The organism is Longimicrobiales bacterium (assembly GCA_028823235.1).
Taxonomy (GTDB): Bacteria; Gemmatimonadota; Gemmatimonadetes; order Longimicrobiales; family Gaopeijiaceae; genus UBA2589.
Genome location: JAPKBW010000001.1, coordinates 1 through 230,686, shown reverse-complemented (window position 1 = coordinate 230,686; position 230,686 = coordinate 1). Strand labels below are relative to the sequence as shown.

Here is a 230,686-nt window from a genome sequence, read left to right as displayed (position 1 = left end):
TACTACGTGCCAACATTGTATGTTGGTGTGATCGTCCCCCGGAACGGAGCAGCGCTTGGGATTCCGCAGGAACAGATTGACCGATCGACCGAGATGATGCGTTACCGAAACGCCACCTTTCGACGAGCGATGGAGGCAGGCTTGACCGTCGGCTTTGGCACGGACGCAGGTGTTTTCGAGCACGGAGACAACGCCAGGGAGTTCCAGCTTCGAGTCGAGAACGGCCAGAGCGCGATGGACGTCATAACCTCGGCAACGAGCGTCAATGCCACGATCATCGGGTGGCAGGACAGGGTAGGAAGCGTGGAGTCGGGCAAGTTCGCAGATCTCATCGCCGTCCCGGGAAATCCTCTGGACGACATCTCAGTAATGGAACGGGTCGTTTGGGTGATGAAGGGCGGAAAAGTGGTGACGATGGATGCTCGATGGTGAGTTGGCCGGGCTGACCCCAGCTCTGGGCGCGACGCTCACTCGTTCCTAGGTCACAGGCCTCTGCGGCCTCAGGATGAACAACCCTTCGTTCATGCTCGACACCACAACCATTCCGCTTTCGAAGAATGGCCAAGCCGTCCAAGTCCCACCCCCGAAGCCCGGTGGGCTCTCGCCGTAGGGTGTGGTGTCGAACCAGCCGATCTCAACCGGACGCTCGGGGGGTGCCAGGTCCTGGAACGCAGTCCGTCGAGGACGTAGCGCACACGTCAAGTTAAGCGCCGCGGCTCGTATCCGGCCGTTGCCAGCCAAGCTTTATTGGTCCTGATGATGGCTGTGGGCAGGATCGTCGATTGCGACACCAACTCCGACGTTGATCCGTCAGGAGAACCCCCTGGGTCTCGCTTGGCTCATTCGGACCGCGGTGCAGTTCATCGAGAGCTGAAGAGATATCGGACGCGACTTACTCAAAGCCGAGGACGTTTTGCCACTCCGCGACGGCGTGATGACCCGGATTGTGGATTCGCATTATCTGGGCAAGCTTCACGCTCGTTGAGCTTGCAGCCGCGCCCTTCACCTTTGGGATCCTCAGTGCGCTTGTCGTGCTGAATTGCAGCAGTCTCGTGAGCAAAGTCGATGCCCGCTGTGAGTCCACCGCCGGACATGTCTTTCTGCGCAATCGGTATCCCGGTTTCGGAACTCGGCTATGCCCTTCCGAAGTACAGAACAGCAGGAATAGACGCGGAAAGCGTGCGCTGGACAGCGACCATGACGACGTTCCGTGCTGTTGTAGGTCGGGTGCTGAATGGATGAAGATTACACGCCCGGGCGGCACATTTTCGGCGGGTGTCAGCTCATCGGTGTGAGTTGGTAAAAGACCAGCACCGCGAAATCCCACACCAGATGCGCGGCGAGTACCGCAGGCAGACTGTCGGTTCGAGCCCTTAGTATACTCCAGCAAAAGCCAGCACCGATACAGGCGAGAACCAGTGCTGGGGATCCCGTTGGGGCGTGGGCCAGCGCGTAGATGACCGCGCAGGCTGCAGCCGCGGGCAGCCAGGACATATGCCGGGATAGAGCACCCTGGACTGCGCCACGCCAAACGAGCTCTTCGAAGGTCACGACTACGGGGATCAAGACGATCGTAGCGAGGAAGCCCGGGCCTCGGAATATCGCATATAGTACCTCTACATCGGCCTTCAGCATGGGGAATGTGCTCGTGACCGGCTCGTAAAGAAGAGTGGTGCCAATCGCCATGACGATCCCACCCAATATCCCGATCGGCCAAAGCCCTGCGTGCCGGCCATGGCCAAGAACGTTGGTCCCTTCCAGCCTGGCTGCCGTGACTCCAAGCATTGCGGCAGTCGTCCCCAAGGCGAGCCAGATGCCGAAGCGGGTCGAGAGCCCCGCACCGATGGCCCAAAGCAGCACGTATACGATCGCGCGTCGATCGGCGGATGTGTTTCGATTCGACGTCGTGACTGGCTGCGTTCTTTGGGGCCCGGAGAGCCTGCTCAGTTGAACTAGTACCCGCTCTACAGTGCCCCAAAAGCCTAGAATTTGTGGACTTTTCGCCTCGGCATCGAGGGCCTTGCGAGCCGCTTCGTCAAAGGTGAGCGGGGCTTTATGGCCGATACGATTCCAAAAGAGATTGTCCCGGGCGATCAGGTCTGTCTTCAGGCCGACGACGATTTCGCGAGCCACAGACCAGTCGGCTCTCGTCACGAACCGCACCCAGTGAGAGGAAAGACCGGGAGAAAGAAAGGGCACCTGGATCATCACCGGCGCTCGGACGCCGAGTGCCGTCGCGGTGCGTTCCAGGATCTCACGGCCTGAAAGAACCTCGGGTCCGGGTACGTCGAACCACGCACTGCCTGAGATCTCCATCTTGGCCGATTGTACGACGGCTACCACGACGTCCTCGATGGCGACTGGTTCGGTCCGCGATGTCAACCAACTTGGCAGAATCATGAGCGGTAGACGTGCGGCCAGATCCCGCACGATCAGCCAGCTCAGACTGCCTTCTCCGACGATCATGCTCGCCCGCAACTCCACCGTGGGAACGGCCCCGGCACGGAGGGCTTCGCCCACCTCTTCACGACTGAGTAGGTGTTCCGACGCCTCTTCACTCGGCGCTGCTACGCCACCCAAGTAGACAATGCGGTTGAGGCCAGCGGCTTCGGCCTCGGCCGCGAATGTCCGGGCGTGCCGGACCTCGGCCTGGCGAAAGTCTTCTCCGTGGGTTGCCATGCCGTGAATTAGATAGATGGCCGCATCGCAGCCTGCGAGGGCAGCCCGGACCGAGTTCGGGTCCGATACTGAGAGCGTGACCCACTCCCGGCTTGGCCATCGCGCCTTAGCCGCCGCAACCGTGCGTGTGGCGCAACGGACCCTCCACCCGGCCTCGACAAGCGCGTCGTGCACATTTCGACCGACGAAGCCGGTGGCACCGGTGAGCAATACGGTCGAGCTAGGAGACGGCATGGGGACTGACACCCCTTCGGCGATCCGATAGTTCCTCCCGCACCAACCGCTTAAGATGACGATGGGGGAGCGTGGCCCCACCCAAGAAGTTAGGACGGGCGAGTAGCTCCCGGACGACTTAGTCGGACAGCTCGTCGGCAGCAGACCCGACGGAAATCATTACAGCAGCTACCCCCACGACGCGGCTCGAGAGTGGGAGACCTGGTCGGGGCAGGTAGTGGTGCGCTTCGCTGGGCTTGCCGTTTCTGCGACGAAGGACGCTCACAAAGATGTGCTGTACGATCGCCACGACCAGGTGTACGACACGCTGCTCGAGACACGATGCCGTTCTTGAGGTCATGTGCGAGTCGGCACGGGACTGTGTCGACTGGGTGAAAGCACATCCTGAATGGACGGGACCGAATGGCGGACACGCTGCTCGAGCCACTTTACGTCAATGCCCCGGCGAGGCGGCTGGACCTGAAGGGCGCACGCGGCTAGGCGAACCGTTGCAGGCACAGCAAAGGGTGGCGTTTCCAAGACTCGAAACGACACCCTCGTTGCTGCTCACATGACTGATTAGAGCGAAGCCGGACCGAATGCGGCTGATCCGTATTCCCCTAAGGCTACCCCAGATCGAAGCGGTCGAGGTTCATCACCTTGTCCCAGGCGGCGACGAAGTCACGCACAAGGGCACCTTGCCCGTCGTCACATCCGTAGACCTCTGCGATCGCCCGTAGCTGGGAGTTCGATCCGAAGATGAGATCCACGCGGGTGCCAGTCCACTTCTTGGCCCCTGTCGCACGATCGCTCCCCTCGAACACGTCTTCGGCGTCCGATGCCGCAGCCCACGTTGTGCTCACATCCAGCAGGTTCACAAAGAAATCGTTGGTAAGCGTCTCTGGACGCTCGGTGAAGACACCGTGCGGCGACTGATCGACGTTCGTGTTCAAGACGCGCATACCACCAACGAGCACCGTCATCTCTGGTGCCGTCAGCGTCATGAGTTGCGCTCGATCGACCAGCAGCTCTTCCGCAGACACGGTGTACTTGGCTTTCAGGTAGTTACGGAAGCCGTCTGCGATCGGTTCGAGTACGGCTGCCGACTCCACGTCAGTGTGCTCCTGCGATGCATCCATGCGCCCGGGCTTGAAGGGAATATCCACCTCGTACCCGGCATTCTGCGCGGCTTTTTCCACGGCCCCGCAGCCAGCCAGGACAATCGTGTCGGCGAGCGAAACCTTCGTTCCTCGGGATTGAGCATCATTGAACGCCGTCTGGATTGCCTCGAGGGCCTCCAGCACGTTCGCCAGCTGGCCGGGCTGGTTGACTTCCCAGTCCCTCTGCGGCGCGAGGCGGAGTCGCCCACCGTTCGCTCCACCCCGCTTGTCTGATCCGCGGAACGTGGCTGCCGACGCCCAGGCGGTCGAGACGAGCTGAGAGACTGAAAGCCCCGAAGCAAGGATCTGCGCCTTGAGCGTGGCGATGTCCTTCGAGTCAATCAGTTCATGATCGACCGCGGGGATCGGATCCTGCCAAATGAGTTCCTCAGCCGGAGCGAGGGCTCCGAGGTAGCGGGTGCGAGGACCCATGTCGCGGTGTGTCAGCTTGAACCAGGCCCGAGCGAACGCGTCCGCCAACTGCTCTGGGTTCTCATGGAAGCGCCGGGCAATCGGCTCGTAGATCGGGTCTAACCGAAGCGCGAGGTCCGCGGTGGTCATGATGGGTGCGTGCCGCTTCGACGGATCGTGTGCATCTGGTACCGCCTGCGCTGCGGCAGGGTCGGTCGGAATCCACTGCCAGGCTCCGGCGGGACTCTTCACGAGAGTCCACTCGTAGCCGAACAGGGTGTCCAGGTAGCTGTGATCCCACTGGGTCGGCGTCGGAGTCCACGCGCCCTCGATTCCGCTGGTGATCGCATCGACGCCCACGCCGCTGCCAAAGCTGTTTTTCCAGCCGAGGCCCTGCTCTTCAATGCCGGCGCCTTCGGGCTCTGCGCCGACGAGCGCGGCATCGCCAGCGCCGTGGCACTTACCGAACGTGTGTCCGCCGGCGATGAGTGCGACGGTCTCTTCGTCGTTCATGGCCATGCGCCCGAATGTCTCACGAATATCGCGCCCGGAAGCGACAGGGCTCGGTTCTCCGTTCGGCCCCTCCGGGTTCACGTAGATCAGCCCCATCTGAACGGCAGCGAGAGGGTTCTCCAGGTCACGCTCACCAGAATATCTCTTGTCACCGAGCCACTCAGTCTCGGCTCCCCAATAGATGTCTGCCTCGGGTTCCCAGATGTCCTCACGTCCACCAGCGAACCCGAAGGGCTTGAACCCCATCGACTCCAGGGCGCAGTCGCCCGCGAATATCATGAGGTCGGCCCAAGAGATCTTGCTGCCGTACTTCTGCTTGATCGGCCAGAGCAGCCGGCGCGCCTTGTCGAGGTTTCCGTTATCGGGCCAGCTATTGAGAGGCGCGAAGCGTTGGGTCCCCGAGGACGCGCCACCGCGGCCGTCTCCGGTGCGGTAGGTGCCAGCGCTGTGCCAGGACATCCGAATGAAGAGAGGTCCATAGTGACCGTAATCGGCCGGCCACCACGCCTGCGATGTAGTCATCAGCTCGAAAAGGTCCTTCTTGAGGACCTCGATGTCGAGCTTCTTAAATTCATCCGCGTAGTTGAACGCGTTGCCCATGGGGTCGGACACGGGAGAGTTCTGGTGGAGAACCGCGAGGTCCAGCTGATTCGGCCACCAGCCGCGGTTCGACGTACCCTCTGCGGTCGTGTGTATGTCGGCATCGTGCATGACGGGGCATTTGCCTGCGGTCTCGCCAGCATGTTCGTCCATGGGTCTTCCTGATCGTGGTGCGTTGAATGATCTCGACGTTCGATAATTGTCCGCGAATTGAGATATTACGTCAAATTACTGATGGTTGAGTGAGGCATAATTAGCGTTTGAGTTTGCTCCGAAGCCGTCCATCGGAGTCGCTCTGTTCGAACGAACGTCCAAGGGTGTGATCGCGACTGCGGCGGGTGTGCGAGTGATTGAACTCGCGTGTCGGGTCGCGGCGAATGTGGACCAGATCATCGCTACCGCCCAGACCATGCAGGACTCGCTGCGTGGCACGATCCGAATAGGGGTCATTCCGCGGTCGCCTCCCCACGTGCTCGCACAGATCATGCCGTTGATCCGGTCGTGCTTACCTGGGCTCAGGCGGCTACTGCGAGAAGAACGAACCACCCGACCGCCATGGTTGAGGCTGGTGAGCTGGATCTCGCTATGGTCGCAATGGAGTCTGACCTCGGTGACCTGAAGGGCGAAGATGTTATTCTGCTCGCCGATGGCCATTGTCTGCGAGCTCAGGCGCTGGCGATATGTGATTCTGCAGGTGCCTGTGACCTAGGGGCTATGCGTGCGACGAGCCTCGCCACGCTCGTTCAGATGGCTGGGGCGGGAGTTGGGATCACGGTGCTTCTGGTCATGACAGTGAATGCCGGTCACCACCGCGGTGACGGTCTGTGCCTTGTTCGATTCGGCGCACCTGTTCCGAATTGAACAAGGCACTCGCGTGGCGGAGGTCTTCCCTGATGCGAGGTCATTTTGAGACCCTAGCTAGGGCGCTGGTCTCGGCCTAGGAGGAGCGACTTTTAGTCCCTGTCGATGGCCTAACGCGCCAGCGGATGTGGCCTCACTTGGAATTGCACCACAATGGGCTTCGAGCCCTGCCCATTTTCTTTCAGCCAGGGTGTGCGCCCCCCCTCCGGGACCCACAGGCCCCGGCCCTTCCACCCGGCACCGGGGTCATCGATTCGGCCTTCGAATCCCTTGGTGTAGAAGCCCATCGGATACGGGACACGGAGCGTAACGAACTCGTCGTCGACGAGGGCGTGAACGCCATCGAATAGATTTCCGGTGGCGATAGGGACGTCTTCTCCGAGGCCCAATGAGTTGTGCTGGTCCACCCAGGTGTAATAACTGGATTCGACACTGTACTCCGGGAGATCAGCGAAGCCCGGACCCGGCAGGTCGTGGAGCGTCCAGCCTTCGGGGCAGTGGTCTCCGGTGGCGTTCGGTCCATTCAGTGGCCCCTCACACTTGCTGCGATCGAACTCGCCGAGGTGGCCGCTCCCCAGCGAGGCCCAGACGACGCCGTTTTTGTCGATGTCCGCACCTCGTATTCCGAAGCCCGGTAAGGGTGGGGTGTAGACCTCGGCAAGCGACGTTTGTGGCGGATTGGGTCCGGGCAGCAGCCTCGTGATCGATCCCGGGTAACGGAAGGCATTGGATCCCCAGATGGCATTGCCTCGAGGCTCGGGCATGACCGCGTAGAAGCCATTGGGGATGCGCTGGTCTAGCGCCGGGTCCATGCGGTCACCGGGCTCGGTCCAGGCGTCCTGCTCCCCGTTTCCGTTGGTGTCGAGGATGAGAGGCGCCCAGCCTTGGGACGCTTCGGCGTCTCCGGTCTGCAGGAAGCGATTGGTGTCGAGCCACCCTACGACGTCACCGCCGCCGCTCGTCCAGAGGATATTGTCATCGCCGTACGCGAACTGGAGATGATGGGTGCTGAAGCACGTGTCCACGAAGGAATACTCGCCCGTCGACGGATCGTACACGGCGAGCTGGCGACCCGTCATGTCCTTCGGATAGAGCATGGCGGACGGGTGGTTCGACCCCTCCCGACAGAAGTCAGGATTCTGAGGGCCACGGACCCGCGCGGTCAGCCAGACCCTTCCGTCCTGATCAAGCATCGGGTTGTGGGCGTTCGCTTGGCTGTCCCAGATCCGCTCGTCGCCCCAGTAGTGAGAGGGTGCCAGCACGGACGCCTCGTTCGTCGTTGGCGTATTTTCGTCCCGGACCGGCAGGTCGTAGACAGACGATGTGTTCGCGACCGGGTCCAAGATCGGCATCTCGTCCGTACTGAGTTCGGGAGCGCCGTATAGTTTGCCGTAGCCGTTCACCGTTGGGTCACGCCGGTCCGTTCCCGAGAGATCATGCATGTAGAACTGAGGACTGGACCAGTCACGCACGGTCGCCACAACGTTTCTCTCCACGCCGGAGGGCCGTTCGGGCGCGTGCGCAGGAAGCTCACCAGCGGCGACTCGGTCGGTCCATTCCGCCATGTACTTGATGGGGAGCCCCTCGAGGCGGTTGGCGATTCCGAACATGTTCTGGCCAGCCTGTCCGGACGAGATGCGCCGCCACCATGCCTCCTCCGACGACTCCATGCCCGCGAGCGAGGAGGGAAGGGTCCGGGTCGCTTCGTTGCCCAGCTGGTGGCAGCCCACGCATCCCATGTTCTTCACCCACATCAGGTACTCGTTGAGTCCACCGTCGAGCTCGGCTACCTCGTCCTCGGTGGGGAGCCCCATCATGGAATACCAGTAGGCGGCCGGATACACCTGGGCTGCGGCCGCAGCGTCCCGAGCGACCGACGCCGTCAAATTCATTAGCTCGCCGCGCGTTCCCGGGACCGGCTGCGAGTCGACCAGTCCGTAACCCCGTACCCAGATCCGATAGTTGGCCTCCGGGAGGTCCGGAACGAGGTATCGGCCCTGATCATCCGTCAGGACGATCCGGGCGAACCGCGTATCGAGGTCATCCGTTTCTGCGATCACCCACACGCCGGCTTCCGGCCCCGCAGGGCTGGTGACGACGCCACCGATGTCGTCCTCGTCGAGGATGATGTCGGCTGCGGAGTCGCCCCCTGGTTCGCACGAGACGAGGGCGGTCGCGAGCGCGACCGAGGCGAACGCGGAAACAGTACCGATTCTCATGACCGAGGCACCCCAAGCCGGTGTGATCGCAAATCTCAAGGGCAGCCAAGGTACGAACCGTGCGGCGCTGCCGCATGAGGCGCACCGGGTGTTGTCACGTCAGGAAATAAACCCCAATCTGTCCGTCGATCTTCCAAATGATGAGGAATAGCATGGTCTCAAGACGCGATTGGCTTCGTCTCACCGCCGGCGCCGGCGCAGCGCTCTCCCTGAACCCACGGCTCCTTGCGGCGCTTCAGTCCGGCGCGGTCCGCACGCGCGGGATTCCATCAACGGGCGAACAGGTACCTGTGATCGGACTGGGAGGTCGCTGGATTTCGACGAACTCGACTGCGGAAGAACTCACCGGTCACCGGTCGGTCCTCCACGAACTCGCAAAGGATGCCGAGGGTGCGGGGCGGGTCTTCGATAGTGCCGCCGGATACGGCGGTGGTGGATCAGAGGAGTACGCGGGCCAGTGGGGTGAGGAAGACGGCTTCGCCGAAGATCTATTCTGGGCGACCAAGGTGAACGTCGCAGGACGTGGCGGTGGCTCTGTGGATGAGGCCGATGTCCGGGCTCAGATCGAGCGTTCGTTTGACCGGATGAGAGTTCCTGTCATCGACCTGAATCAGGTCCACAACATGGGCGATCCGCCCACGCAACTCGGCGTACTCCAGGAGTACAAGGAGTCCGGGCGCATTCGGTACACGGGCATAACTACCACGAGCGCGGGTCAATACGGAGCACTCGCCCGGGTCATGCGAGAGTATCCGATCGACTTTATCGGAATCGACTACGCCATCGACAATCGGCAGGCCGAGGAAGAGATCCTTCCGCTGGCGCTGGACCGAGGGATTGGCGTCATCGTATACCTGCCGTTCGGTCGCAGCCGGATGTGGGGACGTATCGGAGACCGCGAACTACCCGACTGGGCGAGCGAGTTCGACGCCCATACGTGGGCGCAGTTCATGCTCAAGTTCGTGGTGGCCAATCCGGCGGTGACCCTGGCCGCGCCGGGAACGGGCGACCCGGAGCACATGGTGGACAACCTTGGCGGCGGACGTGGACGTCTGCCCACCGCGGACCACGTAAAGCGGATGCTTGATCTGGTCGAGAGCCTGCCGGGCGGCTAGGCGGGCGAGTCGGAAGCGCGGTACCTGCGCGAGGTGGCCTTTTCGAAAGAGTAAATCGACAGTTTGGGTGGTAGCGGAATCCACCCGACCCGATCGTCGGCGCAGATCGGAGGCTCGCTCTGGCCTCCCGCATTCGTGTCCGGCAAGTTCGCTCTTACCGGAGCGCCACGTTGGTGCCGCCGCCGACCCGTGTCGTGCACCCCGCGAGGAAACATGAAGTTTGAGCGCATCGCCCTAGTAATGACTCTGGTTGTCGCCGCGGGGGCCATAGCGTGCGAAAACGCCGCGCCCGTCGGTCGACTGGGTGCGACCGCCAAAGGCGGAGACGACCGGAGTGGTCCCTATGACGTAGTCCCCGGATGGTGGAAGCCGGCGCCGGATCACGACTCGACCTGGACTTGGGGGTCCGCTGCAGGTGCTTGGCCTGACACGCCCGATCGCGTCCTGGTCGTAATGTGGGGAGATCAGCACAGGCAGCCCCAGGAGGGCTTTGAGAACGAGCGTAGCAGGAATTTCCTGGTCGCGGTTGATCGCGACGGGAACATCACCGAGAACTGGGCACAGTGGGACTCACTCTTCAATCGTCCTCATCAGGTCTACATCAACCCATACGATCCCGAGCGTGCTATCTGGGTGGACGAGAGAGGCGGGAATGGTGTTCACGAGTCGATCCTCAAATTCAGCAATGACGGCAGCGAGTTACTACTGCGCATGGAGGATCCGAATCTGATCCCGAGCGAGGGTGGGCCAACCCCACGCGAGAACCCGAACCCTGGCCCTCTGGACTTCGGGCAAAATTCGGTGCTCGCCTTCCTCCCGAATGGCGACTTTTTGCTGGGTGACGGCTACGAGAACGGTCGCATCGTACGCTACAACGCAGAGGGTGAACTGCAGTCGGAGTTTGGCTCGGTGGGAAGCGGCCCTGGGCAGTTCGATCTAATCCATGGCGTCGCCGTGGACAGGGAGAACCGGATCTACGTGTCGGATCGCAGGAACCACCGGATTCAGATCTTTACGGAAGACGGAACGCTACTCGACGAGTGGCCGGACATCTGGGATCCGGTCGCCATCATGGTCGACGTCAACGACTTCGTCTGGGTGCTCGATGCGACGCTGAACCGGATTCTGAAATACGATATGGACGGACGGTTGCTGGACTACTTCGGCACGTACGGTGAAGCATCGTCACTCGGTCGACCCGGATTCACCTGTTCGGATGATGCGGCGATCGCGGACGCAGGGCTCGATATCGACCACTCGGGAGCCTGCGGAGGCTTCTCGCTTCCACACCAGATGAGCGTGGATTCCGAGGGCAACCTCTATGTGGCGCAGTTCGGCGGCCCATGGATCGACAAGTACGTGCCGAAGCCGGGTGCAGACCCTTCTCGCCTGATCGGCCAGCCGGTCGGGCGCTGACATGACTCACTGAAGCCACCAGCCACGAGGCATTTCATGACCGTCCGGACCTCCACCAGAGCGTGCGTCGCGCTCATCTCAGCGCTCGGACTCCTTGGGCTGGTCCCACATGCACCACGCCAGGTCGGCTTTGAAGTCACGATTCGTGAAGGCACGAACATGGCGGCGGCGCTTTCACCCGATGGAAGCACGCTCGCCATCGACGCGCTGGGGCGGATCTGGACGCTGCCGGCGAATGGTGGTGAGGCGACTGCGCTCACTGATCCGTTCGGTGATGCGCGGCAGCCGACGTGGTCGCCGGACGGGCAGTGGATCGCGTTTCAGGCCTACTGGGATGGCGACTACGACATCTGGGTCGTCGGCGCTGATGGCACGGGTCTCTCGCGTCTGACTTCCGGTCCGTTTGATGACCGTGAGCCTCACTGGTCACCGGACGGATCTCGTGTCGCGTTCTCCTCGGACCGGGCGGGCACGTACGACCTCTGGGAAGTATCGAGCGTTCGCCGAGAGGTACGGCGGATCACCGAAGGCGGTGGCAACGAGTACGGGCCAGCGTATGGCCCCGACGGCCGCATCGCGTACGTGACGGACGGAAGTGAGGCGGGGCTCTGGGTTCGATCGGGGGAGGGGGGCGTGGAACGCATCGTCGACCTCGGCGCCGCGGACGGCTTCGCTCCGTCCTGGAGCCCCGACGGCACCCGCATCGCGTACAGCAGTCAGACTTACGGGAGCAGCTCGCTACACATCGTAGCTGCATCGGGAGGCGCTACCGGAGGATCCGTCGTCAGTGATCAGGATGAGGACGTCTTCCCGTTCCGGCCTTCCTGGCGTGCGGACGGACATCTGCTCTATACGGCCGACGGGAATGTGCGTGCACGCCCCACGTCCGGCGGGACTTCTGTTGATGTGCCGTTCAGCGCGACGGTCACGCTCGAGCGGCCCGCCTATCGCAAGACGTTGAGGAATTTTGAGGCGTCTGGACCAGCGCCGGTCCGCGGCATCCTGTCACCCTCGGTGTCCCCAGACGGCACGCGTGTCGCGTTCACTGCGCTCGGCGACCTCTGGATCATGCCGATCGGTGGTGAGCCGGAGCGGGTGACTGACGACCCATGGGTTGAGGTCGATCCCATGTGGTCGCCAGATGGACAAAGTCTCGCCTTCGGGACTGACCGTGGGGGTGCCGTCGACGTCTGGATCCACGACGTGGAGACGGGGCGCGCACGCCAACTCACCCAGGACGGTGGCAGCGGCCCTGTGTGGTCACCGGATGGGGCCGAGATCGCCTACACGGGCGGGACCGGTAGCGAGACTGGCCTCCGCGTCGCCTCGGTCGAGTCTGGAGTAGCACGTACTGTGCGTAGCGGCCTCAACAATCCCGGGCGTCCGACTTGGTCTCCCGACGGGACCCAGATCGGGGTGTCCGCACTCTGGACGTATTCGAGCCGTTTCCGTGAGGGCGTCAACAAGGCGCTCCTCATTCGGATCGCCCGGCCCGCGGCCGAAGAGGACAGCGACGACGCTCCGGACGATTTTTTCGCTCTGCCGCGCCAGGCGAACGAGCGCTGGCTGGATTTCCTCCCGAACCAGTCAGTTGGGACACGCTCCACAGACGGACCGCTGTGGTCTCCGGATGGCGACCGGCTCGCATACGTTTCAAACGGCGTCCTCTGGGTGATGCCTGTGACACACGCGGGCGACCCACTGGGCCCGCCACAACGCCTGAACAACGAGACGACGTCGGATCTCTCCTGGGCCGGCGACTCTCACTCGATCGTGTACCTCACAACCGATCGCCTCCGACGTGTCTGGCTGGAAAGCGGCAGCATCGAGGATATCCTGGTGCCGCTTACTTGGACGCGAACGGTCCCGCAGGACAGGACGGTCATTCATGCCGGAGCGCTCTTCGATGGAGTTTCGGCCCAGCTCGAGCGCAATGTCGATGTGGTCGTCGAGGGCAATCGGATCGTCCGCGTGGGGCCGCATGACCCGGCTCTGCATGACGAGGAGCGAGTCGTCGATGCGTCGGACGGCGTGCTCTCACCCGGCCTCATCGAAATGCACACCCACGGCGGACTCGGCGAGGGCGAGTCCATTGGCAGGAACTGGCTGTCCTACGGCGTGACCACCATCCGCCGGGTGTCGGCCGACCCATACGACATGACCGAGGCGAAGGAGTCGATCGAGTCGGGCCGTCGCATCGGACCCCGCATTTTCGCGACCGGGAACTCGATGGACGGCAGCCGCATCTACTATGGCGGTGGAGCGTCGATGGGCGCGATTGGGCAGGTGGAACTCGAGATGCAGCGAGCAGCGGCGCTCGAGTACGATCTCGTGAAGACATATGTGCGGCTTCCCGATGCAGTGCAGCGTCGTGTCATCTCAGAGGCCCATGCGCTCGGGATGTCTGTGACGTCGCACGAACTCTACCCGGGGGTGGCCTACGGTGCCGACGGCGTCGAGCACGTGCGCGGAACAAGTCGTCGAGGGTACTCGACGAAAGTGTCGGAGCTAAATCGGAGTTATCAGGACGTCGTTGAGCTACTCGCCCGCTCGAGGATGTCGATTACACCGACCGTGGGACTGTATGGCGGATTCGGACTGCTCGCCGGAGATGACCCGTCCCTCCTCCAGGACCCGCGACTCGAAGCGTTTCCGGCGAGCACGGGCCGAGGCCGCCGCGGGGGCGACCCCGAGACCGTGCGGCGCATGGTGAGCGAAATGGGATCTTTGGCGCGCAGGGTCGTCGAGCAGGGAGGTGTGGTCGTTGTAGGCACCGACTTCGGTCCTCCCGGACTGTCGCTGGTCGCAGAAATGGAGGTACTCACGCGCTACGGCGGAATGGATCCCGTGGACGTGATGCGAGCGACGACGTCTATCCCCGCCGAGGCTATGGGCTACGGGGCGGAATTCGGCGCTGTGCGGCCGGGTATGCTCGCCGACCTCGTCGTATTCGGAAGCAACCCGCTGGAGGACATTCGCGCGGTCCGGGATGTCCGCTTCGTCGTAACGAACGGACAGGTGTACCCGATGGCGGATCTGCTTCAGCGCCCGGATGGGTCGTGAGTGCGTCCCGCTCGGGGCCTCAAGAGGGCTAGCCTCGGGAGGGCGTGAAGGAACAGACTCTCGTGCGATCCTCAAGTCACGGGGCGGGGCAGGTAGATCTCGGGCAGTCCGGCCGCTCGGAGAATCTGATTGTACGTTGGTATGTCTTCGGCCAGGATGCGCTGAAGCTCGGCTTCGTGCTCGGCCCACTCGGCCTGATAGTCCCGCGTCACGTCACGAACACCGACTGTGACCGGGATGTTTGCACCGCCGATTCGCCCGAGGAAGTCTTTGTACTTCATGAGGAGTCGGGCCTCGAACATGTAGTTGTTCTGACTCGTCTCGAGACGCTTCTGAAGAATCTTCTCGACCCATCCGTCGATTGTCGCCGACAGCGCGACGCCTCCCTCCACGACGGCCCCAGATTCTGCGATGCCAAGTGCGAACTCTACCTGGCCGAGCGCACGCTGTAGCGCCATGACGCCTCGCTCCATGGCCTGTGCGCTTTCGAAGATCGACGCGGAGATGCGGTCGAGTTCCTCGTACTCTGCCACCGGGTCGGCGGCGATTCCAACCAGGCGAGGATCGATGAGAATCTTGAAGTCTTGGCTCTGAACCTCGGCGCCGACCGTCAGCCGCGCAGTATATCGGCCGGGTGTCGCCGGATATGCCGACAGGTTCCGAGACGTATTGGTAATCTCTTCAATGCAGGCGAAGCGACCTATGCTCATGTCCCAACTCCATCGATTCGCTCCGGCGCTCCGGCGGAGCCTCCGAGGGCGAGGCGAAGCCTCACAGTCCGGTCGCTCGTCCGGCGCGTGGTCTGCGAAGACGACTCGGCCAGCTGAATCGAGAATCTCCATTGACATGGGTACGTCCGACGCCACGGCATCGCCTAGGACATAATTGACCTGGAGCCCGGCCGGAGGGTTCTCGCCAGGCCCACCTTCGGCGTAGTAGCCGCTCGCGATCGTCCGGTAGGGGTCACGAGGGTCATACAGGTGCATGCCGGCAGACGCGACCGCGTCAGAGATTTGATGCAGCGGCGTCAGATCATCGAGAATCCACAGAGAACGTCCCTGTGTGGCGACGACCAGGTCCTGCTGGCGGATCCTGAGGTCGGTAATCGGGACTTCGGGAAGATTAAGATCGAAGGGCTGCCAATTCACCCCGTCGTCGAAGGAGACGAATAAGCCGTTCTCGGTCCCCGTGTAGAGGAGGCCTTCGCGGTCGGGGTCTTCACGGATCGACCGAGCGAAGGTGTTTTCAGGGATCCCATTTACGATCTTCTCCCACGTCCGCCCGTAGTCGTTCGTCCGAAAGAGATAGGGTGTGAAGTCGTTCATCTTGAAGCCGGCTGCGGCGAAGTACGCCTTGGCCGGATCGTGCGGCGAGGGCTCTACCACGTTGATGATGCTCTCCGGCACGCCCTCGGGCGTCACGTTCTCGATCGTCACGCCTCCATCTCGGGTCACATGGACGAGCCCGTCATCAGAGCCGATCCAGATCAGGCCTTCCTGAATGAGTGACTCTTCGATATTGAAGACGTTGTTGTAGCTCTCCGCAGTGATCTGCTCGTTCGAGATCGGGTACCCACCTTCGCCCTGTTTCTCGACTTCGTTACGGGTAAGGTCCTCGCTCAATACCTCCCACGTATTCCCTCGATCGGTGGACTTCATGAGGTACTGGGAGCCGTAGTAGATCACGTCAGGATCGTGCGTCGAGACGTAGACCGGTCCGTTCCAGTTCGCGCGGTATTTGAGATTCTTCGGCTGCTCTCCGGTCACGCGTTCCGGATAGGGACGCACCATGCGGTAGTTCCGCGTCTCGGCATCCCACTCGCCCAGGAAGGACGCGAAGAAGGTGCTGTAGACGAAGCGTGGGTTCTCAGGATCGAGACCCACGGTGGCCGACTCGCCCGAGCGGATCGTCTGCCAATGGTGTTCGCCGATTCCGCCCCCCAAGGTACGACTCTCGGTGACGATTCCACTCGCGTCCTGCTGTCCCGAGTAGACCTTGTACGGGAAGATGTTGTCGGTCATCACCCGGTACATCTGAGCCGTCGGCTGATTCATGAGGGTCGACCAGGTGTTGCCCCCGTTGAACGTCACCGACGCACCGCCGTCGTTTCCGTTGATCATGACGTCCGTGTCTTCCGGATTGATCCAGAGGTCATGGTGGTCAACGTGGCTATCCGGCGTCCGAGCGAAGCTCTGTCCACCGTCGATGGACTTCATCGCTCCAGAATTCAGCACCCACACTTCGTCCGGATCCTGAGGGTCCGCGATGATGTGCATGTAGTACCAAGCACGGGCATACGTCGTGGCGTCGTCCGATACGTGCCGAAACGACTCTCCCCCGTCGTCCGATCGGTACACGCCACCTTCTCCCGGGACGGCCTCGATCGCGAGGTAAACGACGTTGTGGTCGGCCGGGGAGATGGAGACCCCGATCTTGCCTTTCAGCTCCGGCAGGCCGGCGTCGATTTCGCGCCATGTGTCGCCTCCGTCCATCGTCTTCCACACTCCTGAACCCGGGCCTCCGCTCTTCACGACCCACGGGCGGCGTCGGAAATCCCATGAGGTCGCCATCATGAAGCGAGGGTTCTCTGCGCTCACCGAGAGATCGACGATTCCGGCATCCTCGCTGACGTAGAGGATTCGCTCCCAGCTCTCGCCGCCGTCCGTCGAGCGATACATGCCTCGCTCCTCGTTCGGCCCCCACGGATTACCCTGAGCTCCAACGTAGATCACGTCGGGGTTCTCAGGGTGCACCCACATGGCCCCGACGTGTCGCGTGGCCTCGAGCCCGACGTGAGCCCAGGTCGCGCCCGCATCGGTAGACTTATAGATGCCGTCCCCATGGGACGTCTTTACGCCCCGGACCGGGGATTCTCCTGTGCCCACGTAGATCACGTTCGGATCCGACGGGGCCACGACGATATCACCGATGCCGGCTGTATTGAAGAAACCGTCTGAGATGTTCTGCCAGGAAGTTCCCGCGTCCGTCGTCTTCCACACCCCCCCACCGGTTGCACCCATATAGAACGTGTAGGTGTCGTTTGGAACACCTGTGACCGTCGTCACCCGACCGCCACGGAAGGGGCCGATATTGCGATAGCTCATCGACTGGAAGAGCGCTTCATCCACTTGGCCCGATGCGGGGGTGGGGGCGCCCAACGAGAGGGCTGTGGCAACTACAGCCAGAGCGATCCAAGGACTACGAATACGGAAAATACTCACGCGGCGATTCTCTACAGAGAGAGGTACTCGAGCGTCGACCGCGAAGGCGTGCCGAGCCCGGAAGGGAGAACATCAGAGTAGCCGGCGTTTTCAGAGGCCGGCAAGGGTCAATCAAGGGACTGGATGGGTCTAGCGCTCAGACCTTTTGACCGAATTGTTTGCGGCGCGAAGGGCCCCGAGAAAATTGTGGCAAGGCTGGGTATCACTTGTGCGAGTGGCTCATCAGCGTGGGTGGCTTAGCCGGTACAGAAAGCTGTTCTCATCCCATTGAATGGCCTCCATCTCGTTCGCAATGTGGTAGGTGACCAGAAGATTGGACCGAAGTTCGGCCCTGACCCCGTCGAGGTCCTTGGGTTGTTGATTGTCATCGATGGGCTTGTGGTACCGGTCGACGATCCACTGGTCGAGTTCCGCCTGTGCATCGATGGCGGGATCGACACTGCTTCGTGCGGCTTGCACCCAGATGGCTGGAATGCCCTCACGGACGAAAGCGTACTGGTCGCTCCGTATGAACAAGTTCTCTTCAGGAGTAGGGTCTGGACTGACGGGGGTGCCTGTTCGGGCCACTGCAAAGTCGACGGCATCCGAGAGGTTGGAGTGCTCGTATCCGAAGGCGAGAACGTCTGAAGCCGCGGCGATCATGCCCATGACCCCGTCGATATTTTGATTCGCTACGATCCGTCCGGGAGCCACTGTCGGAAACCGCGTGAAGTACTCGGAGCCGAGCATTCCCAACTCTTCCGCGGTGACCCAGAGGAAGAGCACCGACCGGCGGGGCGGCTCCATCTGGCTGAGCGCCGACGCCAGCGTGAGGATCGCCGCTGAGCCCGATGCGTTGTCCAGGGTCCCGTTGTAGGTCGAGTCCCCGCTCACGGGCGAACCGATGCCCAGGTGGTCGAGGTGGGCAGTCACGACCAGGTACTCATCTTTGAGCTTCGGGTCAGACCCCGGGAGCAGGGCCGCCACGTTGGCGCTTTCGAATGACTCATGTATGAACCGAGCCCTCAATCGAACCATGGCGCTCAGGTCGAAGGAGCTGGGCTCCCCGGCAAGGATCCGAGCGTGCACCGACTCGATGTCCTGTCCCGCGCCCCCCATCCACCCTGCTACGAGGCTGCGTCGGACCACCAGCGAGGCGCCGAGCTCTTCACCACCCGGCTCCAGGTCGATCTCGGTGTCAGGCACCACGAACCCAGTGCCGGCTCGAGAGGAAAGGCGGGCACCGTCGGGCTGGACCACGACGACACCGACCGCTCCTCTCGCCCTCAGCTCCGCGTCGCGGACTTTGCTCGCGGAAAGAACAGTACGCTCCAGAGAGCCGAAAGAATCTGGCGCACCACTGATTACCACTACGAGCTTGCCCTCCACGTCGATTCCCTCGAAGTCATCGTATCCGAGGTCCGGCGCGCTGATCCCAAAGCCCGCGAAGACCATCGGTGCCTCGAGGTCGGTTTCCGTGCCGCTGATGCGCGGCGACACCGAGAAGTCATGGCCCAGTTCGAGCGCATCTCCTCCCACCGAAAACGCTGCGGCGGCCAGGTCTGTCTCGGACTTGCGGAAGAGGATGGGCTGCAGATACGTCCCATCTACCCCGCCGGGCTGGAGCCCTAGCGCCCGGGCCTCGCGGACGACATAAGCTGCGGCGGAATCGAAGCCGGCGGTGCCGGGGCGGCGTCCGGCCATCTCGTCGCTGGAGAGCGTGGCCATTCTCTCCAGAAACGCATCGACGTTCAGGCTATCGAGTGCCTGCTCAAGAGAGAGACCCTTGTTCCCTTCAGAACACCCGAAGGACGCAGCCGCGAGAAGGATCACGAGCGTGATGGACGACGATCGCAGAGAAAAGATGGTGGGCTCCGGGAGGGAGTTTCAGGAGGACCTACTGTTTCGCACTGAAACTATCCCGCCCGCCTACAACCCCGCGACCAGCTTGGTCACGGACTCCTTGGCATCACCGAACAGCATCCGCGTGTTCTCCTTGAAGAAGAGCGGGTTCTGTACACCGGCGTATCCCGTACCCATCGAGCGCTTGAACACCACGACGAGATCCGACTTCCAGACCTCGCAGACAGGCATTCCGTAGATCGGGCTGCTTTCGTCTTCCAGGGCACCCGGATTCACGATGTCGTTCGCACCGATCACCAGGACGAGATCCGTACGCGAGAAGTCGTCATTGATCTCGTCCATCTCGAGGACGATGTCGTACGGGATGCCTGCTTCGGCCAGCAGCACGTTCATATGACCGGGAAGGCGCCCTGCCACCGGGTGGATGGCGTAGCGCACGTCGACGTTGCGCTCCTTGAGCTTGGATGTGAGCTCACGGACGATGTACTGCGCCTGCGCGACCGCCATGCCATAACCGGGAACGATTACGACGCGGCGTACGTCGGCCATCTGCCGTGCCAGTTCTTCTGCCGCCATGGCAACAACATCGCCCTGGTCGTCCGGATCGACTGGGGCGGCCGCGGGCTTGCTGTCGCCCGTCCCGAAGCCCCCGAAGACCACGCCCCAGATCGAGCGGTTCATGGCTTGGCACATGATGTAGCTGAGGATGGCGCCCGAGCTACCCACGAGCGCGCCCGTAACGATCAGCAAGTCGTTGCCGAGCATGAACCCGGCTGCGGCCGCGGTCCACCCGGAGTAACTGTTTAGCAGTGAGACGACGACTGGCATATCGGCCCCACCGATCGCCATGACGAGGTGCACGCCAAGCACACAGGCGATCGCGGTCATGATGCCTAGGTACGGCAGGCCTTCGATGCCCGGCGCCTGCATGAACGGCACAGCCAGCCCAATGCAGGTCAGCAGTGAGATCAGGTTGAACCAGTGGCGACCCGGCAATAGCAGTGGCGTCCCCGACATACGACCATCGAGCTTCGCCCAGGCGATGATTGAGCCGGTGAAGGTTGGTGCGCCAATGAATACGGCCAGCCAGAGTTCGGTCCCGTGTACGATCGAGGCCGCGCCTTCTGCCGCGTGCCCCATGGCCGGGTTCAGATAGGTGCTGTAAGCAACGAGAACGGCGGCCAGCCCGACGAAGCTGTGGAGCATCGCCACGAGCTGAGGCATCGACGTCATGCCAACGCGGGCCGCCAGCGTGAAGCCGATGGCGCCACCCACGACGAGCGATCCGATCAGGGCGGGTGAAAACTGCACCGCGAAGTCCGCGCTTGCCGGTATGAGTGCGGTAGCAGCTACGGCGATCGCCATCCCGACCATGCCGTAGACGTTTCCACGGGCGGCGGTGTCCTGTCGACTGAGGCCGCCCAGGCTGAGGATGAAGAGCACTGCGGCCGTGAGATAGGCCACTACGAGCAGGCCCATCATGTCGAGCTCCTCGGCTTGAACATTTCGAGCATTCGTCGAGTCACGGCGAAGCCGCCGACCACGTTGATGCTGGCGAAGAGAATCGCGAGAGCGCCGAGGATACCGGCGAGGTCGAGTTCACCGCTGCCTGCCTGGAGCAGGCCTCCAACGATGATGATCCCCGAGATGGCGTTGGTGACGCTCATCAGCGGAGTGTGCAATGCGGCTGTGACGCTCCAGACAACCTGCCAGCCGACGAATACCGCCAGCACGAACACCGTGAAGTGCTGCAGGAAATCGGTCGGTGCGTACATCCCCAGCAAAGCCAAGGCGACGGCTGCGACCGCGGTAGCGATGTTGCGCCCCGCCGATGAAGCAGCTGGAGTCTCCTTCTTGGGGGCAGCGACGCTACTGCTCGCGACCGGGGCTGGCAGTTTCTCGCCAGCCTTCTCGACCGACGACTCATCAGCCTGCGCGGCCGGAGGTTCGGGCCGTGCTAATGCCGGTGGAGGCCACTTCATCTCACCATCTCGCAAGACGAGCGCTCCACGAACGACCTCGTCTTCCTCGTCGATGCGGAAGCCTTCTTCACCGACCATGTCATCCAGAAGATGGACGACGTTCGAACTGAAAAATCGACTAGCGTGGCTGGGCAGCCGTGAAGTGAGATCGGTGTACCCGATGACCTTCACACGGCCATCGGCAACAGTGGCGATCTCCCCAGGCACGGTGTACTCACAGTTGCCCCCGTTGGCCGCGGCGAGATCGACGATGACCGAACCCGGCTTCATCGAGTCCACCATCTCTTTCGTAATGAGGATGGGGGCCTTCCGGCCAGGGATCAGCGCCGTGGTGATGATGATGTCGACATCCTTCGCCTGCTCGGCGAAGAGAGCCATCTCTGCGTCGATGAACTCCTTGGTCATGACCTTGCCGTAGCCACCGCCACCGTCACCGTCTTCGTCGAAATCGAGTTCGAGGAACGCCGCGCCCATGGATTGCACTTGCTCACGTGTAGCGAGGCGCGTGTCGAAAGCCCGAACTTCGCCGCCCAGACCTCGTGCAGCCCCGATCGCCGAGAGACCCGCGACTCCGACTCCGATGATCAGAACCTTCGCCGGGGGCGTCTTTCCCGCCGCGGTGATCTGCGGCATGAAGTAGCGGGGGTACACGTTGGCGGCCTCGAGCACGGCCCTGTAGCCGGAGATGTTCGCCATCGAACTGAGGACGTCCATCTTTTGCGCCCGGCTAATGCGCGGAATGCAGTCGAGCGCGATGACCGTAGCGTTTCGGTCACCCAGCTTGCCAACGAGCGCCTCGTTTTGGCCGGGGAAGATCAGCGAGACCAGCTGCCCCCCTTCGTGCAGGAGGTCGACTTCAGTTTCCGTCGGCGGGTTGACCTTGATCACCAGATCCGCCGAAGCCCAGAGCGTCGCAGCGTCGGGGACGATCTCGGCTCCGGCCTCGGCCAGCATGGTATCAGGCATGCCGCAGCCATCACCGGCGCCACTCTGCACGGCAACTTCGAAACCGAGTTCGATCAGACGTACGACCGCCTCGGGTGAAGTCGCGACGCGTCTCTCACCGTTCTCGACTTCAGTAGGTATTCCGACCTTCAACACTGCCTCCAATGGGTTCGTTGCCCTGTAGCGATTGCCACGGGTAAGTAGATAGTGGCAGCCATGTTGGCCGATTTGGTTACCAATGTTGACCCCTGAGCGGCCCTGAGCGTTGTTGGGCCGCTAGCGGATCTTAACCACGGTCACGGTCGGGAAGGGATCATCCTGCACCAAGTACAGGTGCCGCCCCTGCGCCGTGAGGGCCAAGGGGAACGATTTCGACCGATCCACCTCCGATCCGTCGGCAAGGTCGAGTAGGCGAGATTCGAACCTTTCGAAGCCAGTGTCCGCGGCAAATTCACTGGTTCGCAGCTCATGCTGAACGAGGATCATCCCTCGGCCCCAGGGGACGACCGAGCGTAGCAGGTGTGAACCCTCGGGGTCGAAGGCACGGCCGAGTCCGATCCCGTCGTCGCTGTAGGCAACGATCGGCCTGAGGTCCCTGAACTCCTTGCTCCAGAGGGGCGTCCCGTTCGCGTCGTGCAGGCGGACGATCGACTGTACGAAGCCGACGTCGACGACGCCCGCGGCCGTGCACAGCAGCGCGGAGGGTGTCAGCTCTTCTAGTGCGATCTCTAGAAGATCCGGCCTGAGTGTCTCTGCTCCTGCCACCACTGGAGCGGGAGCGAACGACTGCGTGATCCCCTCTTCACCGATTTCGTGAACGACCGTCCCGTCCTGCCAGTAGCTCAGATAGGTCCGGTCCCCCGAGGCGCAGAACCCTGTCTCACCAAACGCGAAGGCCCGCCACCGGTCGACGAACTGGATCGACGAACTGCCGACGGAAAATTGTGAGACCCATGAGCTGCCTGGGTCCCAGACAAGGAGATCTCCTGGTTCACGCCATGCGATCGCCAAAGGGCCGTCCAGTTGTCCGGCCTTAAGGCCGGTCTCGGCGATGGACCCGACGTGCTCACCTTGGGCGTCGAAGATGTGTATCGCCGGTCCGCCGAGGTCGAGCACTGCCAGTCGCCCGTCTGCGTCGGCCTCGATGTCCCACAGGCCTTCGAAGGCTTCCCACGGCTCTCCGGATGCTGCGCCGATCACGAACAGGGTGTCGAACACGACCGCATCGAGCGCCGTCGGAAGCTCAGGCTCGGCGTCCGCACAGGCACCGAGTCCCAAGACGCCGGCCCCCAGTGCGAGAACCAGGCCGGGCGTTGCCCGGCGTCCATCGCTGGGGCTCTGGGACGCCGTCACCCTCTCGGCATTCCCGGAATGGAGACTAGTCCTCCACCCCCGCCCGACAGATGCGCAGCGTGCCCGTCGGCATTGCGCTCATTCTCGAGCATGAGTGTGAGTGGGTAGCCGCCTTGGAAGAAGATTCCGTGCCGCAGCGCCATGATTTCCCACTCATCCTGGTCCGTAACCGCCGCTTCCGGGTCCATGAAGAAATCAATAGTCGCGGCAGTGGCTACCTGCACGTCTGATGTCTCAGGCGACGCAAGCACGTCGGCCAGTACCTCCAGTAACATGCTCAGGTTGTCCCAGATCATCGCGGCCTCTGGACTGAGCCAGATGAACCCGGGCGCGATCGCAGGGGCCAGAGGAATCTCGCTGGGGAAGAACTGCGGGGGTTCGCCGTAGCTAAGCTTGGCGTGATAGCGCGTGGTGACGGTGTCGATACCTGCATCACGCGCAGGTCCGGGATCGAGGTCCGTCAACGGCTCGGTCGCTGCCAGCCGAAGCCAATGGCCGGCCCAGAGAAGACCGGTGAGGTCAGCGTACCCGGACCGGAAGCCGAGGGCGTATTCATGGCCGTAGAGGATGTCCATGTTCTTCGGCACGTTGGGCAGCGCGGCTTCGGGTCGACTCCGGTAGCGGGTCACCGCGTCCGCCAAAGCAGCGGCTTGATCCTTAATATCGGGATCGGCCAGAATCGATATCACCTCTCTCTGGAATGCCTGACCCCACCGGACGATCTCCGCACCGCGTGGACCAAGGGCCGCGTATCCCGACTCTGCGGCATCTGCTTCCTCTTCAGAGGTTCCCTCGGCCTGGACCAGAAACGTCAAGCGGTCGACCATGTCGAACTCGAAGCCGAAAGTCGGCACGTCGCCGCCACTCTCACGAACCGTTTGTCCCTCTCGGGCGAGTTCGCCGAGGAGCACACCATGCGCTCGCTCCAGTCGCACGACGAGGTCGTACAGATCTGGCTGGAGCCGTTGGAGTGCTTCCGCGCGTCCGAGATCACCCGAGTCCTGTCCTGTCACTGGCTGGACAGCGATCGGGGCGAGAACGAGGGCTGCAAGAAACGCAGGTGTGGTCCTGATGAGCATGCGGAAGTCGACCTTCTCCGAGGCTGGAGCGTCGGGGGTTGTTGCACCAAGGGGGCAGGCCCATGATGGCCGAAGAGAATCATGGCAGCAACCGGACACGCCGGGACGCAAAAACGGGATGAGTCGTCGAGATATCGTTGAACGAACGCGCCGGGTAGCGCTCACTGCCCTCGGCTTGGTTCTGCTGGTTGCTGGGACGGCGAGGTCAGCTTCCGTGATCCCACACGTGGCCCCGCACATCACGCTCGATGCCTCGACGCCGGCCGACGAGGAAGTCCTGGACGGCGAAGTGAGCGAGGTCCGCCTTTTCTTTTCTGAGGCTCCGCTCATGCGTGGCGCTTCGATCCGCGTTGTGAACTCCTCCCGCCAGCTCATTCGGAGCAGTCCGCCGGAGGCCGACTCCGAGGATCCAAGGCAGCTCTCGGTTCAGATCGCTGCCGGGCTGTCTGGAGGGAAGTATGTCATTCAATGGCGCTGCATTGCGGACGATGGCCATGTGATGCGGGGTTCGTTCACCTTCGACGTTGTCGGGCGTTGATTACTGCGCTGACCACGTTCCAGCAGTGGCTCCTCTTCAGCGGTACCACAGTGGTCGTGGGGTGCGTCGCCTGGCGGGTCTTGGTCATGCCTCGCGCGCTAAAGGTGCTGGCCGCAGAAAATGCGACAACCATCACGCGTATAGAACAACGGGTCGCCTCGCTCGGCCTGATTTCGACAGGCGTTCTTTTCGTAGCGTGGACCCTGCGGCTGGTCGTGCAGGTCATGGGCTTTCGAGATCCCTTCGTTCCCCTGCGGGACGACGTCTCGTTCCTGCTCTTTGAAATTTTTTGGGGTTCCGTCTGGATCGCCCAGGGCGCAGTTCTGACCCTGCTCGCCGTGGCCTTGTGGCTGGCGGGTCGAAAAAGTCGCAGTACCTCTGAGGCGGCACAGCCGGAGGCCCCGGTCGTTCTGAGCGCCGGATGGGCGGTGGCTATGCCCCTCGTCGTCACGCTCGCGGCAACGCTCGCCATGTCTGGACACGCGATGGGTGTCGACTCGGCGCGAACGCTTGCCGTGACCGTGGACGCGACGCACACGCTCGCGGCGGGGGTGTGGATGGGCACACTGGCGGTGATCCTGACAGTCGGCCGCGTTCGTGGGGAGAACAGTCCGGCGATTTTCGCCTCACAGATCCGAAGCTTCTCACCTCTGGCGTTGGTCAGCGGGATCACGCTCGTGGCGATGGGCGCGGGACTGGCGTGGAAGCATTTGCATGCAGTGTCCGATCTGTGGACACTGACCTATGGGCGCCTCTTGTCTGCGAAGGTCGCACTGGCTCTCGTGATTTTTGGCCTTGGCTTCCTGAACTGGAGACGGGGTCTGCCCCTCTGCGACACGGAGCAGGGAGCCGAAGTGGTTGGGCGCCGTGGTGTATGGGAGGTGTCCCTTGCCGCTGTCGTCATTTTGGTGACCGCCGTGCTGGTGCACTCGGCAAAGCCGTAGCCGCCAAGGAAGACCGTGTGGAATTGACGAACCGAGCGAGGAACTGATGAGACGAACAGCGATCTGGTCTCGGAGCGTCGCGGCCTTGGCCGGTGTCGCCATGTCGTTCACCGCCTGCGGGGGGGCGGAGGACCGTGAGGTCGTCGAAGTAAGTGAAGGTCAGGCGCTCTACGCAGGAAACTGTGCGATGTGCCACGGGGAACTTGGGCTCGGGAACGGTCCGATGGCGGCAAGCCTGCCCATAGAGCCGCCCAGTCTCCTTGAGCACCTCGGACACCATGCCGAGGATCAGCTCGTCAGGATTATCCGCACGGGCGTGCCCCCGGCGATGCCGCAGTCTCCGCTCAGCGAGGACGAGGTCAAACTCGTCATCGACTACACATGGACGCTCGTGCCTGATTCTCTGGTGGAGGGGCTCCGCGAGATGCAGCGATTGGCGGAGATGGGAGTGGAGATGCCAATGGGGGGAGCGATGGACATGCCGATGGACGACGCAGCGGACATGCCGATGGACACTATGCGCCGTTAGCTCAGTGGGTCACCGCGTCCGCGCACCTTTCGGATCGCCTTGCAATCCTTAAGCTTTCCTGCGAGCAGGTGAACAGCAGTGAGGAGGACCAAGTGACGCGACTCAAGACCACCCTGACGCTCACCGTGGTGTGTGCGGCCACTCTGACGGTAGGTGCCGACGCCCAGGACTGGACGCAGCGGGAGTTTCCGCTGGCCCCCTCCAACGCGAACGAGAACTTCGTCGCACCCTATTTCGACGGTTTCTACCCGAACGCGGACGGCACCTACACCTTGTCGTTCGGCTTTCTGAACCGAAATGACTCAGACTTGATCGAGATCGCACTCGGCGAGGACAACTTCATTGAGCCGTCGGAGTTTGACGGCGGTCAGCCAACTACGTTTCCGGTCGTCGGGTACTCAGGCTTCGGAGGGCCACGCGAACGGGGCGCCTTCGGCGTGGTGGTTCCGGCCGATTTCGACGGTGACGTATGGTGGACCGTGACGACCGATGGCTACACGACCCGCGTCCCGGGCAGGTTGGAATCACCCGGCCCGATCATCAAGGGCGCCTATGAGCTGAGCAGTGGCGCGATGGCCGCGGGCTCGCTCCGTCCCGGCATTCGCTTCAGCGAAGAGGATCTAGCGGGCTGGGGTATCGGAGGTGTCGAGCATCCCGAGGTTCTGACCACCAAGGTCGGAGAGCCAGTAGAGGTTCGTTTCTGGGCGGAGGACCGCGGCGAGCGCGACCTCGGTCTGGTCAACATGACCCTCTGGAAGCACCAGGGACCTGTCGGCGGCATGATCGCCTTTGAGTCGATGCTAGAGGCACCGGCAAACGCCGCGCCGGCGCGCGGACGGGCTCGCCCGTTCGGCCCAGGGCCGGTGAATACCACGGATGTCGTCCCGATCCCCAACGAAGGGCCGCTGGCCAATCGGGGACAATTCACGGCGACGTTCGACACGCCAGGTGAGTACGTGATCCGGATCCGTATCGACAACTTCGGCGCTCCGGATAGTATGCCCGGTCAGCAGTGCTGCTGGTCGAATGGATACGTAGTCGTGAGCGTGAACGAGTAGCAGGCAGTATTATGGATTAGGGTCCGGTCCATCGCGGACAAGCCCAGTGAGTCTTGAGAGGAGTTGACCATGCAAATGTCCATCCATCGGTCGATGCCGCAGAGTGTTACGACGGGCGTACTAGCCCTTCTCGTGACCCTCGGGGCCGGCCATACAGGTGAACTCGCTGCCCAGCAGATGACTGGGCCGAGTCCGGATGCGTCGGCGGAGCTGACCTTCACGCGGGACGTCGCTCCCATCTTGCAGGCGAACTGCCAGGTTTGTCACCAGCCGGGCGCCATCGGGCCGATGTCGCTCATGACGTATCAGGATGCACGACGCTACGCTCGCCGCATGAGCCGCATGGTCGAGGGCCGGGACATGCCTCCGTATCAGTACGACACGGATGTCGGCATTCAGGATCTCAAGGAAGACTGGCGGATGAGCGAGGAAGATATCGCGACCATCACGGCCTGGGTCGCAGCTGGCTCGCCTGAGGGCGACCCTGCGGATTTGCCGGCGCCTGTCGAGTGGCCTGACCCCGCCGAGTTCGGTTTGGCAGGGCAGTTCGGTGAGCCGGATTTGATCATCAGGTCGGACCCTTACGACGTTCCTGAGGTCGGTCAGGACCGCTGGTGGCGGCCTCTGGTTCCGACCGGGATCACGGACGATCGGTGCATCATGGCCATTGAGACTAAGCCCTCGATCGAAGGGCGGGCTGTGGCTCACCACGCCAACTCGTCTTTCCGGGTCGACGGTCAAAGCGCAGGCCGACTCTCGGAGTACGCCCTTGGGAAGGTCGGCGAGATTGTGCCAGAGGGTGCGTGCCGGAGGGCTCCCGCCGGTTCCGACGTTGCGTTCGACATTCACTACTGGCCGAACGGCGTGGACCTCGTGGACGATCAGGTTGAGATCGGAATCTGGTTCCATCCGGAGGAATACGAAGGAAAATACGACCAGACGCTGAGTTTGTATTTCCTGAACGGCGGCCGTGGGTATGACATCGCTCCTCACGGAACGCTGATGACTCAAGGTTTCCATTCGTTCGACACCCCGGTGCGAATCGACAGTTTCCAGCCGCACGGTCACACGCGACTGGTTGCGATGTCGCTCCAGGTCCTGCGAGCAAATGGCCGACGGGAAACGGTGAGCATGGTTTCGAACTGGAGTGCTCTGTGGCACCACAGCCACATCTACGAAGACGACGTTGCGCCGCTACTGGAAGTAGGTGACCAGTTGATCGTGACCGGTTGGTACGACAACACCGAGAACAACCGGTACAACCCGGACCCCGACCAGTGGGTGGGTATTGGCGATCGCACGGCCGACGAGATGTCGCATACATGGCTTGCCATAACCCATCTCGATGAAGACGGGATGGAGAAGATCAAGGCTGACCGTGCGGCTCGACTGATTAGCGAACAGCCCGACCGATGAGGTAGGGGTTCGGCCGTTCGCCACTACAACAAAGGCCCAGCTTGAGGTTGTTACCTCAAGCTGGGCCTTTCTCTCACGTCCGTCCGACCGGAATAGTCGAAGAGCCGTGCAGTCGCTGACGGGGCGACCGCATCCCGCTACCCGGTAGGCATTCCCGAATTCCATACGTCGACGACCACTGTCCAGCGCCCGTCTGGCTGTCTCGACCAGACGTGGAAGTCACGCACGAGATCCTGACCCGGCTCGGCGCCGTCCTGTTCGATCGTGATATCGCCTTCCGCTAGCGTCCATCCCATGTCGCCGTTCTCAGAGACCTCTACCCTCAGGAGTTCGAAATCGAGGGAGACGCCGGGGGTGGAGATGAAGCCGAACCGGTAGTACTGCACTTCAGTGATTCCTTCCACGAGCGACTCGTTCGGGGGCACCATCACGGCATCCCAATCGTAGCTCGCGACGACCGTTGCAGCGTCCTTGGCTGTGGCGGCAGCATGGTATGCAATTGCGGCCTCGCTCAGCGAGGCGACCTCAGCCGCCATGTCACGGGGCGGGTCGGAAGACACGGCCGGCGAGCAGGATGCGAGCAGGACAAGTGATGCGATTCCCAGGGTCAGTCGGGACATGGATCTTCTCCGTCAGTGGCGCGCAAACACGCCTGGTGTGTACTCAAGTGGTGAGGTGACAGGCACTGAAGTGATCCGGCCCCACCTTCTTCAGATGCGGCACTTCCTCCGCGCAGATCGCCTCGGCGCGAGGGCAGCGGCTTCGAAAAACGCACCCTGACGGGGGGTCGATCGGACTAGGAATGTCACCGCTCAGGACTGTCCGTTTCCGCTGACGTCCCGGCTCAGGCACCGGGACAGCAGAGAGAAGCGCCTCGGTGTAGGGATGGTTGGGAGTTCTGTAGAGGGCGTTGGACGGGGCGATTTCCATAATCTTGCCGAGATACATTACGGCTACCCGATCGCAGATGTGCTCCACCACGGCCAGGTCGTGGGCAATGAAGAGCATCGTAAGATCGAGTTCTTCTTTGAGATCGCTCAGAAGGTTTATGACTTGCGCCTGGATCGAGACGTCGAGCGCAGAGACCGGTTCGTCGGCGACCAGGAAGTCCGGGTTCACAGCAAGCGCCCGCGCGATACCGATCCTCTGTCGCTGCCCACCGGAGAACTCATGCGGGAACCGATCCAGGTGGGCCGTGGAGAGGCCCACCTGCTCGATGAGTTCGACGGTCCGGTCGGGCCGACTCGCGGGCGTGCCGATGCTGTGCAAGGCGAGGGCATGGCCGATGACTGTCCGAACCTTCTCTCGCGGATTCAGGCTGGCGTAGGGGTCCTGGAAGATGATCTGCATCCGTTTGCGGAAGCGGCGCAGATCTCTCTTGGACAGGTCCAGTACGTTGGTACCGTCGAACACGACCTTTCCGGCAGTCGCCTCTTCAAGGCGGAGCACCAGGCGGCCGACCGTGGTCTTCCCTGAACCGCTCTCGCCTACGAGGCCGAGAACCTCGCCGCGGCGCACAGTAAAGGAGACGCCGTTTACCGCCTGCACCTGACTGACTATCCGGTTCAGCGCTCCCCCTCGGACGGGAAAGTGCTTGACGAGGCCTTCGACCTGGAGGAGGTGATCGCTCACGACGTGACCTCTTCGGTCAGGTCCAGCTCGCGCCAGCGAAGACAGCGAACCTCGTGCCCCTCGGAGATCTGCTCGAGGGGTGGATCGGTCGTCCGGCATTCGGGTTGCACGTGCGGGCATCGGGTGGAGAACCGACAGCCGGCAGGTCGCTCCGAAATGGATGGTACGTTGCCGGGAATCGTCCGGAGACGCTGCTTTCCGTTTGCACTACCGAGTCGAGGAATCGATGCGATGAGCCCGGCCGTGTAGGGCATCCGGGGGCGTCCGAAGATCTCTGTCACAGAAGCACTTTCGACGACCTGCCCGGCGTACATCACCACCACTCGCTGCGCCATCTGGGCCACGACGCCGAGGTCGTGGGTGATGAAAATGATCGCCATGCCCAACTGTTCCTGAAGCTCCTCCATGAGATCCAGGACTTGGGCTTGAATCGTCACGTCCAGTGCAGTGGTGGGTTCGTCAGCAATCAGGAGACTCGGACGGCATGCGAGCGCCATGGCGATCATGGCACGCTGACGCATTCCGCCGGACATCTCGTGGGGATAGCTGTCCACGCGGAGTGCCGGCTCCGATATGCCGACGATCTCGAGCTGTTCGATCGCGCGCGTTCGGGCCTCCGCGTGGGAGAGCCCCTCGTGCTCGATCAGGACTTCTGAAATTTGTGCGCCTATGGTGTGCACAGGGTTGAGGCTCGTCATCGGTTCCTGGAAAATCATGCCGATCTCCTTTCCCCGAATGGTACGCATCTCCTCCTCGGGCAATTGGACGAGGTCTTTCTCACCGAGCCGGACCGACCCCTGCGTGATCTGGCCTACCCTGGCGGGAAGAAGCCGCATGACGGACAGCGCAGTGACGGACTTCCCCGACCCACTCTCCCCGACGATGGCGAGAGTCTCACCGGCGTCCACCGTGAATCCAACCCCGTCTACTGCGACCATGGTGCGTCGCCCCAAGACGAAGCTGGTCTGCAGGTCCCGGACCTCTAGCAGGGGTGAGCTACTCAAGGCTCACCTCAAGCCCAGCTCGTCGAGAGCCTGTGCGACGCCGTCCAGATGGGTGAGGTGCATGGACGCATAGTTGGGGGCCAGGACCACGCCGTCTCCGCCGGCCCTGTACGTCTCCATGACGGAGCGGTAGACGATGTCCTTGGAGCACTTCGCGGTCTCCGGATTGGTACGAGGGGCATCCACTCCGATGCCCATGTAGACGTTCGCCTTTCCATCGACGCCTCGCACCGCGTCCGCGCACTGACCGTGGACGTACGTATCGGGGTCCATGCCTGTGGCGATCAGCTCGTCGAACGGAGCCTCATTGAGGCCCAGAATTCGGAACAGGGCCCGGGTGGCTTCGTCCGGTTCGAAGTCACGGAGGATCGTCTTGCGGAAGAAGCCGAGCTCTTTGTTCCAGACCTCACCGGCCTGATGCTGATACGTGATCGGCTTCACGAAGTCGGCGTATCGAGTCTGCTCGGCCCACGGCCACTGCGCCCGACGGATCGGGTTGAAGTGATTGCGATTCCAGACGTTCAAGCCGAAGGGCAGGTCTGGGCGGCACCACTTCACCAGCCCGTAGAGTTCCCGGTCCAGGTCTTTGTTTCGTTCGAGCCAGAATTTTTCCCAGATGAGAGCTTCCGGGTTGTCCAGGAGTACTCTCATGAACGTGATGAGCGAGCCGTCGACGAAGGTTTTTCCGGCGGCCGCCTCTTGCATGAAATCATACAGGTGGAGGAGCGCATTTCTGCACGCCTCGACGTTGATCCCTCGCTCTGTCGCCTCTCTCCGTGCTTGCTCAGAGAAGTCGCCGGGAGCGCCTCCCTGGATCAGGGTGTCGAGGGGGGAGTTCCGCTCGTTGCACCACATTACGCCATCGAGAGGATGATTCCGGACCTGGTCCTCGATCATGGAGTGAACCCAGCGTCGGTACTCAGGATTCGAGGTCGATGGCTCGCCACCGATGCGCCCAAAGAGGTCCACTTCCATCGCCTGGGCCAGCGTCGGCACTTCGACGTTTCCGGCAGAGCCATGTCCGGCATACTTGAAGAACGGCTCCATCAACTCGATGTAGACCTTCATTCCCCGAGCGTGCGCTTCAGGGATCACCATCTTGAGGATGTCACGGCCAGCGAACTCGGGATCCTGGCTCCGGTAGTCCGCCATGAAGGTGTCGTTGTAGTACCTGGGATCCGGGTCGAAATATGCACCGCCGCGCATCTGGTACGGCTCGGGTACTCCGTGGTCCGGCCACCCGTCGAGTTCATGGCTGATCGAACGGCCGGATTTGAGTCCAAGCCAGCTCACCGTGCCGAGCATCAGCACGTTGACGCCCACGCGGTTCTGCAGCGTGTCGAGGACGGTGTCCACGCCTTCGTCGACGAAGCTGATGGGACTTAGCTGAATGCCGACGAATCGGTCTTTCTTGTCGGGGCTGGTCATTGAGCGGCGCGGGCGCTTGAAGTGAAGGAGGCGATGCGTTCCATCGCCTCCTTGATCATCGGGAGCGGCTGGAGGTAGCTGATTCGGATGTAGTCGGTGCTTTCATCCCCGAACATGGTGCCCGGAAAGAGCATTACGCCCGTTTCCTGAAGGAGCCGTTCGCAGAAGAGCGGGGAGGGTAGCCCTGCTGTGGAGACGTTTGTGTAGATGTAGAACGCACCTCCCGGGTGTCCGTAGCTGAAGCCGGCCTCGGTCAGGGCCGGCATGAGCCAGGCCCGACGCTCTGCATACTCGTCGATCATCGCGTCGATGGGCTCCTGCGGACCCGTGAGAGCCGCCAGCGCCGCGTATTGGCTGATGGTGCACGTGTTGATGGAAAGGGTGTGCCTGGGTTCGACCAGCATCTCCACCAGCTCTGCCGGGGCGGCGAGGTACCCGACTCGCCATCCTGTCATCGAGTAGGTCTTGGAGAAGCCGTTGAGCGTGATGGTTCGCTCTCGCATGCCCTTCAGAGTGGCGATGGAGAGATGCTCGTTGGGTGCGTAGATCATCCGGCCATAGATCTCGTCGGCGACGATGATCAAGTCATGGCGGATGGCCAGATCGGCGATAGCCCGGATGGCATCAGGTGGGGTCACAGCACCTGTTGGATTGTTTGGAGAGACGAGCACGAACATCCGCGTGCGCGGCGTGATTCGCTTCTCGATCTCCGCCACGTCGAGGGCGAAGTCATCCCGTTCGAAGGTGGGGACGGGAATCGGTGTGCCGCCGCAAAGGCGAACCGCAGTGTCGTACGTCGTGAAGCGGGGGCTCGTGATGAGCACCTCGTCTCCCGGGGAGCACAGCCCCAGCATGGTGAGCATGATGCCTTCTTGGGCACCGGCGGTCACCATGATCTCGTCTGACTCGTAGTCGAGCCCGTAACGGGCCGTGAGGTCGGCGGCGATGGCCTCTCTCAGCGGCTGGATACCATTGGGGCCCGTGTAGTGATGGTGATTCGCATCGAGGGCAGCCTTTGCCGCCTCGACGATGTGTGCGGGTGTGTGGAAGTCTGGGTCACCTCGCCCGAGCGCGATGACGTCAGTCAGGCTGGCGGCGATGCCCAGCATCCGGGTCCGAAAGGCTCCGTCTTCTTCGACGATGCGAGGGGCGAGGCGGTCAGTCAGCAGGCTCATCCGTACATCCTCCGTCCACCGACGAACGTTGTGGTCACGTGTTCGAGTGCACTCAGGTCCTCGTCCGGATTGCCGTCCACGACGATGAGGTCGGCGGCTTTGCCCACCTCAAGTGTGCCCACGACATCTTCCATGTTCGATACGCGGGCGGCTCGGATCGTGATGGAAGCCAGGGCATCCATGTTGTCGCTGCACACCCCGACCTTAACCATGTGGATGAGCTCGGGCGCGATCACGTCGTGTTCCACGGCCGGGCTTCCGGCGTCCGTCCCGAAGACGATGGAGACCCCGGCCTTGGCCGCCCGGATGAGGCCTTCGTAGCGCGTCGGGTCAGCCACGGCCTTCTGCCGTTCTTCGATCTTCCATTCCGGGATCCCGAACTGACGCGCGATCTCAGGCTGACTCTGTTGGACGATCGGTGCGAAGGTCGTGACAACTGGAATGCCCTTTTCGACGAGCAATGCCACGGTCGAGTCTGACATGGACCCTCCGTGTTCGACGCAGTCTACACCAAATCGAACCACCCTTTCAATACAGGCGTCGTATGTGGCGTGTGCTGTTATGGGCAGCCCGTTTCGGTGGGCTTCGTCGATGACGGCCTTGAGCTCCTCGTCGGTGAACTCGAGGGTGTCGTGGCAGGCCATGATCTTGATGAGGTCGGCGCCCCCTTTGACCTGTTCCCGAACTGCACGGCGCATCTCGTCCGCCCCGCTGGCCTCCTGACAGACCCAGTAGGTGTGTCCACCCGTCTGGATGATGGCGGACCCGCAGACCTTCAGCCTCGGTCCGGGGAAGATCCCCTGCTCCAAGGCCTGCTTGGAGAAGAGGTTCATGTCGTGAAAGCCAAGGTCCCGGACCATCGTCACTCCGGCGCTCAGGCTCTTGAGCATGTTGCCGGCGGCCTTGAATGCGGAGATCGGGCGAGGGTCATCCATGGACTGGCGAGCCAGGTCGTGGATCCCGTCCCAGTTCAGGTGGGCATGGCTGTTGATGAGGCCCGGCATTAGGGTGCCACCGGTCTCCTCTACCTCGGCGTCACCGGCGTTCAGGTCGACAAGCGTGCCGACTGACGCGATCTGCCCATCCTTGATCTCGACGAACCCTTCTTCGATCACGTCACCCGCCATGGTCAGAACTCTGCCGGTCAGCACGAGGTGCGGGGTGGGTAGGTCGAACATGGGCTTCGTGATCTTCTGATATCGCCATGCGGCGGGCTCAGGCATGCTACGGGCTCCTCAGCAGGGAAGGGTGCGAGTGTCGAGAGGGTGGTGTGTCTGGAAGCGGCTCGCCAGTTCGACCCGGTCCGGGCCAACGACGAGTGTGTCGATGGTTCTCCATCCGTCGAGGCCTGGGCGGTACACGCCGGGCTCACAGGAGAAGACCATTCCAGGGGTGGTGGGTGTGTGGTCGCCAGGTGCGAGCCAAGGTGATTCGTGGCCCTCGACGCCCATCCCGTGGCCGATTCGGTGACGGATGGCGTCGCCGAGCCCGGCACCTCGAATCGGGGCGGTTGCTGCGTCATTCACCTGCGCGCAGGTGAGTCCACGCTGGAGTGCGTCGACCGTGGCGGCACCCGCATCGGCCATCGCATTCATGACTTCCCGTTGCGCCTTGGAGATTTCTCCGAGAACGAGCGTGGCGCCGCTCTCAGCATGGTAGCCTCCGAGGCTGCAGCCGATTCCTGCGATGATCGGCTCGCCAGGCTGTGGCCGCCGACTGGTGACCGTGCCGTGCGGCAGGGCTGCCCGGGGCCCCGAATGGACCGTGGCCGTGATGCCCACCTTCGTACCCTGGAAGGCTGCTCCGTGCGTATCGAGCAGGATGTCCCGGACGTGTCGGGTGCAGTCAGCTAACAGGTCCTCCTCGGAGCCCCCCTGCGCGATGATGTCACCGCCAGCTGAGAGCAATCGCTCGAGGACCAGATCGGCGAAGCGGGAGGCTTCGCGGATCAGTGCCAGTTCGAGCGGGTGCTTCACTGCTCGCTCGAAGCTTGTGTGGTCCGTCAGATCGAGCCGATCAAGCAGCGCCTCGGCCGGCTCTAAGAGCTCGGCGCTCAGTGAGTCTACGGCGATCCGCCGGGCGCCGGCCTCTTCGATCATCCAGAGGACAGGCGGGCGCTCACCGGGAAACTCGACATAGGTACGGACTTCGACCCCCCGAACGTCCATGGCGTTCTCGAGCTCGAGGTGCGCAACCAGAAGGAGTGCCGAACCCTCTACCGGGAGCCAGAGCCCGACGGGCCGCTCATTTACCGAGAAGTGCCAACCTGTCGCGTACGTCACATTCCCGGCGGCGAGGATCAGGAGGCCATCCAGTCCCGCCGCCTGCGCCCGTGTCCGGAGTCGCTCGCGGACGTCTTCGTAGAAGGAAGCCGCGAGCGGGTTCAAAGCGTGGCGTCTTCCCACGGGCCCACCACGACGATCTCCGCTTCGACACCAAGCTCGGCTCCGAGCGCGCGGAGGTCATCGAGTGCCGGATTCTCCAGAGGGATCCCGACCTCGGACTTTCGTGTCACCCGACGAGCCTCTTGCTCACCAGGAATGAGGATCTCAGTGAACCCTGGCCGGAGGGCCCTGGATTTTACCATGGCGGTGAAGTCGTCCATGCGTTGGCGAAACTCATCGAGGGGCATGAACCACTCGATGTCGATGGCGGTCAGCGTGTGACTGACGTCCATCTTCCCTGCCACCGCGTAGGGCGTGAGGCCGTACCCGGCGCCACTGATGACCCCCGTCAACACGTCGGTCATGAATGCCAGTCCGTACCCTTTGTAGGTGCCAATCCCCAGGAGAGCTCCGGCCATCGCAGCATTCGGGTCGTCCGTCTCCTCTCCGTCGGGAGTGAGCGCCCAGTCGAGTGGCATGGGACGGCCCTCGGCCGCGTGCCAGGTCATCATTCCCTTGCCGGCGGTAGTCAGGGCTATATCGAGGACGGCGGGGAAGCCGAGTCCAGTCGGTGCAGCGATCCCCCACGGATTGGTTCCCACCGCCCCTTCGCGGCCGCCCCACGGAGCCATCTCGGGTCCGGCGTTGGTGAGAGCAGTTCCTATGCATCCGGCTTCTGCCGCCACGGAAGCGTGAACGGCGCTCGAGCCGAAGTGCGTGGAATTGCGTACGACGGCCTGCCCGAGCCCACATACCTTCGCCTTCTCGACGGCGAGTCTCATGGCACGAGTCGCGGCCACGGTGCCGATCCCATTGTGCGCGTCGACCAGCGCGAGGGCCGGGCTCTCTTTCACGACCTCGAAGGGCGCCGCCGGGTCGATCAGGCCCTGCGCGAAGCGCTCTCCGTACTTCCTGAGTTTCTTGACGCCTTGGCCGTGACCGGGGTGGAAGCGGAGTTCCGAAAAGAGGAGGGCATCGCCAAAGATCTTGGCGTCATCCGCAGGGAGACTCATGGCACGCAAGACCTCAATCACGAAGGCCCCGAGGCTCTCCCGGGTCACAGCGATCATGGGAATCACAGGATCAGTCTTCCAGTCCCAGAAGCTCGACGAGGTTGGCCTCAGGAGCGTCGAAGCTCCCAAGCTGGCCACCCGGGGCGGTCATGAAGACGGCAATCCCGGGCCCATAACCGGCACGCGGACCATCCGTGGATGCGACCACGCCGATTGCCCGTGCACCACGCAGGTATCCGTGATTGTACCGGCTGTCCGTGTCTTCGAGGGCTACGAGGTCCCCGAGCCGCAGCCTGTCGAGTCCCAGTTCTGCGAGCAACTCGCGGTCGGTGGACTGCATGTGGAGGCTGCCGCCTTCGGATGTCAGGCCGAGGCCTGCTCCCACCAAATGTGCGGGGATCTGGGCCGTGACCCCGAAGGCCACCTGGCCATCCTCTTCCTCTGCGGGAAGCGCTGCCAGGAGCCCAGGAGCGATGCCTTTCAGGGACACGTCGGGGTGGTCTGTGAGTGTCATTCCGACCCCTTCGGCTCGCACCAGGACCTGGTCGCCGACGGCCATCCGAGTCCTGGCTTCACAGGGGAGGTGGACGATCACCTGCTCGGAGAATCGACCGGACTTTCCGGTGACGACACCTGTGGTCCCAGCTGCTCCACCGGTCATCACCTTGGCCCGGTTCCCGACACACGCGAACACGTTCAATCCACGGTTCTTGTTGTCGTCGGCCTGCCCGATGCTCACTCCAGGATGAATGCAGTCAGCCGCCCATCCGAAGGCCCGATCACCCACCGAGACGTTGTAGACGATTCCCCCGTGTGTGGGCAGCAGGAAGGACGTACCGTCGGCCGCGAGCCGATAAGGCTCAGCAGGCAGCCCGGGAAAGCCGGGATGTGCGACGGCACCTGCCACGGACACCGCGACGAGGTCGACTTCGTTGGTGGCGAGCGTGTTGTTCCTGGTCATGCCATGCCCCGGATGCCAAGGGTGTGGGCGATGTTCGCCGTGGGGTCGATATGGAAGTCGAGGAGTTCGGGCGGTCCGGTCATCAGAGTCAGAATCCCAGGCCCGTGTCCGGTCATTACGGAGTCACCGTGTATGCAGACGCAGATGGCCACCCAGCCTTCGCGGTAGGAGCGGCCGAAGCGGTGGTCGACGTTTCGAATGCCGATCATGTCGCCCAGGCGCATCTGGTCGATCCCGAGCTCGGCCATCAAGGCCCGATCACCGGACATGAGGTCCTGATCGACGAACTCGGAGTTGATTTCCGCTCCTGAGCCCATGATTCGGGGTGGCAGCTCCATGGCCACCGGACAGCTCACCTGCTCGTCGTTCAGCCGCAGGCCAAAAGCCTTGGCGAGAGATGGGCTCGTCTTCTTGAACTCGATGCCGGGGTGGCTTTGGAGTCTCAGTCCTCGACCCAGCGTTCGGATCTGGACGGTATCTCCGATTGTCATCTCTTCGAGGACATCAGGCGGAAAGTCCACCAGCAGACGGGCGTGTTCTCCCGTGATGACGCCTTTTGCTCCTCGGGCCAGCCCGGTTACGACTTCGGCTTCGTTTCCGATACACGTCAGGTAGTGGAGGGCGAAGTCCGCCCGCTCGTCCGAATGCGCGATAGAGACTCCGGGCTCCACGTGGTCGCCGGCCCAGCCGAAAGCTCGGTCACCGACCCGCGCGTTGTACGTGATTCCGTACATGCCGGGCAGGACCTCACCGACTCCGTCAGGTCGATGGACGTATCCACCCCTTCGCATGGCAGGCTGACTCACCTGCCCAGTGACTGCCATCTCGACGAGGTCGTCGAAGTTCCACTGTAGCGGGTCGGCCATGTGCCTCCGGGGAGTCCAAATTCAACGATGAGAGGGTGTTTGGGGCGCCGGAACACCTGCTTGACAACCCCGGTCGAGGCGGGCCACGTTGCCTTGTCGCCTGTCGACAACATACAGACTACTGTGATTGAGGCGTGGGTGCAAACCCACCTTTATACCGGGAAAAAGGGTCCAAACCTATGGGGTACAACGCTTTCCTTGAGCGAATGGGCGAGGTCAACGACCTCCTCTGCGCCGAATCGATGCTCAATTGGGACGCGAGGACCATGATGCCGTCCGGCGGGGGTGACACCCGTGCCAAGCAGTTGGCTACGCTGACCGTCATGGCGCGGAACCACCTGGTTGCGGACGAATCGCGTCGACTCCTCGATCGGGCCGAGGCGGAGACCGCCTCCCTCTCTCTCGACAGCGTAGAGCGGACGATCTGCGCTCAAGTACGGGAGGCCATCGATTATCACCTCCGTATTCCGGCGGCATTGGTGCACAAGCGTGCCGAGGTGGGATCCAAGGGACAGCACGTCTGGGTGAAAGCCCGGGCAGAGAGCGACTTTGCCTCCTTTGCCCCGGTGCTTGAGGAGACCCTCGCGCTGAACCGTGAGATGGCTGAGTGCATCGGGTACGAGGATCATCCGTACGACGCGCTCATGTACCGATTCGAGCCAGGCGAGACGGTAGCGTCTTTGCAGCCGTTGTTCGCCACCCTCCGTGAGGGACTCCTTCCGCTGGTGCAGGCCATCGGTGAGAAGGAAGCACCCCGGATCGACTTTCTCGAGCAACCCTACCCGGTGGATAAGCAGCTTGAGTTCGCCCTGAAGATGGCGAGGAAGCTTGGGTACGATACGGACCGTGGCCGACTGGATCTGACCGTTCACCCATTCGAAGTCTCCTTCACACGCAACGACGTCCGGATCACGACTCGGGTGAACGACGAGTGGATGCCCAAGAGCCTCTTCGGAACGCTCCACGAGACCGGACACGCTCTCTACGAGCAGTACTGCGACCCGGCCTACACCCGAACGCCCTTGGCCACGGACCTCGTCAGTCTGTACGCGGTCGGCGGGGTCAGCTTTGGAGCCCACGAAAGTCAGTCACGACTCTTCGAAAACCATGTCGGGCGGAGCCGGGAGTTCTGGGATCTGAACTTCGGCGAGCTGCACGACACGTTCCCGGATCAGCTCGCGGGAATCGATGCAGAGACTTTCTGGCGCGCGGTGAATCGGGTGCAGCCTGGCCTCGTCCGGGTCGAGTCCGACGAACTGACGTACGACTTCCACATCATGCTTCGTGTAGAGATCGAGGCCGCTCTCATTGATGGCAGCCTCGCGGTGTCTGACCTCCCCGAGATGTGGAACACGAAAATGAAGGAGTATCTAGGGCTGGACGTTCCGCACGACCGTCTCGGTGTACTTCAGGATGTCCACTGGTCGTCTGGTCAGGTTGGGACCTTCTGCAACTACACGATCGGGAATGTGATGGCGGGACAGCTCTTCCACACCGCCACAAAAGAAGAGTCGGTCCAGGAAGGACTGGCCGCGGCGAACTACGTGCCGCTACGCGAGTGGATGACCGAGCACGTGCATCGTCACGGCCGCCGCTACCTGCGCGACGAGCTCCTTGAGAAGGCCACTGGGGAGCGTCTTGAACCCAGCTATTACATCGAACATCTCAGTAACAAGTACTCGGAGATTTATGGAATCTGATACGATGACCGAGGGCCGAAGCCGCCTCGCCCGACGCGTGAAGTTGCGAGACAAACACATCGTCACCCGGATGATGGATATCGCTGAGGGACTGCCGGATGTGATCAAGCTTGGGCGTGGTGATCCTGACCTCGACACACCAGACCATATCGTCCGGGCGGGCCAGGATGCGCTGGCCGCCGGTGCGACGCACTACACGCATCCACTCGGCCTTCCGGAGCTCCGGAAGGCGATCGCAGACAACATCGTCTCCCACGGCGGCGCTCAGTACGCGCCCGAGGACATCGTGGTTACTCCGGGTGGGCAGCAGGCGATGTTCATCATCGCGCTCGGGTTGCTCGACCCTGGAGACGAGTTGCTGATTCCGTGTCCGGGCTACAACCCCTACCTGCAGGCGGCCGAGCTCACTGAGGCCACGCTCGTGAATATCCGGACGTCTGCTGAGACGCACTTCACGGTTACGGCGGAGCAGGTTCGAGAGCACATCACGCCGCGTTCGAAGGTGCTCATCCTGATCAATCCCGGGAATCCGACGGGCACGGTCATTCCTCCGGCTGAAGTCGCCCGGATTTGCGAGGTCGCGGTCGAGCACGACCTGATCGTGGTTTCCGACGAGATCTATGCCCGGATGACCTACGACGGCCATCGCGCAGTGCCGGTCGCATCACTCCCCGGGATGAAGGAACGCACGATTACCCTCTCCGGGGTCTCGAAGTCCTATGCGATGACCGGCTGGCGCGTAGGATACCTCGCGGGTCCGTCTGACCTCATTCCCGCCCTGGCCGAGATCCACCACTCTTTTGCGATCTCGACCTCTGCTGTCGGCCAGCACGCCGCGCTCGCAGCTCTTACAGGACCGCAGGAGTGCGTAGAGGAGATGCGCCTGACGTACGACGAGCGGAGAAAGGCGCTGTGCGAAGGCCTGACCGAGCTGGGCATTCCGTTCGCCGAACCCCAGGGGGCCTTCTACGTCTACGCGAAGGTCGCGGCGGTCGGAGTCGGAGCCACCGCGTTCTGTGAGCGTCTGCTCGCAGAGGGGCGGGTCATGATCTTCCCGGGGAAGATCTATGGAGACTACACGGACGACTACGCGCGCATGTCGCTGACACAGGATGTCCCTCGCATTCACGAGGCATTGGCCCGGATGGGCGAGGTCGTAGCGGCCCTCCGCACGGAGCAGGCTGGTGCATGAGTGTTCGCGCCGGCGCGCGAGTCCGAATTCCGAAGAGGTGGCCAGCACTAGGCTGCCAGGAAGAAATAGAATCCCCACCAGCGCGAGATCAGACCGTTGAAATCAGATAATCCGAACGTCCGTGGGATCCAGCATATGGCCTTTGCCGTGCGCGATGCGGCTAAGGCGCTTGATGCGTACTCCCGCTTCCTTCACGTGCCGGCCGATACCGAGATGCACGTGTATCCCAAGTCACAGAACCGGGTCGCGCTTTTCTACCTTGGCGGAATCGAATACCAGCTCTGCGAGTCCATGGTGCCGGACGGCCGCTTCGCGAAATGGATCGACGAGCGAGGCGCCGAAGGGCTCCACCACATCTGCTATGAGGTGGATGACATCGACGTGGCGCTGGCCCATGCGGAAAAACAGGGGGCGACGCTACGCATTTGCCAGGCTTGTCAGGTACACGGCTCGCATCCGCATCCCGAGGGATGGGTCGCCTTTTTGGACGATGAGGCTGGCGGTATCGAAATCGAATTCATGCAGGTCTACACACCCGATCAGTTGAAAGAGTACGAAGACTTCAAGGGGATCTGAGGTGTCGACGAGTCGCGACTTCGTTGGTTACGGAGAGAACCCCCCGGATATCAGGTGGCCCGGAGGTGCGCGACTGGCCGTCAATTTCGTACTGAATGTCGAGGAGGGTTCGGAATACTCCCTGGAAGATGGGGACGGCCGATCCGACGCCGCCCTCACGGAGGTCGCACAGGCCAGGGTTCCGCGGGGCGATCGGGATCTCGGAGCCGAGAGCATGTTCGAGTACGGCAGCCGAGTCGGGCTCTGGCGGCTCTTTCGGCTTTTTCAGACTCGGAAAATGCCTCTGACAATTTTCGCCTCGGCTCTGGCCCTGGAAAGGAATCCGTCCGCGGCCCATGTCGTTCGCCAGGCGGTAGCGGCGGGGGACTGGGACGTCGTGTGCCATGGCAGGCGGTGGATCGAGCACTATCTGCTCGACGAGACGGCTGAAAGAGAAGAGATCGCCCAGGCAGTCGAGACGATCGAGCGATTGATCGGCTGTTCGCCCGAGGGTTGGTATTGTCGATACGCACCGTCCACGGCCACGCGACGTCTGCTCGTTGAGCACGGTGGCTTCAGCTACGACAGTGACGCCTACAACGACGAACTTCCTTACTGGGTACAGGTGGAGAACCGTCCCCACTTGGTGGTGCCGTATTCATTGGTGACCAACGACGCCAAGCTCGTCGGAGGTCCTCTCGTAACGGGGCGGGCGTTCGGTGACTTCCTCATCGATGCTTTCGAGGTCCTCGTCGCCGAAGGAGACTTGCATCCACGGATGATGTCCATCGGGATGCACGCCCGAATTCTTGGACAGCCGGCCCGGATCGTGGGGCTCCATGCATTCCTGGACCATATCATGGACCGGGACGACGTCTGGATTTGCCGCCGCGGAGATCTCGCCAATCACTGGCGTTCCGTCGTGCCTCCCCCCGAGCCGATGGCGTCACAGTGACGCCTCAGGATCCGGATCCTTCTGCCTTTGCGCCGTTTGGTGCGTTCCTCACGCCACCAACCGAGGTCGGCGAGCGATTGATGTTCCAGCATTGGCTGGAGCCTGTCTCGGGGCGGATACAGCAGTGTCACTTGAATCGGGTCTCACCTTCGACGCTGCCACTCACGCTTGAACAGGTGGAGTGCCACCCCTTCGCGGCCCAGCTCTTTCTGCCGATGGGCGTGTCGCGCTATCTCGTAACGGTGATGCCCTCAGACGAATCTGGTGCCCCTGATCCCGGCCGGGCATTGACGTTTGTCGTGCCGGGCACGTTGGGCGTGGTTTACCACCCCGGGACATGGCACGCGGGAATTGCAGTGCTCGATTCTGAGGCCACTTTCGCCGTGATGATGTGGCGGGGTGGGAAGGATGACGACGTATTCGCTCCGATCGAGATGAACGTGGACGCTTTGCCTGCGACGGCTGTGCCTACAACCGAGGAGGACTCCCCTGTCTGACTCTGTTGATCTCTCCACCGCCGACATGCCGCTCGGCCCCATCGAACAGATGCCCCTCCGCGTGCAGGTAGCTGAACGTCTCCGCTCCGCGATTGTCACGGGGAAGATCCGCCCTGGAACTCCCCTTGTAGAGACCGCGCTTGCTGAGCAGTTGCGCGTAAGTCGCGCACCGATCCGAGAAGCGATTCAAGACCTCGAGAACGATGGTCTCGTGGAGACCATGGCGTATCGACGGAAGCGCGTGAAGCCTCTCACTGTGCAGGAAGTGGCTGAGATCTGCGAAATGCGGCAGCTCTTCGAAGTGATGGCTGTCCGCCGCATTTTGAATCAGGGCACTGTGGTTGAATCACTCTGGGCGCCGTGCCGGGCCATGGAGGAAGCTGCAACTGCGGACGATCGGGACTCCCTGATCGCGGCAGACGAAGCCTTCCATCGAACGCTCATCCGACTCTCGGATCATCAATTGCTGGCTCAACTGTGGGCGGGGCTGTACCTCCGTATCCACCAGATCATGTCCCTTCGGAACGACCGCGAGGTCGACCTGGTCGACATCGCGAGAACGCATCCTCCCATTGTGAATGCGCTTGAGACCAGCGATATGGAGCAGGCAGTGCACCTTGTTTTCGAGCATGCCAACGCGCTCGCGGACTTCGATCCAGCTAGCATCGCCGAGCACCCGGAATGATAAGGAGACGGGTCCTGATCACCGGCGCGGGGGGCTTCGCAGGAAGCGCCCTGTCATTGGGCTTTGCGAAGCTCGGCTGGGAGGTCATCGCCTTGGATCGAGCCTTTGACGATCGACCCGGGCATGAAGCGATCCGTCGAGTGACCGTGGAGTTGATGGAAGGAGTGCCTGAAGCGGTTCCGGGGGTGGACCTGGTCGTCCACGCGGCATGGGTGACCACTGACCCCGAGACGCTGGGAGTGACTCCGGACGGATATCTCGCATTGAACCTTCGTCCTCTGGAGAAGGTGCTCGAGTACGCGACGCGGACTTGTCCTCGCGCCTTCGTCTTCGTGAGCTCGTCCGGCGTCTTTGCTGCCGAAGACGCAGTAGGGGGATTGACTGATGCTGATCAACCAACCGGAGCGTCTCCATACGCCGTGGCCAAGCTTGCAGGTGAATCGCTGGTTCAGACTTCACTGGACCACGGCACGGCCGTCCACGTAGTGCGGCTTGGATACCTCTTCGGTCCAGGTGAGATGGCTATCGCCAGCCGGCTCAGGGTATCGCTTGTCGCCGGATGGGTCGCCGCTGCCCGGGCTGGTGAACCTCTGGTGGTGAGATCAGACGATCCCGTGAGAGACTGGACGTTCACTGCGGATCTGGCTGGTGCGCTCGAGAGACTGGCGGAGGAAGTGGCCGCTGGACGCCCGATTCACCTCGGGAGCCCTCATGTATGTTCGGACAGCGAATTCGCGGAGCTGATTGCTCATGTGTTTCCAGCCGCGACAAGGATCACACAGCCCGCGGCAGGACAGGTGAAGCCGCCCATGGTCCCAAGCGATGTAGCCGCTCTTCGCGACTTCGAATGGACGGATCCGGCCGCCGGCCTTCAACTTCTGCTGACCGAGGAGGTTGCTGCGTGAAGCCGCTCCGCTTCATTCTCGTCGGTCTGGGCGCCCGGTCGAAAACTTGGCAGAAGGTCTTGGGTGAGCACCCGGATTGTCTCATCGTAGGGCTGGTCGAGACCGACCCGGAGCGACTCTCGATGGCGGTGGCCGCGGTCCCCGGCACGGTTGGAGGAGCTTCCCTGGAAGAGGTCGCGGCCGAGGTCGACGCGGATGTCGCCCTTTTGTGCACTCCACCGGGTGGACGGCATTCTCAGGTTGCCGCAGCCTGTGCTGCGCGATTGGCAATTCTGGCCGAGAAGCCTTTGGCGGACACGGTTGCCGACGCACAGTCCCATGTGACCGCAGCTGCGGTGGCAGGAGTCCCGCTCGCGGTTGGACTCAACTTCCGTTACCTCGGGGTGACCCAGGCGCTAAAGGAGCTTTTTTCTCCCGATCGGCTGGGCCCGCCGGAGTTCGGGCGCTTCACATATGAAAGGTGGCGTGACGGACGCATGCCACGTCTGAACAAGTACCCCCTCTCCATGTCACAGCCCATGCTGTGGGAGCAGTCGATCCATCACTTCGACCTCATGCGCTTTGTCTACGACGCGGAGCCGGTCGCCATTTCCGCCCGGACGTTCAACCCGTCGTGGTCCATGTATGGCGGTGATGCCAACGTCGGTGCGCTCATCACCTTCAGTGGGGGCATCGAAGTGACATACCAGGGCACATGGGCAGGGAACTGGCAGCAGATGGGTTTTGATTGGCGCACCGAGTGCCAGCGAGGCATTGCGGTGCAGGGGGAGATGTTCGGGGCGCTGAGCTACGCATTCCGTGACGACCCGGAGCTTACGCCGGTCGACCTTCCCGACGACGAACCATGGGTCGACGATGCCCGCGCCTTTCTCGTCGACTTCGTGAGCCACCTGAAGGACGGCACCCCGCTGCCGTGTCCCGGCACTGACCACCTGAATTCCCTTCGAATGGTGGAGGCGTGCATACGGTCTTCCGAGGGCGAAGGCACCGTGAGTCTCAACGAGCAAGGAGGATGACCCGCCGATGAATCTTCGAACCAACGCCGCCCGGACCGCATTAGCTGGGCTGTTTGGCGCAATCCTGGTCGCCACCGGGTGCGCTGAGCGAGCTGACGACACCATAATCGTGGGACTCAGCGCCGATATCACGACCTTCGAACCGGGAATGATCTCGAGTCGAGATAATTCGAATATCGCCGAGCACATCTTTGGCAGCCTTTTCACTCTGAGTGCCGCTGGAGAACCCATCCCCGATCTCGCCCACACGCTGGAGATCACGGAAGACGGCACGGGCTATATCTACACTCTCAACGAGGGCATGACCTGCCACGATGGCGAGGCCCTGACCGCCGAGGACGTGGCCTACACGTTCAACAGGATCCGGGACCCGGAGAATCGCTTCACTGGGAACGCTCCTGGCTTTGTCTACACCTCTGTCGGGTTCCAGAATGCTGTGGCGCTCGATGACCTCCGGGTGCAGATCAACATCGCCAGAAAGAACCCGATCGCGTTTGGGCTGCTCACCGAGATCTACGTTCACTGCAAGGACAGCTATGAGCAGATGACCCTGGATGAGGCGGCGTCCAACCCGATCGGATCGGGCTCATACCGCCTGACGTCTTGGACCCGCGGGTCCGAGGTCGTGCTCGAGAAGGTGCGGGAGCCCGGAAATTTTCAGCGAATTGTGTGGCGAATCATTCCGGAGGCCTCGACTCGCACTGCGGAACTCGTCGCCGGAAATGTGGACATCATCACCAACGTGGTGCCGGAACAGATCGAGGCGATCGATGGGTCGGGTCGTGCTGAAGTCCGTGTGGTGTCTGGGACACGACGGATGTATCTGGGCTTCAGCCTCTCGGAAGCTTCGCGACAGATGCCGGGTGGAGAGGAGATCCAGGATGCCCGTGTGCGGCGCGCGCTCCAGTACGCGGTGGACGTCCCCACCATTTGCGAGCAACTCCTGAGTGTCGAGTGTGACCGTGCGACCGGCCCTGTGAATCCGCCGAACGGTAAAATGAACCTGACGCCGTATCCGTACGATCCGGACACGGCAGAGCGGCTTCTCGATGAGGCGGGCCACCCCCGGGGAGACGATGGCAACCGGTTCTCTATCCGACTCCAGGCGGGGCGCGGACGGTACGTAAACGACGTGAACGTTGTCCTCGCAATCAGTCAGTACTTGCAGGACGTGGGGCTCGACGTCGAGGTGGAGCTTCTCGAGTGGGCTTCCGTCTACACGCCACTCCTCAGGGAGCGCAGCATGGGTCCCCTCTTCTTCCTCGGAACTGGCGGAGGCCTCTGGAGTCCGATCTACGATATGACCGACATGGCGGCCGTGGACTCGGGCACGAACTACACCCACTGGAGTGACGACCGCTGGTTCCGGCGCTGGCCCGATCTGGCCGCGGCCACGACTCCTGAGGAGACCCGTACCATCATTGATGAGATGCTCCAGGTTTTCTACGACGATGGGCCTTGGCTGCACCTGTATTTCCAGCCGGACTTTTACGGCGTGTCGAACCGTATCACCTGGGACGCTCGCCGTGACGAGAGAGTGTACGTATTCGAGGCCGGGCTGAAGTGATCCCGATGGCGTCCTGACCGGAGGACTGGCGTAATGGGATCTTACATCCTGAGGAGGTTGCTCCAGAGCATCGTGGTCGTCATCGGCGTCACGCTGGTGAGCTTCTTGGCGCTTCAGGCCGGCGGAGATCCGACCTACCTCTATGTCAGCGAACGGGCTTCCACCGAGGAGATCGAGGCGACCCGTCGGGCCCTTGGCTTCGATCGGCCCCTTCATGAGCAGTACCTGGGGTTTGTCGGCGACCTGGTTCAGGGTGATTTCGGGCAGTCGCTCTCGTACAGGCAGCCGGCCATGGAGATCGTCCTCGACGCGCTCCCGGCTACGATCGAGTTGACGGTATTCGCTCTGGTACTCGCACTCATGCTGGCAATCCCCCTGGGCGTCCTCGCAGCCATCAATCGAGGGACGGCGTGGGACGGGTCCGTCACGACCTTCGCCATGCTGGGTCAGTCGATTCCGAATTTCTGGCTAGGGATCATGATGATCCTTTTTTTCGGACTCTACACGCGCTGGTTCCCCATTTCTGGCCATGTGCCCTTCCTTACACCGTTGCTGAATGGTGATTTCGGAACGGCGTTCTCGAACCTCCCCCGGACGATTTATCACCTGATCTTGCCTGGGATCGCCGTGGGAACGTACTCCCTGGCAAGGAATACTCGACTCGTTCGTTCGTCGCTGCTCGAGGTTCTCGAGCAGGACTACGTTCGGACCGCTCGCTCCAAGGGGCTGCCGGAACTACGAGTCCTGGTGCACCACGCCCTGCGAAACGCGTGGTTGCCCGTGGTGACGATTATCGGGCTCGAGTTCGGTTTTCTGCTGGGGGGCGTTGTCGTGGTGGAGACGGTGTTCAGCTACCCGGGGATCGGCCGCCTCCTCTTCGCGGCGATTAACCAGCGAGATATTCCGCTGGTACAGGCCGGCGTCATTCTCCTTGCCGGGATCTTCGTCATGCTCAACCTCGTCGTTGACCTCGTTTATGTGCGCCTCGACCCCCGTGTGAAGCTGACTGGAGGCGGAGGATGACCGATCTGCCCACCGCCACACCCGCTCGGGACAGCGAACTCAGGCGGGAGTTCCGACGAGCCATCCGAGTGATGGCAGATGCCCGTTGGCCCGTTCTGGCCGTGATCATTCTCGCAGTCGCGGCATTTGCGGCGATCTTCGGCCCCCTGCTGTCGCCGTTCGATCCGAATCGGCAGAACCTTGCACTCCGCCTGGCTGAGCCGCTTTCTGCGGGTCCGGACGGCACCGTATTCCTTCTCGGGTCCGATGCCCTGGGGCGCGACGTCTTTTCCCGGCTGCTCTATGGCGCCCGTATCTCGCTTACGGTCGGGATCGCCAGCATCACGGTGGGGGGAAGCATCGGGATCACGGCAGGACTCGTTTCAGGGTATTTCGGGGGGTGGGTTGATGACGTCATCATGCGCCTGGGAGATATCCAACTCGCATTCCCGTTCATTTTGCTGGCTATCATGTTTCTGGTCGTTATGGGGTCCGGGGTCTGGAACCTGGTTCTCGTACTCGGCGTGGGTCAGTGGGTCACGTATGCGCGTATTGTGCGTGCTGATACGCTTTCCCTCCGCGAGAAGGAGTTCGTGGAAGCAGCGCGTGCGCTGGGTGACAGCACGCTGTCGATCATCTTTCGGACGATCCTCCCGAACATCTTGGCTCCGCTCACCGTGATCGCGTCGTTCAACGTGGCGTCGGTGATCCTCTCCGAGGCAGCCCTTTCTTTTCTCGGCCTCGGCGTGCCGCCGTCGGTCCCCACGTGGGGCAGCATGCTGGCCGAGAGTCGAGACTCGCTCATTGCGAACAAGTGGTGGCTCGCGGTCTTCCCGGGCGTGGCTATCGTCCTGACGGTACTGAGCTTCAACATCCTCGGAGACTGGCTTCGGGACTTCCTGGACCCACGACTGCGGGAACGCACTTGACGATTTGTAAGGGATGCCGCTTCGGTATGGCCGTTCTGTCTGGCGATACCATCACCGGCGCTCCCATCACTTGAGGAGAAGCAAATGAAGGTTGGGATCATCGGCGCGAGCTTCGCGAAGGCGGCATACCTGCCGGCTCTTCGCCACGTGCCTGAGGCGGAGGTTGTGGCGCTGGCGTCAGCGCGCATGGAGAGCGCTCAGGCTGCTGCTGCCGAATTCGGTGTGCCGCACGCTTACGACGACTGGGAAGCCATGCTGGCATCTCACTCGTTCGATCTGGTCTGCATCGCGACTCCCACGGTCCTGCACGAGGCCCAAGCGCTGGCCGCGATCGCCGCGGGCGCTCACGTCCTCTGCGAGAAGCCGACCGCAATGAATGCGGGAGAGGCTGCCAGCATGCTCCAGGCGGCTGAGGCGACCGGGCGGATTCATATGATCGACCATGAACTCCGCTTTAATCCGAACCGCATGCGCATCGCGGAGCTGATTGCGGAGGGAGCTCTGGGCGAAATCCGGCACGCAGATATTTCCAACGTTGGAACGACGTGGGGCGACCCTGCCAGCCGTCCCGAGGGGGACTGGTGGAGCCTCGCAGAGCAGGGCGGGGGACGACTCGGTGCGAACGGCAGCCACCAGGTGGACCTCCTGCGCTGGTGGCTCGGTGAGGTGGCCTGGGTCAGCGGAGCTGCGCCGGTCATGGTGCCGGACAGGACAGACAAGTCTACGGGCAATGCCTGGACCGCTACAGCGGACGACGTCGCTTTCTTCACCCTGGAGATGGCTTCTGGGGCAGTCGTGCAGGTGTTCATGTCCGGAGTCGCGGCTCACGGCATGGGGAACGCGACTCGCATCTTTGGTTCGCGGGGGACCATCACCCTTTCCAACGATGATGAGAAGCTTTGCTTCGCGCGGGCGGGTGAGGACTTCGAAGACATCACGGTCCTGGACCCAAACGCTGACCTGCCGGGGGTCAACAAAGGCATCTGGAACGTGTCTGTCGTAGCCCTGCTGCAGGAGTTCGCAGCGGCGATTCGCGAGGGGAGGACACCCCGAGGGGCGACGTTCGCAGATGGACTCGCCAATCAGATGGTCCTCGATGCGGTGAAGGTCTCGGGTGCGGAGCGACGATCGGTTCGGCCGGAGGAAGTCCATGCCGGCGGTTGAGGGGCAGTGCATTCTCATCACGGGCGCGGCCCAGGGGCTCGGTGCTGCCATAGCCCGGCACCTTCACGGACTTGGAGCGCGGCTGATTCTTCTGGACCGCGACGCGGAGGGGCTCGCTGAAATCGCGGCGCTTTGCCCGGGAGCTTTGACCGCTGTCGTCGACCTCTCCGATGCTAAGGCAACACGACAGGCCATTGATGCGGTCGTGACGGGTCCGGTGGATACGCTCATCCACAACGCCGCGATCCTCCGGATGGCACCGCTCGACGATGTGAGTCTCGACGCTTTTCAGGCGACGCTCAATGTGGGAATCCAGGCAGCCTTCCAGCTGACCAAGGCCGTGTGGTCGGGCATGAAAGACCGCGGCGGCAGCCTCGTGTTTGTCTCGTCTCGTTCGGGGATTGAAGGGTTCGCGGAAGAGGCCGGCTACTGCGCGGCGAAGCATGCCTTGGAGGGCTTTTCGAAATCCCTGGCTCTGGAAGGTGCGTCGGCCGGTATCCTTTCCGTGACTATCACGCCGGGGATGTTCATGCACACGCCCATGTCTGAGACCACCTACCCGCCCGAGCTTCGCGAGAAGTGGGTAGATCCAATTCTTCTCGCGCCAGCATTCGCGCACCTCGCGACCTGTCCCATGCACTTGTCAGGTCAACGACTCGACGCATGGGCCCTCTCCCAGCAGGAATCCGCTTCATGAGCATGCAGGACATCTACGACTGGATCGATGCCAACGCCGACGAGTGTGTGGGAGACCTGCAGCGCCTGGTCCAGCAGCCCTCGATCTCTGCTCAGGGCGTGGGACTACGGGAGTGTGCCGCCATCGTTCGCGACATGATGCACGATGACGGACTTCCAGCTGACTTCCACGAGTTGGAAGAGGGCCCCCCGGTCGTCTTCGGTCACCTCGAGGCAACGAAGCCGGCAAAAACCATCCTGTGCTACTCACACTATGACGTGCAGCCACCCGAGCCACTCGACGAGTGGAGCCACGGCGGCCCGTGGTCTGGCGATATCGTCGATGGGGTTCTGTACGGGCGGGGGTCCACGGACAACAAGTCAGGGGTGCTGGCCTTCCAGAAGGCCGCGAAGGCATTCCTGCAGGTGCGAGGAGAGGTGCCGGTGAACCTCAAGTTCCTCATCGAAGGCGAAGAGGAGATTGGCTCGCCGAACCTCGCGGCCTGGGCTGCTAAGAACGAAGAGCTTCTCAAGGCTGACGGGATGCACTGTCTCGACGGGTCAATGGAGACCGGGACCGAGGTCCCGGACGTCTCACTGGGCCTCAAGTCCGTGCTATTCGTCGAGCTCATCGCACGCGGTGCGAACACGGATGTGCACTCGCTGAACTTCCCGTTGGTCGAGTCGCCCGTTTGGGAACTCATATGGGCGCTGAACACGATCCTCGATCGGAATCGCCGGATCCTCATCGAAGACTGGGAAGAGGGTATTTGGCAACTCGGTCCGGATGACGAAGAGCAGCTGGCCGACAAGGCGGCTCGGGTCGACCTGAACGCGCTAAAGGAGGAGTGGGGCATCTCCGAGTTTGCTCTCGGCCGCGACGGCGTCGATGCGATCCGTGCACGGACGTACGAACCGACCGCGAACATCCAGGGGATGATCGCTGGCTACACCGGCCAGGGGAGGAAGACAATCATCCCTAACGAAGCCAGGGTCCGAATGGACTTCAGGTTGATCCCGAACATTCAGCCTGTCGATGCGATCAGGAAACTGAAAGCGCACCTCGAAAAGCACGGTTTCGGCCATATCGAGGTAGAGGCTTTCGATGGTGCTGAGCCCCCGTACAAAATTTCGGTGAAAGAAGACATCAGCCAAGCGATCATCGCCGCCGCCACTGAGGTCTACGGCGAGCTACCCGTCGTGAATGGCGTGTCCGCCGAGGGTGCGATCCTGCGGCATGTGTGGATTCCGTGCGTCCTCACCGGTTTCGCCAACCCGGGCGCGAACCTCCATGCGCCGGACGAGAACATTCACGTGGACAAGTACCTCCAGGGGATCAAATACGCAGCCGCCATCATGGAGGAGTTCGGCAAGACATAGGCGGTAAAAGGCGGGAGCTGGGGTCCGGTCTCAGCTCAGCTCCCGCGCCGCCACTGGTCGTATCGCAGTCTGAGCTCGAGCAGGGGATTGTCACCTCCGCGCTCGACAGCCACGGAAATCGCCAGCCACGGTGCGGCGTCCGTGCCCTGATCGCTCATTCCGATGCTCTCGGTCGCGTAGGGTGGGTCGGTCCCTCGCGCCACGACGATGAACGCCAGGGCTGCGGTCTGACGTGTCGTCTCGTTATTGCAGCGGACATCACCACCTGCGACGGATCCCGCCTCGAGCGCACGCATGAGTCGGTCGGACAGCGTGTTGAAGCCGGTCGGATCCTCCCAGCGGAAGGCTTCCAGTCCATCGGCCACGACTCGCTCGTTCACGAGCGTATTGCCTTGGACGGTGACCCCCCATTTGGGGTCACCCATGACGCCGGCCCACCTGGTGGGGTCGGGCTCGCCCGTGACTCCGCGACGCTCCGGCGCCGTGAACCCGGCTACATGCACCGCGCCGTCGTTCAGAGTGACCACGCCGTACTGCCGGCGACTGGTCAGGCTGTCCACCGCAGGATCGGTAACGCGCTTCACGATCTCCTCCGCGGTGAGCCCTTCCTGAAGTGCCTGGTAGACGACGTTCCGATTGTTGATGTCAAAGCCCGCCTGCGTGGCAGCAGCCCCTTTTCCGGGCACGAGCGCTGCGAGCGCATCGGCGTGTGTCGCGACGCACGAAGCCCCGGCGACGCCGACATCTCCCGTCTCGGGATCGATGGCGGCTACCGACCAGGTGGTCATGTCGAGCGTCGTCGGGTACTCGGGAGCCACTTGGCAGCTGGCGAGAGTCAGCAGCAGGACCGGAAGTGAATTTTTCACGTGCCGTATGGACGAAGGGTCATGATGGTTCTCGGAGTCGGAACTACCAGGCAGCTAGCAGATCCGCAGATTCTAGAGAGTCGGGTCGGGCCCCGCTACTCGCGTTCAGCTGTGCGAACCGGTGACGCAGGGGGCTATCGAGGCACCAGCCCTCGAAGCTCTTCGAATCAGTTCCGGACCGGCACCAGCTCCGGGGGGCCTGTAGAAGAATCCCACTGCCGCATTACGAACCTCTGCTCATCGGTGCTGACCGCGTAGATCGGGCGGCCAGGTCGGGTTGTCGCCACCAGAGGCGGAGATGTACTTCTTGCCGGCCCCAGCGTCTGGAAACGATCGAACGTAGGCTACGGTCCGCCCAGACTTGTCCGATGTGTATGCCCCCCAACCGCTGTCAGGAGACAGGGCGGGAGGGCCCACTCCAGGGTGCCGCCGTGATTGCGCCTGGCGCGGTCCTTTCCCTCAGGTGCCACAGAAGGTCGTGTACGGACCAAAATCGGCTGGTGCTGGTCCTTCGAAGGCTTCCTGCCCAGCCGCCCGCTCGTATGGCTGAGCGAGCACGGCTAGAAGCCGTTCGAATGGTCGAAAATCAGACGACTCCGCGGCTGCCTGAAGCGCTTCCTCCACCTTGTGATTCCGAGCGATGTACACGGGGTTCACCCGGTCCATCGCGTCCGCGCACGTGTTCAGGTCGATGTCCTGACGATCCAGCCGTGCTGACCAACGTTCGAGCCACGGATCCAGCGCCGTCGGCTCGTCGAACAAGGCGCGTGCGGGGTCCACCTCGCCGCGCAGGCCATCGGCCAGACGGCGAAACACCAATGTGAAGTCGACGTTCTGTCCGTTCATGTCGCCGTGCAGGTCGTTGATCAGGTCAAGATCACCTGCCTCGCTCTCGACGAGTCCGAGCTTGGCGGCCATGGTCGCTAGCCATGCGTCTTGATAGACCGTTGGGAATGCATCGAGCTCAATCGTGGCCAGTCGCACGGCATTGTCTGTGTCCTCCGGGTCGATCAACTCGAGCAGGGTCTCGGCTAGCCGAGCCAGGTTCCATTGCGTGATGGCCGGCTGGTTTCCGTACGCATATCGACCCTGACGGTCGATCGAGCTGAAGACGGCTCCGGGATCATAGCTGTCCATGAACGCGCACGGCCCATAGTCGAGCGTTTCACCGGAGATGGTGGTGTTGTCCGTGTTCATCACTCCGTGCACGAAACCAACGGACAGCCATTGGGCGACCAGAGTAGCTTGTCGGTCCCGTACCGCACGTAGCAGTCCTAGGTAGCGATTCTCAGAGTCCGCCAACTCCGGGAAGTGACGCAAGATTGCATAGTCGGCGAGCTGCTGGACTCGGGCAGTCTCCTTCCTGGCAGCGAAGAACTCAAACGTCCCGACACGCAAATGACTCGAGGCGATCCGGGCGAGGATCGCCCCCGGTTGAGGGCCCTCTTGGCGCATGACCGTGTCGCCGGTGGTCACTGCAGCGAGTGCACGTGTAGTCGGAATACCCAGGGCATGCATGGCCTCGCCCATCAGATACTCTCGAAGTACGGGGCCCAGGACGGCTTTGCCATCGCCGCCTCGCGAGAACGGCGTGCGTCCCGACCCCTTGAGCTGGAGATCCCACCGGCTCCCGCCCCGGTCGAGAACTTCACCCAGCAGCATCGCGCGCCCGTCCCCCAGTTGGGGTGAGAAGTTGCCGAACTGGTGACCAGCGTAGGCCTGGGCTAACGGTTGGGCCCCCTCGGGTGCGAGTGCTCCGGAGAAATATTTGGCACCCTGCTCGTTCGACAGGGCGTCCGGGTCGAGTCCCAGATCGACAGCCAGGTCGCGATTCAGCTGAATGATCTTCGGTTCAGGTGGCTGCTCACCTTGCCAGGCTACGTAGAACCCCTCGAGGTCTCTGGCATAGCTGTTGTCAAAGTCGAAGCTGACGGGAGGATGCATTGGGTCTGCCTCGGGTCGCGGTCGCGGGGTCAGGTATCCGACCCCAGATCTTCGACCTGTCCGAGGTAGTCGCCGTAGCCCTCAGCTTCCATATCGCCTCTGAGGACGAACCGCAGGGAGGCGCCGTTGATGCAGTAGCGCAGCCCTCCGCGATCCATGGGCCCGTCCGTGAACACGTGACCGAGGTGGCTATCGCCGTGGAGCGACCGCACTTCCGTCCGGGTCCTGCCGAGGGTCCGGTCAGTCAATTCCTGCACGTGCTCCGTTTCGATCGGCTTGGTAAAGCTCGGCCACCCACAGCCGGACTCGTACTTGTCAGACGAGGCGAAGAGAGGCTCGCCGGAAACGATGTCCACGTAGATCCCCGGCTGTTTGTTGTCTAGGTATGCTCCCGTGCCGGGCTGCTCGGTACCGCTCTCCTGAGTGACACGGTACTGCTCGGGGGTCAGGGCAGAGATCGCTTCAGGGGTCTTCGCGTACTTTGGCATCGTCTGAATCCTTGGTGTCACCAGCCATGTGGCTGACAATAGAACATCACGGAAAGTTTTCTGCTGACACTCTTACTTCGTAAGAGAATGACACAAACAGGCGTGCTGCCCACGATCGTCGAGGTGATTGCCGAAGCCTCGGGGAACGGTGTCCTCGTGTAGGAGCGGTGGGAAGTCTCTCTCTGCCCAGTCGGGTCAGAAGCTCAGCGGTCTTCCGCGCGACTACTGAAGTCAGCCGATGTGCCGTCATTTCGTCATGCCCCTCCTGCGCTCAAGGGTCGTGATCGTCGTGGACGACGCCAACTACGCACACGTCCGGCAGGCGAGCCGCGACTTCGTCCGTGCGCACCGAGAGTTTCGGATGTTGTTCGAAGCCTGCCCGGAGTGAAATCGGGGCGACCACAGTCCCGATCAGCTTCGGGAAGCCCGCGAAGGCTGGTGGGACGGAATCAATGTGATTGTCCGGGATCCCATCGGGCAGTTGGAATATTCCGAACCCCACACCGCGAGAGAGCGGACACGCTTCGAGAACGACGCCCTGGTCCACTCGGCTTGACTGGCTGAGCTCGCACCTCAGTCGTTGAAGGTCACCGCGGGCCTTCTCCGGCTTCGCATTCCCTAGGTACCGTGCCTGGGGAATGCGTGGAAAGCCAAACGAGCCCTGCGCGATGAGGCGCGTGGGCGCCCATCGCGGCGAAATAGCTGTTCGCGCAAGTCCCGCGAGCACTGTTGCCCGTCGGTCTCAGAAGGAGTGTTGAGGCCCGCTGCGGCCGAGTCGGATCACTTGCCCGCGCCCGCCCCGCCCAGCCCAGCCCCGCTACCGAATGAGGTAGAAGCTCGTCTGCCTCCCGTCGATCCAGTCCCATCCATCGTCGAGTAGCGCCGCATCTTCTTCCAGAGCAAACCGCACCTCTTGGCCATCCCACTCCGGAACGGCAACGCGAGCGTTCAACTCGATCGAATGCCAGGTGTTGGGACGGAGCTGGTAGTCGCCACGGACGGGCACACCCGTCTGGTAGTCGGTCATCCCGATCGGCGGCCCGGCTCCGTGCCCGTGATACCCGATCGCATGGCAGTAGATGGTGGCGGTGATGCCTTCTTCCCGGGCCTGGGCGAGTGCGCCCGCGAGCGCTTCGTTCCCGGTGGATCCAATCGGTCCGTTCAGCATCGTCAGGTCCTGCAGGCGGTTCGCCTTGGCGAGCCCCACCTTGAGTCCGTTTGGTGCGTCGGTCTCGCCGGGTAGCAGGACGTAGGCGTTGTGCTGCGTATCGGTCGAGAAGCCCAGCCCGATGATGCCGAAGTCCGTATGCAACATGTCTCCGCGCTCGATCACCGTTCCGTGCGGACCAGCATCCGGGATGCCACCGCGGCGCTGAACGTTGACCGATGGCTGGAACCACTGGCCGAGGCCGAGTTCGGCCACTCGCTGACGCATCCACCAGACCACGTCCTGGTTCGTTGTCACTCCGGGAATGATGACATCATTGGAGAACGCCTCGGCGATGACCTGATGGGCCACACGCATGACGCTCCGGTACTGATCTGTCTCGCGGGCGAGCTTCGACTCGAGCCATCCCACGGCCAGCATCTCAGCAGACTCGAGTCGGTCGACGTACGTCTCGCTGAGCGCATCTTCGAGACGTAGGTATTCGTTGTGCGTGAGCCCGTCCGCATGATTCCACCGATCGGACACATTGATACCGATTTTCTGTGGATCACGCTCCTCGATCAGGCGTGCCAGGCTTACGTACTGCGAGTCGTTGTGCGTTCGGTAGAGCTCGAACGTTCCTTGGTAATCGGCTCGCCCAACGCTGATGCGCTCGACTCCCTGCTCGGGACCGAGATCGTGGAACATGAGAATCGTCCGCCGCCGCGACGAGTACGTGGTGAGCGGGGCCATCGAGCGAAACACCGGGTCGGAGTTGTACTCCCTAGTGATCACCAGCCACATGTCGAAGCCCTCGCGGCGCATCAACTCGGGTAGCAAGTCGTCGAACCGCTCGGCGAGCCTCTCTCTTATGAGCGGGTCCTCCTGCCGGTGACTCAAAACGACGTTGTCGGGCCGTGTCTGTTCGGCGCGGGGAAGCTGTGCTGATGCGGGCGAGGCAGCGGCGAAAGCAAGAAGAATTGCCGGCAGCGTGCGAATGCGGATCATAGCAAATGTCTCTGAGCGAATTTGGGCGCTGTACAGTCTAATCACGCCAACATCCGAGTGGGGTCGAGATGGGGCAAGAAGTGGGCTGTCATCAACCGTATGCTTTGTCGGTGCTTGTCATCCCATCAGGGCAGGGCCTAACCTGTTAGCTGTTCCATTCTGGCCCGCGGAAGCTCGAAGCCTTGCCCTTGTCCGCGTGCCCTGCGTTTCGCTCGAAATTGCCAAAGGATCTCATGTCCAAGTTCACAATGCCACGCCTATCGACTACTGGGACCACCGCCGCGGTGGCCATGCTGGCAGCCTGTGCTGCTACGCCGGCTGCCGCTCAGGAAGGTGGTGAGCCTAACGATGTGACGTTCAGTCGCGATATCGCGCCAATTTTCCAGAACAGCTGCGTGAACTGTCACCGTCCGAACGGCGTCGCGCCGATGTCGCTCGTCCGGTACGAGGATGCGCGGCGGTATGCGGGGCGAATCGCCCGACGCACGGCCATTCGCGACCGCATGGGCACCATGCCTCCGTGGTACGTCGAGAAGGACATCGGGATTCAGCACTTCAAGAATGATCCGTCGCTGACCGATGATGAGATTGCAATGATCGCTGACTGGGCCAGCAGCGGTGCCCCGGAAGGGGACCCGGCCGACATGCCCGCTCCGCTCGAGTTCGACGATTCGGGCGCCTGGACACTCGGCGAGCCGGACGTGGTCGTGACGACCGACGAGTTTCTAGTTGAGGCCGGTGAGCCCGACTGGTGGGGTGACATCGCGCCGATCGACATTCCGATTCTCGAGGACCGGTATGTAAAATCCGTCGAGATCAGGGAAATCAATGACGTGCCATCGGAAGGCAACGGGCGCGAGACCGTGGGCGGCCGGTTCGTGATTCATCACATGGTGTGGAGCACGCTCAACGAGGAAGGCGAGGGTCGTCGGACGGTGTGGCCGGTCCACGAAGTCGGGCGTAACGGTGACGTCTTTGACCAGGATGCCGGCCGACTTCTGCGCACGGGTTCCAAGCTCGTGTCCAACTCGACACACCTGCATTCGAACGGTCTCGATACGCGGGCGAGGCTTCAGTTCGGCTTCACCTTCCACCCGGAGGGGTACGAGCCAACCTATCGCGAGTCGATTCTCGGCCTCGGTAACGGGTCTGACATTGACATCCAGGCCGGGGAGAAGGACCAGGAGCTGCACGCGTACACCGTCCTCCGGACACCGACCAAGGTCGTTTCCTTCGAGCCGCACCTGCACGCCCCGGGCGACCGCATGTGCCTCGAGGCGATCTGGGGCTTCAACGTTGAGACGCTTTCCTGCGTTGGGTACGACCACAACTGGGTGCGCACCTACACGTTTGAGGAGAACTATCAGCCACTCCTTCCGGCCGGCACAGTGCTTCACATCACCGGCTACATGAACAACACCGAAGAGAACTTCAACATCCCCGACCCGCGGAACTGGCAGGGCTCCGGCAACAGATCGGTCGCCAACATGTTCATCGATCTCGGCATGAGGTTGTCCATGTCACAGGAGCAGTTCGAAGCTGCGATGGCCGAGCGCCGTGAACGTCTTGATCTCGGCCCCAACGATCATGTGATTGGGTGTCCGCTCTGTTCGGTCATACCGGCAGGTGGTCGATGAAACACGGTTTGACCTTGGCCCGCCTCAGCACGGCCTTTTCGATTGCGGCCGGCATCACGTTGGCCGATGGCGCCGCGCTCGACGGTCAGATCGCGTACCAGAGAGGGCAGGACGTTGCCCCGGCGTACGAGGGGTGGATCCAGCACGAAGACGGCTCGAAATCCATGGTGTTCGGTTACATGAACCGGAACTGGCAGGAGGAGGTCGACGTCTCTGTCGGTGAGGACAACTTTTTCTCACCAATCGCGGCTGATCAGGGCCAACCCACACACTTTCGACCACGCCGCAACCGTTTCGTCTTTACGGTTCCGGTGCCTGCCGACCTCGGAGAGGATGAGGAGATTGTCTGGACGCTCACCTCAGCCGGGAAAACTCAGTACGCTTACGGGACCATGGGTATCGATCAGGTCATCGACAATATCGTGGTTGCGTCAGAGACCGGTGCTCTGGGAGTCGGCGCCAGTAACGCTAAGACCCGAGCGAATAACGTGCCCGAGATTACCGTGGAAGGCGGCACCGAGTATCAGGTTTTGGTCGGTCAGTCGCTCGAACTCGCAGTCCGCATGACGGACGACGGCCTGGAGGAGGCGATCGAGAACTGGGAGGCACGCCAGGAGCGTGCTGCTGCTGCCCTCGCCAAGATGGAAGGCCCTCCGGCGCTTAGTGCGGGACAGCTTCGTCCTCCGACTCGGATTACGGTCCAAAAGGTCGTCTGGCATCACGTCGCGTGGTTCGTATACCGCGCCGAGGGTGAGGCCACCCCGGAGTTCGATCCACCGCAGGTGAAAACCTGGGAAGACACGCGGAACGGTTCCAACTCACCTTGGGCTCCGCTCTGGACTCGCCCAGCTGTCCCGGAGGACGGTGTCTGGCATACCTCCGTGATCTTCGATATGCCGGGGACGTACATCTTGCGGGCCAGGGGTGACGACGGAGCGCTTTACCACGACCAGGACATCACAGTCGTAGTGTCGGCGGTGGCTTCGGAGTAACGCTGGGGGCTCTCTCAAACTACTAGGGCCGATTGGCGTATATTGTGCGCAATATCGCAGACATGCTGCCTGCTGCGCATCTCAATCGGAGTCGGATGAGGAAGAGGTCCAGCAGGGCACGACGGTATGGGGCGATGGGAGAGTTGGGGCGTAGACCGTTACTCGTGATACACCAGCAGGATCAGCCAGTCTGCGACCATTGCTAGGCTTTCGTGGTCCTCGATCTCTACTTCGCAGTGGATCGAAACGAGCAGTCGGCCCGGTTTCTTTTCTCGCACCTCGGTCACGGTGATGTGACCGCGGACACGACCTCCAACCGGCACCGGCGCTAGGAAACGCACCCGGTCCAGTCCGTAGTTCAACCCGAGGTCCGCGTCGGCCGGGTACTCTGCCTCCAAAGCATCACGGAGGAACTGGGTCAGCAGTGAAAGCGTCCAGAAGCCGAACGCGATCGTACCATCGAATCCCGCTGCACGCGCGCGCACGGGGTCGGTGTGGATCCAGTCCTCATCGTGCGTCACTCGGGCAAACCCGGTCATGTCCGTATGCTGGACGTCGATCCAGTCGGAGATCAGCGGATCTGGCCCGAGGATCCGCTTGACCTCCTCGACACTGGGGGGTGTCATGACACCACACCAGAGAGCCGTCGCTGCTCGGTAGCGGCCCATTGAAGTGCTTCGCGGCCTTCCGGGAGCGTCCCGGGCATCGCGACAAGGCCATGAAGGACCTGCGGACTCTCTACCGCCAAGGCGCCTCCTGGACCTCATCAATATCGAGAATCGAGTCCTTCTCACCCGTCATCTCCCATCGAACCAACACCGTGGGAATGATGCCCGCAGCATAGAAGTCGTCGAAGAAGCGCCCGACCGTGAAATCGTCACCCTCCTGAAGCGCTTCCTCAGCCAGCAGCTCCTCAATCTGAATTTTACCCGCCACATAGCTTGTTCCGTAGCCGGGCTGGCGGAGATACAACTGCTGTTCGCCGCGCATAAGCTCGCCGTCGGGTAGCCACCCACGTGGCGTCCATTTGTACGCGAAAGCGACGGCCTCCTCCATGCCGAATTCGTTGGCGTTCATCATGAGGCCGGAGGTCGCACGCGCAGCCCGCTGGGCCAGCATGATCCAGACCAGCTCACGTGCCCGTGGCGAGTTCTCGTCGAGAAGGCCCATATGCATGAACATTTCTTCTACGCCGGTCGCGAGGCCTTCCGAGCGGTGGTCGTAAATGTTGGACAGGAGCGCGGTCGCACGGACGGGGCTCGGGTGCGGGTCTTCGATCTTGCGGGCCAGCTCGAGCCAGTGGTGCATGTGGGGTCGGAAGGCGTCCGGATCCCGGTAGATGACCTCCAGAAAGAAATTGCGGATCTCTCCTGGTGCAGCGGGTGAGAATGAACCGTTGGAGGCGCGCAGAGCTGCGGCCATCCAATCTTCAACCGTCTCGACGTTCTCGCGTTCAAGAAACGCCATGTACCGATCGACCGACTCGGTGAGTCGTCGATCGTACTCCTCAGCGCTCCCGATGCGTTTGAGCTGAGGGAGGTTGCGGTTCCGGTTCTCTTCCAGTCGTAGCGACGCATGGGCACGCGCGAGCTCGCGGCGGATGAGCGTCACCTGTTCCTCCCACGAAAACGGCGAGAGGTGGACGTTATGCATGTACCACGTGTACGCCTCTCGGCCGACACCAGAAAGGCCTGTCTTTCCAGGAAGTTCTGCCTCCACCCACGCGGCGAAGTCATCCGATGCCTGTGCTGCCCGCTCGAGAGCGCGATCCAGATCCGCACTCGTACCTGCAACCTGCGCTCGGTATGCACGGAGGTCGCTAGCCTGCCCACGGAAGGAGCGAATGCCGGCATGCCAAAGGTCGCGAGCGTTGCTGCCGCCCAGGTTGGCTCGGGCCTGGTCGAGTACAGACGGAATCGTGGCGAATCGTTCAGCGAGCTCAGCGGCATCAGCCGAGGAGAGCGGGTAGGTGTACGTCCATGTGTCGACCCACCCGTGCATGACAGGGCCCTCATGCGCGGGCACGTCGCTCTCGGACGTGTACATCATCACATAGAACGCTGGGTCCCGGGCCCAGGGACGTCGGATTTTGTGATCGAAGTCGAGCCCGTTCATCTCCGCTCGCACGAGATGCCAGTCGATCTGCTGTTCGATGGGCCAACCGTCGATGTCGAAGGCCCAGAGGCGGTCTTTCCATGTCCGAAGCTCCTCCTGCTGTCGTGCCATTGCAGGAGGTCTGTAGTCCGGGACGCCATCGACGAAGTCACTCCGCTCGAAGTCGCGCCACTCGCTGAACAGGGTCGTCAGATCAGACCAGGATGACTGTGCAGAGAGGCCGACTGGAACGGTGACCGTGATTGCGGTGACGAGAGCCGAGATTGTGCGGCGCATGAGGCGGGTCCAGATACGAGGTCGGTATGGATCGCGACGATGGTGCCGAAGTACCGCTCGGGCAAATCGAGTGCGGATGTGCCGGAGATTGCGAGCACCCCGCTCTGGTCATTTTTCTCCCATGTTACCTGTCACTTCACGGGGATCCGCCGATCAGGGGGGGCCGTCCTACACAGGGGGAGACCGTCGTGCCCGATATTTTTGCATACGAGCGGGATCCGCGACTAACGCGGCTCGAGACCACAGTCGTCAGGTCCGGTGGAGAGGAGGGTCGATCCTACGTCGTACTCGAGGACACGATCCTTTATCCCGAGGGAGGTGGCCAGCCAGCAGACCGAGGAACGATCGACAGTATCGAGGTCTGTGATGTCCAGCGGGTCTCAGGAGAGGTCCGCCACTTTCTTGCCCCCCAGCGCGTGACCGTCCCGAGAGGGGGCGATCTCATCACAGTCGAGCTGGCATGGGGCCGGCGGTTCGATCATATGCAACAGCACACCGGACAGCATCTGCTTACCGCGATCGCGGAGGCCACGTTTGGGTGGGCCACCACTGCGTTCCACCTGGGTGAGAGAATCTCGGACATCGAGCTCGACACCTCTGACGTGCGAGCCGAACAGCTCGAAGAGCTGGAAGAGGCCGTCGCCGCTGAGATCCGGGCGGCAAGACCGATCACCACGAAGCAAGTGAGTCCCGACGAGTACGGGCTGATGCCAGTCCGCTCCCGTGGGCTACCGTCGGGACACGCGGGGAGTGTTCGGCTTGTTGAGATCGATGGGATTGACCTCAACACCTGCGGCGGGACGCACCTTTCTTCGACCGCGGAGCTCGAAGGGCTCAAGCTGCTGGGAACCGAATCCGTCCGAGGCGGCGCTCGTCTGTTCTACGTTGCGGGCGTGCGACTGCGACGGCTTCACGCCGCGCATCACGCTCGAAATGCGGAACTGCGATCCCTATTCGGTGCGTCCGACGACGAACTGGTGGCCGCAGCGGCAGCGAAGCTCGAACAACTAAGGGAGTCGCAGCGCACGCTGCGAAGCATTGAGGACAACCTCGCTACCGCGTGTGCCGCTGGGCTGGCTCAGAGAGTCGAGCCGGTACTCATCTCGCATTGGCCGGGTCGTGATCTGTCCTTTCTGCAGCGGGTCGCTAGGGAAGTGGGTCGCCTAGCCCCCGATCGAGTGGTCTTGCTCACTGCCGGTGAAGGAGAGTCCGGCGCGTTTCTCATTGGTGCCGGTGAGGCGAGCCCGTGCGACGTGCCTGAGGTTGGGCCGCAGGTGGCAGAGGTTCTTGGGGGGCGGGGCGGCGGGTCCGGTCGTTTCTTTCAGGGTCGAGCAACAGCTCTTTCGCGTCTAGAGGAGGCTGCCTCGTTGCTCGGATGACCGCGGCCCACCCGAAGCGATTCCCGCTCGTTCTCTAGTCAGCGACTTGGATCAGTCCAGAGACTCGAGATACCGAGGCCGGGAGGTGTCACGGCTGTGGGTGGCCCTCTGGAGCAGGCGACCTGCTTGTCTTCGGGTTCGTTCCCTAGGCCCTGTATACTGCCAGCGGAACTGACTCTGGATTTGACGTTCGCGGTGCGATTCCTCGCTATGTGAGCACCAGCAGCATGGGGGGCGATTATGGAAATGTATGCCGCTAGTTCCGCCCCGGCTCGAAATCAGCGGCCCGCCATAGCAGCGCGCTTTGGTAGTATCTCCCGTTCGTCATCACCGCAGACACGCTCCGGATATTCACGAAGTCGTCGAGCGGATTGCGATCCAGGATCGCTATGTCCGCTTCTTTGCCTACTTCCAGCGTGCCGGTTTTCGAGGCCATCCCCATCGCTCGCGCGGGGATGATCGTTGCGGTCCGCAGTGCGTCGAGAGGTGTGAGCCCCCCGAGGTCGTGGTACGCCTCCATCTCCCGGTAGAGACTGAAGACCGGTACCACGTTGTCCGTTCCCGCGACGATCGGGACGCCGGCCCGATGGAATGTCCCGATGATCTCCATCGCTCTTTTCACGTCTTCGGTCATCTGCGCGGCACGCAGCGGACTGACACCCGGCAGGAATCTCTTCCCTTCCCAGAGCTCATACGCGATACGCGTGACGTCCGGCTCTACGGTTTCGACGGGAGTGCCTCTCGGCAGGTTCCGAATGATGTCGAGTGAAATCGTGGGGTCGAGGACGATTCTGTGTTCCAGGAAGAACGAGGTCGCCCTTCTGATCTGGCCGCGCGTCAGCTCACGGTCAAAGAGGTAGAGGCCGCCGAGATCGACTACCTCTTCGTCAGGAAAGAGCACCGACAGGAACAACTCTCGATGGTTGAACTGATCCATACCTCGTGCGACCGCTTCGACTGCGTTGCCTACCGCCCGGGGCACATGCCCTGACACGGTCATCCCCCTCGCGTGGGCCTCCTCGGTAAGTACCGAGAGGACTTCAGGCTCCACTGCGGTATAGATCTTTATCTGCTTGTAGCCTTCATCGAAGTAACGGGCCACGACGGAGCGGGCCTCGTCTGTCGTGGTCGCGCGAATGACGCCGTTCCCGGTGACGCCCGCTCCGTCCACCATCCCCGCGAGAAGAATGTCTGGGCCCATCGCACCATCGTTCGCGACGGCATCCCTGAAGGCCGTGGCGAACTCGAGCTCGTTGCCCAGATCACGGATGGTCGTGATCCCGCCCGCCAGGTACGCGGGTGCCCACTGGACCTGGTTCGAATGAGCGTGCATGTCCCAGAGCCCCGGAATCAGCGTCTTCCCCGACACATCGATCACGCGTGCGTCGGATGGGATCACGACCTCGCTGATGCTGCCGATCTCCCTGATGCGCCCTTTCGCGACGATCACGGTCATGTCGCGCCGAGTGACATCACTAAGTGCGTCGACGACGTCGCCCCCAACGAGTGCCGTGACTTCTGACTGCTCGCCTTGCAGCGACTCGGTGTAGTCGGCAAGCGTGCGCATTTGCTCTTCGACATTTCCTTCTATGAAGAAGGGCAGGGCTTCTTCGTACCCCTTCCGGATCGCTTCTCTGAACTGGGTATTGGCCTGAACGAGCGCGACCAAGTCGTTCGAATCATTGAGCCATATGGTGCGCAGGCCCCAGTTGATTCCTTCGACCACGTAGCGGTCGAGCGTGGTCGGGGTCCCGTCGATGTCGACGACGTCCTGGCCCCTTCGCGTGATCCTGACCTCGCCTCGCGGCAAGGTGGGTAGCGACCCGAGACCGCGGTCGAGGTAGTAGTGATACAGCATCATCTCCATGGCGGCGGGGATGTTGCTGTGAAGCGGGAAGCCTGCGGCAGAGGAGGCAGTGACGACCTCCATCGCCTTCTCCCGGATCGTCACGACGTCACTTTCGAACGCGACCTCGAGAATGTTGGTCGTGTCGCTATCCGCGATGCGTTGATTCACATATAGCGCGGGTGAGAGATCTATCCCGAGGCGGAGTTCCGCCTGCACCCCGGTGATACGCCCCCGCTCGTTCTCGCCCTGTAGCGAGCGGACGACGATCGAGTCCTGATCAGACGTGATGCTGAACGTCTCCTCTCCGATCAGAGATTGCCTGCGGTACATGAGGAACGCGCCGTCCTCGTTGAGGTCGGCCCAGTCTCTTGAGTCCGGGGTACAGCCGATCAGGGTCAACAGGACGATGAGTCCACCGCGACCAAGCATTGAGCGGCTGGTCATCGGTAGATCCGCCCGTCCTTCACGACGTGCTCCACGTACCCGAGCACATTGATATCGAAGAGCGGATTGCCTCGAACGACGATTATGTCAGCCAGTTTGCCGGGCTCGATCGTACCGAGATCGTTGCCGCGACGAATGATCTCCGCACCCGTCTTGGTCGCAGCCGAGATCGCTTGAATTGGCGTCATCCCGCTATCGACGAGCGCAGAGATCTCTCGCCACGCTGACTCAGTGTGGAAGTTCAGCGGACTTCCCGAGTCGGTACCCATCCCCATGACCGCGTTGGCCTCGATGAACTGACCGGCAGACAGCTGACTCTTCCGGATCTGCAGTGGAGTCGTGCGGAAGTACGACAGACGACGGAAGTCCTGGAAGGACCGCTGGAATTCTTCATACAGCTCGGGCGGCAGCGTCTCGACCAGTCGCCGGTCTTGCAGCCGTTCAGGGAATTCCACGGTGGCTTGGTAGACCCACGGTCGGTGCGCGATGGTCTGCACCACCGGAATGCCGCGATGCGCGATTTCCTGAACCAGCTCATCGGAGTATGGCGGGTTGCCCGCCGAGCCCGCGTGCTGGATCACGTCAGTGCCCGCGCGAATCGCGTTCCAGAGCTCGTCGGGACTATAGAGGTGGCTGTGGACCTGGATCCCGCGCTCATGGGCCGCCTCGACGACTGCTCGCAACATGTCCTCGGACATCCCTGCCCACGTCTTGATCACGTCCACGTCGGCATCTGCGAGTTCGTAGGTCCGCCGTGCAGCTTCTTCAGGGGTGCTCACCACATGTTGGAAATAGTCCGGGAACGAGCCCCACCGCCGGCCTGCGATCCAGGGTCCGCTCACGAGCATCCTCGGGCCCGGCACTTCGCCTCGATCGATCCGGTCGCGTACTCGAATGATCTCGATCGGTGCCCCGAGGTCCACCGCAGTGGTGACCCCTGCCATGAGAAGCTGACGGGCCGCGATCTCCATCATCTCTTCCTTCTCCCGCGTGAAGAAGGGGAACCACTCCGCGTACTCACCGTGACCGAGAAACATGGTGTGGACGTGGAGGTCGATCAGGCCGGGCAGCATGGTCATGCCGCGGGTGTCGATGACCTCGGCCCCAGCGGGAATCTCGATCTGGCTGGAGGGACCGACCGCGACGATGCGGTTTCCTTCAATCAGGACCGTCGCGTTGTGAACTGGCGGTGCCTCGTAACCGTCGATGAGCATTCCGCCGACGAGGGCGACGTGCTGAGCGGAGATGGGGTCGGCCAAACAGCCTAGAAAAATGCCCACTGACGCGATCGTTGATATGGGTCTAGTCACGGTGTTCAGGCCTCGGGAAGATGCGTACCGGGTTTCGTCTCGAAGCGCGATGATAGGAGGCGATGCGCCGGCGGGCGAGTTCACGTTTCTCTACGTCGGCGGCCTCAGCCTCGGGGCGATCACGGGCGGGTCGTTCGCGCTTGGCTCGCCGGTGGATGACCGGGATCGGCGAGTCGACGAGAGACTCGTGCAGATCAACACGACGGATCCCGCAACATTGACGCCCTGCGCGTACGTCCCGACGGATCGACGATGGGCGGCCGGCTGCGCTGGCCCGGGGCGTCACTCCATCCGGAGGGCATCCATCGGGTCGGCACGGCCCGCCCGCCCTGCAGGAATCCAGCACGCTGGCATCGCGACAACGCCTAGAAAAAGTGCCCCAGCCATATAAGTGAGCGGGTCGCGGGCGCTGACACCGAACAGGAAGCTCTCCAGTACCTGCGCTCCCGCCGCAGCGGCCAGGAGGCCGGCGGTGACCCCGATCACGGCAGTACGCATCCCCTCGCGAGCGACCTGCCCTGTGACCTGTCCCGATTCAGCACCAAGCGCGAGTCGGATCCCCAACTCGCGCCGGCGCTGCCCCACCGTATATGAAATGGCCCCGTAGACCCCGACACCAGCGAGTATGTAGCAGGTGTAGAAAAGGTTGTCCGGTGGGGTCAACATGCAGCGTGAGAACCAGTGTCTCGGGCTTCAATGCAGGCGGGGACTGGTGCGGGTCCCCAGCAACGAACATCATCCTTTCGGCCTCCGAATCTGAGCGTGCGACGAAGGGCTCCTCCATCAAGTACATCCAGCACCTCCGCACGTCCGGTGCGGTTATGTCGAGCTCGAGCTACCTCGTTGACCGCCTCGTAAAGGGCGTGGATTTCTCTACCGCGACCGCCATTGCTGAATTTGGCATTGGTAACGGATGCGTGACGAGGGAGCTGCTCCGGCGGATGCGCCCTGACGCTCGCCTCATCTCGCTGGAGATCAATCCGGCCTTCGTTGAGGATGGGAGGAAAATCCGGGACTCCCGTTTGACTGTCCGGCAGGCATGCGCGACGACGCTTCCCACAGTCCTCGAAGAAGAGGGCGTCGAATCTGTCGATGCGGTGGTGTCGAGCCTTCCCCTTGCGATCATGAACGACGACGTGGTGGACCGCCTCCTGGAGGCCGTCCACCAGTCGCTGGTGCCCGAGGGGCGGTTTCTCCAGTACCAGTACGGACTGAGCCAGAGGAGGCGTCTCTCGCGGCGCTTCGACGACGTTGAAGTGGGCTTCACGCTCTTTAACATGCCGCCCGCTTTCGTCTACGGGTGCACCCGACAAGCGACTGGCTGAACACGTACGAGGTTGGCCCCTCAAGGGGCTGGCCATACCATGTGCGACCCGATCGACTCGCGACAGACGGTGCCATGACGACCGCACGAAGCCTCCCGCAACCTCGCCTTCTTGGCGTACTCCTGATCAGCCTTACTGCCTGTGCCGAACCCATTCCTGTGGTCGGTACTCCCTTCGCCGCCGCACCGATTTCGAACGTGATCGACGGAGTAGTGTTTGAGGCGGGCAACTGGGAGCCACACCTTCCGGCCGGGGATGCCGGGACGTCGTGGGGAAACCACCGCGCGGTAGTTACAGTCGACGCATCGAAGGCAGATGTGGTCGTCGCGACCATTCCGTGGCGTCGCCATGATGGAGCTCCGGAGTCTAAGGCGATCGTCGTGGTCGACGCCGGCTCCGGACAGGCGCTGGAGAACGTTCTTCCGCTTCGCCTCGAACATGGGTCCGGGGATGTCGCGTTTCAGCCGAACGCGGGATCGAGTACTTACCACATCTACTACATGCCGTGGGAGTCCACGGGCGGCTATTACCCGACGGTCACATATCCAGCATCTCTCTCCCAGCCCGATGTCACCTGGTCCGCGACTGTCAGCGATGGTAACGCCGCTACGCTACCCAAGGCTCGCGTAACCCATATCCAGTCTGTCGACGATTTCCACAGCTTCTTCCCCATGGAAGTCGTCGCAGGGGCGGATGCCGCGAGCGCATTCGTAGCGGCGGCTCCGGATGGCTGGGCGCTCGTTCCCGAACACCGTGACTATCCGGTTCGGATGAAGCGATTCCTCCCGCAGCATTGGCCCGGGCGGGGACACACGGATGCGTTTCAAAGCGAGGTGCTGCGTGATGAAGCGTTCACCTTCCAGCTTGCAGTCGTCGCCGGTGCCCAGGACCTGAGTGACGTGGACGTTTCCTTCGACGGATTCCCGGCGTCGTGGGCGGAGACGCTCACGTGCTTGAACTGTGGTGGTGTGAACGAGAAGGGCGAGCACTTTGACAAGAGGGTCGATGTTGAGGCAGGGAGCGTGCAGCCACTCTGGCTCGGTGTGCAGGTCCCGGCCGATGAGTCGGCTGGGCTCCATACTGGGACCGTGACCGTGACGACAGCTGCTGCCGGCACGAAGGAGGTCACGGTAACCATCGATGTTCAGTCCGAGGTCGCAGGCAACCACGGGTTCGACGATCCTGAATTCATGACGCGTCTGTCGTGGCTGAACTCCACGGTCGGGACGGATCCTGATTTCGTAATCGCGCCCTTCCATCCCGTCCGGGTAAATGGGAAGGCGCTGGAAGTGCTGGGCCGCATGGTTGAGCTGGGTGCTTCCGGACTACCGGATGGCATCTACAGCGCGTTCGCTCCTGAACTGACGCACTTTCTCGACACATCTCAGCCAATCCTGGCCCAGCCCCTGTCATTCGACGTGCGTTCAGGCGGAGAACGAGTCGATATGCAGTCGAGTGCGTATACGGTTACCCAGGTCGCTCGAGGTCGCGTGGAGTGGGAGACCACCAACCGATCGACACAGCTCGAGATGCGAGTGGAGGGAGCCCTCGAGTATGACGGGATGCTCGACTACCGGGTCACTTGGCGGGCCTTGGAGGACGTGAATCTCGACGAACTCGCGTTGCCCGTCGCGATTCAGCCCGAGGCCGCTGACTACATGCTGGGCCTCGGTCACAAGGGTGGGAGAAGACCCGACTCCGTGGACTGGAAGTGGGGGATCGAGAACCATCAGGAAGGGGTCTGGCTCGGCGGCATCGAAAAGGGGCTGCAGTACGTCCTGCGTGACGACGATTACCAGCGCCCGCTGAACACGAATTTCTATCAGAACCAGCCCCTCCGGATGCCAGCGTCGTGGTCGAACGACGGACAGGGCGGGATCCGGATTGAAACCACGCCAGGCGCGGTGACCGCGACGAACTACTCAGGCCCTCGCAGCATGTCCGCGGGAGAGGAGTTGCACTACAACGTCCGCTTCCTGATCACGCCGTTCAAGCCGATCGACACCGGGGCGCACTTCCGCACCCGATTCGTGCATCAGTACGTCCCGGTTGACTCGGTCCAGGCGTGGGGCGGGACTGTCGTGAATATCCATCACGCGAACGAAATCAATCCGTTCATCAACTATCCCTTCTTCAATCTCGATGCTCAGACCGACTACATCGCAGAGGCCCACGCGAAAGGCATCAAGGTGAAGTTGTACGACACGATCAGAGAACTCACATACCGAGCGCATGAGTTGTATGCACTACGCAGCCTCGGTGAGGAGATCCTGAACGACGGAGAGGGAGGCGGCCATTCGTGGATGCAGGAGCATCTCGAAGATGGGTACCACTCGGCCTGGCACGCTTGGCGGGTCGATGACGCGGCGATGCTCAACAAGGGGACTTCCCGCTGGACGAACTACTATGTCGAAGGCTTGAACTGGTTGGCCCAGAACCAGGAAATCGATGGCCTGTATCTGGATGACATCGCCTTCAGCCGCGAGACTGTGAAGCGAATGATCTCGGTGCTACAGGAGCATCGCGACGAAGTCGTGATCGACCTTCATTCGGCGAATCAGTTCAATCCGCGGGACGGGTATACGAATAGCGCGATGCTCTATATGGAGCACTTCCCGTTCATCTCAAGACTCTGGTTCGGGGAGTACTTCGAATACGACCTCGATGAGGACTACTGGATGACCGAGGTGTCGGGGCTCCCGTTCGGCCTCATGGGAGAGATGCTCCAGGACGGAGGGCACCCCTACCGCGGCATGCTATACGGCATGACCGCGAGGAAATACGGCGACGTCGATCCGCGGCCCGTGTGGGGTCTTATGGACGACTTCGGAATCGATGAGAGTCAGATGAAGGGCTACTGGATCGACGATGCACCGGTCCGAACCGACCATCCTCGCGTCCTAGCCACGACGTATGTGCGCTCGGACGGAATCTTGGTCGCGCTGGCGTCGTGGTCTGATCAGGATGAGATCGTGACGCTGGAGATCGATGGCGAGATCTTGCCCGGTGCTGGCGGCGCCTTGGACGCTTTTTCTCCCGCAGTGGACGGGCTGCAGACTGCTCAGAACCTTGATACTCAGAGGGTGCTGGTGCCAGCGAATCGGGGGCTGTTCGTCTTGTTGAGACCCTCCTCTTAGGTGGTCCCCGGGCAACGGAGTGACTCTGGCTGACATCCAACCGACACGAATCAGAGTCGTCGGTCGCAGGAAAAAACGACGGGGCAGGACGCGAGGTGGACGGTATCGGTGCGGGTGTACGGGCGGGCCTGAGGTTTCCGAAACTCGTTGGTCTCAGAGCCAGCGCGATTGCTCGACAGGCGATGTCGGCGATGAATCCGGGGTTCTGAGGCAAGTCAAGTTTGACGGACGTGTATCGGACTCGCCAGAATCCGCGCTCATCCTCAACTGGACGGCCGCATGCACATCGATCTGACAGGGAAGACCGTACTCGTTACAGGAGCCAGCCGGGGCATTGGCAGGGGCTTGGCTGAGGGCCTCGCGGGCGCGGGGGCCAGTGTCGCCGTTCACTACGGGCAAAGCCAGGCGACAGCCGACGAACTCGTGGCTTCACTTGGGAATGGATCGAGAGCCTTCCAGGCGGACCTCGCGGATCCACAAGCTTGTCAGCGCCTGTTCGCGGACATCGTCGAGGCCTATGGGCGAGTCGACGCGGTGGTCAACAACGCAGGTATCGCGCTGAGCATTCCGTTCGATGGCGTTGGCGAGGAATGGCTGGACGCGTGGAACCGGACGATGGCGGTGAACCTGAGAGCGGTCGACATCTTGAGCCGTCTCGCTGTCGGGCACTTCGAAGAGCATGGCGGAGGTCGCCTTATCAACGTTGCATCTCGTGCGGCGTTCCGGGGCGACAATGCGGACTCACTCGCCTACGCTGCATCGAAGGGCGGTGTCGTGGCCCTGACGCGGAGCATCGCACGCGCATTTGGAAAATCAGGTGTGAGCGCCTTCGTGATCGCCCCTGGCTGGGTGCGGACTGATATGGCGGAGGGTCATCTGGAGGCGCACGGTGAAGAGGGCGTCGTGAATGACCTGGCGCTGGACCGGCTTACGGAGCCAGCCGACCTGGCTCCCCTGATCGTGCTGCTCGCGAGCGGACTCGCCGACCACGCCACGGGTGGGACGTTTGATGTGAATGCGGGCAGCTACGTGCACTAGGACGTAATGATCTGGTCCCGGCCTGTCTCCGTAGTTACGTGGAGGTCCTCTCTGCGGTCTGATTCTTCAGGGCTCGGGCGACCATCTTGGCGGCCTGGATGTCCTGTATCGCGACCCCGGTCAGATCCGCGACCGTGATCTGATCCTCTCTCGTGCGTCCGAGCGCCGGGTCGAGGAGGACTTGGCCGAGTTCACGAATGGCATCCTCGCCGAGGATGCCCTCGCGAACTGCAAAGTGGCACTCGCCGTGGTCGACGCACTGCGCCACGCTGTCCGCCACCACCACGTCAGCCCGGGCGAGCACCTCGGCCTCCAGTTCCTGTTTCCCGTGGTCATCGGATCCCATCGCTGTTATATGTGTGCCCGGCTGAACGAGGTCTGCTCGGATCAGGGGATCACGAGCGGACGTGGTCGTCACAATGAGGTCGCTCGAAGTCACGAGGTCGTCGAGCGTCAGAGCAGCCTCGATCTCCAGGCCCCAGTCCCGAATGCTCTCCTTACTCCGGAGTTCATCGATCATCGCCTCCACCTTCTCTGCATCGCGCCCCCACACGACGCACTTCCGGCAGTCGGTCACTTCCGACAGCATTTCGAGTTGCATCCGGGCCTGTACACCGGTTCCGACGATCCCGATTTGCTGCGCTGCACTTGGGCCGAGGTGCTTCGCCGCGACCGCTCCGGCTGCGGCGGTTCGCATGTCCGTGAGCCAGCACTCGTCGATGAGAATGAGCTCAGGGGCGCCGGTCTTCTGGTTGAATACGAGGAGAAGCCCGTTGCTATCAGGGAGCCCCAATTTTCCGTTCTCGTAGAAGCCCGAGGCCATCTTCAGGACGTAGTACTCGTCTTCGGCTACGAAACCGTACTTGATGTGCACGTCTCCCGGCGGGTCGTCGAAGTGAAGGAACCCGACCGGAGGGACGGTGACACGACCCTCGGAGTAGAGTACGAACCCGGCCTCCATCTCCGTGATTAACTCGGGAGCATGGATGAGTGGCTTGATGTCTTCGAGTGCGAGTAGGGTGGTCACGTGTAGGCTCGGTGATGGGATGTGCGGTCACCAGGATGTGGCGAAACCCTCCGTGTGCGCTACCCGCAGGGGTCGAGTCGGCTGATCACCGCGAAGGGGTTGAGATGAAGCGAACGACCCCAGGGCGCCCGTGGTCGAGCCCCGACAGATGGTCGAGCCAGTCGGAGCGAACGGCCACCAGGTAAGTCAGTCTGGAGGGCACGAACGAAGGCCACGGCTTCCGACACCGATGGAATCAGTTCTATGCGGGGCTCGCGTATCAGTAGATGACCCGTGAATGTCTTGAGGCACCCACGAACTGATCCCGCATCTCAGGTAGCTGTTCCCATGAAACGAGCCGTCCAGCTTACCGCTCTTCTGCTCGGCCTCGGTTTCGGCCTACTGGTCGGACGGGCCGAAGCTCAGGTGCTGAACATGCCGTTACCGCCGCTTCCAGATAACCAGGAGATGCTGGTTGTAGAGGTGAACTTGGCTCCGAGTCAGGAGTCGCCACCGCACCGGCACAACGCGCATGTCTTCGTCTACGTGCTCAAGGGCCGCATCAACATGCAGGTGGCGGGGGGAGAAGTCGTCAACCTGGGCCCCGGCGAGATGTTCTATGAAGACCCGGCCAGTGTACACATGGTGTCTCAGAACGCCAGCCACACGGAGACGGCAAAGTTCCTGGTGCATATCATCAAGACGGTGGGGGAGCCGGTGAGTGTACCCGCAGGTGGGGACAACTGACGGTCCCCTCCTCGCCATGAGCTCGATGGACGACTGGTCGCCTGCTGACTCCGCCGAGCTCTACCGCGTAGAACATTGGGGGCAGCCGTATTTTGGAGTCTCGTCTCACGGCACCGTGGAGGTGTATCCGACGGGCGATCCCGCCGTTGCCATCGACCTTCACGATGTAGTCGAGGGACTCCTGGCTCGGGACCTGCACCCGCCCGTCGTCATCCGTTTCCCGGATATTCTGAAGCACCGCATGCAGATGATCCGTTCGGCCTTCGATGAAGCGATCAGTGAGAATGGTTACTCGGGACGCTATCAGGGGGTCTATCCGATCAAGGTCAACCAGCAGCGCCATCTCTGCGAAGACGTTCGCACCCTCGCGTCGGAGTTCGATTTCGGGATCGAAGTAGGGTCGAAGCCAGAGCTGATCGCAGGCTTGGGCCTGACCGCGGGCCTGAGCGATATGCCCCTCGTCTGCAACGGCTTCAAGGACGCTGAGTTTATCGAGACGGTGGTTCTCGCGTCGAAGATGGGTCGAAACGTGATTCCGGTCGTTGAGCAGGCGAAGGAACTCAGGATGATCACGGAGCTTGCCGCTGCTCACGGAGTGCGACCGAAGATTGCGATGCGGGCGCGGCTCACGACGAGCGGGATCGGTCGCTGGGCTTCCTCAGCAGGCATTCGTGGGAAGTTCGGACTCACGATCTCCGAGATGCTCGATGCGGTCGACCATTTGCGACGCGTCGAGATGCTCGATGGCCTGTACATGCTCCATTGCCATATCGGGTCCCAGATCTTCGACATCCACACGGTGAAGGATGCGGTCCGGGAGATCGCCCATCTCTACGTGCAACTCGTCGGCCTCGGTGCGCCCATCAAGGCGCTCAACCTCGGCGGAGGGATGGGCGTCGACTACGACGGTTCTCAAACGGCCACTGCGTCGTCCGTGAACTACACCGTCGAACAGTATGCTGCCGATGTAGTGCACCGAATTCAGACGATCTGTGACGAGGCTGGCATCGCGCATCCGGACATCGTCACCGAGTCGGGGCGGGCCCTGGTCGCGCACTCGAGCCTTTTGGTTTTCGATGTGCTGGGCGCGCGAAGGTATCCGGACAAACCCGATCATGATCGACTCGCCCGGGCGCTCGCCGAGGAGAGCCCGCCCCAACCGCTGCTCGACCTCCTCGCCGCGTACAAGCGCCTTGAGGACGAAGCGCTCGAGGTGCACGATCTCGCGGAGATCTTTGCGGACGCCGAACACGCGTTCGAGGAATCGAAGAGCCTGTTCTCGCTTGGCCACATGGACATCCTCGCGCGCGCGGCTGCGGAGGGACTCTACTGGGCCACCGGTCACGCAGTCGTGCGCAGACTCGGTGACGACCTGCCTGAAGATCTGGCGGGGCTCTCGGCCCTGCTGGGCGATGTCTACTTCGCGAACGTGAGCGTCTTTCAGTCACTGCTCGATTCGTGGGGCATCGAACAGCTGTTCCCGATCATGCCGATTCACCACCTCGATGAGGAGCCGACACGGAGGGCTACGCTAGCAGATATCACGTGTGACTCGGACGGCCGCATTGATCGATTCGCTGGCGCCGATGGGCCGGTGGGCCTCCTTCCGCTCCATCCCTTGAGCGCTCCGGACGGCACGCACGAGCCCTACTATCTCGGGGTCTTCCTGACCGGTGCGTACCAGGAAGCACTGGGGGATCTTCACAACCTGCTCGGCGACCCCCACGTGGTGCACGTCGGACTCGGGTCGGAGGGCCGATGGCAAGTCGATGCCGTCGTCGACGGAGACACGGTGGGCGAGGTCCTCGAGTACGTGCAGTACGACACCCCTGCACTTCGCAAAACGTTGTTGCGGGATGTCGAAGGTGCCGTAGAGCAGGGAACCCTGAGCGGCGCCGAAGGAACTGTGCTTCGACGATTCTTTGATCAGGCTGTCGAGGGATACTCCTACCTCGAGTAGCCGCGAATCAGATGGGCCGCGGCTGCGAAACGTACTGACGTAGCGGTCTTGCAGCTGTCTTGCTGTACGCCATGTGAGCAGGCGCAGGGTCGGGATCATGTTGTACGGCGAAACTGGAAGTGGGTGAGTGCGACCCCACCCACTCCCAGTCGCATATCAGCTTTCGCCAGCCAGTCCCTCGACCGCACGTGCGAGCATGTGAACCCGCTCGGCGTCCGCCGATTCGGATGCTTGCCCTTCGATAGTGTCGGCCAGACCCGACAGAGCGGACCGTCTCGCTGACCCCGAGGTCGCCTCGGCAGCGGTCAGCGCGGCTCGTACCTCTGTGACCCATGCAGAGGAGACCGCTCGTGAACGCTCAAGTTGATCAACGTACGCCCGCGCCAGCGAGAACGTGTGCGGCCATACGTACTGGGGCTGACCTTGGGAATTCAGGTGGTCGAGCCGAACCGAGTTCGCGGCATCGATCTCATTCTGAGAAAGTCCCGCGCTCGGCGTAAGCTCGAAAATGTCGAGCCCTCGGGAAATTTCCGAGCTCACCAACAGACCGTTGTACCAATATACGGACCAGCTTCCGCCTGGACCCATCGTGTTGGCGTCGGACGGCCCGCGGTCATGAAATGCGAGTTCCACCGGGTTGCTCGGGTCGGTCCAGTCGAAAATGGAAATGCCGCCCTGATACCAGGACTGCACCATGATGTCCCGGCCTGGAATCGGGATCAGTGATCCGTTGTGCGCCACGCAGTTCTCGAACGATGTCTGGGCCGCGGGGAGCTTGTAGTAGCTCTTGAAGTCCATCGTCTGGCCGTCGAGCGAGAAGATGGCATTCGCGCCCCACTCCACCGGGTCGGTGGCGCGGCACTTCGGACCACCACCACCGCCCCACTCGTCGGTGAAGAGGATCTGGCTTCCGTCATTGTTGAACGTCGCCGAGTGCCAATACGAGAAGTTGGAATCTGCGACGGCTGCCAGTCTCGTCGGGTCAACCGGATCGCTGATGTCGAGAAGGAGGCCATACCCTTCGCATGCGCCGCCGGCCAGGCCAATCGCTGGATAGACGGTGATGTCGTGGCACTGGGTCGGGCCCATCTCTTCACGGTCTTCGCCTGCACCTCCGCCCATCATGACGGCGACCATCGTCGGGATGTATCCGCGCAGCGCTGCACTATCTGCGGCCGTGACGGTTGAGCCGCCGCGGGCGGTCATTATGCTGTCGAGAATCGGTGAGGTGAATTGAGGCGGCAGTGCCATCGCCTGTCCGCCGAAGTCGGCGATGAACGCACCGGATGCTTCTGCTTCGGCGATAGCAGCCAGGTCGTCCGGCGCCGGACCGTGGGTCGGCGGTGCTGCCAGATCGTTGAAGATGCGGGGTGAGCTGACAATGGCCGCGTCCTGAGGACGAGCGAGCGGCACACGAATGACTTCGATGCGGAACAGTGCCGAGTCCGGATCGTCGTTCGGGAGCGCGTCCGAGCAGCCAGCCAGTTCTTCAGAGGGTCGCACGGGTGCCGAACCAGACACGTAGATGTACACGTTGTCATGATCATCGGGGTCTTCGAGCACGGTGTGCGTGTGCGAGCCTCGGCAGGTCTGGACGTTCGTAACGTGCTGCGGGTTCCGTATATCCGTGATGTCGAAGATTCGAATACCGCGCAGGCGTTCGTGGCTGACGGCCTCCGACACGCCCTGCTCACCACAGTCGAGTCGACCGGTCATGCCCTCGCCGGATACGAAGAGCAGGTCACCGAACACGGACACGTCGCTCTGGGACGCCGGGCAGACGAACGTAATCACCGTCGTCGGTGCGCTCGGATTGGAGATGTCCCAGATCTGGACGCCGTCGTAGTTGCCCTGGATCGCGTAGTTGTCCTTGAACGCGAGGTCCGAGTTGGTCGCCCCAATGAAGCGCTCGGGCGGTGGTGTCTTGGACACGACGTTCAAGTTCCAGACGGCCTCTTCGGCGTTGAACAGCCCGGCTCCTAGGCCGATCCGTGGGTCCGGGCTTGGTGCCGTCATGGAAAAAGGCTGGCGCGCCATGGTGGGCGAGATGCCGGCCGACCCCGAGGAGATCGACGAGGGCCCGCTACACGCGCCAAGCGTGATCAGCCCGATGAGGGAGAGCGCTAGCAGACCCCTTGTGGCGTGCCGCGGTGAATCAGTCGGATTCATTTTTCGGTTGTCCCTTTGAATGAGGATGTTGTGGTCAGCTGTTGGGATCGTTGCGGATGGCGTCCAGCATCTGCTGCATGCGGGCCACCTCCGTCGTTTGATCGACCTGAATGTCAGAGGCGAGCTTGAAGACGAACTCGTCCTGGGCGGCGCCATCGCTGGCGAAAAGATCGTGGACCATCTCGACTGCGCCGTTGTGGTGCTGGATCATGTAGGTGAGAAAAAGACGGTCGTACTCCGTGCCCTGAGCGACCGCCAGATCGCCAAGCTGCTGCTGCGAGAGCATTCCCGGCATGTACATACTGTGGTCGGCACCCGTGATCATCATGAGGCTACCCTGGCCGATTTCTGGGGCGGGGCGCCCACGGTCGGTGAGCCAGCGTCGCATCACGCTGATCTCGTCGGTCTGCGCATTGGTGATCCGGGAGGTCAGTCGCAGCACAGCTTCACTTGCCCCATTGGTCGGAGCGAGCGCGGACATCACCAACGCTTGAGAATGGTGGTGGATCATTCCGGTCATGAACGCCACATCCGCCTCGTTGACCTCCATCAACGCACTGTCTGCCCGGGCGTGGTAGAGAGCTTCCAGGCGAGCGAGGGTGGAGTCCGGCGCGGCCGAACTCGATGGCTCCGGCGTTCCGCCGCTACTAGCGCAGGCCCCTGCTCCCAGCGGGCTGAGCAGTATCGCGACGACCAGGTGTTTCCGATTACTTAGCATCGGTGGGAATCGATATGGTGGAGGGAGATGCCTACGCCTGCCAGCACAACGAACGTTGCGGCGGCCCGTCCGTCGAGTAGCCCTGTCATCCACACCAGCCAGTCGGGCCCAGCAGATTCGACAACCATGACGGTCTTGAAGTTGACCACCACCATGCCGAACACTGCAGCGGCGCGCGCTACATCAACCCCGATAACCCGCGTCTGATCGTCTACCATTCAAATCCTTTTCGGCAGTCCGGTCCGTCTCGACGCCCCAGGTTCCTCTTCGACTTCCTGCATCGCCTTGATCACGATCTTGATTGGTGCATAGAAGATCGATCTTGGGCGTGAAGGCTGACGAGGGTAGCAATCCCTCTAGCTCTGGTTAATCAAGAGAAGTTACAAACTGTTCCTGTCGATTAGAGACAGAAGCTATGCCCCCGGTGCCGCTTGGCGAAATCCCAGTCCGCTGCTATCTGCGGTACGCTTTGTGGTGCGCACAGACGTTACGGCACGCGGACCAGTGACCACTCGGGCAGGATTCTGTTCGGCGTCGACCCGACCGACTCCGTGAACCTGCTCATTGCGTCTGGGGCACTCCTGGCCGCTGGTGCTGTCGCTACTTTTTCGCCGACGTTGCGGGCGAGGACGATGGACTCCGGGGCTGTGCTACGCTCCGGCCAGGCGATTCAGCGCCTCTCCCGGTAGGGACCTGGATCGGAAAATCGACCCGAGATGGAGAGCCGTATAGGTTCTAGGTGGCGCGGCAGGATTAACTGAGCCTGAGGGTCCGCCGCCCTCACTTCTGCTGCGAATGACTCGATCCATTCTGTGCGGTAAGCGATTGAGGAGCCGTACGGCGCCTGGAAATTGTCGGCGTGGGTGGGCATCACCACGGCCGGGAAGCCGGTCGCTTCGAGCAGCCGCGGTGTGTAGCGGGTGATTTCGAGATGAGATGGGGCAGCCCCGACTAGGGCGATGTCGGGCCGGATCCCTTCGATTTCTCTCTCGACGAAGTTCATCGAGCCCATCGTCATGACCTCGTGGCCAGCGATTCGAACGAGGTACATGAGAGAACCTCCCTCAACGAGCTGGTTGATCCGCAGAGGTCGGGTGACGCCATCCTCGACCGACGCTGACTGGTAGTAGCGCTTGTCACCAAGTGGGCTGTGCAGGCTCGGAATAACACGAATGGACACATCGCCGAAGTCGTAGTCCTCCCCACCTCGGACTGTGATCAGCTGGCCGTCAGGAACGCCGTAGGCTCGCATGATGTTGATCGTCGATTCGTGCCCGATCACCACGGCACCTGTTTTGTGCGCGAGGTACGGCACGTCCATCACGTGATCGGGATGCGAGTGCTGGACGAGGATGTAGTCGGCCCGGGGGATCTCAGCGTCGATCAGTTCCGTGTCGCTGAACAGCGTGTCGGTCCGCGTGAACGTCGGCCGTGGGTCATCGGGATCCCAGCTCGAACTGGCACCATACTTGGCGCGCGTGAGATACGGATCGACGAGCACGACCGGACCGCGAGTTCCTTCTCCATCTGCAGCCGCCATTTCCCATCCAGCAGCTCCGAGGTAGCGGAGTGAAATCGTATCGGCTGAAGCGACTCCTGAGCTCGCTTCAGACTGCTCGCCATCGGCGCCACCGCATGCGAAGAGGGCAACCGAAAGCACTAGGGTCGACAGGTGTCGTGACGAAGTGATTTTCATCGAGTGGTCGGGTTCAGGTGTTAGGTGGCGTCGGGCACGATCGGAAAAATGACATGAGATGGAGGCGCTGTGTCCATCCACACCGCGTTCGACGCCACGCGTCGGCTGGTCGCCTGACCTTCGGGCTCCAGTGTCGAGCGACGCCAGCCGTCCCCCCACCCGTGCTCTCGCTTCGAGCAGCACGACGGTCAGCCCGAGCTTCAGGAGCTCACGGGATGCGGTGAGGCCAGAGATGCCCGCACCGACGACAAGTACATCGGCGTCGTCGGTGCGGGTCATTTTGTCTGTGGTCAGGTGATCAACTCACGATCTGCATACCGAGAGACTGGAGCAGGCGATTGAACTCCTCCAGGTCGTCATCGAGGACGGCATCAAGCGCTATCGCTATCAAAGCGAGGCGTTCCTTGAGGATGACGTGAACCTCACCCTGTTGGTCCGTCGGGGGGAAATCGCCGATCGAGGTGGTGTTGAACAGATATCCCAGTCGCTCCATCAGGCGTGAGGGGTAGCGGACGCCGTCCTGTCCCGTGCCAGTCGCCCGCATCTGGAAGAGGCCCTCTTCCACTTCAATAAGAGTCTGATCGAGCGCGGTCGCGGCCGCGATGATTTCATCCTGCCCACCCTGTTCGGTGAGGATGTCGCGGGCGTCGAGAACCTGACGCCGTACGGATTCGATCCTTGAAATCATCGCTGACGCGCTGTCCGCGTCCGCATGAAGATCCTCCAGCATCGCGATCTGAAACTGAATGTCCGCCAGCGTGCCCTCCGAGTTCGGATCCTTCCTGACCTCCATTGACTCGGTGAACGTCTCGCCATTCACCCGTAGAGTGACGGTGTAGGTACCCGGCGCCTGGAGAATGGGCGGCCCACCGGCTCCTGCTGGCCCGCCACCAGGGAAGGGACGCTCGCGATCTTCACCGAGCTGGATGTCTTGCGCGAACAGCGGCTTCGTTCGGAGTCGAGGGAGCACCGACGGCTCGCCATTGAGATCCCACCAGACCCGATTTACCCCGGGACTGGCCACGCTAGAGAGCGTACGGACTACTTCGCCGGCCGCGTTAGAGATATCGATCTCGGCGTCACCCTCGCCGTCTGTTCCCATCCAGTAGTTGATGGAGGCACCGTAAGGTGGATCCACTCCGTCGGTCTGATCGTCGAACATCGCGTACTGCCCGGAAATGGGCCGGAAGCGATACGCTGCGCGTGGGCGGAAGAGGTGAGCAGCGCTTGCCTCGATTTCGGTCGTCATCTGCTGAAGTGGTGTCACGTCATCGAGGATCCAATAGCCGCGACCGTACGTGCCGATCACGAGGTCGTTGAAGTGTTCTTGTACGACGAGCCCGTACATCGGTGAGTGGGGCATGTTGGTATGCAACGAACGCCAGCTGTCCCCGTCGTCGAGCGAGAAGTACACCGAGGCTTCCGTGCCCAGGTAGAGCAGTCCCGGTCGCACCGGGTCCTCGTGGATACTGCGCGTGTAACTCAGAACCCCGTCGTCGACGCCTGAGGTGATCTGAGTCCAGCTGTCGCCGTAGTCGTCTGTCTTGTATGCGCGCGCCGCGAAGTCGCCGACCTGATGGTGTTCGATTGCGATGTATGCCTTCCCGGCCTCGTAGCGCGAAGCGTCGATGCTTCTCACGACCCCATCCACAGGAAGGTTCGGAATGTTGCCGGTCACGTCGGTCCACGAATCACCCCCGTTCCGGCTCACCTGAACGAGTCCATCGTTCGTGCCCGCCCAAAGCACGCCCGCTTCGAGCGGTGACTCATCGAAGGCGTAGATCACGCAGCAGTACTCGACTCCGATGTTGTCCGGTGTGAGCCCGCCACTGATGCCCATCTTGCTACGGTCGTTCGTTGAGAGATCCGGGCTGATCAGTTCCCAGCTCTGTCCGCCGTTCTGCGTGCGATGGACGTGCTGGCTGGTCACATAAATGGTGTTGTTGTCATGCGGTGAGATGAGGAGTGGGAACGTCCACTGAAAGCGGTACTTCACGCTGTCTGCCGGATGACCAATCGCAGTTTCGGGCCAGACCTCCACCTCCCGGTATTGCTGAGTCTTGGCGTCCCAGCGGACGACGATCCCTCCTCCTGCTCCCGCACCCGAAGCGCTGGACCAGACGATGTTCGGATCCGTCGGATCGGGCGTCGCGAATCCGCTCTCACCGCCACCGACCGTGATCCACGCACTGCGAGGGATGATTCCGGGACCGAACATGCCACCCATTCGAGCGTTCGATGGACCCCTTGCCGACGGACCGTCCTGACGATTGCCCATCACATTGTACGGAACCGCGTTGTCCACGGTCACGTGGTACATCTGAGCGACGGGAAGCTGGACTCGGAACCAGGTCGCCCCTCGGTTCTCCGAGATCGATATCCCACCGTCGCCGCTGACGGCCTGTCGGTCGGGGTTGGCCGGGTCGATCCACATGTCGTGGTGGTCCCAGTTCGGACCCTCGAGGAAGCCAGCCGCGGTTGAGGTCAGCCCTCCGTCCAGCGACGTGCTGTACGCGGCCGCGATGAAGTAGGCCTCGTTCGCGTTGTCCGGAGCGACCTCGCACCGCGTGTAATAAGCGGTTCGCCCGGCGAGCTCCCGATTGTGGCTGGTGAGCTGCCAGTTGGTGCCGCCGTCGTCGGACCGCCACAGCTCGCCGCCGTCGGTATCGCCCTCTGCCCACGGCACACCATCACCCGTTTCGATCAGTGCATAGATACGATCTGAATCATCCGCGCTCATGCACAGCGCGATCTTGCCGACCTCGCGCGTGGGGAGCCCGTGTCCCTCGAGCCTTGTCCACGTAGAGCCACCGTCACGAGACATATGGATACCGCTACCGGGCCCACCGGAGGTGCGGGTCCACGTCCGCAGCGCGATCTGCCATGTCCCGGCGAGAAGAATCCGGGGGTTGTTGGGATCCATGACCAGGTCACTCGCTCCCGTCTCTTGATCGACGAACAGGATGTGCTCCCACGTCAGCCCTCCATCCATGGTCCGATAGATGCCTCGTTCCTGCTGGGGTGCGTACCCGTGCCCGACAGACGCTGCGTAGACAATGTCGGGGTTGGTTGGGTGCACGATGATCCGGCTGATACGCCCGGTGGCATCGAGCCCCATATGCGTCCATGTCTCGCCCGCATCAGTCGACTTCCAGACGCCATTCCCGATCGAAACGTTCGAACGAAGGAACGGCTCGCCGGTGCCCAGCCATACGATGTTCGGGTCGGAACTAGCGACTTCGATCTCGCCGATGGCGTGGACGGGATAGTCATCGAACATCGGGCGCCAGTTCAGGCCGGCGTCGTCGGTCTTCCAGAGACCACCGGAAGCCGCGCCGGCGTAGTAGGTGAATCGGTCGCCGATTACTCCGGCGACTGATGTGATCCGGTTTCCTGTCGGTCCGATATGGCGGAACTGCAGGGCCGTCAGTTGCTCCGAGCCAACGTTCTGAGCCGAGAGTGGGGCCGTCAGGTCGGCAGATGCCGCGAGGGCGAGACCGAGGCCGAGTCCTAGACTGAGGCCCATTGTGATGGTGCGTCGCGTTACAGAGTCGGATGACCGCATGAGGCATTTCCAGATCGGGACGTTGAGCGGGGCCTCAAATGGCGGACCGGCCCGGCGAAGGGCAAGACGTGCCTGGGGTCGAGAGCTTTCTGTCTTCGCCGCTGCGGGGTAAGCTTTAGCCCCGCTTTCCGAGAACATTATGGAGCAGGGCCGACATGCGAGTGAGAACCCGATCGATTCCGTTCGTCATTGTGGCAATCAGCGGGGGCATGCTGAACGGGTGTGCCGATGTTGAGCCGCCGCGTGGCGATGAGGTTTCGCCGCCCGCGGTCTCCGAGGCCCTCCGTCACCTCATCGGCGAGTATCTGGAGGGATCCGACACAATGTCGATTCTGGAGAACGATGGGGGCCTCGTCCTTCTCCCTTGGAAAGGGGCTGCGGTTCTTCTGGAGTCGAGGACAGACGGAACCTTCGGAACGCCTGGCTCGGCGGTGGTGACCGTCCAGACGTCGGAGCAGGGCCGCACCGAGAGCATCAGCCTCGGGGATCGTGTGTTTCAGCGGATCTCTCTGGGTGCCGAGGACGGGGGCACTTTCCAGATCACCCCTGTGCGCAATCCGGAGGAGCTAAGGGCGGAGGCACTCGCAGCGAGTCCGCCCGTCGAAGACGGAGCGTTCCGAGACTCTGATCTGGTCGAGCTTGTTTCCCTGGATCCCACGATCTCCCTCGACGTGCGCTACGCCTCGACGAACAACTTCATGGGTGAGGTCTTCTACTCAGAACCGCGAGCGTTCCTCCAACGTCCAGCTGCGGAGGCGCTCGAGCGAGCTCATGACTGGCTCGGCGAGCGGGGTTATGGGTTGCTGATCCACGACGGATACCGACCGTGGTATGTGACGAAAATGTTCTGGGACGCGACGCCGGAGGACCTCAAGATCTTTGTCGCCAATCCGGAGAGCGGGTCGCGGCACAACCGGGGATGTGCGGTGGATCTCACGCTGTACGATCTGGCTACGGGCCTGCCGATCGAGATGGCCGGTGGATACGATGAGATGTCACCGCGCTCCTTCCCTGATTACCCGGGCGGTACGACCCGCCAGCGATGGCATCGAGAGCTACTCAGACAGGCGATGGAGGCGCAGGACTTCGCGGTGTATGAGATTGAGTGGTGGCACTTTGACTACCAAGACTGGCGTAGCTACCGCATTGGGAACGATCGCTTCGAAGATCTCGGCATGTAGTGACGTCAGGCGGGCGATCGGTCGGGAGAAGGATCATGGGAGACCGAGAAAATCTTTAGACCGACCTGCATGGTCGGGCCGATCAGTCCGGCGAACAGGACTGTCCCCAGTCCAATTGAGCCCCCCAGCAGCGCGGCCACGATCAGCACGGTGATCTCAACGGAGTTCCTCGTCATTCGTAGGCTCCGGTCGATCTTCCGCGAGAGCCCCATGACGAGGCCGTCTCGCGGGCCTGCCCCGAGCCGGGCTCCGATGTAGACGGCAGTTGCGAGCCCCAGCACGAGAATCCCACCGACGAACTGCACGATTCCGAGGGCGTAGGTCGGGGCCGTAGGAAACCACGAGACTTCGCGCATCAGGTCGATCCAGGGCCCCACCGTCAGCATGTTGCAGATCGTTGCCAGGCCGGGTCGCACGCCGAGCACGAGTCGACTGAATACGATCAACAGCAGGCCAATACCCTGAGAGATCCGGCCGAAGCTGAGTCCCGAGCGGCTGCTCAGGGCCTGGTGGAGCGCAGACCAGGGGTCGAGTCCGATCTGCGCCTCGAGCATCAACGCTAGGGCGAAGCCGTACAGGAAGAGCCCGACCTGCAAGCGAAATATCTGCCCCCAAAAGGGCCAGGAGGTTAGTCGCAGGCTCACCGATCCCGGCTCGGGTCGGTGCGCCTGCGACTCAGAGCCCGCCGTGACGCCTCATCATTTCAGCCTGCATGTCTTCACTGGCGTAGATCGCGATCAAGACCCGACGGTTGGCCTGGCGACCAGCCTCTGTCTCATTCGTGTCGACTGGATCCTGTTCGCCTCGACCCACCGCGGAAACTCGGTCATTATCCAGGCCGGCACCCAGAAGGAAGGTGCGTGCCGCGTCCGCTCGCCGCTCCGAGAGCGACTGGTTGAGCTCCACGTCCCCGGTGGAATCGGTGTGGCCGAATACAAGGACGCTTGTGCCCTCATAGTCCTCCAGGGACTCTGCCAGCTCTCGAAGATTCTGCGGTGCGGCGGTCCGAAGGGTCGACTGACCTACGTCAAAAAGAATTCCGGAATCGAAGGTTACGCCGATGCCTTCGCCGATTCTTTCGACCCTCGCGTTTGGCAACTTGTCTTGAAGGTCCTCGGCCTGAGCGTCCATTACGCCACCGATCACTGCACCCGCCGCTCCGCCGATCACTGCGCCGATGATGGCATCGCGTGCGCTCCCGCTGGCGGTTCCGCCGATCACGGCTCCGGCCGCTGCACCTCCGACGGCCCCTGTCCGAAGGTTCGTCGCGCAACTGCTCAGCGTCAGCACCAGCGCCAACATCAGCACGACCGACCCGCATCGACCCATTTCCAGACTCTTTATCCTGTCCCCCCATCGTGATGCGATCTTTGTGAATACTCGCGGTAGCCTGCCCGCCGGGAAGTCCCCGCGGCTACCAGTCGGCGGGTACGTAGTCCTTCAGGAACTGCCCCCATATGTGCTCGCCGGTATTCATACCGCTGATGATCGGATCCACGATGCGCGCCGCGCCGTCGACGATGTCGAGCGGTGGGTGGAATCGATGCATCTCGGTCTTCCTCGCGGCGATGGCCTCAGGGTCTTCATCCGTTACCCAGCCGGTGTCTACCGCATTCATATGGATGCCGTCGTTGTAGTAGTCGGTAGCTGCCGTCCGCGTCATCATGTTCAGTGCCGCTTTGGCCATGTTCGTGTGTGGATGCCGCGTCGTCTTCGCGTTCCGATAGAACTGCCCCTCGACCGCGGAGACATTCACAATGTGCTTGTCTCGGTTGTTGTTCCTCAGCATGAGCGGCTTGAGTCGTGCATTCAGCACGAACGGTGCTACCGCGTTGACGAGCTGGACCTCGAGAAGCTCCACGGTCGGGACATCGGCCATGAGCATCCGCCAAGAGTTCGTTTCGCGGAGGTCAATTTGTTGGAGGTCTTGGTCGAGCTCTCCCACTGGAAACAGCGCATCCTGAGCCTCCCGCTCTTCCGCGAGTAGAGGGATCTGAGAGAGCTCTGCCGCGTGTGTGATTCCCGGGATATTGAGAAGGTCCGGGTCGTGTGTGTCGATCGAAGGTCGCTTGCCGTCGGGCAGCATGTCGTGGCCCCGGAGCCCTTCATAGGATCCCAGCAGGCCCTGCACCCCGGATGGCAGCGCGTCGAGCGCCGCAGCCTCGTTCTCCATCATGTGTGCATAGAACTCGGGTGGGCGTCGTACCGTCTGGCAGGCATTACTGATGATGATGTCGAGCCGGTCTCGCGTGTTCAGTAGCTCTGAACAGAAGGTTTCAACGCTCGGCGTGTGTCGAAGGTCGAGGCCGTAAATCTGAAGTCGATCTCCCCACTCCGAATAGTCCTCTTCCGCCGCATAGCGTGCCGCGGCGTCTCTGGGAAAGCGCGTCGTGACAATGAGGTCAGCCCCCGACCGGAGCAGTTTGATTCCGGCTTGATATCCAATTTTGACTCGGCCGCCCGTGAGCAGGGCTGTTCTGCCAGACAGATCGGCAAGCTCACCACGCTTCCGGTAGTTCAGTTCCGCACACGGTGGACACATCTGGTCATAGAAATGATGCAACTCCGTGTAGTGGTTCTTGCACACGTAGCAATGCTGTCGTTGAGGCGCCCGATGGTCCGTATTCCCTTCGACGGCGGCGAGCGGTGCGCCTGCCGGTAGAGGCGGGTAAATATTTGGCGTGGTAAACGTCGGGCGCCGCCGTAGCGTGCGTATGCCGGTCTGTTCGAGCAGCTCCTCGCCCTTCTTTGTCGCCTCGGCCTTCCTCTGTTTCGCGAGGGCTCGGGTGAGCTGGCGCCGGCGAGTTTCGTCCGGAGTCCAGACTTTTCCGGCTGCGTGGAGCAACCGCTGCTGGTCAGCCTTGTCCACGGAGGCCAGCAGTGATCGATCATCGACGAGCCGCTCCAGCACGTCTGCCGCCGCACGGATCGCATCGGCGAGGTTCGTGGCGGACCGGGTATCAGAGACGCTCATTCCCTCAGCTTCGTTGTCTGTCGCGGATTCGCTCATGCGAGGAAGCTAGATCACTGCGAAAATCGGCCAAGGGAGCGCTAGGGTGCGACGGGAGGGAGTCCCGCCCACCCGTCGGTTCGCACGCAGGGTGCTGTATTGGAAGATCGGGAGTGGCTCAGCCAGCTGGTGCGGATCACCACTGACGAGCTTCCGCTTACGAACTTGCGGAAGAAGTGCACGGACAGAGAGCGACTGAGGCCGACCTCGAGAGTCTGGTGGGAATCCCACTCACGTCACATTTTCGAAAGGCAAGAGGTGTTCACGGGCTTCGGGCTGAGCGGCGCCGTTTCTCGTGATCGGGCCATGGAGTGACTTGAGGACGGAATGAACGTTTTTCATACGGGAATGTTGGCGGTCGCAGTGCTGTTAGTCGGCTTGGCGAACCACGCAGGGGAACGCCGGGTCGAGGCACGTGATCCGGTGCGCGAAATTGCCAGCTCGGTCCTCCACGAGGGTGCGCTCGATGAGACCCTGAACGAGGTCATCGAGGAGTATTGCGTTCGGTGTCACAATGAACGGCGACTCCGCGGAGATTTGTCGCTCGAGGGGTTCGATGTCGGATCGCCCCAAGGTGACGCGGAGGTCGCCGAAAAGATCATCCATAAGCTCCGTGCCGGGATGATGCCTCCGGCAGGTGTGCGTCGTCCTCCGGAGGACAGCTTGGCGCTGCTTGCCGCCAGTCTCGAAGACCGACTGGACGAGCTCGCCCGCCGTGACCCCAATCCGGGCCGCCGCACGTTCCAGCGACTCAATCGGGCGGAGTATGAAGCCTCGATCAGGGATCTTTTTGCCCTGGATATTGACGCTTCTGCCTATCTCCCGACCGAGACGCTGAGCGACAATTTCGACAACATTGCCGACACGCAAATTCTCTCCGCGACTTTGCTTGAGAGCTATATGCGTGCCGCTGCTCAGGTCAGCCGTGATGCCGTCGGCGATGCCGCTGCCTCACCCGCTACCACGGTCTACAAGATTCCAAAGACGGTCTCCCAGGTGGGGCACGTAGAAGGCACGCCGATGGGCACGCGTGGCGGAATCTCGGTGACGCATAACTTCCCGGCTGACGGTGAGTACATCTTTGAGCTCGACCTTCACGGCAGCCCCGACGGACAGCTCTTCGGGATGACGGCAGGAATCGAGGAGATGGAGATAGCGGTCAATGGCGAGCGCGTGGCTGTGCTCGAGATCGATCGATTCATGTCGGAAGGGGATGCCACAGGCCTGCGCGTCGAGACTCCGGCGATCCACCTTCGAGCTGGCCCTCAGCACATCTCGGCTGCGTTCCTGCAGGTGCGTGAAGGCCCGGTCACGGACCTGATTACCCCGCTGGATTTCACACTGGCCGATCCGAACATGGGCGTGGGGTACGGAGTCACGACGGTCCCGCACCTCAGAGACTTGTCGATCAGCGGCCCGTTCACCGTAACGGGTGTCTCCGACACGCCGGCCAGGCAGAGGGTCTTCAGCTGCCGACCCACCTCGGCAGACGAAGAAGAGCCGTGTGCCGAAGAGATCATCTCGAGCATCGCGGAGCAGGCGTTTCGCCGTCCGTTAGACGGTCCGGAAATTCCGGAGCTGATGTTCTTCTTTGCAGAAGGACGAGAGCAGGGTGGCTTCGAGATCGGGATTCGGAACGCGATCTGGGCCATCCTTGCCAGCCCTCGATTCATCTTCCGGCTGGAGCAGGCCCCGGATCGCGTTGAGCCTGGTGAGGTCTATGATCTTGCCGATGCCGACCTGGCTTCGCGCCTGTCGTTCTTTCTGTGGGCGACACCACCTGACGAAGAGCTGCTTCGGCTCGCGCGAAACGGTGACTTGGCTGACGACGACGAACTCGAGCGCCAGACCCGCCGGATGCTCACTGATCCTCGCGCGGAGTCTCTGGCCACACGCTTTGCGTCTCAGTGGCTCCGACTTCAGGATCTCGAGAAGATCAATCCGGACGCACAGCTCTATCCGTACTTCAACTACCAGCTGAAGTCGGCGATGGATCGTGAAACCGAATTGCTCTTCCACACCATCGTTCAGGAAGATCGGAGCGTGCTTGAGCTCCTCACTGCGGACTACACCTTCGTCAACGAACAGCTCGCGGAGCACTACGGCATTCCCGGGGTGACCGGGCCCGCGTTCCAGCGGGTCGACCTAGTCGACGAGAACCGTCGTGGGCTGCTTGGACATGGAAGCATTCTGATGATGACGTCGCATGGAAACCGGACTTCGCCGGTCATGCGGGGCAAATGGGTGATGGAGGTGTTGCTGGGCAGCCCACCACCACCGCCGCCGCCCGCAGTGCCGACGCTCGATGAGACGGCTGCTACCGAGGGCTCGCGCCAGTTGTCGACGCGCGAACGGATGGAAAGCCATCGGGCCAACCCGGCGTGCACCTCATGCCATCGGGTCATCGACCCAATTGGACTGGCCCTCGACAACTTTGACGTGACGGGCGCCTGGCGGATCAAGGAGAACATGAACCCCATCGATCCGAGTGGTGAGTTGTACGACGGCACCCCGATCGACGGGCCGGCAGGGCTGCGAAACACGATTCTGAAACGGCCGACCGTGTTCAGGAGGACGCTCGCCAAGAACCTGATGGCGTACGCGCTGGGTCGACGGGTGGAGTACTACGACATGCCCACGATTCGGGCGATGGAGCGGGAGGCGGCCGACAATGGAGATCGGATATCTCACTACATCCTGGGTGTCGTACAGAGCCCGGCCTTCCGGATGAGCCGTGCCGCACCGGTGGCCGATGACGGTGTCGAACAACAAGAAGACTGGGCCGAGCATCAAGGCAGTAACGAGAACTAGATCAGCGCAGATCCGAAACAAGAGATCGAAACGATGTTTTTGACAAAGAAGTACATCGAACGCCGCACGTTCCTACGCGGGATGGGTGCGAGTGTAGCGCTTCCGTTCCTCGATGCGATGATGCCTGTCGGGCGAATGACGGCGGCAAAGGCTGCCGAAGTCGATGCGACACGGTTCGTCGGGATCGAGATGGTCCATGGGGCGGCCGGGTGCAACGAGTGGGGCATGACGCAGAATCTCTGGTCGCCCGCTGATGTCGGTCGAAATTTCGATCTCACACCGAGTGCCCTCTATCCGCTCGACACGTACCGAGAATACCTGACGATCGTGAGCAACACGGATGTCGTCGGGGCCGAGGCAGAACTTCCCCGCGAGATCGGGGGCGACCACTTCCGATCCAGTGCCGTATTTCTTACCCAGGCCCATCCCAAGCAGACGGAAGGCTCGGACGTCCGGGTCGCCACGTCGCTCGACCAGGTGTATGCACAGCGCTTCGGGCAGGACACCCCGATTCCTTCTCTTCAGCTGTGTATCGAGAACGTCGATCAGGCGGGCGGCTGTGCGTACGGATACGCCTGTGTCTACACCGACACCGTGAGCTGGGCCGGCGAGTCCGAGCCGCTTCCGATGATCCGGGACCCCCGTGTCGCCTTCGATCAGCTGTTCGGACGGGGTGCGACAGCTGAGGAGCGCGCCCAGCGTCGCCGGACCGAGAGCAGCATCCTCGATTGGGTGCAGCGAGACCTGGCATCGCTCAATCGCACTCTGGGGACGAGCGATCGACAGAGGATGGATCGCTACGTCACGAACATTCGAGAGATCGAGCGGCGTATTCAAACGATCGAAGCCCGCAACATGAGTGGCGAAGAGCGAGAGCTGGCCCAAGCCCCCGCAGGTGTGCCGGACGATTACGGAGACCACGTCCGGCTGATGTTCGACCTGCAGGCGATGGCGTTCGCGTCGGACATGACACGCGTCATCACGTTCAAGATGAGCCGTGACGTCTCGGGTCGCGTATTCCCCGAGTCCGGCGTGACGTCCGGCTTCCACGCAGCTTCGCATCACGGCGGCAACGAGGAGCGGGTGCTCGAGTTCAACAAGATCAACGCCTACCACATGAGCCTCCTCCCATACTTCCTCGAGAAGCTCGAGGGGATGGTCGAAGGGGACACGCACCTGCTCGACAAGACGTTGATCGTGTGTGGCTCCCCGATGGGCGACCCGAATCTTCACAACCACAAGCGTTGCCCGCTCTTCTTGGCGGGTGGTGCGAATGGAAGGCTGGCCAAGGGTGGCATGCACCTCATGGCGCCGGACGGGACCCCAATGGCCAACGTCCTGCTCAGCACGATGCACATGCTGGGGATGAACGATGTGGACAGCTTCGGAAACAGCACGGAGCCCTTCTCATTCACGGCACCTCCGGCGTCATCGGAGGCCGGCCTCCGATGATGAAGATGCCGGCACTTCTCTTCGCACTTTTTATGCTGGGTGCCAACGCGGAAGCACCTGTTGCCGACGCGGCGCAGCGAGGGGACGCGGACGTAGTGCGGCAGCTCCTGAGAAACGGGGCCGACGTAAATGCTGCCCAGGGCGATGGCATGAGCGCCCTCCATTGGGCGGCGATGAATGGTCGGCCGGACATTGTCGGAGTCCTGCTTTACGCCGGTGCCAACCCTGAGTCCACCACCAGACTGGGTGGCTATACGGCTCTCCATCTTGCGAGCCGCGCTGGCCAGGCTGGGGCCATCGAACGATTGCTCGAGGGGAAGGCCAATGCTGGCGCCGTGACCGCCACGGGTGTGACCGCTCTCCATTTCGCGGCCGCGGCGGGCAGGCCTGGTGCCGTTGAGGCACTCGTCCAGTACGGTGCCGAGGTCGACGCGCCTACCACCGCGGATGCGCAGACGCCACTGATGTGGGCCACAGCTTTCAATCGACTCGAGACGATGAAGGCTCTGCTCGAAGCGAGTGCTGATGTCTCGCTGACCAGTGCCGTGGTGGACTACGTCGCCATCTCTTCCGGGGACCGACCGGCTCGACGTGCTCGGCAGGAACTCGTGACCGCTCGCCGGAACGCCGAGCAGGCCGGGGTCCCTGACGCCGAGGTGGAAGAGGCTGTCGATCCGTCGCGCCTTCGCGCGGGACCGCTGGAAGAAGAAGAGGAGGTGGCCCGGCCGGCTGAGGAGTCTGCGGCCGAGGAAGCGGAGCCTGCGGAATCTTCCGCCGAGGGGGAAGCCTCGGCAGAAGAAGCTGCCGGCGAAGGGGCCCCCGAGGATGAGGCTGAGCCCGAAACGTCGCCTGATGAAGCAACCCAGTCGGCTCCGGATTCGACCGAGGCCGAGGGTGAGCCAGGGATACCGCCAGTCGTCCCGGTTCCGGCCGAGCGCGCACTCGGTTATAACGACCTGGTTGGCATGGAGGGTGGCTTCACGGCGCTCCATTTCGCGTCGAGAGACGGGCGTGTCGAGGCGGCCGATCTTCTGCTGGGATACGGAGCAGAACTGGATCAGCCTACCGCAGGTGATGCTACGACACCGCTCCTCATGGCGACGATCAACGGGAACTTCGATCTCGCGATGGATTTTCTCGCGGCGGGTGCAGACCCGAACAGAGTCGCTGAGGATGGCTCTGCGGCGCTGTTCACGGTGCTCAACCGCCGCTGGGGCCCAAAGGCCGCCTATCCGCAGCCCTCGGCGTTCCAGCAGCAGGAAACGGATTATCTCGACCTCATGATAGCACTCATGGAGGCCGGGGCGGATATCAATCACCAGACTGAGCGTCATATCTGGTATACGTCGTTCAATTTCGATCAGCTCGGAGTGGGCTTCTCGGGCGCGACTGCGTTCTGGCGAGCGGCGTACGCCACCGACCTCGAGGCCATGAGGTTGCTGGTCGCGTGGGGAGCGGATGCAACGCTACCTACTCGAAAGGTCCCCTCGCGACGCTTCAGGCGCGGTGGCGGTGAGGACAGTTCTGATCTCGAACCGGTGCCGACCGGTGGACCGGCCGTGTATCCGATCCACGCTGCATCGGGCGTCGGGTACGGTGAGGGCTTCGCGGCCAATTCCCACGCACACGCACCGGACAGCTGGCTGCCTGCCGTTCAGTATCTGTTTGAAGAGCACGGAGCCGACGTGAACGCCCGTGACCACAACGGTTACTCGCCGGTGCACCACGCTGCCGCGCGTGGCGACAACGAGCTCATTGAGTATCTCGTCTCGCAGGGGGCAGACGTGACTTATATCAGCCGCCGTGGCGAGACCACGGTCGATATGGCGAACGGCCCTCGGCAGCGCGTTCAGCCCTTCCCTGAGACGATCGCTCTTCTGGAAAGCCTCGGGGCCATGAATAACGACAACTGCCAGAGCTGCTAGGGCCTCAACTAGCGGGTCGGCGGCGATCGTACCGATGTCGAGGGAAGGGGCACGACAGGGTTCGGCTTCGGACTTTCGCCGAGACGCTCAGTCTTGTGGCGCGACAACCGATTCAAGTTCGAGCCGCACTTCGAGTGCGAAGACGACCGCGACGAGACCGAAGGCTTAGTCGGTAACGCTGCATGTGAACGGGCCTCCTTGTTGATGCCCATTCTAGTCGCGGTCCAGCGGCCCCTCATCGGGAGCAGGCTCTACGATGATCGGCCGACTGGTGATCACGGGGGTTCTGCCCGACAGGTTGAGTTGCAGGTGCAGTGTGTATTCACCCGGCTCCAGGTCGGGTAGCGTCAGCTCGATCGATCGAAATGCCGCCTGGACCTGATCCGGCCCCGTGTCTTCGAACGTGATCTCGATGGCGCGTTCTGGTTCGATCACGCTGAGAAAGTCGCCAACATGTTCGAGGAATTCAGGCCGGCCCTGGCTGAACCCGATCGTCACCTGAACCGGCTCGGCGATTCGCAGTCCGTAGACTTCCCATACAACGGGAAAGCGTTCGCCCGGAATCAGTCGCACGCCGGGGCGTACATTTGGAATTGCTTCGTCCATCGTCTCCGGCAGAGGCACGCCCGACCGGAGGATCATGAGGTCGGAAACGTCGACCAGCCCCGGCTCCAGAGGGCGCTGCACCACTCCCTGGCGAGCGCGCCAGGCCTGTCTGTCCTGGAGGTTCACAACCTCCAGGCCGCTGACGTAGCTACCGGGACGGACGTTCATGGTCATGACGCCCTCGGCCTCACGCCCTCGCGCGTACAGCGGGGCACGCCCGTCCAGCGGAACCATGAACATGCCTGTGGAGGGCGGGCCGCTTACTCCCCCCTCCGGACTCCAAGCCGAGACGATGCGGCCTTCTCCCCCCATATCGACGAATGTGGGCCGATACGCCCCGACAATGAGCATCTGTCCATCGCGACGGAAACGCCCGACCTGGGTCTCCAGCGCGCGAAGGTCGGGAGCGTAGGGCGGAGCATACCAGGTGCGGGCCTCACGCGGCGCTGTGATCCAGCTTTCAGGCGGGATGGCGGCCGGTGACTCCAGGAAGTCTTCTGGAAAGAGGTATCCGCGGCTCATGGGATGGTGATGCCCAAGCATCCGCCGGGTGTCGTTGAAGCGACCGCTCAGCATTCGCGAGGGATTGTGCGTCCGACTGTACCCCGTGTTGCGGCCGTATCGAACCAGCGTCTCCTTGAGGTCGTCGTCCCATTCGAGTCCGAGCGGATCAACTGCGTCAGACCGGTTTCTTGCCACCACCAGACGGGCAAAGTGGTCCGTCAGTCGGTCGTTCCCTTCGAAAAGGAACAGTGGGTCGGACAGCAGCCACAGCAGCTCGAACCGTGCCTCCCGTTCCTCGGCCGAGCCCGCGTTGAAATCCTTTTCGGCATCTTCTGTGAAGATGTACTCGGGTGTCGTCCAGCGATGACGTTCCTCCTCGGGCATCGAGGCAAGTGCCTCGCGGAAGGCTTCCTCTGATTCGAGGTACTTCGTCCGCATGTGCAGCGCGTAGCCCTCGAGTGCCGAGCACCACCACTCTTCGGCGATGCCACAGACTTCGGCTACCCGTATGCCTTCGTCCACGTTTTGGCCTTCCACCAGGTAGTGGACGAGTTGCCCGATGATCCATGGGTCAGGCACCATCGCCAGACCATCGGAGAGGTCGCGAATGAACTGAACGCGCGCCTGACGGACCTCGCGGAATTCGGCGGGAAAGTTCTCTTCCACTCCGCCGAACCAGATGCAGATCCGCCCAATCCTTTCGTCGCACAGACCACCGTTCCGCTCCATCTCGACGGGAGTGCGGCTCTCTCGGAAACGTTCAAAGTCCTCTTGGAGGTCGTGCAGCTCTTCGAGCACCTTCTCCGGGTCGATCGACTCATCCTGAGCCGTTGCATAGGCCGGCCAGGCGAGCAGAGACAGTGCCGTCGCGAGCATCGCGGATCGAATGAATTCGTGGCGGCGCTTGGGCATCGGCAAGTGGGCGGAAGAGACCGGCATGGAACACAACCTTTATAAGGTTCGATACCCCCGCAATCGCACGCTCGGTCCGGTTGATGCTCGAGCGGCGCGGTCGCGCAGTACCGTTGGGTTCCCTACGTTCTCAGTAGAAAAAATGACCCTCTGTAGCCGAGATTTCCCATGCGTCTATCCTGTGCGTCTGTCGCACTCGCCGCTCTCTCTGCCACGCTTTCGCCCTTGTCCGCGCAAGAGACCGACGAGCTTCGCTGGACACCTGAGCAGAGCATGCAGTTCGATGTGATTCAGCAGACGGCGATCGCCCCCGATGGATCTCGCATCGCGTATGTCGTGCGCGTGCCCTTGATAGAAGGTGAGCAGTCTGAATATCTGAGTCATATCTGGCTTGCGAACGCCGATGGATCTGGGGTCGCGCAGTTCACGCGGGGAGAGAATTCGGCGAGGAATCCGGCGTTTTCTCCGAACGGCGAATGGCTGGCGTTCACCACGGTTCGAAACGGTGGAGACGAGGAAGGTGCGCGAAACCAGATCTGGGCAATCTCTGTCCACGGCGGAGAGGCGTTTCCCGTCACGAGCGCAGAGGCCGGTGCAGGCAGCTACCAGTGGTCTCCGTCTGGGGACCGAATCGCCTATTTGATGCGTGACCCAGACACCGAAGAAGAAAAAACGGCCCGACGTGAGAAGCGGGATCCGATCTTCGTCGATCAGAATTTCAAGTTTAATCACATCTACTCGGTCGCGTTCGATCCCGAGGGTGCTGAGCTTGCCGAGGCCATCCGCCACACGGAAGGGGCGTTCCACGTGGCGAGTTTCGATTGGTCACCAGATGGCTGGACGTTTGCGTTCGGGCACCAGGCTGATCCACGTCTGGATGAGGGCGCTCGTGCGTCGGATATCTCGACGGCTCCGGCGGACGGAAGCCTTCAGGCAACAGCCCTCGTGACGATGGGTGGTACGGACAGCAGTCCCCGGTACTCCCCGGACGGAAGCTGGGTCGCCTTTATGTCGTCCGGGGTTGAAGCGCAGAGGGTAGGGCTCAACGATGTCTACGTCGTGGCCGCAGGTGGTGGAGAGCCGAGAAAATTGGCGGAGAGTCATGACCGCAGTGGTGGCCTGATCGACTGGGCCCGTGATGGATCGTCGGTTCTCGTGCTGGAGGCCCGCGGCACGACTCGGCACCTCACCGCGTTGCCCGCAGATGGGGGCGGTGCGCGCCAACTTACTCACGGGGCCGGTGTCATGGGTGCAGCGTCCTTCGCAGCAGGCGCGGACGCCATGGCGTTCTCCTGGCAAACGGTCGACACGCCAGCCGATGTTCACGTCTCGTCCGTCGGGGCGTTCGAACCCAGCCAGGTCACGGACATTCACGCTGGCCTCGAGATGCCCGTGCTCGGCCGCACCGAGTTGCTCACCTGGAGGTCACCCGATGGGCGCTTCGACATCGAAGGCCTCCTTACCTATCCGGTGGACTACGATCCGAGCCGGAGCTATCCGCTTATCCTCAACGTGCATGGCGGTCCATCCGGCGTGTTCTCTCAGTCGTTCACCGGGAGCGCCTCCACGTACAACATCCAGTACTTCGCTCAGGAGGGATACGCGGTGCTTCGTCCTAACCCTCGGGGCAGCACCGGTTACGGCCGCGACTTCCGCTTCGCCAACGTGCGCGACTGGGGTTATGGCGATATGGACGACCTCATGGCCGGGGTGGACGAAGCGATTGACATGGGCGTGGCGCACCCCGATTCCCTGCTTCTCATGGGATGGAGTTATGGCGGATACATGACGTCGTTTGCCGTTACGCGGACCGATCGATTCAAAGCTGCGAGTATGGGTGCCGGGCTCCCGAACCTTGTCAGCATGGTGACAACGACGGACATCGGCGAGTACATCGTCGCGCACATGGACGGTGTGGAGTTCTGGGAGGACTACGAGGGATATGAGCGGCATTCGGCCATGTACCGCATCGCCAACGTGACAACGCCGACACAGGTCATCCATGGTGAGAATGATCTTCGCGTTCCGTTCGCCCAGGGACAGGAATTCTATCGGGCACTTGGTCGTCTCGGGGTGGCGACGGAGATGATCGTCCTGCCGAGGACTCCGCACGGGCCACAGGAACCGAAGCTGCAGATGGAAGTGTCCAAGGTCATCATGAAGTGGTTCGATGAACATTTGCGACCAGACCGGCCGCGGGTGACGACGGAGGATCCCGGCGGTCCCTGAACTCATGAGCGCGCTCGCGCGCATGGTGCCAGCGGGACGAGCCTGGAGGGTGTCTCCGGTTGCGGCTCTACGCGGGGAGCAGGTTGTCCCGAAGGTGTTTTCCGAGCCGTAGGACCTCATCGAGCAGGAAGTCGATGTCTTTCGGCGTTGTCCGGAAGTTCACGATGCACACTCGGAGCGAGTATCGACCGTCGAGGTACGTCGGAGACATGTAGGCTGCCCCCTCGCGGACGATCGTTTCCAGGATCGTCCGATTCAACTCGTCTGTCTCTGCGTCCGATAGATCGGGCGGCCGGAACCGGAAGCAACTGATGCTCAGCTCCGAGCCCAGTGGCTCGAGGTCCGGCTCTGCCTCGACCCGTGCGTCGAGAGCGGTGCGAAGGTCGATGTCGTGATCGATCGCCGCAGTGATGCCATCCGCTCCTCTCGCCTTCAGAATGGACCACACCTTGAGCCCTCGGAATCGGCGCGTCATCTCGATGCCCTGATCAAAGAATGCGAAGCGTTCGATCGAGTCAGTCTGGGTGACCTTGGTGTATTCGCTTTCCCAAGCGAAAGCCTGATGATTCCAGTCTGCATCGCGCACCAGAAGGCAGCCGACGTCGACGGGCGCGAAGAGCCATTTGTGAGGGTCCAGCGACAGAGAGTCTGCACGTGCAAAGGCGGATCGCATCCACTCGTAGCGCGACGTCGCTGCGGCCGGAGCACCGTAGGCGCCGTCGACGTGGAACCAGATGTCCTCTGAGCCGCACACGTCAGCGATCGTGTCGAGAGGGTCAATCGCCCCCGTGTTCGCCGTTCCTGCTGAGGCGCACACCGCGACCGGGACTAGGCCCTGTGCTCGATCTTTCCGGATCTGCTTCTGGAGTTCGTCCGGCCGCATCCGTCGGTGTTCATCGAAGTCGATCAGCCGGATCTGACTCTCCGGTAGCCCGAGTACTCGCCCTGCCTTACGCATCGATACATGAGCTTCGCGACTCATGTAGATTGTCTGCCTGTGGCGAGGTGCGTCGGCCAGGTCGGCCCGGTGAGCCGCGGAAGCCAGAGCGTGAAAGTTGGCCGCGGATCCGCCACTGGTTAGAAGTCCACTCCCACTCCCAGCGAAGCCGACCAGCTCATCGAGCCAGCGCAGAACGAGGCGCTCGACCTCCGTTGCCCCGGGTGCTGACCGCCATGCAGTGAGGCCCTGGTTCATGGCCGAGGCCATCGCGTCGGCCAAAATACCAATCGGATCGGGTGACGTGACTACGTACCCGAAAAATCGTGGATGTCCGTTGTGACGACAGTGTGGAAGAATCTTCTCGGTCCAGGCGCTCACCACTTCGTCGATTGGGACTCCGGCTCGAGGCAGAGGCTCGTCGAAGAGTGCCCGGATCTCACTTCCAGGAGCCTGCGCTAGAATAGGATCTTCCTGACCTCGTTCTACCGACTCCCACATAGCGTCGAGAACATGGCGACCAATGCGCTCGAATTCCTCTCGAGTAAGGTCGAAGCCAACCGGAGGCTTGGCTGGCATATCGGCCATCCGCGGTGCCTAGTCGTGTACCGTGAGGATTTCGTCGAGCGGTTTCTTGATCTTCGCTACGGTAGGCACCGTGGCCGTCTCCCCCGGATGCCCCACAGCGAGGATCATGACCGGCTTCTCGGAGCCGGGCCGGCCACAGAGTTCGTTCAGGAACTTCATGGGGTTGGGCGTGTGCGTGAGCGACGCGAGGCCGGCGTGGTGCAGCGCACTGATCAGGAAGCCTGTGGCGATCCCGACACTTTCGGGCACATAGTAGTTCTTGAATTTCTCGCCGTTCGGGAACACCCCGTACCGCTGGGCGAAGATCACGATGAGCCATGGGGCGACATCGAGGTGCGGCTTCTCCTTGTTCGTGCCCACAGGCTCAAGCGCCTTGAGCCATTCCTCACTGCCCCCCCCGCTATAGAAGCCTTCCTCTTCTGCCTCTGCGGCGAGCCGAATGCGGTGCTTGTGGTCAGGGTTGGAGATGGCGACAAAATGCCACGGCTGATGGTTCGCTCCGCTCGGGGCGGTCCCGGCGGCCAGGACGCATTGCTCAATGACCTCTCGGTCGACCGGCCGGTCCGAGTAGTCGCGAATCGTGTGCCTGCGCTGCATGAAGGCGTAGAAGCTACGTGCAGCATCCCGCATCTCCTCGGCGGACATGTCATGTCGATGAGGAAGCGGAATCGGCTTGTATTCGAGGGACTCCTGGGTGAACACGAAAGACCTTCCTTCGGGAGTACGGACCGTGAGCGCGGGATCGCACGGTAAGGTGGGCTATCTAACCTCCTCACCTGGGATCCGCGAGCGGCTTGGGTCCCGGGAGGAAGACACACTATATCGTGGCGCTCCGCTACAGCACCGTGGACCATGGAGTATGAAGACGCGAAAGCGTCTCCTCACCCGGGTGATCGGCGTCGTGGATGATGTGGGATACCGAAATCTGGCCGCCGAAGGCGGACTGGCCGTGGTGGTCGAATTCTCCCCTGGGAATCGGAACACCCTCGCGTCGCTCCTGGTACCGCGTAGCCTCCTGTCCAACAGACCCGGTGACGCTGGTGGAGGTGTGGCTACGCTCACCGCTCTCTTGTCCAGCTGATCCCGGCTAGGGCAGGCACGAGAGTCGACCCGATTACGGCGATCCGGTCGGAGTAGACTGTGGGGTCGGCTGACACATTCTGCCCATGACGAGCCCGGAGAGCAGCACACCAGTCAGTGCCAGGCAGACCGCGATCAAGCCGAACTGGTCTGCGAGCCAGCCCGTGATCGGGAGCAGCACAGCAGTGACCACCGACCGCGCCTGACTTTCGATTGATAGCGTCGTCGCGCGCGCCGATTTGTCCATCACTTCGTTGAACGCACTCACGAAGATCGGGCGCCGACCGTTCTGAAGCACCGTCAGGCCGAGCATCAGGATGAGACCGATGACCAGCCAGTCGACCCAGAGGCAAAGGATCAGCACCAGGCTGATCATGAGCGCTCCTCGGTATGCGAGCGTGAGGGCCGCCCCCTGCCCACCTGCTATCCGCTCCAGCCATGTGCTAGCCAGCGCACCTGCACCCCCAACGCTGTTCCGCACGAACTCGTACGCCCCGATAGAGAGGGCTCCCGGGCCGATAATCGCCAGGCCCCCTGCCTCGAGTGTGAGCTTCAGCCATGGCTGAAGATAGTATTTGAGCATCAGCTTGCTCTGGCTCTCGAACGTCACCGATTCGACGAACAGTCGTCCGAATCCTGGGTCCGACTCTGATTTCCGGAAGCGTTCGAGCAATCCGGTGCTTTCCACTGCTTTCTTGGCGCTTCGGCGTTCCCTCGTTTTCTCGCCCTCGAGACTCGCAGGGTAGGTCAGCATCAACACGAATCCGCCGACGGCTGCGACGGCTGACAGGTAGAAGAGCCAGGCGTAGCCACCGGTCAGGAAGAGAATCAGTCCACCCCCCAGGGCGGAGACTCCCGTCGTCCCCTTGGACCAGGCGCGCGTCGTCCCGATCATGCGTGTGGCCTCACCCGTCCGACCCTCCGAGTCGAGCCAGTCGAGCATGATCGCCTTGTGGCCCCCGGTTCGAAGTGCTTCGCCAAGACTGAAGCAGGCTATGGCAGCGTACAGCCAGATCAGGCGCTCTCCGTCATCGGCTGTAGTTGCAAATGGAAACAGCGAGAACGACGACGCATATGCGAGGAAACAGGTTGCCACGGACTTGATTCGGCCCCACTGATCGGCAAGGAGCCCGGAGGGGACCTCAAGCACCGCGGTGGTGATCGCTCCGAAGCCGAGCAGAAGTCCGATCGAGGTGAAGGACGAACCGAGATGCAGCAGATACAGCAGAAGAAATGGGTCCGCAAAGCGCAGGTTCTTGAAGATTGAGTACAGGCTAAAGCGGACGATCATTTGGTTGGTGTTCCGGCTGGTCGGGCAGCACTCCACCTGGCGGTGGACCGCGGAGTATTCGATGGGCACGCCGCCCGAGCAAGTGAGTGGATGGATGGACGTTGAACCCGCCCTCGGTTGCCACTAGCCTCTCAGGTTCTCGGGCACCGTTCCTTCAGTGCCGCTCCAGGTATCACCACCCCCTCTACTGATGCTTAAGGTCGGAATCGTCGGACTCCCCAATGTGGGGAAGTCGTCCCTGTTCAACGCGCTCACCGCAGCAGGTGCGCCGTCTGAGAATTACCCGTTCTGCACCGTCGAGCCGAACGTCGGAATCGTCGAGGTTCCTGACGTTCGTCTGGACCGGATCCACGAATTGGGTGCGACGAAGAGCCGAATCCCTACCGTGATCCAGTTCGTGGACATAGCGGGGCTCGTCGAGGGCGCGTCTGAGGGTGAGGGTCTCGGAAACAAGTTTCTCGGAAACATCCGAGAGGTCGACGCGATCGCTCACGTCCTCCGTTGCTTCGATGATCCGGACATCACCCACGTGCTCGGGGAGGTCGACCCGGTCCGCGATCGCGAGATCGTCGAGACAGAGCTGGCTCTCGCGGATCTCGAGACTGTGCAGCGGAGACTCGAGAAGGTCGAAAAGAAGGCGAAGTCTGGTGAGAAGGACGCCATCCGTGAGAAGGCGGTTCTCGACAAAGCCTACGAAGCACTATCCGAGGGAAAGCCCGTTCGCTCTGCGGACCTGTCGGACGACGATCTCCCGATTTTGAAAGGCTTCCAGCTGCTCACCACGAAGCCGGTACTCTACGTGGCCAATGTGTCCGAGGATGACCTGCCGGCGGCCGACAACGCCTGGGTCCGAGCCCTCCGAGAGGCGGTTGCTGGAGACGCGGCGGCATCGGACAAGGAAGAAGCCGTTGTAGCGATCTGCAGTGCGCTTGAGTCTGAACTGTCAGAGATGGAGGCGGAGGACCGGCAATTATTCCTGGAGGACCTAGGGCTCGCGGAGACCGGTTTGAATCGACTGATCCGAGCTGGCTACGACCTGCTGGGGCTCGTGACTTTTTTCACCACGGGTGAGAACGAAAGTCGGGCCTGGACCACCGGAGTCGGGAGTTCTGCGCCTCAGGCCGCTGGGACCATCCACTCGGACTTCGAGCGAGGCTTCATTCGCGCAGAAACGATCCATTACGACGAATTCGAGAAGGTCGGATCGTGGAAGGTGGCTCGTGATCAGGGAGTGCTCAGGTCCGAAGGGAAGGCCTATACTGTCGTTGACGGCGACATCATGCTGTTCCGCTTCAACGTTTAGGTTCGGCTTTCCAGGTCGGTCTCAATCAGACCGCCACCATGAGCCCGACTCCTGAGGGGGAAGGGCATTGCCGAATCGCAGCCGCTGACCGAGATCGACCCGTGTGCACCAAGTAGGTGGGCCCCGGACGCGGCCCGGCTTGCACGCGTCGCCCCGTACAGAAGTCTGCTGCTGACGCGTTTGGCAGCTTGGGTGTACGGGTCCGCCAATCGAACCGTCGCTGGCTCGCCCGGTGAGGAGTTCGCCTCCGCGCAGACGCCACTGCGCTGACCTCAATCCTTCCCGCGGTCTAGCAGAAGCTTTTCACGCTCCAGTCCTTGTCCGAGTCGTCTCGTGGTTCTTGACGACATCGAACAGGCGTTCCTCTTATCCACTCGTCCTGACTTCTCGGTCCTGAGTGGCCTTGGCTACCGCATCCGCCGGTTCCTCGTGGGCGGAACCTCGTGCACTGAGTTACGGACACGTACATACAAGAAAATGGGCCGCCCCGATTGCTCGGGACGGCCCATTTTTAGGCATCGATCAAACTGACCAGTGCCTAGAGGGCGACAACGTTCTCCGCTGCCGGACCCTTGGCTCCTTCGACGATATCAAACTCTACCGAAGCGCCCTCAGCGAGGGTCTTGAAGCCCTCGGCCTGAATGGCGCTGTGGTGAACGAAGCAATCCTTGCTGCCGTCCGCCGGAGTGATGAAGCCGAAGCCTTTCTGGTCGTTAAACCACTTTACTGTGCCCTGGGTACGCATCGTATGCGCTCCTTGGTTGTTCGAGTCGGAGCCACGATGAACGTACTTCCCGACTGCTTTGTTGTGGCGCGGATCCTCCGCACCGGTTGTGACCCACTTGGTCACCATTCCCAAGAGAAAACGACCTCAAATTCAGGTCGCTACCTCCATGATGCTGTTGCCTTATGCGAATGCAGTATGGAGATGCTCGCCCGAACCGATGGAGGTGTCAACCTGAAAACACACAAAAGTGTCTGTGCGAAACTCGTTCATACTTCAGAGAATGCCGTCCAGGACCCTCCGGGCCGGCCCCGCCAGAGAATCCCGGCGCGGGAATGCGAGCAACTCAGCGTATTCGCAACGGGAATATTCCGGTGTCCCCGCCAAGTGATGAGGCGTGGATTAGGCACGCACCATTTTCCGGGAACGTGACTTCGAGGCGGGAATGGATACCGTCACCGCCGTCATCGTTCTCAAGCGTCCCGAGCCCCGGGCCGAGGACGCGCAGGTAGCTGTCGAAGCTGTCGGAGATCAGGTCGATGGTGACGGCTTGACCCACATTGGCATGGAAGGCCCAGGCCTGACCTGGCTGCCCCTCGACCACCGGCTCAGCCGACGTCAACTGGCCGAACTCCCGCCCCCCTGCACGAAGACCTTGCTCTGCGTGCAGTGACATTGGTTACGACGAATTCAAAATCGACAGGAGCTGAGGTCATCCGAAGCCTGACCAGTCTCCCTTGATGTTTGCGCGAGCACAGGGCTGACTCTGTATGTTGGCGAGGCTCTAACCCTGTCCCCCTCGTCACGACGTAGAAGATGAGATATATCTTGCCTGTGAGTGCCTGTTGTCTAGCGATGTGGATCACCGGCGTGGCGGTGCCCTCACACTCTGGCGGTGCGCTCTCTGCCCAGGGGTTCGACGACCATCGGTACACGACCACGGACATTGAGAATGGTTCGCGTTTGTACACTGCGGAGTGCGCTCTCTGTCATGGCTCGAACGGAGATGAGGTCGACGGCGTGAACCTCAGAACCGGTCAGTTCCGCCGGGGGTCTTCGGATGATGCCATCCGCGCTGTCGTGGCTTCGGGGGTGGGAGGCGGCCGGATGCCTGCTTTCGACCTGAGTGAGGAAGAGCTCAACGGACTGGTCGCGTTCATTCGTGCTGGGTTCGATCCCGGTGGCGTGGCAGTGAGAATCGGTGACGCGGAAGCAGGACGGGCGCTATTCGCCGGTGGAGGAGACTGTGCCTCTTGCCATCGAGTAAACGGGGCGGGGCCTCTGACCGCACCGGACCTCAGCGACATCGGTGCGATTCGCACTCCGGCCGCGCTTCAACGGGTGCTTCTGGATCCGGACGGCTCTCTGATTCCTATCAACCGACCGATTCGGGCAGTGACGCGAAGCGGCGAAACGGTCGAAGGTCGTCGATTGAACGAGGACACCTACTCCGTGCAATTGATCGACTCCCACGGCCGTCTTCGGTCCCTCATCAAAGCTGATCTCGTCGAATACGAAGTGAGCCAACAGGCCACAATGCGACCGACAACACTGTCTTCTGAGCAGGTTGCCGAGGTGATCGGTTACTTGATGACACTCCAGGGGGTCCGATGAAAGCGCCGGCGTGGACGGGGGTCGCTGTGACCCTCCTGATTTGTGCCGCACCCCTAACTGCGCAGGTGTCGTACGAACAGATCCTGAACGCGGCCGACACGCCTGAGAACTGGCTCACGTACAACGGTGGCTATTCAAGCCAGCGTTATAGCAGCCTCACGCAGGTCATGCCGGCCAACGTGGCAGAACTCGAATCGAAATGGATGCTCCAGGATCATGTCTTCGGTGCGTGGCAATCGAATCCGATCGTCGCAGACGGAATTATGTACATCACGCAGAGGCCCAATGACATCATGGCTGTCGATGCCGTGACCGGGAGTGTGTTCTGGCAGTATCGCCACACGAACGACGACGAGGCACGCGTATGCTGTGGCGCGAACAACCGTGGCGTGGCAATCCTCGACGATCGGGTATTCATGGGCGCGCTCGACGCGACTTTGCTGGCGGTTGATCGGACGAATGGGAAGTTGCTTTGGGAGACGTCCCTCGCAGATCCGGCGCTGGGCTACTCGATCACCATGGCCCCGCTCGTCGTGAAGGACAAAGTCCTCGTCGGCGTGGGTGGCGGTGAGTTCGGCATCCGCGGATTCGTTGCGGCCTTCGACGCAGCGACGGGAGAAGAAGTGTATCGGTTCTACACGATTCCCGGACCGGGCGAACCGGGGCACGATTCGTGGGAGGGAGACGACTGGGAGCACGGGGGCGCACCGGTCTGGATCACGGGCTCCTTCGATCCCGATCTGAATCTGACGTACTGGGGGGTGGGGAACCCGGGGCCCGACTGGAATCCGGGCCAGCGGCCTGGCGACAACCTCTACTCCGATGCGGTCGTCGCGCTCGACGCAGATACAGGCGAGCTCAAGTGGCACTTCCAGTTCACGCCGAATGACGGGTACGACTATGACGCGGTGCAGGTGCCGCTTCTCGTCGATACCGATTGGAACGGCGAGGCGAGGAAGCTCATGCTGTGGGCCAACCGCAACGGCTACTTCTACGTGCTCGATCGGATCACCGGAGAGTTCCTGTCCGGGACACCGTTCGTGAAGGTCAACTGGTCGAGCGGTCTCGATGATAACGGACGACCGATTCCGACTCCCCAGCCTGAGGGCATGCCGACGTGGCCAGGCAACCAGGGTGGGACGAACTGGTATCCACCGGCGTACAGCCCCCGCACGGGCCTGTTCTACTTCGCGGCGTGGGAGGATTACTCAACCATCTACGCACCAGAAGAATCGGAGTACATACCGGGGCGCATGTACCTCGGCGGTGGCTTCAGCGTGAATACGCCGGCTCCCGGTGCTCCAGCGATCGGTATCGGTCGCGATACCCCCATCAACACCTGGACCGACGCTGTTGGGCATGGGACCGTGATGGCGATGGATCCGCACACGGGAGAGCCCGTGTGGAAGTATGACCAGTTCGATGTGAGTGACAGCGGGATGCTGACGACCGAATCGAATCTGCTCTTCACCGGTGGTCGAGAGGGACACTTCCATGCGCTTGATGCACGCACTGGGGAGCTGCTCTGGAAGACGAGTCTCGGGGGGCAGATCGTCATGGCACCGATCACGTTCATGGTCGATGGAAAACAGTATGTCTCGGTGATCTCCGGGCACGCTCTGGTGACCTTCGGGCTACGGGACTGACGGGTCTCGGGGTGCCAAGACTGGGTTACTGGGTTCCCCGGGGAGCGGGGGTGTTCGTGGAGGAGAGATCAGCGGTGAGGTCGTGGTTTGGCCCACGGTTCGCATCCTCATGGCATTGGTTTCTCTCGGATTCCTTCCTGGGGAGAGTGGGGCACAGGGGTCGCTGACCGACCCGGATCCTCATCGACCCGGACAATGGCAACCGCTGGAAGGGCTGCACTTGCCCCGATGACCCGGACGTTGATGCGGTTCTCGTAGCCCATCCGCACTATGACCATGACGCGAGCTACTACACGGGTGAGGGCGTCCCGGTGTTCGCAGAACCTGGAAGCTTCCGAGCAGGCGATGTAGAGCTCAGCGTGGTGTGCCTGGCATACCACCGAGTGAGCTATCCGTTCGCGACCTTTCTGTCGCGAACAAACCGCTTGAAACGGAACGCGTTTTCCGGAAGCGCGAGGTCCATGCCGTAGTTGTCTGGGCCGACCGCCTTCACCTTGGCGACAATGACGCTGAGGTCGTCGCGCTCAAGCGCTTTAACCGCGGCTTCTCCGAACGCCATCTCCGAATCCACGGAATCGACGTGCTCGATGCCTGCCCCGCGGGCGATCGCGGCGAGGTCGGTAATTCCCTGCGTCGTGTGCGAATCGAAGCCGCCTGTCGAAAGCAGGCTGCCGTTGTCAAAGATCACGTGCAGTAAGTTTTTCGGACGGTACCGGGCAAGGGTCGCGAGGCCTCCCATGTTCATGAGGACCGATCCGTCGCCGTCGAGAACCACGACTTTCTCCTCGGGGCGATGCAGCGCCAGGCCCAGCCCGATTGAGGATGCCAGGCCCATCGCGTGTTGCAGGTAGAAGAAGTTTTCACGATGGCCCAGGTCGTAGAGCTCTTGAGCACAAGCGCCCATGATCGTTACTACAAGTCTGTCTTCCAGCTCCGGGTAGAGCATCTCGATGCAGGAGGCGCGTTCCATCAGTCGTCCTCCTCCATCAGGTCTCTAGTGAGGAGCAGCGCGACCGGAGAGAGTGAACTCTGGGAAAACGTCCACGCTTCCTGAATCTGCTTTCCGACGCGGTCGGGGTCGCGCGCGTATTCGAACGGGATCGTCAGGGCCCGAAGCACGTCTTCAGTGACGATGCCGCCGCGCGTATGCCAGGGGTACGGTTCGCCCCAGTGGCCGCGAAGGGCGATGAGCATGCACAACGGAATCCCGTAGAGCTGCGCGAGAGAAACGATCCCGTTAATGGCTCCGAAGAAACCGTGGTTCTGCATGAGCAGGATGTGAGGCTCTCCCGCGAAGTAGGCGCCGGCGGCGATGCCTACCGCCTCTTCCTCTTTCGCGACCTGAATCAAAGAGATGTCCGGATCGTCTTCCGCGCGCTGTAACAGAAGGCCGAGCCAGGTCTCCGGGAGCGCCGAGATGCTCGTGATACCGGCGGCCTTGATCCCTTCGAAGACCGCCTTCGAGTTGTCGTACGAAACCGTCACGTTGTCGCTCTCTTATCGAGACGGGCACCCAGCCAGACTGCGACAGCACCGAAGATGGGGTTCGCGTAATAGCGCCACCGTATGTATCCGGCGATGGCGGCCAGGGTGCTTCGGACGAGCGGGTTCTTCATGCGGTCGTCAGGATGGAGGGGGAAGGGCGGTCACCCGCAGTATCGTGCCGTCCGGACGTGCGCGCACGTGGTGGTAAGCCTTCCTGGGCGCCGGCGGGCCCAGTGCTTCGCCATCTGACCAGTGCTTCTCGGCTTCGGCCACGCGGGCCGAGCGCAGTATCTCGCGCCGCGTGTCGTTGTCCTGATCGTTCCAGGCTGAGAACCATCCGGTGAGTGTTCGCCTCCGTCAGTCCTCTATCGTCGTGCCGATTGGCATAGAACTCTACCTGCCTCAAGTGGAAGCCCCAGCCGCTCGCGTGCCCGGACGCGTCCATAGTTGACGGGATCTGAACTGGAACCCGGCGCGGCTCCATGGCGGTGAGGAGCGATGCCGAGGGATCTGAGGCAGGAGCGGCCATTTCTGTGTTTTAGTAATCACTTAAATCATGGACAATCGAGCTCGACCATAGCCCTCTCTTCCCTATCCTTGGGCGCGATGTGTAGCTTCGCCCGCATCCGTCGTACCTATACGAGTCCTCTCTCTCCCTCTCTTAGTTCGCCCATGTCGAGCCGCACAGCGTTCAATGCCAAGACCCTCGCCCGGAGGTATTACGCCGGCGAGGACGTCTATGAGGCCGAGACCGAGCGCATCTTTCTTGAGCATTGGCTCTTCGCCGGTCGTGTTTCTGATCTAACCGAACCGGGGTCGTACTTCCTGTTCGAGGTCGAGACTGAGAGCGTCATCGTCCTGAGGGACTACGAAGGCGAGATCCGGGCGCACCACAACGTCTGCCGACACCGTGGGACGCGTCTCGTGTCGGAGCCGGAGGGGACGTTAGCCAAGTCGATCCAGTGCATGTACCACGCATGGACATACGCACTCGACGGTACGCTGAGTGGTGCGCCGTTCATGGACGAGGTCGAAGGCTTCTGCAAAGAGAATTATCCGTTGAAGTCGGCGTCTCTCGCGCTCTGGGAAGGCTGCATTTTCGTCAATCTTGCGAATGAGCCGGAACCATTCGAAGAGGCCTTTGCACCTCTGATCGACAAGTTCGCGTCTTGGGGACTCGACGAACTCGAGAGGGCCCACCGGATCGTGTACGACATCCCGGCGAACTGGAAGCTAGTCTTCCAGAATTACTCGGAGTGCTATCACTGTCCGGGGCTCCATCCTGTGCTGAACCGGCTCACGCCTTTCCGGAACTCGTCGAACGATTTGGAAGAGGGCCCCTTCCTGGGGGGGCCGATGCGAATGGAAATCGAAGGCGGCAGCATGACCATGAGCGGCCAGCGTTGCGCGCCGCCGCTCGGTGAACTGGAGGGAGATGCGCTCAACTGCGCGCAGTACTACACGGTGTTTCCCAATTTCCTGCTCAGTCTGCATCCGGACTATGTGCTGATCCACCGGATCGACCGCCTCGCGACGGACCGGACCCGGATCGTCTGTGACTGGCTGTTCCACCCGGACGCCATCTCGGCTCCGGACTTTGACCCGAGTGGCGCGGTCGAATTCTGGAACATGACCAATAAGCAGGACTGGCATGTGAGCGAGTTGTCCCAGCAGGGGATTTCATCTCGCGCGTACACCCCCGGCCCCTACGCGGAACTCGAAAGCATGATCGCCGCGTGGGACCGGGAGTATCTTCGCGCCCTTGGAGAGGGCGGTTCCTAGGGAGTCGACTCTACCAGTCGATCTCTGTCGCGATCTCGCTTAGGAGTTCGCCGCCAGCTCGTGGAAGTACACACGCATACCTTCCATGCGCTCCTGCGCACCAGGCCACTCCTCGGCCACTTTCTGCACATTGGCCAGCAACCCCGGCTGGCCGAAGGTCTCGCGGATCTCATCGATCATGTGTTCGAACTTGCAGTACGTGGCGAGCATCTCGCCGCTGAGTTCACGGAACATCGACGGATCAATGGCACCGTGCACCACGAATGACGCCGCCATGTCCCAGTAGCCGACGACCATTCGTACGTAGGTGTATTCCTCTGTGCCCATGAGTGCACCGACTTCCTCTACGGACTTCGGATTGAAGCCGCGAACGACATACGTTCGCGCGTCACGCATTTTGTCCTCACGCCGCAGCTCATAGAGCCGCATGAGGGTTGTGGCACTTTCGTGGGGATTGCTCATCGAGTTCATCTCTGGAATTGGCAGGTCCATGTGGGACACGAGATCTACCGTGGAGGGGCACTGCGTGGAAGGGCCTAATCAGACTCGCTCGTCCAGCTCACCCCAGAGCTCGAACGATTCGTCGATCTCTTCTGGGATCTTCTTAGCACGCTCTGTAACTACGCGGATCTCTTCAGGTGGTCCCTGGAAGAACGACACGTCCGAGAGCTGCACTTGGAGCTGATGGAGCTCGTGCTCGAGTGCCTCGATGCGGCCAGGGAGTTCGGTCCAGAGCTTCCGCTCTTTGTTGGACAGCTTTCGTGTACCCGGGGCAGCCGGCTTTTGCTTCAAGGGCGCCTTCGTGTCTCCTACTTCGGCTGTGGCCTCCGTTGGTCCGCGACGCGCAATCGTCCGCTTCCAGTCCGAGTAGCCACCCACGTACTCCTTGAACTCGCCTCCACCCTCGAAGACGAGCGTGCTCGTGCACAGGTTGTCGAGGAAGGCTCGATCGTGACTGACCGTCAGAACTGTTCCATTGAAAGTCCTGAGGCGCTCCTCGAGTAGCTCGAGCGTATCGGTGTCCAGGTCATTGGTCGGCTCATCGAGGACGAGAACATTCGCAGGGCGTGTGAAGAGGCGAGCGAGGAGCAAGCGATTGCGCTCTCCACCAGACAGACTCGACACAGGCTGCCGAGCGACCTCGGCGGAAAAGAGGAAGTCCTGGAGGTAGCCGTAGATGTGTTTTCGCTCGTCTCCGACGGTCACGTATTCGTTTCCTTCCGAGACGGAGTCCGAGACGGTCGCGTTCGGGACGAGCTGGTCGCGGTGCTGATCGAAATAGGCGATCTCGAGTCGCGACCCGTGCTTGATCTGTCCGTTCGTTGGCTTGAGGCTACCCAGGAGAAGGTTGAGCAACGTGGTCTTTCCGCACCCGTTGGGGCCGATGATCCCTATTTTGTCGCCGCGATGAATCTCGACCGAAAGGTCCCGGATGATGGTCGGGTCGGTCTCTCCTTCGGGGGCGGACTCGTATTGAAACGATACCGACTTCGCCTCCATAATTTTCGCTGTCGCGCGGGCTCCTTCGGCGACCTTGAGTCGGACTTGGCCGACCCGATCCCGGCGAGAGGAACGCTGCTGTCGCAGTTCTGCCAGGGCGCGCACTCGCCCCTCGTTTCGTGTGCGACGTGCCTTAATGCCCTGTCGGATCCAGACTTCTTCTTTCGCCAGCTTCTGGTCCTCGAGTGCCCAGGCCTTCTCCTCGCTTGAGAGCAACTCCTCCTTCCGTTCGAGGAAGGTCGGGTAGTCGCATGCCCATGATGTGAGTCGGCCGCGATCCAGTTCTGTGATTCGGGTCGCGACCTTCTGAAGGAACGCACGATCGTGCGTGATGAAGAACACGCTGCCCTTGAAGCGCAGAAGCATGGCCTCCAACTGGTCGATGTGGTCGAGGTCGAGGTGGTTGGTCGGCTCGTCCAGCAGAAGGACATCCGGATCCGTGACGAGTGCTCTGCCAAGCAGTGCTCGTCGCTGCTGGCCGCCCGACAGCGATGCGAAGTCCTGATCGGGGTCCAAGTGAAGAATCGAGCAGAGGCGCGCCGCGTGATGTTCTTCTGCGGGCATGTGTTCGGAGCCCGACGCGATCACTTCGAGAGTCGACCCCGACAAGCCGGAGGGTGGCGCCTGGCTGACGAGAGAAATGCGGGTGCCCGAGTCCCGAACGACCTCCCCGGCGTCCGGGGTGATCTCTCCCATGATGATCTTGAAAAGGGTCGATTTGCCTTCACCATTTCGGCCAAGGAGTCCGACACGTTCGCCACGTTCTATCTGGAGGCTCGCGTCCTCCAGAAGTGGGGGACCACCGAACGCGATTCGCAGAGACTGGCAACTGAGAAGGGCCATGGCCGAACCATCTGTGATTCGGCGGCGAAGTCAACACGGCGGTGAAGTGAGAAGGGCCCGCCGGGGCGAACTGGAGCGGTGAACTGCAGTGGAGGGCCGGCCTGGACCCTGCGACCTTTCCCGTAGAAGTCCGCGTCGAAGACGATCTCGATGACATCGGTCGCGATCTCGATTGTGGCCTACTTCTGGCGGGTCTCGAGCATCACCTTTGATCCCGCGGTCAGCGCGACCCGGATCGGCATGTCGAAGCCGTCCGCTACGTTGGACCACTCAAGCACCGGAACCATGGTCGTCCGAAGGTACTGATCGAACACGTTGTCGAACTTCACCCCAGATGCGTCCTGGATGTAGGCCTCGACCTCGGCACCAGATACGATCTGGCGTGGGAGGTCCGCGTTGAGGCCCCTGAGGATCGAGCGCCAGTTCGTGTCATCGTCCACAAGCTGTTGGACGATGTGCGCCCGGCTTTCGAAGCTGCAGCCAGCCGACGGATCCGTCGGCTATTGAGGCGAACCCAGAATCGTGAGCCGGAGTGTGGTTAGCCTAGACCAGCGGTAGCCAGCCTAAACTAGGATATGAAGCACGGCGCGAATCACGGGGTGCGCCGCTTCGACGAACTCGGGCAGGTTCTTTGTCATCAGGGCCTCGCGCACCTGCTTGTGCTTGAGATCAAGGATCATCAGGTCGGTCAGCTTGGCGCGTGAGTTCGTGCTGCGCTCCATGCCGTCCGCCGCGCTGATAGCCTCGGAAGCCTCATTCAGCTCAAGGTTCTCGGTCTTCGTCACGTAGAGTTGCGACGCGTCTCGCGCCGAGAAATTGTACGTTTCGATAATCGGAAATGCGGTCTTGGGGTCCTCTCCTCGCTTGCGGAGAGACTCCTTCATCTTCTCGAGCGTCCTTGTCTCTTTTTTCTTGGCAGTGAGGTGTTCGTCGAGATCCCTCGCCATCGCCTTGGCACCGTTCTTTGCCATGCGCAGCATCGCCTTGTGGATCACGGGGAGCGGATCACCGCTCTTCGTTTCGATATCGCCCCAACCCAGTTCTTCACCGGCTGTAGCGATCGCCCGTCGGAGTTGCTCCTTTTGCCGCACGTTGAGCAGGCCGTCCTGCTCCTGTTCCGCGAGAGAAAGTTCAGCGATCTCACGGGAAACGCGTTTGATTTCAAGCGAACGAGACATGTACGACTTCACACCATCGGGAGTTCTGATTTCAGAATGAGGCGCAATTCGACCAGATCCGGCTTTTTTCGAAGCCGCCCACCCGGAGATTCGCACTTAACAAGCTACCAACGTCTGCGTCAGAACGAAGTGTGGGTGAGGAATTCGTTCTCCGGGTTGGACTTACGGTGTCGGAATCTTCCTGTGCCTGGCGATTGCGCTCACGCCGGTTGAGCGAAACCATACGAGGCCACCTTCAGCGAGGTCGTCATGTTCCGTTCTGCCGCGCCACTTCTCGTCGGACTCATCCTAGCCGTGCCTCTGGCTGGGCAGAGCACCGGACTGATCACCTTCGATCACTACCACACGCTCGACGAGATCGAGACATATCTGGAGGGAATCGCTTCTAGGTATCCCGAACTGGTAACCCTCGGCGTCATCGGCCAGAGCCGCGAAGGTCGGCCGATCTGGGCAGTCGACGTGAACAACCCGATGACCGGGCTCGCCTCCGAGAAGCCTGGCTTCTACGTCGACGGGAATATCCATGGGGGTGAGGTGCTGGGCGGCGAGGGCGCGTTGGCCTTCCTGGACCGACTACTTGCGGGGCACTCGGCCGGCGTGGACCTTCGCGAACTGGTTGACACACGGGCCTTCTATATAGTTCCGATCGTGAATCCGGATGGACGGGCGATCTCCGTCGATACGCCTGAGAACCATCGCTGGAACGTTCGCCCCGTCGATGAGGACGGCGATGGGCGAGTCGACGAGGATCCGCCGGAGGACCTCGATGGCGACGGCCGTATTCTTCAGATGCGAATTCCCGACCCGGACGGTGGTTGGGTCGTCCACGCGACGGACGTCCGCCGCATGGCTCGACTCCGCGGGGTGTCCACTGACCGCCCCCGCTATCGCGTAGTAGGGGAAGGAATCGACAATGATGGGGACGGTGCCTTCAACGAGGACCGTGTAGGGGGCGTCGATCTGAACCGGAATTTTCCGGCCAACTGGAGCGCGGCGCAGTTCGCTTCCGGACCGTTCCCGCTCTCCGAGCCCGAGACGCACGCGCTCGTCACCTACATCACGGACCGTCCGAACATTGCGGCGGTGCACACCTTTCATACGTCCGGCGGCCTGATTCTCCGCTTCCCGACGCTCGCAGATCAAGACTGGGATTTTCCCGAGAGTGATCTCGCTGCGTATCGGGAGATCGCCGCAGATGGGGTCGCGATTACCGGGTATGAGAACTATGCGTACCAGAAGCAGGTCATCGTCGATCTGATGAGCCCCGGGCACGGCGTGTTCAATGACTGGGCGTCGAAGGAGTTCGGAGTTCTCGCGATCACCACAGAGATGTGGGCTCATGCGATCGGGCAGGGACAAGACGCACTCTTCGCATGGAACGATGATGTCCTGGATGGAACGGGCTTCATCGGCTGGTACGATTATGAGCACCCAGACCTCGGCTCGGTCGAGCTCGGGGGATGGGATCGCTGGTCGACGTCGAGCCCTCCCGACCGGCTTATCGCAGAGGAGGTGGAACGCAATGTCGAGTGGGTTCTGACGTTTGCGGATAAGACCCCTCAGGTTGCAATCGCGCGGCTGGAGTTCACTCGGACAGGCGACTCAACCGTCCTTTCGGCGACAGTGAGCAACACCGGCTGGATGGCCACCGCGACGGACCACGCGCTGCACGAATTGGAGATCGCGCAGCCGGTAAAGGTCCGCGTCGAGCTGGAGAACGCTGAGGTGGTCACAGGAGATGCCGAGGTGGCGATAGGGGTGCTCCCCGGCACCCGCACCGGCCCCGCGACGGAGCGCACTGTGGCGTGGAGCCTCCGGGTGATCGACGTCTCCGCCCCGGCGACGGCCACGGTTGTGGTCTGGTCGGAGAAGGCGGGCACAGTGCGGTCCACGGTTTCTGTGCGCGGGGCCCGCGAGCCGGAGTAGTGGCTATCCCGAGTAGGGGCCCAGGCTGAACGAGCCGGTGAGAACCATACGCTCGCCGTCTCGCCACACGATTAGCTCATACGATTGCGGGTGAGTCCTGAGCTCTCTGACGAGCCAGTGATGGAGCCCCGTGACGCCCCCGCGGCCTCGAAAGAATGGCTCGCCGCCGAAGTTGAGCAGCACATCGCCGCGGCGAAGGCCGGCCGCAGCCGCTGGGCTGTCATCGGATACGGAGTCGACACGAAGGGCGACCTGTTCGGGTGCGGTCGTGCGGGTGTCCACAGGCATCCCGACCTCGGTACCGGAAAATCCCACATTCGGAAATCGCTCTTGGAGCGCTCGGACCGCGTACATCTCCCAAAATGAGAGAACTCCTTCTGAGTACGTTGGGGCGAGTTCACTCCAGAGCGTCTCCCCGGCGGCCACCGAGGCTCTGCCCGTTGGCAGTTCCACGTCCAGGCTGACCGGGAATACCAGTCGTTCGTCGCCCCGGGTGCGGACAATTTCGAGGGCCATCTCAATGGAGCGGGTCGGGTAGTGCACCGAGGACGCTCCGTTCGCGATCACGCGCACGGGCCGGTCCAGATTCGCGATCTGATCGTTCAAGTAGATACGGACGCCACTGGTCCATCGAGCCTCTATGTGAATCGTGGTCCCGACCTCGTTCGGTCCGACCGCCGCTTCATGTCTTTCCGCTCCTGCCCGGATCACTCCTTGGCGGTCGCGTGATTCGATCCAGTGAAGGGTTCGGCTCGTCCCCGAGATCCCTGCGTGCGGAACGCGCAGGATCTCGGTCGGATTTTTCTGTCTCGGGCGCGCATCGAGCCAACTCAACACGTCGGGATAGTGCTCTGGAAATCCTTCGTGAGCGCGGTCCCCGAACTCTCGATACACGAGATCATTGCCGAACTTGTTGAGGATATCCCGCATCGAACGAGGGCCATTCACCCCGCGGATGTTCTGATCCTGAGACCCTTCGAGGACGTAGACGGGGGTGTTCGCAACGTTCCTCAGAAGGTGCTCCCGCGACTCTCCCTCGGTAGAGACAGGCACGATTCCGGATAGCCAGTCCGGGTAAGCCGCCGCGTAGGCGATCGAGAAGTTTGACCCCAGGGAGATGCCGGTCGAAACGATCCGATCTGGGTTCACCCGATACATCCGGCGTACCGTCTCAACGACCTCCCGAGCCTCCTCGGGCTGAAAGATCTCATAGGGGAGACGGTCATCGGTTCGTCCGTCTCGCGAGACGACGTCGACCATCGCCGGAGACGCCACGATCCACCCTGCCGCCTCTGCGGCCTCCGCCCAGACCGAGATCATGCGCCGGCCACTGTTCACCGCAGCTTCGATGCTCCCAGGGGGCCCACCGTGCATCGCGAACATCAGGGGCCAATGGCGGTCGGGGGTCCAGTCAGACGGCAGACGAACCCAGAGGGGCACGCGTCGCCCTGACGCGAGCTCGACAACCATTTCGTTCACGCTATCGCCTCGCTCAGGCACCGTCCGGTCCAGAGCTGGAGGTCCTTCTCGGAGGATCTCGGCCAGGTCGTCCATCGCGGCCTGATCGACTTCACGAGCCCAGGACGCCGTGGACAGCGTGGCGGCTGCTGCCGTGAACTCCGAGGCGGCGCCTGGCCACACGTAGCTGCGAATGACCGCCGCATCGAGTCCGCTCGGGGGCACTTGGGCAACCAGCGCAGTAGCAGGTGCCAGGGTCAGGACTGTGAGTGCCGAGACAATTGAGTGTTTCATTCGGTTAACCTGAGGCGCATCAAGCCTCCACGCACCCCGATTTGGCGATAGCTTCTTCGTCGAAAAGGACCCTCTCCCGCGGCCGCTCAACCGGCTATTTACCCAGAGTATGCAATGCCGATCACCCTCGAGGACATCCGCGAGGCCGCAGAGCGGATTTCGGGTAAAGTCGTGCGCACACCGATCGTGCTGTCCGGGGCTCTGTCTACGGCGCTCGGAGCGAATGTCTACCTGAAACTCGAGACGCTCCAGCGCACGGGGTCTTTCAAGGACCGTGGTGCCCTGGTAAAGCTCCTTGGGATGGACTCGGCTGCGCGGGTGCGCGGCGTGATCGCTGTTTCTGCGGGGAACCACGCTCAGGGAGTCGCCGCTCACGCGCAGCGCCTCGGCATCCCGGCCACGATCGTCATGCCGGAAGGCACGCCGTTCAACAAGGTCCGGCGCACCGAGGCGTTTGGAGCTCGCGTCATTTTGCGTGGAGACACGCTGAACGCTGCGGAGCCCTTTGCTTACGGGATAGCAAAGGAACACGGACTGACCTTCGTTCACCCCTACGACGACGAAGAAATTATTGCAGGACAGGGGTCGGTGGCCCTCGAGATGCTCGAGGACGTGCCGGACCTCGACGCGATTATCGTCCCGATCGGAGGAGGTGGCATCATCTCCGGCATCGCGATTGCGGCAAAGGCGATTCGGCCCGATATCGAGATTTTCGGAGTCGAGACCGAGGTCTATCCGTCGATGTACAATGTGCTGAACGGCCTCGATGAAGTGCTTGGCGGAGATACGATCGCGGACGGCATCGCCGTTAAGTCGCCCGGGACCATCACTCGTGAGATCGTGCGCCGGCTCGTGGATGAGATCTTCGTTGTCAGCGAGGCGTCGATCGAAGTTGCGGTCCAGTCGATGCTGATCGAGGCCAAGCTCCTCGTGGAAGGGGCGGGTGCGACGCCTCTCGCTGCGCTACAGGAGCATCACGAGCGCTTCGCCGGAAAGAGCGTTGCTCTCGTCGCCTGCGGCAGCAACATCGATCCACGCCTGCTTTCGTCCGTCCTGTTGCGTGGCATGTCCCGAGAGGGGCATCTCGCCCGGCTGCGGATCTCTATCACGGATCAGACAGGGACCCTCGCGAAGGTCGCGCAGATCATCGGCGACGCCGGCGGAAACATCGTCGAGACCTATCATCAGCGGATGTTCGCCGACGTCTCGGTGAAACGGGCAGAACTCGACGCCGTAGTCGAAATGCGAGATGTCGCACATGCCAAAGAAATTATCGCGCGGCTGGTATCCGGGGGATTCTGTACCCGTCAGCTGACGGAGCGGGCCGGCGGCGGCTAGTGCGATGCCTCCGGCCGAGGCGTCTGGGGTTCGCCACCGGGCAGTGGGGCGATGATGGAGAAATGTGACAGCGCAGGCTTAGGGCGCAGTGCGAGCCGGGGCGCGATCCGACGGGCGTTCTTCCGACCATCCCGTCACCGAGCTCTCATCTTGGCTGGAACTGGCACACCCTGGGTCGTGTCCACACATTCGGCGGACCAACATACGAACGATCCCGCCCAGTGTCTGAGGTGCCCCATGAGTCGTTTCCCTAGCTTTCGTTCCATCACCCTGTCTGCCTGCGTGCTGGCTGCCCTCGCACCTCAGACAGTCTCTGCCCAGCGGGGGGCATCGGGTCCGCCGGAACATGCAGCCGTCGAGCCGGTCAACGACCTGCCCAACCCCTATGAAACGATGCGTGACTTCGGAGTCCTTCCGAACGGCCGCACCTGGGGCTCGGTTAGCGCAATCCACGTCGATGTCGACGGTGTTCACATCTGGGCAGGGGACCGGTGCGGGTCGAATTCGTGTGCGGAGTCCGACGCCGATCCGATCGTCAAGCTCGACCCGGATGGGAACGTGGTGAGCAGCCTTGGAGCAGGACTCATCACATGGCCGCACGGCATGGATGTGGACGCCGAGGGGAACGTATGGATCGCTGACGCCCGCTCGCCTAACGCACGCGAGCTCGAGCGTACACCCAATGCGCCGATGAATGGGCATACTGTGCTCAAGTTCAGCCCGACGGGTGAGCTGCTGATGACCCTGGGCACTCCCGGTGTAAGGGGAGATCCACCTACGCATTTTACTGATCCGAATGCCGTCATCGTCGGGCCGGACGGAAGCATCTACGTCGCCGAGACTCACACCGCTCAGTTTCAGGATGAGCCGGGACCTGACTCGAAGAGTCGGATCACCAAGTTCGCCCCGGACGGGACGATGATCATGAGTTTTGGTGAGTGGGGCTACGCCGACGGCCAGTTCCGTTCGCCGCATTCCCTCGCGTTCGACTCACAGGGTCGCCTTTTTGTCGCCGACCGTGGGAATCGTCGGATTCAGATTTTTGACCAGGACGGGAATCACCTCGACACCTGGTATCAGTTCAGCCGTAACAGCGGGATCTTCATTGATGCCGATGACGTTCTCTACGCGATCGACTCCGAGTCCGACGAGAACTACAACCCGGGTGGATGGATGAAGGGCCTGCGGGTTGGAAGTGCGCGCACGGGTGAGGTATGGTCGTTCGTGCCGGCCCATGAATCCGCACGGCCGTCCGGAATGGGCGGCGTCGGATCGATGGGAGAGGGTGTCACCGCGGACGCTGAGGGCAACGTGTACGCGGGCGAAGTCGGGCCGGTGCAGGGTGTCACGAAGTTCGTGCCGCGGGATGGTCGGAGATAACGGGAGTCTGACGCCTCCAGACGCGAACGCGCTCGAAGCGGCTACGAGACTGCTTCGTGACCGCCGTTGCGTAGTTCTGGCCGGCGCTGGGTGCAGCACTGAGTCCGGGATCCCCGACTATCGGGGCACAGAAGGGCGACTGAAGACGCGAAGTCCTGTTCAGTACGGGGACTTCGTCCGCTCGGCCGAAGCCCGGCGGCGGTACTGGGCCCGAAGTGCCATTGGATGGAGTCGAATGACGACGGCTGTTCCGAACGTGGCACACAAAGGGCTCGCCCGCCTGGAACAAGCCGGACTGGTCTCGGGGCTGATCACTCAGAACGTCGACGGCCTGCATCATGCAGCGGGAAGCCAGGAGGTCATCGAGCTCCACGGGTCACTGGCCTACGTGATCTGCCTCGACTGTGGCGAGCGGCTGGCGCGAGAGGTGATGCAGGCGCGGCTCTTGGATGCGAATCCATCGTGGTTGGGCGGGAGTGGAACACCCTTCCGCGCGTCACCGGGGCCCGATGGAGACGCGGACCTCGAGGGGACCTCTTATGAGGGTTTCGTCCTGCCGTCCTGTGACGCTTGCCGGGGTAACTTGAAGCCTGATGTGGTGTTCTTTGGCGAGAATGTCCCGAAGCCACGCGTTGAACAGGCCTGGCGGATGCTCGATCACGCCGACGTCCTTCTGGTCGTTGGATCGTCGTTGACAGTCTACTCTGGGCGACGATTTGTGTACCGAGCGGTTGAGCGAGAGATGCCCATCGGCGTGCTCAACCTTGGACCGACTCGAGCCGACGAAGTAGCCGCGGTGAAGGTCGAGGGCCGGCTCGGCGAGGTGGTGCCGCAGCTCGTCTCTTCTCTGGGCCTCTCTCCGGCGTAGCGCACCCTACGAACGGAGAGAGCTTTCCATCGACCGGTGCTCCGAGTCCTCGGACTGGGACTCGGACTCGGTGCGGTCTGCATCTGACTCCGTCCTGGCATAGCACGTTGCCCAGAGTCGACGTGAGATGGGCGTGCGTATGGCGTTGGAATCGTCTTTGGGAGTGTGGCGGCTGCGCTTTCGACGAGCTTCCTCGAGACGTTGCCCTTCGAGGTGTCTGCGCTCAGTCCGAGCACTTTCCTGACACCAGTGAGCGCTCTGTCTCTCGCGACTGCACTCGCAGCATGGATCCAAGCCGTTCGTGCCCGGAATCTGCCATCAGTCGAGGCCATTAGGCGCGTGTAGCGACTCCGGTCCGGGGTGGCCGTTAGTAGGTGTAGGTCACACCGGTCCGAAGCCTCGAATCGAGAGGGGAGACGTCGTCGGGGGGCCTGCTGTCGTAGCGGAGGTCAAAGCTGACGGTCAGTGCGAGCGTCTCAGTGATCGATGCCGTGATGCGGAGATTTTCAAGGGCACGGTAGTCGTCAAAGGCTCGGAGGGCCGGCTGAATATACGTCGTGGAAGTGATGACCAGCGTCTCGGTTGGCACCACGCGGAGCGTGAGAAAGTTGCTCCACCGGGCACGGAGGGTGTGTTCCGGGTGCGTCGTAGTGTCGGGCAAGTCGAGCTTTTCGTATTCGAGCATAACGGTGGACCCAGCGCCGAACTGACCCCACTCGCCCTGGGCGAAGCCGGTACGGGCTCCCAAGCCACTGACTGCGCGGAAGGAGAGCCGCTGATGACGATCATAGTTGAGCTGCCCATACCACTCGGGAGTGAAACGCTCATGTATCGCCGTGTAGGCATGCCGATAGTGGAGCAATCCGGAGGAGGCGAAACGACTTTGACCGAGGAAGCCGACGCCCCCGTTTGCGATCAGAAGTCTGGTCTCGGTTTCGCGAACGTCGTATAGCCGCGCTCGCAGGTCGACCGCCACGAAGTCCACGTTGCCTGTCCGAATGGACAGGTCCCCGCCGACGGAGCCCGACCGGCCAAGTGGCGAGTCGTCCCGACGGAGTGCCTCCACGTTGACCTGAGCGATGACGGGCAGGTGAGACGAGCAGAGTAGCGAGACCGATAGAGCCGCTGAGGTAAGCATTCCGCGTAAGAAGTTCACTGGGCGATGGGTCTCCAACGAATCGGTATGCGAGGGGGCCGACGGAATGGTAACCTCAACGCTGTTCCCACGGTGAGGGTCAGGTTTTTGTTACCTCCGCGCACCCGCCGTTCTCTCCAGACCCGACTCAGTATGCCGTCACGCTCGCTTGCAAAGTGTCAGTTCCACGTTGTGCTGCTCATGCCGTTGCTGGCACTCGTTCCGACCGTGGTCATGGGGCAGCAGAGCCCGCAGACAGCGACGGCGGTCAGGGCGACTTCAGTGCCTGTCATCGATGGCGTTCTCCTCGACGCAGCCTGGCAGTCGGCACCTGTCCTGACCGACTTCATCCAGAGGGAGCCCATGGATGGTCAGCCGGCATCGGAGCGCACGGAAGTCCGTGTGCTCTATGACGAGGACGCGATCTATATCGGCATCTGGGCTTGGGACTCTCGGGCCGGCGAGATCGTGCCGGGCGAGGCGATTCGCGACTACGAGGTGACCGATGCGGACGCGGTCATCATGGTGCTGGACACCTATAACGACGACCAGAATGGGTTCGTCTTCGGGACGACGCCTGCCGGAATCGAGTACGACGGGCAAGTCGCGTCAGCGGGGGCTGGAGGCGGATTCTTTCTCGGGGGTGGGGGGAACAGCAGCCGGCGCTTTCAGGCCGGTGCGGGCGGCGGATTCAATAAAAATTGGGATGGTAGCTGGGAGGTCGCCTCGGGTGTGGACGGCGACGGGTGGTACGCTGAGTTCAGGATCCCGTTCAGCACCCTTCGCTATGGTTCCGACGTCGAAGAGTGGGGCCTCAACATTTCCCGTCGAATTCGTCGACTGAACGAAGAGGTCTTCTGGTCGGCCGTACCGCGGGAGTTCAACCTCTACCGCCTCGACTTCGCCGGGGACCTCGCTGGGCTCGTGCCGCCGTTCAAGCGGGCAGTAACCGTGACTCCTTACGTGCTCGGCTCGACAGAGCGGGACTATGCGGCGGGCCAGACCGAGTTCGATGAGAACGCCGAGATCGGTGGTGAGGCGAAGGTCCAGGTGACCCAAGGCCTCACACTGGACCTGACTGTGAACACGGACTTCGCCCAGGTCGAGGTCGATGACGCACAGGTAAACCTGACGCGATTCCCGCTGCTCTTTCCTGAGAAGCGTCCATTCTTCTTAGAGAATGCCGGATTCTTCACGGTAGGCGGCGGTGGCGCGGACATGTTCTTCAGCCGGAGGATCGGTATCGATGACGGCTCCCCTGTCCCGATGAAGGCGGGTGGACGGCTCTCTGGTCGCACTCAGGGGCTGAACGTTGGCCTTCTGCACATCCAGACCGACGGAGTGCTCGAAAACAGTGGCCGGAATTCCTATTCTGTTGCCCGGGTCGCCAAGGAACTGCCCAGCCGGTCCAGAATCGGCGCGCTGTTCACGGACCGTCGCAGTGACACCGATCGTGACGAGAATCAGACATACGCCATCGACGCTCAGGTCGGCCTCGGTGACCAAGTGACGCTCACGTCGTATCTCGCCAAGACCAAGACGCCTGACCTGACCGAATCGGACATCGCATGGGATCTCACGGGTACGCTCGCCATGAGGAGCGTGCGGGCGAATGTCACGGTCCAGGAGATCGGGGAGAGCTTCAACCCGGAGATCGGATTCGTGCCCCGTCGCGGGCACCGGTACTACCAGACCTTTGCCCAATACATCTACCGTCCGTCGAAGATCTGGCGCGAGCTTCGGCCGCACGTGTCGTATTTCACTTATCGAAATACGAGCTCCGTGGCGGCACCTGGATTCGAGATCTCCTCGCGCTTGCACGTCGACAGTCACTGGGCGTGGCCGTCGGGAATGGAGATGCACACCGGGGCGAACTACGTCACGGAGGGGCTCTATGAAGACTTCGACATCCCGGGAGTGGGTGTCACCGTTCCGCAGGGTATGTACCAAGGATGGGAAGGTGCGCTCGTCTACATGACAGACCAGAGCCGAGCATTCTCACTGAACACCCGCTTCAACTGGGGGTCATTCCTTTCCGGTAATAAGCGGACCAGCAGCGGTGACCTCACGTATCGCCTGGGCGACAGGTCGAGCGCGACATGGGCGCTCTCCTACAACGACGTTGAGCTGCCCGAGGGCAAGTTCGCAGCGACCCTGACGAGCTTTAAGCTCGGGTGGTTCTTCACGCCGCGGATCTATATGCAGGGACTCGTTCAGTACTCCGATCAGGTCGACCAGTGGTCGAGCAACCTTCGCTTCGGCTGGCTGAACACGGCGGGGACGGGCCTCTTCATCGTCTACAACGACGTTCAGGGATTCGACTCGCTCATGGGGCCGCAGGGGCGGTCGGTGTTCATCAAGTACACACGCCAGTTCAACCTCTTCGTGAACTAGGGCGGCGGCTTCGTTCGTGTACGGCTCTATCGTCATCACGCTTGCGATCGCTGGCGTTCTTGCGTCGATCGCGCTGGCGCGCGACGTGACCTCCGCGCGGATCCCAGTGGAGGCGATGCGGCCCTAGGCGTATCTGTTTTCTGCTGAGAGATACCGCTCTACGTAATCGGCGACTCCTTCCTCCACGCTCATGAAGGCCTTGTCGTAGCCAGCGGCGCGGAGTTTCGACATGTCCGCCTGGGTGAAGTACTGGTAGCGGTCCCGGATCTCGATCGGCGTGTCGACCCATTTGATCTCTAGCGGCTGATCGACCGCGTTGTATAGTGCGCTCATCAGTGCGAGCCACGTCTGGGCCCGGCCACTCCCGACGTTGTACAGGCCGGTGGCGGGAGGCGAATCCCTCATCCAGAGCATCAGGTCTACGCAGTCCCGGACGTAGACGAAGTCGCGCATCTGCCCGCCATTCTCGTAGTCGGGGTGATGCGAGCGGAAGAGCGTCACGTTGTCCCCGGCGACGGCGCCCGGGTACGACTTGGTGACGACGCTCATCATGTCGCCTTTGTGATGCTCGTTCGGGCCGTAGACGTTGAAGAACTTGAGGCCGGCCCAGTGCGGTGGGACTCCTTTTTCCGCCGCGATCTGGCGCGCGACCCACCGGTCGAACGCGTGCTTGCTCCAGCCGTAGGCGTTGAGGGGTCGGAGCGAGGCCAGGGCCTCGACGCTGTCCTCATCCGCGAATCCGTGTGCTCCGTCCCCATAAGTGGCCGCCGATGACGCGTAAATGAAGGGAACACGTCGCTCGGAGCACCACCGCCAGAGTGTCTGCGACAGGCGCAGGTTGCTGTCTGCGATGAGGTCGACATCGGTCTCGGTCGTCGCCGAGATGGCGCCCATATGGTAGATGAAGTCGATGTCCGCGCGGCGCCGAGTGAGGAATTCCTCAAGTGCCGAGGGATCCACGATCTCATCGATCTCGTGTCGGGCGATGTTCCGCCACTTGTCACCCGTTCCGAGTGTGTCACAGATGGACACGCGCGCTCCCCGCTCGGCGAGTGCGCCGACAAGGTTCGAACCGATGAAGCCGGTGCCTCCAGTAACCAGAATCATGGCGGCAAAGATAACAGACGCTTGCTACTGGCCCACTGGAGGTCAGGCAGGGGCTCGGAGAACGGGCCACCCCGGTCGGCTCACGGCTTCGAACATCAAAGAGGTTTGGATCCTCGCCACCTCGGCCCGGGTGGTTAGCGAATCCAGACCAAAGTCGCGCAGGTGGTTCATGTCACGGGCTGCTACATGAACGTAGAAATCGTAGTCTCCGGTCACGTGGAAGACTGCACTCACCTCTGGCAGAGTCAGGGTGTAGGAGCGGAACGTGGCGACCGCTCTTCGCGTGTGCCGCTTCAGGCGGACCGCAATCAGGGCTTGGACCCCCACGTCCACCGCTTCCGGGGCGATCGCGGCGTATGCGCCCAGGAGTACGCCTCTCTCCTCAAGCCGTCGTACCCGCTCGAGGCACCCGGACTGCGATAGTCCCACCTTTTCGGCCAGATTCTTATTCGTAATACGCGCATTATGCGACAATTCACGTAATATCTGAAGATCCTTGTCAGGTAGATCCATTGTGGCCCGTTATTGGTGAAATAAATGCGTGAAGTGTGAACATCGTGTGCATGGTTGCCATAGTCTATGACTACCACATCCAGGGGGGATCGAGATGCACACGGATACGCGTTTGATCGTAGGAGAGGGCGGGGCACATGGATTGTCACATGTTCGCCCGATCGACTTGTCGACTACCTACCGCACGCCCGACCCCGTGGCGGCGATGTCGAGCATGCAGGAATTCGCCGCGGGAGCTGCCGAAGCGGCGAATCCGATCTACGGGAGGCTCGCCAATCCGAACTGCCGCGAGTTCGAGGAGCGCATGACTGGCCTCGAAGGGGGGGCAGACTCGGTGTGTTTCGCTTCGGGCATGGCCGCGGTTGCTGCGCTCGTGCTGGAGTCGCAGTCCCGCGGTTCTCACATCGTAGCTTTGCCCCCCCTCTACGGCGGCACATATCACCTCCTGGCCTCCGGTCTCCTGGGGTCCCGTGTGACGTGGGCCGCGGCGGCAGAGGTTCGCGAAGCGCTCAAGCCTGATACCGCTCTGGTTCTCTTGGAGACGCCGTCCAATCCATTGCTCACGGTCACGGATATCGAACGCCTCGTGCATGATGCTCAGGGTGTGCCGGTCGCCGTGGACTCGACGTTCGCCACACCGATTCTCCAACAGCCGCTTCGGCACGGGGCCGAGTACGCCATCCATAGCGCCACCAAGTTCATCGGCGGACATGGAGACGCGATGGGGGGAGTGGTCACCACGCGAAACCCCGATACTGCGATGAGACTGCGTCAGGTTCGAATCGCCACCGGAGCGATTCTTCATCCGATCGCTGCGCACCTGTTCTGCCGCGGCATCCAGACGCTTGGTCTTCGTGTTCGTGCGCAGCAGGAGACCGCCCGGCAGCTCGCCGTCCGCCTGCAGGCTCACGCTGAGGTGAACATGGTCGGGTATCCAGGCCTGTCGGGCCGGGATCATGCGGTAGTGGACCGGCAGATGGCGGGACCTGGGACCATGATCACGATCCGCCTCGATGGAGGCGCCCAGCGGGCGGACCAATTCATCACCCACCTTCGGATCGCGGTGCCGGCAGTCAGCCTTGGTGCCGTAGACACCCTCGTTCAGCGGCCAGCGTCGCTGACCCATCAGGCAATGGGAGAAGAGGAGAGAGGTCGCCTCGGAATCCCCGAGGACCTCATTCGAATCTCCGTCGGCGCAGAGCATCTGGAGGACCTTTGGGAGGACCTGCGATCCTCGCTGGAGGCGACCGCATGCAGCGGTGTCACCCGTGTATCTGAACTCGTGCCCCGTTAAGCGGGGGCGCGGCAAACGCGGGCGCCTGCCTGCACCATCGCCTCAAGCGCCATCCTTGGACACACATTCTGCTGCGCACAGTGTGTCATCGCGGTCCCGAGGGAACGAATCGCCTTCTCGGCACCGGCGTCCAGGCACTTCCCATCAGCGTCGAAGACCGTGTGTACACCCGCTACGGAGATGGGGCCCGGTAGAACGATCGCCCCGGTATGGGGGAACACCCCGCGCAGACTCTCAAGCGACTTGATCGCTCCGATCCGGCCTGCCGCAACACCGAGCAAGCCCACTGGCTTGCCAGCTAGAGCCGAAGGGAAGTCCAGGTTCTCGATGACCAGCTTGGTGACACTGGCGAAGCAGCCGTGGTATTCCGGCGTCGCGAAAACGACACCTGTGGCACCGGCGACCGCGGCCTTCAGGCGCTCCGCACCATCGGTCGCGGGCTGCCCGGGGGAGGGGAGATTCAGGTCTGCGGCGTCGATCGTCTCGAAGGAGCAATGCTCTGTCGCGTTGACCTAGTCCGCGACCAACGCCAGCGCTTTTGACGTTTAGTTCCCCGGACGCACCGTCCCGACGATTCCCACGAAGTGCATGCGTTCTTGGTCCATCAGCGGATCGCCTCAATCAGTCGTTCATTTCCAGGTTTGTCGAGGAAAGTATCCCACTCCATGAAGTAGTGAGTTGGGTCGTACGCTACGAAGGTCTCGACCAGATCAGACTCCATCATGATTTCGGGCGTGCGCAGCTCGATTCCCAACGCACGCACACGGTCCAGCCAAGTACGGACGTCCTGGGTCAGGAACGACATCGTGACGCCCTTGTCCTGTGTGGCCTGGTGCAGGCCGCGGCTCGCATCGACAAGGCCGATGTAACCGGTCCGCGAGACCGGGTAGACCTTCGCCCATCCCTGGTCGACGATCATGTCGACGTCGAGCAGTTCCTCATAGAACACTTCAGCGGGTGCCATCTCGTCGAAGTAGAGCCAGAGCACCGTTCCCGTGATGCCGAGTCCGTCTGGGCGCGCGTCCGTCTGGAGCGGCTCAATCGTGGCGAGCTGTGGAGAGAGTTGAACATTCTCTTCATGCTCGTTGAACCACTCGAACTCGAGGAAGTACCCCTCCGGGTCGATCGCGACGAAACCGTCGTGGGCGCTTCCCTCCTGTATCGTGAGCTCACCGCGCATCGGCACGTCGTTCGCCTTGAGGTGGGCGTACCAAGCCTCCACGTCTTCTGTCATTATGGCGAGTGTGACGCTTTTCGGCTCGTCGGCGGTGTGCATGCCATCGGCGGCGTTCACCAGGGTCAGAAGGGACTGCGGTGCGACCTGCATGATCTTGGCGAAGCCATAGTCCGCCACGGTCTCGAAGCCGAGCACGTCGCGATAGAACGCCCACGCGGCCTCAATGTCGTCGTAGTAGTAGAACGCGTTCGTCGCCTCGATCGCAGGAGCGTCCGGGAGGCTCGTTGGTGCGGCTCCGCTCATGTCAGGGTCGTCCTGCTCGGAGGTAGAACATCCGGAAAGAGCAACTAGGAGGAGTACACCTATCGAGGTGTGGCGAGTCAGTCTTGGCATGGCGTAGTACCAGGGTAGTCACGTGAACGGGAACGTGGTGGAATCTGCTATCTCATGTACAACGCGAACCAGTCGAGCATGCGTTGGTGCACGTCGAGCGCATCGGCGCGCGAGGTGCCGGTAAAGGCTGTGACCACCCTCACGGTATGTGACGAGTGTGGCTTCCTTCCCGAGTTGGCGTAGCGCATAGAACATCATCGGGCCCTCTTCATAATTGAGTGGGACTAGTCCCACCCCCTCTGCTGGTGGGAGGGGGGGCAAAGACGATTAACCCTGAAATTAAGCTGGTTTTCTAGTCAGAGTGCATCATATCGATATGATGACCAAGCAAATAACGTCATAATCGTTTGTGAAAAAATGGTTTACGAGTTCACGCTCGAACTATCGCAAGACCCCACCGCCTAAAGTCCTTTAGTTCCCTAGCGTTCTCCTGCCTGTAAACTCAATGTGGTATGAACCCTAGTTTGGCTTCCGGTCGAATACGAACGGAGGCGACGACACGAAGTGGGCCCACCTTCGTCATGGAGGTGGGCCCGTGTGATTTCCGCCGGAATCAGCCAGAGCAGCAGGCTGGGTGTTGATCCTCTGTCAGCTGCCTGGGAGGCCCGCACCACCCATGGGTGCCCAGTTTGCAGTTATCAAGCTGACCTCCTGATTCGTAACCTCCCAGACGGAAGATACGCGACCCGAATAATCCACAGTCTGGCCATCTAGCATGTACTGGGCTGTGTTGTGATGGGTCGCGACTGCGAGGGTCATCATGTCGTTGAAAATGATGTCGACGTCATTTGCGGACATCGACAGCCACTCTGTGCCGTTTGCGGTGGCCATGTATTCCGCAGCGGTCATGACCGAGCAAGGTACCATGCTCGATAAGCACATGACGGACTGATCCGACAGGACTGCAGCGGTTTCTTCTTCGGGTGCGTCGGGATTGGCGAGAACCTCGACGGCGGCTACCACTGCTTGCCTGTATTCCTCTTTATTACCGAGACGCGAGTACATCCCTGTGCGCTCACCGAATACGGTTACGCCGCCGCGGTCTACGGCGTGGCGTTGGTGTCGGAGAGCGCCTTCGTAATCGCCGAAGATGGCTGAGATTTCAGCGAAGGAGTCGTGTGCATTCGCTTCGTTGTATAGCCTCAAATAAGAACGGAGGAATTCTCTGGATTTGACCTCATCAACGTCCACGCCGTCGCCCTGAGCGTAGGCATATGCCAGTGTGTTGAACGCTCCCCCTGCAAGAGAGGGAAAGCGCTCCGCAAAGGCTGCGAGGGCATTTATGACTGGTCCTGATTCTTCACTCCATGATCCCCAGTAATGAAATAGGGCATCATCGGGAGATTCCTGGGCCTTTTCGTATGACGTGCTCGGCCCGTCCGAGGACTTCATCACATCAAGCCAAGCCATTTCTGCCGGGGTACCGGTGACATTGGCCAGTGCTTCCATCTGGGCGGATCGCGTTCCCCATTCTGCGCCGTTCGCCATGTCAGCTAGCGCGATCTTTGCGGCTGTGCAGTCAGGGTCTACGACGAGTGCTGCCTGATACATGCCTTTCGCTCGGCCATGCTCAACGCTGCCCCAGGCCGTGATCCCTTCGTTCACTATGGCGTGGGCTACCTCCGAGCAGCTGGTTTCGCTAAGCCATTGATCCTGTGCTGTAAGGGTTGCTGGCCCGAATGCGGCAGATAGGGCCGCAAGAGTCAGGATACGGTTTCGAGAGATCATAGGGCGGTACATCTTTTGGTTTGGGTTATTTATGAAAAAGAGCCCTAGCGATCTGCTCGCAGTACTTGTGGGGGCCCATGAGGCGAACTGTGTTTAGGGGAACATGAGAATCTAAGTTCGGGTTGCACCCGCCTCCAAGAGCACTCAGGTGGCGTCGAGGCGGTTCGATGCTGTGGCCCACATGAGACGTGTTGTCGCCTCCGTGTTCGCGTCGGCATAAAGCAGAACTTTACGGTCGTTAGAATGGTATTCTGATTAGAATCGATCTACGTATCAGAAAAATAAAGCCATAAGTGATTGTAAACAGATAACTTACAGGTCTACACCAGAACTATCGCATATACAACGCGAACCAGTCGAGCATGCGTTGGTGCACGTCGAGCGCGTCGGCGCGCGAGTGTCGGTAGAGGCTGTGATCACCCTCACGGTATGTGACGAGCGTGGCTTCCTTCCCGAGCTGGCGTAGCGCATAGAACATCATCGCGCCCTCTTCATAAAGGATTGTGAAGTCCTTCACGCCATGTGTGATGAGGACCGGTGTCTCGACCTTGTCGAGATGGAAGAACGCTGACTGAGAGATGTAGCGATCTTGCACCTCGAACGGACTGCCACCGAGGCGGGCCTGACCGTTTTCGATGTTTCGCGAGTCCCGATCTCGCCCGCTTGCCCAGTTCCGGAAGAGCTCAGGTGGGGTAGCACGGGAGACGGCACAATCGAAGGTATGTGTCTGGGTGATGACAAAGGACGTGGCGTAGGCACCGAAGCTGCCTCCCCACATGCACGACTTTCCGTTCGTGAAACCCATGTCACGGACGGCTGCAATCGCGGGCACGACGGAGCTCACATACGATGTGCCGGGCTGCCCCACACGGATCATGACGTTCGGCATAAGTACGGCATATCCATGCGTCGCAAAGATTTGTTGGCGCGGCTGGAATCGGTGGATGCCGGGCGTCAGCTTTTCGTAGACGTACGTAATTACCGGCTCGCCGTCCGGTGGGACGTCGCCGGTGGCCCGGTAGAGGAGTGCGCCGAGGCGGTCACCCTCCTCGCTCTCGAAATGGAAGAGCGAAGGCTCGCTGAAATCGATGTCGGACAGCTGTGGGTTGAGATCAGTCACCCGCGTGCGCGCCCCGTCGGTTCCGTCGATCGACCAGAGGTCGGGTGGCGTCGTGGCTGACTGGATCGACGCGAGGAGGCCATCAACCGTGGGGATGATCCGATCGATCGCCTCCTTCCCGGTGCTGAGCACGGTACGTTCGCCCGATTGAACATCGTACCGGTACAACGTCTCGTCGTACGTCGCGTTGTCCGTACCGATGAAGTAGATCGCATCACCCTCCGGAGCCCAGGTGAGCGACCTGATCTGGTCCGAAATGTCCTCGGTCAGGTTCGTGATCGCCCCGCTCGGCACGGACAACAGCACCGCGTCGAGGAAGGGTCGAGCGACCGTGTACATGTTCGGCCGGGGCGCTTCGACTTCCGGGTCGGTCAGCGAGGGATCGGCAACAAGGCCTGCGAAGTGCTGGCCGTCGGGGGATTCGGTGAGGCCTGCGATCGGGAGACTGAGGTCCACGACATGCGTGGGTGGTCCGCTCGCTCGACCCGGATCGATCGCCACCAAGCGTCCGGGGGCACGTACGAGCAGTCGGCCGTCCACCAGCCACGCCGGTCGATCCGCGCCGGCTCCCACGCCCCGAGGGTCGGTTTCAGTAGACAGGTCCCAGAGTTGGGCTCGTTGTTGCCCACCGACGTTGCCGAGCAGGTACTGGCCACTCGGCGACACGCCAAACGAACCTAGCCGACTGCCATCGGGCACGAGTGCGCGCTCGGTGCCGGTCCTGAGGTCCGCCATGCGAAGACCCGCTCGCGAGTCCCGCTGGAAGTACGCATCGCCGGGAAGTGGGTCGGAAATTGTAAGCACCTCGATCCGCTGCTGTTCCGGCGTGGGGGCAGGGATGTCGGGTCGGGCGTAGACCACTCTGTCGCCCGTCGCCCACTGAGGGGCGCGTGTGGCTTTGCCAGAGAAAGGTGTGCCGGCCTCCTTGACCTGGCCTGAGGCGATCTCGAGGATCGCGAGGCGCCCACCTTCGGCGGAGTCTATGAAGAATGCGAGTTGGCTACCGTCTGGAGAGAACACCGGATACGAATTCCGACTACCTGCTCCAGCCACTGGCTGGGGGCGTTCTCCCGAGCCGGACACGTCCATGATGTGGACCGCACCGACCTGCACCCGCTCTGCGACGTTCCAGTCGTCCGAGAGGTCCGGGAGGATGAAGGCGAGTCGATCTCCATTGAGCCCCAGGGCGACAAGGCCACTGATCTGAACCACATCCAGCATGTCTTCCGCAGTGAACGGCCGGGCCTGGGCGCAGGCCGGGGTCACGACCCCGGAAGCTGCGACGAGCATCGCCACGTGGGTGAGGGCTGGTCGTAGAAGTTTCTTCATGTTCGTGTGCCTGACCTGAGAGCCGTCGACCGCAGCCCGGTTCGGGCGCCGGCTCAGACTACGCCACCCCGTCGAGAGTGCCAACTGCATGACAAACCGCGCCCGGGGGTGAAGACTGTTCGGTACATCGCAGGCTCGCGCCGCCGGAGGGCGCAGCTATGAAGAACATCAACACCCTGGTCGTTGCGGTTTTCGTCATCGTCATCGCCTTCCCGCCGAATGCGACGGCCCAGTCGAACGATCTACTCGTTGAGAACGTGACCGTCATCGACGGCACGGGTCGGCCTGCCATGGAGAATCGGCACGTGCTGGTGCAGGCAGGTCGGATCGTCCGTGTGTCTAGGACGGAGATCGACGCGCCGTCGGGTACGCAGCGGATCGACGGTCGGGGCAAGTATCTGATTCCAGGTCTGATGGACATGCACATCCATCTCACCGGGGCTCGGGGCCAGGGCGGCATGAACGAGCAGGCCGGTATCCGGGCGCTTCACGGATTCCTGTACAGTGGGATTACGAGTGTGTACGACGCCGGGAACCTTCCCGACTACATCTTCGGACTGAGGGAGCGTGAGCGGTCAGGCGACATCGAAGCTCCACGCATTTTTGCGGGCGGTGGTGTGGTCACGGCGCCGGGAGGGCATGGGGGTGGCCGCGGTGCGACGCTAGTCGATAGCTGGCCTGAGGCAATTCCGGCGCTCGACGCTCATCTGGCGCGCGATCCCGACATGGTGAAGCTGACGTTTGATGAGCACGGTTGGGGGACCCGGCCGCTCATTCCGCTGCTCGATCCGGAGCTCATGGAGCGTATCGGAACGTATCTGAACGCCCGCGGTGTCCGCACGACGGTACACATTTCACACGAATTCCGCGCGCGCCAGGCGATCGAGGCGGGCATCAACACCCTGGCCCACCCGATAATCCAGGGACCGGTCAGTGAGGAGTTCGTCGCCCTGATGGCATCCACTGGTACCCCGATGGTTTCGACACTCACGATCGGTGAGGGATACAGTCGTCTTGTGGAGCACTCTGAATTTCTGGACAGGCCCATCTATCAGGATGTCTATGAGCCCGAGACGATCGAGCGGCTGCGTACGACCGTTCGTGACGAGTACGCGGCGCGTACGTGGACGACCTGGATGAAGGTCATGACCCCCGTCGCTCAGGAGAACCTGAGATTGATCGTGGATGCGGGCGGCTCGCTCGTCCTCGGTTCGGATCAGTCCACGGGTCCGGCATCTCACCGTGAGCTGGAGCTGATGGTCGAGGGTGGGATCCCGGCTGTCGAAGCGATCCGGATCGGAACGCTCAACGCGGCGGCGTTTCTGGGTAAGGAGCGGGAGCTCGGATCAATTGAAGAAGGGAAGCTCGCGGACCTGGTCCTACTGAACAGCGATCCGCTTGCTGACATCAGCAACGCGCAGGATATCGCGATCGTCATCAAGGCCGGCGTTGTGGTCGACCGAGGAGCCCTCGACCTGCCCGTGAATCGCAGGTGATCAGGGCGCTGAAGGGGATCAAGCTCAGCGCGATCCTATTCGAGATGCTCATGCGGCTCCTCCAGGAGGTTGACGAAGCCACCTGAGTCTGGCTTCAGGATGATTCATCAAGAAAGGGCCCGACACCTCACGGTGCCGGGCCCTTCTGTTAACCTGCGATTCTCAGACGGGTCGGCCAAGAAAGAACGAGTCCTACATGGCCATCCCGCGAAGGACGGCGGCGAGCTTCGACATGCGCACGGCGTCTCCACCAAGCGTGCCTGATTCGATCTGAACTGCATCGGCTTCGAGATTCGCAGCCAGTGCGTTGAGCTGCGCCGCCGATCCACTGTTCACCGTCCGCTGAATTTCCTGTGCGCGATCGTTGAGAATGCGATTGCCCCGGACCATCTGATCCAGGTAGGCCTGCGCGACGTCCTTGGTAGGCGCCCACTCGACCTGCGGCTGCAACTGCGCGTTGAATTGACCCATCATGATCGACTCAGCGGCGGCGATCTCTGCTGCTGAAAGGTGCTCACTCGGGGTCAGCCGGAAGACGTCGATACCACGGGAAATCTCGGCGCCGTAGAGGCGACCGTTGTACCAGTACGTGGACCAGTATCCGCCGGTGAAGAGCGACTCAATCGAGAGTGGGCCGCGATCGAAGAACGCGATCTCGAAGGCGTTCTCGGGATCCGTGAAGTCCATGAGTGAGACGCCACCCTGGTACCACGCCTGTGCCATGATGTCTCGGCCAGGCACCGGAATGATTGACCCGTTGTGGGCGACACAGTTCTCGGTGTCGGTCTGCGGAACTGGCAGCTTGTAGTAGCCGGCCAGCTCCATGTCTCCGCCTTCACTGATCCGGAAGATCGCGTTGGCGCCCCATGTGGCCGGGTCCGTCGCACGGCAGCGCGGAGCGGAACCACCACCCCACTCATCTGTAAATATGACGACGCTGCCGTCATTATTGAACGTGGCGGAGTGCCAGTACGCAAAGTTCGGGTCCGCGACCTCACCGATTCGCATCGGGTTCTCCGGATCGGAGATGTCGAGGAGGATCCCGTTACCCGAGCACGCACCACCGGCGAGACCGATATCCGGGAATGCCGTGATGTCATGGCACTGGTTCGTGCGACGGCTGCTCTGCGTGCCTTCGCCGTGATCTCCACCCTGCCAGAGACCACCGATGTTGCCGTCATCGTCCGCGAAGATGCGTGGCATGTTCACGATCTCGGCGGCTGCCGGGTTCGCGAGTGGGACTTTCACGACCTCGATGCGGAAGAGCGCGGTGTTCGCGTCTTCTTCGGGCTCGCCACCGGAACAGCCGGCTAGCTCATCACCGGGCCGCACACGTGACGTGCCCTGGATGTAGATGTAGATGTTCTCAGAGTCCGTCGGGTCCGTGACGATGGTGTGCGTGTGCGAACCACGGCACGACTGAATCGCCGCGACCTGTGTCGGGTTGCTCATGTCCGAAACGTCGAAGATCCGGACGCCGCGCATGCGCTCGGCGCTGATCGAATCGGTGACCCCTTCGATACCACAGTCCAGCCGACCGCGGGTCTCCTGAGCGGACATGACGATCAAGTCGCCATAGGCCGAGACATCACCCTGTCCACCGGGGCACACGACCGACAGGTCGAGCGTCGGGTTGGCCGGCTCCGAAATGTTGAAGAGCTGGAAGCCGTTGTAGTTGCCCTGAACCAGCAGGTCACCACTGAAGGCGAGGTCCGTGTTGTTGAAGCGACCATCCGCGGGCGTCGTGGGGTTGAAGAAGCCGTCTGGCCGCGGAATCGCAGCGAGCAACTCCAAGCCGCTGATCGCTGATTCAGCGTCCAGCCAGCCGGCACCTAGGCCGATCCGCGGATCGTTCGGATCCCACTCAAGGGCAGGGGCGTTCGGCACGACCGTCGCCTGCTGCTGTGCGGCAACGTCCTGCACCGCAAAAGCATTCGCCACGAGGGCCGTGGCGGCGAGGAGCCCGAAGGGCCCCGTGAATCTCTGACAGATGGACTTCATTCCTTCACCTCTCGTGAACGGATTGGTTTGGCGTACGATGTGTTCGGTTCTATCAATGACTAGCGCAGCGTCGCGAGAACGCCCCGCATGCGCTCGATTTCCATGAGCTGATCCGCGTCGATGTCCTCAGCGAATTTGAAGATGGTCGATTCCTGGGCGGCGCCCGACGTATTGAACAGGTTGAAGACCATGTCGATGGCCCCGTAGTGATGCTGAATCATCCCTTCCAGGAAGCGGCGATCGAACTCGACTCCTCTGGCATTCGCCAACTCCGTCATCTGCTCCGGCGTGAGCATCCCTGGCATCACGTGCATGCCACTCATGCCCATCCCCGGCATCTCGATGGCCTCGCCATGCTCGCGGAGCCACCCCTCTATCAAGCCGATCTCATCTCGCTGCGAGATCTCCATCCGCAGCGCCATGGTACGTACGGCACCGGTCGAGGCGTGTTGGCGGACCAGCGCAGTCATTTCCAAGGCCTGAGCGTGGTGCGGAATCATGCCTTGCATGAAGTCGACATCTGCCTGGACGTACGACACGCCCTCGACGGCGGCGAGCTCGTCGGTCGAAAACGACCGCCCCGCCTGTCCAGGTGCTCCGGGCTGAACGATCAGGCCTTGGCCACCGCCTGAGGATGAGCTCGGCGGGGGTGTAGTTGATCTCTCGGTCGTTGCTGACCCACCACAGGCACCAGCAAGGGCGATCGAGGCGATCAGGGCCGTATCGCGGAGGTTGAGCGTCTTCATGTGGAGCGAAGTGATCTCGGTTCGTGTAGTGGCTGGTGCCGTCCGCTCGGGCAGGAAGGCGCGGTCCATCTGTACAAGCTTCAGTCGAGCGCGGTTCCCGCAAGAAGCGGGGGCATTGGACGCCCCCGGGTCCTCGCGACATCTTTTCGACCCGGTTTTAACGGGTTGGATACCCGTTGGGGCCAGTTGGTTCGATTGTCGGGGGTGAGCGTTCGTGCTCGTCCTGATCTTCCCCGGAGCCGTACATGCGCTTTCTGACTCAGACCCTCGCCCTTTCGACGCTCGCATTTGCCGTGGCGACACCTGTTCACGGACAGGTGTCGCGCGCCGACCTCGATGCGCTTCAGCCTCGATCCATCGGACCTGCGAATATGAGCGGCCGCCTGGTCGACATGGCTGTCGTAGAAATGGATACGAAGGTCTACTACATCGCGGCTGCGACGGGCGGAGTTTGGAAGACAACGGACAACGGTGTGCGTTTCGCGCCGGTGTTTGAGACCGAAGCGGTTCACTCCGTTGGCGACATCGCGGTTCATCAGACGGACACAAGCGTCGTCTGGGTCGGAACCGGGGAGCGGGCTAACAGGCAGTCGTCCTCATGGGGCGACGGTGTCTACAAGTCGACCGATGGTGGCGACTCTTGGACCAACATGGGCCTTGAAGAGAGCCATCATGTCGGCCGGATCGTCATGCATCCAGATGACTCCGATATCGTCTATGTCGCTTCCATGGGCCATCTGTGGGGTCCGAACCCTGATCGCGGTCTCTACAAGACCACGGACGGCGGCGAGACGTGGAAACGGGTGCTCTTCGTTGATCCGCAGACGGGAGCGGTGGATGTCGCGATGGATCCATCGAATCCCGACATCCTCTACGCGGCGATGTACCAGCGTCAGAGGCGGCCCTGGGGTTTCCACGGCGGCGGGCCGGGAAGTGGTTTGTACAAGAGCACGGACGGTGGTGAGAACTGGACGAAGCTCACCAACTCGGGACTCGATAATGGGCTTGCGACCGGGGACATCGGAAGGATCGGTATCACGATCTACCGATCCGATCCGCGCATCGTCTACATCAGTCTGGAGCAAGGCGAGCGCTTCAACGCGTCGACCGCCTACGAGCAGCGTCTCGCTGGTATCTACCGCACCGATGATCGTGGCGAGAACTGGACCTTCCAGAGTGACTGGAACCCACGGCCTATGTATGCCAGCCAGCCGATGGTTGATCCGAACGATGATCAGCGCATCTACATGCTCAACTCGTATAGCTACTCCGACGACGCCGGCGTCACGTTCACCGTTCCGCGGGAACACCGTACCCATGGCGATGACCGACTCGTCTGGGTGAATCCGCACGATTCGCGACATGTCATCAAGCTCGACGACGGCGGCCTCGGCATCAGCTATGACCGCGGCGATCACTTTCTCTACCACACGGCGCTGCCGCTCAGTCAGTATTACCGCGTGTCGGTCGATCTGGCCCACCCCTACAACGTCTACGGGGGCTTGCAAGACAACGGTTCTTGGCGTGGGCCGAACGCGACGTATCGGTCTGAGGGCATCCTCAACGAAGACTGGGTCCGCTGGGGCGGGGGAGACGGCTTCCTGAGTCTCGTCGACACCACCGACAACCGAGTCCTCTATTCTGAGAGCCAGTACCTCGGCCTCACGCGCTGGGACATGGAGACCGGGGCGAGTCGTAATATTCGACCTAATCAGCCCGAGGGCTTCATCGGAGCCCGACGGAACTGGACGACGTGGCCCGACCTCGACGACCCGTATCAGGCGTTCGGGAACGCGATGCCTCCGGGCAACTGGGACGGTCCGTTCATCATCAGTCCGCACGACAACGAGACGCTCTATGCGGGCCTCAATGAGTTGTTCAAGAGCACTGACCGCGGCGACACTTGGGCGTCACTCGGGGACCTGACCTCGGGCACGGATCGACGAGGGCTCGTCATCATGGACCAGGCGGCGGACTCCTTCGTCTTGTCACTAGATGATGGGATTCCGTACTGGCCGACTCTGACCGCCATCGCAGAGTCCGAGTTCTCTCCGGGGACTCTCTATGCCGGCACGGATGACGGCATGGTGCAGATTTCGCGCGACGACGGGACGACCTGGCGTATCGCGACTGATGCCATGCCGGGCGTGCCTGAACTCATGTGGGTCAATCAGGTTCACGCGTCTAAGACCGTATCCGGTCGGGTGTACGTGGCCGCGAACAACTACCGGAACGACGATTACGAGAACTACCTGTGGGTTTCTGAGGATGATGGAAATTCGTGGCGCTCGATCATCGGAGATCTGCCGGCCGAGCGCGTTGTTCGCGTCGTGCGGGAAGACGCGCGTAACCCTGAAGTCCTCTATCTCGGCACCGAGATGGGTGTTTTCTGGTCGTGGAACCGCGGACAGAACTGGGTCGAGATCAAAGGTGGCTTTCCTACCGTCGCGGTGAACGACCTCGTCGTTCATCCGCGTGACAACGACCTGGTGCTCGCGACGCACGGGCGAGGGATCTACATCCTCGATCACGTGAACGCGCTTCAGGAAATGGATGCCTCGGTGGCCGTGTCTGCCTCACACCTCTTCAGTGTCGAGCCGGCCGAGCAGATTCGCTATCGCGCTGAGAAGGCACACACCGGGAATATGATCTTTGAAGGTGAGAACCCCCCGAACGGGGCGATCCTCGACTTCTGGACTGCTGGCGACGGGTCGGCTGACATTTTGATCCTGAACTCGACGGGGCAGCAGGTCGCGGGGTTGGAGCACGGCGCGACCCGCGGAATGAACCGTGTCGTCTGGGATCTGCGATATGCCCGCATCGGAGGCGACGCCGTCGCTGGCGGCGGCGGTCGGGTCGGTCGAGGTGGGGGCGCTGGCCCGTGGGTGGTGCCCGGTCGTTATACCGCGCGACTCACGTCTGGTGGATTGACCTCGGAGCAGACCTTTGAGGTACGCGAAGATCCTCGCCTTGAGTTTGACCCCTCGGAACGAGCGGAGTGGACCGCCGCACAACTCGACGTGTGGGAGCGTATGGGTGAAGCGCAGGCACTCTCCCGTGCGGTGGGGAGATGGGCTGCCATGCTGGATGCTGACACCGACGCTCTGAACGTCGACGCCGGGCTCGAGACAGAACTGCGAGACATGGCACGGCAGATGCAAGAACTGAGCAGCCGGATCGGCGGCCTCTACAGATCTATGGACGGCTGGGTCGGACCACTGGCTGCGGACCAGGCGTCCCAGCGGGGCTTCCTCACCGATGCACTTACTCAGCTGTCGGCCGATTGGACGGCACTCGCCGCGAGGTTGCCCGCGTGACAGAGTGTGACAGCGCGTGAAGAATGGCGGCTCGTGACCACTAAGCGTTGCGGCTCGGCCGTGTACAGGCTCGAGAGCCCATCGCCGCGACGTGAGTTCTTTTAAGACTGCGTCGCATATGTCGACGCAGGCGCAGTCTGGGTTCGATTTAAGAAGCCTGGCTTCGTGATATGCGCCTCCGCCTTTTGATCTCAAGACCTCGGTTCGGAGCGCGGCGACAAAAGGTCGCCTTGTCCTCGATCCGAGAGAGACTGCGTCGGGGTACGGCGACTCTCGGCGGTAGTGTGGCACTCCGCGCATTGAGATTCGAACAGAAACTCTGCCGCCGCCTTAAGGGCCATGGGAGGATTGTTTGTCTGTTCCCGGGCCTCGAAATCAAGGGAATCCGGGACACGAGAAAGCCCTTGGGTGGCACGGGCGGTGAACTCGCTGGTCGCTCAGGGTACTAGGACCCGTATCCGGATGCAGGACCTAACAGATGTGGACATCTGGACGATCCAAAGTCGGATCATCATCGTTCCACGAAGTGAAATTCCACACGCAATCCCAAATCAAGTCAGCCTTGTGAACAGATACGCCCGGCTCCTCGTCTTGACTCTCGCCCTCTCGGCGTGTGGTTCGACCGAGCCCGAGAACATTCTTCTCTTCCGCGGAACGGTCATCGCTGCGGTAGATGGTGCCGGTTACACAGCGGGTCAAGTTGTGGAGGACGCTCAGATGACGCTGAGGTACACGGCTCCGCTTGATTTGACGACGGCCGTTCGGGATACGGACATTACAGATGCTGCCGGTTCTTGGGAGCTTGAGTCAGGGCCACCACCGGGGCAGCGCGATCCGAACTGCGATCCGCTCATCATCGCAGTCGTGCGCGTAGGCTTCGAGACTGAGCAGATGAGGCTCGCGAGTTTTTGTGGTCAGGGTGCCGGCACGTTCGAGAACATCGAGATTGGGCTTACTCCGGCGACGCCGGCGGATTAGCGCGGCCTCACGGAATGAAGCTGTCCCTGTCCGAGATCCGGACGGCAAAGGCCGCGAGTAGGTCTGCCGCAGCGAGAGACCGAAGAGGACGGGGTGACCCAGGGCGGCCCGGGAAGCTGACCTGCAACTACGCCGGGCGTGATTTCCGCCCGACGGAGGTAGCCGAAACCCTACTCCACGACGTCATCGCGCAATTAGTTCACGCTCTTCCAGTCGTCCAGGAAACTCTCAGCGCACTGGTCCCCGAGCGTGAACATCACGTGCATCTGCTGCACACTGAAGTTTCCGACCCAACTCTTGATCCAGACAATGACCGGCTGGCCGTCGTCGCCGGAGCGCTCGAGCTGGGTGCGCAGGGAATACACGATCTGCCCAGTTTCGTAGAATGTGTCCACGTGGCAGACCACGGTCAGGGGCGCTCCCGCGACCACGCTGGGGGCTGCGTCCGCAGATGTGATCGCGTCGCTGAATGTCATCCGAAGCGCTTCTTTGAACTGAGATCCTGTCGCACCACCCGCGGACTGCGTGATCATCTCGTCCCAGGCGGCATCAGCGCGTAGCTGAACGCGCTCAATGCCTGCGAGGCGTGCGGGGTCATCGATGGACTGCGCGTGAACCTCGGCCGGGGAGGTGGCGAAGGTGATGACGGCGAGCGCAGTGAGTCGAGTGCGAAGCATACGGACTCCCGAGGCAGGGGCGGGCAGGTCACGTACGCCTCGCGGGGGAGGTAGTTCCTGGACGTTCTCCGGCCGCCTTCGGAGCAGGCGGAGGCCGCGATCAGGGCGGTGAGGGCCAGGGCCCGAAGTGTTCGGTGCACAGCGTACTCATTCATGGCGGTCCGGAGGGTTTCCGGAACGGTCTCGCCATTGGAGGTGTGAATACGCGACCGGCGCCCCTCATCGACCTCTAGCAGCCCACCCCCTTGCCCGCGAGCAAGGGGCACAGGGATCTTCTCAGCCCCTTCTTTTATGGAGTTCTGATGTCTGGCCGATTCGGTGTCTCTGGTGCAATTCGCGCATTTCTGGTCCTCGTCGCCGCGAGTGCTGTCGTACAACCTCTGGTCGCACAGGAAGCAGCCGTGGACCCCGGGCTCTACTCAGGTATGCAGTGGCGGAGCATCGGGCCCTTCAGGGGTGGGCGGTCTGTCGCCTCGACCGGCGTCGTGGGTGACCCGCTCACGTACTACATGGGCACGGTCGGGGGAGGCGTGTGGAAGACCACTGATGCCGGCACCACCTGGGCAAACGTCTCGGATGGCCAACTGGAGACATCGTCGGTGGGCGCGATCTCCGTCTCCGAGTCCGATCCGAACGTCGTGTATGTCGGGATGGGGGAGCACGCGATTCGGGGAGTGATGACCTCCCACGGTGATGGGGTCTATCGGTCGACAGATGCCGGGCGAACGTGGCACCATCTCGGTCTCGACATGACTCGATCGATCTCTCGCATTCGTGTCCACCCGAACGATCCAGACGTGGTCTACGTCGCCGCGCAGGGCGCGCCGTATGGCCCCAACCCGGAAAGAGGGATCTACCGCTCTGAAGACGGCGGTGAGAACTGGGAACTCATTCTCTACGTCGATCAGAATTCCGGGGCGTCAGATCTGGCCATGGACATGACCAATCCGCGCATTCTCTACGCATCCTTCTGGGACCACCGCCGGCTTCCCTGGCAGGTGGTTAGTGGCGGGGAAGGGAGTGGCTTCTACAAATCACTCGACGGCGGAGATACCTGGCAGGAAATCAACTCCGGCTTCCCGGATCTCATGGGCAAGACGTCCATCGATGTCTCGCGCGCAAATCCAGACCGGCTCTTCGCAATGGTCGAAGCCGATCCGGGCGGTGGGCTGTTTCGCTCTGACGATGCCGGAGAATCCTGGTCGCTCATGACGGACAACTGGACGATCCGCGCACGAGCGTGGTACTACATCGAGGTGTTCGCTGACCCGCTCGACGAGGAGACGGTCTACGTCCTGAACGCCCCCATGATGAAGTCGATCGACGGAGGGCGGACCTTCACCAACGTCTCGGTTCCTCACGGCGATACACACGACCTGTGGATCAGCCCCAACGACAACCGTGTGATGGTGGGTGCCAATGACGGTGGCGCGAACGTGTCGTTCAACGGTGGGCGCTCCTGGTCCACTCAGCAGAATCAGCCGACTGCACAGTTCTACCGCGTCAACGTGGACAATCGCTTCCCCTACTACATCTACGGTGGTCAGCAGGACAACAGCTCTGTTGCGATCGCGAGCCGTGGGGCGGGAGGCATCTCGTGGAAGGACTGGTACCAGGTTGGTGGCTGTGAAAGCGCCCGCCCCGCGTTCGACCGCGACGATCCTCGTCTCGTGTACGCCGGATGCTACATGGGGATCATCTCGGAGTTCGACCATCGCACATCAGCGTCGAGGGATATCGCGGCGTATCCGGTGATGCCTGCAGCGCTTCAGGGCCGGGAGATGAAATACCGGTACAACTGGAGCGCGCCCATCTTCGTGTCGCAGCACGATCCGAGCACGATCTACCACGCTTCGAATCACGTCGTCCGCTCGCGCGACCGGGGGATGACATGGGACGAAATCAGCCCTGACCTGACCCGCGATGACGACGAAAAGCAGGGTTACGGTGGTGGGCCGATCACGAACGAGGGAGCTGGCGGTGAGATCTACGGGACCATCTACGCCTTCACCGAGTCGCCGCACGAGGAAGGAACCATCTGGACCGGCAGCGACGACGGCCTCGTGCACGTAACCCGCGACGCGGGTGCTTCCTGGACCGATGTCACTCCGGACGACTGGGGTGAGGTCATGATCAACGAGATCGCGGTTTCCCCTCACGACCCGGCGACGGCGTATGCGGCGGTGAATAACTATAAGTTCAACGACTTCACGCCGACGGCATACGTGACGCGGGACTACGGTGCATCGTGGGATGAGATCTCGGAGGGCTTCGCTGAAGACGCATGGGTCCACGTGGTCCGCGAGGACCCGCGCCGCCCGGGGCTCCTGTACGCCGGCACCGAACTTGGTATGTATGTCTCGTTCGATGGCGGGGACTGGCAGTCGCTACAGCTGAATCTCCCGAACACTCCGATCAACGACCTGATTGTGCACGAGCGCGAGAACGATCTCGTGGTCGCGACCTCAGGCCGCGGTTTCTGGATTCTCGACGACCTGTCACCGCTTCAGCAGACGGCTGACGTAGTGGACGGGGAGAGCCACCTCTTTGCACCTCGCCACACCTATCGACTGGCCGGCGGTGGTGGCTTCGGTGGCGGCGGTGAGGGACAGAATGGCCCGAGCGGCGCGATGATCGACTTCATGCTGGGGGCTGAACCTGCCGAGGGTGAGTCCGTATCGATCGAGATCCTCAGTGCAGTGGGCGATGTCGTGCGGACTCTGAGTACGACGCCGGACGAAGAGCTAAGTCCGGGTGCGAGCCCCCTGAGTGTGTCGGGCCGAGCGAACCGCATCCAGTGGAATCTTCGGCATGAGTCGATTCCGAATATTCCGGGTGCCTACGTGTTCGGATCCCTCGCTGGACGGAGGGTCGTGCCGGGTGACTACCTGGTTCGGATGACGGTCGGCGAGTGGTCGATGACCCAGCCACTCGAGGTCCGGATAGACCCGCGTGTGGAGGCGACGTTGTCTGACTACATCGCACAGGACGCTTTCGTAGCCGAGGTGGCTGCTGAACTCACTGCGATCCACCGTGGTGTGGCCCGCAACAACGATGTGCGCGACCAGATCGAGTCGCTTGTCGAAAAGATTGGGGATGACGAAGCGGGGACCGAGGTCGTCGCCGCCGGTGGTGAGCTGGCAGGTGAAATGGAGACCGTCGCGGACTCGCTCTACCAGCGCCGCACGGTCGACGGACAGACCGTCATCAACTTCCCGACGCGTCTCAAATTCCAGTATGTGTTCCTACACGGGAACGCGGATGGTGCCGAAGCTGGAGTGAGCATGGGCTCACGCGATGTTTTGGGTGATCTGCGTGCGCGCTGGACGGTGCATCAGGGCACGAATGAGGAGTTGATGGGCCCACGCCTCGACGACTTCAACGAAATGGTGCGTCAGGCTGGGTTCTCGGTGATCATTGCGCCGCCGAGACCGAGGAGGCCGATCTCGTAGATCTCACTCGGTCCGCCTGGTGAATCGCTAGCTCCCGAGGAAAGCGCCTACGCGCTCGAACCCTTCCTCGATGCGGGCGAGGTCGTTCACCAGTGGGCCGAACGAGATTCGGATGCCGTTGTCGAGTGCCGGCCCGAAGCCGCTTCCGGGTACGAAAATGACCCCAGTGCTGGCCAGGACTTCGCGGACGAACTCGTCACCGTTTCGCCCCACGTCGGCGACCGTATACAGGCCACCGTGCGCGTCGAGGCACGGCATCTTCATGTGGCGCCGCACACATTCGACCGTGTGCACGGCTGCCGCGCGGTAGAGATCCCGACTTTCGTCCATGTAGGTCGCGAGGGAGCCGTCAGGGAGCGCCTTCTCTAGATAGGCGGCCAGCGCGTACTGGTGTACCGAGTCCGGACACAGCGCGGTACTCTGCTGCACCACTTCAAGGGCGTTCACCACCTCAGGCGCCGCCTCGATCCACCCGAGCCGGCGACCGAGTCCACGACACCACTTCGAGTTCGAGTGGAGCCGAATCAGGTTCGGGAACTCCGCAGGGCTCGCGGAGAAATACTTTGGCTCGGGTTGCTGGAAGCACTGCGCCCGATACGCGAAATCGACCGCGACGAAGCAACTCGCGGCTGCCGCACGGTTCACGATCTCGAAGAAGACGTCGTCTCCGATGAGCTGGCTCGTCGGGTTGTCAGGAGACGAGAAGAGGACCAGCCGCGGCGCGTGCTCTGCCAGAACGTGCGAGAAATTCTCCACGACCTGTTCGGGATCAGGCATGAACGCCCAGTCGTCTGAATCGAAGACCGGCAGCCAGATAATTTCGACGCCGTCCGGCCCGAGATTCAGCTGAGGACCGTAGTTCGCATACGACGGGTCGAACAGAACGACTCGGTCGCCTGGATCAAGAAGTGTGGAAAACAGTGTATGTGTGAGCTGAGTCGAGCTTGAGCCAACAATGAGGTGCTCGTCGGCAAGGCCCTCCGTCCCGTAGAACGCCTGATCGACCGCGAGAATCATGTCGCGGAAGCGCGGAAGGCCGCGGGTCGGGGAGTAGGCACCCAGCTCGTGGAAGAGCTGTGGGTCATTTGCTACATGGGCGTATTCGGCTCTTAGGCCGTCGGGCGCCTCATGGTTGACCCATCCCCCGGCAAAGGAGATCACGTCGTCGGGGTCGAGTCCCATCGCGATGATATTTCGACGATCGGCAAGCTTCATGATCTCGCGGATCGGCGACTTCTTGAGCTGGCCCTCGCGGAGGCGTCGGGCTACGGGCGGTGTGGTCATCGCGCCAACGTCGACAGTGCGCGGTTCGTCGTCAACTCCGAAGGATTGGGTCCCGGGCGGCCGGGATTCAGAGTGTTGGATCGGTTCGTTCTTCGAGACCATGAACGGCGATGCTCTTCGCTCGACCGGGAGCTCCCGCGGGACGACCATATTGTCGTTGCCACTCGTGCGGGCTACATCACCACCGTCGACACGCTCATGATCACCGCCGGGGCACCTCGCCGTGCGGAATCACGTGCTGATCCAAGGGGCCTGATGCTATGATGAGCCGAATGCAGTGGAACCGATTTTGCCTGCTGACGTGCGTCTGCGCCGCGTCATGTCTGTTCGCGGCAGACGCCGCCGCTCAGCGCCGAGTAGCGCCCGACTCCCTGCGCATGATCCAGGAGGTCTCCCCGCTCTTCGGACCGCCGGGCACCGAAGTCACCGTTTTCACTGAGAACCTCCCTCTGCAGGCGAAGGTCCACCTGGGAGTCGGGGCGACTCGGACCGGCTTCGAAGCACTTCACGAGGCCAAGCAGGGGATGTGGGGTGAGGTGTCGGGGACGATCACGATCCCGGAGACTGCGCCTTCGAACCGGGCGGTTCTGCTTGTTGCGTTCGACGCGATCTTTGCGCCCATCGGTCTGTCTGAACCGTTCCACGTCACGAGCGCGGATGGCCTTCTGCAACGAACCGGTCAGATGACCGATGAGGGAGTGGAGTGTCCCGCGATGCGAGACACCGACGGGTTCCTTTACACTTTGATCGGTGAGGTGGGTGAACTCGAAGCGGGTGAAGCGGTCGTCGTCGAGGCGCGATATGTCGAGACCAGCATGTGCATGCAGGGGACGACACTTGAAGTGGTTCGGGTGCTCCCGCCACCGTCGAACGGCGGTATTCCGGGGTCGTGACAAAGAAGCTCCCCACGCTCAACCGTCACAGCGCTCGGATTACCCAGGAGCCAGCACAGGCGGGTGCGCGCGCCATGCTGCACGCGACCGGCCTCTCGTCCGACGACCTCAATAAGGCTCAGGTCGGAATCGCGTCGATGTGGTGGGAGGGGAATCCGTGCAACATGCACCTGCTCGACCTCGCGGGCGCGATTGCTAAGGGCGTGCGAGAGGCTGCACTCGTCCCGATGCGCTTCAACACCATCGGCGTGAGTGACGGTATCTCGATGGGGACAGACGGGATGAGCTATTCACTGCCGTCCCGAGATCTCATCGCCGATTCCATTGAGACTGTGGCGGCCGCTCAATGGTACGATGCCGTCGTGACCGTCCCTGGCTGTGACAAGAATATGCCGGGTTCACTCATGGCGATGGCGCGTCTGAATCGGCCGGGTCTCATGGTCTACGGTGGGACGATCGCGCCGGGTCGACTCGACGGAGAGCCCCTCGATATCGTCAGCGCGTTCGAGAGCTACGGGGAGCTTCTTACGGGCTCGATCGACGAGGCTCGCTTCGAGGATGTCGTCCAGAATGCTTGTCCCGGGGCCGGAGCATGTGGAGGCATGTACACTGCGAACACGATGGCGGCTGCGGCCGAGGCTCTGGGCATGACGCTTCCATTCAGTTCCTCGACCCCGGCTGCAACAGGTCGCAAACAAGAGGAGTGTCGGGCGGTGGGCGCCGCGGTTCATGATCTGCTTTCGACGAACCTCCGTCCCCGCGACATCATGACGCGCGCGGCTTTCGAGAACGCGATGGTGCTAGTGACCGTGTTGGGCGGGTCGACGAACGCGGTCCTTCATCTCCTGGCCATTGCCCACGCCGCGGGCGTGCCACTCACTATCGATGACTTTCAGTCGGTGAGTGACCGAACTCCCTATCTGGCAGACCTGAAGCCCAGTGGCCGGTATCTTATGGAAGACCTCCACCGCGTTGGCGGTGTGCCCGCAGTCCTCAAGCTGCTGCTGGCCGAAGGATTCATCGACGGCACCTGCATGACGGTGACGGGCAAGACGGTCTCCGAGAATCTGGAGGACGTGGCAGATCTCACGGCCGGACAAGACGTGGTCCACGATCCGGCGGACCCGATCAAATCCACGGGGCATCTGCGTATCCTGCGTGGCTCGCTTGCGCCCGAGGGTGCTGTCGCCAAGATCACGGGCAAGGAGGGGCTCCACTTTTCGGGCCCAGCCCGGGTTTTCGATCAAGAAGAGGCGGCACTTCGCGCTCTCGAAGAAGGGCTGGTCTCTTCCGGAGATGTCGTTGTGATTCGATATGAGGGCCCCAAGGGCGGACCGGGCATGCCGGAGATGCTCACGATCACTTCGGCGATCATAGGTGCAGGGCTCGGGTCTGATGTGGCCCTAGTCACGGACGGACGTTTCTCGGGAGGGAGTCACGGCTTCGTGATCGGCCACGTGACGCCGGAGGCTCAGTTGGGCGGGCCTCTCGCCTTCGTCGAGGACGGTGACATCGTCGTCATCGACGCGGAGGCGAACACGATTGAATGGCGTGTGGGTGAGGCCGAAAGGAGCCGTCGGGCTCAGGATTGGGCCGCCCCGCAGCTTGGCGCCGAACAAGGCGTGCTGTTGAAGTACATCCGTTCAGTCTCGTCCGCGTCTCTCGGCTGTGTGACTGACCTGTGAAGGTGGTCGTCGTGGGGGCCGGTGGACTGGGCAGCTATATCGGCGCGGTGCTTGATCAGGCAGGTCACGAGGTCACCCTGGTGGCGCGAGGAGATCACCGGACCGCCATAGAGGCCAACGGGCTACTTGTTCGGAGCCACGCGGGCGACTTCACGGCCCGGCCCGGCTGCGTTGCATCCGGTGTCGAGATCGAGTCGGCCGACCTGACCTTCGTCGTGACCAAGACGTACTCGCTCGATGAGGTCGCACCGCAGTTGTGCCACCTGGCCGAGAGAGGTTCGGCTGTCGTTTCGCTTCTTAATGGAGTGACCGCCCGCGAGCGCTTGATCGCACATGGCGTTGCATCAGAACAGATCATAGACGGGGTCGCGTACATGACGTCGTTCCGAGTCGAGCCAGGGGTGGTCGAACGGAAGGCGTCTCATCAGCGGATCGTCGTCCCTACGCCTTCCTCCGAGAGCGAGGGAACACCGTCGGAGCGTGTCCAGGACGCCTTCACCGATACGCTGGTCGGCGTGGAGACTGCGGAAGACATCCGGGTCGAGCTTTGGGAGAAAATGTCCGTCGTCTGTGTGCTCTCGATCCTCTGTGCGATGGGTGAGCGGAACATGGGCTCTGTCCGGGCGCACCCTTACCGACGGTCGCTTCAACAGCAGGCCATCGGCGAAGTCCTGGCGACGGGCCGCGCGCAGGGTGTGCCCATCCCAGAAGGCGCTGAAGCTCGCATCGATGAGCGGCTCGACCAATTCCCCGACGACTTCTTTCCCAGTGTCATCCATGATCTGAATGGACGTCGGCGCACGGAGATGAGCGACCTCGGGGGATGTGTGGTTCGTCTCGGGCGAGAGGGTGGCGTCCGTGCCCCTCTTCATGAGGCCGGTACGCTCATCGTGCATTTGGCTGAGGCCGTGTACCGCTCGGGGTGATTGGTTTCTGACCGTCGTCCTGTGCGTAGACACCTTCGATCTTGACGCCCGCTCTGAGCGGATCATTCTGACCACGAAGGAAGATATCTTCACGCAGTTCGATGCGAGCGTGGCTGAGGCCCGCAGCATCATCGAGAGTACTTCTGGTGCTACGGTGGAGAGAGTTGGCAGATGGAGAGGTAGCACTGGGAATGCCGAAGGGCGCGGTAATGAGGATTTTCTTCTTCCGCCACAACATCCATCATCGGGCTCAGTTCGGTGTCTGCCTCCGCGGCACCGGCCTTCCTAGCGTGCTCGCGGAATCGGCGGCGTCGACTCCGGTGGTCTTCGGTGCATCGTCGCCTGCTCGTAGGCGTAGGCGATCTCGATCATCGTGCCTTCGTCGAAGGGCCGGCCTAGAAGCTGAAGTCCAGACGGCAGAGTCCCTCCGACGTACCCCATCGGCACGCTGAACGCTGGGAAGCCTGTGGGTGGCGAGAGGGTGCCACTGTTTGCGCCGTAGGTCGTGTTGAGGTCGCCAATGAGGCGTGCCGGGTAGTTGTACGTCGGGTACACCAGAACGTCTAGACTTACCGCGTCCATCGCAGCCAGCACGGCGTCCTGCAGATTCGCTGTTGCTTCGAGATAGGCAGCCCAGTCCTCGTGCTCCTCGGGCGTCCCCTCCAGTTCTTCTTCGGCAGCCCTCCTCAAGCCGGCTGCCACCCACGGGTGATAATCCCCCGAATCCAGAATCTCCTGCATCGTTCCGCGGGCCAGTTCAGGCCGGGTCGCGAGGTATTGATTCAGGTCGTACTCCCAGCGGGGGATGTTCGGAATCGCTCGGCGGAGCGAGTCGAGTCCAGGAATATCGACGTCCCCGACGATGGTCGCCCCGCTCGCCGCCATATCGACGAGCGCTTGCTCCAGAAGCCCCAGTACCTCGGGGTGGACCCTGCTCGGCTCCCGCTCTTCCTCCTCTCCTTTTGCGTCCTCATCTTCTTCGTCCTCTTCGTCCTCGACCGGGCTCGGCTGCGGGCCGTCCTCCTCCGCGTCGGCGACCTCGAAGAAGCGCCTCAGGACCCCGATACGCTTGCCCGTGAGTCCGTCGACACGAAGGAATTGCTGGTAGCCATCGGGCAGCAAACCATTCCCTCGGGCAGTCACGGAGTCGGCCTCGTCGTATCCGGCGATGATCTCCAGCACGCGCACCGCGTCCTCCACTGTCCGAGCCATTGGGCCGCCTACATCCCTCGCAGAATTGAGAGGTGCGATCCCGTCCCGGCTTGAGAGTCCCATCGTCGTGCGGAGTCCTACGAGCGACTGATGAGAAGCGGGCCCGCGAATCGAGCTTCCAGTGTCGCTGCCCAGCCCAACGGTCCCGAGGTTCGCAGCCACTGCTGCAGCGGTCCCCCCACTCGATCCGGCGGTGACTCTCCGCGTGTCGTAGGGATTGCGGGAAAAGCCTGGCAGCACGGAACTCACGGAAAAGGCTCCACTCGTCGCGAACTCGGCCATGTTGGCCTTCGCCAGCACGATCGCTCCGGCCTCACGGAGTCGCGCGACATGAAACGCATCGTCGGGGGGAATGGCTCCCTTGAGCGCGAGCACCCCATTTGTTGTCGGCAGATCGTACGTGTCGTAGTTGTCTTTTACGACAATCGGGATCCCATGCATCGGGCCGACCAGGCCGCTCGCCGCAAACGTGCGATCGAGTTCGCGCGCACGCTCAACGGCCAGGTCGCTCACAGTAATCAGCGAATTGATCGACGGGCCGTTTTTATCGTAGGCGGCGATACGATCGAGGTAGTGCTGGACCAGTGTCTCCGCCGTGATCTGTCCATTGGCCATCCCATCGTGAAGCTCAGCGATCGTGGCTTCCTCGATGACAAAAGCGGGTCCGCACCCCGCTAGGACGGCCGTCGCCACAAACAGGCTTGCGAGGGGCGTCCCCATCCGACTGAATTCGGAATACAGTGAGCGCATGGCGTGTCCTTGAGTTCCTAGAAGATGTTCGCCTCGACTGCGACGTCCTGCCCGAATCGTGTGTGGCGAAAGTGGTCCACATTCACGGTGGAGGTGCGTCCATCACAGATCAATTCGGCGACTGCGATCCCGGTGGCCGGAGCGTGCATGATCCCGTGACCGGAGAAGCCGCAGGCGTCGATCCAGCGGGGGGCATCAGGGTGTGGACCGATAATTGGACTGTTGTCCGGGCTGACACCGTAGTAACCCCACCAGCTTCTTTTCACGTCGATACCCATCTCTTCCCACCAGGGGAAGCGGCCAACCCCGGTTAGGAGCACGTGCTCGAGCCAGGCCTCATCCACTCCTTCCGTGAATCCGAACGGCTGCTCGAGGTTGTCGAGGCCGAAGAGCACGCGGTTACCTTCACCGCGGACGTAGACCCCGGTGGCTAAGTCGATCGTCAACGGATAAGTCCGGTCGTCGGATATGGGGGCGCTCAGGAAGATCTGAATTCGTTTCGGACCTACCGGCACGTCGATGCCCGCCATCCGGCCCAAGTCGCCCGACCACGCGCCGGCCGCATTCACGATGTGGCCACAGCTCCATGAGCCGGCCGTCGTTTCGATATCCCATCCCGTGCCAGAGCGTCGGATTCCGGTAACCGCGGTGTTCATTTGATAGTCTACACCGCCCTCCTTTCCCATCGCGACCCAGGCCAGACAAGCCATGTGAGGGTCGATGACCCCGTCCCAGGGCCCGTAAGTGGCGCCCGCGAGTCCTTCCTGCTCGAACGGGACGAATCGCTGTGCCTCGAGCGGATCCAGAACCTCGACCGGTGCTCCGAGCTCCTTCTGCAGAGCTACCGATTCCAAGTGTCGCTCCCAGCGCTCCTCAGGCACCAGCAAGAGGTAGCCGATGTCCTGGTATCCGATATCGTGACCGTACCGTTCCGCGAACTCCCGATAGATGGGCAAGGAATACAGGGAGAGCCGAATATTGGCTGCTGTGGTGAACTGGACGCGGACGCCTGCCGCACTTTTGCCCGTCGAACCCATTGCCGGTGCGGCCTCTTTTTCGAGGACCGTGACCGAGAGCCCTCGCTGTGCGAGGTGCCAGCCGCAGGAAGCACCGTTGATGCCGGAGCCGATCACGACGACGTCCGAGGCGTGTCCGGTCATGTGGGTCGGACTCTCGTGTGGGGATGCAGAAGAGCGAGGACTCTCGTTCCCGCCAGCGTTTCTCGCAACACGAGGCATCGTTTCGACGCATGATTTTCAACGCTGATCTGTTGTCAAGTTTCCAGTCTCTTCGCCCATGCCAATGCCCACCATGCTCCCGATCGACGACGCGAGCGGTGAGAGTCCTGACGACGCTGTCGGTGATTCCGGTCGCGGACACGAAAGTGTGTGTCGGACTCGGACGGCAGGGCGGCCGACAAGCCCCGAAACCGTGTGAACGAAAGGAGCCCCCCAGACCTCAGGTCTGCCGGGCTTCAGCTCCTGTTGGGATCGGGATGGCTCACCATCCGTACCCGACCCTTCGGTTCCCACGCGCCTGGACTAGGAAGACGTCGTCAACGAAGCCATCGCGGTCAAAATCCACGAACTTCGCGACGTCGGCGCGATCCATTGTGACGACCAGCACGCGACCCTGACCGCGCTGCTCGACCCAGTGCCCGCGAAGCGAGCCGCGGAGACCAGCCCGACGACCGGAGTCGTGCACCATGTCGACCGTCCGACGGCCCAGCACGTTTCTCAGGTCACGCTGATTCAGGACGGTCCGGTTGGCACGAACGGCGAAGGGCTGCCTGGCCCCCCAGTCGGCGCGCACCCACACGTGGGCAGGTGCTTAGGACCGCCTGTGCCGGTTGTTGCTGTAGACGACTCGCCTAAGGCCGTCCCAAGGACGGCCACCACTGTAGACGACGGTCCGAGGTGCGATTCGGCCCCGGGCATGTACGGGCTTGAGCTGTTCCACTCGACCGTCGCGGTCGTCCCTGCCGGTTTGATTGTCTCGGTCTCGGTTGCGCTGCGCCTCCACGTCCGACGCGAAGAACGAAGCACCGATCAGAAGCGTAATGAGTTCGTGTTTCATGGTACGTCCCCTTTCCTGAACGGACTCCCTGGTCCGTTTTTCTGGTGGTGAGCGGCGGGACCCTCCCGCCTGATGCCCGCTGGTGCGTGCACCGGCCATCCGCCTGCTCTGGGGAAGTGCAGTGGTCGTGCCAAGCTGTGAAATGTAGTACAAGAGGTTGCAGTACAACGAGTTGTGCTGAATGTGACACATTCCCATGTGTCCCTCGGGGATCACACTTTCGTGCGTAATCGAGGCCTGAAGCTTAACCCGCGACGGCGAGCGCCTCTTCGATTTCACGCTGCAGGACCGGCTTTGGAATTGCTCCGACCATCTCAAAGAGCGGCTCGCCATCTTTGAAAAAGATGATCGTGGGGATCGACCTGATTCCGTACATCTCAGCCGTCTTCGGCGCCTGGTCCGTGTCGACCTTCACCACACGGACGGAACGGTCGGCGTATTCCGTCGCCACTTCGTCGAGGATTGGCTCCATCATCCGACAGGGACCACACCACACCGCCCAGAAGTCTACGACTACGAGTCCGGAGTCTGGTCCCACCAGTTGCTCGAAGTCGTCGTCGTATGCGTGCAGCACCGGCGCGGCAGGTCCCTGAGATCGCTTCTTGAAGAACATCTCGCTCATCCTGTGTTGAGGGTCGGCCAACCCTTTCCTCGTGGTGTGCATCCATTACCATATCGCGGCCAACCACGCCTGTAATCACTCGGAATTCCACAAGGATCCCGGACAACCGAAATGAGCGAAACCAAGAGCCTCGACATCGAGGTCATTCAACAGAAGATCGAGCAGGAGTCAGCGTTCGTCGATCGCCTTCTGGCGGAGGTCGGCCGAGTCATCGTTGGACAGCAGACCATGGTGCAACGGCTGCTCATCGGCATGCTCGCCGACGGACACGTTCTTATGGAGGGCGTGCCTGGACTCGCGAAGACGCTAACCGTGAAGACGCTCGCGGAAGCGATCGACACGAAATTCCGACGTCTCCAGTTCACGCCTGACCTCCTCCCCGCAGACCTCATCGGGACTCTGATCTACGATCCGAAAGATCAAGAGTTCAAGACGAAGAAGGGGCCCATCTTCGCCAACATCATTCTGGCCGATGAGATCAACCGGTCCCCGGCGAAGGTGCAGGCGGCGTTGCTGGAAGCGATGCAGGAGCGACAGGTGACCATCGGTGAGCACAGTTATCCGCTCGACGATCCGTTCCTGGTTCTCGCCACGCAGAATCCGATCGAGCAGGAAGGTACCTATCCTCTCCCCGAGGCTCAGATCGACCGCTTCATGCTCAAACTCTCGGTCGAGTATCCGACCGGTGATGAAGAGCTTCAGATCATGCGCCGCATGTCCGCCGGTGGGTCTTACAAGGTCAAGCCGGTCGTTAAGCCGGACGAAATTCTTCGCGCTCGTGCTGCGACGGAGATGATCTATATGGATTCTCAGGTCGAGCGTTACATCGTCGATCTAATCCTGGCCACACGCGACCCTGCGGCGTACGGCCTCAAAGACCTGACCGAGCTGATCTCGTACGGGGCTTCCCCCAGAGCGACGATCTGTCTGGCGAAGACTGCACGCGCCCACGCTTTCCTGCAGCGCCGGGGCTTCGTCACACCGGATGATGTGCGCGCAATGGGAATGGATGTTCTCCGGCACCGCGTTCTCGTTACGTACGAGGCCGAGGCCGAAGAGGTCACACCCGAGGACATCGTGCGACGCATCCTCGATCAGGTTGAAGTGCCCTGACGGGCTGCTGCGCAATGACTGACCGCTCCATGAGGGGGAACGAATGATCCCCCGGGAGATCCTCAAGCAGGTGCGTCGGATCGAGATTTCGACCCGCGGCTTGGTAAATGAGGTGTTCTCCGGCGAGTACCACTCGGTCTTCAAGGGCCGCGGAATGAATTTCGCCGAGGTCCGGGAGTACCAGTACGGCGACGACATTCGCAGCATCGACTGGAATGTCACCGCGCGTGCGGGCGCCCCATTCGTGAAGATTTTCGAAGAGGAGCGCGAGCTCACGGTCATGCTTGTGGTGGATGTGAGCGCGTCCGGTGAGTTCGGCAGCAGAGGTCGGTGGAAGGGAGAGGTCGCGGTCGAGATCTGTGCGTTGCTTGCCTTCAGCGCGATCAAGAACAACGACAAGGTTGGGCTCATCATTGTTTCCGACCGTATCGAGAAATTCGTGCCTCCCCGAAAAGGGAGGAAGCACGTGCTCCGTGTACTGCGCGAGCTTCTCTTTCACGAACCCGAGGGGCGCGGCACAGACCTCACGGTGGCACTCGAATACCTCAACCATGTGCAGCGGAAGAAGGCCGTGACCTTCCTGGTCTCGGATTTTCAGGACGAAGGCTTCGACAGGGCGCTGGCTGTTGCCGGTCGCCGGCATGACCTGATCGCCGTGAGACTCGGTGACCGCCGCGAGCGCACCCTCCCTCCGCTTGGCTATCTCGAGTTGGAGGACCTGGAGACCGGAGACCGGGTCGTCGTGAACACATCGGACGAGACCTTCCGGTCCAACTTTGAGCGACAGGTGACTGAAAGGGCGGCGGGGCTCGACCGGGCACTGAGGAAGAGCAAGGTGGACGTCATCGACATCGAGACGGGAGAGCCCTACGTGAAGCCGCTCATGCGCTTCTTTCAGGATCGGGCGAGGCGTCAGTAGCCATGCGCGGAACCATTCTCTCGATAAGCCGGAGCGTCGGCCTCGTTCTGATCGCTACGGCCGCGCTGGCAGGGCCCCTGACCGGCCAGTCTCGGATCAACACCCAGTTGGACACGACGCTGGTGACCGTAGGTGATCGCCTCACCCTGACGGTCTCGGTGGAGCACGTGAACGATGCCACCGTGTCGTGGCCTGATTCGATCGACCTTTCGCCGTTCGAAGTGATCGGAGCGACAGCTCACCCGAGGCAACAGGCAGGGGACCGTTCGATCTCAGCGGCGAGCTTCGTGCTCACGATTTTCGAGCTCGGTGAAGTCGAAGTGCCTTCGTTCTCGCTGGATGTACTTTCGCCTGACGGCGGCCGTGAGACCCTCGGGACAGATCGATACGGCGTCGAGGTCGTATCCGTCGGCGCGGACGAGTCGGGCGATATCCGGGAGATCCGGGGACCGTTCATGATTCCCCTGAGCGCCATCACGATCGCGCTCGGGCTACTTGTGCTGATCCTGCTCGTCCTGGCGCTGGCGCTGGGCTACCGGAAGTGGCGCGCATCGAGGTCGACGGAAGAAGCCGCCGCCGGGCCGCCGCCGCGCCCAGCCCATGAGCTCGCGCTTGAAGCTCTTGCCGATCTTGAAGCATCGCCGATGCTGGCTCATGGCCAGTTCAAGGAATACCACATCGAGGTCTCCATGATTCTGCGCCGATTCATCGAGGCTCGGTATCAAGTGATGGCTCTCGAGATGACGACGTGGGAGATTATCGACGGCCTTGGAGGAGTCCGAGTGGGTGCTGAGTTCTGTGGTGATCTGCGCCGACTCTTGGACCAGTGCGACCTCGTGAAGTTTGCAAAGGTATGCCCCACGGACGCTGCTTCGGAGCAGGTGGTCACTAGGGGGAGGGAGCTTGTCGAGGCATCCGTCTTATGGATTCCCGAAGATCTCGCTGCCGTGGCGGATCGGGTGGCTGAGCCAGTGGCCGAGGCCGTGGGCGAACCCGAGGCTGTGCCCGAAGCAGAGCCAGAGATCACCAGTTGATGTTCCGATTCGAGGACCCACTCGTACTTGGCCTTCTGGTGGCGCTTCCTGTTCTGTTCTGGGTGCGGGCACGCCGCCGCCGGCCAGCAATCCGCTACTCGGCCGTGTCGGACATCCAGGCGGCAGGGGTGAGCAAGGCCCGCGTTATGGCGATTCTGCCGCCGACGTTGCGAGGCTTGGCGCTGGCAGCATTCATCGTGGCGCTCGCTCGACCTCAGACCGGAATCACTACGGAGAATGTGCTCACCGAAGGCATCGATATCGTCATGGTGCTCGACGTCTCGAGCTCGATGCTCGCGGAGGATCTGGAACCGAACCGCCTGGAAGCAGCCAAGGCAGTCGGTATCGACTTCGTTGCCGGTCGGAGGAACGACCGCATCGGCCTCGTGGCATTTGCTGGCCAGGCCTTTACACAGGCGCCACTCACCTTTGACTACGCTGTCGTGCAGTCTCTGTTCGACGAACTCGATGTCGGTATGATCGAGGATGGCACCGCGGTTGGCATGGGACTCGCGACCGCCGTAAAGCGGCTGCAAGCGTCTCCCGCAGAGTCCAAGGTCGTCGTGCTCCTGACGGACGGCAGAAGCAATCGGGGTGAGATCGGACCAGTAACTGCCGCACAGATGGCTCAGGCGCTGGGCATTCGCGTGTATACGATCGGTGCAGGCTCGCAGGGCACGGCCCGGGTGCCGGTGCCCGATCCGCTTGGGGGCACACGCTACGCGAACATGCGTGTGGACATCGATGAGGCGACGCTGCAGGAAATGGCCGAACTGACCGGTGGGCGCTACTTCCGGGCGACGGACAACGAAAGCCTCGCCTCTATCTATACCGAGATCGACGAGCTTGAGCGCACCGAGATCGAAGTCGAGAATTTCACTCAGTTCGGAGAGGAGTTCCCACTGCCGCTCGGGCTGGGTTTTCTCCTGCTCGTCGCCGAGTTCGGTCTCGCGCAGACCGTGCTGAGGAGGCTCCCCTGATGTTCCGTTTCAACGATATCGACTGGCTGTGGGCTCTTCTCGTGGCCCCCGCGCTCGCGAGCCTCTTCCTCAGTGCAGCCCGAGGGAGGGCGCGGGCGCTCGAACAGTTCGCTGATGCAGAGCTGGTTGAGCGCCTGACCGCGTCCGTCCATCACTCGGCACGTCGCTGGAAGGCAGTATCCGGCTTGCTGGCGGTCACGCTGCTTGTTGTTGCTCTGGCTCGTCCCCAGTTCGGGACCCGACTGGAGACGGTCACGGCTCGAGGGCAGGATATCGTCATCGCGGTTGACCTCTCACAGTCGATGCTCGCGGAGGATGTCATACCGAACCGGCTCGATCGTGCACGACTGTTCGTCTTGCAGCTCATGGAACGGTTGAACGGGGACCGTATTGGTCTTGTCGCCTTTGCTGCCGACGCCTTCGTCCAGAGTCCGTTGACTGTGGATTATCGTGCAGCCGCGATGTTTTTGAGTGCCATGCACCCGGATCTCATGCCGGTGCAGGGCACGGACCTCGGCGAGGCATTGCGGGTGTCGGCTGACGCCATGGAAGATGGGGCCCGAGAGGCTCGCGTCCTCATTGTCATCACAGATGCCGAGGACCACGAGGGCCAGTATGGACCTGAGCTGGAGCGGCTCCGTGACCTCGGTGTCACGGCACATGTGGTGCTCATCGGAACCGCGGAGGGTGCTCCGATTCCCGTGTTTGATGACGCGGGAACACAGCAGGGGTTTCTGCGGGATGAAGACGGCAGTGTCGTCACGACACGGATTGACGCCAGTGTAGTCGACAGCTTTCGACAGGCTGGTGGTTTCAACGTCGTCCAGGCTGGCGCAAGTGGGACCGCGATTGACGACCTGATCGAGGAGATCGCCCGCGGCGAAGGTGAAGAGATCGAGGCTCGGCAGGTGACACGGTTCGAGGAGCAGTATCAAATTTTCCTCGGACTCGCGCTGCTCCTACTTGTCGCATCGATGTTGATTTCTGACCGTCGCGCGACCGGACACGAATGGGTTGGGAGGTTCGAATGAGCAAGATCGGAATACGGTGGGGCGGGGTGCTGGCTCTCGTCCTCGCTGGACTGTCAGTGCCGACTGCGGGAGCGGCCCAAGCCGGTCGGGTCCGTGTTGAAGAGGGCAATCGTCTTTACCAGGACGGCCGCTTCGCCGAAGCGCATCAGAAGTACCTCGAGGCGATGGCAGAGGCACCGGGCTCACCCGTGATCCCGTTCAACGATGGAAACGCGCTCTACCAGGACGCCGACTACCAGCGAGCTATGGAGGCGTACCAGCATGCGATTGAAACCGGTGACCCTGCGCTCGCGAGTGCGGCCTGGTACAACCTGGGGAATGCACTGTATCGTCAGCAGCAACTTGAACCGGCCCTCGAAGCGTACAAGGAGTCACTGCGACTGAATCCCGCCGACGGTGATGCCAAGCACAACTTCGAGCGTGTTCTCGAGGAGATGCAGGAACAGGAAGATCAGCAACAGAACGACGAGCAGGATGATCAAGAGCAGGACGACGAGGGGCAGGACCAGAATCAGGAACCCCAGCCAGGCGATCGGCCGCCCGAGGACCAAGAGCAGGACGACGAGCAGGATCAGGATGAGTCGGTGGACGACTCCGGGGACGATCCTCAGGACCAACCACAGGATCCTCAGGATGGGGATGAGCCTCCGCCTGAGGGGCAAGGGCAACCGCAACCGCAGGAAGGAGAGATGACTCCAGAGGAGGCCGAACGCCTTCTCGACGCAGTTGAGGAGGACCCGGAGGACGTGAACCGGAAGCCCGCGTCCGCTCGTGGACGCAAGCCACGGAAGCCCTGGTAACATGAGCTTTCGCCTTCTCTCTTCGGTGGTCATCGCCCTGATGACCTTCCTCCCTGTCGCGGCCGTGGGGCAGACCGTCGCGGTGCGTGCGTACGTGACACCGGAGGGGGAGATCGGACTTGGGCGGCAGTTCTCGCTGAACGTCGAGGTCACGGGGACGCAGGACGTGAGACGTGACCCTCCGTTGCCCGATCTCTCGTCTTTTGCCCAATACCTTGGGAGCAGCACCCAATCCTCGGTGAACATGGTCGGGGGTCGAACTCAGGTCTTCCTTACGGTTCTCTATCGTTTTCAGGCCTCGACCGAGGGAGGCTTCGAGATTCCGTCGTTTGATGTGGCAGCGGGCGGACAGATCTATTCCACCGCCCCGATCGAGGTAACGGTGTCGGCCACACCCGTCGGCCCGGATCCAGCGACCGGCCTCGGTCCAGACGATCTGTTCATTACGGCTGAGTCGTCGAGCACCTCTGTGTTGGAGGGAGAGCCTTTCGTCGTCGAGTATCGAATCTGGACTCGGGTCGACGTCACTAATTTTGGGATGTCGAACGTCCCTGAGCCGCAGGGTTTCTGGGTCGAAGACGCTACTCCGCAGGGGCAGGCTGCGGTTGAACAGTTGATTCGAAACGGCGTGCAGTACGCCACCGCGGTCGTCAGGCGGGTCGCGCTGGTGCCCACTCGCGCAGGGTCGCTCACGATCGAGCCGATCGAGGTTGAGGCGCAGGTACAGGTACGGAACCCCCGTGACTCGTTTCGAGAGGTCTTCGGACGAAACTCGGCCTTCGGGACGACTTCTGTGGCGACCACGGTGGTTTCCAATTCACTCACCATCGATGTCCGCCCCCTTCCCGGTGGCAGACCTGACCCGTTCTCCGGAGTAGTGGGTCGCCTGAGTGCGGTTGCGTCGGTGGATCGAGACTCCGTCGATGCCAATGATGCCGTAACGCTGACGGTTCGAGTGAACGGTGAAGGGAACTTCAGGGGACTCACGGTCCCCATACTCGATCTCCCGTCGGACTTCGAGGTGTTTCCTCCGGAAGTGTCAGAGACCATCACCCCCACCGACGACGGCCTCACCGGCAGCAAGACGTTCGAGTGGGTTCTGATCCCGCGGGCCCCGGGAAGGCGTGAACTGCCGACTTTGGCGTTCGGCTATTTCGATGAGGCAGCCGGAGCCTATCGGTCGGCTGCGACCGACCCTGTCCCGATCATCGTGGCCGGTACCGTCGTCGAAGGACCTGCCGCCTTGAGCAGAGGTGGTGTCTCGGAGTTGCGACAGGATATCCGCTTCATTCGCCTGGGGAGGCTCGACCTGCAGCCGACCGGTCGGTCGCTCTTTCTGTCCGCTGGCTTCTGGATCTTCGGCCTGCTCCCGCTCGCGGGCATGGCCGGAGCCGCCGCCCTACGGCGCCATCAGGAGCTTCTCGCAGGCGACGTGGCCTATGCTCGCGGGCGGCTTGCGGGGCGTGTGGCCAACAAGCGCCTCGCAGAGGCCCGGCGACTCGCCATAGGCGATGACAGCCGGGCGTTCTATGCAGAGGTCGCGAGCGCTATGAGAGGTTTCGTGGCTGACCGTCTGAACCTTGCCGAAGCTGGTCTCCAGACGATGGATGTCGATGGGGCACTCGCAGGGGCAGGTATCTCGGACGACACTCGAGACGAACTACGGAGTTGCCTCGACGACTGCGACCGGCAGCGTTTTGCTCCGCCGACGAGCAGTGCGGGCGAGAAGGAGCGATTCGTGGAACGGGCTAGAGCCCTGATGACCACGCTCGACAGGGGATTCCGATGACCGATTTCATGCCGGTCCGGTGGGTGCACGGCCTCTTGCTTAGCTCGGTCGTCCTGTCGATGGCTGCCGGGTCTGCCGCGGGTCAGGAAGAGATCGTTGCACGGGGTAACCAAGCCTACGAGGCGGGGGAGTACGGTACAGCGCTTGAGGCCTATGAGGCTGTGAATGCGGCGGGCTTTACCAGCGCGGGGCTCCAGTTCAACCTTGGGAACGCCTACTTCAAGACGGGCGACCTCGCCCGGTCGATCTTGCACTGGGAACGTGCACTGTCTCTCTCTCCGGGTGACGCAGACACCCGCGCCAATCTGGAACTCGCGAGGTCGTTGACCGTCGATGCCGTCGAGCCGCTGCCGACCTTCTGGGCCTTCTCCGCGGCGGATTGGTGGGTGCGACTGCTGCCTCGCCCAATTCTGATCGCGTCCGTCGCGAGTGGCTGGCTCACGCTTGCCGCGGGCTTCATGCTCGGCATGCTCGCGAGGACAGACGCTGTTGCCGGCTTCGCCCGGTGGTCCTCACGGGCCGGAGTGATCGTCGTCGCCGTCATGGGTTTGAACCTCGTCGTGCGTGAACTCGGCATCGGGACTCCGGACCGAGCGATTGTAATGGCCGCGGTGGTCGCGGTCCGCTCGGCCCCTGCCGAGGACGACGACCTGACGTTGTTTGAAGTGCACGAGGGCACACGCCTCCGTATCGACCAGAGAACCGGGTCATGGGCCGAGGTAGTGCTCGACGATGGCAAGGTCGGCTGGATGCCGCTCGACGCGATGGAAGGCATCTGAGTGCCCACGAGGTTGGAACGGAATCATGATCTGCGCCGTGGTGCTCTTCGCGCACTCGTGGCTACCGACGATTCGAACTCAGGCGCTAGACTGGCTCAGGTCTTAGTCGGGAACTTCAATATTTCGGCCTCCCGCCGGGTTCCCCTAGATTGAAAAGAGCACGGAGGCACTGAACGGTGCCGCCACTCCGCTCACGGGCGGACCCTCCCAAACACGCATGCCGATGGCCAGGACCGTTCGCACTTTTTGTGCGCCCTTTGCGGTAGCTCTTCTCGCAGCATGTTCGTCCGGAACAGGATCCGGGCCGACGCCAGCCCCCGCGCAGCCGGGGCCCGAGTTAGAGGAGGCCGCCGAGCCGACCACCGCGGACGGAATCTTCACGATGGCTCAGGCCGATCGTGGGGAGGACCTCTTCCGAACCACCTGCTCGGAGTGCCACGACGCGGTGGACTGGACCGACACCGGATTCCAGGGCCGTTGGGAGGCGCAGTCGGTTTTCCAGCTCTGGTACTACATCAACGACCGTATGCCCTACGACGATCCGTGGAGTCTGTCACGGCAGCAGGTAACAGATGTCCTGACCTACATCCTGCGGCTGAATGATCTGCCTGCTGGAGATGACGAACTCGCGACCGACGATGACTCGATCGACGACTACTGGATCGCCTGGACGGCGAAGTAGCTAGCGGACGATCACGTTGTCGATGTATCGGACGCCGACATCGTTGTCACCCGAATGTCGATTCCGACGTTCATGAGGCGCAGGCCTCGTTCTCCGACTCCACGTCTATTCCGGGCTCGGCTCAGCTCGGACTATGGTGATCCGGGTGGGACCTTCGAAGTCGATGTGCTCCCCCGTGATCGGCAGGTCGTGCTCTCGATCGTGCTCGAGGATCAGAATCCTCGCGAAGGCGTCGCGTTTCCACTTTTGAATCACGCGATCGAGCTTCCGTGAGCCATACGGAGGGTCTACCCAGGCGATGTCGTAGCTGTCGGGGCCAAGCCGTTCGATCCACGGGACAACGTCCTTCTTGAACACGCGCGCCTTTTTTCCGATACGCATCGCCGCAACGTTCGCCTTCAGCGAATGGAGAGCCGGTCCGCCATTTTCCACGAAGTCGGCGGACCGAGCTCCTCTCGATATCGCCTCGAGCCCGACACCACCTGCCCCTGCGAACAGGTCCAAGAACCGGGCCTTGGTCAGATCTGCGCCCATCGCTTCAAGCCCCCGATCCCGCACGCTCTCCGCCGTCGGGCGAACGTTTCTGCTAGGCGACACCAGCGATCGTCCGGCCAACTTTCCTTTCAAAATTCGCATGACTAATTCGTCGGTCAGTGACGTGTGCCAGACACCAGCTCGACCGACAGCCGGTCAGGGCCTTCAAACATGAAAGCCTGTCCGCCATCGAAGTCGTGGACGTCCTCGAGGATCACGATGTCGTTCGCTCCGAGCCATGCTCGCCAAGCAGCGACGTCTTCAACTGCAAAGGAGACGTGGTCGAGGGCCTGTCCTCGCGACGGCACGAGCGGTTCGGCACTGCCACAACGGCCGCCTGCGCACTGACGCGGATACCAGGAGATCGTCCCGCTACCGTGTACGACGGTACCTCTTGGTTGGCGGATCGTCCCGACCGTCTCGAGCGATGGCCAGCCAGCTTCCCCCGTGGGTGCCCTGCAGGGTTCGTATGGGGGTCTTGGCGAGGTCGTGTCGTCCTCGTTCCGGATCGGCGGCAGCGACATTCCCAGAAACTCTACGTACCAGTTCGCCGCGCACTGCGGCTCCTCCTGGAACAAGTGCACGTGTGAGAGCGAACGGGTGGTTCCTGCGCCTCCTGTGAACTCGAAGAGCACACCGTCCGGAGCCAAGACGTAGCTGAAGCCGCCCGGGCGATTCTCGACTCGTTCAGCCGTCGCCACATCTGCTGCACTGACGATTCCGTTGTACGGCGTCAGACCAGAGCGCCAGACGCCGGAGCGGTCTTCCGGCCCGGTGTACAGCGGCAAGTGTTCTATCCCTGCGGCTCCAAGTTCTCCGTCCATATCGGTGGTGTTCGCGAAGGCCCCGATGTGCCAGAACGCGCTCTGTGTGTCCGAACGACCGAGTTCTGGAACGAAATCACCGGGCGGTGGCGCTCCGACCTGGTCGAAGAGGAGGTACATTTCCCCAGCGACTGAAGGGATCCCATCCACCTCGGCCCGCTCTGCGGAAGGCCAGACGCTGAGATACCATTCAATCGCACGTTCCGGATCAAGCGAATTCAGCCCGACGTGGTGTAACGCGGGCACGTCGTCCGGGCGGACGGGGGCGTTGTCGCCAGTGTCCGTTCCGGAACAGGCGGAGAAGGCCAGGGCGCTTAGTACTGCTGAACTGCAGCGCCTGCTAATAGAGAGATTGCGTGGATGCATGGAGGTCAGTGTCGTTGAATCGGTCGAGTAGTGTGGCAGATCCCGGAGAGGTGAGCCACCCGGGTGCCCAATACCGAGCGGCGTTCGAGCAGCGTTCCGCGGACGTCCACACTCTGTCCCATCGGGCCAGGCAGGTAGAGATCGCTAGGCTTCTTATCTTTGTGGTCGGCGCCGTTGCGGCGTCGGTCAGGAACGAGCTTCCGCTACCGACTGCGCTTCCGACGGGCTTCGCATTGGTGGCCCTGGTCGGCTTTTTCTGGATGGTAGTGCATCACCGGCAGCTGAAGATGGCTCTGCGGCGACAGGAAGCCGCCCTCCTGCTGAGCGAAGCCGGCATGCACCGGACGTCCAGGAACTGGGAGGGGCTGGCTGAGGCGTACGAGCGATTCGGTGCGGTCGACCCCCTACTCGAAACCACCTCCGGCCAGGACGACACGCATCCGTACATCGTGGATCTCGACATCTTTGGTCCTGCGTCTATTCGAGGACTCCTCGGACCCACGCCCACACCTGTTGGCTCGGCCACGGTGGCTCAATGGCTCACGGCACCGGCGACCCCCTCCGAAATACGTGGACGTCAGCCCGCCGTGAGAGGGTTGGCCGACGACGTAGTCGGACGGGAATCGCTCACGGTAGAAGCACTTTTGATCGACCCGATGGATCCAGCTCAATGGGCAGGGTTCTCGAAATGGCTCGCGACGCCTCCGGTTTTCGACCCGACGCAGGGTGGAGCCCTTCCCGCGTGGGCTGTCATAGCATCACGTGTGTTGCCCGCTGTATCGGTCCCGCTGTTCGTCGCTTGGGTCGCCGGGCTGCCGGTGCCGTTCGCGGCATGGGCGCTACTCTGGGTCGTGCAGACTGCCTTGGCGTGGCGGTGGGGAAAGGCTCTGACGCCGTTCCTCGACCGTGCGAGCCGCTTCAGTCGAGGACTCCGCGGGCACCATCGTCTCTTCGCAGCCTGGGAGGGATACGTTGGTCCTACACCGGAACTGTCCACGCGCCTGAACCGGCTGGGTGGTGAGACTGGCCATCCGGCTTCGGAGGAGATTCGGAAACTGGAACGTCTCCTCGATGCCGCAGACAGTCGCGCGTCGATGCTGCACCATGTGATCTCCCCGATCCTTCTGTGGGATGTCCACGTCGCCCGGGGACTTGAGCAGTGGCGTGTGCGGGCCGGCTCCCATGTTGGCGACTGGTTCGATACCCTGGGTGAACTGGAGGCGCTCTCGGCGTTTGCCACGCTCGCCCACGATCAGCCGTCGTGGGTTTTTCCTGAATTTGACGAATCGGCCGTTGGGCTCAAGGCCGAGGGACTTGGGCATCCACTTCTGTCGGACGACGTGGTCCGAACGAGTGACGTGAGTCTCGACGCTCCAGGACGTTACCTGCTCGTCACGGGGTCAAATATGTCGGGGAAGAGTACGCTGCTCCGGTCGATCGGCCTTGCTGCGGTGCTCGGACAGACCGGATCGGTCGTTTGTGCCACAAGCGTGGTGCTGTCCCCGCTCCGCACGTTTAGCTCGATGAGAATCAGGGACTCGCTGACCGGAGGTGTGTCGCTCTTCATGGCCGAGTTGCTGCGCCTCAAGGCCCTCGTCGACGCCGCAGCTGCCGGTCCGGGGGAGCCGGCTCTTCTGTACCTCATCGACGAGGTGCTCCAGGGCACCAATTCCGAGGAGCGGAGGGTTGCCGCGCGGCGGATCGTGACGCATCTGCTCGCGTCGAACGCGATCGGGGCGGTCACGACACATGACCTTACGTTGCATGACGATCCGCAACTCGATCCGACGTCCACGAAGGTTCATTTCCGCGAAACGGTCGAAGAAAAAGGCGATCGTGTGCTTTCGTTCGACTATGTGCTGCGGCCCGGTCTGGCTACGAGCCGGAACGCACTAAAGCTGCTCAAGATTGTGGGCCTCGATGTGGGCGCGGCAGATGGGGTCGCTGAGAGTCCCGCCGAGGGCACCGCTGAGTCGGAGTCTGCGACTTTCTGAGGCATGAAAATTGCGCCATGTGGAGGTGTTTAGAGCTCTGAAGTAGAGCCTGAAAAGGCCACCCCCCAGGAGAAGCCATGCGCATGACTTTCGCCTGGCCCCGTGCCGAACCGGTCCACGAGGCCCATTATCCCTGCCTGTTTCGCCGGAAACACGTTCGGCAGATGTGAACCCGTTCTTTGCAGGCAACCCATGCGCATTCTCACTCGTCACCTGATCCTAGCACTCGTTCTTTTAGGCGGCTCAGCTCCAATGGTCGCCGCTCAGCAGCGTCCGCTCGACTTCATGGACGTCCAGTACATGAAAAGTGGTGGAGCATGGACGCCGAGCCCCGATGGATCCTGGATGCTCTACACCGTCACGACCCCCGACTGGCAGGAAGATGAACGGCAGTCCGACATCCACGTGGTGTCGATGGCAGAGGGCGTTTCTTCGAGTCGCCAGCTGACGTATACCGAAGACAAGGACGAGTCGCAGCCCCAGTGGGGGCCCGACGGCCGTTTCTTTGTATTTGCTTCGAACCGCGATTCGGACAACAGCGACAATCAGCTTTACATGATGAGGCACGATGGGGGTGAGGCGCAGAAGGTCACGGATACTGAGCACGGGATCTCCGGGCATTCGTTTTCACCAGACGGGACTTGGCTGGTGTATCGCAGTGGGGACGAGGCGCGGCAGCAACTCTACCGGCTTCCCGCGAATGACCTGACCGGCGCGGAGGCCGTCCAGATCACAGCAGCTGCCGCGGGAGTCCAAAACTGGGACTGGAGTCCGGACGGCGGCTCGATCTATTTCGTACGGGATGACTGGTTCGACGAAGCCGACAAGCGTCGGCGTGAGGAGGGCTTCACTGTCGACGTGAAGAACCAGGAGACTCCGCTTTCGAGTCTCTGGACCGTTGCGGTCTCTAACGGGAGTGAGCGACGACTCACGGAAGATGCGAACTACAGCGTCGATGGGTTCGAGATCTCTCTCGACGGTGGCTGGCTGTCTTTCACCGGGGGCTCGCCTGAGCGGTACGAGCGAAACATCACAGGCTCCCGCCTCTATGCAGACCAGTACCTCATGGAGCTTGCGACCGGGGAGGTCGAGCGTCTCACCGAGAATTTCGAGGTAGGAGAGAGCGGGGCCCAATTCTCACCCGACGGTCAGTGGATCGCTTTCTCAGCGCCTGACGAGATGGACGGGTACACGATGACCGAGAACCGCGTCTATCTCCGTGCGGTGGCTGACCGCGGAGGCGATTTCCGCAAGCTCGGTTCGGACTTTGATCAGAGTGTCTCGATCGGATTCTGGTCCGAGGACTCCAAGACGATCTATTTCAATACCGGCGTGACTGTCACGAATCAGCTGCACGCGCTCGACATCGAGAAGGACGAAGTACGCCAGGTCACAAAGGAGCGGGCTTCGCTTTCGGTGAATCGGGATGAAGATACTGGAACTCTTCTCCTCAACTACCAGGACCCGGCGACGCCGCCGACGGTGTTCACGGTGGGCCGGATCGACGATGTCGATGACCGCTCGCGCTGGACACAGCTCGTAGATCTCAATCCTCAGATCGACGACATCGCCCTAGGCCGTGAGGTCGAGGTCAACTGGACCTCGACAGACGGCAACACGGTCGGCGGGATTCTCGTGTACCCAGTCGGCTATCAGGAAGGGACCCGGTATCCCCTCATCGTCGCGATTCACGGTGGACCGGCTTCGGCCGATGTGCTCCGCTTCAACGGAGGCTACAGCGCGCAGGTGTACGCCGGGGCAGGGTACGCCGTCCTGAAGCCCAACTACCGGGGCTCACGGAACTACGGCAATGCGCATCGCACGGACATTGTGGGCGACTACTTCACCCTCGGTTTCGACGACATCATGACCGGGGTCGATCATCTGATCGCAGAAGGAATTGTCGATGAAGACCGAATGGGCGCGCTCGGCTGGAGCGCTGGCGGGCACTGGTCGAACTGGATCCTGACGCATACCGATCGCTTCAAGGCGATCAGCTCGGGGGCCGGGACCATGAACTGGATCAGCATGTATGCTCAGAGCGACGTCCAGCGGAACAGGCAGTTCTACGTCGGAGACGGCTTTCTGTACGAGGACTTCGACACGTACTTCGACCAGTCGCCGCTTAAGTACATGACGAACGCTGCGACCCCGACCATGATCCATGTCGTCGAAGGGGACCCGAGAGTCCCAAGTCCGCAGTCGGTCGAACTCCACATGGCGCTCAAGAAGCTTGAGGTGCCGACCGAGCTCTTCATGTATCCCGGAAGGAGCCACGGTATTCCGGACCCGAGGAACCGACTCGTGAAGGCCGTGAGCGAGATGGCATGGATGGATCACTACGTGCGCGGTGTGAGTGACACGTTTGAGTGGGAGCAGGTGCTCGCGACTCTTCAGGAAGAAGCCGAGGACACGCGACCGGTGTCAGACCGGTGAGAGGCTTTCGCAGAGCGGTGTCAGGAGTGGCGCTCGGACTAGCCATAGGACTTGTGACTCCCCTCACGCTCGCTGCCCAGAGCGCGCCGCCAAACTTTCTTACTGAGTTCGAAGGCCAGTTCGGGGCGTCGGCGTCGAAGATTGAGGCTCTCGCCGCGGCCATGCCGATGTCAGTGTATTCGTGGAGCCCGGGCGAGGGTGTCACAAGCGTCGTCTCGGTCTACATGCATATCGCTCGCTACAACTACATGTACCTCCATGAGAACCTCGGCCAGGAGTCGCCGGTTTCGCCCGCAGAGTATCGCCGTTGGGAAGAGGAGGTGACGGACAAGGACGAAGCGCTTGAGATCCTGCAGGCCTCGACCGCGTATGTGCGAAGCGTCACCGAAGAGATGAGTGCGCCCGACCTCGAGCACGAGGTCACGCTGTATGGCCGCGATGTGGGTGAGTGGGCGGTCCTCCTCCAGCTCGTAACACACATGAACGAACACCTCGGGCAGTCGATCGCGTATGCCCGGATGAATGGCGTAGTCCCACCCTGGTCGATGTAGAAAGGAACGAGTCGAAATGAGTCGTATGAACAACGTGTGGAAGCCGTGGCACGGAAGAGGTGTCTCCCTGGTGTGTGCGCTAGCGATGGCCGCGTGTGGAGCCGCTTCAGAGTCTGATGGAGACTCGATGGGTGAAATGGCGTCGCCCGTCGATCAGATTTCACTCATCCAGCTATGGAGCCAAGGCACGCCCGCGTTCGGGATCTTCGTGCCGAGTGAGGGTGAACGGGGTGCTCGTGGTCCGGACGGCGAACGGCTGCCACCGATTCACACGTCGGCGGGCGGAGCTCAGCACGGTGCGAACCCGATCCTCGATTATCTCTTCCTGAACCTGGAGGGCTCGTACAACGTCGAGGCCGTCGCTGCGATCGCGGAGGGCATGGCGAGCGTCGATAGTCCTCTGACTTTGCTCGTGCGAATTCCACCGATTTCTGCGGACGGCGCCGATGCGGCCCGGAGTCGGGTTGCAGAAGCCATCGCGGCGGGCGCGGACGGTATTGTGATGCCTCACGTGCGTAGCCCGGAGGAAGCGCGCCAAGCCGTGAGCTTTTTTTCAGAATACGATGTCTGGTCCCCGATGAACCCGGGGGGCACGGTACTGGCCATGCTGATGATCGAGGATCCGGGCGCGCTTGAGGCCGCTCAGGAAATCGCGGACGTCCCGGGTTACAGCGTCCTCGCCTGCGGAATCGGCAGCCTGAGTGCAGCCCTCGGTGATCGGGTGGCTGGTGAAGCCGGTAACATGGTGGTTCTGGGGCACGCCATCCGTGTTGGCCTTCCGGACATGATCACGGCGAACTCCGAAGATGTCGCGCAGCGGATCGAAGAAGGATTCCTCGGTCTGCTAATGAACGGTCCGGAAGCTGATGCGCACATCGCGGTCGGCAGGGCTGCTGCAGGTCGGTAGGTCTGCTGTGAGTCGGATGCCGAGGCGGGTCGCGGTGGCTTGCGCAGTCGCCATGGTCACGACGCTGACGGGGTGCGCCGACGAACAGTCGGATATCTCATTCTTCGTGCTCGTGAAGTCCTCGAACTATTCGCAGGACGTCAAAGGCGAGTTGGCGCTGCTCAACTACCACTTCTTCTCCGAGATCTTTCTCCAGCCGGGTGGCAGCCTGCTTGAAGCCAGCCTGACCAGGGCGGAGGCGGGCTCGGAGCCGATGCGGTACGAACTCCAGGGCGACAACTACTACATGGAGGGCGGACACTTCGATTCGGTGGAGGAGGCCGATGCCGCCTATCCAAACGGCGAATACTCCTTTGACATCCGGACACCGAGCGCAGAAGTCAGTGGTGTTCGACTACGGCTCGCAGGTCCCACGGGCGAGACTGATATCCCGGCACCGATCGAGGTCTCGTTTTGGCAAGGCGATGAACGCTCCGACCCAATGGCGATTGATCCTTTCCAAGCGCTGACGGTCCGATGGAGTTCGTACTCGAATGGAGCGTCTGATCCTCGCGGAATCGTTGACGACATGATCTTCCTTGTCGTCGCGGACTGCCAGGGCGAGCGGATCTTCCACACCGGGCTTCCGTTTAAGGGCGAGTATACGACCTACCGGACGACAGAAATGGAGATTGGCACGGGCGTGCTCCAGCCTGGCCAACCTTACTCGGCGTTCGTCGAGTTCCCCCACGTCGTCGACAGCCAGATCGAGGCCGGGATTCCAGGATTCACGTCCTACGCGACCGCGACGTACCTCGACTTCTTCACGTCCGGCCCACGGGCGGACGAAGCGTGCCCTGACGCTCCCCCTCCTATGGATACGGGACAGACGGACCGAATGGGCCGCGTCGAGCCGGGGTCGCTCAGGTAACGGCGGCTAGCCCCTTCTCCAGAGCCACTACCAGCCGCGGAATCGTCTCAGCGGGGGTGGAGCAGATGGCAACACGCACGGCCCCGGGAATCGGGACGGTGTAGACGCCCAGTTCTCGCATCGCCGCCGCCGTCTCGTCTTGGTCGGGTGTGAACATCGTGACGAAGAAGCCGGAGTCGTAGCGAGGTGTCGGAATACCCGAGGCTCCCGCGACCTCGTTGAATACGTCGATGCGTGTCCGCAGTAAATCCGCGATCTCCGCTCGTTCCGCAGTAACACGTGCGGAGAGTTCGGGATCCGTGAGTAGTGCTGTCACCGCGCGCTGGCCAAGGTGATGGCAGTTCGACCATGTCGCCCGCGCGGTGTAGCCGAGCGCGTTGTCTATCTGGGCCCGTTCGTCGTCGTCTTCATGGAGCGCAACGATCGCGCCGATCCGAGCGCCGTACTGGGCCATGCTCTTCGACGCCGTCCAGGCCACAAGGACGGTGGCGTTCTTCATCAGTGCCGGTACTGCATCGACCCAGCCGCGAGTTGCGTCGCCAGCGAACTCCATGTAGGCGACATCAATGAGAACGGTCACGGGCCCGTGTGCGGCTGCTCGGTTGATGGCATCGGTCACCTCGCGCCACTCTTCGGGCGTGAGCGTGTAGCCAGTGGGGTTGTGGCAAGGGAAGTTGAGCACGACGAGTGCGCGACCCTGGGTGGCGAGGTGCCGTTCGATGGCCACTTCCATTCCTGCGACATCGAACAAGCCATCCTCTGTGAACATCGTGAACGGGTCGAGCGAACGGTTGGAGTGTGTCGTGATCTCCCTGTACGGCCCCCAATAGTACTGAGGCACCAGCATCCGCTGTCCATCTTCGAGGAAGTTCACTACGGCCGCGAAGACAGCCCCACTTCCTCCGGGTGACGCGATCGCCACTGCCTGAGATGCGAGCGGCCCGTCCCCGAACAGGTCCTGGACAACCGCCTCGCGGTAGTCAGGGAGGCCGGAGATCGGGGCGTAGCCGGCGACCTGAGCCGTCTGGAAGCGGTCGAGCGTCTCGAGGACCGTAGGCATGGTGCACAGTGTGCCATCGTCGTTCATGAGGGCGCCGATGGTCGCGTTCAGAATGTCATCGCCAGCGACGGCCCGTGCCCGGGCTTCACCGTTCCAGATGAAGATCGGGTCGTTGCCGGCTCGGCCTCGAGAGGAGGCGATCAATGTGCTCTGATCAGTGCTCACCGGTTGCCTCCCGGGAGCTCGCCATCAAGCTCTGCGTATACCTGCTGAAGAGCTCGGTCCCCCTGGCTCGAGCGCAGAGACCAGCCTTCAAGGTCACCGAACTGAGCCTGATTCTGTGCGTCCGCGAGGCCAAAGCCCTCTTCGTAGAGCATCTCTGCCTGCTGGATAACCAGACGAATCGCCCCTTGGAACACTTCGAGTTCGTCGGCAAGCACCGTCGGATGGTCGACGAATCCGTGTCCGGGGACGTAGATGTCGACGTCCATTACCTGAGCGGTCTCGATCATGTCGACCCATTCGGACGGGTAGGCCGTCCGCATGGCAGGGAAGACCCGGTGCAGATAGGCCTCGCTCATGAACATGATCTTCTCCTCCGGCAGGTATAGCACCAGATCTCCGCCCGTGTGTGCCCGGCCGAGGAAGTGAATCTCCACCGAGGTGCGCCCCATCTCGAAGACAGTTCTGTCTTCGACGGGCTCGGCGGTCTGCACCCACAGTGGCGTTTCCGCACCGTCGCGGACGGCGCTGCCTACGACTTCGATCGACCAGGGATGGGCGTAGTACTGCACGTCGACAGGAAAGGCCGAGTTGCCTGCAGTGTGGTCACCGTGGTCGGAGTTCACGACCACCTTTGTAATTGGCTGGTCGGTGATCTCAGCGATCGCGTCGATCATCCGTTGCGTCTCCTCGACACTCCCCTGGCCGTCGGCGACGAGCACGCCCTCACTTGAGACCACGAACAGGCTCACGGTGGTGAACTTCTCGTCTCCCGCCGAGCGAAGCTGCTCGTAGGAGTACACACCTGCGGCGAGCTCCTGAATGCGAGGAAAGTCGTCGTCTGTGTAGCCACGTGCATAGGGATCCGCGGTGCGTACCATCTGATCGGCCGGCAGTTCGACACTGTCGGGAACGTCCGCCGAGGGGGCGAAGTCAGCGCCGCAGGCTGCGATGGAGACGGAGAGAGCTAGACCGAGTGGCGCGAGCCGGTTCGCCATGAGTTTTTTCCTGCTGTAGAATGCCGTACGGACCTGAATCGGAGGCACACTATGAACAACATCCGCCCTTTTGTCACCCTCTTCGTGGTGGCGGCGTTCGCCATGCCCTTGGCTGGTCAGGTGGCATTTGAAGACGAGATCGTCATGGAGCGGCCAATGTCCGCTCTGAATACGATTTGGCTGGAAGAGATGACGTGGCTCGAGATCAGGGATGCGATGGCAGACGGAGCCCGCACCGCGATCGTCTCGACAGGGGGGATCGAACAAAACGGACCCTACGTCGCGATGGGGAAGCACAACTATGTGCTCAAGGCGGCTTGTGAGGGCATCGCTCGCAAACTTGGCGACGCGCTGTGCGCCCCGATCATCAAATTGGTCCCCGAGGGCGACCTGAATCCTCCGACCGGGCACATGCGGTATCCGGGGACGCTTACGGTCCGTCAGGAGACATTCGAGGCGATGCTCGAGGATGTCGGAAGAAGCCTCGATCAACATGGCTTCGACTGGATCATCTACATCGGAGACAGCGGTGGGAACCAGACCGGCATGGAGGCGGTCGCCTCACGACTGAATGCCGAGTGGGGTTCAAACAAGGCACTCTTCATTGGGGAGTTCTACGACAATGCCGGCGTGCAGAAGCACATGAAGGACACCTTCGGCATCGTCGAGGAGAGCCAAGGCTGGCACGACAACTACTGGCTGACCGCGATGCAGGCGAGTGTCGATCCGGAGACCGTGCGCTACGAGCAGCGGGTTCGGGCCGGTAACGCCTCGATCAACGGGGTGTCGCTGACACCGCTCGGGAATACGATCGCTGTCGGTGAAGAGCTTCTCAAGTGGAGAATTGATCAGACGGTTCGAGTCATTCAGTCCCGAAAAGGCATGTAGCGATCCGTCCAGCGCACCTTCTCAGGGCAGTGCCCCGCCCTGAGGTCAGTGCACTCCGTTCTGTGCTTTCCATGCGTCATATCGCATCCGGAGCGTAATCACCGGATTGCCGTTCTCATCGGACTGGATGTTCTCGTCCGTAACGTCAATGAACATCGCATAGCCGCCGTCGTTGAATGACTGGCCCTCGGCATCGTTGCGGTCCGCGGCGATGGAAAAGGATGCCTCGCCCGCATGTCCAAGGCAAGAAACTCACGCCCTCAGATGTTCAACGACGGTTGGGCCGTCAGAGGGCCGTAGAGGTCAGTCGTTGCCGACCTCTGCATCCTCTGTGTTCGCAGACGTCCAGGCTTCGACAAATTTCTCGATTTCAGCCATTAGCGAAGCTCCCAACGCATCGGTGACCGCACCCGACGTCGAGATCCCAAGGTCCGTGGAGTACCATGTCACGGACTCAGGCAGGGTGATCTGGGTGTCGCGAAGCATCTGGGCGACCTGCTGCACTCGGAGGCCGACAGACCAAGCCACGGATCCATCCACACCGCCTGCCCCAGAGGCGCATTCAAGAGAAGCGCGGAGCTCCGGCATCGCAGGGTTCTCCAGCATCTCGATTTGGGTCAGGACCCCGACTTCCGACTCAATCAATTTGAGCGATACGTCCGCCTCGTAAGACGAGGCAGTGATCCCGGCAGCGGCGCAGGCATCGCCGACCTCAATCCGGACAAACACACCACCGAGATCCTCGAGCGTGTAGCGGTTCCATTCAGTGTCCTGTGCAGACACTGAGGTTGCGACCCCGAGCGTCGCCAATACGAGACCGCAAAAGACTGACTTCTTCATTCCTGCTTCCTTATTATCAAATGGACAACTGAGGAAATTCCTCAGTTGCCGCCGGTTCCGCAGGACTGGCAATTGTGGTTGTTCTCTGACCCAAGCTTCTCGAGTAGTGCGATTGTCGCCGGGTGGGGCTGGGCGCGTTGCTCTGGGCTGTTCGCCATATCCGCCGTGGTCTGTCCGCGGCGGCTGACGAGTGTGACATCTGCGCCCTGTTCGACGAGGTAGAGAATCGTCTCGTTGTCACCGCGTGCTGCCGCCATGTGAAGAGGAGAGAACCCATCCATGTCGCGCACGTTGGGGTCCATGCCCAGCTCTTCGATGAAATATCTCATCGACGGAAGCCATCCGTCTGGCACACTGCGGTGCTGTTGAGCGACCCGAGATGTGCCGAAGCCGACACCGGAGGCCGCATGCATCGGATGCACTGCGGGCCCACCGACAGGCACTTCAGGCAGCCCGGACGGATCGAGCTCATCATCGTCTTCATCGTCCCCGCTGACTGGGTTGCCCGGATCGAAGTTGCGGCGACGGGATGGGAGCTTCGTAGTCCACAGGTTTGGGTCCGCTCCATAAGACTGAAGCAGTCGCATCGCAGTCACATCGGTGGCGTATGCAGCTCGCCAGAAAGGCGTTGCACCCGTGAAGTCGACGCCCATTCGCCCCGCGTTGTAGGCCGCGTACCAGATGTGGGTACTGACTTGCTGATTGGGATCAGCGCCGGCCTTGAGTAGGGCTTCCATCAAGTCGAGGTAGGAAGCTTCCTGCGTCCTGAACATTTGTGGCTGTGGGTACCAGGTGCGAAGCGACCACTCGATGTTGAGCGTGGCGAACAGCGGCCCTGCGGCGTCATCGCTCAGAGCATTTGGGTCGGCGCCGAGCTCCAAGAGGACCAGCGCGAGATCATAATTGCCGTTGATCACTGAAGCGAGAAGCGGGGTCGTGAGATCGCCGTTGGACGGCTGATCAATATCTGCCCCCCCGGTGACCAAAAGCTTCGCTGTCGCGATGTGACCTTCACGGGCCGCGTAGTGAAGTGCAGTCATTCCACCCTGGACGCCGATTTGCTCAGCCGAGGAAAGAGCTCGAATCGCGGGCGCCGCAGGCTTTTCGTCCTCTACTTCTTCTTCGTCGATGTGTTCTTCATCGACCGCCAGCGCCAACGGAATCTCACTCAGTTTACCGGTCCCGGAGATCACCGCTTCTTGCTTGCCCTTCGCCTCTGCTGCCACGATATCCTCATCGTCGGCGTGCACCTCGTCCTCGTCCTCGTCTTCTTCGGCCGCAGCGCTGTCCGGCATGGCAGCCTGCGCCGCCTGGAAACGATCCTGATTGTCGTTCATGACAGGATCCCTGCCGGCCTCAGCCGCACGCAGTCGAGAGCGGTGCGCACGGTCGTCGCCGTCGAGCGCGCTCATCGACTTGTAGTCCTTGAGGTCCGTCGCTAGAGATGGATCCGCACCCAGGTCCAGCAACGTCGAAACTGCGGCGACCGCGTTGCGAGAAGCCGCAAAGACGAGTGGTGTCCTGCTCTGGAATCCATCCGGCGCGTTCAGGTCAGCACCATGCTCCACTAGGACGCGAATCGTCGCGCTTGAGTTGGCCTGAGCCGCGAAGTGCAACGCGGTCACACCTGTCGATGTCCACTGGTTGGCGTCGGCCCCACCGTCGAGAAGTGCCCGTGCGACGGCATCGTGCCCGGCCCTCGACGCCAGATGGAGTGGCGTGTACGCACCCACACGTGTCAGCGGTCGAACCGTCGCACCTGCGTAGAGCAGAAGACCCACGATCTCAGCATCGTCGTTCAATGCGGCCCAGTGAAGCGCGGTAAGCCCGTCGGACTGGGCCGCGTTGACGTCCGCGCCCTGCTGAAGAAGCATCCTGACCTGTGCGACATCGCGGTCCTGCGCGGCGTCTGCCACGGGTGACTCCGCCGGGGCAGTCGCTGCCACGAGGAGCAGGCTGAGAGCAAAGATTCCAGCCAAGCGATGGGTCGTGTTTTTTATCGACATGTGTTTCTCCCGGAGGCGCTGCCTCCGCTGGACTTAGATCGAGAATTCGCCTGTGCTGTTTCCAAACGATTCCTGCTGTTCGACACCGAGTTTGTGCAGCATGCTCAGCATGACGTTCGCCATCGGAGTGCCCGGGGTGGCCCGAACGTGGTTCTCGCCCTGCAGCATGCCGTTGGCTCCACCCACCATGAACAGCGGGCAGCGGATGTGGTTGTGAAGGTTCGAATCCGCCATGGCAGAGCCGTACATGACCATCGTTTTGTCGAGGAGCGTCCCGTCTCCTTCCGTGACTGCTGCGAGCTTGTCGAGGAAGTAGGGAATCATCGAGACGTGGTAGGTGTTGATCTTCGCGAAATCGCGAACGCGCTCTTCACGCCCACCGTGATGCGATGCTGCATGGTACGGCGCGTCCGTACCGCTTTCCGTATAGACTCGCGGAGAAGCGTCGCGTGCCATCTTAAGAGAGAAAACACGGGTCGCGTCGGCCATGAACGCCAACACCTGGAGGTCGAACATCAGGTTCATGTGCTCGGCGAAGTCGTCTGGAACGCCCACCGGTGCTTCTGGGATGTTGCGTTCCTCACCACTCGAGTTCTGAACCTCGATGCGCTGGATCCGCTGTTCCAGTTCGCGAATGTTGGTCGTGTAAAGGTCAAGGCGGTGACGATCGGCCGGGCCAAGGTCTCGACGGAGGCCGGACATCTCACCCATGACCCAGTCGAGGATGCTGCGGTCGGTAGCGAGGCGTTCGGCTCTCTGCTCGGCCGTGCCTCCGGCACCAAAGAGCTGCTCGAAGACGGCCCGCGGGTCACGGATCATCGGAAGTGGCTGCGTAGCCGACGCCCAGCTGATCGTGTCTGTGTAAACGCAGGAGTAGCCGTAGGCACACCCACCGGCCTGATCGACGTTCTCGATGGTGAGCTGCATCGAGGGGATGGGCGTCGCGTCACCTAGGTGCTGTGCGTAGATCTGGTCGAACGATGGCCCTGCGAACACATCCGAACCCTGTGTCTGCTTCGGGTGCGACTGCGTCAGAAATACGGCTGTCGTGCGGAAGTGATCACCGCCGATCTCGCCGGGCGAAAAGGCATCCGCCATACGGGAATCAGTATCACTGACAATGGTCAGGTGCTTCCGATACGGATCGAGTGGATTCATCGAGCTGTCGGTCAGGTCGAAGTCCTTTCCCTCTTCCTTCGGAGCCCATAGGCCGAGCGAGGCGCCGAGGTCGTTGCTGCCCGCGGAGCCATGCACGTTCTCAATACACACGAGACGGGTCGCGTCGGCGGCTCGCCCAGCTTCCGTGGCCGCCAGAGGGCGCCCTGCGGGGACCATGGCGTCGAGAAGCGGCAGTCCGACTGAAGCGCTCATGCCTTTGAGCAGCGCCCGTCTAGAAATGTGCTTTCCGGTGATGAAATCCATCTGTTACAGCCTCGCTTGAGGTTGGTGTGTTTCTAAAGTCTGATACTCAGTTGGTGCCCGAATCTGTGACTGGCTGCACGGCCATCGGCTGTGCAGCTCGGGAGCTACGGAATGCCGGTGCATTGACGATGCCGATCACAAAAGATGAAAGCCGGTATTCATTCTTTCTGGCGTCTCCTGTGATCGCACGGATAGCCGGCATGTCGTAGTACTCAACCCGTCGACCAAGTCCGTAGGCCATCAGGTTCTCGGTAAAGATCCGATAGAAGACCTCGGGGCGGCTCATGATGGCGTCCCGAAGGTCAGCGACTCCGCTGATTGGCGATCCGTCATAGAGCTCACTGTTCGGGTCTACCAAGTTGCCGCCGTCACGTGCGCGCCACGCACCCGTCACGTCGAAATTCTCGAACGCGAGACCGATGGGGTCGATTACGTTGTGGCAGGAACTGCAGGCAGGATTTGCCCTGTGCTGTTCCATACGCTCACGCACCGTGAGGAAACGGCCGTCCTCGGCTCCTTCTGTCTCTTCAAGTGCGGGTACGTTCGGTGGCGGCGGGGGCGGGGGAGACCCGAGTAGAACTTCCATCACCCACTTTCCACGGAGCACCGGAGAGGTGCGGTTCGCGTGTGAGGTGAGAGTCAGAATGCTGCCGTGCCCGAGCAGTCCGCGACGCGACGCGTCGGGATACTGCACTCTCTGGAAGTCTGTGCCGAGGACTCCGGGAATCCCGTAGTGCCGGGCGAGGCGCTCGTTTACGAACGTGTAATCAGCAGTAAGCAGGTCGGTGATCGGCCGGTCATCGGTCCGGATGAAGTCGAAAAGAAGTTCGGTCTCGCGATGCATCGCGTCCGCGAGCGTCTGGTCGAAATAGGGATAACTCAGAGCATCTGGTCGGATCTTGTCGAGGTCCTGCAGGCGCAGCCACTGCGAACCGAAGCGAGTCGCGAGTGCCGCAGCCTTCGGGTCGGCGAGCATCCGGCGCACCTGCTCCTCGAGTACGCGATCCTTTGACAGATCGCCCTTCTCGGCTAGCTCCACGAGCTTCTCGTCCGGCGGCGAACCCCAGAGGAAGAACGACAGACGGGAGGCCAAGTCCGTATCCGCGATCTCGTATATCTCACCAGGTTCGACGCCCTTGGGAGCCTCTTCCATCCGGAAGATGAAGTGCGGGCTTGCAAGGACTGCCTGAAGGGCGAGACGGATACCGCCTTCGAAGCCGCGCTTCTCAGATCCTTGGTCGTAAAACTGCATTAAGCCAACGAGGTCGTCTTGATTCACATCACGGCGGTAGGCTCGTTCGGCGAGGGCGCGAACGATGCTTTCGGCGCAGGGCCGCTCCTCATCGAGTGAGGTCGGGCGGCAGGTGAAGACGCGGCTGCGGGTCGGGGTGTCGGAGACGCCGGTCACCTCGAACGGCCCCAGCACCGTCATCCTTTGCAGGTGCTGTTGGGTCGTTACACCATATCCGATGCCGATTTGGCCGTCGGCCAAGGTGTGGTCGATGGGGCGGATCAGGTCGTCGACGTCGCCTTCGAACTGGCGAATGAAGGCTGCTGTGACCCGGTGGGGTCCTGCCGGCACCTGGATTGAATCGGTCCGCATGTTGAGGCCGGACGGCTCGGAAAAGTGCATCCAGCGATCAATCTCCATGATCGCGACCCGCTCGCCATCAACGGAGACTTCGATCTGCTCGGTTCCGTAGGTCCGTCCGAAGACTTCTCCCTCGACCGCATCGTACGGCATGATGTGGAACACGTACTTCCCGTCCGCCGGGAAGTTGTGCACTACGGAAAGGCCGCCTCGGGTGCCAAACGGTGCACCTTCAGTCTGCTCTTTCTGTGAAGCCACCCGAGGCATGCGGTAGATCGTGTTCCCGATCTCAGCCTCGGGGTCCCCAAGTGCGAGGCGACTGATCTGGCCGGCTGCCCGGAGATAGCCTTCGACGACGGTGGTCGAAGGCATCTGGACGTCGGCGATGTTGTCGAAGTTGGCGCTCTTTGTGTCGAGTGGGAGGAAGCTCGAGACGTCTACTCTAATGCCGAGTAAATGCTCAACAGCGGCACCATATTCGGCCTGATTCAGACGTTGGAAGACGCGTGTACCCGGTTCGGGATTCTTCTCCCAAGCTTTGTCGAGTTTCGTCTCCAGTTCTAAGGCGAGGTCGGCGAGGACTTTCTCCTCCGGGCGACGTGCACCAGAGGGCGGCATCATTCCCGCGCGAAGCTTCTTGATCATCCGTTCGGCGATGTCCGCGTGGTCCGTGGCGGCGTCGACGTCGAAGCCTTCGAGAACGAGGCCGCCGCGCTGTCTCTGCTCACTGTGGCACCGGGTGCAATACTCTTCGATGACCTCGTTGGAGTTCATCTCCAGCAGGTCAACAGGAGCTGCGCCGTGCGAAGCGAAGACGGGGTCGGCCTGATGGGAGCCGGTATCTCCGGTGAGCCCGAGGAGGAGCAACCCTGCGATGAGCATTGCGGACGTTGATGCGTTCATTCCAGCCTCAGGCAACTACTTGGAGTCAGATTTTTTCGGTTACTAGCATGACACGCATAGCCACAAAAAGGCTGAGCGCTGCGGTCACGCGAGACCGTACTGAAAGAATAAGGACCGATTTCGCTGTGTGCCATACCGAATAGCACAATCATTCGGGGCGAAGATGCGGTGTTTCTAACCCTTCGGGCCCTCGCAGGTCTGGCCGGAGCCAGCTCAGTACCCCGGCGTCCGACGCGCGCGCATGTAGGTCGTTCCCCGCGATAGCCATAAGGTGTGGAATGCCAATGACTTGGAAGATTGACTTACTCGTGCCAGTGATCCTCGGAACTGCACCATGCCTCGGACAGACTCAGCCACTCCATGGCCGGCTGCCCGATACCGAGGTTCCCAATCCAGTCCATGGCCGGCTGACCGATCGGGGCGCCTGGAGGCGCAGCGACCGCGCCCGGGATTGTCGAAGCTTCTGCTGGCCGATCCAGGAAGCGCTGGATGTCCATCGCGATCAGAGCGGCGTGCGGTGAATCGGGCGACGCCACCAGGTTCGCCTGGATGGACTGAAGCGTCGCGGTTGAAATGGCTCGAACTGCCGGCATCGAAGCATTCGCCGCGAGCCACTCGATCCGGTCGGCTACTACTCCCTCGACCGCCCGTTTCACTTCCTGCTCATAGGCACCGTTCGCGCTGGCACCAAAGGAACCTGCGACGAGCCGCTCGAGGACGTCATCGAGACCCGGGAGGTCGGAGTCGAACATGTTTTGCTCGACCATTCGTGCCGCGCGATCGGATGTGAGGAGAGAGTTCACCGTGAGGCTCGCCGCCACGACCGAAGGAGTGACTGCGTCAAATGCGGACCCCGTATAACGGGGAAACAACTCTCGTGTGCGGCCGAATCCCGGTGGGCGGGGCGGGATGGCGTTGACCACCGACTCTGGAAGCGTGAGCTCAGAGGGCGAGATGGTCCTGATCAACGCGTCAAGCGATCGGTTCTGCTGATCCGCGGACACGCGCCAGACCGGTGTCAGGCCATCGCCACGCATTGCGTACGTGTACGCGACACCGCCGATCGCCGTAGCCGTTGATTCTGTCTGGTACCTGTGATGCATGTACAGCGGAACGAGGGCCTCCTCGATGGTTGCCATCGGACGACCGTTCCGGATCGCTGCCTCACCAAAGCGATCGAGCGCGGCGGCGCGGACGTCCATCATCCGTTCGAGCTCCTCCGCCATGTCGTTGCCGTTCGCCCATTGGTCGGCCTGAGGCGTAGTCGCGACATCCTGACCCGACATGTAGCGCACGTCGTCGTCCCAGGCGTCGTCGATGATTCTTCGGAGTTCCACATTCTCGTCGGCCCCGTCTGCATAGTCCTGGTATCCGTACGCGATGGCTGCGATATCCCACTCGCCGATGTCCGTGTCGTACACCTCGGAGTAGTCGAGCGTCCCGTTCCCGTTCAGCTCGACCAGCGGGTGCGGGTAGTCCATGACCGAGATACGGCCGGCCGTACTGTTGTAGTAGTTGTGACCGAGCCCGATCGTGTGGCCGACCTCATGCGCCGCAAGCTGACGAATGCGCGCCACAGCCCACGCCTCAAGCTCCGGCGGAGCCTCGTCTCCGGTGGCGTAGGGCGAGAGTAGCCCTTCCGCGATCATGTAGTCTTGGCGGATTCGGAGTGACCCGAGGGTCACCACACCCTTGAGAATCTCTCCGGTCCTCGGGTCCGACACAGAGCCTCCCGTGCTCCAACCGCGTGTTGAGCGGTGCACCCAGTTGATCACGTTGTAGCGTGCATCGAGCGAGCTGATGGAGTCGGGGCGCATCACGACCCGGAAGGCGTCACGAAAGCCGGCTGCTTCGAAGGCCTGATTCCACCAGCGGGCCCCGTCGAGAAGCGCAGAACGGACCGGCTCCGGTGTCCCCGGGTCGAGGTAGTACATGATCGGCTCGACCGGGTCGCTCACCGCCGCATTCGGATCACGCTTCTCGAGCCGGTGGCGTCGGATGAAACGCTGTGTCATGTCCTCACCGAGCGGGGTGGCGTAGTCTTGGAAGGTGCTTGCGCCGTAGCCCGCCCTCGGATCGAACGTCCGAGGCTCATAGTTGTCGTCGGGCAGCTCAAGGAAAGAATGATGCAGGCGGATGCTTGCGGCCTCACCCGTGGCCGCGACCTGTCCAACACCCTGGATTCCGCCGCCGCCGCGGCCGAAACCGCGACCGCCGCCGCCCTGTTGGACGAAGGTGAGCTCGACTTCCATCTCGGTGTTGGTGGGGAAGGCGTTTGTGTAGTCGAGATAGACAGAGCTTCGACTGGTGTCGAGTCGGTACGTTCCCGGGCTCATCCTGCCAGCGGAATTGACCGCATCTCTGAGAAGGAAATCCGTCAGGTCGACCAGGACCCGTCCGTCGGTTTCCGCCTCGGCGGTGAAGCCCCAGAGAATCGAGCGGGCGAAGGCATCTTGGACCGCCCGGACCTCATCTGGATTGTCCGAAGTTGCCCTAAAACGGTAGTTCGGCTGAACCATCATGACCTTTCGACCGATGCGCTCGAACTTCACGATACGCGAACCCCTGAGGGCGCCTCGATCGAGCCCTAGGTCGTTCGATCCGAGTCCAGCGCCGTAGCCCATGAAGTGGACCATTTCGGTATCGAGCTGTGGGATCTCCATCCAGAGCTGACCGAGGGATGTGTCCCAGTACAGTGGGAGGAACCCTTCCATCTGCTCCATGCCCTCAGTCTTCTCGGCGATGGATGGGAGCGGGCCTGCCTGCCCGGCCCCTCCGGCACGCTGCGCCAGAACCGGCACCGTGAAGATGGCGGTCGTAAAGGCGAGAATCAGTGAAGTATTGAACAGGCGCCAGAGGTCGGTGCGGGCCATGGAGGCCTCCTGGATCGAAGCGGGGTCCGACTCTAAGAGGCGGACGGGTGAATCGGTGGGAAGAGGCCAACTTGGCGTGTAACGGTCAGATTGGCGACTTCCACAGAGTTGGTCGGAGCTTCGCCCGTTTTCAACGCCGCTTCGTCCAGGCGAAAGTCCTTGGACGAGCGGGTATTTTGGGGGCCGCCATCGGCAGAGGAATGGTTCGCCGCGCCTTCTGGTTTATGCGAGCGACAAAGCGGTGGCTGCCAAGGTCCCGGACAAGGTTGATGGCTTTCGGGTCGTCATCGAAACGACGGGGTCGTTCAGGCGGCTGTAGTCGCCCCTGGGGGCGAGGGTCTTCGGCCTACTGGTTCGCGACCGTAAACCGGACGGTGTCAACCACCCATGGCTGCAACGGAACGTGTACACCGTCCGCGACTACCGCGATCAGGGTGTATTCACCTGCTGGGACGTCTTCGAACACGTAGGCGGTCGAGGCGTCACCCATGTGGATGATGCTTCCCGGCACCGAAGGCACAGGCTGATCGGCGGGTGCGAGCTCTGCGTTGAGGTAGAGGTGGTGGTGGCCACTCCCCTCAGTCAGGTCGCCAGCAGGAAGAATCGAAACGGTTGATGCCAGCGTTACGCTGATGTCGGTGCCGTTGATGAGGGCTCCGTTCATCGGAGTAATGATGGTCACCGTGCCGGCATCAAGATCTGCAGCCGGAGCAGAGTCAGCCTGTGAGTCCGTTCCGCCACAAGCCGCGAGAGTGAACGGGACCATCAGGGTCAGGAGCGCATTCTTCATATCGATCGGGGAGGGTTTGGAGTCGACCGGAAAGGTGTGAGCGCTAAAGGTACTGACCCAGACCCCTGTGTGCGCGGTCCGAGTTGGCACAATTATCGGTTGCCCTCTGAGATGGGTGGATCCCCCATCGGTTTTTCTTCCGGCGGACGAGGTCGGTTCATCCGGAGTGACACGCCCTCGAAGAACCGAGTGCCTGATCGATTCACCTCGTGATCACCCTCGAACAGGTAGTCCGTGATGGCTTGATCCCATGAGAGGCCCGCTTTGCCCATGAGTTCCATCCATGGACCATAGGCGGTCTCGTCTGGGGCCTCGGTCGTTCCGCTCCAGATCGTTACACGCGGGTTGTACCCACGGCCCCCACCGGCCCCACTGGAACCCTTGAGAGGCATCTCGATCATGACGCTGTCGGTCATCGGGAGGTTGAATACGTCAGGGTCGAACTGGGCGCCGTAGCGCTGGTAGCGTCCGTAGGCCCTCTGGTTCAGGTCATGCACGTCACGATTCGAGTTGATTCCGCGGGTGATGTAGTCACGAATTTTGAACGCGGCATCCTTGTGACGGGGGTACTCGGGGCTGTCGACGTATCCGAAGCCCGGCATGAACCAGCCTTTGTTGAACCCCCAGTTCCTCTCGGTTACGCGACCTCGTCGAACCAAGCCCGTGTACTCTGAGAACAGCTGGACCACCTGATGAGAAGGATATCCGTGCGGGTTGAGAAAGATGTCCGGAAGCCAGGTCTCCCAGAGTCGACCGCGAACCGTGGACTCGGGGTAGATCGGATGATCGTCGCCACCGCCCGTGGTTGCGTCCTGGCCGAGCGAGCCGAGGTAGCCGGCGTGGAGGATGTAGTCGGGGGTGAGCCGGTATAGGTCGTAGGCAGTTTGCGCGCCGTCCGGATTCGTAAACGGATGCACGATCACGTTTACGCCCGTGAGCTTGTCGCGTTGATCGGGGTCGGTCAGGAGTAGCTCGGCATGCCTCAGGACGTGACTCGTCGACGACACCTCGTTTGCGTGCTGCCGGGCCGAATAGATCACTGTCGGTTTGTAGGTAGACGCCTTCACGTGGGACCAGTGACTGGCCTGTAGCGGCGCCATGAGGTCGACGGCCCAGATGTCCTTTCCGAGATAGCTCTCGCCCGCTTTGTACATTGTGGCTTCGGGGAAGGCCTCGGCCATCTGCGCCAGCATGGCGTGCCCTTCTGGGGGCGGGATTGGAGTGTCCCACTGGACGATACGCGAACCGTCGTAGCTCCATCCGTCGGGGAGCAGCGCCCTCCAGTCTGGGAGGGGAGCCGGGGTGCCGTTCGCTGCGAGAGTACCAACGCTCCGTGACCCGGGATCCTGCTTGTGTGTCCACTCAGCCCATACCTCCATCGACCCGAGTCCGCTCCATGCCAGCTCTGACCGATAGAGTCCGGAAGCACGCATGGTTTCTATCTCACGCATGGTGGAGACCACCTGCTGCGCCGAGACCATTCGCTCGTCCACCGAGAGCTCGTTTGTAGCAGTGATGAGACTGTCTCGCATGTCGAGTTCCGTGTCGACGCGCACCCGGAGCCCCAGGTGAGAGAGCCCGGGCGTACCTGCCGTCACCCGGGCAAGCCGCGCCGATGGTCGCTCGAGACTGGTCTTCGGGATGTCGAGTCGGATTTGGGCCGAGTCTCCGTCCGTTGTCACATAAGAGACGACGACGGCGGGTCGTGAGGTCGCGAAGCCCGTGACCCTGACCTCGGCCTTGGCCGGAGTCCCGTCAGACTTGGGTTTCATGACCGGAAGGATTCGTCCGGCGAACTGAATGCCTTGGCCCCTCGAGTTACGGCCGAGCACATCGAAGAACTCGATGGCGCCGAAGTAGATCTCTTCGTGCAGCGCATCCATGGGCGCATGGATCTCGTTGTCGACGCCGAGCCGAAAGTCAGGCTCGCTCATTTCCAGCTCGACGATCAACTCACCGAAGAACGGAGCGTCTGAACTCCCTCCGCGAGGAAGTCCTTCGTGCAGGTCCATGACGTGGTCATACATCGCCGGAAGGACCGTCGCCTGGTAGTAATCCCAGAACGCCTCGGGGTCGGTCACGATGCGCTCGTCCGCCACCGTTCTGCCGCCGACGCTCGCCGTGATCCAGCCGGTCGTGACGCGTACGTGTTCGTAGTCTTCGAAGCGATCGAAGTAGGGACGCAGCACCCACTTCGGATCGAAGGTGTCCGAGTGGATTCGGCGGCCCGACGGGTCGGAGACCACGACCTGGTAGATCGGTCCCTCCAGCGTCTCCTCAAAGCGGATCTGGGTCAGATCCAGGTCGAGATCACGGGAGAGCACCTCGTCGATCGGAAAGATCTCGTGCAGCCAGCGCACCGGTGTATTGATCGCCTGCTGCGGCCAGTCCTCTGGCGGGTCGTTTCGACGGAAACGGATGAGGATCTCGCCAATGTCGCTGTCCTCGACTGCTGGGCGGACCGCATCGTTCAGCCAGGAGAATCCCTGCTTGAATGCCGACAACACTACGACCTCCGTACGATCCGGGTCCGCACCGGCTGCAATCAGCTCATCCCGGGCTTCGGTGGCGAGTCGCGCGCGCACCTCAGGTGGCTCGGACACGCGGGCTTCGATGGCGACGGCACCGGAAGCTGAGGGGACGACCTGCTCACGCACCACCTGCCAGAAGCGATCTACCTCGGAAGGGAACGTGATTGACTCATTGAAGATGGTGGCCGCGTTCATGACGTCCCGGTCGTCGACGGTAACGTCGACCGCGGACGCGCCGAGGCTTTCGGCCACCCTCGTGCGGATGGCGTCGACCAGCCTTGGGTCGGCCTTCTCGACGGACATGAGGACCGACGCGGAAGCGATCGACTCTCCTGAGAGCTGCTCTAGGATACGGTCGAGCTTGTACAGACCGATCGCGGCCTGCCCGGCCGGCGAATGCCCCGAGAGAGCGTGCCAGAGATCCTGCTCAACATCATCGATGGTTGGTCGATCCTTCCCTCGCTCAGCAAGATGAGGGAAGGTGAGGGCCACTTGGTCGAGTGCTCGCTCCGCACCGGCCACATCTCCGCCAGTGATGACCAGAGCTGGTTTCGATCCGAACGCATTTGGCACGAGCTCGATCAGACCTTCACCAGGTTGAAGCGCGGCTAAATCGACTCGACCCGTGTCGGCCAGCTGGTCCGTGAGCGCATTGTCGACCCCTACGAGCACCATGGTGGGCTGGCTACTCGGACGTGTGACGTCCGCGGCGGGCTGTACGAGCGGCACCACGAGGCCCGTGGATTCCAGACCGAGTCGTGCTCCCAGGTCAGGCAGGCCGGCAGTCCCTGAGGAGCCCGGGACGATCATCGCGTCGATTGTGTTCGGGATCGGACTGCCGCCGAGGAGCCCGTCGGCGGTGTACACGTTGGAAAGATCCAGATCGTCTTTCCCACCACTGCCCGGTCGGCCGGCGATCGGTCCAGGCGTATCGGGCGCCGCGCGCCCGGGGAGGCGCAGTGAGGCACCCCCTGCGATACGAACCTCGACGGAGGCCAGGCCCGGGTAGGATAGGGGGGGGCTCGCAGCGTCACTGTCGTCGGCAGCATCGTCACCAGTGCCCTCGTTCTCCGAAGGTTCGACAGCTTCCGTTTCCGGCGTCGGGTTCCCAGGATCGTCGTCGCCTTCTCGATCGGGGGTGACTCCGTCTGCCGTGGTCAGCCAGTTGAGCGCGCCTTCCGCGGCGACGGCATCGACTCCGTCGACCTCTACGATGAGTCGTGAAATTCCGTCCAATCCGGCGCGTGCGCGTGCCTGCGTGATGCGGATTGTGGCACCGTCGATGCCCGACGCGAGCAGCGCCTCAGACAGGTCATCCGTGACTTCGTTCAGCCGTGCGGTCGAGAGCGTTCGAGTGTGGGGGAGGACCCCGGCAAAGAGGCGCGCTGCCGCGATGAGACCGTCGTCGTCTCCTCCGACCACAAAGAGCCATGTCCTGCCGTCGATCTCCCGGGCCACCACCGCCCCCTCACCTGAGTCGAGTGAGGAAGGATCGATGCCCGGCGTCGAGATCCCTGACTCGGCCAGGCCGCCACGCCCGATAACGATCGGAATCTGACCACCCGCACCGCGAGCGATCGGAAGGTCGAGCGCCATCGTCTCGAAGCCGAGACGTGCCGATACCTCAGCGGCTGCTGAGAGCTCGCCGACGGACGGGTTCGCGCCGAGTACCAGCGAGCCGTTCACGAAGTCGGGGACGCTGTCGCCGTTTGTGTCCGCCACTAGGCGACCCAGGTCGAAGACGTTGCTCAGGTCGGTCGCTGCATCCTGGGCCGCCCCGGCTGTCGGGGTGACCGTGGTCAGGATGCCGGCGAAAAAAATTGCGCAGGGCGCGAAAGATCGGGTGAGACCCCTCATGGCACGCTCGATTCGGATTGGACGGCCCGCGAACAGGCGGGGAAACGGGCAACCTACGAGGCTGTCTCTGGGGCTACAACGCGATGCCGTTGAGCCGGGTCAGCCAGCGCTCGTCTCGAAGTCCAAGGCCACATCGAGGGCAGGCGCGGAATGCGTCAGCCAGCCGACCGAAATGAGGTCCACCCCTGACTCCGCCACCGCCCGTACGGACTCTAGTGTGATCCCTCCCGACGCCTCCAACTGCACGCGTCCACCGGTACGCCGGACGGCCTCGGCCATCGTTTCAGGATCCATGTTGTCGAGCATGACAACGTCAGCCCCTGCCTCTATCACACCTTCGAGGTCGTCGAGGCTCTCGATCTCTACTTCGACCACCATCTCGTCGCCGACGTGGGCGCGAGCCCGCCGGACGGCCTCTGCGGAGGAGCCTACGGCCTCGACGTGGTTGTCCTTGATGAGGACCTGATCGAACAACCCCATTCGGTGATTTCCACCGCCACCGGCCGCGACGGCCATCTTCTGCAAAGAGCGAAGCAGCGGTGTCGTTTTTCGTGTGTCGATAATCTGGGCGTTCGTCCCGTCGATACGGTCGACCAGTGCTCGCGTTGCCGTTGCGACGCCGCTGAGTTGCCCGAGCAGGTTCAGGGCCAGGCGTTCCGCGGAAAGCACGGATCGGGCTGAGCCTGTGACCGTTGCGAGTCGCGTGCCGGCTGGGACCACCTGGCCGTCGGTCGCCAGGGCGCCAATCGCCAGTTCATCATCGACCAGTTCGAACACCCGCAGCGCAACACCGAGGCCCGCGACACAGCCGTCGGCCCGCACGACCATGTGCGCGACAACGTCCGTGTCTTCTGCAATCGTCGCGTCCGAGGTGACATCGCCATGCTCCCCGAGATCCTCCTCGAGGGCGGCCGTCAAGAAGCCGTCGAGATCGATGGTTCGACTAGGCCGGGATGGCGAGCATTCGCTCGACGGCAACACGAGCGCGAGCCGCGATTTCAGGAGGGATCGTCACTTCATGCTTCATGTCGCGAAGCGCGTCGCGAATACCCTCGAGAGTGATCCTCTTCATGTGCGGGCAGAGGTTGCACGGGCGCATGAATTCCGTCTCCGGAGACTCTGCGGCCACGTTGTCACTCATCGAGCACTCGGTCACCATCACGACCTGAGCAGGTCTTTTGTCTTTGACCCAGTTGATCATGCCGGCGGTCGAGCCTACATAGTCTGCTTCATCAAGGACGTCGGGTGGGCACTCCGGGTGGGCGATGATCTGGATGCCGGGGTTCAGATCCCGATATCCACGCAGTTCTTCCGCATTGAAGCGTTCGTGCACCATGCACGACCCTTCCCAAAGAATCAGGTCGACGCTGGTGTTCTGGGCGACCCACTGTCCGAGGTACTGGTCGGGCAGGAAGATCACCCGATCAACGCCGAGCGATTCGACCACCTGCACCGCGTTGCCAGACGTGCAGCAGATATCGGACTCAGCCTTCACTTCGGCGGACGTGTTCACATAGGTGACTACGGGCACCCCGGGGTACCGCTCCTTCAACAGGCGCACGTCGTCGCCGGTAATCGCGTCCGCCAGTGAGCACCCTGCTTCGAGATCCGGGATGAGGACTGTTTTCTCTTCGTTCACCATCTTGGCGGTCTCCGCCATGAAGTGAACGCCGGCCATCACGATGACCTCTGCGTCGATTTCCATCGCCATACGGGCGATCGCGAGCGAGTCGCCCTTGAAGTCGGAGACTCCATGGAAGATGTCAGGCGTCATGTAATTGTGCGCGAGAATCGCCGCCTTGCGGCGGATCTTCAGCTCCTCGATCTCTTCGATCAGCGGCCCGAGGGCCGCGATCTCAACGTCGGGAAGAATGCCGCGCAGACGCTCCGCAGGGCTGATTTTAGTTGATGTATTGCTCACAGCGCATCCGAATTCGTTATCAGACGGGCTTCAACTCTATCAAAGGCCCGTAGGAGTGCAATACACCCGACGCAATCCGAAGGTCAATTCCGTTCACACTTCCCTCAGCTGACGAGCGGGTCCTCGTACGTACCCCACTGGGCGAACCACTTCCGCAAGTACAGTTGTGTCCTCAGGAAGTTCGACGGATTCGATGTGGTACCGTGCCATTCGTTCTGGAACCGCACCATTACGGTCGGTACCCCGACATACTGAAGCGCCTGGTAGTACTCCTCGGTCTGACCCATCGGCGTCCGCAAGTCTAGCTCGCCCGTCATGAGCATCGTCGGGGTCGTGACATCGCCGACGTAGAAGATCGACGACCGGTCGATCCACTCGGTGGCATCTTCCCAGAAGGGGCTCTCGAACGTGCCTGCATAGCCGACCGCATCCGACGTACCCATAGCCGACATCCAGTTCACGATCGGGCAGTTGGCTGAGGCCGCAGTGAAACGATCGGTGTTTCCGACGATGTAAGTGGTGAGGATCCCGCCGCCCGAGCATCCGTATACGAAGAGGTTTTCTTCGTCGACATACCCCGTTTCGAGCATCTCGTCGACGCCGCGCATGAGGTCCTGCATGTCAACACCAGGGTAGTCGTGGTTGATCGCGTTTGCGAAGTCTGTTCCGTATCCGGTTGAACCTCTCGGATTCGTGTACAGAACCACAAAGTCGTTCGAAGCATGCTCCTGGAACGCGAAATTGAAGCCGCCGTTGTACATCCCATGCGGTCCGCCGTGGATGGCCAGCATGAGTGGATACTCGCGACCTGGGTCAAAATTCGGAGGCTTCACGATCCAGCCCTGAACATCGTAGGGCTCAGACTCGTACCAGATCTCCTCGACCTCGCCGAGGCTCACGCCGTGCAGGACGTCCCTGTTCACCTGTGTCAGACGAGTCGTGGTATTGGGGGCGGCCAAGTCGAAGCGATATAGGTCGCCGGGTTCGTACGCAGAGGCGATTGTGCCCACTGCCGTCCCATCGTCACTGAATGAAGAGAGCGACAACACCTGCTGGCCTGCCGTGAGCTGTCGGACGCCGCCTTCTGCCGAGACGAAATGAAGGCCGCGGTAGCCGTCGCGGCTGACGTTGAAATACAGGCCACTTCCATCGGTCGCCCATACCATGCCGCCGGACTGCCGATCGTAATCATCCGAGATGAGTTGCGAGTTCGAGCCGTCTCGATCCATGAGGTAGATGCGGGAGTTGCGGTAGGTATCATCGTGCTCGTCCCCGGCGATATACGCGATGCGCTCACCGTCGGGGGACGGCACCGCGTTTCCATCAGGGCCACGCCTGTCCGTGAGCTGTGTGATTCCCCCGCTCGCTACCGAAACCGAATAGATCTCAGACTCTCCCCAGTTCTCAGGCCGGTTCCAGTCCTCTCGGCGATAAGAGGTGAAGTACAGTTCGGATCCGTCGGGATTCCAAGAGATACCCGAGTGGTTCCAGTACCCGTAGGTCAACTGGCGGGCGGTGCCACCTTCCGCAGGTACCACGAAGACTTGCGTCCACCCGGTGTCGACATAGCCGGCGCGATCTCGCTTGTACCCAGCTCGCTCGACGATTTTGGGGTCGGGGGTCCATTTCGCTCCATCGGGCCGGTCTGGCAGCTGCACCCCCGCGAAGTCTGCTGCGTCGTCGACGCGGCTTGTGAACGCGATCCAGTTCCCGTCGGGCGACCACAGGGGGCTATCGGGGCCATTCTCGAGTCGGGTGATCTGAGACACCGCGCCCTCAGCATCCATCCATCGGACATGAAGCTGAGCCCCTCCTGGATCGCCCGGCGCGGTGTAGAGGATTCGCGTGCCGTCCGGCGACCATTGAGCGGACCCCGCGTCGAGAAGATGCCGGTTTCGTCCTCCCTCGGCGTCCATAATCCATAGAGAGCTCTCGCGCGAATCGTTCACCTTGTCCGTCCAGCTTCGAGTATAGACGATCGTTGTCCCGTCCGGGGAGATCTGGGGACTTGAGACCGACTCCATGTCCATGTAATGGTCGAGCGTCAGCCGTTGAGATTCCTGCGCAGACGCCGTTGCGATCCCGCCCGCAAGGGCCAGCCCAGTGGCCGCAGCGAAGGGGGCGGAAACGAGCGAGTTAGGACGAAACACATTCATGGTCCATCTCCTGGTTTTTCGCGCGTAGAAGGCCGCATCAATGACTCGACGGGCCGATACTCATGGGGAAGCTTAGATACGGATGTGGTCAGGGGTGCGCTAGTCAGCTATCTGCCCGGGCGAATCGCATGTCATAGACCCGACCCATGCTCAACGACAGCCCGATCACGCTACCCCGCGCGTCTCTCCGAAATCGGACGATCGTGCCTCGGCCCGTAAACGCATCGGAGTACACTGGTGTGACCGAATGGCTGTCGTTGGGCCGTTGCCAGAGGCTCAACGTTTCCGACTCGCGTCGAACTAAGATGGTCGTTTCCGCATCGTCGCTGCGATAGGTGCCGATGAAGTCATCCAGATCGCGCTCCGTCGGACTCCATGCCTCGACTCGTTCGTAGCGGCGAGCGAATGACTGGCCGTCGTCGAGCCGAAAGCCAGAGATCTGACTTCCTTCGCGCTCGAAGATGTACCTCCGGCTCGACGATCCGACCTGGAATTCTGTCGACGACAGAGGAAGCAGGGATGTCTGTCCCGATAGGAGTACACCCCGTTCTCCTAATGCCAGCCAGACGAACGTGCCGGTGACGGGCTCGCGGTAGAGGCCCTCATAGGGAGGCAGATCGAATGCTTTGGAGTTCGCCTCGTATGCTGGCGGCTCGACTTCAGCCGCGGCTCGCCCCAGAAACGCTCGAGAAATCCGTGTACCGTTTCCGCTCGTTGAAACGTTGGACGCGTTGCACAGCATTGCCACAGACAGTCCCTGTTCGGGATATCGCGCCAGGAACGCTCGGTAGCCGGCGGTAGAGCCGGTGTGGGTGACCGAGGACACGCCGGCGAATGTCCCGACTTGCAGTCCTCCGGCATAGCTGATCTGGGTCCCGTCGTTGAGACGACCCTGCTGGTGCATCAGGCGGAGGAAATCCTGGCCACCGAGTCGTCCATCGGTCAACGCCTGGTTCCAGATCCCGAGATCCCCCACCGTCGTGAGAATCCCGCCGTTCCCGTGTACGTACTCGATTGGACGATTGATCTCCCATCCGTCGTCCGTCCTGTTGTAAGCAGAACTGCGACCGGGAACGATGCGCCGATAGTCATCCCGCCACTGAGTGCTGTGCATTTCGAGAGGCTCGAAGATGCGTGTAGTAGAGAAGTCAGCGAACGACATTCCACTCACTCGATCGACGACAACCGCCAGGAGGTTGTAACCACTGTTGCTGTAGGAGTACTCGTGGCCGGGTTCGAAATTCAGAGCCGTCTGTCGACTGAGTATGTCGATCACGTCGTCATGGTCATGACTCCTCTGTTCTCGCCCCCACCCGGAGATCGATGCCACGCTGCCCCAGTCCCTGAGCCCGCTCGTATGCGTCATGAGGTGATGGAGTGTGATCGTCTGTCCGTAGTCCGGGAGTTCCGGCACGTACGTCCGAATGTCGTCGTCCAGAGTAAGCTTCCCGTCGAGAACGAGGAGGACGATGGCCGCGGCGGTGAACTGCTTGGACACAGAACCACCTTCCAGGATCGTCTCCGGCGTGTTCGCTACGGCGTGTTCGAGGTCCGCCATACCGTACGCTCGCTCAACCACCGTCTCGCCGTGTCGGGTAACTCCCACCGTGCAGCCAGGGGACATCTCTGTGTCCCAGTCCGCGAAGATCTCGTCGAGCCGAGCGGACTGCTCGGCAGACTGAGCTATGGCCTGGGATGGGGTCGCGAGCACGGCCAAAACAAGGGCCATGCCGAGTGGAGACGTAGTTCGAGAGAACATGGTCGACGGGGTTAAGGGGAGCGCTTTGTCATTCTGCGACTTGAGAGGGCAAACGAAAACCCCGCCCGGTCGGAACCGGGCGAGGTCTCATATTCTTTCGCGGCTGGTGCTCAGCGCCTAGGTGAGCCCGTTCGTATTGGACTGGACGCGCCCAAAGGCAAAATCGTTGAGTGCGAATTGTGCCTGAAAATCGCGCCATCCCCTTACGCGAATCGGGCGGAAGAAGCCTCTCGACCCCTTCCGCCCGATTCTGCCACAACTGGCCCTCGGATCGCGTAAAAGCTGCCGGACCCGAGGTGACTGGATCTACATGCCCTGCTCCTGCGTGATTGGCTGAGTCGTATCGTCTTTCAGATGGACGTCAAGGAATGCGGTCCATCGACCCCACAGGTCCAGAAGCGTGTCTCGACTTGCGGGACCGTGATCCTCATAGGGATAGAGGTACATCGAAGCGTCTTTCCCGAGCCCGTTCAGCGCGTGGAACATGCGAGGGGCATGGTTGAGCGCCGTCCCCACGTTCTGATCATTCATCCCGTGGTAGATCAGGAGCGCCCCCGTCAGGTTGTTCGCGCTGAAGAACGGCGACATCGATGTATAGACGTCCTTCGCGTCCCAGAAGACTCTACGCTCGCTCTGAAACATGAGAGGTGTCAGCGTACGGTTGAAGTTGCCGTCTCCCGCGATACCCGCTTTGAAGAAGGGCGTGTGGACCATGGCGTTCGCCGTGCTGAATGCTCCGTACGAGTGTCCGCCAATGCCCAATTTTTGACGATCGACAAGTTCCCGACGGTCCAGTTCGTCGATGACAGCCGCGAGGTTGTTCCGCAGGTCATGCTCGTAGTTGTTGTTCATGGCACCGGCGTTTCCGACGATTGGTGCATCCGGCTCGACGACGGCGTAGCCCTGCTGTACCAGGTACTGCATCGAGCGCGTCCCGTAGCTAGGGAATGCGTTCTTGTTATATGTCCGCCCCTGCTCGTCGTAGCTCTCCTGGTCTGTGAATTCTCGCGGATAGAACCAGAACATCGCCGGGAGTCGTGTGCCTTCCTGATAGCCCGGGGGCAGGGTGACGTTGACCAGAAAACGGAACCCGTCCGGCCGCTCCACGGTGAAGCGCTGACGCGGTGCCGCGGTCATCTGCGGCGTGTAGTCGATGTTCTTCGTCAACTGCGTACGCTGGCCGTCCGAGAGAAGGTGGGACTGGGCGATCTCCAATCTAGATTCCCGGGAGACCACGAAGGTCTCGGCTTCAATGTCCAGCACCGAAATCACCCGCTCGTACTGATCGGTGTTGTTCGCTTCGTATACCCGAGTCTTCTCTCCACTCCGGATCTCGATCCGATCGATGAAGTTTCGTGGGCTCTCTACCATCGGGTCTTTGTTGTACGTGTTTCCGTAGAGGTAGGCGTACTGACCGTCGGCGGATGTCTGGACGATACCGCCTGTGGCGCCGCCACTGAATCCGCCACGTCCGCCGGAAGGCACTCGCCCGCCCTCGGTGAGGAGTGTGCCCGGGTTCTCGTAGAAATCATCGGACTCGTACTCAGTCAGATCGAAGATCGCCTCCGTGTCAGACAGGTCGACTGCGTACTCCCTCACTGTGCCGGTCGCACCGCGGCCTGATGGCCGCTCTGAAATGAAGAGCATCGAGTGATCCGCCGAGTAGCGTACCGAAGACATACGCCGCTCCGCTTCGAACAGCATGATCGTACTGGACTCGTCGAAGGGTGCTGCCCACAGGACGACCCGATCGGCGCGGCCTCCGCCGCGGCTCGACTCATCTTCATCTTCGTCTGCGACCTCCTGCTGGAGGTAGGTTAGGCCTGCGCCGTCTTCCCGCCAGGCAAGTTGACGACGGTCCGGCTCCTCACCTTCTCCGCCGACACCCGGTGCCGAAGGCAGGTTGCCGTCGATACCGAGCTGGGTCTCCGCGACTTCAAGCTCGACCATCACCGTACCCACGCGATTCCAGACTTCTTCGACGTGCCCGAAGCTCCGGACTGGAACGACGTAGCTGAATGGCTTCTGCATCGTCTCTACCCGGGTGTACTCCCCAGTTGGTGAGAAATCGAAGCTCGTGATCATGCCCGGCGAACCGAGCTCGGTGACGTCACGACTGTCCACGTCGATTGCGACGAGCTGTCCGGTCGCATGCCATTCGAGCAACTCCTCGTCATATGGCGTCGCCATGAGGCTCGCGTATGTACGGAGCATGTTCTCCCCTTCGTTCGTCTGCTTCACCTGCGGCCCTGTGGGCATCCTCGAAGGGAGCGGGCGGGCAGAACGATCGTCCGGGACCAGAACTGTTGCGATTTCTTCGCTCGATCCCGTCCACTCGAACCCAGTGACCATCGTGGCCAGGACCGGGGTTCGGGTGACTTTCCGCGAATCGCCGCTTGCTGGGTCAGCGACGTAAATGTGTGTTTCCACAGGGGTATGCACGTAGTACGCGATCTGAGATCCATCTGGCGACCAGGTCGCGTTCGACACGCGGGCGCCGTCAGGCACGTCCATGCTCGTCGTGGAACCGTCTGCCGCCGATATGACATTGACGCCGATGTTCGTGCGGATTGTGAGGTTCCGATGGCGGTTCGCGGCGTAGTCGATAAATACGCCCCCGAGCTCATCGAAATCCTTCGAGAAGCGATCCATTGTCACTGGGCCATCGCCGACCTCGTGAATGAACCACCGCTTGTCGGGACTGACACTCGTCAGCGTGGCGTTCAGGTAGCGGGGAGCGAGCACCATCTCCGCGATATCCCCAGCAGGGGCCACGAAGCTCTTGTCAGCGAGCACCGCCTCGGGGTCACGCTGGCTTTGTGCCGAGAGTGGGGCCGCGAGAAGGAGGGCCAGAAGCAGGCCGGAGAACGGCCGAAGCATCCTGTTCATTCTTGAGTCTCCAATAGGGTCGAACGCACCGTACAGGGGAGACAAGGTGAGGTGCGGTCGTCTTTCTGGACAGAAGCACTTTGGCCCGCCGTCACCGGATCTCCCGTTGGGCACTGCGCACCGGCGGGTTACGTTAGGAGTCCTCAATTTTAAATGCGAAGAAAAATTATGATGACTGCTCGGATTGGTGTTGCCCTCCTCGGGGCTTCGGTGGCTTTGGCTGGATGCGAGAACGCCGCCTTGGACTCGGATGATCAGAAGGCCAGCTACGGCATCGGTCTCAACCTCGGCCGCCAGATCATTGATACCAAGGAGCGCCTCGATCGCGCCGCCTTCATGCGCGGCGTCGGTGACGCACTCGACCAGAACGAGCAGGCCCTGTCCGACGAGGTTCTCCAGCCGGTTCTGCAGGCCTTTGGGCAACAGATTCAGGCAGCGGCGGCGCAGTCCGCCGCGGCTCAGGGGACTGAAAATGCCGAAGCGGGTGCTGCCTATCAAACGGAAAACGCTGCACGTGATGGAGTTACGACCACGGCGAGTGGACTTCAATACGAGGTTTTGCGTGCCGGCGACGGTCCGATGCCCACGGCTGAGGACGATGTGCGCCTCCACTACCGTGGCAGCCTCATCGACGGCACCGAGTTCGACGCTTCGTATGAAGGCGACCCGGTTGTCTTCAATGCGGGGCGCCTGATTTCTGGCTTTACGGAAGCGCTCCTGCTTATGAATGCCGGCAGTCACTTCCGGATCGTGATTCCGTCCGAGATCGCGTACGGTCCGAACGGGTCGGGTCCGGTCATCGGTCCGAACTCGACTCTGATTTTCGAGATTGAGTTGTTCGAGGTCGTTGAGTAAGACGGTAGCTCAGACTCATGTCATTTCTCTCTCGTCTCTTTGGCGCGAAGCCCGCTTTGCGACCTGCTGGTGACATAGAGTCCCAGCTCGTGAAGCTCGAAGCCTAGGCGAGTGTGGCGCTTGCCGTCATGAATCTGCTGTCCGGAATGCTCTTCTGGCAGCCATACCATGAGAACCGGCCCGGCCCACACATGGGCCGGGCCGGTTTCGTTCGCCGAGTTCATCGCGGTCGGCTTCTACCTGTTCGAAGCCTCGGCCTTGAAGCTCTGGTAAATCGCACGGGCCTCATCGAACTGCCCGTAGACGTGGTCCTTCTCATTCTCAGATCGCCAATCTGGCCACGCCTCAGCCATCTCCTGCAGCTTGTCGATCCATGCGAGTGCGTAATCGGCAGATTCGGCCGACCGAGGCGGCGCGCCATCGACGGTCACCCAGATCGGGTTGGTCGCTGCCTGTACCCAGTTGATATCCATCGGAAAGCTGTCTTCCGGGGTTCCGTTTACCCGTACGTGGTACCAGCCGGATTCAGCTGGACGAAATGAGCGTTCGAAAGACAGAGTGGTACGGTCGCCGGTGAACGGGATGGATGCGATCACTTCACCATTGAATACGATCTCTGCACGCTCGAGCGGGGTTACCGAGTTGATCTCGAGAGAGGCGACGATTTCTTCGCCCGAAGAGAGCTCGATGGTCTCGCCCGGTATGCGGCCGTCCAGCTCGAACTCGACGAGGGCGCCGTTCGAGAAAAAGGCGTGCCCGTCCTTCATGCCGTTGAGCCAATTCTCCATGGTGAAGTCGCCATTCGGAATCTGGACGTAGGTACGAACCGACCCTAGCAGCGGTGTCGTGTGCAGATTGCTGATCGAGTCCTCTCCACCAACCAGGGTCGTCCGGATGCCGTTGTTCCACACGGCGTAGAGAGGTGGCCACCCGGTTTGTGAGGTAGACCACTCGATCGCGTCCGTGGTGGCAAGTGCCGCGTCGACGATGAAGCCCTTCGCCCCGCCCAGGTTCCCCTCCAGTGGGTCCCCGTCGTAGAACGAGTGGACATAGCCTGTCCATGCACCCTGGCGTTTCGCCTTCCTAAACATGTCCGTGTTGGACGGATACAGACTCTCGATCCCAGTCCCTTCGTAACCGGTAGTGAAGGGCGAGATGAGATGCTCGGTCATCCCGAACATGAAAACGTGTCCGTAAAAGGGTGGCCGATACTCCTGCCCGACGACAACGATGCGATCTTCGGTCGACAAAGGATGTGCGCCGCCACCCGGGCGGAAGTAGTGATAGTCAAGAATTCGGTTGTCTTTGTTCGCAATCTGCTCGAGGACGATGTCCTGGTCTTCACCTTCCGACATCATCATCAGATTCTCGAGTGAGTTGTGCATGTTGCCGCCGTAATTGGCATGCACGTGGGTCGAGCCGCTGTACCAACCTCGAGCCTCCATATCGACCAGGTACTTGAGCCGGACCGTGAGCTCCGTGGTTTGTCCTTCCTGAATGGTCACGGTCTGCTCGACCGGTATGTGCTCGAAGCCCTTCACCACGGTGAAGCTCGTCTCACCGGCGGGTAGCTCGATCGTAAACGAGCCCTCGTGGTGGAACGCGCCCATGCGTGCGCGCTGGGGCATGCGTGCGTACTCGTTCGCAGGCGCATAGAACTTCCCATCTGCCGCCGTGATGTGGACACGACTTCCGACTGGACTTCCCTCGGGGCCGAGCGTGGTCACGCTGAGGCGCCCGACGGGGTTCAGCCAACCCTGACCGGTGATGTCGACATCGATGAGTTTTCCGCCGTAGGTCTCGAGGAGCTTGAGCTGTGGAAGGCCACCGGCGTTTGCGATGAAAGCGATCCACTCGCCGTCCGGGGACCAGCGTGGGTGGAACGCGTCATAGTCGTAGAAGGTCATCTTGTACGGTTCGCCACCTGCGGTCGGCTGGACGTAAAGGTTGTTGTACTGGTCAGCCGTTCCTCGCGTGGACGAGAAAATGAAACGACGACCATCGATCGAGACATCGGGCTGCGTGCGGTAGAGTGTTTGTTCAGCCAAGACAGGGATGCGTTCGTCGAACCCATCCTCCCGTGCCGGCACTCGAAAGACGTTCCCTGATCCGAGCGCGACGTCCCGATTGGAGACCAGAAGGATCTCATCGCCATTCGGGAACCAGGCGGGGTTGATATGGATATCTTCAGAGCCGAAGTAGAGCCGGTCCCGGCCGAAGCTATTGTCTGTGGTGACGGCGACGGCCTCACCTGCCCAGTTGCCGTCCGTGACGTCGCGCAGATAGACGTTGAAGTATCCAGTGGGCTGTGTGGAGACGTAGACCACACGACTTCCGTCAGGCGAGAACGACGGATCGGCGTACACCTGCTCGTCGCCGGTCAGACTGTGTGTTTCGCCGGTTCCGAGATCGAGTACCTCGAGCCCGATGGAGTGGCCGTTGTCGTCAGCGGTGTAGATCAACCAACGGCCATCCGGGGAGTAGTCCGGGGATGAGTAGTACTTCGGCCCGGACACCAGCTCGATGGCACGTCCGGTTTCGACGTCGACGCTCCAGATCGATCCGTGCATTGAGACTGCGACACTTTCTCCGTCCGGTGCCCATGACGGCGCCCACGGTGTTGAGTTCACGGCCGGCGGCAGATAAAAGTTGTGCATGTAGTTGGCACCCATGCGTGCAGCGGGATACTCGCCGAAGCGCTCCTGGGCGACCAGCGGCCCCGCGAGAACTCCGATCGTGACTGTTACGGTGGCGAGTGTCGTCCAATTTATCTGGTGCAAGCCGTCCTCCGAGTTACGCATGTGAGCAGCGAAGCTAGACCCATCAGAGAGAGCCGCAACAAGAACCATGACTCTCAGACGGCCGCCGACTATCTTGAGAGGCGTTGAGCCCGATCCTTAGAACGAAGGACTGAAGATGTCCGTTGCACGATCTCGGCTGACGCTGCTTTCCCTGCTAGTGCTGCTGACAGCCTGCGCCTCTGCGGAGGACCGCTTGAACGACGGTATCACGCTGCAATCGCAGGGTCGATACATCGAAGCGGTCTATCGCTATGCCGAGGCTGTCGAGAAGGACCGTGAACTCGGGGAGGCCCAGGATCGACTTCTCGCCTCGGGCGACTCCGCAGTCATGGTTGCGATGGACGAAGCCGACGGGCTTGAGCGTCGCGGTGATCCCGTCCAGGCAGCAGGCCTGTATGTGACGCTTGATCAGATGCTGGCTCGGATTCGCGAGGTCGGTCGGCGCCTCGATGTGCCGGGCGACTATTCGACCATCCGGCGTGTCATCTTCGACACCGCCATCGATTGGCAAATGGTTCGCGGTGACGAAGCTGCAACGGCGGGACGATGGGACCAAGCCCAACAGTTTTACAGCAGCTCGAGGACCAGCTTTCTCCCGTCTCGTGAACAGATGGAGGAGTCGTACGATGCGGAGACTCGCGTGACCCTTCAATGGGCCGCAAACGAGCTTGAGGATCTGCGGCCGCGGTCCGCGTACGAGATCGCGCAGATGGCGCTCGAGGTTCGGTCCTCACCAGACCGTGCGACAACTCTGGCCGTGCGAGACCTCCAGGATCAGGCCTTGGTTGAGGGAACGATCGTACTCGCGGTGGCTCCGGTGGTGGCAGATCCCGGTGTGCGGGAGTGGCTTGGTGGCGAATTCGAAATGGGGCTCGACTCTGACCTTGGGCTCGATCACTGGACGCGACCTCCGATGTTCGTCGAGATGGCGGACCCAGTAACCTTGCGGAACGAGCTTCGCGGGCTCCTGCGAGGGCGGGGGATCGCCTCGCCCATGCTGCTCGGAAGGGCGGTCGAGCTGGTTGGTGCAGATCTCGGTGTGATGAGTCGTCTCCGGAGCATCCAGGTGACAGAGGAGGACGTGAGTCGCAGTGAACACCAGGCGATCGTTCCGAGAAACGTTCGTCAGGGTGCGCGACGCACCACAGTCATGGATACCGTGACCTACACTACGCTGCGAGGGACTCTGGCCTACTACATCGCCGCCGACATCATCCTCGTAGATGTATGGGGGCGTGAGGTGAACCGTTTCACGGTGTCTTCGTCACAGGCAGGTCCGTTCGAGAGAGGTGAGTTCGACGGAGATCCAGGAGTGCTCGTTCTCGAGGGTGACCGGGCGCGTTACTTCGATCCGGCGGTCATCGGTGGACAGATGGCGACAATTGAGCACGCGATGCAGGAGGAACTCGCTGTCGCGATTGCTGTGGGTACGTTCGATCAAGTCATTGCAGGAATTCGCTGACCGGAACCAGCCAGACCAGATGCCGGGGTACGTGTGCCTCTGAAGTACTGGATTTCACCTGCGGCGCCGCTCGGAGCGTGTGTCTTCGCGGCCCTGCTCGTCTCCGCGATGGTCCGCTTCGTGGATCTGTCGCCCAAGGTAGAAGGAGATTTTTTCTTCGCGGACGACGACCCGCAAATGCAGGCGTCGCAGTCCGTAGCGGAGCGGTTCCCGGTGGGAGCCCAGATCATTCTCCGTGTCACCGCCTTGGGCGGGACTCGGGAGGACTATATCGAGCGTGTCGGCGCACTTACCAGCGAACTGCTGGTCGTCCCTGGCGTAGACGGCGGCTTCAGTTTGACTACGGACGATCCGTCGCGTTCTCCGCTCTTCCGGCGGATCCTACTGACCCCAGACTCGGCCGCGACCAATATCGTCCTGCTGGTCGACGGCTCTGATCCGGAGTCACTCCTGCCTCGGATCGAGGAGATAGTTAGCCGCCACGAGATCCAGGACTTCTCGGTCGTCGTGTCGGGCGTGCCCGTCATCGTCGAGTTGATTCGAAGGAGCCTGTATCGCGATCTGATCGTATTCAGTATTGCGGCGGTACTTGTCTTCGCTCTGCTGATTGCGATCGTCTTCCGCGATCCGGCCATTGTCATCGGAACTCTTGCCACGTGCTTCACCTCCGTGGCCGGCACGCTCCTTCTGGTCCAAGCGATGAATGTGGGCATCGGACTGCTCACCGCGAACCTGGTCACGATTGTGTTCGTGCTCACGCTGTCGCACGTGGTGTTTCTCACCGCCAACTGGCGCCGTCGCAGTGGAGAATGGGTTGGCGGCGATTCCGCGGCGGAAGGACGAATTGCGGCACTCTCTACGGCAGTCCGAGACACCTGGGAGGGCTCGTTCTGGAGCATGACCACGACCCTGTTGGGCTTCGCGAGCCTCCTCGTGGCGACGGCGCGACCGTTGCGCGAGTTGGGGATCGCTGGGTCGGTGGGGGCGGCCACTGCGCTCGTGGTTTCCTACGCGATCTTTCCTGCGTTCCTAGCACGATGGGCGCGGCCGGCGGCCAGGCACGCCTCTTTCGCCCCAGTGAAGCTACTGGCTGGAACCCGCTACATCCTCCCGCTCGCGGCGCTTCTTGTGGTAGTCTTCGGCACAGGTGTCAGCCGAGTCGATACGGACCCGAGCCTGCTCAGCTATTTCGCAGAGGGGTCGACAATCCGTGAAGGGCTGGCGCAGATCGACGCGGACGGCGGTAGCAGCACGCTGGATCTGGTCGTTGCGGATCCCGGTGGATCCTCGGTCTCGGACGGGTCCGTGTACCGGCGCCTCGAGGCGCTTCAGGCGACGCTCGAAGCCGACTCTGCGGTCGGCGTAGTGCTGTCGCCCACGGTCCTGATCGATCATGCCCGGACGATCCCGCTCGCTGGGCTACTGCCGGTAGACCTACTTCTCGACCTCGCGTCGAGCGATGCTCTGGACAACGTCGCCCTGGGCTACGTGAGCCGGGACAGGGATGTCGCGCGCTTCTCCCTGCGGATGCGGGAATCTGGTGCTACCCCGCGCGAGGATGTCATCGCACGCCTCCGGAGTCAGGTCGAGGCCGCTGGCCTTCGCCCGGTCGTGGTTGCCGGGTTGTACGACCTGCAGGCGCAGCTCGGACGCCTGATCGGGTCCAGTTTGAAGATTGGAATCGGAGGGCTCCTCATTCTCTTCCTGGGTGTGGCCTTCGTTGTGAGTCGGTCCCTTCGGACTGCCGCACTCATGTGGACCTGTCTTGCTACGATTCCGATCGTGATCCTCGGAGCTTTCGGCCATGCCAGACTTGCGATCGATATCATCACGTCGCCTGCGGCGAACATCGCCCTGGCGATCGGGGCCGATTCCATGATTCACCTCGTCGTGCGCGTTAGGGCGCTCGCCGCGGCCGGCGTTGATACACCTTGGCCGGTGGCGGTCACGCAAATCGGGCGACCGGTGCTGGGTGCCTCTGCGATCATCATCGCCGGGTTCGGGATCTTTGTCCTGTCGTCCTTCCCGCCGACGCAGCGATTCGGGATAGCAGTGATCGTAGGCACCGTCACCGCAGCCTGCATGGCGTTGCTGGTTCTTCCGCATCTTGCTTGCTTGGGCCGCCCGCCCATCGAAAGCTTGTCCGCCTCGGCTTCCTGACGGCAACGGTCGCCCATTCCTATCGTCGTCCCTCTGCCCACAAGACGTTCATGACTGAACTTCCGCCTGACACTGGCGGTGCCAAACCGCGCACCACTGGCCTCAAGCGCCGACTCGGCCTGCTCGGTCTGGCTGCCACTGGCATCTGCTCCATGCTCGGGGCTGCGATCAACATCGTACCCTTCATGCTGCACCGGAGCGTGCCGGGCATCGGGCCGTATGTGCTCCCCGCCTATCTGCTTGCAGCTGTCCCTGCGATTCTCGCTGCGCTCGCCTATGCCAGTCTTTCCTCGGCGATGCCACGAGCGGGGGGGAGCTATGTCTTCGCGAGCCGCGGCTTGAGCCCTTATCTGGGATTTGTCGCGAGCTTCTCGCAGTGGTTCGGGCTGTCGGTCGCGATCGGCGTGGTTTCCTACGTCATGATCCCGTTCATTCGTGACGTCGTTCTGGCTGTGGGCTGGGACGGGGCCGCAGCGGTGCTCGAGACCGGCTCTGTGCGCGTGGGCCTGGCGCTCGCGTTTCTTTGGGGGTCAGTGCTCCTCAACATGCGTGGCGTCGACAAGGTTGAGCGGATTCTGGTGCCCCTGATGTTCGTCATGTTCGTGCTGGGCGGCGTCGTCATCGTCATGGGATTCCTCTTCGATCAGAACGATTTCGCAACGTCTCTGATGGCGCGTGAAGGAGTGCGTGTTCCGGACATGGTCGCAGAGTTCAGCTGGAACAAGCTGCTCGCCGGGTCCGCAGTGCTCTTTTCCAGCTTTATCGGCTTCGATTCGATCGCACAGGCGGGGGGCGAAGCACGCTCACCAAGTAAGACGCTGCCCAGGGCGATCGGAATCGCTGTCGTCACAGTGGGTGCGTTCTACTTCCTGTTCACTGCGGCGGTGTACCACACGGTGCCGTGGCAGTTCGTGGCTGAGCGTGCTCAGGGGCAGGATCTGACCGCGCCGGGACTGCTCGGATACGTGCTGGAGCCGAAGTGGACGATTTTGATTCTCGCAGGTGCCGCGATCGCCCTGATCAATGACCTCCCCGCCATGTTGTTGGCGGTGTCACGGCTCATGTTTGCCTGGGCAGAAGACGGTGTCTTTCCGAAGCAGGTTGCCGCGGTACACCCTGTATGGCATACGCCGCACGTTGCTCTCGTGCTGAGCGGACTCATGGCGTCGGCGTCGATTCTCGGGAGCCATTTCGCAGGCGACTTCTTCCTCGGAGTCGATATCCTCGTGACGTCGATGCTGGTCAACTACGGGGTCATGTGCCTCACCGTCCTCAGAATGCCGCAGCGAAATCCCAAGATCTCTGAGCGAATTCTCGTCATGCGAAATCGCACGGTTCAGATCGTAGTTTGCATATCCGGTGTCGCGCTCCTTGCCCTCTTCCTAGGCGTACATGTCTGGAAGGATCTCACGGCCGACGTGGGAGCCTGGTACTTTCACTCCACTCCGCTCTGGATCGCGGTGATGGCTTTCGCCAGCGTCATGTACTTCCGTAGCGTCTCAGCTATGCGCCGGGCCGGTGTGGACATGGACGCCCGGTTCATGAGCGTGCCCGCCGAATGATCGAGCGAATTGAGCTGGCACCCGGATTCGAAATTTCCAGAGTGCTGACCGGATTGTGGCAGGTCGCGGACCTCGAGCGGGAGGGCGAAGACCTTGATGCCGACGCAGGTGCCTCAGAGATGAAGCGCTACGTCGACGCGGGCATGACTTCGTTCGACATGGCCGATCACTACGGATCGTCGGAGCTCATTTCCGGGCGCTTTGCCCAACGATGGCCGGGCGAGGGCGAACTTATGACCAAGTGGGTGCCCAAGCCGGGGCGTCATAGCCCCGCGGACGTTCGGGAAGCGGTCGACCGCGCACGAAGCAGAATGAACGTCGAGGTCCTCGACGTTCTGCAGTTCCACGCATGGAGCTACGCCGACCCGGGCTGGATGGACTGCATCTTCGCGTTGCAGACGCTGAAGGAGGAAGGTGTGATCCGGCACCTCGCCCTCACGAATACGGACACGGCGCATGTGCGCATGCTGCTCGATAGTGGGGTCGAGATTGCATCCAACCAGATCTGTTATTCGTTGCTCGACCAGAGAGCTGCAGGAGACATGGCTGACCTGTGCGAGGAGCGAGGTGTGCGCATTCTTGCTTTTGGGACGCTGGCGGGCGGGTTCTTGACGGACCGCTGGGTCGGGGCTGTGGAGCCCGCGTTGGAGTCGCTCGAGACCTGGTCGCAGATGAAGTACAAGCGCTTCATCGACACGGCCGGGGGATGGGGCCCGTTTCAGTCCCTGCTCGACGCGATGCGCCGGTCAGCAGACCGTCTCGAGGTGTCCGTCGCTAACGTCGCGTGCCGGTATATGCTGGAATCACCCGGTGTCGGTGGCATCATCGTGGGCGCCCGTCTTGGGCGAAGTGAACACATCGCGGACACCGCGCGGTTGTTTGATTTTGAACTGGATGAGGAGAGCAACGAGGACATTCGCACCTCGCTGGCGGCCCTCCGGCCCATTCCAGGCGATTGCGGTGACGAGTACAGGAAGCCGCCCTTCTTGACGGCCGCGGGTGACCTCAGTGATCACTTCGAATCGATGCCCGCGCCTTATACAATCCTGGACGGCCCGGGTGACAGGCAGAGGGCGTTGAGCGGTACCGTATGGGAGGATCTCGCCGGCTTCGCCCGTGCAGTCCGAAAGGGCGATCGAATCTTCGTGTCCGGCACGACTGCAACCCATGGTGACCGGCTCATTGGTGGGGCTGATGCCGAGTCGCAGGCGACGTTTTGCCTCGACAAGATCGAAGGGGCGATTCAGTCGCTCGGTGGCTCGATCGATGACGTGGTCAGGACACGGATCTACGTCGCCGATGCGAGCGTAGCAGAAGCCGTGTCCAGAGCCCACGGAGCTCGACTCGGGCATGTTCAGCCAGCCAATACACTGGTCCGGGCCGAGCTGATCGGAGAAGGATACCTGGTCGAGATCGAGGCTGAGGCGGTCGTCGGTCCGGAATGACCGAGTTGATCATCGAGCGGGTCGATGCTGGCCCGGCGTTCGACCAGTTCCGTGTACTCTTTACCGGGTATGCAGTGATTTCGCACAACCGTGGGTGTTCGTTCGAAAGACCCAGAAGGCGAGTTTTACAGGGCTTCCCGAGCCGTATGTTGCGCTCGCTGGCACATCGATGGAATCTCTAGTGCTGTCGCGACTCGAATCGCCGAACATCTGTGAGATGAAGCGCCTCTAAGTGTGAGCCCCCGGGCGGTTACCCCCGCCGCCTCTGACCTGGGTTATGTCACCCTGCGACTCGATCTGGCTCCTTAGCTACACGTTGCCCGAAGCGTGTACCCATCGATGGGCTTCGGGACGATCGCCTCGTGTCACGATTACTGTGTCGATACGACCTGCTTCGAAATCAACCTGGCCCAGCCAGGCAGTTAGCGGGCTGCCGCCTTCAGATACCGGCGGGCGAGTTGGGCCACGCGATCCTGCCCATCGGCTTCCGCCTGTTCCAGAATCATCGCCATGGGCTTTGTCAGCAGCGGGTCTCCCCAGACATATCCTGTGGCGACTTCGGCTCCCTTCGTATTCCCTTCATCGGCACCCTGAATAAGCGCCCACGAGGCTGCCTCGTCGTAGTAGGCCGTCCCTGGATCTGGGAGCCGAAACTCTGGCTCCTTTTCGTGGTCGTCTTCTTTGACGAAGGCCCGAGACATGTCAGCTCCGTGCAGAAGGCAGCCGGATTTCCGGATCCTCTGGATCGCGCCGATACAGGACCATCGTCTTTCCGATGGTCTGGACCGCATGTACGTCCTCCAGAGCGTCGGCGATCTGGTTCGCAGCGTCTCGAACTTTGATCGAAGCCGATTCCTGCAACTTGACCTTTAGTAGCTCACGGCTGTTGAACGCGTCGCTTACTGAGGAGATGAGGGCGTCCGTGACACCGTCACCGCCAACGAGTACGACCGGCTTGAGAGGATGAGCGAGTTTGCGGAGGTACGCGCGCTGTTTCGAGGTGAGCTGGGTCATAATTCTCCGGAGTCGGGCTCCGGTGGATAGGGCGTGGAGGGGTGAAGAAGCTGGCAACGGGACCACCCGTGCGAAACCCGTCCGGTATGCCGCTTGAAAAAGTCAGGGCTGCAGATGAGTTGGTTCCGTGAAATCGCACGTCAGATGGGGACACGAAGTAGGACCGGATTTCGGACAAGAGAAGGAAGATGAGCGTCAATCCAGAAACGACTCTAGTCCCGGCCATGGCCACATTTGGGGTGAGGGTGTGATCGCCCTGATCCTCGAAGATATCGGCCTTGGCGCACACGACCCCGCGGCGATCGATCCAGTCGTCGAGGAATCAGTCCGGGTGGAACCCAGTTCGGTCGAGTGCCGTCACGGGTGCAGAGTCATTTCAGGCGATGGGACCGTTCTGCAATCCGATCGGCGCGGATCCCCATATTCGCTGGCAGTCGAATCCTTCTTCCGCCGAGGGCGCCATGCACGAGGCGGACTGCCTTGCTCTCGCGGGCAAGATCGATCGCGCTCACGGTGCTGCATGCCATCCCTGCTGACGACGTCGGCCGCTAGGCACCCACCTGCCTTCCGCGAGACGCTAACCGCGCCTCGGGGGTCGACGGCGATACCCCGCACCGTGTCGAAGATCTGGAGGTCGGATCACTGATGGGCTAGGCCAACTCGTCATCGGATCCAGCGTCAGCTGTCTCGCCGGGCGTGCCCTTACGAGCCATGTTGGCCGCAGTCCATCTCTACAGGAGTAGCACCATGACCGCTCACCCCGGCCGCAATCACCTCACTCTAACAGCTATTCGCGGCTGGCTTCTCACCGGGGCGCTGACACTTTTTTGCGCCGGCCTGACGGCTACTCCAACGTCCGCTCAGGACGCACGTCTCGATAACTGGAAGTCGCAGTTGGTCGCGTACATCCAGGGGCAGGAGCAGTTCACCGCCAACATGGTGGACCAGATATTCAGTTACGGAGAACTGGGGTTCCAGGAGTTCGAGACCTCGCGCTATCTCGTCCAGCTTCTGAAGGACAATGGCTTCAGTGTCGAAGAGGGGATAGCGGGTATCCCTACTGCCTGGGTCGCAACCTGGGGTGAGGGTGAGCCAAAGATCTCCTTGGGCACGGACATCGATAACATCCCGAAGGCATCACAGACCCCGGGTGTGGCTTGTCATCTTCCCCTCGTCGACGGGGCGCCTGGGCACGGGGAGGGGCACAACTCCGGCATGGCGGTCCAGATTACGGCGGCGCTCGCCGTGAAGGACCTCATGGAGAGAGAGGACCTGCCGGGGACGATCCAGATATGGCCTGGGGTCGCAGAAGAGTTGGTCGGGACCAAGGCGTACTACGTACGAGAAGGGATCTTCTCCGACGTGGACATCGTCCTGTATGCTCATGTCGGCTCAAATCTTTCCACGAACTGGGGTATGACGCCGGGCACCGGGCTCATCTCGGCGATGTTCACCTTCGAAGGGTTCGCGGCGCATGCGGGTGGCTCTCCCTGGAGAGGGCGCAGCGCAGCCGATGCTGCCAATCTCATGGAGGTCGGCTGGAACTTCCGGAGGGAGCACCTGCGCACGCAGCACCGCTCACACTCGGTCATCTATGACGGGGGAGATCAGCCGAACGTTGTTCCGTCCGAGGCATCGGTCTGGTTCTACTTCCGCGAGAAGAACTACCCACAGATCCGCGACCTCTTCACCATCGGTGACTCCGTTGCTCAGGGCGCGGCCATGATGACCGGGACCACGTTGCGGCCCGCGCGGATCATTGGCTCCGCGTGGCCCGGTCACTTCAACAAGGTCATCGCTGAGACGCTGTATTCGAACATCGAAAGGGTTGGGCTCCCCGAGTGGACCGACGGGGATCAGCGCTTCGCGAGGGCCACACAGGAAGAGGTCGATGGTCCGACGACCGGACTCGCGACCGAGCTCTCACCACTCCGAGGCGGGCTGACGGAGGCCCAGCGCACCGCCGGCTATGCCGATGACATCGGAGACATTTCCTGGAACGTCCCCACCGCCACGCTGTCCTTCCCATCAAACATCCCGGGGCTGCCCGGTCACAACTGGGCGAACGCGATCGCAATGGCAACGCCCATCGCTCACAAGGGTGCAACGCAGGGTGCGATGGCGCAGGCGATGACGGTGCTCGACTTCATGGTCACCCCAGAACTGGTCCAGTCTGCCTGGAGCTACTTCAACGATGTGCAGACCGTAGACCTGCAATACTCTCCCTTCATTCGTCCGACCGATCAGCCCGCGATCGAAATGAATGCGGACATAATGGATGAGTTTCGCGAAGAGATGCAGCCCTTCTACTTCGATTCCGAACGGTACAACTCCTACCTCGAGCAGCTCGGTGTTTCCTATCCGACGCTACGGCAGCCGGATGGTCAGTGCAGGATTGGATCCATCAGCGATCAGGGTGCCGGCGGCATGTAGATGATGCCCAAGGCGGTCCAGCTAGGGCGCCTCAGACGTGCCAGGGCCTCGGCGGCCGCTGCGTTCCCCGCGGCGGCAGCTTTCCCGTACCAGCCACGGGCCGAGTCGAGACTCTGCTCCACCCCTCGTCCTGCCTCGAAGGCCTCTCCCAAACGCAGCGCAGGGATCACGTCACCCGCGCTGGCTGCTCGCACCCACCATCTAGCGGCGGCCTCGTGGTCCACCTCAACTCCACGGCCATCGCTGTACATGTTACCCACGTTGTGCGCAGCGAGGACGTGCCCGAGCTCAGCTGCGCGCCCATACCAGAGCCGCGCCTCCGGGAAGTCGCTGGCCACGCCGAGAGCTTCGTCGTACGCCGTGCCCATGAGAAAGATGGCTTCGATATCGCCTGCGTTGGCCAGGTCACGAATCTCGTCGATCACTTCACTGGAGATTGTTCGCGCTCGCTCGACGTCTCGTTCGAAGCCCATCCTGCCGGTCGAGTAGACCCGGGCCATCCACATCTGAGCGAGCACGTCGTCCGGATCGGCCGCGACTTCGAGCAGCAGCAACTGCGCCCGAGAGTCGTCTACGGTGCCCGCGACGCCGGTGTAGTAGTCGATCGATTCGAGGAGCCGCCCGTCGGCGGCCGTCGTCGCCTGTGCCATTCCGGTTGAAGGAAGCAGACCTCCCAGGAACAGCGACAAGGCTGGCGCGCGTGCGGTGACTCGGAGGATGAGCCTGAGGCTCATCAGTCCACTCCGATCGAGTGAGGTCCAAGCGACTCGAGAGACGGCGCCCCGATCGCGCGCATCGTGATCTCCATTTCTCGCATGAGAAGCTCGAGGACGCGCTCGACGCCCTCCTGCCCGAACGCTCCAAGACCCCATAGGTAGGGCCGCCCAACAGCCACTGCGGTTGCTCCGCGTGCGATGCCTTTCACGAGGTCAGAGCCACGCCGGAAGCCGCTGTCCACGATGATCGGCATCCTGCCCGAGATGGCATCCGAAACCTCAGGAAGAGCGTCGATCGTGGCGCGCCCGTCACCCTCGGCACGACCCCCGTGGTTGGACACCCATATCGCGTCGATTCCGTTGCGCAGGGACTCTTCGGCGTCCTCTCTCGTCACCAGCCCCTTCACGATGATCTTCTGGTCTGTGATGTCGCGCAGGCGGTGAATGAAGTCCCAGGTCATGTCTCGCCCGATCCCCGCCTCTCGTGGACCCTGCGGTAGCCCTCGGAGATTCGGTTTCACGGGGTCTGCCCGTCCTCCGCTCTTGTGGCAGTTCGTGCAGTCCCGATCATCGGTGCGTCTGTATCGGTCGAGCGTGACGCGGTTACTCCCGCCGATCAGGTCCACGGTGAGAACGATCGTGGGGCAGCCCGCTTCCCGGGTCCTGTTCACGAGCGCAGTGACACCCTCCCAGTGTGTAGGCCCGGGCCCACCCACGTAGAGTTGATACCAAACGGGCTCGCCCCGTGCCTCGTTCACTTCTTCGACCGCTGTAGACGACACTGTCGAGAGCGTCTGCAGGTGCGTCCGGGCAGCCGCTGCGCGTGCTACGGCCAGCTCTCCCTCGGGGTGGAAGGCTCGCTGACTGCCGCATGGTGCGATCATGAGCGGCGTGGGCCACTCTTGGCCGAAGAGATTCACCTTCGTGTCTAGGGTCGACACGTCGATGAGTCGACGGGCTCTGAGGTAGAGCCGCTCGAGAGCCGCTCGGTTGTTCCCGTACGTCTCTTCCCCGTCCACACCAGTCATGATGTAGCCGTAGTGGGCGTGTGGGACGGTGGCTTCGGCCGCCCGCTGCATATCCCAGACGTCAAGTGCTTCGCCTGCGCTCTGTATGATGTCGTCGAAGACTCTGCGCGGGGCCTCCTGCGCGATGATCGGCTCGAGGCCTGCCAGGCCCCCGGCGGACGCGAGTAGTGGACTGGCGGCGAGCCAACGCAGGAAATCACGTCGCTGCACGTCTTTACGGATCTCAAGGAGTCGCATACGGTCTCAGTGGTGTGGGGTCGGGCCACGGTGCGACCGCGAGAGCTCGGAGTCAAACTGAGGTCGTTGACCTCGGGTCAGATCAGCCCGATCGCCCCGCTCGCCGATCGCACGTCCGGACGCTCTGCCAGAATTCCCGCCAGTACACCCGAAACGTTGGCCACGGCGAAGCTGATTCCGTTGAGGTTTCTCTCGGGAGGTATGCCTGGGATGGGACGCGCGAACGGAGATGCTTGAAGAGTGGTGCCGCTACCCACCTCCGTCACTGCGATCTGCTCACGGGGTTGTGCCGGGTCCATGACGACACCCACAACACCCTTCATCGACCCCGGATACCAGATTCTGCCGTCGTGCTCCTGCGCAGAAACGATGATAGAACCACGAGCGATTGCCCGCTCCACCGCAGGGGCGAGCTCCTCTTCACGGAAGGCGTTGGGTGTCCCTAGACTCAGATTGATGAGGTGGATCTCTCGCTGGGACGCCCAGTCGATTGCCCGCACGAGCGTGGAGACCGTCGTCGCGAGTTCACGATCGAAGACTTTGACGATATTGAGCCTCGCTGTGGGCGCCTTCTCGTGGATCGCGGCGGCCGCTGCCGTGCCGTGGCCAAGTCGGTCGACCCAGTCGTCGGATTCGCGGCCCTCTAGGTCGAAGGCGACGCCGTTTGCCACCTCGGGGAGGTGTGGATGGGGCGTGTGAGCTCCGCTGTCGATGACGGCCACATGAATCACGGCACGATCGGGTCCGGTGTCGTCCGTCATCCCGCCAGCACATCAAGGAACAGGTCTCGAAACGCCTGACCTTCAGCTTCGAGGACTCCTGGCGGTCCGTCCTCTACGACCTGGCCGTCCTTGAGCACGATGACTCGCTCGGATTGCCGCGCGAGGTCGAGGCGATGTGTGATGATCACGGTCGTCCGGCCACGCATCACCCTCCTATATCCCTCGAGCACTGCGGCTTCGGAGGACGGATCCAGTGCGCCAGTCGCTTCGTCGAGCACGAGCACTGACGGATTCGACAGAAAGGCCCGCGCGATTGCGAGACGCTGTCGTTCTCCCGCAGAGAACTGACGGCCACGTTCTCCGACCACTGTGTCGGCTCCCTCTGGCATCGTGCGGACCAGATTTCCAAGCCCAGCGGCGTCGATCGCCTCGGTCACCTCAGCACGGGTCGCGTCGGGTCGGGCGTACCCGACGTTATCTGCAACCGAGACATGGAATAGGAATGGATCTTGCTCGACCACGGCGACGTGACGACGAACATCTGCGAGCGCCAGCGTCGTAAGGTCCTCCTCATCGAGGAGCACCCGTCCCTGGTTCGGATCGAGTTGCCGCGAGAAGAGATCAGCCAGGGTCGACTTCCCGCTGCCGCTGGAACCGACGATTGCCACGATCTGTCCAGCAGGGATCTCGAGATTGACGCCAACCAGCCCCTCTGTCCCGCGGCCGAAACCATAGCTCACCTCCTCGAGGGTCAGGGATCCCCGACACTCGGTGAGCCTGGTCGATGCTTCCGTTTCGGCAACATCGGGCGTGGCCTCTAGCAGCTCGTGGACGCGGACAAGTGACGCTCGGGCCGTGGCGAGGTTTGTGTAGATACCCATGAGACCCTGCACGGGCGTCATCAGTCGGGACTGGTAGGCCATGAAGGCCACGAACGTCCCCAGCGTGGTGGCCCCGTTAATGACGCGATAGCCGCCGTACACGAAGACTGCGCTCGTCCCCGCGGTCAGCATCAGCCCGGGGAGCCCGCCCCAGATGTAGGTGAAGAGGCGCATGGAGAGGAGGGCTTCCACGAACGAGTCGTTCCGTCCCCGGAAGCGATTGATTTCCCTTGGCTGAGCATTCGATCCGACGACGGTTCGCATTCCCTGAAGTGTTTCGATGAGGAACGACCCGATGTTGGCGCTTCGTTCCCGCAGGACACGAACACGATCCTCCAACCCGCGTCGATATCGGACCAGAGCCAAGAGCGAGGGTGGCATGACGAGCAGGCCTACTAGGAAAAGTTGCCAATCGAGGTACACGAGCATGGCGACCGTTCCGACGAAGGCGACGACCTGTCCGAACCAGGACAGTGCGGCTTCGGTGATGACGCGCTGGATCTCCCCGATATCTCCGTTGATCCGGGAGACGATGTCGCCGAGAGGCGTCCGAGCGTAGAAACGGGGAGAGAGCTTTTGAAGGTGCCGGTAAAGGTCGAGCCGCATATCGAACAGGATGGCGGCCGAGACCCTCGTGTAACGCATGCCTGAAAAGACGTTGAATCCGAAAGAGAGCAGTGTAATTGCGAAGAACAGGACTGAGATGCGCAGGAGAAGCGGAAAGTCCTGCCCTCCGATCGCATCGTCGATCAGGACCTTCGACAAATAGGGAAGGGCCAGCGTGAGGAGTGTCGACGCCAGCGCCAGCACAACGACCGGCACGAGAGCACCCAGGTACGGACGTACGTAGGTCAGCGCTCGCCGGAAGTGTGGGTCAACGAATGTCACAGGGGAGCGGGGTGCTGCTAGCGCCCCGGGATGATAGCCACGTTGCCGAGGGTCATGTCTTCATCGAACTCGACCGACCGCATGAACTGGAGTGTCGCAGTGTCGTACACGTCGATGGTGTTCCCGGCGACATGCACATAGACCTTCGTCCCGTCCGCACTTACGTCGAGGCCCATGCGAGGTCTCCCTTCAAAGGGCACTCGCCGCGAAACACGCTGGTTCACAAGGTCGAATTCCCAGAATTCGTATTGGCCGACGGTCGAATAGAGGGCGTACCCTTTTTCGCCACCAGGCGCGAGTGCGAAGCGACCTACCGGCTCCGCCGGCCCGAGCGTGAAGAAATCGATCTCCTTCTCGGACAGTCTCACCTGAGCGATACCCATGAGGGTGCGGTTCTGGACCGGGTCCCGCATGCGGAAGAGACTCGTGGCCACGCCCGGCTCGTCATAGGTGTCGGATTCCGTACCGAAGCTCGGGCGACCAAGGCCAGGCTCGAGCGGCTGGGAAATCTTCCAGCGATCGACCTCTTCGTAAGATTCGGTGTCGACCGCGATGATGTCGTTCGTGTAGAAGTAGAGTGTGGCGCCGTCCGGTGAATAGCGGAATCCGACGTTGTCTCTCTCCTCTCCATCCGGCCACGGAATCGTATCGGTGACTTGATGGGTGATGAGATCGTATTCGAGGATGAACGGTCCCTCGACCTCATAGCGGTCGCTGTGCTTCGTGTACTTCTTCACGAAGAGTACCGCGCGTTCATCCGAAGGGTGCGGAGCGAATTCATCGATTCGGACAACGACGTTGTCATGCGAAAGGGTGAATTCGTCGATTACCTCGCGAGACGCGATGTCGACGATCTGCATGTACTGACCGGACGCCTCGCCGACGTACAGTCGAGTGCTGGTCTCGTTGAGCTGGACACCGTTCGGGATGATGCGATTCATCTGGACCCGATCGATGATCTCCTCGGACTCCTCATCCCATACCAGCATCTGGTCGGTATAGGTCGAGATATACCAAGTCGCGGTCTGAGCCGACGCCTGAGGCGCCGCGACTCCGAAAGAGAGGGCCGTGAAGGCTGCAAAGATGAGGGTCGTTCGCATGTCGATTTCGACTCAGGTGATGCCTAATCCGATCGGGATGTTGGATTCCAGTCCGGCGCCGAAACACCGGTCAATTCGTCCCTAGGGGAAGATGAGGTCAAGCTTGCGCCAGTCCTTCTGCGCCGATGCACACTGCCCGGTCCAGTCGGGGGCGTGGTTCAGCTGATCCGGCACGTGTGCTGGCCAGAAGCACGAGATGTGACAGTCGAAGATGTCGCGTTCGACGGGCTGACAGAGTCCGGCCGTACCCCCCTGACTGTCGACTTCCCATCCGGGTGAGAAAACCAGGGAGCACCCCAGTGGAAAGTGCGGTCCGCCCTCTTCGTGCGGCGGGGTTCGCAGTCCTACGACGTCCATCTCGTCGCCCTTGGCCACCGCGACCTCGTGCGCGACCCAGGCTTCGATTCGATTGGCCTTCTGGTTTATCGGTTTTAGGTGTTTCATGCGTCAAATCGCTCCAGGAACTTTGGATTTTTCTCTGCCAGGGCTCCGTAGATCTCCAAGCAAGTGTGAGTCCAACTTCGGACCCAAGTGCAGTAGTGCAGGTTGGCGTGTGACGACTCACCGTAGTGAACGTGAGCCTCGTGGTAGCAGCCCCCTGAACAGATCGGCCGCGCCCAGCAGGTGTGGCAATCGGTCTTCGATGCGATGTGATGATCGACGAGGAATTTCTCCTGCTTTTTCCGATCGACCCCGTCCTTCACGGTCCCGATGGTGTGCTCCGGGGATCCGGCGAAGCGATGGCACAACGAGACGTCACCGTCCGTCGCCACGCCCATGAGGCCCAGGCCGGCACCGCAGCCGTACGCCTTGCTAACACCTTTGTGGATCTCTTCGATCGTGTCCTTCACGTTCGAGAAACCATGATGCTCATCCTTGAGCGCACACTCGAGCCATTCGTTCGCCAGCTCTTCAAATTGGCGGAGCATGTCGTCTTTCGACTCGGGCGTGATGGCATAGTCCCGCTGGTCCTGAGTCGTGACCGGGGCCAGCCCGACATCCCAGAAACCGATTTCTTCTGTAAGGTGACGGAAGATTTCAATCACATTCATGTTCTTCTGTGTGAGCGTGACGCGTGCCCCGATCGGGCGAGACCGATGTTTGTCGATCAGGTCCTTGATCTTGGGCAGGACGACGTCGTAGGTGCCCTTTCCGTTATGGAAGACACGGAGCCCGTCCTGCACCGGCTTCGGGCCATCGATCGAGATTGTGACGCCGATCTGGTTGTCAGCCAGCCATTGAATGATTTCGGGACGGAGCAGTGTCGCGTTGGTCGTGAGACTGAACTCGATGCGTTTGCTTTCCTCGGCAGCGCGACGGCGCGCGTATGCGACAGTCTTCTGCAGAAGAGGGAAGTTCAGAAGCGTCTCGCCTCCGAAAAACGTCAGATGCGCTATCGGCTGCCCTTGAGACTCGGCGAGCAGGAATTCGACACTTTCCTCTGCAGTGTCTTCACTCATGAACTTTGGCTGACTGCCGTACTGCGTGTCGACGATCTTGTCGTCGCCGTACTCGTAGCAGTAGGTGCATGCCAAGTTGCACTTGTTGGTGACGTTGAGGACCATCGTGTTGAGTGGGAAATCCGCCGGGGGCAGGTCGTTAGGCACCTGCTCCTTAGGGGCGGAGGGATTTCCGACAGCTCGGATCTCAGTGAGTTCATCGATCGTCCCCAAAACTCGATCAACGTCGAAGCGCCCAGACATCCGGTCGACGAGCGTATCCACATCGATGGGCCCGGCTGCCAACTCATCAAGGATGGCGGATCCGGCCTCGTCCATCCGGAAGATGCCTGCGGAGGGCACCATGTAGAGGAATCGAGCACCGTGGGCCTCGAACGGATGGAAATCGCGAAGTGCGAGGACAGGGCTCGAGCCCGTGGTATCTGAGGCTCCGGTTGCAACTGGAGGATTCATCGCCCCGCTCCTTCTCCTACGGGTGGACGTTCCGTGTCGATTTCACGCCACGGTTCGAAACGCATATACAGCGGCACTGTCACAATGAGGTGGCTCCGCGCGGAGCGTTCTTCCCCACTCTCGTTGCGATGGGTTGCCACGACCCAGACGTCACCGATGTTGTTGCGGTTCCCGACACGATCAGGGTTGGGCCCGTCCAGTGCGGGGTAGAAGACTCCGTTCTGGCCCATCGTCCCGATGAACTGAATGTCATCGTCGCCGAACGTGGTAGCGTACTCCTCAACGATCCAAGAGACTTCAACGCGCCCAAGGTTCAGGTCGTCGTCCGTGTCCGGTTCTCCGTCTGGGCCGTTGTCGAAGCCGACCGCTTCAAATGTCTGATATCCCTTCGGGAAGGCTGCGCCACCTGTCCGGGCCATGCCAGTCTCCGGGGTGACAGCAATCCGATCGACCCCATCGTGGACGATCACGGCACTTTCGACGAGGCCACCGAATGCGAAGAGATCACGGCGGCCGATCGCAGCGTCCTGAGCGACGGAGAGCTGAACCCGGAGGGTGCCGTTGCTCGGACCGCTGACGGAGGCGACGGAGATCCCGGCGCCAAAGTCGAGGTCGGATGGGGTGCCCGCCATGAGGCTGGCGCCGTAGACGCGCACTTCCACGGATCCACCCTGCCGGAGCGCCATGGGATAGACGCCTGTAACTATTGCCGCTGTCCCAGCCCGGCGCAGTGTGACGTCGGGGCCCATCTCGTCATAATTGCCCGAGAACCAGCGCCCTGATATTTCTTGCTGGTCGCGCTCGACGAACATGACCTCCCTGAGCTCATTGTCGGCTCCAGGATTCGAACGACCGCGCCACTGATACCCGGTGTAAACGAGCGATTGCCCCGTCCGTTCGACACTCTGTCCGCTCTCCGGATACAAGTAGTTAGTAGATGTCGTGAAGGCGTCGGAGTCGTTCGGGTCAGCCGTGATCGTGACTGTGCCGTGAATTGGGCCTTTTCCAACTTCGTACCCGGATAATGCCCAAGTCCCAGCGAGCCGTGGGGATCGCTTCGTTGCCGACCAGGCTGACCACTCTGCCGTTTCCAATGGGAAGCTCTCGGACAGGTGGGAGATCGCCCGGTCCATTGGATGTCGTGGATCGTCCTGCTCGGAAGCGGGCCCGCTGTAGCGAAACGCTTGGAAATCAACGAGCGGATAGAGCGAACGGTGCGTATCGAGCAGGTATCCCCATTCGTCGGCGGCACGCCGTTGCGTTATCACCCGACCCATCGAATGGCACTGGATACAGGTGTACTCGACGTCCGAGTCTCCATCCCAGTCATAGTCTCCCGACCGGCGCTCAACCTCGAAGCGACCCGGGTTCATTTCCTCTGGCGCGAGGCCCTGCTCGTTCGCGAGATACCGGGCGATGTCGCGGGCATCTTCCTGATTGAGTCGGGCCCCATGCAGAGCGACCATCCGGCGGATCGAGGTCTGCCAGCCCTCCGGACTTTTTCTCAGGTAGGAGATCCGGGACATCCTGCCTTCGTCATCCACTTCATGGCATCGAGAACAACGGTCGATAACCTTCTGGTTCTCGATGGCAAACCCATCTTCGGCCAGCATCGATGGATGAGAGACGGTGTTTTTTGGGGATGGGCTCCAGGCGAGTAGAACACCCAGTGCTGCTGTCCCTGCGATCGAGAGTGAGAAACGCGTGGAAGACACCATCGGCTCCAAGCGGGTTCGAGAAGACCAGATCGTGACATCCTGCCGATGTGGGCGCCGCTTCGCCAGTGTTGAAGGGAGACCTTACGCCTAAAGGTCAGTCCTCGGAGTGCACGAGAAAGCCGGCCGCGAACGCAGTCGAGAGTGCCGTGAGGTAGTCGGGCAGCGTGACCGGTGGGGCGGCGCTGTTATACGCAGCCCATCCGTCAGGGACGTCCGGATGGCGCTGGGCGATCGGGATCAGGGTGATGAAGTCAACGCCGCGTACGAATCGGAGTCCTTCGGGAATCCGGTCGCTCCCCACATGGCGCAAACGGACGATGCGGTAGCCCTCGATTCCTGCTCGTTCGAAATACCGAACCGTCGGGCCCTCTGCCGGGGCTAGGCGATCCTGCGCCCGCAGGATTTCGAAGGCCGCGCGCACCTCATGTTCGGGCACTTCCTCGGTGAGTCGATCGTGCACCTCAGCAGCGGAGCGCGTCTCTCCCCCGGCGGCTTCGATGGCCGCCTGGGCCCGCTTTTCCCAATAAGCCGTTCCGTACTTTGCCGCGGCCGCGCTAAAGAATGGTGCGGACACCTTTCGAAAGCTTCGGTACACCGTTCGTTCACGGCGATCAAAGAAGTCGATGGCGTCGTCCACGATCGCTGGATCGACAAGAGCAGAGTGGGCTGTGATCCCAGCGAGCCAGCCGGACGAGAGTGCTTTTTTCACGCCGAAGGAAGACAGCGGATCGATGAACGATCCGGCATCTCCTGTCAGGAGCAGCCCTGGTCGGCCGAACGTAGTGGCCGAGTACAGGGACGCAGGGCAGGCCCAGGCATCGCCCACGGCCTCAGCGGAGTCCCGTACGGGCCCGACGAACTGTGTCTTACGCAGCTCTGCGTCGAGCATCTCTCCGACATCCCTACCCTCCAGTGACACCTCACGCTGGTCGATCATCGCGGTGAAGCAGCGGACCGTGTCGGAGACCGGAAGCGACCAAGCCCACCCCTCATCGTAGCTCTCAACGTACGTATGCCCATCGTCAGACTCGGGCCATCCCTCAGAGCGATGGAAGCGGCGAACGAGAGCGAGCGTGGTGGTGCTTCGATCCGGTATGCGTTCCTCCGAACGGGCGATCACACCTTTTCGGCCGGTGGCGTCTATTAGCCAGTCTGTGGTCAGCTCCATCGCTCCGCCTGCGTGCGTGTCACACTGGATCGTCCACAAGCTGTCTGACTGGATTGCGCTACGCGCGGCATACCCGTCGAATACCTGAACGCCTGCGGCTGCCGCGCAGCCGGCCAGCACCGTCTCAAGGCCTGCTCGGTCGATGTGCCAGCCGGTCTCACCATCACCGAACTGCTCTCGGCGGACTGGCTCACCGGCCCACCATACAGAGTTTCCTCGGTTCGGCTGAAATCCAGCCTGCTCGACCGGATCAAGAAAGCCGAGCTCATCGAGAATGCGCTTCGCCGACGGAGGAATCGACTCGACGAGGGCGGCCGCGGGGGGGGCGTGTGGACGAACCAGCGCCACTTTGTGGCTTCGTTTCGCGAGGAGCGCGGCCGCGGCGCAACCCGCAGGGCCGCCGCCAAGCACAATGGCCTCGAAGTGGGTCCGGCTCAGAGTTGGCTCCGGCTCAGACGCAATTTAGTTCTGCGGAACGCAGACACAGCTCGATCCGCATCCCCCGAACCCGACCTTGCGGCCGCTTCCGGTCAGCGGCACAGGAGCGCTCATGAGGCGCTCCACCGAAGCGCTAACCGGAGTGTCTGCAGCGTCTTCTCCGGCACGAGCCACGACTTCGCCCCAAGTCTCTAACTGCTCGTTCATTCCGTGCCGGACCTCAATCGTCTTGTCGTTCGCGTCACAGTGGTAATCGTAGTAAGGCATCAGCTTGCTCCGACGATCGGGTGCCCGGAAGTTGGATCCCATGAATGAAAGACTGTCGGAAAAAAGGTTGAGCGCATGGTGCCGACTCGCAACAGGGCGTTTCGCGATGATCGCGATGGGTCCGACTGTCCTGCTCTTCTGGTCGTCGTCGATTGCTGTGGCCCAGATTACTCCGGAGGCTGACGATCTCGTGGTTCTGGGGGGGCAACTCTGGGACGGTACGAGCGACGGGGCAAGGCCGAACCCAGGTATCCTGGTTCGGAACGGCACGATTCTGCAGATCGCCCCGACCGACCCGCTCGGGAGTGGTGCAGAGGCAGTTCTCCTCGATGATGACCATTTCATCATGCCCGGGCTCTTCGACCTCCACGCCCACTACGCCATCGACCTGTTCGGAGAAGGGAGAGTCGATGAGTACACGGTGAATCCAGTCCTTTTCCTAGCCAACGGGGTGACATCTACCTTTCCGGCGGGGGAGATCGACCCGGTGGAGGCGCGCCGCGGAAGAGAACGGATCGCATCCGGAGAAATTCCTGGCCCTAGGATTTATAGTTCTGGGCCGTATTGGGGCACGGCGCGACCCGGGTGGAGCCATGAGGCCATGACTCCGGACTCGATTCGCGCGGAAGCGGCGCAATGGGCCCTGAGTGGGGCTCGCGGCTTTAAAGCTAAGGGCATCCGGCCCGAGCAGCTCCGCGTCGTGATTGACGTTGCTCATGAGCATGGCCTCACTGTCACTGGACATCTCGACTCCGGGTTTCGGAACAGCGTGAACCCTCGCGATGCCATCCTCATGGGTATTGATCGCATCGAGCACTTCCTCGGTGGTGATGCGCTACCGGGGAGCCAGTCCGCTTATGCGTCTCTGGAATCCTTGGACCTCACGGATCCAGCGACGGCCGGTCAAATCGCTCAGCAGTCGCGACTCTTCGTGGGCCAGGGTGCGTTCTTCGATGCAACTCTTACTGCCTACGGCTACTTCGCAGACCGTGATCCGGTCGTCTACGATTACTGGGCAGATGAGATGGGTTTTCTGTCACCCTTCGCTCGCCAGGTGGTCGAAGAGCGTTTGCCCCGAGAGCCGCTCGATCAGTTCGAGCGTATTTACTATGTGAAGCGAAAAACCGTAAAAGCTTTCTATGACACCGTCGGTGGAGATCAACTCACGCTCGGCACCGACCACCCAAGCTGGGGAGAGTTCTTCAGTGGGTTCGGATCCCACCGGGAGCTTCACGCGATGGTGCTCGCCGGAATCCCGAATGCCGTCGCACTTCGGGCTGGGACCGCGAATGCGGCGAGAGCCATGGGAGTGGATGAGAGGCTGGGGACGATCGAGGCCGGGAAGTATGCAGACCTTCTTGTCGTTCGTGGCAATCCGCTCGAGACGATCACGGACACTCGAAACGCGCATGTGGTCATCAGGTCCGGGACGGTCTATGACCCGGCTGCCCTCTTCTCGTCGGTCGTCGGGAGAATGGGACCGGCCAGCCCGGCGGAAGCGAACTGGTGGAAGGGCAATATTCGGCTTGGCCGATGAGCGACCTCTCTGAGGCGATCGCATCGGCCACCCCCTCCGAGTACCTGAACGAAGAGGATCGGGCGCAGGTCAGGGAGGCCAGGGATGATCTCCGTGATACGCACTTGCCGGCGCCGACTGGTCAGGTCGGCTGTCTCGCCGCCATGCTTGCCGTGGTGGCCGCAGCCATAACCCTTAGGCTGGCGAACAATGTCCCTGGCTTCGTGTTCATCGCGCCGTTCGTCATTCTGGGCGCCCTGCTCACGGTAATCGGCAGCATCGTCTGGGGCATGTCCGGGGGAAGCGGAGGTCGAAACGCAGCCAGTGCGGCAATTGAGTCGGCCCTGAGCTATCTCGAAGATGAAGGGAGCGATCGGAGTGTCTGTCTCAGGGCCGCAACGGTCCTCCTGATGCGCGCGACGATTGATGAGGGACCGGCGACCCACTCGATGTACGAGCCGGGAGAGCTGGTTGTACGTCTCGGATCAAGGCTCCCCTTGGTCGTTGCGGTCGAGGAGCTCCTGATGGATAAGCACGGTATCCGGCCTGTTTTTACATTTCCTCTTCCGGAACCCGACCACTAGCATCGTGTGGGCGCGATGCGCCACATCCGTGTTGCGGTGTCGCCACAAGTGCCGGCGAGCGGAGGCCCAGTTGTTCAATGGCGTGCCGTTTGGGACGGAGCATCAACAATTTCCAAGCTGCTCCGGGCAGAGTAGTGCGTACGGCGTCCAAATTGGGCTGTCCCGCAGCAGGGTCATCGACGCCGGCCCGTTCCGTGACTCGATCACGCCGGTATTCTCTTTGCGCTGAGTCGACTATGCGCACGACGCGAGCAGCTCGAGCGGGTTGTTCAGCCTGACTCAGTTCGCAGGTTCCAGGACCGGGACCGACATCCGGCCGGGGAGCTTTAGTATCTACATGCAACACACGCGGCGCGGGTCGAAAGGCTCTTGCTCCGGTTGTTCGCTCCATATCTAGGGAGCGTCTAGCCAACCGCAGACCTTCTGCTGCTGAGCAGGTCGATGAACCCTGACGACATCTCACCGTGGCTGGGTTGCGGTCTTTACCTCTTTGGCCTCTCACTCATGATGCCGGCTACGATTGACCCTTTCACGACTGTGTGGCCAATGCGTCCCGGTGAGATCCTTGCAGACTGCGACCTGAGGTCGCGATCGGTCTGAGCTCCAAAGAAGAGTGGCGCCGCCCCCGAGGGAGCGGCGCCACTTTCTTTTCCAC

At 61.9% G+C, this 230,686-nt stretch carries 176 protein-coding genes and 1 pseudogene (1 of these 177 cut by a window edge); 79 read left to right on the top strand and 98 right to left on the bottom strand.

The window, feature by feature from the left end; all coding sequences use genetic code 11:
• On the top strand, window positions 1–432 hold the final stretch of the coding sequence (locus OSA81_00885) for an amidohydrolase family protein (GenBank protein MDE0897547.1). 954 nt of this gene lie to the left of the window's left edge; 432 of the gene's 1,386 nt are visible here — the last part of the coding sequence; the start codon falls outside the window, past its left edge; its stop codon occupies window positions 430–432.
• Between the two features lie 846 nt (window positions 433–1,278).
• On the opposite strand, the gene OSA81_00880 is transcribed toward OSA81_00885, so the two are convergent.
• The 3 genes from OSA81_00880 to katG all read right to left on the bottom strand — a co-directional run bounded on the left by OSA81_00880 (window position 1,279) and on the right by katG (window position 5,729).
• The gene (locus OSA81_00880) at window positions 1,279–2,913 is read right to left on the bottom strand and encodes an NAD(P)H-binding protein (protein ID MDE0897546.1); all 1,635 of its coding nucleotides are present in this window, start codon (window positions 2,911–2,913) and stop codon (window positions 1,279–1,281) included.
• Between the two features lie 118 nt (window positions 2,914–3,031).
• The gene (locus OSA81_00875) at window positions 3,032–3,253 is read right to left on the bottom strand and encodes a hypothetical protein (GenBank protein ID MDE0897545.1); all 222 of its coding nucleotides are present in this window, start codon (window positions 3,251–3,253) and stop codon (window positions 3,032–3,034) included.
• Window positions 3,254–3,518: 265 nt separating this feature from the next.
• A complete protein-coding gene (katG, locus tag OSA81_00870) occupies window positions 3,519–5,729 on the bottom strand; it encodes a catalase/peroxidase HPI (protein ID MDE0897544.1) in 2,211 nt (736 codons plus the stop codon).
• Between the two features lie 348 nt (window positions 5,730–6,077).
• Between katG and OSA81_00865 the strand changes: the two genes are divergently transcribed.
• Complete coding sequence (locus OSA81_00865; GenBank protein ID MDE0897543.1) at window positions 6,078–6,437, top strand: LysR substrate-binding domain-containing protein; 360 nt, start codon at window positions 6,078–6,080, stop codon at window positions 6,435–6,437.
• A gap of 110 nt (window positions 6,438–6,547) precedes the next feature.
• Here the strand turns inward: OSA81_00865 and OSA81_00860 are convergent, their stop codons facing one another.
• Complete coding sequence (locus OSA81_00860) at window positions 6,548–8,656, bottom strand: carboxypeptidase-like regulatory domain-containing protein (GenBank protein MDE0897542.1); 2,109 nt, start codon at window positions 8,654–8,656, stop codon at window positions 6,548–6,550.
• Between OSA81_00860 and OSA81_00855 the strand changes: the two genes are divergently transcribed.
• From OSA81_00855 to OSA81_00840, 4 genes are all read left to right on the top strand, one after another.
• Window positions 8,655–8,807: a hypothetical protein gene (locus OSA81_00855; protein MDE0897541.1), complete on the top strand. Its 153-nt coding sequence runs from the start codon at window positions 8,655–8,657 to the stop codon at window positions 8,805–8,807. The genes OSA81_00860 and OSA81_00855 overlap by 2 nt on opposite strands.
• 1 nt (window position 8,808) lies before the next feature.
• A complete protein-coding gene (locus tag OSA81_00850) occupies window positions 8,809–9,771 on the top strand; it encodes an aldo/keto reductase (GenBank protein MDE0897540.1) in 963 nt (320 codons plus the stop codon).
• Between the two features lie 213 nt (window positions 9,772–9,984).
• On the top strand, window positions 9,985–11,187 hold the full coding sequence (locus OSA81_00845; GenBank protein MDE0897539.1) for a hypothetical protein: 1,203 nt from the start codon (window positions 9,985–9,987) through the stop codon (window positions 11,185–11,187).
• A 36-nt stretch (window positions 11,188–11,223) separates the two neighbouring features.
• Entirely contained in the window at window positions 11,224–14,250 is a 3,027-nt protein-coding gene (locus OSA81_00840; GenBank protein ID MDE0897538.1) for an amidohydrolase family protein, read from the top strand.
• A 71-nt stretch (window positions 14,251–14,321) separates the two neighbouring features.
• Here OSA81_00840 and OSA81_00835 read toward each other — a convergent pair whose 3' ends face one another.
• The 6 genes from OSA81_00835 to OSA81_00810 all read right to left on the bottom strand — a co-directional run bounded on the left by OSA81_00835 (window position 14,322) and on the right by OSA81_00810 (window position 24,672).
• Window positions 14,322–17,471 carry a hypothetical protein gene (locus OSA81_00835; protein ID MDE0897537.1) on the bottom strand — a complete coding sequence of 1,050 codons (3,150 nt, stop codon included), beginning with the start codon at window positions 17,469–17,471 and terminating at the stop codon, window positions 14,322–14,324.
• A gap of 222 nt (window positions 17,472–17,693) precedes the next feature.
• A complete protein-coding gene (locus OSA81_00830) occupies window positions 17,694–19,283 on the bottom strand; it encodes a M28 family peptidase (protein MDE0897536.1) in 1,590 nt (529 codons plus the stop codon).
• Window positions 19,284–19,379: 96 nt separating this feature from the next.
• Complete coding sequence (locus OSA81_00825; protein MDE0897535.1) at window positions 19,380–20,795, bottom strand: NAD(P)(+) transhydrogenase (Re/Si-specific) subunit beta; 1,416 nt, start codon at window positions 20,793–20,795, stop codon at window positions 19,380–19,382.
• Complete coding sequence (locus tag OSA81_00820; GenBank protein ID MDE0897534.1) at window positions 20,792–22,393, bottom strand: Re/Si-specific NAD(P)(+) transhydrogenase subunit alpha; 1,602 nt, start codon at window positions 22,391–22,393, stop codon at window positions 20,792–20,794. The genes OSA81_00825 and OSA81_00820 overlap by 4 nt, the downstream gene beginning before the upstream one ends.
• A gap of 123 nt (window positions 22,394–22,516) precedes the next feature.
• Window positions 22,517–23,593 (bottom strand): hypothetical protein, encoded by a 1,077-nt coding sequence (locus OSA81_00815; GenBank protein MDE0897533.1) that lies wholly within the window; start codon window positions 23,591–23,593, stop codon window positions 22,517–22,519.
• Window positions 23,590–24,672, bottom strand: a complete 1,083-nt coding sequence (locus OSA81_00810; GenBank protein ID MDE0897532.1) for a hypothetical protein — start codon at window positions 24,670–24,672, stop codon at window positions 23,590–23,592. The genes OSA81_00815 and OSA81_00810 overlap by 4 nt, the downstream gene beginning before the upstream one ends.
• Window positions 24,673–24,790: 118 nt before the next feature.
• Here OSA81_00810 and OSA81_00805 point away from each other — a divergent pair, with 118 nt between their 5' ends.
• The 5 genes from OSA81_00805 to OSA81_00785 all read left to right on the top strand — a co-directional run bounded on the left by OSA81_00805 (window position 24,791) and on the right by OSA81_00785 (window position 29,157).
• The gene (locus OSA81_00805; protein ID MDE0897531.1) at window positions 24,791–25,210 is read left to right on the top strand and encodes a copper resistance protein CopC; all 420 of its coding nucleotides are present in this window, start codon (window positions 24,791–24,793) and stop codon (window positions 25,208–25,210) included.
• Window positions 25,207–26,154 carry a CopD family protein gene (locus OSA81_00800; GenBank protein MDE0897530.1) on the top strand — a complete coding sequence of 316 codons (948 nt, stop codon included), beginning with the start codon at window positions 25,207–25,209 and terminating at the stop codon, window positions 26,152–26,154. The genes OSA81_00805 and OSA81_00800 overlap by 4 nt, the downstream gene beginning before the upstream one ends.
• A gap of 46 nt (window positions 26,155–26,200) precedes the next feature.
• Entirely contained in the window at window positions 26,201–26,683 is a 483-nt protein-coding gene (locus OSA81_00795; protein MDE0897529.1) for a cytochrome c, read from the top strand.
• Between the two features lie 92 nt (window positions 26,684–26,775).
• Window positions 26,776–27,741 carry a hypothetical protein gene (locus OSA81_00790; GenBank protein ID MDE0897528.1) on the top strand — a complete coding sequence of 322 codons (966 nt, stop codon included), beginning with the start codon at window positions 26,776–26,778 and terminating at the stop codon, window positions 27,739–27,741.
• A gap of 69 nt (window positions 27,742–27,810) precedes the next feature.
• Window positions 27,811–29,157: a hypothetical protein gene (locus tag OSA81_00785; GenBank protein MDE0897527.1), complete on the top strand. Its 1,347-nt coding sequence runs from the start codon at window positions 27,811–27,813 to the stop codon at window positions 29,155–29,157.
• Window positions 29,158–29,294: 137 nt separating this feature from the next.
• Here OSA81_00785 and OSA81_00780 read toward each other — a convergent pair whose 3' ends face one another.
• Genes OSA81_00780 through OSA81_00735 form a run of 10 tightly spaced genes read right to left on the bottom strand, consistent with a single transcriptional unit; the run spans window position 29,295 to window position 39,620 of the window.
• Window positions 29,295–29,777, bottom strand: a complete 483-nt coding sequence (locus OSA81_00780) for a nuclear transport factor 2 family protein (protein MDE0897526.1) — start codon at window positions 29,775–29,777, stop codon at window positions 29,295–29,297.
• A 43-nt stretch (window positions 29,778–29,820) separates the two neighbouring features.
• A complete protein-coding gene (locus OSA81_00775) occupies window positions 29,821–30,789 on the bottom strand; it encodes an ABC transporter ATP-binding protein (protein ID MDE0897525.1) in 969 nt (322 codons plus the stop codon).
• Entirely contained in the window at window positions 30,786–31,793 is a 1,008-nt protein-coding gene (locus OSA81_00770; protein MDE0897524.1) for an ABC transporter ATP-binding protein, read from the bottom strand. Before OSA81_00770 ends, OSA81_00775 begins: the two co-directional genes overlap by 4 nt.
• Before the next feature lie 3 nt (window positions 31,794–31,796).
• Window positions 31,797–33,221: an alpha-amylase family protein gene (locus OSA81_00765; GenBank protein MDE0897523.1), complete on the bottom strand. Its 1,425-nt coding sequence runs from the start codon at window positions 33,219–33,221 to the stop codon at window positions 31,797–31,799.
• Window positions 33,218–34,396 carry a pyridoxal phosphate-dependent aminotransferase gene (locus OSA81_00760; protein ID MDE0897522.1) on the bottom strand — a complete coding sequence of 393 codons (1,179 nt, stop codon included), beginning with the start codon at window positions 34,394–34,396 and terminating at the stop codon, window positions 33,218–33,220. The genes OSA81_00765 and OSA81_00760 overlap by 4 nt, the downstream gene beginning before the upstream one ends.
• A complete protein-coding gene (locus OSA81_00755) occupies window positions 34,393–35,619 on the bottom strand; it encodes an amidohydrolase family protein (protein ID MDE0897521.1) in 1,227 nt (408 codons plus the stop codon). Before OSA81_00755 ends, OSA81_00760 begins: the two co-directional genes overlap by 4 nt.
• A 12-nt stretch (window positions 35,620–35,631) precedes the next feature.
• Window positions 35,632–36,801: a Xaa-Pro peptidase family protein gene (locus OSA81_00750; GenBank protein MDE0897520.1), complete on the bottom strand. Its 1,170-nt coding sequence runs from the start codon at window positions 36,799–36,801 to the stop codon at window positions 35,632–35,634.
• Window positions 36,780–37,850 carry an Ldh family oxidoreductase gene (locus OSA81_00745; GenBank protein MDE0897519.1) on the bottom strand — a complete coding sequence of 357 codons (1,071 nt, stop codon included), beginning with the start codon at window positions 37,848–37,850 and terminating at the stop codon, window positions 36,780–36,782. The genes OSA81_00750 and OSA81_00745 overlap by 22 nt, the downstream gene beginning before the upstream one ends.
• A 13-nt stretch (window positions 37,851–37,863) precedes the next feature.
• Window positions 37,864–38,754, bottom strand: a complete 891-nt coding sequence (locus tag OSA81_00740; protein ID MDE0897518.1) for a DUF4438 domain-containing protein — start codon at window positions 38,752–38,754, stop codon at window positions 37,864–37,866.
• The gene (locus OSA81_00735; GenBank protein ID MDE0897517.1) at window positions 38,751–39,620 is read right to left on the bottom strand and encodes a DUF4438 domain-containing protein; all 870 of its coding nucleotides are present in this window, start codon (window positions 39,618–39,620) and stop codon (window positions 38,751–38,753) included. Before OSA81_00735 ends, OSA81_00740 begins: the two co-directional genes overlap by 4 nt.
• Before the next feature lie 179 nt (window positions 39,621–39,799).
• On the opposite strand from OSA81_00735, the gene OSA81_00730 reads away from it, so the two are divergent.
• From OSA81_00730 to OSA81_00665, 14 genes are all read left to right on the top strand, one after another.
• Window positions 39,800–41,320, top strand: a complete 1,521-nt coding sequence (locus tag OSA81_00730) for a carboxypeptidase M32 (protein MDE0897516.1) — start codon at window positions 39,800–39,802, stop codon at window positions 41,318–41,320.
• Complete coding sequence (locus OSA81_00725; GenBank protein ID MDE0897515.1) at window positions 41,310–42,512, top strand: pyridoxal phosphate-dependent aminotransferase; 1,203 nt, start codon at window positions 41,310–41,312, stop codon at window positions 42,510–42,512. Before OSA81_00730 ends, OSA81_00725 begins: the two co-directional genes overlap by 11 nt.
• A gap of 96 nt (window positions 42,513–42,608) precedes the next feature.
• Window positions 42,609–43,088 carry a VOC family protein gene (locus OSA81_00720; protein MDE0897514.1) on the top strand — a complete coding sequence of 160 codons (480 nt, stop codon included), beginning with the start codon at window positions 42,609–42,611 and terminating at the stop codon, window positions 43,086–43,088.
• A gap of 1 nt (window position 43,089) precedes the next feature.
• The gene (locus tag OSA81_00715) at window positions 43,090–44,022 is read left to right on the top strand and encodes a polysaccharide deacetylase family protein (protein ID MDE0897513.1); all 933 of its coding nucleotides are present in this window, start codon (window positions 43,090–43,092) and stop codon (window positions 44,020–44,022) included.
• A complete protein-coding gene (locus tag OSA81_00710) occupies window positions 44,019–44,519 on the top strand; it encodes an ureidoglycolate lyase (protein MDE0897512.1) in 501 nt (166 codons plus the stop codon). The genes OSA81_00715 and OSA81_00710 overlap by 4 nt, the downstream gene beginning before the upstream one ends.
• 25 nt (window positions 44,520–44,544) lie before the next feature.
• A complete protein-coding gene (locus OSA81_00705) occupies window positions 44,545–45,204 on the top strand; it encodes a GntR family transcriptional regulator (protein ID MDE0897511.1) in 660 nt (219 codons plus the stop codon).
• Window positions 45,201–46,109 (top strand): NAD(P)-dependent oxidoreductase, encoded by a 909-nt coding sequence (locus OSA81_00700; GenBank protein ID MDE0897510.1) that lies wholly within the window; start codon window positions 45,201–45,203, stop codon window positions 46,107–46,109. The genes OSA81_00705 and OSA81_00700 overlap by 4 nt, the downstream gene beginning before the upstream one ends.
• Window positions 46,106–47,125: a Gfo/Idh/MocA family oxidoreductase gene (locus tag OSA81_00695; protein MDE0897509.1), complete on the top strand. Its 1,020-nt coding sequence runs from the start codon at window positions 46,106–46,108 to the stop codon at window positions 47,123–47,125. Before OSA81_00700 ends, OSA81_00695 begins: the two co-directional genes overlap by 4 nt.
• Window positions 47,126–47,132: 7 nt before the next feature.
• Window positions 47,133–48,692 carry an ABC transporter substrate-binding protein gene (locus OSA81_00690; protein ID MDE0897508.1) on the top strand — a complete coding sequence of 520 codons (1,560 nt, stop codon included), beginning with the start codon at window positions 47,133–47,135 and terminating at the stop codon, window positions 48,690–48,692.
• Between the two features lie 33 nt (window positions 48,693–48,725).
• Complete coding sequence (locus OSA81_00685) at window positions 48,726–49,715, top strand: ABC transporter permease (GenBank protein ID MDE0897507.1); 990 nt, start codon at window positions 48,726–48,728, stop codon at window positions 49,713–49,715.
• Entirely contained in the window at window positions 49,712–50,623 is a 912-nt protein-coding gene (locus OSA81_00680) for an ABC transporter permease (GenBank protein ID MDE0897506.1), read from the top strand. The genes OSA81_00685 and OSA81_00680 overlap by 4 nt, the downstream gene beginning before the upstream one ends.
• Before the next feature lie 84 nt (window positions 50,624–50,707).
• Complete coding sequence (locus tag OSA81_00675; GenBank protein MDE0897505.1) at window positions 50,708–51,787, top strand: Gfo/Idh/MocA family oxidoreductase; 1,080 nt, start codon at window positions 50,708–50,710, stop codon at window positions 51,785–51,787.
• Window positions 51,774–52,484 carry an SDR family NAD(P)-dependent oxidoreductase gene (locus OSA81_00670; protein ID MDE0897504.1) on the top strand — a complete coding sequence of 237 codons (711 nt, stop codon included), beginning with the start codon at window positions 51,774–51,776 and terminating at the stop codon, window positions 52,482–52,484. The genes OSA81_00675 and OSA81_00670 overlap by 14 nt, the downstream gene beginning before the upstream one ends.
• Window positions 52,451–53,842 carry a M20/M25/M40 family metallo-hydrolase gene (locus OSA81_00665; GenBank protein MDE0897503.1) on the top strand — a complete coding sequence of 464 codons (1,392 nt, stop codon included), beginning with the start codon at window positions 52,451–52,453 and terminating at the stop codon, window positions 53,840–53,842. Before OSA81_00670 ends, OSA81_00665 begins: the two co-directional genes overlap by 34 nt.
• A 35-nt stretch (window positions 53,843–53,877) precedes the next feature.
• Here OSA81_00665 and OSA81_00660 read toward each other — a convergent pair whose 3' ends face one another.
• The 5 genes from OSA81_00660 to OSA81_00640 form a co-directional block, all read right to left on the bottom strand.
• Window positions 53,878–54,708 carry a DUF1028 domain-containing protein gene (locus OSA81_00660; GenBank protein MDE0897502.1) on the bottom strand — a complete coding sequence of 277 codons (831 nt, stop codon included), beginning with the start codon at window positions 54,706–54,708 and terminating at the stop codon, window positions 53,878–53,880.
• Between the two features lie 459 nt (window positions 54,709–55,167).
• Window positions 55,168–56,652, bottom strand: a complete 1,485-nt coding sequence (locus OSA81_00655; protein ID MDE0897501.1) for a YdiU family protein — start codon at window positions 56,650–56,652, stop codon at window positions 55,168–55,170.
• A 29-nt stretch (window positions 56,653–56,681) separates the two neighbouring features.
• On the bottom strand, window positions 56,682–57,140 hold the full coding sequence (gene msrB, locus OSA81_00650; protein ID MDE0897500.1) for a peptide-methionine (R)-S-oxide reductase MsrB: 459 nt from the start codon (window positions 57,138–57,140) through the stop codon (window positions 56,682–56,684).
• Between the two features lie 271 nt (window positions 57,141–57,411).
• Window positions 57,412–57,687, bottom strand: a complete 276-nt coding sequence (locus OSA81_00645) for a hypothetical protein (GenBank protein MDE0897499.1) — start codon at window positions 57,685–57,687, stop codon at window positions 57,412–57,414.
• Window positions 57,688–57,957: 270 nt separating this feature from the next.
• Complete coding sequence (locus OSA81_00640) at window positions 57,958–59,340, bottom strand: M24 family metallopeptidase (protein ID MDE0897498.1); 1,383 nt, start codon at window positions 59,338–59,340, stop codon at window positions 57,958–57,960.
• Window positions 59,341–59,528: 188 nt separating this feature from the next.
• Between OSA81_00640 and OSA81_00635 the strand changes: the two genes are divergently transcribed.
• Window positions 59,529–60,932, top strand: a complete 1,404-nt coding sequence (locus OSA81_00635) for a cytochrome c (protein MDE0897497.1) — start codon at window positions 59,529–59,531, stop codon at window positions 60,930–60,932.
• Window positions 60,929–61,924 carry a hypothetical protein gene (locus OSA81_00630; protein ID MDE0897496.1) on the top strand — a complete coding sequence of 332 codons (996 nt, stop codon included), beginning with the start codon at window positions 60,929–60,931 and terminating at the stop codon, window positions 61,922–61,924. The genes OSA81_00635 and OSA81_00630 overlap by 4 nt, the downstream gene beginning before the upstream one ends.
• Before the next feature lie 158 nt (window positions 61,925–62,082).
• Here OSA81_00630 and OSA81_00625 read toward each other — a convergent pair whose 3' ends face one another.
• Window positions 62,083–62,550: a MaoC family dehydratase gene (locus OSA81_00625; protein MDE0897495.1), complete on the bottom strand. Its 468-nt coding sequence runs from the start codon at window positions 62,548–62,550 to the stop codon at window positions 62,083–62,085.
• A gap of 112 nt (window positions 62,551–62,662) precedes the next feature.
• On the bottom strand, window positions 62,663–64,315 hold the full coding sequence (locus OSA81_00620; protein ID MDE0897494.1) for a DUF885 family protein: 1,653 nt from the start codon (window positions 64,313–64,315) through the stop codon (window positions 62,663–62,665).
• 188 nt (window positions 64,316–64,503) lie between these two features.
• On the opposite strand from OSA81_00620, the gene OSA81_00615 reads away from it, so the two are divergent.
• On the top strand, window positions 64,504–65,694 hold the full coding sequence (locus OSA81_00615; GenBank protein ID MDE0897493.1) for an alanyl-tRNA editing protein: 1,191 nt from the start codon (window positions 64,504–64,506) through the stop codon (window positions 65,692–65,694).
• Between the two features lie 256 nt (window positions 65,695–65,950).
• Here the strand turns inward: OSA81_00615 and OSA81_00610 are convergent, their stop codons facing one another.
• From OSA81_00610 to OSA81_00600, 3 genes are all read right to left on the bottom strand, one after another.
• Window positions 65,951–67,987 (bottom strand): amidohydrolase family protein, encoded by a 2,037-nt coding sequence (locus OSA81_00610; protein MDE0897492.1) that lies wholly within the window; start codon window positions 67,985–67,987, stop codon window positions 65,951–65,953.
• Window positions 67,984–69,297, bottom strand: a complete 1,314-nt coding sequence (locus OSA81_00605) for an amidohydrolase family protein (protein ID MDE0897491.1) — start codon at window positions 69,295–69,297, stop codon at window positions 67,984–67,986. Before OSA81_00605 ends, OSA81_00610 begins: the two co-directional genes overlap by 4 nt.
• 282 nt (window positions 69,298–69,579) lie before the next feature.
• The gene (locus OSA81_00600; protein ID MDE0897490.1) at window positions 69,580–69,963 is read right to left on the bottom strand and encodes an FtsX-like permease family protein; all 384 of its coding nucleotides are present in this window, start codon (window positions 69,961–69,963) and stop codon (window positions 69,580–69,582) included.
• Window positions 69,964–69,968: 5 nt separating this feature from the next.
• Between OSA81_00600 and OSA81_00595 the strand changes: the two genes are divergently transcribed.
• From OSA81_00595 to OSA81_00585, 3 genes are all read left to right on the top strand, one after another.
• The gene (locus OSA81_00595; protein MDE0897489.1) at window positions 69,969–70,622 is read left to right on the top strand and encodes a methyltransferase domain-containing protein; all 654 of its coding nucleotides are present in this window, start codon (window positions 69,969–69,971) and stop codon (window positions 70,620–70,622) included.
• Window positions 70,623–70,696: 74 nt separating this feature from the next.
• Complete coding sequence (locus OSA81_00590) at window positions 70,697–73,759, top strand: DUF6067 family protein (protein MDE0897488.1); 3,063 nt, start codon at window positions 70,697–70,699, stop codon at window positions 73,757–73,759.
• A 279-nt stretch (window positions 73,760–74,038) separates the two neighbouring features.
• On the top strand, window positions 74,039–74,797 hold the full coding sequence (locus OSA81_00585) for an SDR family oxidoreductase (protein ID MDE0897487.1): 759 nt from the start codon (window positions 74,039–74,041) through the stop codon (window positions 74,795–74,797).
• A gap of 34 nt (window positions 74,798–74,831) precedes the next feature.
• Here the strand turns inward: OSA81_00585 and OSA81_00580 are convergent, their stop codons facing one another.
• The gene (locus OSA81_00580; GenBank protein MDE0897486.1) at window positions 74,832–75,824 is read right to left on the bottom strand and encodes a hypothetical protein; all 993 of its coding nucleotides are present in this window, start codon (window positions 75,822–75,824) and stop codon (window positions 74,832–74,834) included.
• Between the two features lie 327 nt (window positions 75,825–76,151).
• On the opposite strand from OSA81_00580, the gene OSA81_00575 reads away from it, so the two are divergent.
• Window positions 76,152–76,550 carry a cupin domain-containing protein gene (locus tag OSA81_00575; GenBank protein ID MDE0897485.1) on the top strand — a complete coding sequence of 133 codons (399 nt, stop codon included), beginning with the start codon at window positions 76,152–76,154 and terminating at the stop codon, window positions 76,548–76,550.
• On the top strand, window positions 76,537–78,510 hold the full coding sequence (gene speA, locus OSA81_00570) for a biosynthetic arginine decarboxylase (GenBank protein MDE0897484.1): 1,974 nt from the start codon (window positions 76,537–76,539) through the stop codon (window positions 78,508–78,510). The genes OSA81_00575 and speA overlap by 14 nt, the downstream gene beginning before the upstream one ends.
• A 156-nt stretch (window positions 78,511–78,666) precedes the next feature.
• On the opposite strand, the gene OSA81_00565 is transcribed toward speA, so the two are convergent.
• The 5 genes from OSA81_00565 to OSA81_00545 all read right to left on the bottom strand — a co-directional run bounded on the left by OSA81_00565 (window position 78,667) and on the right by OSA81_00545 (window position 86,658).
• Complete coding sequence (locus tag OSA81_00565) at window positions 78,667–80,679, bottom strand: hypothetical protein (protein ID MDE0897483.1); 2,013 nt, start codon at window positions 80,677–80,679, stop codon at window positions 78,667–78,669.
• 34 nt (window positions 80,680–80,713) lie between these two features.
• Window positions 80,714–81,397, bottom strand: a complete 684-nt coding sequence (locus tag OSA81_00560) for a DUF305 domain-containing protein (GenBank protein MDE0897482.1) — start codon at window positions 81,395–81,397, stop codon at window positions 80,714–80,716.
• The gene (locus tag OSA81_00555; GenBank protein MDE0897481.1) at window positions 81,391–81,615 is read right to left on the bottom strand and encodes a heparan-alpha-glucosaminide N-acetyltransferase domain-containing protein; all 225 of its coding nucleotides are present in this window, start codon (window positions 81,613–81,615) and stop codon (window positions 81,391–81,393) included. Before OSA81_00555 ends, OSA81_00560 begins: the two co-directional genes overlap by 7 nt.
• Window positions 81,616–82,067: 452 nt before the next feature.
• Window positions 82,068–83,372 carry an NAD(P)-binding protein gene (locus OSA81_00550; protein ID MDE0897480.1) on the bottom strand — a complete coding sequence of 435 codons (1,305 nt, stop codon included), beginning with the start codon at window positions 83,370–83,372 and terminating at the stop codon, window positions 82,068–82,070.
• A 19-nt stretch (window positions 83,373–83,391) separates the two neighbouring features.
• Window positions 83,392–86,658 carry a hypothetical protein gene (locus OSA81_00545; GenBank protein ID MDE0897479.1) on the bottom strand — a complete coding sequence of 1,089 codons (3,267 nt, stop codon included), beginning with the start codon at window positions 86,656–86,658 and terminating at the stop codon, window positions 83,392–83,394.
• Window positions 86,659–86,813: 155 nt separating this feature from the next.
• Here OSA81_00545 and OSA81_00540 point away from each other — a divergent pair, with 155 nt between their 5' ends.
• A complete protein-coding gene (locus OSA81_00540) occupies window positions 86,814–87,839 on the top strand; it encodes a M15 family metallopeptidase (GenBank protein ID MDE0897478.1) in 1,026 nt (341 codons plus the stop codon).
• Window positions 87,840–87,844: 5 nt separating this feature from the next.
• On the opposite strand, the gene OSA81_00535 is transcribed toward OSA81_00540, so the two are convergent.
• The 3 genes from OSA81_00535 to OSA81_00525 form a co-directional block, all read right to left on the bottom strand.
• Window positions 87,845–88,483 carry a hypothetical protein gene (locus tag OSA81_00535; GenBank protein ID MDE0897477.1) on the bottom strand — a complete coding sequence of 213 codons (639 nt, stop codon included), beginning with the start codon at window positions 88,481–88,483 and terminating at the stop codon, window positions 87,845–87,847.
• A gap of 31 nt (window positions 88,484–88,514) precedes the next feature.
• The gene (locus OSA81_00530) at window positions 88,515–89,141 is read right to left on the bottom strand and encodes an OmpA family protein (protein MDE0897476.1); all 627 of its coding nucleotides are present in this window, start codon (window positions 89,139–89,141) and stop codon (window positions 88,515–88,517) included.
• A 112-nt stretch (window positions 89,142–89,253) separates the two neighbouring features.
• A complete protein-coding gene (locus OSA81_00525; protein MDE0897475.1) occupies window positions 89,254–90,849 on the bottom strand; it encodes an SDR family oxidoreductase in 1,596 nt (531 codons plus the stop codon).
• Between the two features lie 327 nt (window positions 90,850–91,176).
• Here OSA81_00525 and OSA81_00520 point away from each other — a divergent pair, with 327 nt between their 5' ends.
• Genes OSA81_00520 through OSA81_00510 form a run of 3 tightly spaced genes read left to right on the top strand, consistent with a single transcriptional unit; the run spans window position 91,177 to window position 97,037 of the window.
• Window positions 91,177–93,660 (top strand): DUF1592 domain-containing protein, encoded by a 2,484-nt coding sequence (locus OSA81_00520; protein MDE0897474.1) that lies wholly within the window; start codon window positions 91,177–91,179, stop codon window positions 93,658–93,660.
• 33 nt (window positions 93,661–93,693) lie between these two features.
• The gene (locus tag OSA81_00515; protein MDE0897473.1) at window positions 93,694–95,112 is read left to right on the top strand and encodes a DUF1552 domain-containing protein; all 1,419 of its coding nucleotides are present in this window, start codon (window positions 93,694–93,696) and stop codon (window positions 95,110–95,112) included.
• Complete coding sequence (locus OSA81_00510) at window positions 95,109–97,037, top strand: ankyrin repeat domain-containing protein (GenBank protein MDE0897472.1); 1,929 nt, start codon at window positions 95,109–95,111, stop codon at window positions 97,035–97,037. The genes OSA81_00515 and OSA81_00510 overlap by 4 nt, the downstream gene beginning before the upstream one ends.
• 213 nt (window positions 97,038–97,250) lie before the next feature.
• Here the strand turns inward: OSA81_00510 and OSA81_00505 are convergent, their stop codons facing one another.
• Window positions 97,251–99,059 carry a hypothetical protein gene (locus OSA81_00505; GenBank protein MDE0897471.1) on the bottom strand — a complete coding sequence of 603 codons (1,809 nt, stop codon included), beginning with the start codon at window positions 99,057–99,059 and terminating at the stop codon, window positions 97,251–97,253.
• Between the two features lie 168 nt (window positions 99,060–99,227).
• Between OSA81_00505 and OSA81_00500 the strand changes: the two genes are divergently transcribed.
• Window positions 99,228–101,288, top strand: a complete 2,061-nt coding sequence (locus OSA81_00500; protein ID MDE0897470.1) for a S9 family peptidase — start codon at window positions 99,228–99,230, stop codon at window positions 101,286–101,288.
• Window positions 101,289–101,355: 67 nt separating this feature from the next.
• On the opposite strand, the gene OSA81_00495 is transcribed toward OSA81_00500, so the two are convergent.
• Together OSA81_00495 and OSA81_00490 are read right to left on the bottom strand one after the other, a co-directional pair.
• Entirely contained in the window at window positions 101,356–102,804 is a 1,449-nt protein-coding gene (locus OSA81_00495; GenBank protein ID MDE0897469.1) for an aminotransferase class V-fold PLP-dependent enzyme, read from the bottom strand.
• Between the two features lie 18 nt (window positions 102,805–102,822).
• A complete protein-coding gene (locus OSA81_00490; protein ID MDE0897468.1) occupies window positions 102,823–103,515 on the bottom strand; it encodes a nitroreductase family protein in 693 nt (230 codons plus the stop codon).
• A 157-nt stretch (window positions 103,516–103,672) separates the two neighbouring features.
• Here OSA81_00490 and OSA81_00485 point away from each other — a divergent pair, with 157 nt between their 5' ends.
• The gene (locus tag OSA81_00485; protein ID MDE0897467.1) at window positions 103,673–103,894 is read left to right on the top strand and encodes a hypothetical protein; all 222 of its coding nucleotides are present in this window, start codon (window positions 103,673–103,675) and stop codon (window positions 103,892–103,894) included.
• Window positions 103,895–103,927: 33 nt separating this feature from the next.
• On the opposite strand, the gene OSA81_00480 is transcribed toward OSA81_00485, so the two are convergent.
• Window positions 103,928–105,184 (bottom strand): MFS transporter, encoded by a 1,257-nt coding sequence (locus tag OSA81_00480; protein MDE0897466.1) that lies wholly within the window; start codon window positions 105,182–105,184, stop codon window positions 103,928–103,930.
• 187 nt (window positions 105,185–105,371) lie between these two features.
• Between OSA81_00480 and ychF the strand changes: the two genes are divergently transcribed.
• Window positions 105,372–106,487: a redox-regulated ATPase YchF gene (gene ychF / locus OSA81_00475; protein MDE0897465.1), complete on the top strand. Its 1,116-nt coding sequence runs from the start codon at window positions 105,372–105,374 to the stop codon at window positions 106,485–106,487.
• A gap of 538 nt (window positions 106,488–107,025) precedes the next feature.
• Here ychF and OSA81_00470 read toward each other — a convergent pair.
• Both OSA81_00470 and OSA81_00465 read right to left on the bottom strand, forming a co-directional pair.
• Entirely contained in the window at window positions 107,026–107,232 is a 207-nt protein-coding gene (locus OSA81_00470; GenBank protein MDE0897464.1) for a cold-shock protein, read from the bottom strand.
• Between the two features lie 325 nt (window positions 107,233–107,557).
• Window positions 107,558–107,887, bottom strand: coding sequence for a PPC domain-containing protein (locus OSA81_00465; GenBank protein ID MDE0897463.1), 330 nt, complete (start codon window positions 107,885–107,887; stop codon window positions 107,558–107,560).
• 140 nt (window positions 107,888–108,027) lie between these two features.
• Between OSA81_00465 and OSA81_00460 the strand changes: the two genes are divergently transcribed.
• The gene (locus tag OSA81_00460) at window positions 108,028–108,825 is read left to right on the top strand and encodes a c-type cytochrome (GenBank protein ID MDE0897462.1); all 798 of its coding nucleotides are present in this window, start codon (window positions 108,028–108,030) and stop codon (window positions 108,823–108,825) included.
• Window positions 108,822–110,471 carry a PQQ-dependent dehydrogenase, methanol/ethanol family gene (locus OSA81_00455; GenBank protein ID MDE0897461.1) on the top strand — a complete coding sequence of 550 codons (1,650 nt, stop codon included), beginning with the start codon at window positions 108,822–108,824 and terminating at the stop codon, window positions 110,469–110,471. The genes OSA81_00460 and OSA81_00455 overlap by 4 nt, the downstream gene beginning before the upstream one ends.
• A 388-nt stretch (window positions 110,472–110,859) precedes the next feature.
• Here OSA81_00455 and OSA81_00450 read toward each other — a convergent pair whose 3' ends face one another.
• Genes OSA81_00450 through OSA81_00440 form a run of 3 tightly spaced genes read right to left on the bottom strand, consistent with a single transcriptional unit; the run spans window position 110,860 to window position 112,087 of the window.
• Complete coding sequence (locus OSA81_00450) at window positions 110,860–111,441, bottom strand: thiamine pyrophosphate-dependent enzyme (protein ID MDE0897460.1); 582 nt, start codon at window positions 111,439–111,441, stop codon at window positions 110,860–110,862.
• On the bottom strand, window positions 111,441–111,956 hold the full coding sequence (locus OSA81_00445; GenBank protein MDE0897459.1) for a thiamine pyrophosphate-binding protein: 516 nt from the start codon (window positions 111,954–111,956) through the stop codon (window positions 111,441–111,443). The genes OSA81_00450 and OSA81_00445 overlap by 1 nt, the downstream gene beginning before the upstream one ends.
• Entirely contained in the window at window positions 111,953–112,087 is a 135-nt protein-coding gene (locus OSA81_00440; protein ID MDE0897458.1) for a hypothetical protein, read from the bottom strand. Before OSA81_00440 ends, OSA81_00445 begins: the two co-directional genes overlap by 4 nt.
• Before the next feature lie 541 nt (window positions 112,088–112,628).
• Between OSA81_00440 and OSA81_00435 the strand changes: the two genes are divergently transcribed.
• Window positions 112,629–113,738: an aromatic ring-hydroxylating dioxygenase subunit alpha gene (locus OSA81_00435; GenBank protein ID MDE0897457.1), complete on the top strand. Its 1,110-nt coding sequence runs from the start codon at window positions 112,629–112,631 to the stop codon at window positions 113,736–113,738.
• Between the two features lie 39 nt (window positions 113,739–113,777).
• Here OSA81_00435 and OSA81_00430 read toward each other — a convergent pair whose 3' ends face one another.
• The 4 genes from OSA81_00430 to OSA81_00415 all read right to left on the bottom strand — a co-directional run bounded on the left by OSA81_00430 (window position 113,778) and on the right by OSA81_00415 (window position 117,259).
• Window positions 113,778–114,200: a hypothetical protein gene (locus OSA81_00430; protein ID MDE0897456.1), complete on the bottom strand. Its 423-nt coding sequence runs from the start codon at window positions 114,198–114,200 to the stop codon at window positions 113,778–113,780.
• 78 nt (window positions 114,201–114,278) lie between these two features.
• Window positions 114,279–116,081, bottom strand: a complete 1,803-nt coding sequence (locus tag OSA81_00425; GenBank protein ID MDE0897455.1) for an ATP-binding cassette domain-containing protein — start codon at window positions 116,079–116,081, stop codon at window positions 114,279–114,281.
• A gap of 179 nt (window positions 116,082–116,260) precedes the next feature.
• Window positions 116,261–116,521, bottom strand: coding sequence for a hypothetical protein (locus OSA81_00420; protein MDE0897454.1), 261 nt, complete (start codon window positions 116,519–116,521; stop codon window positions 116,261–116,263).
• A gap of 123 nt (window positions 116,522–116,644) precedes the next feature.
• On the bottom strand, window positions 116,645–117,259 hold the full coding sequence (locus tag OSA81_00415; GenBank protein MDE0897453.1) for a hypothetical protein: 615 nt from the start codon (window positions 117,257–117,259) through the stop codon (window positions 116,645–116,647).
• 249 nt (window positions 117,260–117,508) lie between these two features.
• Between OSA81_00415 and OSA81_00410 the strand changes: the two genes are divergently transcribed.
• Window positions 117,509–119,185 carry a M14 family metallopeptidase gene (locus tag OSA81_00410; GenBank protein MDE0897452.1) on the top strand — a complete coding sequence of 559 codons (1,677 nt, stop codon included), beginning with the start codon at window positions 117,509–117,511 and terminating at the stop codon, window positions 119,183–119,185.
• Between the two features lie 3 nt (window positions 119,186–119,188).
• Here OSA81_00410 and OSA81_00405 read toward each other — a convergent pair whose 3' ends face one another.
• Window positions 119,189–120,937 (bottom strand): PDZ domain-containing protein, encoded by a 1,749-nt coding sequence (locus OSA81_00405; protein MDE0897451.1) that lies wholly within the window; start codon window positions 120,935–120,937, stop codon window positions 119,189–119,191.
• A gap of 114 nt (window positions 120,938–121,051) precedes the next feature.
• Between OSA81_00405 and OSA81_00400 the strand changes: the two genes are divergently transcribed.
• The 3 genes from OSA81_00400 to OSA81_00390 all read left to right on the top strand — a co-directional run bounded on the left by OSA81_00400 (window position 121,052) and on the right by OSA81_00390 (window position 124,523).
• A complete protein-coding gene (locus OSA81_00400) occupies window positions 121,052–122,275 on the top strand; it encodes a threonine ammonia-lyase (GenBank protein ID MDE0897450.1) in 1,224 nt (407 codons plus the stop codon).
• A gap of 237 nt (window positions 122,276–122,512) precedes the next feature.
• Window positions 122,513–123,655 (top strand): hypothetical protein, encoded by a 1,143-nt coding sequence (locus OSA81_00395; GenBank protein MDE0897449.1) that lies wholly within the window; start codon window positions 122,513–122,515, stop codon window positions 123,653–123,655.
• Window positions 123,642–124,523 carry an NAD-dependent protein deacetylase gene (locus OSA81_00390; protein ID MDE0897448.1) on the top strand — a complete coding sequence of 294 codons (882 nt, stop codon included), beginning with the start codon at window positions 123,642–123,644 and terminating at the stop codon, window positions 124,521–124,523. The genes OSA81_00395 and OSA81_00390 overlap by 14 nt, the downstream gene beginning before the upstream one ends.
• 367 nt (window positions 124,524–124,890) lie before the next feature.
• Here the strand turns inward: OSA81_00390 and OSA81_00385 are convergent, their stop codons facing one another.
• Window positions 124,891–125,679 carry a DUF481 domain-containing protein gene (locus OSA81_00385; GenBank protein MDE0897447.1) on the bottom strand — a complete coding sequence of 263 codons (789 nt, stop codon included), beginning with the start codon at window positions 125,677–125,679 and terminating at the stop codon, window positions 124,891–124,893.
• 132 nt (window positions 125,680–125,811) lie between these two features.
• Between OSA81_00385 and OSA81_00380 the strand changes: the two genes are divergently transcribed.
• Window positions 125,812–128,052: a DUF5916 domain-containing protein gene (locus OSA81_00380; protein MDE0897446.1), complete on the top strand. Its 2,241-nt coding sequence runs from the start codon at window positions 125,812–125,814 to the stop codon at window positions 128,050–128,052.
• Window positions 128,053–128,175: 123 nt separating this feature from the next.
• Here the strand turns inward: OSA81_00380 and rfaD are convergent, their stop codons facing one another.
• Complete coding sequence (gene rfaD / locus OSA81_00375) at window positions 128,176–129,159, bottom strand: ADP-glyceromanno-heptose 6-epimerase (protein ID MDE0897445.1); 984 nt, start codon at window positions 129,157–129,159, stop codon at window positions 128,176–128,178.
• Between the two features lie 42 nt (window positions 129,160–129,201).
• On the bottom strand, window positions 129,202–129,672 hold the full coding sequence (locus tag OSA81_00370) for an Lrp/AsnC family transcriptional regulator (protein MDE0897444.1): 471 nt from the start codon (window positions 129,670–129,672) through the stop codon (window positions 129,202–129,204).
• Between the two features lie 94 nt (window positions 129,673–129,766).
• Between OSA81_00370 and OSA81_00365 the strand changes: the two genes are divergently transcribed.
• On the top strand, window positions 129,767–130,966 hold the full coding sequence (locus OSA81_00365; GenBank protein ID MDE0897443.1) for an aminotransferase class I/II-fold pyridoxal phosphate-dependent enzyme: 1,200 nt from the start codon (window positions 129,767–129,769) through the stop codon (window positions 130,964–130,966).
• On the opposite strand, the pseudogene OSA81_00360 reads toward OSA81_00365, so the two are convergent.
• The 4 genes and pseudogenes from OSA81_00360 to OSA81_00345 all read right to left on the bottom strand — a co-directional run bounded on the left by OSA81_00360 (window position 130,963) and on the right by OSA81_00345 (window position 136,713).
• Window positions 130,963–131,451 (bottom strand): annotated as a pseudogene (locus OSA81_00360) (NAD(P)H-dependent oxidoreductase). The gene OSA81_00365 and the pseudogene OSA81_00360 sit on opposite strands and share 4 nt — an antisense overlap.
• 119 nt (window positions 131,452–131,570) lie before the next feature.
• Window positions 131,571–132,536, bottom strand: a complete 966-nt coding sequence (locus OSA81_00355; GenBank protein ID MDE0897442.1) for a VOC family protein — start codon at window positions 132,534–132,536, stop codon at window positions 131,571–131,573.
• 588 nt (window positions 132,537–133,124) lie between these two features.
• The gene (locus tag OSA81_00350; protein MDE0897441.1) at window positions 133,125–134,141 is read right to left on the bottom strand and encodes a hypothetical protein; all 1,017 of its coding nucleotides are present in this window, start codon (window positions 134,139–134,141) and stop codon (window positions 133,125–133,127) included.
• A gap of 454 nt (window positions 134,142–134,595) precedes the next feature.
• Window positions 134,596–136,713, bottom strand: a complete 2,118-nt coding sequence (locus OSA81_00345) for a prolyl oligopeptidase family serine peptidase (GenBank protein ID MDE0897440.1) — start codon at window positions 136,711–136,713, stop codon at window positions 134,596–134,598.
• 158 nt (window positions 136,714–136,871) lie between these two features.
• Between OSA81_00345 and OSA81_00340 the strand changes: the two genes are divergently transcribed.
• A complete protein-coding gene (locus OSA81_00340) occupies window positions 136,872–138,209 on the top strand; it encodes an amidohydrolase family protein (GenBank protein ID MDE0897439.1) in 1,338 nt (445 codons plus the stop codon).
• A gap of 192 nt (window positions 138,210–138,401) precedes the next feature.
• On the opposite strand, the gene OSA81_00335 is transcribed toward OSA81_00340, so the two are convergent.
• Window positions 138,402–140,210 carry a hypothetical protein gene (locus tag OSA81_00335; GenBank protein ID MDE0897438.1) on the bottom strand — a complete coding sequence of 603 codons (1,809 nt, stop codon included), beginning with the start codon at window positions 140,208–140,210 and terminating at the stop codon, window positions 138,402–138,404.
• A 59-nt stretch (window positions 140,211–140,269) separates the two neighbouring features.
• Window positions 140,270–140,956 (bottom strand): DUF305 domain-containing protein, encoded by a 687-nt coding sequence (locus tag OSA81_00330; GenBank protein ID MDE0897437.1) that lies wholly within the window; start codon window positions 140,954–140,956, stop codon window positions 140,270–140,272.
• 245 nt (window positions 140,957–141,201) lie between these two features.
• On the opposite strand from OSA81_00330, the gene OSA81_00325 reads away from it, so the two are divergent.
• Both OSA81_00325 and OSA81_00320 read left to right on the top strand, forming a co-directional pair.
• Window positions 141,202–144,273 carry a hypothetical protein gene (locus OSA81_00325; GenBank protein ID MDE0897436.1) on the top strand — a complete coding sequence of 1,024 codons (3,072 nt, stop codon included), beginning with the start codon at window positions 141,202–141,204 and terminating at the stop codon, window positions 144,271–144,273.
• A gap of 408 nt (window positions 144,274–144,681) precedes the next feature.
• Window positions 144,682–145,251 (top strand): hypothetical protein, encoded by a 570-nt coding sequence (locus OSA81_00320; GenBank protein ID MDE0897435.1) that lies wholly within the window; start codon window positions 144,682–144,684, stop codon window positions 145,249–145,251.
• Window positions 145,252–145,445: 194 nt separating this feature from the next.
• Here OSA81_00320 and OSA81_00315 read toward each other — a convergent pair whose 3' ends face one another.
• Window positions 145,446–145,928 (bottom strand): hypothetical protein, encoded by a 483-nt coding sequence (locus OSA81_00315; GenBank protein ID MDE0897434.1) that lies wholly within the window; start codon window positions 145,926–145,928, stop codon window positions 145,446–145,448.
• A 302-nt stretch (window positions 145,929–146,230) separates the two neighbouring features.
• On the opposite strand from OSA81_00315, the gene OSA81_00310 reads away from it, so the two are divergent.
• A complete protein-coding gene (locus OSA81_00310; GenBank protein MDE0897433.1) occupies window positions 146,231–149,380 on the top strand; it encodes a hypothetical protein in 3,150 nt (1,049 codons plus the stop codon).
• A 27-nt stretch (window positions 149,381–149,407) separates the two neighbouring features.
• Here the strand turns inward: OSA81_00310 and OSA81_00305 are convergent, their stop codons facing one another.
• Window positions 149,408–150,664: a pyridoxal phosphate-dependent aminotransferase gene (locus tag OSA81_00305; protein MDE0897432.1), complete on the bottom strand. Its 1,257-nt coding sequence runs from the start codon at window positions 150,662–150,664 to the stop codon at window positions 149,408–149,410.
• Window positions 150,665–151,041: 377 nt separating this feature from the next.
• On the opposite strand from OSA81_00305, the gene OSA81_00300 reads away from it, so the two are divergent.
• The 3 genes from OSA81_00300 to OSA81_00290 are packed head-to-tail and all read left to right on the top strand — an operon-like array spanning window position 151,042 to window position 154,168.
• Window positions 151,042–151,557, top strand: a complete 516-nt coding sequence (locus OSA81_00300; GenBank protein ID MDE0897431.1) for a hypothetical protein — start codon at window positions 151,042–151,044, stop codon at window positions 151,555–151,557.
• The gene (ilvD, locus tag OSA81_00295) at window positions 151,554–153,242 is read left to right on the top strand and encodes a dihydroxy-acid dehydratase (GenBank protein ID MDE0897430.1); all 1,689 of its coding nucleotides are present in this window, start codon (window positions 151,554–151,556) and stop codon (window positions 153,240–153,242) included. Before OSA81_00300 ends, ilvD begins: the two co-directional genes overlap by 4 nt.
• Window positions 153,239–154,168 (top strand): ketopantoate reductase family protein, encoded by a 930-nt coding sequence (locus OSA81_00290; protein MDE0897429.1) that lies wholly within the window; start codon window positions 153,239–153,241, stop codon window positions 154,166–154,168. The genes ilvD and OSA81_00290 overlap by 4 nt, the downstream gene beginning before the upstream one ends.
• A 285-nt stretch (window positions 154,169–154,453) precedes the next feature.
• On the opposite strand, the gene OSA81_00285 is transcribed toward OSA81_00290, so the two are convergent.
• The 5 genes from OSA81_00285 to trxA all read right to left on the bottom strand — a co-directional run bounded on the left by OSA81_00285 (window position 154,454) and on the right by trxA (window position 158,828).
• A complete protein-coding gene (locus tag OSA81_00285) occupies window positions 154,454–156,130 on the bottom strand; it encodes an amidase family protein (GenBank protein ID MDE0897428.1) in 1,677 nt (558 codons plus the stop codon).
• 17 nt (window positions 156,131–156,147) lie between these two features.
• On the bottom strand, window positions 156,148–157,290 hold the full coding sequence (locus OSA81_00280) for an FAD-dependent oxidoreductase (GenBank protein MDE0897427.1): 1,143 nt from the start codon (window positions 157,288–157,290) through the stop codon (window positions 156,148–156,150).
• 340 nt (window positions 157,291–157,630) lie between these two features.
• Window positions 157,631–157,942: a hypothetical protein gene (locus OSA81_00275; GenBank protein ID MDE0897426.1), complete on the bottom strand. Its 312-nt coding sequence runs from the start codon at window positions 157,940–157,942 to the stop codon at window positions 157,631–157,633.
• A gap of 18 nt (window positions 157,943–157,960) precedes the next feature.
• On the bottom strand, window positions 157,961–158,206 hold the full coding sequence (locus OSA81_00270; protein ID MDE0897425.1) for a hypothetical protein: 246 nt from the start codon (window positions 158,204–158,206) through the stop codon (window positions 157,961–157,963).
• Between the two features lie 244 nt (window positions 158,207–158,450).
• On the bottom strand, window positions 158,451–158,828 hold the full coding sequence (gene trxA, locus OSA81_00265) for a thioredoxin (protein ID MDE0897424.1): 378 nt from the start codon (window positions 158,826–158,828) through the stop codon (window positions 158,451–158,453).
• Window positions 158,829–158,939: 111 nt separating this feature from the next.
• Here trxA and OSA81_00260 point away from each other — a divergent pair, with 111 nt between their 5' ends.
• The 9 genes from OSA81_00260 (at window position 158,940) to OSA81_00220 (ending at window position 167,955) form a co-directional block, all read left to right on the top strand.
• Window positions 158,940–159,941, top strand: coding sequence for a MoxR family ATPase (locus OSA81_00260; GenBank protein MDE0897423.1), 1,002 nt, complete (start codon window positions 158,940–158,942; stop codon window positions 159,939–159,941).
• Window positions 159,942–159,984: 43 nt separating this feature from the next.
• Window positions 159,985–160,860, top strand: coding sequence for a DUF58 domain-containing protein (locus tag OSA81_00255; GenBank protein MDE0897422.1), 876 nt, complete (start codon window positions 159,985–159,987; stop codon window positions 160,858–160,860).
• A gap of 2 nt (window positions 160,861–160,862) precedes the next feature.
• Window positions 160,863–161,894 (top strand): hypothetical protein, encoded by a 1,032-nt coding sequence (locus OSA81_00250; GenBank protein ID MDE0897421.1) that lies wholly within the window; start codon window positions 160,863–160,865, stop codon window positions 161,892–161,894.
• Window positions 161,894–162,874, top strand: coding sequence for a VWA domain-containing protein (locus OSA81_00245; GenBank protein MDE0897420.1), 981 nt, complete (start codon window positions 161,894–161,896; stop codon window positions 162,872–162,874). The genes OSA81_00250 and OSA81_00245 overlap by 1 nt, the downstream gene beginning before the upstream one ends.
• Entirely contained in the window at window positions 162,874–163,905 is a 1,032-nt protein-coding gene (locus tag OSA81_00240; protein MDE0897419.1) for a VWA domain-containing protein, read from the top strand. The genes OSA81_00245 and OSA81_00240 overlap by 1 nt, the downstream gene beginning before the upstream one ends.
• Entirely contained in the window at window positions 163,902–164,705 is an 804-nt protein-coding gene (locus OSA81_00235) for a tetratricopeptide repeat protein (protein MDE0897418.1), read from the top strand. The genes OSA81_00240 and OSA81_00235 overlap by 4 nt, the downstream gene beginning before the upstream one ends.
• A 1-nt stretch (window position 164,706) precedes the next feature.
• The gene (locus OSA81_00230) at window positions 164,707–166,494 is read left to right on the top strand and encodes a BatD family protein (protein MDE0897417.1); all 1,788 of its coding nucleotides are present in this window, start codon (window positions 164,707–164,709) and stop codon (window positions 166,492–166,494) included.
• Window positions 166,491–167,273, top strand: coding sequence for a tetratricopeptide repeat protein (locus OSA81_00225; protein ID MDE0897416.1), 783 nt, complete (start codon window positions 166,491–166,493; stop codon window positions 167,271–167,273). The genes OSA81_00230 and OSA81_00225 overlap by 4 nt, the downstream gene beginning before the upstream one ends.
• 217 nt (window positions 167,274–167,490) lie before the next feature.
• On the top strand, window positions 167,491–167,955 hold the full coding sequence (locus OSA81_00220) for a c-type cytochrome (GenBank protein MDE0897415.1): 465 nt from the start codon (window positions 167,491–167,493) through the stop codon (window positions 167,953–167,955).
• Between the two features lie 105 nt (window positions 167,956–168,060).
• Here OSA81_00220 and OSA81_00215 read toward each other — a convergent pair whose 3' ends face one another.
• On the bottom strand, window positions 168,061–168,591 hold the full coding sequence (locus OSA81_00215) for an RsmD family RNA methyltransferase (GenBank protein ID MDE0897414.1): 531 nt from the start codon (window positions 168,589–168,591) through the stop codon (window positions 168,061–168,063).
• A gap of 14 nt (window positions 168,592–168,605) precedes the next feature.
• Window positions 168,606–169,559, bottom strand: a complete 954-nt coding sequence (locus tag OSA81_00210) for a VOC family protein (GenBank protein ID MDE0897413.1) — start codon at window positions 169,557–169,559, stop codon at window positions 168,606–168,608.
• 170 nt (window positions 169,560–169,729) lie between these two features.
• Between OSA81_00210 and OSA81_00205 the strand changes: the two genes are divergently transcribed.
• The 5 genes from OSA81_00205 to OSA81_00185 all read left to right on the top strand — a co-directional run bounded on the left by OSA81_00205 (window position 169,730) and on the right by OSA81_00185 (window position 176,477).
• Entirely contained in the window at window positions 169,730–171,673 is a 1,944-nt protein-coding gene (locus tag OSA81_00205) for a hypothetical protein (protein MDE0897412.1), read from the top strand.
• Window positions 171,674–171,865: 192 nt separating this feature from the next.
• On the top strand, window positions 171,866–174,109 hold the full coding sequence (locus OSA81_00200) for a S9 family peptidase (GenBank protein MDE0897411.1): 2,244 nt from the start codon (window positions 171,866–171,868) through the stop codon (window positions 174,107–174,109).
• A 26-nt stretch (window positions 174,110–174,135) separates the two neighbouring features.
• Window positions 174,136–174,660, top strand: a complete 525-nt coding sequence (locus OSA81_00195; GenBank protein ID MDE0897410.1) for a DinB family protein — start codon at window positions 174,136–174,138, stop codon at window positions 174,658–174,660.
• A gap of 16 nt (window positions 174,661–174,676) precedes the next feature.
• Entirely contained in the window at window positions 174,677–175,567 is an 891-nt protein-coding gene (locus OSA81_00190) for an aldolase/citrate lyase family protein (GenBank protein MDE0897409.1), read from the top strand.
• Window positions 175,527–176,477: a hypothetical protein gene (locus OSA81_00185; GenBank protein ID MDE0897408.1), complete on the top strand. Its 951-nt coding sequence runs from the start codon at window positions 175,527–175,529 to the stop codon at window positions 176,475–176,477. Before OSA81_00190 ends, OSA81_00185 begins: the two co-directional genes overlap by 41 nt.
• Here OSA81_00185 and OSA81_00180 read toward each other — a convergent pair.
• Window positions 176,470–177,702 (bottom strand): aminotransferase class I/II-fold pyridoxal phosphate-dependent enzyme, encoded by a 1,233-nt coding sequence (locus OSA81_00180; protein ID MDE0897407.1) that lies wholly within the window; start codon window positions 177,700–177,702, stop codon window positions 176,470–176,472. The genes OSA81_00185 and OSA81_00180 overlap by 8 nt on opposite strands.
• Window positions 177,699–178,697: an MBL fold metallo-hydrolase gene (locus OSA81_00175; GenBank protein ID MDE0897406.1), complete on the bottom strand. Its 999-nt coding sequence runs from the start codon at window positions 178,695–178,697 to the stop codon at window positions 177,699–177,701. The genes OSA81_00180 and OSA81_00175 overlap by 4 nt, the downstream gene beginning before the upstream one ends.
• A gap of 51 nt (window positions 178,698–178,748) precedes the next feature.
• On the opposite strand from OSA81_00175, the gene OSA81_00170 reads away from it, so the two are divergent.
• Entirely contained in the window at window positions 178,749–179,585 is an 837-nt protein-coding gene (locus OSA81_00170; protein MDE0897405.1) for a creatininase family protein, read from the top strand.
• Between the two features lie 303 nt (window positions 179,586–179,888).
• Here OSA81_00170 and OSA81_00165 read toward each other — a convergent pair whose 3' ends face one another.
• From OSA81_00165 to OSA81_00110, 12 genes are all read right to left on the bottom strand, one after another.
• Entirely contained in the window at window positions 179,889–180,425 is a 537-nt protein-coding gene (locus OSA81_00165) for a hypothetical protein (GenBank protein MDE0897404.1), read from the bottom strand.
• A gap of 41 nt (window positions 180,426–180,466) precedes the next feature.
• Window positions 180,467–182,431: an ankyrin repeat domain-containing protein gene (locus OSA81_00160; protein MDE0897403.1), complete on the bottom strand. Its 1,965-nt coding sequence runs from the start codon at window positions 182,429–182,431 to the stop codon at window positions 180,467–180,469.
• A 33-nt stretch (window positions 182,432–182,464) separates the two neighbouring features.
• The gene (locus OSA81_00155) at window positions 182,465–183,853 is read right to left on the bottom strand and encodes a DUF1552 domain-containing protein (GenBank protein ID MDE0897402.1); all 1,389 of its coding nucleotides are present in this window, start codon (window positions 183,851–183,853) and stop codon (window positions 182,465–182,467) included.
• A 46-nt stretch (window positions 183,854–183,899) separates the two neighbouring features.
• Window positions 183,900–186,347, bottom strand: coding sequence for a DUF1592 domain-containing protein (locus tag OSA81_00150; GenBank protein MDE0897401.1), 2,448 nt, complete (start codon window positions 186,345–186,347; stop codon window positions 183,900–183,902).
• A 302-nt stretch (window positions 186,348–186,649) separates the two neighbouring features.
• A complete protein-coding gene (locus tag OSA81_00145; GenBank protein ID MDE0897400.1) occupies window positions 186,650–189,220 on the bottom strand; it encodes a zinc-dependent metalloprotease in 2,571 nt (856 codons plus the stop codon).
• A 346-nt stretch (window positions 189,221–189,566) separates the two neighbouring features.
• Window positions 189,567–190,010 (bottom strand): DUF4399 domain-containing protein, encoded by a 444-nt coding sequence (locus tag OSA81_00140; protein ID MDE0897399.1) that lies wholly within the window; start codon window positions 190,008–190,010, stop codon window positions 189,567–189,569.
• Window positions 190,011–190,102: 92 nt separating this feature from the next.
• Window positions 190,103–194,398: a M14 family zinc carboxypeptidase gene (locus OSA81_00135; GenBank protein ID MDE0897398.1), complete on the bottom strand. Its 4,296-nt coding sequence runs from the start codon at window positions 194,396–194,398 to the stop codon at window positions 190,103–190,105.
• A 99-nt stretch (window positions 194,399–194,497) separates the two neighbouring features.
• Entirely contained in the window at window positions 194,498–195,316 is an 819-nt protein-coding gene (gene nadC, locus OSA81_00130) for a carboxylating nicotinate-nucleotide diphosphorylase (protein ID MDE0897397.1), read from the bottom strand.
• Between the two features lie 25 nt (window positions 195,317–195,341).
• On the bottom strand, window positions 195,342–196,319 hold the full coding sequence (gene nadA / locus OSA81_00125; protein ID MDE0897396.1) for a quinolinate synthase NadA: 978 nt from the start codon (window positions 196,317–196,319) through the stop codon (window positions 195,342–195,344).
• Window positions 196,320–196,423: 104 nt separating this feature from the next.
• The gene (locus tag OSA81_00120; GenBank protein MDE0897395.1) at window positions 196,424–198,475 is read right to left on the bottom strand and encodes a S9 family peptidase; all 2,052 of its coding nucleotides are present in this window, start codon (window positions 198,473–198,475) and stop codon (window positions 196,424–196,426) included.
• 103 nt (window positions 198,476–198,578) lie between these two features.
• The gene (locus tag OSA81_00115) at window positions 198,579–200,204 is read right to left on the bottom strand and encodes a serine hydrolase (protein ID MDE0897394.1); all 1,626 of its coding nucleotides are present in this window, start codon (window positions 200,202–200,204) and stop codon (window positions 198,579–198,581) included.
• 336 nt (window positions 200,205–200,540) lie between these two features.
• On the bottom strand, window positions 200,541–203,123 hold the full coding sequence (locus OSA81_00110; protein ID MDE0897393.1) for a prolyl oligopeptidase family serine peptidase: 2,583 nt from the start codon (window positions 203,121–203,123) through the stop codon (window positions 200,541–200,543).
• 153 nt (window positions 203,124–203,276) lie between these two features.
• On the opposite strand from OSA81_00110, the gene OSA81_00105 reads away from it, so the two are divergent.
• The gene (locus tag OSA81_00105) at window positions 203,277–203,978 is read left to right on the top strand and encodes an FKBP-type peptidyl-prolyl cis-trans isomerase (protein MDE0897392.1); all 702 of its coding nucleotides are present in this window, start codon (window positions 203,277–203,279) and stop codon (window positions 203,976–203,978) included.
• Window positions 203,979–204,214: 236 nt separating this feature from the next.
• Here the strand turns inward: OSA81_00105 and OSA81_00100 are convergent, their stop codons facing one another.
• Window positions 204,215–206,758, bottom strand: a complete 2,544-nt coding sequence (locus OSA81_00100; GenBank protein MDE0897391.1) for a CehA/McbA family metallohydrolase — start codon at window positions 206,756–206,758, stop codon at window positions 204,215–204,217.
• 136 nt (window positions 206,759–206,894) lie between these two features.
• Between OSA81_00100 and OSA81_00095 the strand changes: the two genes are divergently transcribed.
• Genes OSA81_00095 through OSA81_00080 form a run of 4 tightly spaced genes read left to right on the top strand, consistent with a single transcriptional unit; the run spans window position 206,895 to window position 213,408 of the window.
• Window positions 206,895–208,241 (top strand): hypothetical protein, encoded by a 1,347-nt coding sequence (locus OSA81_00095; protein MDE0897390.1) that lies wholly within the window; start codon window positions 206,895–206,897, stop codon window positions 208,239–208,241.
• Window positions 208,242–208,274: 33 nt separating this feature from the next.
• On the top strand, window positions 208,275–210,401 hold the full coding sequence (locus OSA81_00090; protein MDE0897389.1) for an MMPL family transporter: 2,127 nt from the start codon (window positions 208,275–208,277) through the stop codon (window positions 210,399–210,401).
• 50 nt (window positions 210,402–210,451) lie between these two features.
• Window positions 210,452–211,963, top strand: a complete 1,512-nt coding sequence (locus OSA81_00085; GenBank protein MDE0897388.1) for an APC family permease — start codon at window positions 210,452–210,454, stop codon at window positions 211,961–211,963.
• A complete protein-coding gene (locus tag OSA81_00080; protein MDE0897387.1) occupies window positions 211,960–213,408 on the top strand; it encodes an aldo/keto reductase in 1,449 nt (482 codons plus the stop codon). Before OSA81_00085 ends, OSA81_00080 begins: the two co-directional genes overlap by 4 nt.
• Window positions 213,409–213,830: 422 nt before the next feature.
• Here OSA81_00080 and OSA81_00075 read toward each other — a convergent pair whose 3' ends face one another.
• Entirely contained in the window at window positions 213,831–214,109 is a 279-nt protein-coding gene (locus OSA81_00075) for a hypothetical protein (GenBank protein ID MDE0897386.1), read from the bottom strand.
• A gap of 1 nt (window position 214,110) precedes the next feature.
• The gene (locus OSA81_00070) at window positions 214,111–214,422 is read right to left on the bottom strand and encodes a YhbY family RNA-binding protein (protein MDE0897385.1); all 312 of its coding nucleotides are present in this window, start codon (window positions 214,420–214,422) and stop codon (window positions 214,111–214,113) included.
• Window positions 214,423–215,169: 747 nt separating this feature from the next.
• Between OSA81_00070 and OSA81_00065 the strand changes: the two genes are divergently transcribed.
• Window positions 215,170–216,855 (top strand): peptidase dimerization domain-containing protein, encoded by a 1,686-nt coding sequence (locus tag OSA81_00065; GenBank protein MDE0897384.1) that lies wholly within the window; start codon window positions 215,170–215,172, stop codon window positions 216,853–216,855.
• Here the strand turns inward: OSA81_00065 and OSA81_00060 are convergent.
• The 10 genes from OSA81_00060 to OSA81_00015 form a co-directional block, all read right to left on the bottom strand.
• Window positions 216,834–217,589 (bottom strand): tetratricopeptide repeat protein, encoded by a 756-nt coding sequence (locus OSA81_00060; protein ID MDE0897383.1) that lies wholly within the window; start codon window positions 217,587–217,589, stop codon window positions 216,834–216,836. The genes OSA81_00065 and OSA81_00060 overlap by 22 nt on opposite strands.
• Window positions 217,589–218,836 carry an alpha-hydroxy acid oxidase gene (locus OSA81_00055; GenBank protein ID MDE0897382.1) on the bottom strand — a complete coding sequence of 416 codons (1,248 nt, stop codon included), beginning with the start codon at window positions 218,834–218,836 and terminating at the stop codon, window positions 217,589–217,591. Before OSA81_00055 ends, OSA81_00060 begins: the two co-directional genes overlap by 1 nt.
• 77 nt (window positions 218,837–218,913) lie before the next feature.
• Entirely contained in the window at window positions 218,914–219,597 is a 684-nt protein-coding gene (locus OSA81_00050) for a S8 family serine peptidase (GenBank protein ID MDE0897381.1), read from the bottom strand.
• Window positions 219,594–221,327 carry an ABC transporter ATP-binding protein gene (locus OSA81_00045; protein MDE0897380.1) on the bottom strand — a complete coding sequence of 578 codons (1,734 nt, stop codon included), beginning with the start codon at window positions 221,325–221,327 and terminating at the stop codon, window positions 219,594–219,596. Before OSA81_00045 ends, OSA81_00050 begins: the two co-directional genes overlap by 4 nt.
• Before the next feature lie 17 nt (window positions 221,328–221,344).
• Window positions 221,345–222,427 (bottom strand): hypothetical protein, encoded by a 1,083-nt coding sequence (locus OSA81_00040; protein MDE0897379.1) that lies wholly within the window; start codon window positions 222,425–222,427, stop codon window positions 221,345–221,347.
• Window positions 222,428–222,508: 81 nt separating this feature from the next.
• The gene (gene qhpC / locus OSA81_00035; protein ID MDE0897378.1) at window positions 222,509–222,871 is read right to left on the bottom strand and encodes a quinohemoprotein amine dehydrogenase subunit gamma; all 363 of its coding nucleotides are present in this window, start codon (window positions 222,869–222,871) and stop codon (window positions 222,509–222,511) included.
• Complete coding sequence (gene peaB / locus OSA81_00030) at window positions 222,868–224,340, bottom strand: quinohemoprotein amine dehydrogenase maturation protein (GenBank protein MDE0897377.1); 1,473 nt, start codon at window positions 224,338–224,340, stop codon at window positions 222,868–222,870. The genes qhpC and peaB overlap by 4 nt, the downstream gene beginning before the upstream one ends.
• On the bottom strand, window positions 224,337–226,058 hold the full coding sequence (gene peaA / locus OSA81_00025; protein ID MDE0897376.1) for a quinohemoprotein amine dehydrogenase subunit alpha: 1,722 nt from the start codon (window positions 226,056–226,058) through the stop codon (window positions 224,337–224,339). Before peaA ends, peaB begins: the two co-directional genes overlap by 4 nt.
• 94 nt (window positions 226,059–226,152) lie before the next feature.
• Window positions 226,153–227,637, bottom strand: a complete 1,485-nt coding sequence (locus OSA81_00020; protein MDE0897375.1) for a tryptophan 7-halogenase — start codon at window positions 227,635–227,637, stop codon at window positions 226,153–226,155.
• A 51-nt stretch (window positions 227,638–227,688) separates the two neighbouring features.
• Window positions 227,689–227,931, bottom strand: coding sequence for a hypothetical protein (locus OSA81_00015; GenBank protein ID MDE0897374.1), 243 nt, complete (start codon window positions 227,929–227,931; stop codon window positions 227,689–227,691).
• A 40-nt stretch (window positions 227,932–227,971) separates the two neighbouring features.
• On the opposite strand from OSA81_00015, the gene OSA81_00010 reads away from it, so the two are divergent.
• Window positions 227,972–229,468, top strand: coding sequence for an amidohydrolase family protein (locus OSA81_00010; protein MDE0897373.1), 1,497 nt, complete (start codon window positions 227,972–227,974; stop codon window positions 229,466–229,468).
• Window positions 229,465–230,031, top strand: a complete 567-nt coding sequence (locus OSA81_00005) for a hypothetical protein (protein ID MDE0897372.1) — start codon at window positions 229,465–229,467, stop codon at window positions 230,029–230,031. The genes OSA81_00010 and OSA81_00005 overlap by 4 nt, the downstream gene beginning before the upstream one ends.
• Window positions 230,032–230,686: the final 655 nt, after the last annotated feature.

Coding starts and splice junctions, on each gene's coding strand:
- OSA81_00880 (MDE0897546.1), bottom strand. CDS start 2,913: ATGCCGTCTCCTAGCTCGACCGTATTGCTCACCGGTGCCACCGGCTTC.
- OSA81_00875 (MDE0897545.1), bottom strand. CDS start 3,253: ATGACCTCAAGAACGGCATCGTGTCTCGAGCAGCGTGTCGTACACCTG.
- katG (MDE0897544.1), bottom strand. CDS start 5,729: ATGGACGAACATGCTGGCGAGACCGCAGGCAAATGCCCCGTCATGCAC.
- OSA81_00855 (MDE0897541.1), top strand. CDS start 8,655: ATGACCGAGGCACCCCAAGCCGGTGTGATCGCAAATCTCAAGGGCAGC.
- OSA81_00860 (MDE0897542.1), bottom strand. CDS start 8,656: ATGAGAATCGGTACTGTTTCCGCGTTCGCCTCGGTCGCGCTCGCGACC.
- OSA81_00850 (MDE0897540.1), top strand. CDS start 8,809: ATGGTCTCAAGACGCGATTGGCTTCGTCTCACCGCCGGCGCCGGCGCA.
- OSA81_00845 (MDE0897539.1), top strand. CDS start 9,985: ATGAAGTTTGAGCGCATCGCCCTAGTAATGACTCTGGTTGTCGCCGCG.
- OSA81_00840 (MDE0897538.1), top strand. CDS start 11,224: ATGACCGTCCGGACCTCCACCAGAGCGTGCGTCGCGCTCATCTCAGCG.
- OSA81_00825 (MDE0897535.1), bottom strand. CDS start 20,795: ATGATGGGCCTGCTCGTAGTGGCCTATCTCACGGCCGCAGTGCTCTTC.
- OSA81_00810 (MDE0897532.1), bottom strand. CDS start 24,672: ATGCTCATCAGGACCACACCTGCGTTTCTTGCAGCCCTCGTTCTCGCC.
- OSA81_00805 (MDE0897531.1), top strand. CDS start 24,791: ATGAGTCGTCGAGATATCGTTGAACGAACGCGCCGGGTAGCGCTCACT.
- OSA81_00795 (MDE0897529.1), top strand. CDS start 26,201: ATGAGACGAACAGCGATCTGGTCTCGGAGCGTCGCGGCCTTGGCCGGT.
- OSA81_00785 (MDE0897527.1), top strand. CDS start 27,811: ATGCAAATGTCCATCCATCGGTCGATGCCGCAGAGTGTTACGACGGGC.
- OSA81_00780 (MDE0897526.1), bottom strand. CDS start 29,777: ATGTCCCGACTGACCCTGGGAATCGCATCACTTGTCCTGCTCGCATCC.
- OSA81_00765 (MDE0897523.1), bottom strand. CDS start 33,221: ATGACCAGCCCCGACAAGAAAGACCGATTCGTCGGCATTCAGCTAAGT.
- OSA81_00760 (MDE0897522.1), bottom strand. CDS start 34,396: ATGAGCCTGCTGACTGACCGCCTCGCCCCTCGCATCGTCGAAGAAGAC.
- OSA81_00755 (MDE0897521.1), bottom strand. CDS start 35,619: ATGCCTGAGCCCGCCGCATGGCGATATCAGAAGATCACGAAGCCCATG.
- OSA81_00745 (MDE0897519.1), bottom strand. CDS start 37,850: ATGATCGCTGTGACCCGGGAGAGCCTCGGGGCCTTCGTGATTGAGGTC.
- OSA81_00740 (MDE0897518.1), bottom strand. CDS start 38,754: ATGACCAGGAACAACACGCTCGCCACCAACGAAGTCGACCTCGTCGCG.
- OSA81_00735 (MDE0897517.1), bottom strand. CDS start 39,620: ATGGCCGACCCGCTACAGTGGAACTTCGACGACCTCGTCGAGATGGCA.
- OSA81_00730 (MDE0897516.1), top strand. CDS start 39,800: ATGGGGTACAACGCTTTCCTTGAGCGAATGGGCGAGGTCAACGACCTC.
- OSA81_00725 (MDE0897515.1), top strand. CDS start 41,310: ATGGAATCTGATACGATGACCGAGGGCCGAAGCCGCCTCGCCCGACGC.
- OSA81_00705 (MDE0897511.1), top strand. CDS start 44,545: ATGCCGCTCGGCCCCATCGAACAGATGCCCCTCCGCGTGCAGGTAGCT.
- OSA81_00700 (MDE0897510.1), top strand. CDS start 45,201: ATGATAAGGAGACGGGTCCTGATCACCGGCGCGGGGGGCTTCGCAGGA.
- OSA81_00690 (MDE0897508.1), top strand. CDS start 47,133: ATGAATCTTCGAACCAACGCCGCCCGGACCGCATTAGCTGGGCTGTTT.
- OSA81_00685 (MDE0897507.1), top strand. CDS start 48,726: ATGGGATCTTACATCCTGAGGAGGTTGCTCCAGAGCATCGTGGTCGTC.
- OSA81_00680 (MDE0897506.1), top strand. CDS start 49,712: ATGACCGATCTGCCCACCGCCACACCCGCTCGGGACAGCGAACTCAGG.
- OSA81_00675 (MDE0897505.1), top strand. CDS start 50,708: ATGAAGGTTGGGATCATCGGCGCGAGCTTCGCGAAGGCGGCATACCTG.
- OSA81_00670 (MDE0897504.1), top strand. CDS start 51,774: ATGCCGGCGGTTGAGGGGCAGTGCATTCTCATCACGGGCGCGGCCCAG.
- OSA81_00665 (MDE0897503.1), top strand. CDS start 52,451: ATGGGCCCTCTCCCAGCAGGAATCCGCTTCATGAGCATGCAGGACATC.
- OSA81_00655 (MDE0897501.1), bottom strand. CDS start 56,652: ATGCATCCTCCCGTCAGCTTCGACTTTGACAACAGCTATGCCAGAGAC.
- msrB (MDE0897500.1), bottom strand. CDS start 57,140: ATGCCAAAGTACGCGAAGACCCCTGAAGCGATCTCTGCCCTGACCCCC.
- OSA81_00635 (MDE0897497.1), top strand. CDS start 59,529: ATGTCCAAGTTCACAATGCCACGCCTATCGACTACTGGGACCACCGCC.
- OSA81_00630 (MDE0897496.1), top strand. CDS start 60,929: ATGAAACACGGTTTGACCTTGGCCCGCCTCAGCACGGCCTTTTCGATT.
- OSA81_00625 (MDE0897495.1), bottom strand. CDS start 62,550: ATGACACCCCCCAGTGTCGAGGAGGTCAAGCGGATCCTCGGGCCAGAT.
- OSA81_00620 (MDE0897494.1), bottom strand. CDS start 64,315: ATGCGCCGCACAATCTCGGCTCTCGTCACCGCAATCACGGTCACCGTT.
- OSA81_00610 (MDE0897492.1), bottom strand. CDS start 67,987: ATGACCAGCCGCTCAATGCTTGGTCGCGGTGGACTCATCGTCCTGTTG.
- OSA81_00600 (MDE0897490.1), bottom strand. CDS start 69,963: ATGTTGACCCCACCGGACAACCTTTTCTACACCTGCTACATACTCGCT.
- OSA81_00590 (MDE0897488.1), top strand. CDS start 70,697: ATGACGACCGCACGAAGCCTCCCGCAACCTCGCCTTCTTGGCGTACTC.
- OSA81_00585 (MDE0897487.1), top strand. CDS start 74,039: ATGCACATCGATCTGACAGGGAAGACCGTACTCGTTACAGGAGCCAGC.
- OSA81_00575 (MDE0897485.1), top strand. CDS start 76,152: ATGAAACGAGCCGTCCAGCTTACCGCTCTTCTGCTCGGCCTCGGTTTC.
- OSA81_00565 (MDE0897483.1), bottom strand. CDS start 80,679: ATGAATCCGACTGATTCACCGCGGCACGCCACAAGGGGTCTGCTAGCG.
- OSA81_00560 (MDE0897482.1), bottom strand. CDS start 81,397: ATGCTAAGTAATCGGAAACACCTGGTCGTCGCGATACTGCTCAGCCCG.
- OSA81_00555 (MDE0897481.1), bottom strand. CDS start 81,615: ATGGTAGACGATCAGACGCGGGTTATCGGGGTTGATGTAGCGCGCGCC.
- OSA81_00550 (MDE0897480.1), bottom strand. CDS start 83,372: ATGACCCGCACCGACGACGCCGATGTACTTGTCGTCGGTGCGGGCATC.
- OSA81_00545 (MDE0897479.1), bottom strand. CDS start 86,658: ATGCGGTCATCCGACTCTGTAACGCGACGCACCATCACAATGGGCCTC.
- OSA81_00540 (MDE0897478.1), top strand. CDS start 86,814: ATGCGAGTGAGAACCCGATCGATTCCGTTCGTCATTGTGGCAATCAGC.
- OSA81_00530 (MDE0897476.1), bottom strand. CDS start 89,141: ATGTTGGCGCTGGTGCTGACGCTGAGCAGTTGCGCGACGAACCTTCGG.
- OSA81_00525 (MDE0897475.1), bottom strand. CDS start 90,849: ATGAGCGAATCCGCGACAGACAACGAAGCTGAGGGAATGAGCGTCTCT.
- OSA81_00520 (MDE0897474.1), top strand. CDS start 91,177: ATGAACGTTTTTCATACGGGAATGTTGGCGGTCGCAGTGCTGTTAGTC.
- OSA81_00515 (MDE0897473.1), top strand. CDS start 93,694: ATGTTTTTGACAAAGAAGTACATCGAACGCCGCACGTTCCTACGCGGG.
- OSA81_00510 (MDE0897472.1), top strand. CDS start 95,109: ATGATGAAGATGCCGGCACTTCTCTTCGCACTTTTTATGCTGGGTGCC.
- OSA81_00505 (MDE0897471.1), bottom strand. CDS start 99,059: ATGCCCAAGCGCCGCCACGAATTCATTCGATCCGCGATGCTCGCGACG.
- OSA81_00500 (MDE0897470.1), top strand. CDS start 99,228: ATGCGTCTATCCTGTGCGTCTGTCGCACTCGCCGCTCTCTCTGCCACG.
- OSA81_00495 (MDE0897469.1), bottom strand. CDS start 102,804: ATGCCAGCCAAGCCTCCGGTTGGCTTCGACCTTACTCGAGAGGAATTC.
- OSA81_00485 (MDE0897467.1), top strand. CDS start 103,673: ATGAAGACGCGAAAGCGTCTCCTCACCCGGGTGATCGGCGTCGTGGAT.
- OSA81_00480 (MDE0897466.1), bottom strand. CDS start 105,184: ATGATCGTCCGCTTTAGCCTGTACTCAATCTTCAAGAACCTGCGCTTT.
- OSA81_00470 (MDE0897464.1), bottom strand. CDS start 107,232: ATGCGTACCCAGGGCACAGTAAAGTGGTTTAACGACCAGAAAGGCTTC.
- OSA81_00465 (MDE0897463.1), bottom strand. CDS start 107,887: ATGTCACTGCACGCAGAGCAAGGTCTTCGTGCAGGGGGGCGGGAGTTC.
- OSA81_00460 (MDE0897462.1), top strand. CDS start 108,028: ATGAGATATATCTTGCCTGTGAGTGCCTGTTGTCTAGCGATGTGGATC.
- OSA81_00455 (MDE0897461.1), top strand. CDS start 108,822: ATGAAAGCGCCGGCGTGGACGGGGGTCGCTGTGACCCTCCTGATTTGT.
- OSA81_00450 (MDE0897460.1), bottom strand. CDS start 111,441: ATGGAACGCGCCTCCTGCATCGAGATGCTCTACCCGGAGCTGGAAGAC.
- OSA81_00440 (MDE0897458.1), bottom strand. CDS start 112,087: ATGAAGAACCCGCTCGTCCGAAGCACCCTGGCCGCCATCGCCGGATAC.
- OSA81_00435 (MDE0897457.1), top strand. CDS start 112,629: ATGTCGAGCCGCACAGCGTTCAATGCCAAGACCCTCGCCCGGAGGTAT.
- OSA81_00430 (MDE0897456.1), bottom strand. CDS start 114,200: ATGAGCAATCCCCACGAAAGTGCCACAACCCTCATGCGGCTCTATGAG.
- OSA81_00425 (MDE0897455.1), bottom strand. CDS start 116,081: ATGGCCCTTCTCAGTTGCCAGTCTCTGCGAATCGCGTTCGGTGGTCCC.
- OSA81_00415 (MDE0897453.1), bottom strand. CDS start 117,259: ATGTCTCGTTCGCTTGAAATCAAACGCGTTTCCCGTGAGATCGCTGAA.
- OSA81_00410 (MDE0897452.1), top strand. CDS start 117,509: ATGTTCCGTTCTGCCGCGCCACTTCTCGTCGGACTCATCCTAGCCGTG.
- OSA81_00405 (MDE0897451.1), bottom strand. CDS start 120,937: ATGAAACACTCAATTGTCTCGGCACTCACAGTCCTGACCCTGGCACCT.
- OSA81_00400 (MDE0897450.1), top strand. CDS start 121,052: ATGCCGATCACCCTCGAGGACATCCGCGAGGCCGCAGAGCGGATTTCG.
- OSA81_00395 (MDE0897449.1), top strand. CDS start 122,513: ATGAGTCGTTTCCCTAGCTTTCGTTCCATCACCCTGTCTGCCTGCGTG.
- OSA81_00390 (MDE0897448.1), top strand. CDS start 123,642: ATGGTCGGAGATAACGGGAGTCTGACGCCTCCAGACGCGAACGCGCTC.
- OSA81_00380 (MDE0897446.1), top strand. CDS start 125,812: ATGCCGTCACGCTCGCTTGCAAAGTGTCAGTTCCACGTTGTGCTGCTC.
- rfaD (MDE0897445.1), bottom strand. CDS start 129,159: ATGATTCTGGTTACTGGAGGCACCGGCTTCATCGGTTCGAACCTTGTC.
- OSA81_00370 (MDE0897444.1), bottom strand. CDS start 129,672: ATGGATCTACCTGACAAGGATCTTCAGATATTACGTGAATTGTCGCAT.
- OSA81_00365 (MDE0897443.1), top strand. CDS start 129,767: ATGCACACGGATACGCGTTTGATCGTAGGAGAGGGCGGGGCACATGGA.
- OSA81_00355 (MDE0897442.1), bottom strand. CDS start 132,536: ATGCCAAGACTGACTCGCCACACCTCGATAGGTGTACTCCTCCTAGTT.
- OSA81_00345 (MDE0897440.1), bottom strand. CDS start 136,713: ATGAAGAAACTTCTACGACCAGCCCTCACCCACGTGGCGATGCTCGTC.
- OSA81_00340 (MDE0897439.1), top strand. CDS start 136,872: ATGAAGAACATCAACACCCTGGTCGTTGCGGTTTTCGTCATCGTCATC.
- OSA81_00335 (MDE0897438.1), bottom strand. CDS start 140,210: ATGAAGTCCATCTGTCAGAGATTCACGGGGCCCTTCGGGCTCCTCGCC.
- OSA81_00330 (MDE0897437.1), bottom strand. CDS start 140,956: ATGAAGACGCTCAACCTCCGCGATACGGCCCTGATCGCCTCGATCGCC.
- OSA81_00325 (MDE0897436.1), top strand. CDS start 141,202: ATGCGCTTTCTGACTCAGACCCTCGCCCTTTCGACGCTCGCATTTGCC.
- OSA81_00315 (MDE0897434.1), bottom strand. CDS start 145,928: ATGCTTCGCACTCGACTCACTGCGCTCGCCGTCATCACCTTCGCCACC.
- OSA81_00310 (MDE0897433.1), top strand. CDS start 146,231: ATGTCTGGCCGATTCGGTGTCTCTGGTGCAATTCGCGCATTTCTGGTC.
- OSA81_00305 (MDE0897432.1), bottom strand. CDS start 150,664: ATGACCACACCGCCCGTAGCCCGACGCCTCCGCGAGGGCCAGCTCAAG.
- OSA81_00300 (MDE0897431.1), top strand. CDS start 151,042: ATGATCCAGGAGGTCTCCCCGCTCTTCGGACCGCCGGGCACCGAAGTC.
- OSA81_00285 (MDE0897428.1), bottom strand. CDS start 156,130: ATGCGCTCACTGTATTCCGAATTCAGTCGGATGGGGACGCCCCTCGCA.
- OSA81_00280 (MDE0897427.1), bottom strand. CDS start 157,290: ATGACCGGACACGCCTCGGACGTCGTCGTGATCGGCTCCGGCATCAAC.
- OSA81_00270 (MDE0897425.1), bottom strand. CDS start 158,206: ATGAAACACGAACTCATTACGCTTCTGATCGGTGCTTCGTTCTTCGCG.
- trxA (MDE0897424.1), bottom strand. CDS start 158,828: ATGAGCGAGATGTTCTTCAAGAAGCGATCTCAGGGACCTGCCGCGCCG.
- OSA81_00260 (MDE0897423.1), top strand. CDS start 158,940: ATGAGCGAAACCAAGAGCCTCGACATCGAGGTCATTCAACAGAAGATC.
- OSA81_00255 (MDE0897422.1), top strand. CDS start 159,985: ATGATCCCCCGGGAGATCCTCAAGCAGGTGCGTCGGATCGAGATTTCG.
- OSA81_00250 (MDE0897421.1), top strand. CDS start 160,863: ATGCGCGGAACCATTCTCTCGATAAGCCGGAGCGTCGGCCTCGTTCTG.
- OSA81_00245 (MDE0897420.1), top strand. CDS start 161,894: ATGTTCCGATTCGAGGACCCACTCGTACTTGGCCTTCTGGTGGCGCTT.
- OSA81_00240 (MDE0897419.1), top strand. CDS start 162,874: ATGTTCCGTTTCAACGATATCGACTGGCTGTGGGCTCTTCTCGTGGCC.
- OSA81_00235 (MDE0897418.1), top strand. CDS start 163,902: ATGAGCAAGATCGGAATACGGTGGGGCGGGGTGCTGGCTCTCGTCCTC.
- OSA81_00230 (MDE0897417.1), top strand. CDS start 164,707: ATGAGCTTTCGCCTTCTCTCTTCGGTGGTCATCGCCCTGATGACCTTC.
- OSA81_00225 (MDE0897416.1), top strand. CDS start 166,491: ATGACCGATTTCATGCCGGTCCGGTGGGTGCACGGCCTCTTGCTTAGC.
- OSA81_00220 (MDE0897415.1), top strand. CDS start 167,491: ATGCCGATGGCCAGGACCGTTCGCACTTTTTGTGCGCCCTTTGCGGTA.
- OSA81_00215 (MDE0897414.1), bottom strand. CDS start 168,591: ATGCGAATTTTGAAAGGAAAGTTGGCCGGACGATCGCTGGTGTCGCCT.
- OSA81_00200 (MDE0897411.1), top strand. CDS start 171,866: ATGCGCATTCTCACTCGTCACCTGATCCTAGCACTCGTTCTTTTAGGC.
- OSA81_00190 (MDE0897409.1), top strand. CDS start 174,677: ATGAGTCGTATGAACAACGTGTGGAAGCCGTGGCACGGAAGAGGTGTC.
- OSA81_00185 (MDE0897408.1), top strand. CDS start 175,527: ATGCGCACATCGCGGTCGGCAGGGCTGCTGCAGGTCGGTAGGTCTGCT.
- OSA81_00175 (MDE0897406.1), bottom strand. CDS start 178,697: ATGGCGAACCGGCTCGCGCCACTCGGTCTAGCTCTCTCCGTCTCCATC.
- OSA81_00170 (MDE0897405.1), top strand. CDS start 178,749: ATGAACAACATCCGCCCTTTTGTCACCCTCTTCGTGGTGGCGGCGTTC.
- OSA81_00165 (MDE0897404.1), bottom strand. CDS start 180,425: ATGAAGAAGTCAGTCTTTTGCGGTCTCGTATTGGCGACGCTCGGGGTC.
- OSA81_00160 (MDE0897403.1), bottom strand. CDS start 182,431: ATGTCGATAAAAAACACGACCCATCGCTTGGCTGGAATCTTTGCTCTC.
- OSA81_00155 (MDE0897402.1), bottom strand. CDS start 183,853: ATGGATTTCATCACCGGAAAGCACATTTCTAGACGGGCGCTGCTCAAA.
- OSA81_00150 (MDE0897401.1), bottom strand. CDS start 186,347: ATGAACGCATCAACGTCCGCAATGCTCATCGCAGGGTTGCTCCTCCTC.
- OSA81_00145 (MDE0897400.1), bottom strand. CDS start 189,220: ATGGCCCGCACCGACCTCTGGCGCCTGTTCAATACTTCACTGATTCTC.
- OSA81_00140 (MDE0897399.1), bottom strand. CDS start 190,010: ATGAAGAATGCGCTCCTGACCCTGATGGTCCCGTTCACTCTCGCGGCT.
- OSA81_00135 (MDE0897398.1), bottom strand. CDS start 194,398: ATGAGGGGTCTCACCCGATCTTTCGCGCCCTGCGCAATTTTTTTCGCC.
- OSA81_00120 (MDE0897395.1), bottom strand. CDS start 198,475: ATGAATGTGTTTCGTCCTAACTCGCTCGTTTCCGCCCCCTTCGCTGCG.
- OSA81_00115 (MDE0897394.1), bottom strand. CDS start 200,204: ATGGCCCTTGTTTTGGCCGTGCTCGCGACCCCATCCCAGGCCATAGCT.
- OSA81_00110 (MDE0897393.1), bottom strand. CDS start 203,123: ATGAACAGGATGCTTCGGCCGTTCTCCGGCCTGCTTCTGGCCCTCCTT.
- OSA81_00105 (MDE0897392.1), top strand. CDS start 203,277: ATGCGAAGAAAAATTATGATGACTGCTCGGATTGGTGTTGCCCTCCTC.
- OSA81_00095 (MDE0897390.1), top strand. CDS start 206,895: ATGTCCGTTGCACGATCTCGGCTGACGCTGCTTTCCCTGCTAGTGCTG.
- OSA81_00085 (MDE0897388.1), top strand. CDS start 210,452: ATGACTGAACTTCCGCCTGACACTGGCGGTGCCAAACCGCGCACCACT.
- OSA81_00080 (MDE0897387.1), top strand. CDS start 211,960: ATGATCGAGCGAATTGAGCTGGCACCCGGATTCGAAATTTCCAGAGTG.
- OSA81_00075 (MDE0897386.1), bottom strand. CDS start 214,109: ATGTCTCGGGCCTTCGTCAAAGAAGACGACCACGAAAAGGAGCCAGAG.
- OSA81_00070 (MDE0897385.1), bottom strand. CDS start 214,422: ATGACCCAGCTCACCTCGAAACAGCGCGCGTACCTCCGCAAACTCGCT.
- OSA81_00065 (MDE0897384.1), top strand. CDS start 215,170: ATGACCGCTCACCCCGGCCGCAATCACCTCACTCTAACAGCTATTCGC.
- OSA81_00060 (MDE0897383.1), bottom strand. CDS start 217,589: ATGAGCCTCAGGCTCATCCTCCGAGTCACCGCACGCGCGCCAGCCTTG.
- OSA81_00055 (MDE0897382.1), bottom strand. CDS start 218,836: ATGCGACTCCTTGAGATCCGTAAAGACGTGCAGCGACGTGATTTCCTG.
- OSA81_00050 (MDE0897381.1), bottom strand. CDS start 219,597: ATGACGGACGACACCGGACCCGATCGTGCCGTGATTCATGTGGCCGTC.
- OSA81_00040 (MDE0897379.1), bottom strand. CDS start 222,427: ATGCGAACGACCCTCATCTTTGCAGCCTTCACGGCCCTCTCTTTCGGA.
- qhpC (MDE0897378.1), bottom strand. CDS start 222,871: ATGAAACACCTAAAACCGATAAACCAGAAGGCCAATCGAATCGAAGCC.
- peaB (MDE0897377.1), bottom strand. CDS start 224,340: ATGAATCCTCCAGTTGCAACCGGAGCCTCAGATACCACGGGCTCGAGC.
- peaA (MDE0897376.1), bottom strand. CDS start 226,058: ATGGTGTCTTCCACGCGTTTCTCACTCTCGATCGCAGGGACAGCAGCA.
- OSA81_00015 (MDE0897374.1), bottom strand. CDS start 227,931: ATGCCTTACTACGATTACCACTGTGACGCGAACGACAAGACGATTGAG.
- OSA81_00010 (MDE0897373.1), top strand. CDS start 227,972: ATGAATGAAAGACTGTCGGAAAAAAGGTTGAGCGCATGGTGCCGACTC.
- OSA81_00005 (MDE0897372.1), top strand. CDS start 229,465: ATGAGCGACCTCTCTGAGGCGATCGCATCGGCCACCCCCTCCGAGTAC.